The 230,686-nt window shown below is 53.5% G+C and carries 192 protein-coding genes, 2 pseudogenes, 1 riboswitch and 1 other annotated feature (1 of these 196 cut by a window edge); of the genes and pseudogenes, 114 read left to right on the top strand and 80 right to left on the bottom strand.

What is annotated here, in order from left to right:
* From J8X26_RS02240 to deoD, 6 genes are all read left to right on the top strand, one after another.
* Positions 1-134, top strand: partial view of a patatin family protein gene (locus J8X26_RS02240; RefSeq protein WP_235937376.1) — the final stretch only. The gene continues 979 nt to the left of window position 1, outside the view; only the last 134 of its 1,113 coding nucleotides appear in the window; the start codon falls outside the window, past its left edge; it ends in the stop codon at positions 132-134.
* Positions 131-919, top strand: a complete 789-nt coding sequence (locus tag J8X26_RS02235) for a TatD family hydrolase (RefSeq protein WP_208950037.1) — start codon at positions 131-133, stop codon at positions 917-919. The genes J8X26_RS02240 and J8X26_RS02235 overlap by 4 nt, the downstream gene beginning before the upstream one ends.
* Before the next feature lie 538 nt (positions 920-1,457).
* A complete protein-coding gene (gene deoC, locus J8X26_RS02230; RefSeq protein WP_152325206.1) occupies positions 1,458-2,237 on the top strand; it encodes a deoxyribose-phosphate aldolase in 780 nt (259 codons plus the stop codon).
* Positions 2,238-2,327: 90 nt separating this feature from the next.
* Positions 2,328-3,656, top strand: coding sequence for a thymidine phosphorylase (deoA, locus tag J8X26_RS02225; protein WP_152325205.1), 1,329 nt, complete (start codon positions 2,328-2,330; stop codon positions 3,654-3,656).
* A gap of 88 nt (positions 3,657-3,744) precedes the next feature.
* The gene (deoB, locus tag J8X26_RS02220; RefSeq protein ID WP_152325204.1) at positions 3,745-4,968 is read left to right on the top strand and encodes a phosphopentomutase; all 1,224 of its coding nucleotides are present in this window, start codon (positions 3,745-3,747) and stop codon (positions 4,966-4,968) included.
* Between the two features lie 83 nt (positions 4,969-5,051).
* Positions 5,052-5,771 (top strand): purine-nucleoside phosphorylase, encoded by a 720-nt coding sequence (gene deoD, locus J8X26_RS02215; protein WP_101075083.1) that lies wholly within the window; start codon positions 5,052-5,054, stop codon positions 5,769-5,771.
* Between the two features lie 216 nt (positions 5,772-5,987).
* On the opposite strand, the gene J8X26_RS02210 is transcribed toward deoD, so the two are convergent.
* Complete coding sequence (locus J8X26_RS02210) at positions 5,988-6,776, bottom strand: YtjB family periplasmic protein (RefSeq protein ID WP_152325203.1); 789 nt, start codon at positions 6,774-6,776, stop codon at positions 5,988-5,990.
* A gap of 150 nt (positions 6,777-6,926) precedes the next feature.
* On the opposite strand from J8X26_RS02210, the gene serB reads away from it, so the two are divergent.
* The 5 genes and pseudogenes from serB (at position 6,927) to J8X26_RS02185 (ending at position 13,495) form a co-directional block, all read left to right on the top strand.
* Positions 6,927-7,892, top strand: a complete 966-nt coding sequence (serB, locus tag J8X26_RS02205) for a phosphoserine phosphatase (RefSeq protein WP_208950036.1) — start codon at positions 6,927-6,929, stop codon at positions 7,890-7,892.
* A gap of 20 nt (positions 7,893-7,912) precedes the next feature.
* Complete coding sequence (gene radA, locus J8X26_RS02200; RefSeq protein WP_152325201.1) at positions 7,913-9,295, top strand: DNA repair protein RadA; 1,383 nt, start codon at positions 7,913-7,915, stop codon at positions 9,293-9,295.
* A gap of 85 nt (positions 9,296-9,380) precedes the next feature.
* On the top strand, positions 9,381-10,640 hold the full coding sequence (nadR, locus tag J8X26_RS02195; RefSeq protein ID WP_208950035.1) for a multifunctional transcriptional regulator/nicotinamide-nucleotide adenylyltransferase/ribosylnicotinamide kinase NadR: 1,260 nt from the start codon (positions 9,381-9,383) through the stop codon (positions 10,638-10,640).
* Between the two features lie 388 nt (positions 10,641-11,028).
* A pseudogene (locus tag J8X26_RS02190) lies at positions 11,029-12,620 on the top strand (DUF3300 domain-containing protein).
* A 17-nt stretch (positions 12,621-12,637) separates the two neighbouring features.
* Positions 12,638-13,495: a DUF2950 domain-containing protein gene (locus J8X26_RS02185; protein WP_152325198.1), complete on the top strand. Its 858-nt coding sequence runs from the start codon at positions 12,638-12,640 to the stop codon at positions 13,493-13,495.
* A 65-nt stretch (positions 13,496-13,560) separates the two neighbouring features.
* Here the strand turns inward: J8X26_RS02185 and J8X26_RS02180 are convergent, their stop codons facing one another.
* Positions 13,561-14,562 (bottom strand): zinc-binding alcohol dehydrogenase family protein, encoded by a 1,002-nt coding sequence (locus J8X26_RS02180; protein ID WP_208950034.1) that lies wholly within the window; start codon positions 14,560-14,562, stop codon positions 13,561-13,563.
* A 99-nt stretch (positions 14,563-14,661) separates the two neighbouring features.
* On the opposite strand from J8X26_RS02180, the gene J8X26_RS02175 reads away from it, so the two are divergent.
* The gene (locus J8X26_RS02175) at positions 14,662-15,573 is read left to right on the top strand and encodes a LysR family transcriptional regulator (RefSeq protein WP_152325196.1); all 912 of its coding nucleotides are present in this window, start codon (positions 14,662-14,664) and stop codon (positions 15,571-15,573) included.
* A gap of 60 nt (positions 15,574-15,633) precedes the next feature.
* Here J8X26_RS02175 and ettA read toward each other — a convergent pair whose 3' ends face one another.
* The 4 genes from ettA to J8X26_RS02160 all read right to left on the bottom strand — a co-directional run bounded on the left by ettA (position 15,634) and on the right by J8X26_RS02160 (position 21,294).
* The gene (ettA, locus tag J8X26_RS02170; protein ID WP_208950033.1) at positions 15,634-17,301 is read right to left on the bottom strand and encodes an energy-dependent translational throttle protein EttA; all 1,668 of its coding nucleotides are present in this window, start codon (positions 17,299-17,301) and stop codon (positions 15,634-15,636) included.
* A gap of 218 nt (positions 17,302-17,519) precedes the next feature.
* Positions 17,520-17,753 carry a LuxR C-terminal-related transcriptional regulator gene (locus J8X26_RS27590; protein ID WP_280118818.1) on the bottom strand — a complete coding sequence of 78 codons (234 nt, stop codon included), beginning with the start codon at positions 17,751-17,753 and terminating at the stop codon, positions 17,520-17,522.
* 15 nt (positions 17,754-17,768) lie between these two features.
* A complete protein-coding gene (locus J8X26_RS27585) occupies positions 17,769-18,218 on the bottom strand; it encodes a hypothetical protein (protein ID WP_244370260.1) in 450 nt (149 codons plus the stop codon).
* A gap of 340 nt (positions 18,219-18,558) precedes the next feature.
* The gene (locus J8X26_RS02160; RefSeq protein WP_208950032.1) at positions 18,559-21,294 is read right to left on the bottom strand and encodes a cation-transporting P-type ATPase; all 2,736 of its coding nucleotides are present in this window, start codon (positions 21,292-21,294) and stop codon (positions 18,559-18,561) included.
* A 648-nt stretch (positions 21,295-21,942) separates the two neighbouring features.
* Between J8X26_RS02160 and sltY the strand changes: the two genes are divergently transcribed.
* Both sltY and trpR read left to right on the top strand, forming a co-directional pair.
* Positions 21,943-23,862 carry a murein transglycosylase gene (gene sltY / locus J8X26_RS02155; protein ID WP_208950044.1) on the top strand — a complete coding sequence of 640 codons (1,920 nt, stop codon included), beginning with the start codon at positions 21,943-21,945 and terminating at the stop codon, positions 23,860-23,862.
* Positions 23,863-23,918: 56 nt separating this feature from the next.
* The gene (trpR, locus tag J8X26_RS02150) at positions 23,919-24,254 is read left to right on the top strand and encodes a trp operon repressor (protein WP_104923402.1); all 336 of its coding nucleotides are present in this window, start codon (positions 23,919-23,921) and stop codon (positions 24,252-24,254) included.
* A gap of 36 nt (positions 24,255-24,290) precedes the next feature.
* Here the strand turns inward: trpR and yjjX are convergent, their stop codons facing one another.
* Complete coding sequence (gene yjjX / locus J8X26_RS02145) at positions 24,291-24,824, bottom strand: inosine/xanthosine triphosphatase (RefSeq protein ID WP_047609789.1); 534 nt, start codon at positions 24,822-24,824, stop codon at positions 24,291-24,293.
* Between the two features lie 51 nt (positions 24,825-24,875).
* Here yjjX and gpmB point away from each other — a divergent pair, with 51 nt between their 5' ends.
* The gene (gpmB, locus tag J8X26_RS02140) at positions 24,876-25,523 is read left to right on the top strand and encodes a 2,3-diphosphoglycerate-dependent phosphoglycerate mutase GpmB (RefSeq protein ID WP_152325191.1); all 648 of its coding nucleotides are present in this window, start codon (positions 24,876-24,878) and stop codon (positions 25,521-25,523) included.
* A gap of 12 nt (positions 25,524-25,535) precedes the next feature.
* On the opposite strand, the gene robA is transcribed toward gpmB, so the two are convergent.
* Positions 25,536-26,399 carry an MDR efflux pump AcrAB transcriptional activator RobA gene (gene robA / locus J8X26_RS02135; protein ID WP_152325190.1) on the bottom strand — a complete coding sequence of 288 codons (864 nt, stop codon included), beginning with the start codon at positions 26,397-26,399 and terminating at the stop codon, positions 25,536-25,538.
* Between the two features lie 206 nt (positions 26,400-26,605).
* Here robA and creA point away from each other — a divergent pair, with 206 nt between their 5' ends.
* Positions 26,606-27,088, top strand: a complete 483-nt coding sequence (gene creA, locus J8X26_RS02130) for a protein CreA (protein ID WP_152325365.1) — start codon at positions 26,606-26,608, stop codon at positions 27,086-27,088.
* A 102-nt stretch (positions 27,089-27,190) separates the two neighbouring features.
* Here creA and arcA read toward each other — a convergent pair whose 3' ends face one another.
* Positions 27,191-27,907, bottom strand: a complete 717-nt coding sequence (gene arcA / locus J8X26_RS02125) for a two-component system response regulator ArcA (RefSeq protein WP_013577079.1) — start codon at positions 27,905-27,907, stop codon at positions 27,191-27,193.
* Positions 27,908-28,572: 665 nt separating this feature from the next.
* Between arcA and J8X26_RS02120 the strand changes: the two genes are divergently transcribed.
* The 5 genes from J8X26_RS02120 (at position 28,573) to thrC (ending at position 34,338) form a co-directional block, all read left to right on the top strand.
* Positions 28,573-29,259 carry a tRNA/rRNA methyltransferase gene (locus J8X26_RS02120; protein ID WP_208950031.1) on the top strand — a complete coding sequence of 229 codons (687 nt, stop codon included), beginning with the start codon at positions 28,573-28,575 and terminating at the stop codon, positions 29,257-29,259.
* Between the two features lie 216 nt (positions 29,260-29,475).
* Positions 29,476-29,544 (top strand): thr operon leader peptide, encoded by a 69-nt coding sequence (gene thrL / locus J8X26_RS02115; RefSeq protein ID WP_071823645.1) that lies wholly within the window; start codon positions 29,476-29,478, stop codon positions 29,542-29,544.
* Positions 29,483-29,599, top strand: a sequence feature (Thr leader region). (Overlaps the previous gene by 62 nt.)
* A 34-nt stretch (positions 29,600-29,633) precedes the next feature.
* Positions 29,634-32,093, top strand: a complete 2,460-nt coding sequence (gene thrA / locus J8X26_RS02110; RefSeq protein WP_208950030.1) for a bifunctional aspartate kinase/homoserine dehydrogenase I — start codon at positions 29,634-29,636, stop codon at positions 32,091-32,093.
* Position 32,094: 1 nt separating this feature from the next.
* The gene (gene thrB / locus J8X26_RS02105; protein ID WP_152325187.1) at positions 32,095-33,024 is read left to right on the top strand and encodes a homoserine kinase; all 930 of its coding nucleotides are present in this window, start codon (positions 32,095-32,097) and stop codon (positions 33,022-33,024) included.
* A gap of 24 nt (positions 33,025-33,048) precedes the next feature.
* Entirely contained in the window at positions 33,049-34,338 is a 1,290-nt protein-coding gene (thrC, locus tag J8X26_RS02100; RefSeq protein WP_152325186.1) for a threonine synthase, read from the top strand.
* 67 nt (positions 34,339-34,405) lie between these two features.
* On the opposite strand, the gene yaaA is transcribed toward thrC, so the two are convergent.
* Positions 34,406-35,179 (bottom strand): peroxide stress protein YaaA, encoded by a 774-nt coding sequence (yaaA, locus tag J8X26_RS02095; RefSeq protein WP_208950029.1) that lies wholly within the window; start codon positions 35,177-35,179, stop codon positions 34,406-34,408.
* Positions 35,180-35,291: 112 nt separating this feature from the next.
* Positions 35,292-36,719, bottom strand: coding sequence for a sodium:alanine symporter family protein (locus J8X26_RS02090; RefSeq protein ID WP_152325184.1), 1,428 nt, complete (start codon positions 36,717-36,719; stop codon positions 35,292-35,294).
* A 275-nt stretch (positions 36,720-36,994) separates the two neighbouring features.
* Between J8X26_RS02090 and tal the strand changes: the two genes are divergently transcribed.
* The 3 genes from tal (at position 36,995) to J8X26_RS02075 (ending at position 40,111) form a co-directional block, all read left to right on the top strand.
* Positions 36,995-37,948, top strand: a complete 954-nt coding sequence (gene tal, locus J8X26_RS02085; protein ID WP_152325183.1) for a transaldolase — start codon at positions 36,995-36,997, stop codon at positions 37,946-37,948.
* A 123-nt stretch (positions 37,949-38,071) separates the two neighbouring features.
* A complete protein-coding gene (gene mog / locus J8X26_RS02080) occupies positions 38,072-38,659 on the top strand; it encodes a molybdopterin adenylyltransferase (RefSeq protein WP_152325182.1) in 588 nt (195 codons plus the stop codon).
* Positions 38,660-38,788: 129 nt separating this feature from the next.
* Entirely contained in the window at positions 38,789-40,111 is a 1,323-nt protein-coding gene (locus tag J8X26_RS02075) for an MFS transporter (protein ID WP_152325181.1), read from the top strand.
* Positions 40,112-40,183: 72 nt separating this feature from the next.
* Here the strand turns inward: J8X26_RS02075 and satP are convergent, their stop codons facing one another.
* Positions 40,184-40,783 carry an acetate uptake transporter gene (gene satP, locus J8X26_RS02070; RefSeq protein ID WP_104923390.1) on the bottom strand — a complete coding sequence of 200 codons (600 nt, stop codon included), beginning with the start codon at positions 40,781-40,783 and terminating at the stop codon, positions 40,184-40,186.
* A gap of 319 nt (positions 40,784-41,102) precedes the next feature.
* On the opposite strand from satP, the gene dnaK reads away from it, so the two are divergent.
* The 4 genes from dnaK to nhaR all read left to right on the top strand — a co-directional run bounded on the left by dnaK (position 41,103) and on the right by nhaR (position 46,610).
* A complete protein-coding gene (dnaK, locus tag J8X26_RS02065) occupies positions 41,103-43,004 on the top strand; it encodes a molecular chaperone DnaK (protein WP_152325180.1) in 1,902 nt (633 codons plus the stop codon).
* Positions 43,005-43,104: 100 nt separating this feature from the next.
* The gene (dnaJ, locus tag J8X26_RS02060) at positions 43,105-44,238 is read left to right on the top strand and encodes a molecular chaperone DnaJ (RefSeq protein ID WP_165058956.1); all 1,134 of its coding nucleotides are present in this window, start codon (positions 43,105-43,107) and stop codon (positions 44,236-44,238) included.
* Positions 44,239-44,477: 239 nt separating this feature from the next.
* Complete coding sequence (gene nhaA, locus J8X26_RS02055; protein WP_208950028.1) at positions 44,478-45,656, top strand: Na+/H+ antiporter NhaA; 1,179 nt, start codon at positions 44,478-44,480, stop codon at positions 45,654-45,656.
* Between the two features lie 66 nt (positions 45,657-45,722).
* Positions 45,723-46,610, top strand: coding sequence for a transcriptional activator NhaR (nhaR, locus tag J8X26_RS02050; RefSeq protein WP_152325177.1), 888 nt, complete (start codon positions 45,723-45,725; stop codon positions 46,608-46,610).
* A gap of 81 nt (positions 46,611-46,691) precedes the next feature.
* Here nhaR and rpsT read toward each other — a convergent pair whose 3' ends face one another.
* The gene (gene rpsT, locus J8X26_RS02045) at positions 46,692-46,955 is read right to left on the bottom strand and encodes a 30S ribosomal protein S20 (RefSeq protein ID WP_104923385.1); all 264 of its coding nucleotides are present in this window, start codon (positions 46,953-46,955) and stop codon (positions 46,692-46,694) included.
* A gap of 439 nt (positions 46,956-47,394) precedes the next feature.
* Here rpsT and ribF point away from each other — a divergent pair, with 439 nt between their 5' ends.
* The 5 genes from ribF to ispH all read left to right on the top strand — a co-directional run bounded on the left by ribF (position 47,395) and on the right by ispH (position 53,128).
* A complete protein-coding gene (ribF, locus tag J8X26_RS02040; RefSeq protein ID WP_165058962.1) occupies positions 47,395-48,333 on the top strand; it encodes a bifunctional riboflavin kinase/FAD synthetase in 939 nt (312 codons plus the stop codon).
* 62 nt (positions 48,334-48,395) lie between these two features.
* A complete protein-coding gene (gene ileS, locus J8X26_RS02035) occupies positions 48,396-51,212 on the top strand; it encodes an isoleucine--tRNA ligase (RefSeq protein WP_208950027.1) in 2,817 nt (938 codons plus the stop codon).
* Positions 51,212-51,718, top strand: a complete 507-nt coding sequence (gene lspA, locus J8X26_RS02030; RefSeq protein WP_101075118.1) for a signal peptidase II — start codon at positions 51,212-51,214, stop codon at positions 51,716-51,718. Before ileS ends, lspA begins: the two co-directional genes overlap by 1 nt.
* 5 nt (positions 51,719-51,723) lie before the next feature.
* Positions 51,724-52,194 (top strand): FKBP-type peptidyl-prolyl cis-trans isomerase, encoded by a 471-nt coding sequence (gene fkpB / locus J8X26_RS02025; protein ID WP_152325364.1) that lies wholly within the window; start codon positions 51,724-51,726, stop codon positions 52,192-52,194.
* Positions 52,175-53,128 carry a 4-hydroxy-3-methylbut-2-enyl diphosphate reductase gene (gene ispH / locus J8X26_RS02020; RefSeq protein ID WP_152325174.1) on the top strand — a complete coding sequence of 318 codons (954 nt, stop codon included), beginning with the start codon at positions 52,175-52,177 and terminating at the stop codon, positions 53,126-53,128. The genes fkpB and ispH overlap by 20 nt, the downstream gene beginning before the upstream one ends.
* 65 nt (positions 53,129-53,193) lie before the next feature.
* Here ispH and J8X26_RS02015 read toward each other — a convergent pair whose 3' ends face one another.
* Together J8X26_RS02015 and J8X26_RS02010 are read right to left on the bottom strand one after the other, a co-directional pair.
* A complete protein-coding gene (locus J8X26_RS02015; RefSeq protein ID WP_208950026.1) occupies positions 53,194-54,069 on the bottom strand; it encodes an SMP-30/gluconolactonase/LRE family protein in 876 nt (291 codons plus the stop codon).
* 159 nt (positions 54,070-54,228) lie between these two features.
* Positions 54,229-55,374, bottom strand: coding sequence for a porin (locus J8X26_RS02010; RefSeq protein ID WP_152325172.1), 1,146 nt, complete (start codon positions 55,372-55,374; stop codon positions 54,229-54,231).
* Between the two features lie 689 nt (positions 55,375-56,063).
* Here J8X26_RS02010 and dapB point away from each other — a divergent pair.
* The 5 genes from dapB to kefC all read left to right on the top strand — a co-directional run bounded on the left by dapB (position 56,064) and on the right by kefC (position 64,300).
* Complete coding sequence (gene dapB, locus J8X26_RS02005; RefSeq protein WP_208950025.1) at positions 56,064-56,885, top strand: 4-hydroxy-tetrahydrodipicolinate reductase; 822 nt, start codon at positions 56,064-56,066, stop codon at positions 56,883-56,885.
* Between the two features lie 477 nt (positions 56,886-57,362).
* Complete coding sequence (carA, locus tag J8X26_RS02000) at positions 57,363-58,535, top strand: glutamine-hydrolyzing carbamoyl-phosphate synthase small subunit (RefSeq protein WP_208950024.1); 1,173 nt, start codon at positions 57,363-57,365, stop codon at positions 58,533-58,535.
* An 18-nt stretch (positions 58,536-58,553) separates the two neighbouring features.
* Positions 58,554-61,778 carry a carbamoyl-phosphate synthase large subunit gene (carB, locus tag J8X26_RS01995; protein WP_152325169.1) on the top strand — a complete coding sequence of 1,075 codons (3,225 nt, stop codon included), beginning with the start codon at positions 58,554-58,556 and terminating at the stop codon, positions 61,776-61,778.
* Between the two features lie 124 nt (positions 61,779-61,902).
* A complete protein-coding gene (gene kefF, locus J8X26_RS01990) occupies positions 61,903-62,457 on the top strand; it encodes a glutathione-regulated potassium-efflux system oxidoreductase KefF (RefSeq protein WP_152325168.1) in 555 nt (184 codons plus the stop codon).
* Positions 62,450-64,300 carry a glutathione-regulated potassium-efflux system protein KefC gene (kefC, locus tag J8X26_RS01985; protein WP_208950023.1) on the top strand — a complete coding sequence of 617 codons (1,851 nt, stop codon included), beginning with the start codon at positions 62,450-62,452 and terminating at the stop codon, positions 64,298-64,300. Before kefF ends, kefC begins: the two co-directional genes overlap by 8 nt.
* A 62-nt stretch (positions 64,301-64,362) precedes the next feature.
* Here the strand turns inward: kefC and J8X26_RS01980 are convergent, their stop codons facing one another.
* Positions 64,363-64,977: a LysE family translocator gene (locus J8X26_RS01980; RefSeq protein WP_165058972.1), complete on the bottom strand. Its 615-nt coding sequence runs from the start codon at positions 64,975-64,977 to the stop codon at positions 64,363-64,365.
* A 416-nt stretch (positions 64,978-65,393) separates the two neighbouring features.
* On the opposite strand from J8X26_RS01980, the gene folA reads away from it, so the two are divergent.
* Positions 65,394-65,879, top strand: coding sequence for a type 3 dihydrofolate reductase (gene folA, locus J8X26_RS01975; RefSeq protein WP_152325165.1), 486 nt, complete (start codon positions 65,394-65,396; stop codon positions 65,877-65,879).
* Positions 65,880-65,951: 72 nt separating this feature from the next.
* Here the strand turns inward: folA and apaH are convergent, their stop codons facing one another.
* The 6 genes from apaH to lptD all read right to left on the bottom strand — a co-directional run bounded on the left by apaH (position 65,952) and on the right by lptD (position 72,780).
* Positions 65,952-66,806, bottom strand: coding sequence for a bis(5'-nucleosyl)-tetraphosphatase (symmetrical) ApaH (gene apaH, locus J8X26_RS01970; protein ID WP_152325164.1), 855 nt, complete (start codon positions 66,804-66,806; stop codon positions 65,952-65,954).
* 5 nt (positions 66,807-66,811) lie between these two features.
* Complete coding sequence (gene apaG / locus J8X26_RS01965) at positions 66,812-67,189, bottom strand: Co2+/Mg2+ efflux protein ApaG (RefSeq protein WP_152325163.1); 378 nt, start codon at positions 67,187-67,189, stop codon at positions 66,812-66,814.
* Between the two features lie 4 nt (positions 67,190-67,193).
* Positions 67,194-68,021, bottom strand: a complete 828-nt coding sequence (gene rsmA, locus J8X26_RS01960; RefSeq protein ID WP_152325162.1) for a 16S rRNA (adenine(1518)-N(6)/adenine(1519)-N(6))-dimethyltransferase RsmA — start codon at positions 68,019-68,021, stop codon at positions 67,194-67,196.
* Positions 68,022-68,026: 5 nt separating this feature from the next.
* A complete protein-coding gene (gene pdxA, locus J8X26_RS01955) occupies positions 68,027-69,034 on the bottom strand; it encodes a 4-hydroxythreonine-4-phosphate dehydrogenase PdxA (RefSeq protein ID WP_208950022.1) in 1,008 nt (335 codons plus the stop codon).
* On the bottom strand, positions 69,024-70,319 hold the full coding sequence (gene surA, locus J8X26_RS01950) for a peptidylprolyl isomerase SurA (protein WP_208950021.1): 1,296 nt from the start codon (positions 70,317-70,319) through the stop codon (positions 69,024-69,026). Before surA ends, pdxA begins: the two co-directional genes overlap by 11 nt.
* 85 nt (positions 70,320-70,404) lie before the next feature.
* A complete protein-coding gene (gene lptD, locus J8X26_RS01945) occupies positions 70,405-72,780 on the bottom strand; it encodes an LPS assembly protein LptD (RefSeq protein ID WP_208950020.1) in 2,376 nt (791 codons plus the stop codon).
* 181 nt (positions 72,781-72,961) lie between these two features.
* Between lptD and djlA the strand changes: the two genes are divergently transcribed.
* Complete coding sequence (djlA, locus tag J8X26_RS01940) at positions 72,962-73,783, top strand: co-chaperone DjlA (protein WP_152325158.1); 822 nt, start codon at positions 72,962-72,964, stop codon at positions 73,781-73,783.
* Positions 73,784-73,845: 62 nt separating this feature from the next.
* Here djlA and rluA read toward each other — a convergent pair whose 3' ends face one another.
* From rluA to J8X26_RS01925, 3 genes are all read right to left on the bottom strand, one after another.
* Positions 73,846-74,547, bottom strand: coding sequence for a bifunctional tRNA pseudouridine(32) synthase/23S rRNA pseudouridine(746) synthase RluA (rluA, locus tag J8X26_RS01935; RefSeq protein ID WP_152325157.1), 702 nt, complete (start codon positions 74,545-74,547; stop codon positions 73,846-73,848).
* Positions 74,548-74,614: 67 nt separating this feature from the next.
* The gene (gene rapA / locus J8X26_RS01930; protein WP_208950019.1) at positions 74,615-77,512 is read right to left on the bottom strand and encodes an RNA polymerase-associated protein RapA; all 2,898 of its coding nucleotides are present in this window, start codon (positions 77,510-77,512) and stop codon (positions 74,615-74,617) included.
* A gap of 223 nt (positions 77,513-77,735) precedes the next feature.
* A complete protein-coding gene (locus J8X26_RS01925) occupies positions 77,736-80,141 on the bottom strand; it encodes a DNA polymerase II (RefSeq protein ID WP_208950043.1) in 2,406 nt (801 codons plus the stop codon).
* Positions 80,142-80,384: 243 nt separating this feature from the next.
* On the opposite strand from J8X26_RS01925, the gene J8X26_RS01920 reads away from it, so the two are divergent.
* The 3 genes from J8X26_RS01920 to J8X26_RS01910 all read left to right on the top strand — a co-directional run bounded on the left by J8X26_RS01920 (position 80,385) and on the right by J8X26_RS01910 (position 83,632).
* A complete protein-coding gene (locus J8X26_RS01920; protein WP_152325155.1) occupies positions 80,385-81,152 on the top strand; it encodes a DedA family protein in 768 nt (255 codons plus the stop codon).
* Between the two features lie 409 nt (positions 81,153-81,561).
* Positions 81,562-82,326, top strand: a complete 765-nt coding sequence (locus J8X26_RS01915; protein ID WP_208950018.1) for an outer membrane protein OmpK — start codon at positions 81,562-81,564, stop codon at positions 82,324-82,326.
* A 49-nt stretch (positions 82,327-82,375) separates the two neighbouring features.
* Entirely contained in the window at positions 82,376-83,632 is a 1,257-nt protein-coding gene (locus J8X26_RS01910; RefSeq protein ID WP_208950017.1) for a nucleoside permease, read from the top strand.
* On the opposite strand, the gene thiQ is transcribed toward J8X26_RS01910, so the two are convergent.
* The 4 genes from thiQ to sgrR form a co-directional block, all read right to left on the bottom strand.
* Positions 83,622-84,335, bottom strand: a complete 714-nt coding sequence (thiQ, locus tag J8X26_RS01905) for a thiamine ABC transporter ATP-binding protein ThiQ (protein WP_208950016.1) — start codon at positions 84,333-84,335, stop codon at positions 83,622-83,624. The two genes, J8X26_RS01910 and thiQ, sit on opposite strands and share 11 nt — an antisense overlap.
* Positions 84,319-85,929, bottom strand: coding sequence for a thiamine/thiamine pyrophosphate ABC transporter permease ThiP (gene thiP / locus J8X26_RS01900; protein WP_208950015.1), 1,611 nt, complete (start codon positions 85,927-85,929; stop codon positions 84,319-84,321). Before thiP ends, thiQ begins: the two co-directional genes overlap by 17 nt.
* Positions 85,905-86,888, bottom strand: coding sequence for a thiamine ABC transporter substrate binding subunit (gene thiB, locus J8X26_RS01895; protein ID WP_165058986.1), 984 nt, complete (start codon positions 86,886-86,888; stop codon positions 85,905-85,907). The genes thiP and thiB overlap by 25 nt, the downstream gene beginning before the upstream one ends.
* A 43-nt stretch (positions 86,889-86,931) precedes the next feature.
* Positions 86,932-87,186, bottom strand: a riboswitch (TPP riboswitch).
* A 40-nt stretch (positions 87,187-87,226) separates the two neighbouring features.
* Positions 87,227-88,888, bottom strand: a complete 1,662-nt coding sequence (gene sgrR / locus J8X26_RS01890; protein WP_152325149.1) for an HTH-type transcriptional regulator SgrR — start codon at positions 88,886-88,888, stop codon at positions 87,227-87,229.
* 101 nt (positions 88,889-88,989) lie between these two features.
* Here sgrR and sgrT point away from each other — a divergent pair, with 101 nt between their 5' ends.
* Together sgrT and J8X26_RS01880 are read left to right on the top strand one after the other, a co-directional pair.
* Positions 88,990-89,175: a glucose uptake inhibitor SgrT gene (sgrT, locus tag J8X26_RS01885; RefSeq protein WP_152325148.1), complete on the top strand. Its 186-nt coding sequence runs from the start codon at positions 88,990-88,992 to the stop codon at positions 89,173-89,175.
* A 260-nt stretch (positions 89,176-89,435) separates the two neighbouring features.
* Complete coding sequence (locus J8X26_RS01880; protein WP_208950014.1) at positions 89,436-90,599, top strand: MFS transporter; 1,164 nt, start codon at positions 89,436-89,438, stop codon at positions 90,597-90,599.
* A gap of 60 nt (positions 90,600-90,659) precedes the next feature.
* Here the strand turns inward: J8X26_RS01880 and leuD are convergent, their stop codons facing one another.
* The 4 genes from leuD to leuA are packed head-to-tail and all read right to left on the bottom strand — an operon-like array spanning position 90,660 to position 95,358.
* The gene (leuD, locus tag J8X26_RS01875) at positions 90,660-91,262 is read right to left on the bottom strand and encodes a 3-isopropylmalate dehydratase small subunit (protein ID WP_152325146.1); all 603 of its coding nucleotides are present in this window, start codon (positions 91,260-91,262) and stop codon (positions 90,660-90,662) included.
* 10 nt (positions 91,263-91,272) lie between these two features.
* Positions 91,273-92,673: a 3-isopropylmalate dehydratase large subunit gene (leuC, locus tag J8X26_RS01870; RefSeq protein WP_101075152.1), complete on the bottom strand. Its 1,401-nt coding sequence runs from the start codon at positions 92,671-92,673 to the stop codon at positions 91,273-91,275.
* 1 nt (position 92,674) lies between these two features.
* Positions 92,675-93,766, bottom strand: a complete 1,092-nt coding sequence (gene leuB / locus J8X26_RS01865; RefSeq protein WP_152325144.1) for a 3-isopropylmalate dehydrogenase — start codon at positions 93,764-93,766, stop codon at positions 92,675-92,677.
* Positions 93,767-93,768: 2 nt separating this feature from the next.
* Entirely contained in the window at positions 93,769-95,358 is a 1,590-nt protein-coding gene (gene leuA, locus J8X26_RS01860; RefSeq protein ID WP_152325143.1) for a 2-isopropylmalate synthase, read from the bottom strand.
* Positions 95,359-96,106: 748 nt separating this feature from the next.
* Between leuA and leuO the strand changes: the two genes are divergently transcribed.
* From leuO to lpxC, 21 genes are all read left to right on the top strand, one after another.
* Positions 96,107-97,054, top strand: a complete 948-nt coding sequence (gene leuO, locus J8X26_RS01850) for a transcriptional regulator LeuO (RefSeq protein WP_152325142.1) — start codon at positions 96,107-96,109, stop codon at positions 97,052-97,054.
* Positions 97,055-97,344: 290 nt separating this feature from the next.
* Complete coding sequence (locus J8X26_RS01845) at positions 97,345-99,141, top strand: long-chain fatty acid--CoA ligase (RefSeq protein WP_208950013.1); 1,797 nt, start codon at positions 97,345-97,347, stop codon at positions 99,139-99,141.
* A gap of 419 nt (positions 99,142-99,560) precedes the next feature.
* On the top strand, positions 99,561-101,279 hold the full coding sequence (gene ilvI / locus J8X26_RS01840) for an acetolactate synthase 3 large subunit (protein ID WP_165058993.1): 1,719 nt from the start codon (positions 99,561-99,563) through the stop codon (positions 101,277-101,279).
* 2 nt (positions 101,280-101,281) lie between these two features.
* Complete coding sequence (gene ilvN, locus J8X26_RS01835) at positions 101,282-101,773, top strand: acetolactate synthase small subunit (RefSeq protein ID WP_152325139.1); 492 nt, start codon at positions 101,282-101,284, stop codon at positions 101,771-101,773.
* A 167-nt stretch (positions 101,774-101,940) separates the two neighbouring features.
* A complete protein-coding gene (gene cra, locus J8X26_RS01830) occupies positions 101,941-102,945 on the top strand; it encodes a catabolite repressor/activator (RefSeq protein WP_152325138.1) in 1,005 nt (334 codons plus the stop codon).
* A gap of 707 nt (positions 102,946-103,652) precedes the next feature.
* Entirely contained in the window at positions 103,653-104,111 is a 459-nt protein-coding gene (mraZ, locus tag J8X26_RS01825) for a division/cell wall cluster transcriptional repressor MraZ (protein WP_104923345.1), read from the top strand.
* A 2-nt stretch (positions 104,112-104,113) separates the two neighbouring features.
* Positions 104,114-105,055 carry a 16S rRNA (cytosine(1402)-N(4))-methyltransferase RsmH gene (gene rsmH, locus J8X26_RS01820; protein WP_208950012.1) on the top strand — a complete coding sequence of 314 codons (942 nt, stop codon included), beginning with the start codon at positions 104,114-104,116 and terminating at the stop codon, positions 105,053-105,055.
* Positions 105,052-105,372, top strand: a complete 321-nt coding sequence (ftsL, locus tag J8X26_RS01815; protein WP_152325136.1) for a cell division protein FtsL — start codon at positions 105,052-105,054, stop codon at positions 105,370-105,372. The genes rsmH and ftsL overlap by 4 nt, the downstream gene beginning before the upstream one ends.
* A 27-nt stretch (positions 105,373-105,399) precedes the next feature.
* Positions 105,400-107,163, top strand: coding sequence for a peptidoglycan glycosyltransferase FtsI (locus J8X26_RS01810; protein ID WP_152325135.1), 1,764 nt, complete (start codon positions 105,400-105,402; stop codon positions 107,161-107,163).
* Positions 107,150-108,637, top strand: coding sequence for a UDP-N-acetylmuramoyl-L-alanyl-D-glutamate--2,6-diaminopimelate ligase (murE, locus tag J8X26_RS01805; protein ID WP_208950011.1), 1,488 nt, complete (start codon positions 107,150-107,152; stop codon positions 108,635-108,637). Before J8X26_RS01810 ends, murE begins: the two co-directional genes overlap by 14 nt.
* Complete coding sequence (gene murF, locus J8X26_RS01800) at positions 108,634-109,995, top strand: UDP-N-acetylmuramoyl-tripeptide--D-alanyl-D-alanine ligase (protein ID WP_208950010.1); 1,362 nt, start codon at positions 108,634-108,636, stop codon at positions 109,993-109,995. The genes murE and murF overlap by 4 nt, the downstream gene beginning before the upstream one ends.
* Positions 109,989-111,071 carry a phospho-N-acetylmuramoyl-pentapeptide-transferase gene (mraY, locus tag J8X26_RS01795; protein WP_152325132.1) on the top strand — a complete coding sequence of 361 codons (1,083 nt, stop codon included), beginning with the start codon at positions 109,989-109,991 and terminating at the stop codon, positions 111,069-111,071. The genes murF and mraY overlap by 7 nt, the downstream gene beginning before the upstream one ends.
* Positions 111,072-111,073: 2 nt before the next feature.
* A complete protein-coding gene (gene murD / locus J8X26_RS01790) occupies positions 111,074-112,390 on the top strand; it encodes a UDP-N-acetylmuramoyl-L-alanine--D-glutamate ligase (protein WP_208950009.1) in 1,317 nt (438 codons plus the stop codon).
* Between the two features lie 5 nt (positions 112,391-112,395).
* Positions 112,396-113,598, top strand: coding sequence for a cell division protein FtsW (gene ftsW, locus J8X26_RS01785; RefSeq protein ID WP_370530255.1), 1,203 nt, complete (start codon positions 112,396-112,398; stop codon positions 113,596-113,598).
* A complete protein-coding gene (murG, locus tag J8X26_RS01780) occupies positions 113,595-114,662 on the top strand; it encodes an undecaprenyldiphospho-muramoylpentapeptide beta-N-acetylglucosaminyltransferase (protein WP_208950008.1) in 1,068 nt (355 codons plus the stop codon). The genes ftsW and murG overlap by 4 nt, the downstream gene beginning before the upstream one ends.
* Before the next feature lie 78 nt (positions 114,663-114,740).
* A complete protein-coding gene (gene murC, locus J8X26_RS01775) occupies positions 114,741-116,216 on the top strand; it encodes a UDP-N-acetylmuramate--L-alanine ligase (protein ID WP_152325128.1) in 1,476 nt (491 codons plus the stop codon).
* Positions 116,209-117,129 (top strand): D-alanine--D-alanine ligase, encoded by a 921-nt coding sequence (locus tag J8X26_RS01770; protein WP_165059007.1) that lies wholly within the window; start codon positions 116,209-116,211, stop codon positions 117,127-117,129. The genes murC and J8X26_RS01770 overlap by 8 nt, the downstream gene beginning before the upstream one ends.
* Before the next feature lies 1 nt (position 117,130).
* Positions 117,131-117,970, top strand: a complete 840-nt coding sequence (gene ftsQ, locus J8X26_RS01765; RefSeq protein WP_152325126.1) for a cell division protein FtsQ — start codon at positions 117,131-117,133, stop codon at positions 117,968-117,970.
* The gene (gene ftsA / locus J8X26_RS01760; protein WP_009634688.1) at positions 117,967-119,223 is read left to right on the top strand and encodes a cell division protein FtsA; all 1,257 of its coding nucleotides are present in this window, start codon (positions 117,967-117,969) and stop codon (positions 119,221-119,223) included. Before ftsQ ends, ftsA begins: the two co-directional genes overlap by 4 nt.
* Positions 119,224-119,294: 71 nt before the next feature.
* Complete coding sequence (gene ftsZ / locus J8X26_RS01755; protein ID WP_013577005.1) at positions 119,295-120,449, top strand: cell division protein FtsZ; 1,155 nt, start codon at positions 119,295-119,297, stop codon at positions 120,447-120,449.
* Positions 120,450-120,547: 98 nt separating this feature from the next.
* The gene (gene lpxC, locus J8X26_RS01750; RefSeq protein WP_152325125.1) at positions 120,548-121,465 is read left to right on the top strand and encodes a UDP-3-O-acyl-N-acetylglucosamine deacetylase; all 918 of its coding nucleotides are present in this window, start codon (positions 120,548-120,550) and stop codon (positions 121,463-121,465) included.
* Positions 121,466-121,480: 15 nt separating this feature from the next.
* On the opposite strand, the gene J8X26_RS01745 is transcribed toward lpxC, so the two are convergent.
* Positions 121,481-122,005: a DUF721 domain-containing protein gene (locus J8X26_RS01745; RefSeq protein ID WP_152325124.1), complete on the bottom strand. Its 525-nt coding sequence runs from the start codon at positions 122,003-122,005 to the stop codon at positions 121,481-121,483.
* Positions 122,006-122,031: 26 nt separating this feature from the next.
* Between J8X26_RS01745 and secM the strand changes: the two genes are divergently transcribed.
* The 3 genes from secM to mutT all read left to right on the top strand — a co-directional run bounded on the left by secM (position 122,032) and on the right by mutT (position 125,871).
* A complete protein-coding gene (secM, locus tag J8X26_RS01740) occupies positions 122,032-122,559 on the top strand; it encodes a secA translation cis-regulator SecM (protein ID WP_152325123.1) in 528 nt (175 codons plus the stop codon).
* Between the two features lie 80 nt (positions 122,560-122,639).
* Complete coding sequence (gene secA / locus J8X26_RS01735; RefSeq protein ID WP_152325122.1) at positions 122,640-125,357, top strand: preprotein translocase subunit SecA; 2,718 nt, start codon at positions 122,640-122,642, stop codon at positions 125,355-125,357.
* Between the two features lie 112 nt (positions 125,358-125,469).
* The gene (gene mutT, locus J8X26_RS01730; protein ID WP_208950007.1) at positions 125,470-125,871 is read left to right on the top strand and encodes an 8-oxo-dGTP diphosphatase MutT; all 402 of its coding nucleotides are present in this window, start codon (positions 125,470-125,472) and stop codon (positions 125,869-125,871) included.
* Positions 125,872-125,950: 79 nt separating this feature from the next.
* Here the strand turns inward: mutT and yacG are convergent, their stop codons facing one another.
* Genes yacG through coaE form a run of 3 tightly spaced genes read right to left on the bottom strand, consistent with a single transcriptional unit; the run spans position 125,951 to position 127,538 of the window.
* The gene (gene yacG / locus J8X26_RS01725) at positions 125,951-126,154 is read right to left on the bottom strand and encodes a DNA gyrase inhibitor YacG (RefSeq protein WP_152325120.1); all 204 of its coding nucleotides are present in this window, start codon (positions 126,152-126,154) and stop codon (positions 125,951-125,953) included.
* Positions 126,155-126,163: 9 nt separating this feature from the next.
* Positions 126,164-126,916, bottom strand: coding sequence for a cell division protein ZapD (zapD, locus tag J8X26_RS01720; RefSeq protein WP_152325119.1), 753 nt, complete (start codon positions 126,914-126,916; stop codon positions 126,164-126,166).
* Positions 126,909-127,538: a dephospho-CoA kinase gene (gene coaE / locus J8X26_RS01715; protein WP_208950006.1), complete on the bottom strand. Its 630-nt coding sequence runs from the start codon at positions 127,536-127,538 to the stop codon at positions 126,909-126,911. Before coaE ends, zapD begins: the two co-directional genes overlap by 8 nt.
* A gap of 242 nt (positions 127,539-127,780) precedes the next feature.
* Between coaE and J8X26_RS01710 the strand changes: the two genes are divergently transcribed.
* Positions 127,781-128,824, top strand: coding sequence for a GMP reductase (locus J8X26_RS01710; protein WP_152325117.1), 1,044 nt, complete (start codon positions 127,781-127,783; stop codon positions 128,822-128,824).
* A gap of 61 nt (positions 128,825-128,885) precedes the next feature.
* Here the strand turns inward: J8X26_RS01710 and hofC are convergent.
* From hofC to nadC, 4 genes and pseudogenes are all read right to left on the bottom strand, one after another.
* Positions 128,886-130,104 (bottom strand): annotated as a pseudogene (hofC, locus tag J8X26_RS01705) (protein transport protein HofC).
* A complete protein-coding gene (gene gspE, locus J8X26_RS01700) occupies positions 130,101-131,597 on the bottom strand; it encodes a type II secretion system protein GspE (protein ID WP_152325115.1) in 1,497 nt (498 codons plus the stop codon). Before gspE ends, hofC begins: the two are co-directional and overlap by 4 nt.
* Positions 131,594-132,043: a prepilin peptidase-dependent pilin gene (gene ppdD, locus J8X26_RS01695; RefSeq protein WP_208950005.1), complete on the bottom strand. Its 450-nt coding sequence runs from the start codon at positions 132,041-132,043 to the stop codon at positions 131,594-131,596. Before ppdD ends, gspE begins: the two co-directional genes overlap by 4 nt.
* Positions 132,044-132,335: 292 nt before the next feature.
* Positions 132,336-133,229: a carboxylating nicotinate-nucleotide diphosphorylase gene (gene nadC / locus J8X26_RS01690; protein WP_208950004.1), complete on the bottom strand. Its 894-nt coding sequence runs from the start codon at positions 133,227-133,229 to the stop codon at positions 132,336-132,338.
* Positions 133,230-133,323: 94 nt separating this feature from the next.
* Between nadC and ampD the strand changes: the two genes are divergently transcribed.
* Together ampD and ampE are read left to right on the top strand one after the other, a co-directional pair.
* Positions 133,324-133,896 (top strand): 1,6-anhydro-N-acetylmuramyl-L-alanine amidase AmpD, encoded by a 573-nt coding sequence (gene ampD, locus J8X26_RS01685; protein ID WP_152325112.1) that lies wholly within the window; start codon positions 133,324-133,326, stop codon positions 133,894-133,896.
* A 55-nt stretch (positions 133,897-133,951) separates the two neighbouring features.
* Entirely contained in the window at positions 133,952-134,806 is an 855-nt protein-coding gene (gene ampE, locus J8X26_RS01680) for a beta-lactamase regulator AmpE (protein ID WP_208950003.1), read from the top strand.
* A gap of 67 nt (positions 134,807-134,873) precedes the next feature.
* On the opposite strand, the gene J8X26_RS01675 is transcribed toward ampE, so the two are convergent.
* The 3 genes from J8X26_RS01675 to aroP form a co-directional block, all read right to left on the bottom strand.
* Positions 134,874-135,851 carry a family 43 glycosylhydrolase gene (locus J8X26_RS01675; protein ID WP_208950002.1) on the bottom strand — a complete coding sequence of 326 codons (978 nt, stop codon included), beginning with the start codon at positions 135,849-135,851 and terminating at the stop codon, positions 134,874-134,876.
* A complete protein-coding gene (locus J8X26_RS01670) occupies positions 135,844-137,280 on the bottom strand; it encodes an MFS transporter (protein ID WP_152325109.1) in 1,437 nt (478 codons plus the stop codon). Before J8X26_RS01670 ends, J8X26_RS01675 begins: the two co-directional genes overlap by 8 nt.
* Before the next feature lie 212 nt (positions 137,281-137,492).
* Positions 137,493-138,863, bottom strand: a complete 1,371-nt coding sequence (gene aroP / locus J8X26_RS01665; protein WP_208950001.1) for an aromatic amino acid transporter AroP — start codon at positions 138,861-138,863, stop codon at positions 137,493-137,495.
* Between the two features lie 429 nt (positions 138,864-139,292).
* Between aroP and pdhR the strand changes: the two genes are divergently transcribed.
* From pdhR to yacL, 7 genes are all read left to right on the top strand, one after another.
* Entirely contained in the window at positions 139,293-140,063 is a 771-nt protein-coding gene (pdhR, locus tag J8X26_RS01660; protein ID WP_013576986.1) for a pyruvate dehydrogenase complex transcriptional repressor PdhR, read from the top strand.
* A 164-nt stretch (positions 140,064-140,227) separates the two neighbouring features.
* The gene (aceE, locus tag J8X26_RS01655; protein ID WP_152325107.1) at positions 140,228-142,891 is read left to right on the top strand and encodes a pyruvate dehydrogenase (acetyl-transferring), homodimeric type; all 2,664 of its coding nucleotides are present in this window, start codon (positions 140,228-140,230) and stop codon (positions 142,889-142,891) included.
* A 13-nt stretch (positions 142,892-142,904) separates the two neighbouring features.
* Positions 142,905-144,800 (top strand): pyruvate dehydrogenase complex dihydrolipoyllysine-residue acetyltransferase, encoded by a 1,896-nt coding sequence (gene aceF / locus J8X26_RS01650; RefSeq protein WP_208950000.1) that lies wholly within the window; start codon positions 142,905-142,907, stop codon positions 144,798-144,800.
* Positions 144,801-145,012: 212 nt separating this feature from the next.
* Entirely contained in the window at positions 145,013-146,437 is a 1,425-nt protein-coding gene (gene lpdA / locus J8X26_RS01645) for a dihydrolipoyl dehydrogenase (protein WP_165059027.1), read from the top strand.
* A 588-nt stretch (positions 146,438-147,025) separates the two neighbouring features.
* Positions 147,026-149,623, top strand: a complete 2,598-nt coding sequence (gene acnB, locus J8X26_RS01640; protein ID WP_152325104.1) for a bifunctional aconitate hydratase 2/2-methylisocitrate dehydratase — start codon at positions 147,026-147,028, stop codon at positions 149,621-149,623.
* Between the two features lie 381 nt (positions 149,624-150,004).
* On the top strand, positions 150,005-154,126 hold the full coding sequence (locus tag J8X26_RS01635) for an Ig-like domain-containing protein (protein WP_208949999.1): 4,122 nt from the start codon (positions 150,005-150,007) through the stop codon (positions 154,124-154,126).
* Positions 154,127-154,232: 106 nt separating this feature from the next.
* Positions 154,233-154,598, top strand: a complete 366-nt coding sequence (gene yacL / locus J8X26_RS01630) for a protein YacL (protein WP_152325361.1) — start codon at positions 154,233-154,235, stop codon at positions 154,596-154,598.
* A gap of 3 nt (positions 154,599-154,601) precedes the next feature.
* Here yacL and yddG read toward each other — a convergent pair whose 3' ends face one another.
* The 8 genes from yddG to J8X26_RS01590 form a co-directional block, all read right to left on the bottom strand.
* Complete coding sequence (gene yddG / locus J8X26_RS01625; RefSeq protein WP_208949998.1) at positions 154,602-155,480, bottom strand: aromatic amino acid DMT transporter YddG; 879 nt, start codon at positions 155,478-155,480, stop codon at positions 154,602-154,604.
* Between the two features lie 101 nt (positions 155,481-155,581).
* Positions 155,582-156,451: a hypothetical protein gene (locus tag J8X26_RS01620; protein ID WP_244370256.1), complete on the bottom strand. Its 870-nt coding sequence runs from the start codon at positions 156,449-156,451 to the stop codon at positions 155,582-155,584.
* Between the two features lie 340 nt (positions 156,452-156,791).
* Entirely contained in the window at positions 156,792-157,481 is a 690-nt protein-coding gene (locus tag J8X26_RS01615; protein ID WP_208949996.1) for an SDR family NAD(P)-dependent oxidoreductase, read from the bottom strand.
* Between the two features lie 3 nt (positions 157,482-157,484).
* Positions 157,485-157,955, bottom strand: a complete 471-nt coding sequence (locus J8X26_RS01610) for a YhcH/YjgK/YiaL family protein (RefSeq protein ID WP_208949995.1) — start codon at positions 157,953-157,955, stop codon at positions 157,485-157,487.
* Between the two features lie 45 nt (positions 157,956-158,000).
* Entirely contained in the window at positions 158,001-159,179 is a 1,179-nt protein-coding gene (locus J8X26_RS01605; RefSeq protein WP_208949994.1) for an exo-alpha-sialidase, read from the bottom strand.
* A 2-nt stretch (positions 159,180-159,181) separates the two neighbouring features.
* A complete protein-coding gene (locus J8X26_RS01600; protein ID WP_208949993.1) occupies positions 159,182-160,597 on the bottom strand; it encodes a sodium:solute symporter family protein in 1,416 nt (471 codons plus the stop codon).
* An 83-nt stretch (positions 160,598-160,680) separates the two neighbouring features.
* Positions 160,681-161,568 (bottom strand): dihydrodipicolinate synthase family protein, encoded by an 888-nt coding sequence (locus tag J8X26_RS01595; RefSeq protein WP_152325096.1) that lies wholly within the window; start codon positions 161,566-161,568, stop codon positions 160,681-160,683.
* A gap of 43 nt (positions 161,569-161,611) precedes the next feature.
* On the bottom strand, positions 161,612-162,748 hold the full coding sequence (locus tag J8X26_RS01590; RefSeq protein ID WP_208949992.1) for an iron-containing alcohol dehydrogenase: 1,137 nt from the start codon (positions 162,746-162,748) through the stop codon (positions 161,612-161,614).
* 194 nt (positions 162,749-162,942) lie between these two features.
* On the opposite strand from J8X26_RS01590, the gene J8X26_RS01585 reads away from it, so the two are divergent.
* The 3 genes from J8X26_RS01585 to J8X26_RS01575 are packed head-to-tail and all read left to right on the top strand — an operon-like array spanning position 162,943 to position 166,057.
* Complete coding sequence (locus tag J8X26_RS01585) at positions 162,943-164,289, top strand: four-carbon acid sugar kinase family protein (protein WP_208949991.1); 1,347 nt, start codon at positions 162,943-162,945, stop codon at positions 164,287-164,289.
* Positions 164,282-165,262, top strand: a complete 981-nt coding sequence (locus tag J8X26_RS01580) for a D-threonate 4-phosphate dehydrogenase (protein ID WP_152325093.1) — start codon at positions 164,282-164,284, stop codon at positions 165,260-165,262. Before J8X26_RS01585 ends, J8X26_RS01580 begins: the two co-directional genes overlap by 8 nt.
* A gap of 36 nt (positions 165,263-165,298) precedes the next feature.
* Complete coding sequence (locus tag J8X26_RS01575; RefSeq protein WP_208949990.1) at positions 165,299-166,057, top strand: DeoR/GlpR family DNA-binding transcription regulator; 759 nt, start codon at positions 165,299-165,301, stop codon at positions 166,055-166,057.
* A gap of 72 nt (positions 166,058-166,129) precedes the next feature.
* Here J8X26_RS01575 and speD read toward each other — a convergent pair whose 3' ends face one another.
* From speD to J8X26_RS01560, 3 genes are all read right to left on the bottom strand, one after another.
* Positions 166,130-166,924 (bottom strand): adenosylmethionine decarboxylase, encoded by a 795-nt coding sequence (gene speD / locus J8X26_RS01570; protein WP_208949989.1) that lies wholly within the window; start codon positions 166,922-166,924, stop codon positions 166,130-166,132.
* Between the two features lie 28 nt (positions 166,925-166,952).
* Entirely contained in the window at positions 166,953-167,828 is an 876-nt protein-coding gene (speE, locus tag J8X26_RS01565) for a polyamine aminopropyltransferase (RefSeq protein ID WP_152325090.1), read from the bottom strand.
* A 192-nt stretch (positions 167,829-168,020) separates the two neighbouring features.
* Positions 168,021-168,368 (bottom strand): YacC family pilotin-like protein, encoded by a 348-nt coding sequence (locus J8X26_RS01560; RefSeq protein WP_152325089.1) that lies wholly within the window; start codon positions 168,366-168,368, stop codon positions 168,021-168,023.
* 212 nt (positions 168,369-168,580) lie between these two features.
* On the opposite strand from J8X26_RS01560, the gene cueO reads away from it, so the two are divergent.
* The 9 genes from cueO to hpt all read left to right on the top strand — a co-directional run bounded on the left by cueO (position 168,581) and on the right by hpt (position 176,046).
* A complete protein-coding gene (gene cueO, locus J8X26_RS01555; protein ID WP_208949988.1) occupies positions 168,581-170,191 on the top strand; it encodes a multicopper oxidase CueO in 1,611 nt (536 codons plus the stop codon).
* 256 nt (positions 170,192-170,447) lie between these two features.
* A complete protein-coding gene (locus J8X26_RS01550) occupies positions 170,448-170,996 on the top strand; it encodes a PTS glucitol/sorbitol transporter subunit IIC (RefSeq protein ID WP_104923303.1) in 549 nt (182 codons plus the stop codon).
* A 14-nt stretch (positions 170,997-171,010) separates the two neighbouring features.
* Positions 171,011-172,000, top strand: coding sequence for a PTS glucitol/sorbitol transporter subunit IIB (locus J8X26_RS01545; protein WP_165059039.1), 990 nt, complete (start codon positions 171,011-171,013; stop codon positions 171,998-172,000).
* 9 nt (positions 172,001-172,009) lie between these two features.
* Positions 172,010-172,378 carry a PTS glucitol/sorbitol transporter subunit IIA gene (srlB, locus tag J8X26_RS01540; RefSeq protein ID WP_208949987.1) on the top strand — a complete coding sequence of 123 codons (369 nt, stop codon included), beginning with the start codon at positions 172,010-172,012 and terminating at the stop codon, positions 172,376-172,378.
* A gap of 15 nt (positions 172,379-172,393) precedes the next feature.
* Complete coding sequence (gene srlD / locus J8X26_RS01535) at positions 172,394-173,173, top strand: sorbitol-6-phosphate dehydrogenase (RefSeq protein WP_208949986.1); 780 nt, start codon at positions 172,394-172,396, stop codon at positions 173,171-173,173.
* 50 nt (positions 173,174-173,223) lie between these two features.
* Positions 173,224-173,586, top strand: coding sequence for a transcriptional regulator GutM (gutM, locus tag J8X26_RS01530; protein ID WP_208949985.1), 363 nt, complete (start codon positions 173,224-173,226; stop codon positions 173,584-173,586).
* Positions 173,587-173,666: 80 nt separating this feature from the next.
* Positions 173,667-174,440: a DNA-binding transcriptional repressor gene (locus J8X26_RS01525; RefSeq protein WP_152325082.1), complete on the top strand. Its 774-nt coding sequence runs from the start codon at positions 173,667-173,669 to the stop codon at positions 174,438-174,440.
* A complete protein-coding gene (gene gutQ / locus J8X26_RS01520; RefSeq protein WP_152325081.1) occupies positions 174,433-175,398 on the top strand; it encodes an arabinose-5-phosphate isomerase GutQ in 966 nt (321 codons plus the stop codon). Before J8X26_RS01525 ends, gutQ begins: the two co-directional genes overlap by 8 nt.
* A 111-nt stretch (positions 175,399-175,509) precedes the next feature.
* The gene (hpt, locus tag J8X26_RS01515) at positions 175,510-176,046 is read left to right on the top strand and encodes a hypoxanthine phosphoribosyltransferase (RefSeq protein WP_208949984.1); all 537 of its coding nucleotides are present in this window, start codon (positions 175,510-175,512) and stop codon (positions 176,044-176,046) included.
* 208 nt (positions 176,047-176,254) lie between these two features.
* Here the strand turns inward: hpt and can are convergent, their stop codons facing one another.
* Positions 176,255-176,911: a carbonate dehydratase gene (gene can / locus J8X26_RS01510; RefSeq protein WP_152327650.1), complete on the bottom strand. Its 657-nt coding sequence runs from the start codon at positions 176,909-176,911 to the stop codon at positions 176,255-176,257.
* A gap of 133 nt (positions 176,912-177,044) precedes the next feature.
* Here can and J8X26_RS01505 point away from each other — a divergent pair, with 133 nt between their 5' ends.
* Both J8X26_RS01505 and J8X26_RS01500 read left to right on the top strand, forming a co-directional pair.
* Positions 177,045-177,968, top strand: coding sequence for an ABC transporter ATP-binding protein (locus tag J8X26_RS01505; protein ID WP_152327651.1), 924 nt, complete (start codon positions 177,045-177,047; stop codon positions 177,966-177,968).
* Entirely contained in the window at positions 177,968-178,738 is a 771-nt protein-coding gene (locus J8X26_RS01500; protein WP_152327652.1) for an ABC transporter permease, read from the top strand. Before J8X26_RS01505 ends, J8X26_RS01500 begins: the two co-directional genes overlap by 1 nt.
* A 227-nt stretch (positions 178,739-178,965) precedes the next feature.
* Here J8X26_RS01500 and panD read toward each other — a convergent pair whose 3' ends face one another.
* From panD to panB, 3 genes are all read right to left on the bottom strand, one after another.
* Positions 178,966-179,346, bottom strand: a complete 381-nt coding sequence (panD, locus tag J8X26_RS01495) for an aspartate 1-decarboxylase (RefSeq protein WP_101075221.1) — start codon at positions 179,344-179,346, stop codon at positions 178,966-178,968.
* Positions 179,347-179,453: 107 nt separating this feature from the next.
* Entirely contained in the window at positions 179,454-180,308 is an 855-nt protein-coding gene (gene panC, locus J8X26_RS01490) for a pantoate--beta-alanine ligase (protein ID WP_152327653.1), read from the bottom strand.
* 14 nt (positions 180,309-180,322) lie between these two features.
* Entirely contained in the window at positions 180,323-181,117 is a 795-nt protein-coding gene (gene panB / locus J8X26_RS01485) for a 3-methyl-2-oxobutanoate hydroxymethyltransferase (protein ID WP_152327654.1), read from the bottom strand.
* Between the two features lie 158 nt (positions 181,118-181,275).
* Here panB and qseB point away from each other — a divergent pair, with 158 nt between their 5' ends.
* Positions 181,276-181,953, top strand: coding sequence for a quorum sensing response regulator transcription factor QseB (gene qseB / locus J8X26_RS01480; RefSeq protein ID WP_165059045.1), 678 nt, complete (start codon positions 181,276-181,278; stop codon positions 181,951-181,953).
* Between the two features lie 5 nt (positions 181,954-181,958).
* Complete coding sequence (gene qseC, locus J8X26_RS01475) at positions 181,959-183,317, top strand: quorum sensing histidine kinase QseC (protein ID WP_208950042.1); 1,359 nt, start codon at positions 181,959-181,961, stop codon at positions 183,315-183,317.
* Positions 183,318-183,322: 5 nt separating this feature from the next.
* Here the strand turns inward: qseC and folK are convergent, their stop codons facing one another.
* The 6 genes from folK to thpR form a co-directional block, all read right to left on the bottom strand.
* Entirely contained in the window at positions 183,323-183,802 is a 480-nt protein-coding gene (folK, locus tag J8X26_RS01470; protein ID WP_208949983.1) for a 2-amino-4-hydroxy-6-hydroxymethyldihydropteridine diphosphokinase, read from the bottom strand.
* Positions 183,799-185,124, bottom strand: a complete 1,326-nt coding sequence (gene pcnB / locus J8X26_RS01465) for a polynucleotide adenylyltransferase PcnB (protein ID WP_204902605.1) — start codon at positions 185,122-185,124, stop codon at positions 183,799-183,801. The genes folK and pcnB overlap by 4 nt, the downstream gene beginning before the upstream one ends.
* Before the next feature lie 525 nt (positions 185,125-185,649).
* Positions 185,650-186,516, bottom strand: coding sequence for a tRNA glutamyl-Q(34) synthetase GluQRS (gene gluQRS, locus J8X26_RS01460; RefSeq protein WP_208949982.1), 867 nt, complete (start codon positions 186,514-186,516; stop codon positions 185,650-185,652).
* A gap of 62 nt (positions 186,517-186,578) precedes the next feature.
* On the bottom strand, positions 186,579-187,034 hold the full coding sequence (gene dksA / locus J8X26_RS01455; protein WP_095924702.1) for an RNA polymerase-binding protein DksA: 456 nt from the start codon (positions 187,032-187,034) through the stop codon (positions 186,579-186,581).
* A 245-nt stretch (positions 187,035-187,279) separates the two neighbouring features.
* On the bottom strand, positions 187,280-188,041 hold the full coding sequence (gene sfsA / locus J8X26_RS01450; RefSeq protein WP_208949981.1) for a DNA/RNA nuclease SfsA: 762 nt from the start codon (positions 188,039-188,041) through the stop codon (positions 187,280-187,282).
* Between the two features lie 23 nt (positions 188,042-188,064).
* Positions 188,065-188,607, bottom strand: a complete 543-nt coding sequence (gene thpR, locus J8X26_RS01445; RefSeq protein WP_165059053.1) for an RNA 2',3'-cyclic phosphodiesterase — start codon at positions 188,605-188,607, stop codon at positions 188,065-188,067.
* Positions 188,608-188,701: 94 nt separating this feature from the next.
* On the opposite strand from thpR, the gene hrpB reads away from it, so the two are divergent.
* The 6 genes from hrpB (at position 188,702) to fhuB (ending at position 200,265) form a co-directional block, all read left to right on the top strand.
* Positions 188,702-191,146, top strand: coding sequence for an ATP-dependent helicase HrpB (hrpB, locus tag J8X26_RS01440; RefSeq protein ID WP_208950041.1), 2,445 nt, complete (start codon positions 188,702-188,704; stop codon positions 191,144-191,146).
* A 214-nt stretch (positions 191,147-191,360) separates the two neighbouring features.
* A complete protein-coding gene (gene mrcB, locus J8X26_RS01435; protein ID WP_152327661.1) occupies positions 191,361-193,991 on the top strand; it encodes a bifunctional glycosyl transferase/transpeptidase in 2,631 nt (876 codons plus the stop codon).
* 294 nt (positions 193,992-194,285) lie between these two features.
* Positions 194,286-196,484 (top strand): ferrichrome porin FhuA, encoded by a 2,199-nt coding sequence (gene fhuA, locus J8X26_RS01430; protein WP_208949980.1) that lies wholly within the window; start codon positions 194,286-194,288, stop codon positions 196,482-196,484.
* 79 nt (positions 196,485-196,563) lie between these two features.
* The gene (gene fhuC, locus J8X26_RS01425; protein ID WP_152328018.1) at positions 196,564-197,376 is read left to right on the top strand and encodes a Fe3+-hydroxamate ABC transporter ATP-binding protein FhuC; all 813 of its coding nucleotides are present in this window, start codon (positions 196,564-196,566) and stop codon (positions 197,374-197,376) included.
* A gap of 1 nt (position 197,377) precedes the next feature.
* The gene (fhuD, locus tag J8X26_RS01420) at positions 197,378-198,280 is read left to right on the top strand and encodes a Fe(3+)-hydroxamate ABC transporter substrate-binding protein FhuD (protein ID WP_208949979.1); all 903 of its coding nucleotides are present in this window, start codon (positions 197,378-197,380) and stop codon (positions 198,278-198,280) included.
* Positions 198,277-200,265 carry a Fe(3+)-hydroxamate ABC transporter permease FhuB gene (gene fhuB, locus J8X26_RS01415; protein WP_208949978.1) on the top strand — a complete coding sequence of 663 codons (1,989 nt, stop codon included), beginning with the start codon at positions 198,277-198,279 and terminating at the stop codon, positions 200,263-200,265. The genes fhuD and fhuB overlap by 4 nt, the downstream gene beginning before the upstream one ends.
* Positions 200,266-200,327: 62 nt before the next feature.
* Here the strand turns inward: fhuB and hemL are convergent, their stop codons facing one another.
* Positions 200,328-201,608 (bottom strand): glutamate-1-semialdehyde 2,1-aminomutase, encoded by a 1,281-nt coding sequence (gene hemL / locus J8X26_RS01410; protein WP_208949977.1) that lies wholly within the window; start codon positions 201,606-201,608, stop codon positions 200,328-200,330.
* Positions 201,609-201,794: 186 nt separating this feature from the next.
* On the opposite strand from hemL, the gene clcA reads away from it, so the two are divergent.
* Together clcA and erpA are read left to right on the top strand one after the other, a co-directional pair.
* Positions 201,795-203,258 (top strand): H(+)/Cl(-) exchange transporter ClcA, encoded by a 1,464-nt coding sequence (gene clcA / locus J8X26_RS01405; RefSeq protein WP_208949976.1) that lies wholly within the window; start codon positions 201,795-201,797, stop codon positions 203,256-203,258.
* An 88-nt stretch (positions 203,259-203,346) separates the two neighbouring features.
* Positions 203,347-203,706: an iron-sulfur cluster insertion protein ErpA gene (gene erpA / locus J8X26_RS01400; RefSeq protein ID WP_369825840.1), complete on the top strand. Its 360-nt coding sequence runs from the start codon at positions 203,347-203,349 to the stop codon at positions 203,704-203,706.
* A 103-nt stretch (positions 203,707-203,809) separates the two neighbouring features.
* On the opposite strand, the gene J8X26_RS01395 is transcribed toward erpA, so the two are convergent.
* The 3 genes from J8X26_RS01395 to mtnN all read right to left on the bottom strand — a co-directional run bounded on the left by J8X26_RS01395 (position 203,810) and on the right by mtnN (position 205,914).
* Complete coding sequence (locus tag J8X26_RS01395) at positions 203,810-204,055, bottom strand: hypothetical protein (protein ID WP_152327667.1); 246 nt, start codon at positions 204,053-204,055, stop codon at positions 203,810-203,812.
* Between the two features lie 348 nt (positions 204,056-204,403).
* Positions 204,404-205,210, bottom strand: coding sequence for a vitamin B12 ABC transporter substrate-binding protein BtuF (gene btuF / locus J8X26_RS01390; protein WP_208949975.1), 807 nt, complete (start codon positions 205,208-205,210; stop codon positions 204,404-204,406).
* On the bottom strand, positions 205,210-205,914 hold the full coding sequence (gene mtnN, locus J8X26_RS01385) for a 5'-methylthioadenosine/S-adenosylhomocysteine nucleosidase (protein ID WP_208949974.1): 705 nt from the start codon (positions 205,912-205,914) through the stop codon (positions 205,210-205,212). The genes btuF and mtnN overlap by 1 nt, the downstream gene beginning before the upstream one ends.
* 184 nt (positions 205,915-206,098) lie before the next feature.
* On the opposite strand from mtnN, the gene dgt reads away from it, so the two are divergent.
* The 6 genes from dgt (at position 206,099) to gudD (ending at position 215,024) form a co-directional block, all read left to right on the top strand.
* Entirely contained in the window at positions 206,099-207,613 is a 1,515-nt protein-coding gene (dgt, locus tag J8X26_RS01380) for a dGTPase (protein ID WP_165059065.1), read from the top strand.
* Positions 207,614-207,820: 207 nt separating this feature from the next.
* Positions 207,821-209,260: a serine endoprotease DegP gene (degP, locus tag J8X26_RS01375; protein WP_152327671.1), complete on the top strand. Its 1,440-nt coding sequence runs from the start codon at positions 207,821-207,823 to the stop codon at positions 209,258-209,260.
* A gap of 217 nt (positions 209,261-209,477) precedes the next feature.
* Positions 209,478-210,638: a CdaR family transcriptional regulator gene (locus J8X26_RS01370; protein WP_152327672.1), complete on the top strand. Its 1,161-nt coding sequence runs from the start codon at positions 209,478-209,480 to the stop codon at positions 210,636-210,638.
* A 305-nt stretch (positions 210,639-210,943) separates the two neighbouring features.
* Positions 210,944-212,320 carry an MFS transporter gene (locus tag J8X26_RS01365; protein ID WP_152327673.1) on the top strand — a complete coding sequence of 459 codons (1,377 nt, stop codon included), beginning with the start codon at positions 210,944-210,946 and terminating at the stop codon, positions 212,318-212,320.
* Entirely contained in the window at positions 212,317-213,654 is a 1,338-nt protein-coding gene (locus tag J8X26_RS01360; RefSeq protein ID WP_208949973.1) for an enolase C-terminal domain-like protein, read from the top strand. The genes J8X26_RS01365 and J8X26_RS01360 overlap by 4 nt, the downstream gene beginning before the upstream one ends.
* A gap of 32 nt (positions 213,655-213,686) precedes the next feature.
* The gene (gudD, locus tag J8X26_RS01355; RefSeq protein WP_208949972.1) at positions 213,687-215,024 is read left to right on the top strand and encodes a glucarate dehydratase; all 1,338 of its coding nucleotides are present in this window, start codon (positions 213,687-213,689) and stop codon (positions 215,022-215,024) included.
* Positions 215,025-215,115: 91 nt separating this feature from the next.
* Here gudD and J8X26_RS01350 read toward each other — a convergent pair whose 3' ends face one another.
* From J8X26_RS01350 to J8X26_RS01340, 3 genes are all read right to left on the bottom strand, one after another.
* Positions 215,116-215,934 (bottom strand): shikimate 5-dehydrogenase, encoded by an 819-nt coding sequence (locus tag J8X26_RS01350; protein ID WP_208949971.1) that lies wholly within the window; start codon positions 215,932-215,934, stop codon positions 215,116-215,118.
* Between the two features lie 65 nt (positions 215,935-215,999).
* Positions 216,000-216,536, bottom strand: a complete 537-nt coding sequence (locus tag J8X26_RS01345; protein ID WP_208949970.1) for an ATP-binding protein — start codon at positions 216,534-216,536, stop codon at positions 216,000-216,002.
* 49 nt (positions 216,537-216,585) lie between these two features.
* Positions 216,586-217,386, bottom strand: coding sequence for an isocitrate lyase/phosphoenolpyruvate mutase family protein (locus tag J8X26_RS01340; RefSeq protein ID WP_208949969.1), 801 nt, complete (start codon positions 217,384-217,386; stop codon positions 216,586-216,588).
* A gap of 91 nt (positions 217,387-217,477) precedes the next feature.
* Here J8X26_RS01340 and J8X26_RS01335 point away from each other — a divergent pair, with 91 nt between their 5' ends.
* From J8X26_RS01335 to J8X26_RS01325, 3 genes are all read left to right on the top strand, one after another.
* Positions 217,478-218,362: a LysR family transcriptional regulator gene (locus J8X26_RS01335; RefSeq protein WP_208949968.1), complete on the top strand. Its 885-nt coding sequence runs from the start codon at positions 217,478-217,480 to the stop codon at positions 218,360-218,362.
* 69 nt (positions 218,363-218,431) lie between these two features.
* Positions 218,432-219,085 carry a DNA oxidative demethylase AlkB gene (gene alkB, locus J8X26_RS01330; protein ID WP_208949967.1) on the top strand — a complete coding sequence of 218 codons (654 nt, stop codon included), beginning with the start codon at positions 218,432-218,434 and terminating at the stop codon, positions 219,083-219,085.
* Between the two features lie 107 nt (positions 219,086-219,192).
* The gene (locus tag J8X26_RS01325) at positions 219,193-219,672 is read left to right on the top strand and encodes a cold shock domain-containing protein (RefSeq protein WP_152327681.1); all 480 of its coding nucleotides are present in this window, start codon (positions 219,193-219,195) and stop codon (positions 219,670-219,672) included.
* 57 nt (positions 219,673-219,729) lie between these two features.
* On the opposite strand, the gene J8X26_RS01320 is transcribed toward J8X26_RS01325, so the two are convergent.
* From J8X26_RS01320 to J8X26_RS01295, 6 genes are all read right to left on the bottom strand, one after another.
* On the bottom strand, positions 219,730-220,698 hold the full coding sequence (locus J8X26_RS01320) for a spore coat protein U domain-containing protein (protein ID WP_152327682.1): 969 nt from the start codon (positions 220,696-220,698) through the stop codon (positions 219,730-219,732).
* Positions 220,695-223,235 carry a fimbria/pilus outer membrane usher protein gene (locus J8X26_RS01315; RefSeq protein WP_165059083.1) on the bottom strand — a complete coding sequence of 847 codons (2,541 nt, stop codon included), beginning with the start codon at positions 223,233-223,235 and terminating at the stop codon, positions 220,695-220,697. Before J8X26_RS01315 ends, J8X26_RS01320 begins: the two co-directional genes overlap by 4 nt.
* Before the next feature lie 18 nt (positions 223,236-223,253).
* Positions 223,254-224,066, bottom strand: coding sequence for a molecular chaperone (locus tag J8X26_RS01310; RefSeq protein ID WP_208949966.1), 813 nt, complete (start codon positions 224,064-224,066; stop codon positions 223,254-223,256).
* Positions 224,067-224,084: 18 nt separating this feature from the next.
* A complete protein-coding gene (locus J8X26_RS01305) occupies positions 224,085-224,615 on the bottom strand; it encodes a spore coat U domain-containing protein (RefSeq protein ID WP_152327685.1) in 531 nt (176 codons plus the stop codon).
* Positions 224,616-224,623: 8 nt separating this feature from the next.
* Positions 224,624-225,142 (bottom strand): spore coat U domain-containing protein, encoded by a 519-nt coding sequence (locus J8X26_RS01300; RefSeq protein WP_152327686.1) that lies wholly within the window; start codon positions 225,140-225,142, stop codon positions 224,624-224,626.
* A gap of 62 nt (positions 225,143-225,204) precedes the next feature.
* Positions 225,205-225,750: a spore coat protein U domain-containing protein gene (locus J8X26_RS01295; protein WP_152327687.1), complete on the bottom strand. Its 546-nt coding sequence runs from the start codon at positions 225,748-225,750 to the stop codon at positions 225,205-225,207.
* A gap of 424 nt (positions 225,751-226,174) precedes the next feature.
* On the opposite strand from J8X26_RS01295, the gene J8X26_RS01290 reads away from it, so the two are divergent.
* Entirely contained in the window at positions 226,175-226,951 is a 777-nt protein-coding gene (locus tag J8X26_RS01290) for a YdcF family protein (RefSeq protein WP_208949965.1), read from the top strand.
* Here the strand turns inward: J8X26_RS01290 and J8X26_RS01285 are convergent.
* Entirely contained in the window at positions 226,930-228,465 is a 1,536-nt protein-coding gene (locus tag J8X26_RS01285) for an MFS transporter (RefSeq protein WP_208949964.1), read from the bottom strand. The two genes, J8X26_RS01290 and J8X26_RS01285, sit on opposite strands and share 22 nt — an antisense overlap.
* Before the next feature lie 117 nt (positions 228,466-228,582).
* Here J8X26_RS01285 and J8X26_RS01280 point away from each other — a divergent pair, with 117 nt between their 5' ends.
* On the top strand, positions 228,583-229,461 hold the full coding sequence (locus tag J8X26_RS01280; protein WP_208949963.1) for a LysR substrate-binding domain-containing protein: 879 nt from the start codon (positions 228,583-228,585) through the stop codon (positions 229,459-229,461).
* A 16-nt stretch (positions 229,462-229,477) separates the two neighbouring features.
* Here J8X26_RS01280 and J8X26_RS01275 read toward each other — a convergent pair whose 3' ends face one another.
* Positions 229,478-230,608, bottom strand: coding sequence for an aminotransferase class I/II-fold pyridoxal phosphate-dependent enzyme (locus J8X26_RS01275; RefSeq protein WP_165059093.1), 1,131 nt, complete (start codon positions 230,606-230,608; stop codon positions 229,478-229,480).
* Positions 230,609-230,686: the final 78 nt, after the last annotated feature.

The following is a 230,686-nucleotide window of genomic DNA, read 5'->3' as shown; positions in this document are numbered from 1 at the left end:
TCGAGCAGATTATTCTCGATCCCGCCGTGCTGACGGATATGGTCGCCGATGGCGGCGTAGTCCGTCCGGCGGCGATGAGCGACAATGCGCCGGCTGAGAGTCATTTTCCGGCCAGCGAAGGTGATAAGTTGTGAGTTTCACGTTCATCGATACGCATTGCCATTTCGATTTTCCGCCTTTTACCGGCGCAGAAGCGGACAGCCTGCGTCTCGCCGGTGAATCGGGTGTCCGCGAGATTATCGTGCCTGCCGTGACGGCAGATCGCTTTCGCGGCATTCTTGCGCTCGCCAAAAATCACCCGCAGATCCACGCCGCGCTCGGGCTGCATCCTTTATATATCGCGCAGCACAAGGATCAGGATGTCGAATTGCTGGAAGCGTTGCTCAGCCACCGTGATGTGCGGCTGGTCGCAGTAGGCGAAATCGGGCTGGATTTATACATGGAAGACCCGATGTTTGAGCAACAACAGCGGTTGCTTAAAACTCAGTTTTCCCTGGCAAAAAAAGAGAATCTGCCGGTGATTTTGCATTCACGCCGCAGCCACGATCAGCTCGCCGCGATGTTACGGCAGGCGAAACTGCCCGCGACCGGCGTGGTACACGGTTTTGCCGGAAGCCTTTCTCAGGCGCAGGCGTTTATTAAACTCGGTTATGCGATAGGCGTCGGCGGAACGATTAGTTACGAACGTGCGCAGAAAACCCGTCAGGTGATGGCGCAGTTGCCACTCTCTTCTTTACTGCTCGAAACCGATGCGCCGGATATGCCGTTGCAGGGTTTTCAGGGACAACCTAACCGGCCGGAACGCGCCGCTGTGGTGTTTGATGTGTTATGCCAGTTGCGTACAGAATCTGCGCAGGAAATCGCCGATACGTTGCTCGCCAACACCCGCCGGGTCTTTCAGTTATCTGCACGGCAGTAATTCGTTATACTTTTTGTGATTTAAATAACATTTTTATTGCCCGGCATTTCTTGCTGTCTTTGGATTGTTCGCTGTGGTGCGATTTATGTTCTCTTTAAAATGTTATTATTATAACATTCGCCACAAGATCGCCGGTCGGCGTTCTCTGTATATCCGCCTGAACTTCGCTTGTCATGAATCGGGTATACACTCTTATCTGGTTTAGACGCTGAGCATAGCGCCGTTAAAGTGTGACTTGAGTCTCATTTTAATAAGCAACGTTGCAAACGGTTTTCATTTTGTGTGAAATACTGCACACAGGAACCTGATGTGACGTGTTCAAATAGTCACAACGAATTGGCATCAGCCAATCAAAGCGCGGTGAGAAGGATCTCAGTTGCCACGTAAGCCACAGGGTTTACGCACGCTATCTTCATGGAACCAAGTCCGCTCGCCAACGTGCAGAATTCTTTCCCCCGATGTTAACCACCGGAATGAATTCATGACTGTATGCTCAGTTCTGGCCGGTCGCTGGAATTGAAAATTGTTGGAGAGTTATATGACCGATTTAACCGCCGCAGCGCAACGTGCGCTGAACCTGATGGATTTAACCACGCTGAACGAAGACGACACCGATGCAAAAGTGATCGCCCTTTGTCACCAGGCAAAAAGCCCGGCAGGTAACACCGCTGCTGTCTGTATTTATCCTCGTTTTATTCCTGTTGCCCGTAAAACCCTGCGCGAGCAAGGAACGCCGGACATCCGCATTGCGACCGTGACGAACTTCCCACACGGTAATGACGATCTCGACATTGCGCTGGCAGAAACCCGCGCAGCGATTGCTTACGGTGCCGACGAAGTTGACGTGGTATTCCCGTACCGCGCGCTGATCGCCGGTAACGAGCAAATCGGTTTTGAGATGGTTAAACAGTGCAAAGAAGCCTGTGCAGCCGCAAATGTTCTGCTGAAAGTGATCATCGAAACCGGTGAGCTGAAACAGGACGCGCTGATCCGCAAAGCCTCCGAAATTGCTATCAAAGCAGGCGCTGATTTCATCAAAACCTCAACCGGTAAAGTGCCTGAAAACGCAACATTGCACAGCGCTGAACTGATGATGAGCGTGATTGCTGAAATGGGCGTGGGCAAAACCGTCGGTTTCAAACCGGCCGGTGGCGTGAAAACCGCTGAAGATGCTGCGCAATATCTGGCACTGGCTGACCGCCTGCTGGGTCGCGAATGGGCTGATGCACGTCACTTCCGTTTCGGCGCTTCCAGCCTGCTGGCAAGCCTGCTGACCACTCTCGGTCACGCTGGTCAGAAAGCCACCAGCAGCTATTAATCACTGTTGTTATGCCGATGCCGTGGCGCTGTTTTGCAGCGTCCGGTATTGGCGTTCACATTTAGCGTTCAGCTCAGGCAGGGGGATACCTTGTTTCTCGCACAAGAAATTATTCGAAAAAAACGTGACGGCCAGCCTTTAAGCGACGAAGAAATTCGTTTCTTTGTGAACGGCATTCGCGACAGTCAGGTTTCAGAAGGTCAGATTGCCGCACTGGCAATGACCATCTATTTCAATGATATGACCATGAAAGAACGTGTTTCGCTGACCATGGCGATGCGCGATTCCGGCACCGTGCTGGACTGGAAAAGCCTCAACCTGAACGGCCCGGTTGTGGATAAACATTCCACCGGCGGCGTGGGTGACGTGACCTCCCTGATGCTGGGCCCGATGGTGGCAGCCTGTGGCGGTTATGTCCCGATGATTTCAGGCCGTGGCCTCGGTCATACCGGCGGTACGCTCGATAAACTCGAAGCGATCCCGGGCTTTGATATTTTCCCGGATGACAGCCGTTTTCGCAGCATCATCCAGGACGTTGGTGTGGCGATTATCGGCCAGACCAGCTCGCTGGCACCGGCGGACAAACGCTTCTACGCAACGCGTGATATCACCGCGACCGTGGATTCTATCCCGCTGATTACCGCATCGATCCTCGCCAAAAAACTGGCCGAAGGGCTGGACGCGCTGGTCATGGACGTCAAAGTGGGCTCCGGCGCGTTTATGCCGACCTACCAGCTTTCAGAAGATCTGGCACAGGCGATTGTGGATGTGGCAAATGGCGCGGGTTGCAAAACCACGGCGCTGCTGACCGACATGAATCAGGTGCTGGCATCAAGTGCCGGTAATGCGGTGGAAGTGCGCGAAGCCGTGCGCTTCCTGACCGGCGAATACCGCAATCCGCGTCTGCTGGAAGTCACCATGGCGCTGTGCGTTGAAATGCTGCTGTCCGGCGGACTGGCAAAAGATGACGCTGATGCCCGCAGCAAATTGCAGGCGGTGCTGGATAACGGCAAAGCGGCTGAAGTTTTTGGTCGCATGATTGCGGCGCAAAAAGGCCCGACCGATTTCATCGAAAATTACGACAATTATCTGCAACAGGCGACGCTGAGCAAACCGGTTTATGCCGAAACAAACGGCATTGTCAGTGCGATGGATACCCGCGCGCTGGGCATGGCGGTAGTGTCACTGGGTGGTGGTCGTCGTCGTGCCAGCGATGCTATCGATTACAGCGTCGGTCTGACCCACATGGCTCAGCTGGGGCAGCAGGTGGATACCCGTCAGCCACTGGCGATGATCCACGCGAACAGTGAAGCGGCCTGGCAGCAGGCAGCGCAGGAAGTGCGCGCGGCCATTGTCCTGAGTGACAAAGCGCCGGAAAGCACGCCGGTGGTTTATCGCCGGATCAGCGGCAAAGCTTGATTTCAGGCTGAATCGCCCCCATTTAAGAGTGATCAGGTGCGCGGCAGTTCCGCGTGACCCAATGCGTAACCATTCGCAGGAGAGCAAAATGAAACGTACATTTATCATGGTGTTAGACTCATTCGGTATCGGTGCCAGTGAAGATGCCGAGCGCTTTGGCGATGCCGGTTCTGACACATTGGGCCATATCGCGGCTGCCTGCGCGCGTGGCGAAGCCGACAAAGGCCGCAAAGGGCCGCTGAATCTGCCGAACCTGACCCGTCTTGGGCTGGCGAAAGCCGCTGAAGAATCCACCGGAAAAATCCCGGAAGGCATGGACGGTAATTCTGAAATTACCGGCGCTTATGCTTACGCGAGCGAACTTTCCTCCGGTAAAGATACCCCGTCAGGCCACTGGGAAATCGCCGGTGTGCCTGTTCTTTTCGACTGGGGTTATTTCAGCGATACCACCAACAGTTTCCCGCAGGAACTGCTGGATAAGCTGGTGAAACGCGCCAATCTGCCGGGCTACCTCGGCAACTGCCACTCATCCGGCACCGTCGTGCTGGACGATTTAGGCGAAGAACACATGAAAACCGGCAAGCCGATTTTCTACACCTCTGCGGACTCCGTTTTCCAGATTGCCTGCCACGAAGAAACTTTCGGGCTGGATCGCCTGTATGAACTGTGCGAAATCGCCCGTGAAGAACTGACTGAAGGCGGTTACAACATTGGCCGTGTTATCGCGCGTCCGTTTATCGGCGACAAAGCCGGTCATTTCGAGCGTACCGGTAACCGTCATGATTTAGCGGTGGAGCCACCGGCACCGACCATCCTGAAAAAACTGGTTGATGAGAAAAACGGCCACGTAGTTTCCGTTGGTAAAATCGCGGATATCTATGCGCAGGTCGGTATCACCAAAAAAGTGAAAGCCACCGGGCTGGACGCGCTGTTTGACGCGACCATTAAAGAGATGAAAGAAGCGGGTGATAAGACAATCGTCTTCACCAACTTTGTTGATTTCGACTCTTCTTACGGCCACCGTCGTGATGTTCCGGGCTATGCCGCTGCGCTTGAGCTGTTCGACCGCCGTATGCCGGAACTGCTGGAGCTGGTGAAAGAAGATGACATTATTATCTTCACCGCTGACCACGGTTGCGACCCGACCTGGCGCGGCACAGACCATACCCGTGAGCACATTCCGGTGTTAATCTATGGTCCTAAAGTAAAACCGGGCTCGCTGGGCCACCGTGAAACCTTCGCTGACATCGGGCAGACGGTCGCGAAATACTTCGATCTGACGCCGATGGATTACGGTAAATCCATGCTGTAACGATTAGAATGCGCGGCCAGTAAAGCTTACTGGCCGCGTTTTTATTATGAACATGACACCTCGCAGAATTAAGGAATAAGAAGATGGCAACTCCACACATTAATGCTGAAATGGGCGACTTCGCTGACGTAGTGCTGATGCCGGGCGATCCGCTGCGCGCCAAGCACATCGCGGAAACTTTCCTTCAGGACGTTAAGCAGGTGAATGACGTGCGTGGGATGCTGGGCTTCACCGGCACCTACAAAGGCCGCAAAATCTCTGTTATGGGCCACGGCATGGGCATTCCTTCCTGCTCAATTTATGCCAAAGAGCTGATCACCGAATTCGGCGTCAAAAAAATCATCCGTGTGGGTTCCTGCGGCGCGGTACGTGAAGACATCAAACTGCGTGATATCGTGATTGGCATGGGTGCCTGCACCGATTCCAAAGTGAACCGCATGCGTTTTAAAGATCACGATTACGCGGCTATCGCCGATTACGACATGGTGCGTAACGCTGCTGATGCGGCAAAAGCTAAAGGCATTAATGCCCGCGTTGGTAACATCTTCTCCGCTGATCTGTTCTACACGCCAGACCCGCAAATGTTCGACGTGATGGAAAAATACGGCATTCTGGGTGTGGAAATGGAAGCCGCCGGTATCTACGGCGTGGCAGCTGAATTCGGCGCAAAAGCGCTGACCATCTGTACCGTTTCCGACCATATCCGTACGCACGAACAAACCACTGCCGCTGAACGTCAGACGACCTTCAACGACATGATCGAAATCGCGCTGGAATCCGTTCTGCTGGGCGACAAAGAATAAATTCTGCATACATTGCAGAAACTGAAACGGGCGCCGATGGGCGCCCGTTTTGCTATGCAATTTTCTATTCATCACTGAGCTGCTCATGTCTGAACTTGTGGATTTACTGCGTCATGCAGCCTGACGGCAAAAGAGATTACTGAACGCCTGCACATCACCCAGCCCACGCTATCCAGGTGGAAGAATTAAAATTGCCTGTTCAGCGGCTGGTCTGAATCACTTAGGCCGGCTGCGTTTCAGACTGCGGTAAGCGGCCTGAGCCGCTTCTTTAGTTTGTGCTTCGGTTGCGGGTTTTGCCTCGGCAACTTCGGCTTCCGGTTCAGGAATATTCAGCACCGGCGGAGGGCCGAATTCGTCCGTTTCCTCTTCCTGCTCGTCATCTTCTTTCACTGGTTTACTGGCGGTCAGCAGGAATGGTGATTGCTGCCAGCGCGAACGGCGTCCTTGCAACAGTGTCCGAGCCAGAATAATGCCCACACCCAGTGCGGCGAGCATCATCAGACGCAACAGATTGGTGGTGTTATCGACCTGCTTCGATTCCGTTGCCAGAACATGCGTATCGAGCGTGATGCGCAAAAATCCGCTCGGACCATTTTTATCTTCTATCGGCACCACAATCTGATGATTGAAGTAGCTGCCCGCGCGTTTACCGTCCAGCGATAACCGGTCGCGAACCGGCACCTGTTCGCCCGCATGGGCCACCAGGGAGCCGTCGGATTCATAAACGCTGGCATCAAGAATGCGACTGCCATCGGTAAGCTGACTCAAAATAGTGGAAATTTGCGCGATATCAGCGCCATCATTGTCGCTGTCCATCAGTGGCGCGAGTGAAAATGCCACCTGCTTCGCGAGTGTCTGGGCGAGTTGCTCCACCTGAGTGGAACGCGCCAGTTGATGTCCCAGGCTGAAATAGGATGCGCCTTGCATCAGAATGACTAATAACGCCAGGCTTATCAGTACGATAGCAGCGCGGTGCAGGCGAAATTTAAGTTTGGCCTTGGCCATTCTGTTTCCTTGCGATTTTCGATGACTTTAATGTTGCCAGAAGAGGTGACGATAGGGTAGCTTGATGCCTCGTTTTACCCGGCGTTACCTCTGCCTTTTGACTCGTTTTACGAACCGTCGTTTATAACAAAACAATCTACCGGAGCCATCATGCCAAACAGTCTGACCTATTGCGATCTTCCTGCGGAGATCCACCAATGGCCGGGACTTCCCCTTTCACTGAGCGGTGATGAAGTCATGCCACTCGATTACCGGGCGGGACACACCGGATGGCTGCTCTATGGTAGAAAACTGGATAAAACGAGCATTACGCTTTTCCAGCGCCGCTTAGGCCGTGCTCTGGTGATTGTCAGTGCATGGGCAGTGGAAGGTTATCAGGTTGTTCGTCTGGCGGGTTCACTGACCTCCGACGCACAAGTTCTGGCCGAATCTTTTGAATTCGATGTCGCCCAGTTGGGGAAAGTGCCTTACCTGCGAACGCCTGGCCTGCTGGTTATGGACATGGATTCTACCGCGATTGAGATTGAATGCATCGACGAAATTGCCAAACTGGCGGGCGTCGGTGTGCAGGTGGCCGAAGTCACCGAACGTGCGATGCGCGGCGAGCTGGATTTCTCCGCCAGCCTGCGTCAGCGCGTTGCGACGCTCAAAGATGCCGATGCAGGGATCCTTGAGCAGGTGCGTCAGACATTACCGCTGATGCCGGGCCTGACCGTGATGGTTCAGCGCTTGCAGGAAGCGGGCTGGCACGTGGCGATTGCATCCGGGGGGTTCACGTATTACGCCGAATATCTGCGTGATCGGCTGAATCTGGTCGACGTGGCGGCGAATGAGCTGGAAGTCCGCGACGGTAAGCTGACCGGACGCGTGATCGGGCCAATTGTTGATGCCCAATACAAAGCCGATACGCTGCTAAAACTGGCGGAAAAACTGGGCATTTCTCAGGAGCAAACTATCGCAATCGGCGATGGCGCCAACGATCTCAAAATGATGGCCGTTGCGGGGATGGGCATCGCTTATCACGCGAAACCGAAAGTGTATGAACAGGCTGCCGTTTGCATCCGTCATGCCGATTTACTCGGTGTTTTATGCATCCTGAGCGGCAGTCAGTCTTAATAAAAATAAAGAGGTAAGTTGTGGCGAAAGCAGCAAAACGTGCATTTGTGTGTAATGAATGTGGCGCAGATTATCCGCGCTGGCAGGGGCAGTGCAGTGCGTGTCAGGCCTGGAACAGCATTACTGAAATCCGTTTAGCGGCTTCCCCGACTGTGGCGCGTAACGAGCGCCTGACCGGTTACGCGGGTGATGCTGGCGTCAGCCGTGTACAAAAACTCTCTGATATCAGCCTCGATGAACTTCCGCGTTTCAGCACCGGTTTCAAGGAATTTGACCGCGTGCTGGGCGGTGGCGTGGTGCCCGGCAGTGCGATTCTTATCGGCGGTAATCCGGGCGCTGGCAAAAGTACGCTGTTGCTGCAAATTTTGTGTCACCTCAGCGAAAACATGAAAACCCTGTACGTCACCGGCGAAGAATCACTGCAACAGGTGGCGATGCGCGCGCATCGTTTGGGTTTACCGACGTCGAACATGAACATGTTGTCGGAAACCAGCATTGAACAGATCTGTGAAATTGCCGACAAAGAACAGCCGAAACTGATGGTGATCGACTCCATTCAGGTGATGCACATGGCGGACATTCAGTCATCGCCGGGTACGGTCGCACAGGTGCGCGAAACCGCCGCCTATCTCACCCGTTTTGCGAAAACGCGCGGTGTGGCGATTGTGATGGTCGGCCACGTCACCAAAGACGGATCGCTCGCCGGGCCGAAAGTGCTCGAACACTGTATCGACTGTTCCGTTCTGCTCGACGGCGATGCCGACTCCCGTTTCCGTACCTTACGCAGCCATAAAAACCGCTTCGGTGCAGTGAATGAACTGGGCGTATTCGCCATGACCGAGCAGGGGCTGCGCGAAGTCAGTAATCCCTCGGCCATTTTCCTGAGCCGTGGCGATGAAATTACGTCGGGTAGTTCGGTGATGGTGCTGTGGGAAGGGACGCGGCCACTGCTGGTTGAAGTACAGGCGCTGGTTGATCACTCGATGATGGGAAATCCGCGTCGCGTGGCTGTCGGGCTTGAGCAAAACCGGCTGGCGATCCTGCTGGCGGTTCTGCACCGTCATGGCGGTTTGCAGATGGCGGATCAGGACGTGTTCGTTAACGTCGTGGGTGGCGTGAAAGTGACGGAAACCAGTGCGGATCTCGCGCTGCTGCTGTCGCTGGTTTCCAGCCTGCGCGACCGTCCTCTGCCGCAGGATTTGGTGGTGTTTGGTGAAGTGGGGCTGGCGGGGGAAATCCGTCCGGTGCCCAGCGGTCAGGAGCGTATCACCGAAGCGGCGAAGCACGGATTTAAACGCGCCATCGTGCCGCACGCCAATGTGCCGAAAAAAGTCCCTGCCGGAATGCAGGTGTTTGGTGTCAAAAAACTGGCAGATGCGCTGGCGATCCTCGACGATTTGTAACGGTTGTCTGGTGTCAATTAAGCCTGCCTTTATGCTATTTTGGGTTTAGCTATTTTGTTTAGTACAGCAAACCTGGGGACAAGGCATGTCACAGTTCGACTATCTAAAAACCGCGATAAAACAACAGGGACGCACGCTGCAACAGGTGGCCGAGGCCAGCGGGATGACCAAGGGTTATCTCAGCCAGTTGTTGAATGCAAAGATAAAAAGCCCCAGCGCCCAAAAGCTGGAGGCGCTGCATCGCTTCCTTGATCTTGAGTTTCCCCGCCGCGAAAAGAATATCGGCGTGGTGTTTGGTAAGTTTTATCCGCTGCACACCGGTCATATTTATCTGATTCAGCGCGCCTGTAGTCAGGTCGATGAACTCCATATCATCATGGGCTATGACGAGCTCCGTGACCGCGAGTTATTCGAAAACAGCTCGATGTCTCAGCAACCGACGGTCAGCGACCGTCTGCGCTGGTTATTGCAGACGTTCAAATACCAGAAAAACATCCGTATCCATGCCTTCAATGAAGAAGGGATGGAGCCGTATCCGCACGGCTGGGATGTCTGGGGACGCGGCATTAAAGAGTTTATGAGCCAGAAAGGCATTGAGCCGAATACCATTTATTCCAGCGAAGAAGGCGACGCGCCGCAGTACCGCGAACATCTCGGGATTGAAACGGTGCTGATTGACCCGAAACGCTCCTTTATGAATATCAGTGGCCGCCAGATACGTCAGGATCCTTTCCGCTACTGGGATTATATTCCGACGGAAGTGAAGCCGTTCTTCGTGCGCACCGTGGCGATTCTGGGCGGCGAATCCAGCGGGAAATCGACGCTGGTCAATAAATTAGCCAACATTTTCAACACCACCAGCGCCTGGGAATATGGGCGTGATTACGTCTTCTCGCACCTCGGTGGCGATGAAATGGCGCTGCAATATTCCGACTACGATAAAATCGCACTCGGTCAGGCGCAGTACATTGATTTTGCGGTTAAATATGCCAATAAAGTGGCGTTTATTGATACCGATTTTCTGACGACGCAGGCGTTTTGTAAAAAGTACGAAGGCCGAGAGCATCCGTTTGTTCAGGCTCTGATGGACGAATACAAATTCGATCTGGTGATCTTGCTGGAAAATAACACGCCGTGGGTGGCGGATGGCCTGCGCAGTCTGGGAAGTACAACCGACCGCATGTCATTCCAGAATCTGCTTATCGATATGCTGAAACAGAACAATGTGGATTACGTTCACGTTGAATCTTCAGATTACGATCAGCGTTTTCTCGAGTGCGTGGATTTGGTGAAAAACATGCTCGCTGCCGATACCAGCCGGTTGAACGATCCCAACGTGAACTGACCAGTTTTCCCGAAAAACTCAGGCGCCTGTTTTACGCAACAGGCGCTTTTTTATACCTGCTATTTTTACCCTTCAATGACCAGATCCTTATTAAGTATTCGCTGAGTGAATGGTTGTTAGTTTTGTATTCTGTATAATTATTAATGAATTCATCTGATTGCATCAGTTTTGATTTTTAATTAATTCAGCTTGTAACAGCCTGAATTAAAAAGCATCGAGGTATCAATGCGTTGATGCCTTTCGTGTTAGCCGGATTTTTATTGCGCATTTTATGCGTAAATCTCATTTGCGAAATAAAAATAGAGTGGCGTCCGTTGAGTTTTATTTGTCCGATTATACTCATTCATTGTGCCTCTCATTCCGGCTGAGGCTTTTTAAGGTGATCCGAATGAATTTGTCATTCAAGCCCTGGGGTATCGCAGTCGTATGCAGCGCAGGGGCTTTTGCTCTTGCCAGCGTGATGTTCATGCAAGGCTGGTTTCCGGTGCGCAGTCAGGCCGAAACCACCGTTCAGACCGCACCACCCGCGCCCGTTGCGGCACCTGTTGTTGCCGTTCCTCCGCCTGCCACTCCCGTTACACCTCCAGCTTTTACACAAGCTCAGCTTTTACACAAGCTCAGCTTGATCAGTGGGTTGCGCCCGTAGCGCTTTATCCTGACAGCCTGCTTTCTCAGGTTCTGATGGCATCCACGTATCCGACCAACGTCATTCAGGCTGTGCAATGGTCGCGTGACCATCCGCAAAGTCAGGGTGATCCCGCCGTCAAAGCTGTGGCGAATGAACCCTGGGATCCGAGCGTGAAATCTCTGGTAGCGTTTCCGCAATTACTGGCGCTGATGGGCGAAGATCCGGCATGGGTACAAAATCTGGGAGACGCGTTTCTGGCGCAACCCGGTGACGTGATGGACACCGTACAGAAATTCCGTCAGGTCGCGCAAAAGAGCGGAGCCCTGAAAAGTACGCCGCAGCAGAAAGTCACGGTAAAACCGGCGGCGCAAAGCAGCACAACCGTGGTCAATGCTCAGCCCGCGCAGCAGACCATTATTATTGAATCCGCCGATCCGCAGGTGGTTTACGTGCCGAGCTATAACCCGAATGTCGTTTATGGCGCATGGCCGACACCGGCTTACCCGCCGGTTTATCTGCCACCGCCGCCGGGTCAGCAGTTTGTGAACGGCGTGGCGTCAGGCATCGGTTTTGGCGTTGGCGTCGCGGCAACCTACGCGATTTTCGGCAATATCGACTGGGATGATGATCATCATCACGACGATTACGACCACCATGACGATCATCACGATGACGGCCATCACGGCGGTTCGTCCAACAATTACGTCAACGTAAACGTCAATAATTACAACCGCATATCAGGTAATAACAACAACACGGTTAACCATTCAGGTTCAGCAGCGACACAGGGCTGGCAGCATAATCCGGCTTTCAACGCGGGTGTCCCGAATAACCGGGCGAACCTGAACGGAGCGACGCAAAATCAGGCACTGAATAATGTGGCGCAGCGTAATAATTATCGGGGTTTTGACGGCAACCCGGGCGCACAAAATAACCTGAGCGGGCAGACGAGGGAGCAGCGACGTCAGCAGGCCGCTTCGGTGATGAATCGCCATGAGGGCAATTTGTCGGGTGCGACGCATTCCGCGACGGGTGCCGCTTCGGCCAGCCGCGGCGCTGCGAATCTGAATAATCATCAGGCGTCCGGTCATCCGTTACCGCAGCAGCATCAGGCGTTAAACCGTCAGCAAAACGGCAACCAGAACGCCCTGCGAGGCGGAAATCAGCAACAAAGGCAGAACTTCCATCAGGCCAGTAATATGCCGCGCAGCACGGCATTCAGCGGAAATTCGAGCCGCGCGCCGTCATGGCAACAGCAGCAGGCGCGCGGTAATCAGAGCCGCCAGCAGATGCAAAACTTCCAGCACGCACGCCCGGCGAATGCGGAACCGGTTCATATTCACCGCCGCTAGGCTTACGAGGAAAAGTCATGAAGACATTACGTAACATTGTGATTTGCACCAGCCTGTTTGCCCTGCCTCTGACGGGGTTTGCGCAGCAGGCATTTTCCCGCCCGGAACAGGCGGCTCAGGCGCTGGTGAAAGCGACGCAGGCACATGACGATATGGCGCTGGGGAAAATTCTCGGCAGCGACTGGCAGGTTTATCTGCCGAAAAAAGAGGTCGACCCTGATGAAGTGGCGCGCTTTCTGCGTGACTGGAATGTCAGCCACAAAATTGTTGAGCAAGGTGATATTGCGCATCTGAACGTCGGGGAAGAAAACTGGCAACTGCCGATCCCGATGAAACGCACGGCGCAGGGCTGGGAGTTCGATATGGTGGCGGGCGCGGCAGAAATTGAAACCCGCACCATTGGTCGTAACGAGCTGTCGGCCATGCAGGCGGTTTCGGCTTACGCCGACGCACAACATGAATATCAGCTGGGCGCCGGGCAGTTTGCTCAGAAGATTATCAGCACTGACGGGCAGCACGACGGGTTGTACTGGCCGGTCAAAGAAGGCGACGCGCCAAGCCCGCTTGGGCCTGCTTTCGGTCAGGATCAGCCAGGCACCGATTATCACGGCTACTATTACCGCATTCTCACCGCGCAGGGCGGGAACGCCAGCGGCGGGGCACACAGTTACATCGAAAACGGAAAAATGACCCGGGGTTTTGCGCTCATCGCGTGGCCGGTGGTTTACGGCCATACCGGTATCACCAGTTTTATGATTAATCAGCAAGGCGATGTGTATCAGCAGGATTTAGGTGCAAACACTGATGCTGTGGCGCGGGCGTTGACGACGTTTGATCCGGACGCCAGATGGCAGAAGGTTGATGACGGCGAATAGCCGCAATGCAGGATAAAAAAGAACCCCGCCATGAAAATCGCGGGGTTTTGCTTTTGCAGAAAAGGTCAGAAAGCGACGACGACTTTGCCCTGCATATGGCCATCCAGCACTTTCGCGTGAGCTGCTTCGATGCTTTCCACGGTCAGACCGTGCAGGGTTTCGCTCAGCGTGGTGGTGACTTTGCCCTCATCCACCAGCGCGGCGACTTGCTTGAGGATCTCGCCCTGCTGCGCGATATCCGGCGTATTGAACATGCTGCGGGTATACATCAGTTCCCAGTGCAGCGCGGCGCTTTTCAGTTTCAGCTTGTTCATATCCAGTGGATGTTCGTTCTCAACGATCGTACAGATGTGGCACATTGGCGCAATCAGATCGGTAATCGCGTCCCAGTGACCGTCGGTGTCATTCAGGCAAAGAATGAAGTCCACCTGTTTGATATCGTGTTTCGCCAGCTCACCTTTCAGATCTTTGTAGCTCACGGTCAGATCGGCACCGCGATCCAGACACCACTGCGCAGATTCCGGACGCGAAGCGGTCGCAATGACTTTTACTTTGCTTTGCAGCGAAGCAAACGGGATCGCCAGCGAACCGACGCCACCGGCACCGCCGATAATTAACAGCGTTTTGTCGTCCGAAGCCTCCTGAATTTTCAGGTGTTCGAACAGCGCTTCCCAGGCCGTCAGCGTGGTCAGCGGCATTGCGGCGGCCTGCGCCCAGTTCAGGGATTTCGGTTTCACGGAAACGATGCGTGAGTCGATAAGCTGCTCGGAAGCGTTGCTGCCGGAGCGGGTGATGTCACCGGCGTACCAGACTTCGTCGCCTGCTTTGAAGTTTTTCACCGCGCTGCCCACGGCTTTCACAATCCCGCTGGCATCCCAGCCCAAAATTTTAGGCGCATCAAGGCCGCTTTTCTGCACGCCTTTATGCACTTTGGTATCGACCGGGTTAATCGAAACGGCTTTCACTTCCACCAGCAGGTCATTTTCGCCCGGCACAGGTTGTGGCAGTTCGATGGCGATAAAACGGGATGGTTCTTTTGGATTTACGGCAATCGCTTTAACAGACATAAAAATTCCTCCATTGGGTATTCAGACAGTCTAGTCCTCTGGCGGCAGCCTGATAAGATGGACAATAACTAACAAAGTGTTCGGCTGAGGTGAACAATCGTGTTTAAACAATTGCAGGATATGGCGCTGTTTGCTCTGGTCGCGGAATGCGGCAGTTTTACACAGGCGGCCAGCCGTGCCGGTTTGCCGAAATCCAGCGTCAGCCAGCGGATAAGCCAGCTGGAAAAATCCGTTGGCCTGCGGCTACTGAACCGCACCACGCGCCAGCTCAATCTGACGTTTGCCGGTGAACGCTATCTGATCCACTGTCAGGAAATGATGCAGGCCAGCGAGCGGGCGGAACTGGCGATCCGCCGGTTGCGTGATAATCCCAGCGGGCGCTTGCGCATCACCAGCCCGGCGGGGCTGGGTGCCACGCTGCTGGCGCGCATGAACGTCGAATTCCAAAAGCGTTACCCGGATGTTTCGCTGGAAGTGTCGGTGTCTGACGCGCTGGTGGATCTGGTGCAGGAAGGATTTGATATCGCGCTGCGCACCGGCAAGCCGCAGGACTCCTCGCTGATCGGCCGTGAACTGGGCCACAGCCCGCGCTATCTTCTGGCTTCGCCTGATTATCTGGCGCAGCATCCGCTGATTGAATCACCTCAGCAGTTAGCCTCGCATCACTGTATTGCGCACCGTGCATGGTCGGAATGGGTGCTGCATCGCGGCGAAACTTATCATCGCTGGCTGCTGCCTTCGGCGCATACCACTGACAATCTGCTGTATGCGCGGGAATGCGCGCTGGCGGGCGCGGGCATCACGTTGTTACCAGCATTTTTGTGCCATGACGAAGTGGCCGCCGGTACGCTGGTGCGAGTGTTGCCGGAGTGGGAAGCGGAAGGCAACGATCTGTTTCTGGTGTATCCGGGGCGGAAACTGAATTCTCCGGCGCTGGCGTGTTTTATTGATTTTATGCTGGAAGAATACGGCTTTGCGAAGAGTTACAGCGAAGCGCTGGCGGGGGAATAAAGGGTATCCGGCGCATAAAAAAAGGCCCGTCGCCGGGCCTTCGTTCGTTCATAAAGACGATTACTTGATCATCTTTTTGTACTTGATGCGCTTCGGCTCTAACGCTTCCGCACCTAAAGTACGTTTTTTGTATTCTTCGTATTCGGTGAAGTTACCTTCGAAGAATTCGACTTTACCTTCATCCTTATAATCAAGGATGTGGGTCGCGATGCGGTCGAGGAACCAGCGGTCATGGGAAATGACCATGGCGCAGCCCGGGAATTCCAGCAAGGCGTTTTCCAGTGCGCGCAGGGTTTCGATGTCGAGGTCGTTGGTCGGTTCATCGAGCAGCAGCATGTTACCGCCCACCTGCAGCAGTTTTGCCAGATGCAGACGACCGCGCTCACCACCGGACAACTCGCCGACGCGTTTGCCCTGATCAACCCCTTTGAAGTTGAAACGGCCCACGTACGCGCGGCTTGGCATTTCGGTCGTGCCGATACGCATGATGTCCTGACCACCGGACACTTCTTCCCACACGGTTTTGCTGTTATCCATTGAGTCACGGAACTGATCAACGGACGCCAGTTTCACAGTGTCGCCCAGCTCAATCGTGCCGCTGTTTGCTTCTTCCTGACCGGACATCATGCGGAACAGTGTGGATTTACCGGCACCGTTCGGGCCGATAATGCCGACGATAGCGCCTTTCGGTACGGAGAAGGACAGGTCGTCAATCAGAACGCGATCACCATAAGATTTGCTCAGGTTCTTCACTTCAACGACTTTGTCGCCCAGACGTGGACCCGGTGGAATGAACAATTCGTTGGTTTCGTTACGTTTCTGGTATTCGGTGTTGTTCAGTTCTTCGAAGCGAGCCAGACGGGCCTTGCCTTTAGACTGACGGCCTTTCGCGCCCTGACGAACCCATTCCAGCTCTTTCTCAATAGATTTACGACGGGCCGCTTCGGAAGAAGCTTCCTGCGCCAGACGTTCATCTTTTTGTTCCAGCCAGGTGGAATAGTTACCTTCCCACGGAATACCTTCGCCGCGGTCAAGCTCAAGGATCCAACCGGCAACGTTATCGAGGAAGTAACGGTCGTGGGTAATCGCCACAACGGTCCCTTCGAAATCGTGCAGGAAGCGTTCCAGCCATGCTACGGATTCCGCATCCAGGTGGTTGGTCGGTTCGTCGAGCAGCAGCATGTCAGGTTTTTCGAGCAGCAGACGGCATAGCGCCACGCGGCGGCGTTCACCCCCGGACAGGGTCGCGACTTTCGCATCCCAGTCTGGCAGACGCAGCGCATCGGCAGCACGTTCCAGCTGGCTGTTCAGGTTATGGCCGTCGTGTGCCTGAATGATTTCTTCCAGCTTGCCCTGTTCGGCGGCCAGTTTGTCGAAATCGGCTTCCGGCTCAGCGTACAGCGCATAAACTTCATCAAGGCGTTTGAGTGCGCCCACAACTTCAGAAACGGCTTCTTCCACGGACTCACGCACAGTGTGTTCCATGTTCAGTTGCGGTTCCTGCGGCAGATAACCAATTTTCAGATCAGGCTGCGGGCGCGCTTCGCCTTCGATATCGGTATCGATACCGGCCATGATGCGCAGAAGGGTAGATTTACCTGAACCGTTCAGACCCAGAACGCCGATTTTGGCGCCGGGGAAGAAACTCAGGGAGATGTTCTTAAGAATATGACGCTTCGGCGGAACAACTTTGCCGAGGCGGTGCATGGAATATACGTATTGAGCCACGTTGTTTTGAGCCTCTTTCTCTGCGGGCCGCGCGCATGAGCCGAATCATTGAGACTGATCCGGCGGGCGCAGCGGCGAATTAAAGCCAGCCCCGCCTGACTGCGGCATGACTGATAAGGGTTCCGACCGGGAAGTTTAGCGTGTTTCAGTCGTGTTCCCAACCATCAGCTTCACAGTAAGGGAAGAATGTTGCTGGCCGGATGCAGGGGCGTTAACGGTTAGCCGAAAGGAACGCTGAATTCGTCCGGCTCGCCGGTGAGGCGGATAGGCTGGGTTCTGCCGACAAACATTCCTGTGGTCAAAATATATGTGAGCTTAACGACATGATAAATAGCCTGTTTATTTTGGGTTTTGACTTTGCGCTTAATGTTGCCTTTGTGAGACGCCACCGTTTTCTGCTTGATGTTCAGGTGCTGGGAAATATTTTGCGTGTTCAACCCAGACATCCACATTTTCAGAATGCTTGACTAGGTACGGCTCAGGCTGACCGGCGTGAGATCCAGCGGTTGCTCCGTTTCAACTTCAGGCTCTGCTTCTGTGAAGCGTGACAGTTGCAGATTATGCGCGATCAGCTGGTAAATCGTGGTGGTGCGAATCGATTTCGAAATGATGATGATGTTTTTCCGGATCGGTACATAGTTCTGATAATTCAGGTTTTCTTTGGAAATAAAAACAAAGAACAGCGTACCGGGATGCGCGTTGATCACTTCCCTTAACGCGTGACCAGACTGTGCATCGGTGACGAAGCAGTCTTCGTTTACAAAGATGATTTCAGGCCTCAGGGAATTGCATGCGGCTTGCAGTGCGTTGATGTCCTTAAGCGAAAGAATATCTTTCTGGTGTTGTCCGTTAAGTTGCAAGAGTGAATGCAATGCCAGCTGCGTGTAAAAGCACTTATCTACAATGAGCGATGACATCGTAAGTTACCTATTTTTTGGCTCTATGTTTTTCTGCAAGCGCAGAGAGCTCGTTTTTATAAATCGACCGGTTTATTCAACGCAGCCGTACTGCGATGGGGGCGTATCCCTGGAAATTGCCGTTTGGCGGCAAAATATGACTTTGCTGTGTGACGGGAGAACCCTTAGGCAGAGTAATAAAGCGGGGAAGGATTGATGTAAATCAGCAGAACCGGCTTTGGGACGTTTTGTGAGATCTTTGAGACGAAATGAGGGCGATGCGCGTTAAAGTTTTAGAATTGTGAGGTTTTTATTGAAAAAAACCGGGCTACAGAAAGTAGCCCGGTAAGCGGGAAACTCGCTACGCTTTTTTACGAATGAAGCGGTTAACCAGCCATTTCTCGATTTCGACAATCACGAAGATCATCGCACCGACCAGCAGGGTAATGCCCCAGAATTTCAGCGGCAGCGGTACGGTGCCAAACAGTTGGTTCATCACTGGCAGATAAATCAGTGCCAGTTGCAGCACCAGCAGCACGCCGGAGACAATCCACAGACCTTTGTTGACGAACACTTCGCGGCTCAGCGGGAAGCGGTCCATCACGCGGCAGTTAAACATGTAAACCCACTGCGCGGTGACCAGCGTTTGCAGCAAGACAGTACGAATCAAATCGCTGCTGTAGCCGAGCGGTTGCATCCAGGCTTCAAGAATGAAGGCGCTACAGGCAATCAGAATACCGACGAAAGCGATACGCCAGACGGCGTGCAGGTCTAACACGTGCTGACCCGGCTCACGCGGACGGCGGCGCATCATGCCTTTCTCGGCAGGTTCAAAGGCCAGACCGAATGACAGCGTGGTTGACGTTGCCATGTTCATCCACAAGATTTGCACCGGCGTCAGCGGGATCACCGCACCGGCCAGAATCGCCAGGATAATCAGCAGCCCCTGCGCGAGGTTAGTCGGCAGAATAAACAGAATGGTTTTCTTCAGATTGTCGTAAACACGACGGCCTTCTTTCACCGCACTGGCGATGGTCGCGAAGTTGTCATCCGTCAGCACCATATCGGCGGCTTCTTTGGTAACTTCGGTGCCTTTGATGCCCATCGCGATGCCGACATCAGCCTGTTTCAGCGCAGGCGCATCGTTCACGCCGTCGCCGGTCATGCCGACCACTTCACCGTTTTCCTGCAACGCTTTCACCAGACGCAGCTTATTCTCCGGGCTGGTACGGGCGAAAATATCGTACTGGCTGGCAGCGACCGCCAGTTCGGCGTCGTCCATGTGCTCAAGCTCGTTGCCGGTGATGGAATCCCCGCTGTTGCCAATACCTAACATTTTGCCGATGGCCATCGCCGTTTCCTGATGGTCGCCGGTGATCATCTTCACGCGGATCCCGGCCTGCTGACATTGCGCAATCGCATCAATGGCTTCCGGACGTGGCGGATCCATCATTCCGGCGATACCGGCGAAGACCAGGCCTTGCTGCAAATCGTCGTGGCTCAGATCACCGTTGATTTCCGGCTCATCCCTGAACGCGGCGGCAACCATACGCAGGCCCTGACGGGCGTAGCGCGCCATCTCTTCTTCCCAGTATTCGCGGCGGAAAGGCTGTACACCGTTTTCGGTCAGCTCAAATGTCGCCAGCGAGAACAGGACGTCTGGCGCACCGGTCACAAAGAGCTGCGTTTTGCCGTCAATGCGCTGCAACGTCGACATGTATTTGTGTTTGGAATCGAACGGGATTTTATCCAGAGATTCGATTTTACCGGTGTTCAGTGTGCATTTCGCCGCCAGCACTTTCAGCGCGCCGGAGGTCGGCCCGCCGGTAATGCCCCAGTGGCCTTTGTCGTCCTGAATCAGCTGGCTGTCGTTACATAAATCGACCGCCGTGATGAAGGTGTTCAGCACCGGCGTATTGATGACATCAATTTGCTGCTGCGTCGTGGCGTCCACAATCCGGCCTCTCGGCTGGTAGCTTTCACCTTCCACGTTATAAGCGCGGTCTGCCAGAATCACCGCCTTAACGGTCATTTCATTCATGGTCAGCGTGCCGGTTTTATCCGAGCAGATGACGGTCATTGAACCCAGCGTTTCGACGGTCGGCAGCTTACGGATAATCGCGTGATTACGCGCCATCGACTGAACGCCGAGGGACAGAATAATCGAGATGATGGCCGGTAAGCCTTCCGGCACGGAAGCCACGGCGAGGCTTATCAGCGACAGCAACAGTTCGCCGAGCGGCATGTCGCGCAGGATAAAGGCGAAGACAAACAGGAACGCCATCATCAGCAAAATCAGGGCAAAAATGCCTTTACCCAGCTTGTCGATTTGCTGCAACAACGGGGTGCGCTGCGGTTCAATCGACGACATCATCTGGTTGATATGGCCCAGTTCGGTGTCTTTACCGGTGGCATACACCACGCCGGTAGCCGTTCCGCCGCTGATCATCGTGCCCGAGAACAGCAGATTGTGACGGTCGCCAATCATGACTTCATCGTCGATAGTACGGGCTGTTTTGGTGACGACGGTAGATTCGCCGGTCAGGATGGCTTCCTCAACCTGCAGGTTGTGTGCGCTGACGATACGCAGGTCTGCCGGGATTTTATCGCCCGGACGCAGCTGAACGATATCGCCGGGTACCAGTTGATCGGCATTGATGGTCTGAATCTGTCCGTCGCGGATCACAACCGCCTGACTGGACAGCATATTCTGAATGCTTTTCAGCGATTTCTCGGCGCTGTTTTCTTGCAGAAAACCGATCATGGCGTTAATGACAGCAACGCCGAGGATCACCAGCGTGTCCACCCAGTGGCCCATCGCACCGGTTACAACCGCTGCCGCGAGCAGGATGTAAATCAGGACGTCATTAAAATGCGCCAGGAAACGCATCAGGGCGCTTTTGGTTGGTTTTTCCGGTAAGGCATTTGGACCAAATTCTTTCAGGCGCTCAGCGGCAACCTGCGGGTTCAGGCCGGCTTCGCTGGTTTCCAGACGCGACATGGCGTCGTTACTACTAATCTGATACCAGTTTTTGTTTTCTGCCGCCGCTGAAGAAGAAGGGCTGGCATTGGTTTTGACAGATGATGAGTGAGTCATATACTTTTCCATAAGCGATGAATAAGAATGCTTGCACGTGATGAAATTAAGCGTGTAATTACTACGGGTATTCAAATCGGTTTGAGAATATGGCGTGATAATAATTAATTACGCGAAAATAAAATTGATCTGAACCAATAAAGACTTTTATAACGATATCAATAATAAAATTTTCCAATGAAAACATTATTTTAATCGAATTAGGAATATCGGTATTATTTGCTACTCATTTAGGTTTTGTTTAGGGTTTTAATATCACGGTAAATTAGCGTAAATAAAGATAAATTTTGTCAGTGTGTTTGTTCAGATTCTCATTGTAAGGGTACTATCTATTTGGGATCTCTCAAATATCCGACCATTATCGCGGTAATAATATAGCCATTTGCGCTTATTCATCTGCTACGTTGTGTTACGTAAAATAAGCGCGCGGTTCTCTGGTAACGGCTTTGCGCATGCCTCACACTGTGTAAAGTTTGTGATGCGCTTCCCGCATGACTTCAATTTTCAAAATGAATCGATTAGCGTAGTGACTGTCTACAGAACGAAGAACAGTTCTTACATCAAAAACAGCAGGTCTGTAGGGCAATATCTGTGCGGCTGGCACAGAAGGAAAGACAACCCGTGAGGATAAAGGCAAGTATGGTCAAGGTGGACAAATGGCACGCTCTGGCAATGAGCGTATTGCTGGTGACAGCATCGGGCGTGGCGAAAGCGGATTCGCTGGATTCGCAACGTCAGCACTACATGCAGATTAAACAGGCGTGGGATAATAATCAGATGGACGTCGTTGGCCAGCTGATGCCGACGCTCGAAGATTATCCTCTTTATCCTTATCTCGAATACCGCCAGCTGACGCAGGATCTGGGCGAGGCGACACCGGCTCAGGTGAATGCCTTTGTGAAAGCGAACCCGACCTTGCCGCCGGCGCGTTCCCTGCCAGCACGCTTTGTGAATGAACTGGCGCGCCGTCAGGACTGGAACAGTTTGTTGTCTTTCAGCCCGCAGCCGCCGAAGCCGGTCGCCGCCCGCTGTAACTATTACTATGCAAAATGGGCCACCGGCGATCAGAAAACTGCGTTTGATGGCGCGAAAGATATCTGGTTAACCGGCACGTCGCTGCCGAATACCTGCGACAAATTATTCTCAGTCTGGCAGGGCGCAGGCAATCAGACTGCCCTGACGACGCTGCAACGTATTGGTCTGGCGATGAAAGCCGGGAATACCAGTCTGGTGAGTTATCTGGCGAAACAGTTGCCACCGGATTATCAGACGATGCGCGACGCACTGGTCGATCTGCAAAACAACCCGAATACGATTGAAAGCTTTGCGCGTAACGTAGGGCCGACCGATTTCACCCGTAACGCCACCAGCATTACGTTCGCCCGCATTGCCCGCGATGATTCGGAAAACGCGCGTTCGATGATCCCGGTTCTGGCGCGTTTGCAGAAGATGAGTGACAGCGATCGTCTGGAACTGGAAGAAGCCGTTGCCTGGCGTTATATGGGTAGCGATGCCACGCCGGAACAGGCCGCATGGCGCGATAACGTGATTCTGCGCAGCCATTCCACCCCGCTGGTTGAACGTCGCATCCGTATGGCGCTGGCCGCCGGTGACCGTCAGGGGTTGAGTCAGTGGCTGGAGCGTTTGCCTTCGGACGCTTTGCAGCAGGACGAATGGCAATACTGGCGTGCGTCGGTCATGATCGACAAAGGGCAACGCTCGCAGGGTGAAGCCATGCTGCGCACATTAATGCAGGGGCGCGGTTTCTATCCGATGGCGGCGGCGCAAAAGCTGAATGTCGCGTATCCGATGCAGATTTCTGTGGCGACAAAACCGGATGCCAGCATAGCGGCATTGCCGGAAGTGGCCCGTGTACGTGAACTGATGTACTGGCAGATGGACAATCTGGCGCGCACCGAATGGAGCTATCTGGTGAGCAGCCGCAGTACAGTGCAGCAATCCGCGCTGGCGCGTTATGCCTTCGAGCAAAAATGGCCGGACCTGAGCGTACAGGCCACGATAACCGGCAAGCTGTGGGATTATCTCGAAGAACGTTTCCCGCTGGCATGGCCGGATGAATTCCGCCGTGCGACCAATGATAAAGGCATTACCCAAAGTTACGCGATGGCGATTGCCCGTCAGGAAAGTGCATGGAATCCGAAAGCGCGTTCTCCGGTGGGCGCGGCGGGCCTGATGCAGGTTATGCCTGCGACGGCGCAGCATACGGTGGATATGTTCGGTTTGCAGGGTTACAGCAATCCGGCGCAGTTGCTGGATCCGCAGATGAATATCACCATCGGCACCAGCTATCTTGAATACGTCTACCAGATGTTTGGCCGCAACCGTATTTTATCCAGCGCCGCCTATAACGCCGGTCCGTCGCGTGTGAACACCTGGCTGGGAACCAGCGCGGGCAGGGTGGACTCCGTCGCATTTATCGAAAGTATCCCTTTCTCTGAAACGCGCCGATATGTTAAAAATGTGTTGGCATATGATGCGTTTTATCGCTATTTTTTACATCAACCGGCCAAAATTTTGACGGATGCCGAATGGCAGAGGCGTTACTGATTTTCGGGCGTTTATGTTAAGCTGCTGTACTAGTTCAATAGTATGGCAGCCCTCACATGACGCAACGAACACTCACTGACCCTGCTCTTTCCCAACAAGGCAATGAGGACTGGCAGTGCTTTCTGGCACTGCTACAGCAATCTTTTGCTGAAAATCTGCATCAGGATTTGTTGCAACTGCTTCTGACGCCCGACGAACGAGCGGCGCTGGGGACGCGGGTGCGCATTATTCAGGAACTGATGCGGGGAGAAATGAGCCAGCGGGAGTTGAAAAGCCAGCTGGGTGCCGGTATCGCGACGATAACCCGGGGTTCCAACGGCCTGAAAACGGCACCGGCGGAACTGAAGGAATGGTTAGGAGAGCAGTTACTGTCAGAAAAAACGGACGACTGATGCGTCCGTTTTCGTTTTAATTTCAGGTTTCAAAACTCAGTGCGTCTGCGCGCGAGTCTGATACACCGGATTATGGAACGGCGCTAAAGCCAGAACCAGCGCCTGATGATAAACGCTGGTGCGCGTCAGTTTACCCGCCGTAAAAATGCCAATCGCGCCGCCTTTACGTTTAACTTCCGCAATACCGGTCAGCTTCTCCATCTCATCTCCCAATTCGCTGCCCTGATTGATTCCCTGTAAAATAATTTCAGGTAACATCAGGCTCGCAGAACGGGATTCGCCGCGCTGGTGCATATTCTCAATCACCATCCAGGCGAACGTCATATTGTCTTCGATACCGGCTTCCACGCCGACCCAGAAGTCCGCTTCCGGGCGAACCTGACGCGCACCAATGACGCGATGACGCGCACCGGTACGGGTTTCATTACTGCCGATGGGCTGATTTGGAACACCACTATCGACGTCAACGCCTTCAATGCGAAACGCCTCAGCGCCGAAAATGTCTTCAAAAGCCATGGCGATAGCTTTGATCTTTGCCGGGTTAGTGGTTGCAGCGACAACATGGTACATAGAGTTCTGGCATCCTTTAGCAAATTTCACGCAGTATAACGGAAAACACACATGTTACAGGTATATCTCGTCCGTCACGGCGAAACAGAATGGAACGCAGCGCGTCGTATTCAGGGGCAGTCAGACAGCCCTCTGACGGCTAAAGGTCTTTATCAGGCCCGTCAGGTTGCTGAGCGCGTGCGCAACGAAGGGATCACTCACGTTATCACCAGTGATTTAGGGCGTACCCGTCACACCGCGCAGATTATCGCTGATGCTTGCGGCTGTGAAGTGATCAATGAGCCGCGTCTGCGCGAGTTGCATATGGGCGTGCTGGAAGAGCGCGTTCTGGATGGCCTGACCGGGCAGGAAGAAATCTGGCGTAAGCAGATGGTTGATGGCTCACCGCAAGGGCGTATTCCGGAAGGCGAAACCATGACGGAGCTGGCGGCGCGTATGCGTGCTGCGCTCGATAGCTGTCTGCAACTGCCGCCGGGCAGCAAACCTCTGCTGGTCAGCCACGGCATTGCGCTGGGATGTCTGATCAGTACGATTCTGGGATTGCCTGCATATGCGGAACGTCGTCTTCGTCTGCGTAACTGTTCATTGTCGCGCGTGGATCATCAGCAAAGTGCGTGGCTGGCGAATGGCTGGATTGTGGAAACGGCGGGCGATGTATCACATCTGGATCTGCCCGCGTTAGACGAGTTACAACGCTAACGCCTGGAGGCGTTAGCGGCGGATTGGGATCAGGTAATCACACTGTATTTCTAATGGTGCAGTGCCGGGAGCACGGCCATTAGTGTAGAAGCGTTCGATATCCTGTCCCTTTCTGCGGGTCAGTTTCAGCGTTGGCAGGCAGGTGCTGTACAACGTCAGAATAAACTCCTGCAAATGCTCAGGCGTGCCATTGTAGTGGAACATGGCATATTCACCTTCCTGCAACACAATCGGCTGACCTTCAACATTTTCCGGCAGATGCCCAGGCTCAAGCGCGGTCGTGTAAAGGACTTCCTGTTCGTCATCTTTTTCCTGGCTTGGACGCGAATGGTGCAGGCCATAAAGTATCGGTGGCAGCGTTTTCGCTTCACCAATATATTGACGCCAGAAATGGCGGCGCATTTCGTTACGGTACGTGGTGATTTGTTCCAGGGTACAGGCGTAACTTTGCGTCATACCGATCAGATGCTGTTCAGGCAGCGCGATATATTCCGGCTGAGGCAGAATAAACGCACCCAGGCGAATTGGCGGGCAGATCCCGAAAGAATGCCAGTCTTCAGCACGGCGGTACAGCGCCGGAGTTTGAGCAAATTGCTTTTTGAATGCCCGTGTAAACGTTTGTTGAGAGTCAAAACGGTACTGAAGGGCGATATCTAAAATGGGGCGACTGGTGAGGCGTAAAGCGACGGCGGCTTTAGAAAGACGACGCGCGCGAATATAAGCACCGATTGCATTGTTTGTGACATCTTTAAACATCCGCTGCAGGTGCCACTTGGAATAGCCGGCCTTGGCTGCGACATTGTCGAGTGACAAGGGCTGGTCTAAATGGGTTTCTAACCAGCTAAGAAGGTCACGAATGATTCCTGCTTGATCCATAGATCGTCCTCGTTGAGCTAAGATAATTCACAGAATGTTGCGCGCATAATAGCAACTTTTTACTGATAAGACTTCCTAAGAATTTTTTGGCTATCTGTGCTATTTGCAGGTGTTACAGAGTATTTCATTCAGAAACTGTGAATGCACGCTTTCCGAATGGGGTTTCTTTAGAAAACAACGTCATGCTCATGACGTGGAGTAACTTAATGAAAAAGTGTTGGATTTTTGTATTTGGGATGTTTGTTATTTGTTCCGGGGCAGCGCATGCCGAGGAAGTCGGGTCGGTCGATACGGTCTTCAAATTGTTCGGACCGGACCATAAAATCGTCGTCGAGGCCTTTGATGATCCTGATATTAAAAATGTAACGTGTTATATCAGTCGCGCGAAAACCGGCGGGATTAAAGGCGGATTAGGGTTGGCAGAAGACACGTCTGATGCGGCGATTTCCTGCCAGCAGGTCGGCCCCATCGAACTGAGCGATAAGATTAAACAAGGCAAAGACAAGGGAACTGTAGTCTTTCAGAAAAGGACGTCACTGGTGTTTAAAAAGCTTCAGGTTGTTCGCTTTTACGATGAAAAACGTAACGCGCTTATCTATCTGAGTTACTCAGACAAAGTCGTCGATGGCTCACCTAAAAATGCGCTGAGCGCTGTTCCGATCATTCCGTGGGCGCATACGACGCCGTAAGTTTTTGAGGATGTTCAAAGCAGAACTCAAACAAAAGGCCAGCTTTCGCTGGCCTTTAACGTTTTGCTGCATCATCTACAGAGCGGTTGGCAACCTTCTGTATTAGTCTTCCAGATCACCACAAAAACGGTAGCCTTCGCCATGAATGGTCGCGATGATTTCCGGAGTATCTGGCGTCGCTTCGAAATGTTTACGGATGCGGCGAATGGTGACGTCAACAGTACGGTCATGCGGCTTCAGCTCGCGACCGGTCATTTTCTTTAGCAGGTCGCCACGGGTTTGGATTTTGCCCGGGTTTTCGCAGAAGTGCAGCATCGCGCGGAATTCGCTGCGCGGTAACTTGTATTGTTCGCCCTGCGGGCTGATCAGTGAACGGCTGTTGATGTCCAGTTCCCAACCATTGAATTTGTAGCTTTCGACCAGACGACGTTCTTCACCGGTCGTGCCCAGGTTCATCGTACGGGATAACAGATTGCGTGCGCGGATAGTCAGTTCGCGCGGGTTGAATGGCTTAGTGATGTAATCATCAGCGCCGATTTCCAGCCCCAGAATTTTGTCGACTTCGTTGTCGCGGCCCGTCAGGAACATCAGTGCAACGCTGGCTTGTTCGCGTAATTCGCGTGCCAGCAGCAGGCCATTTTTGCCTGGCAGGTTGATATCCATGATAACCAGATTGATGTCATTTTCGGACAGAATGTGGTGCATTTCAGCGCCATCATTGGCTTCATGCACCATGTAGCCTTCTGCTTCAAAAATGCTCTTTAACGTATTACGTGTCACTAACTCGTCTTCGACGATCAGAATGTGAGGGGTCTGCATGATTGCTACCTAAGATTGCCAACAAATAGAAAATAGGAGTACAGAAGTCCTTGTTATCCCGATGAATTTTGATGCCTTATTGGCCATCTCACTCGTTACATGACTAAAGTACGTAAACGCGTTCTCGATGCAATTTCCATCAACGGCAACAACATCGCAAGCTCGGTCAGGGATTCCACTTTCTGCAGTTCCACGGGGTTCTAAAGCGGCGAACATCCTAACCCTATTAACAGCAATATAACAGCGAGTGCCGAAATTACCACCCAACAAAATTACGGTTTGTTGACATATATCAAGTTCAATTGTAGCACGGTAACAGAACAGTGAAAAACACTTACAAGAATGCACGCTTGAGTCACATTTCGGCCTTTATTGTACACGATTCAGCAATTCATCAAGCAACGAAAGATAAATGCAAAATCTGTATGTATTCTTATTATATATCTTTATGAAAAATAATGATAAATTTTTCTTTAAAGTCGGCTTAACCGCACCAGCACCTTTTTTTCGTATCGGGTAAGCTTTTCCGATAAAATAAAAGAATATATTGAGCCGACTGTTAAGTTCTTGTGAAGAATATAAGCGATGAATAGTTTTGGAATCGGATAAAATTTCATCGCTGTAAAACAGGCGGCAATTTCATTCACTCTTTGCAGGGGCGCGACATGCAACTTCATATTATTTTAGTTTCTCCGGCCCGCCCGGAAAATGTCGGTGCGGCTGCCCGGGCAATGAAAACGATGGGCTTCGCGTCATTGCGCATTGTAGACAGCGAGGCGCATCTCAAACCGGAAGCCGGCTGGGTTGCGCACGGTTCGCAGGAAATCCTGCAAAATGCGCTGCATTTCAATACGCTCGCCGAAGCGCTGGCCGACATTGATTTTACCGTTGCCACCACCGCACGCAGCCGCGCGCGTTTTCACTATTACTGCACGCCGCAGGAATTGCAGGTTCAGCTCGAAGAGAAGAGCGACTGGATAAACCACGCGGCGCTGGTGTTCGGGCGCGAAGATTCCGGGCTGACGAATGAAGAGCTGGAACTTGCCGATGTTCTGACCGGTGTCCCGATGGTGGCGGATTACCCGTCGCTGAATCTGGGCCAGGCGGTGATGGTTTTCTGCTATCAGCTGTCAGCGCTGAATCAGGTGACGTCGGCGAAAGCGGAAAATGCGCAGGGAGGACAGTTGTCTGCGCTGCGTGGAAGAGTGGATCGTTTACTGGAAAATGTCGGTGCCGGAGACGACCAGAAACTGTCCGACTGGCTGCATCAGAGGCTCGGTCTTTTGCAGCAGCGCGACGCCGCAATGCTGCACACATTGCTGCATGACATCGAAAAAAAGCTGACCCAATGATCTGACGGGAATACCCGCTTCACTGGTGTGATCTTCGGTGTGAAGGAAACAGACCTGCGGATAACACTGAAAATGTTTTTAATGGCAGCTCATTATCCATTTGATTCTGTCCGTGATTAACCGGGCAAAAACAGAAAAAAATTGACTTATTGCGCCTTATGCTTTAGCTAATAGAGGCAGACAGAGTACAAACCTAAAGACAGACAGCAAAATAAAATGCGAATCATCAGCCTGAACACAACAATTATTACCACCACCGATACCACAGGTAACGGGGCGGGCTGACGCGTACAGGAAAAAGAAAAAAAGCCCGCACCTAAACAGTGCGGGCTTTTTTTTTACATTTAAACGAGAGCTTCAGGAGAGAACCAGAAATGCGAGTGTTGAAATTTGGCGGGACCTCGGTAGCAAACGCAGAACGCTTCTTGCGGGTTGCGGACATTATGGAAAGCAATGCGCGTCAGGGACAGGTCGCGACGGTATTATCCGCGCCTGCCAAAATTACCAACTATCTGGTTGCCATGATTGAACGGACTGTCGCCGGACAAGACATCAAGACCATCTTGAGCGACGCAGAAAACATTTTTGGTCAGTTGATTACCGGTCTGGCAGCACAGCAACCGGGCTTTGATTTGCCGAAAGTGAAAGCGTTTGTTGATCAGGAATTCGCTCAGCTTAAACAGTTACTGCACGGCATCGCGCTGCTGGGGCAATGCCCGGACAGCGTGAACGCCTCAATTATCTGTCGTGGCGAAAAGCTCTCTATCGCCATTATGGAGGCCGTTTTCATCGCGAAAGGGTTTGGCGTCACCGTCATTAATCCTGTCGAAAAGCTGCTGGCTCAGGGCCACTATCTTGAATCCACTGTCGATATCAACGAATCCACCCGCCGTATTGCCGCCAGCGCCATTCCTGCCGATCACATTGTGCTGATGGCCGGTTTCACTGCCGGTAACGAAAAAGGCGAACTGGTGGTGCTGGGCCGCAACGGTTCCGACTATTCAGCCGCCGTACTGGCCGCCTGTTTGCGCGCTGACTGCTGTGAAATCTGGACTGACGTCGACGGCGTTTATACCTGCGACCCGCGCACTGTGCCCGATGCCCGCTTGCTGAAATCGATGTCCTATCAGGAAGCCATGGAGCTTTCGTATTTTGGCGCGAAAGTCCTTCACCCGCGTACCATCCTGCCGATTGCCCAGTTCCAGATCCCTTGCCTGATTAAAAACACCACTAACCCGCAGGCGCCGGGAACCCTGATCGGCAGTGAAAGTCTTGATGACAGCACGCCGGTAAAAGGCATCACCAATCTGAATAACATGGCGATGATCAACGTTTCCGGCCCCGGAATGAAAGGGATGATCGGCATGGCGGCGCGCGTTTTTGCAGTGATGTCGCGCTCCGGGATTTCCGTTGTGCTGATCACCCAGTCTTCGTCTGAATACAGCATCAGCTTCTGCGTGCCGCAAAGTGAGCTGGTTCGCGCACGCAAGGCGCTGGAAGATGAGTTCTATCTTGAGCTGAAAGATGGTCTGCTTGAGCCGCTGGACGTTATGGAAAAACTGGCCGTGATTTCTGTGGTCGGCGACGGCATGCGTACACTGCGCGGAATCTCGGCGAAATTCTTCTCCGCACTGGCGCGCGCCAATATCAATATCGTCGCCATCGCGCAGGGTTCTTCTGAGCGTTCCATTTCCGTTGTAGTGAATAACGAAGATGCCACTACCGGTGTCCGCGTCAGCCACCAGATGTTGTTCAACACCGATCAGGTTATCGAAGTCTTTCTGATTGGTGTCGGCGGTGTGGGCGGGGCGTTGATCGAACAGATCCGCCGTCAGCAGGCCTGGCTGAAAACCAAACATATCGATCTGCGCGTTTGCGGTATTGCCAATTCCCGCGCGTTGCTCACCAACGTTCACGGCATTCCGCTGGATACCTGGCAGGACGAACTGGGCGCGGCGAAAGAGCCTCTGAATCTGGGCCGTCTGATCCGCCTGGTGAAGGAATACCATCTGCTGAACCCGGTGATTGTTGACTGTACTTCCAGCCAGGAAGTGGCGGACCAATATGCCGATTTCCTGGCCGATGGTTTCCACGTCGTCACGCCGAACAAAAAGGCCAATACCTCATCGATGAATTATTACCATCAACTGCGTAAAGCGGCAGATGGTTCGCGTCGCAAATTCCTGTACGACACCAACGTCGGCGCCGGTTTGCCGGTTATCGAGAATCTGCAAAACCTGCTGAATGCGGGCGATGAACTGCTGCGTTTCTCCGGGATCCTCTCCGGATCGCTGTCCTTCATTTTCGGTAAGCTGGACGAAGGCATGTCACTGTCTGCCGCCACCTTGCAGGCGCGCGAGATGGGCTACACCGAGCCGGATCCGCGTGATGATCTGTCGGGTATGGACGTCGCCCGTAAGTTACTTATTCTGGCGCGTGAAGCCGGTTATAAGCTGGAATTATCGGATATCGATGTGGAATCTGTTTTGCCTGCATCGTTTGATTCCTCGGGCAACGTAAATGAATTTGTGGCACGACTGCCGGGACTGGACGCCGAATTTGCTCAGCGCGTTGCGGATGCGACGGCAGCGGGTAAAGTATTGCGCTACGTCGGCGCTATCGAAGAAGGGCGCTGCAAGGTAAAAATTGACGCTGTCGATGGTAATGACCCGCTTTATAAAGTAAAAAATGGTGAGAATGCGCTGGCGTTTTACAGCCGCTATTATCAGCCGTTACCGCTGGTGTTGCGCGGTTATGGTGCCGGTAATGATGTGACGGCGGCGGGTGTGTTTGCCGATCTTTTGAGAACGCTGTCATGGAAGTTAGGAGTTTAATATGGTTAAGGTGTATGCCCCGGCTTCAATTGGGAACGTCAGCGTAGGTTTTGACGTTCTGGGCGCCGCAGTGTCTCCGGTGGATGGCACGCTTCTGGGTGATTGCGTATCGGTAGAAGCCGCCACAAAATTCAGCCTGAAAAACGAAGGCAAGTTTGTTTCCAAACTGCCTGACCGGATGGAAGACAATATCGTTTATCAGTGCTGGCAGCGTTTCTGTCAGGAAATCGGCAAAGATGTGCCGGTGGCTATGACGCTTGAAAAAAATATGCCGATCGGCTCCGGATTAGGTTCCAGTGCCTGTTCGGTGGTTGCCGGTCTGATGGCAATGAACGAATTCTGCGGCAAGCCGCTCAGCGACAACAAAATGCTGGAGCTGATGGGCGAGCTGGAAGGGCGAATTTCTGGCAGTGTGCACTTTGATAACGTCGCACCATGCTATTTGGGTGGCATCCAGCTGATGCTCGAAGAGCTGGATATCATCAGCCAGAACGTGCCAAGTTTTGACGACTGGCTGTGGGTGATGGCGTATCCGGGCATCAAAGTATCGACGGCGGAAGCGCGCGCGATTTTACCGGCGCAGTATCGCCGCCAGGATTGCATCAGCCACGGGCGTTATCTGGCGGGCTTTATTCATGCGTGCCACACACAGCAGCCGGCGCTGGCCGCGAAGCTGATGAAAGATGTGATCGCCGAACCCTACCGCACACGTCTTCTGCCGGGTTTTGCCGAAGCACGCAGCGCGGCCGAAGAAATCGGTGCGCTGGCTTGCGGGATTTCCGGTTCCGGCCCGACGCTGTTTGCCGTCTGCAATGACAGCGCAACGGCGAAACGTATGGCCGACTGGTTGCAGACACACTATCTGCAAAATGACGAAGGCTTTGTTCATATTTGTCGTCTGGATACCGCTGGCGCGCGGGTATTGGGATAACTCGATAATCGACTGGGATAACTAATGAAACTGTACAACCTGAAGGATCACAACGAGCAAGTGAGTTTTGCGCAGGCCGTCAAACAAGGTCTGGGCAAACAACAGGGATTATTCTTCCCGCTCGACCTGCCGGAGTTTGAGCTGACTGAAATTGACCGCCTGCTGGATCTGGATTTCGTCACCCGCAGCACGCGCATTCTTTCTGCTTTCATCGGCGATGAAATTCCTGAAGATGAATTGCATCAGCGCGTGAAAAACGCGTTTGCCTTCCCGGCGCCTGTCGCAAAAGTGGAAGACGATATTGCCTGTCTGGAGCTGTTCCACGGCCCGACCCTGGCATTTAAAGATTTCGGTGGCCGATTCATGGCGCAGATCCTGACGCAGGTTTCTGGCGATCAGCCGGTCACGATCCTGACCGCAACATCCGGTGATACCGGTGCTGCTGTGGCGCACGCTTTCCACGGTCTGAAAAACGTTCGTGTAGTGATCCTCTATCCGCGCGGCAAAATCAGCCCGCTTCAGGAAAAATTGTTCTGTACTCTCGGTGGCAATATTCACACCGTGGCTATCGATGGCGATTTCGATGCCTGTCAGGCGCTGGTCAAGCAGGCATTTGATGATGAAGAACTGAAACATGCCCTGAAGCTCAATTCCGCGAACTCCATCAACATCAGCCGTCTGCTGGCGCAGATTTGCTATTACTTCGAAGCCGTGGCACAACTGCCTCAGGAAGCCCGTAATCAGCTGGTAGTTTCTGTACCAAGCGGTAACTTTGGTGATCTGACTGCCGGTTTGCTGGCGAAATCTCTCGGTCTGCCGGTGAAGCGTTTTATAGCTGCCACCAACGCCAATGACACCGTGCCGCGTTTCCTGAGCAATGGCGAATGGGAACCGAAGAAAACCGTTGCGACATTGTCGAACGCCATGGACGTCAGCCAGCCAAACAACTGGCCGCGCGTGGAAGAACTGTATCGCCGTAAAACCTGGCAGCTGAAAGATCTGGGCTTCGGCGCGGTCAGTGACGACACCACCGAAGACGCGATGCGCGAGCTGGCGAATATCGGATATATCTCTGAACCTCACGCGGCGATTGCTTACCGGGTACTGCGTGACCAGTTGCAACCGGGCGAATTCGGCCTGTTCATCGGCACCGCGCATCCGGCAAAATTCAAAGAGAGCGTGGAAGCGATTTTGGATCAGGACATCGGTTTGCCGAAAGAACTGGCAGATCGTGCAGACCTGCCATTGTTGTCGCACAATCTCCCGGCTGACTTCAGCGAAATGCGTGCATTCCTGATGGCGCTGCCTGAATAAATACGCTGATTCACAAATGCAAAAGCCCTCTTCGTGAGGGCTTTTTTATGCTTACGACTCAGTAAACTCAGCGTTCAGGGCGGGTAAATACCAGTTCATTGCCCTGTGAACGTGATTCATCAAATTCGTAACCTTCCAGATTGAAATCCTGAAGTTGTTTCGGCTTATCCAGACGCTCTTTGATAATGAAGCGGCTCATCAGGCCACGTGCTTTTTTGGCATAGAAGCTGATGACTTTGTATTTGCCGTTTTTCTCATCGAGGAATACCGGCTTTATGATTTCGCCATTCAGCAGTTTAGGTTTTACCGCTTTGAAGTATTCACCGGATGCCAGATTTACCAGCACTTTGCTTTTTTGTTCGCTGAGCAACAGGTTGAGTTTCTCAGTCAGTAAATCGCCCCAAAAAGCATACAGATTCATGCCCTGCGGGTTTTCCAGACGGATACCCATTTCAAGACGATACGGCATCATCAAATCCAGCGGACGCAGCAGGCCGTATAAACCGGACAACATGCGCAGATGTTTTTGGGCAAAATCGAAATCTTTCTCGCTGAAATCTTCCGCCTGCAGGCCGGTATACACGTCACCTTTAAAGGCCAGAAGCGCCTGACGGGCGTTTTTCGGCGTGAAATCCGGCTGCCAGTCATTGAAGCGTTCGGCGTTCAGGTGGGCCAGTTTATCGCTGATCCCCATCAGTGAAGAGATCTGCGCAGGCGACATTTTACGCGCCACGGTGATCAACTGAGCCGATTTATCCAGCAACTCAGGTTGGGTATAGCGCGTTGTCGCAAGCGGGCTTTCGTAATCGAGCGTTTTGGCAGGTGAAATAATGGTCAGCATGGTCTCGTCCGTTGGTCAGTGACGCTTTAAATTTGGGATTTTTTCGTTGCACTACTGTAGCAAAAAAGCCGCCGCGGGGGAGCCATGATATCGATAGGTAAAAGCTTAACTGTCAACGCCGGGACGTTTTTTTATCCCAAATTCCCGGCTCCAGCTGGTCGCGTAATTCCGGGAAATGGTCGGGATTAAACACCGGTATTTTCCCCATACGTTGCTGGCGTTCGTAGTCTTTCACCACTTTGACCGCCACGCCCGAAAGCAGCAGCAGTGCGGTCAGGTTCAGTATTGCCATCAGCGCCATGAAGATATCCGCCAGTTTCCAGACGATATGCAGTTCCATCAGACAGCCGCAGAACACCATCCCGATGACCATCAGGCGGAAAATCAGCAATTTATACGGCGCGGCGCGGTGAACGAAACTCAGATTGTTTTCCGCATACGCGTAGTTGCCTGAGATAGAAGTAAAGGCGAAGGAAAACACCAGCACGGCCAGTGCGATGTGGCTCCACCCGCCCGTTGCGGGCGTGATGGCCTGCTGTAATAAGCGGATACCAAAAGGCGCGTCCGGATGATCAAGCACGCCTGACGTCAGCACAATCAGCGCCGTGGCGGTGCAAATCACCACGGTATCGATAAAGACGGCAAACATCTGGTTGAAGCCCATGGTGGCGGGGTGGGTGACCGACGCCATCGCCGCCGCGTTTGGTGACGAACCGACGCCCGCTTCGCTCGCAAAAACGCCGCGCTGCATTCCCTGAGTGATGGCCTGCGTGACGCCATAAGCCAGAGCGCCGGAGGCCGCTTCCTGTAAGCCGAAAGCGCTTTTGAAGACCAGCGCAATCACCTGCGGCAATTTTTCGATGTTATGACCGATGACCCAGATCGCCAGCAGCAGGTACGCAATGGCCGTCAGCGGAACCATCCATTTGGACAGCCAGATAACAGAACGTATACCGCCAAAAATCAGCAGAGCGGTCATCGTAGCCAGAATAGCGGCGGTGGTCAGATGGGGAACATGTAGCAAATGAAAGGAGGCCTGAGCAATGGAATTAGCCTGTAACGCACTGAAAACAAAGCCGCAGGAGACAACCATCAGGAAGGAAAACAGAATGCCCATCCAGCGCATGCCCAGCCCTTTCTCCATGTAATCTGCCGGTCCGCCGCGAAATTTACCGCGTTCGCCCGCGCCTTTGTATATCTGTGCCAGCGTGTTTTCAATCAGGGCCGTTGCCATGCTGAAAACGGCGATGACCCACATCCAGAAAATCGCGCCGGGTCCTCCGAGGGTAATGGCTATCGCCACGCCGGTCAGGTTACCGGTACCAATACGTGAGGATAAACTCAGGCACAGCGAGCCCCAGGGTGACATTCCTCGTGGATCGCGGCCAGTCGTAAAAAGGGCAGGGGAAAACAGATGTCTGAAACGACGGAACTGGATGAAACTCAGGCGCATGGTGAGGTAAATGCCGGTGCCAAACAGCAGGTAAATCAGGATGGAACTCCAGAGAATGGTGTCAAAAAAATCCAGCAGATCATTCATGAATTATCCTTGGTTGATAAACCCTTCATTTTTTTAGTTGTTCGCTCTGAGGGCTATGACCACTTTGGTTGGCTAACATACCTTTTTTATTGAAACGGGGACATATGCAAATTGGCTGATTTTGTGTGTTTTGGAAGGTGAGAAATCCATAGATGTTCGTAGCCGAGCATGCCGTGATAAGCGCCTTGCGCGTGGCTTTTTGCATGTTATCATCAGCCAAAGGCAAGGCATGAAAATGCCTATACGAAAACGTCCAAACGATGAGATATGCCAAAATGACCGATAAACTGACTTCCCTACGCCAAATGACTCAGGTTGTTGCTGACACCGGAGATATCGCGGCAATGAAGTTGTACCAGCCGCAGGATGCGACCACTAACCCGTCACTGATCCTCAGCGCTGCGCAAATTCCTGAATACCGTAAACTGATCGACGAAGCAATCGCCTGGGCACGTGACCAGAGCAGCGATCACGATCAGCAGATTACTGATGCAGCTGACAAACTGGCAGTGAACATCGGTCTGGAAATCCTGAAACTTGTCCCGGGCCGTATTTCAACTGAAGTTGACGCACGTCTGTCTTACGACACAGACGCGAGCGTGGCAAAAGCGAAACGCCTGATCAAACTGTACAACGATGCGGGCATCAGTAATGACCGTATCCTGATCAAATTGGCTTCTACCTGGCAGGGTATCCGCGCAGCGGAAAAACTGGAAAAAGAAGGCATCAACTGTAACCTGACGCTGCTGTTCTCCTTCGCTCAGGCACGTGCATGTGCAGAAGCCGGTGTGTTCCTGATTTCTCCATTCGTTGGCCGTATCCTCGACTGGTACAAAGCCAACGGCGACAAAAAAGAGTTCGCGCCGAATGAAGATCCGGGCGTTGTGTCTGTGACCGAAATCTACGAATACTACAAACAACACGGCTACGAAACTGTCGTGATGGGCGCAAGCTTCCGTAACATCGGCGAAATCATCGAACTGGCTGGCTGTGACCGTCTGACTATCGCCCCTGCGCTGCTGAAAGAGCTGGCTGAAAGCGAAGGTCCGCTGGAACGCAAACTGTCCTTCTCCGGCGAAACCAAGCCACGCCCTGCGCCACTGACTGAAGCTCAGTTCTACTGGGACCACAACCAGGATCCAATGGCGATCGACAAACTGGCAGATGGCATCCGTAAGTTTGCAATCGATCAGGGCAAACTGGAAAAAATGATTTCTGACCTGCTGTAATTAGCACTCAGTTTCGACAAAAAGCGGCTAATCAGCCGCTTTTTTTGTGTCTGCGATAAAACCCCGTGCCGTTATCGATATAATGAGGCTTATTGAAAGCAGATTTTGTCACGGAGAAATGGCATGGATAAATTGCGAATTGGTCTGGTATCGGTGTCAGACCGTGCGTCGGGTGGGGTGTATCAGGACAAAGGTATTCCGGCGCTGGAAGAATGGCTGGAGAAAGCGCTCATCACGCCCTTTAAGCTCGAAACCCGGCTTATTCCGGATGAACAACCTCTGATTGAACAGGCGATCAGCGAGCTGGTCGATGAAAGCGGCTGTCATCTGGTGCTGACTACCGGCGGAACCGGCCCGGCGCGCCGTGATGTGACACCGGACGCCACGCTGGCCATCGCCGATCGTGAGATGCCGGGCTTTGGTGAACAGATGCGTCAGATCAGCCTGCACTTTGTCCCGACGGCAATTTTATCGCGTCAGGTCGGCGTGATCCGCAAACAGGCGCTGATCCTCAACTTACCGGGACAACCCAAATCTATTCAGGAAACGCTGGAAGGGCTGAAAGACGCGGAAGGCAAAGTGATCGTTTCCGGTATTTTCGCCAGCGTGCCTTACTGCATCCAGTTGCTCGACGGGCCGTATATTGAAACGCACGACCATGTGGTAGCAGCATTTCGTCCAAAAAGTGCCCGTCGCGACACAAAAAACTGAATACGCTTTGTTTTTGAAATAAGATTCAGGCGCTCTGGTGTGAAAAATATTTGCCGCTATAGTAATAATTACTTTACAAAAAGCGGCAAAAACCGTTTCCATTTTCACTCTGGCGTCACACGGACTCTTATGCAACACGCACAATCGCGCCGGCTGGACCGGCAGGACTTCAAAACGCTTTCCCTGGCTGCGCTGGGCGGCGCCCTCGAATTCTACGATTTCATCATTTTCGTCTTCTTCGCTGCGGTTATTGGCGACCTTTTCTTCCCGGCTGATATGCCCGACTGGCTGCGTCAGGTTCAGACGTTTGGCATTTTTGCCGCCGGTTATCTGGCGCGGCCGCTGGGCGGCATTATCATGGCGCACTTTGGGGATCTGGTTGGCCGCAAACGGATGTTCAGCCTGAGTATTCTGCTGATGGCGTTACCGACGCTGGCGATGGGGCTCCTGCCGACGTACGCTTCGATCGGCATTGCCGCACCGTTATTGCTGTTACTGATGCGTATTTTGCAGGGCGCAGCGATCGGCGGCGAAGTGCCGGGAGCCTGGGTTTTTGTGGCGGAACACGTCCCGCGTAACCGTATTGGTTTTGCCTGCGGAACGCTGACAGCTGGCCTGACAATGGGTATCCTGCTGGGTTCTCTTGTGGCAACTTTACTGAACACCAGTATGGCGCCTGCCGCGATCAGCCAGTATGGCTGGCGCATTCCCTTCTTTATCGGTGGGATCTTCGGGTTAATCGCCCTGTATCTGCGCCGCTGGTTGCAGGAAACGCCGGTCTTTATCGAGATGAAAGCCCACAAAGCGCTGGCCGAAGAATTGCCGCTGAAGGCCGTTGTCGCGAATCATAAAAAAGAAATCGTGGTGTCGATGCTTATGACATGGCTGCTGTCCGCGGGGATCGTAGTCGTTATTCTGATGACGCCAACGTGGCTGCAAAAACAGTTTGGTATTCCGGCGGCAGCGGCGTTGCAGGCAAACTGCCTCGCCACTGTTGCGCTGATGTTCGGCTGCATTATTTCGGGCAGTGTTGTGGATCGTCTGGGCGCCAGTAAGACGTTTATTATCGGCAGCCTCTTCCTCGGTATTTGCAGTTGGTCTTTTTATCATATGGTTGCGGCTGACCCGTCTGTGCTGATGGGAATGTACGCGCTGGCCGGTTTAAGCGTGGGCGTGGTTGGCGCGGTGCCGTATGTGATGGTGCGGGCTTTCCCGGCGGAAGTGCGGTTTACCGGGATTTCTTTCTCTTACAATGTGGCTTATGCCATTTTTGGTGGCCTGACGCCGGTGTTCGTGACGCTTATCATGCGTCTGACACCTATGGCACCGGCTTATTACGTGCTGGCATTGTCCGTGATTGGTTTACTGACCGGCATTTATCTCAGCCGTGATCTGAACAGTGAAACCGCCCGCGAAGCTAAATTTGCAGAGCGCGCCGCTTCCGGCCAGTAAGTTTCTTAAACTCATTTTTGGCGCAAAAAAAAGCCCCGTTCATCGGGGCTTTTTCATCTGATACGTCGTGCGTTATGCCGTAACCGCATTCACATCGCGAGCGTGGCTTTTCGGTTCGCCAATCGGCAAAACGGTGCGGCCATACTGCTCGTTGAGCACTTCGGCCATCGCCAGATAAATCGCGCTGGCGCCACAGAAGATACCTTCAAAACCTGCAAAATGCAGAACTGCTGTATTGCCGGTCATGTTGCCGAAACACAGCAGGGCAAACAAAATAGTCAGGCTGCCGAAAACGACCTGTAAACCACGGTTTGCTTTCAACGTGCCAAAAAACATAAAGAGAGTGAAAACGCCCCAGATGCCCAGATAAGCGCCCAGGAAACTTTCGCTGCTGGCATCGGCCATGCCCATGCGTGGCAGCATCAGAATACCGACCAGGCTCAGCCAGAACGCACCGTAGGAGGTAAACGCCGTGGTGCCGAAGGTATTCCCTTTTTTAAATTCCATCATCCCTGCAAGAATTTGAATCAAACCACCATAAAAAATGCCCATGCTGACAATAACAGCGGTCAGCGGGAAAAATCCTGCGTTGTGTAAATTCAACAAGATAGTAGTCATACCAAATCCCATTAACCCGAGCGGGCCTGGATTTGCCAACGTTTTGGTCTGCATAGATCCTCTGTATCAGAATTATTATTAATTGATAATCGGGGGAAGAAACGCTTGGGAAATGGGTAAAAAAGCCGCATATCTTTAGAAGCGCGCGGCATCATAAGGAGGGTTGCGTCAGTAAACATTGATCTGGCGTAACAGCAATTGAAGATTTTTTTTCACTTTGCCCCTTGATGCTGAGCGTCATGGCCCCATCTTATCCTCAACCGCAGTTGTTACCGTCGGTAAAACCGTAATATGGGGCTGTTGAAATCGAAAAGATCGTCCTCATATACAGTAGCAACCTGAACGAATATGAATTTAAGTGGAGACGTTTTAGATGGGTAAAATTATTGGGATCGACCTGGGCACCACCAACTCTTGTGTAGCTATCATGGATGGCACGACTGCTCGTGTACTGGAGAATGCTGAAGGCGACCGCACCACTCCTTCCATCATCGCTTATGCGGCAGATGGCGAGACTCTGGTAGGTTCTCCGGCTAAACGTCAGGCAGTGACCAACCCGCAGAACACCTTGTTTGCGATCAAACGCCTGATTGGCCGTCGCTTCCAGGATGAAGAAGTACAACGCGATAAAGGCATCATGCCTTACCAGATCGTAGGCTCCGACAACGGCGACGCCTGGATCGACATTAAAGGTCAGAAAATTGCACCTCCGCAGATCTCTGCTGAAGTGTTGAAGAAAATGAAGAAAACTGCTGAAGATTATCTGGGCGAACCAGTAACTGAAGCTGTTATCACCGTACCTGCATACTTCAACGATGCACAGCGTCAGGCAACGAAAGACGCCGGCCGTATCGCAGGTCTGGAAGTCAAACGTATCATCAACGAACCGACCGCAGCGGCACTGGCTTACGGCCTGGATCGTGAAGTCGGTAACCGCACTATCGCGGTATACGACCTCGGTGGTGGTACTTTCGATATCTCAATTATCGAAATCGACGAAGTTGACGGTGAAAAAACCTTCGAAGTTCTGGCAACCAACGGTGATACTCACCTCGGTGGTGAAGACTTCGACAGCCGTCTGATCAACTATCTGGTTGAAGAGTTCAAGAAAGAACAAGGTATGGATCTGCGTAATGATCCGCTGGCAATGCAACGTCTGAAAGAAGCGGCTGAAAAAGCGAAGATTGAACTGTCTTCTGCTCAGCAGACCGACGTTAACCTGCCGTATATCACTGCGGATGCAACCGGTCCAAAACACATGAACATCAAAGTGACCCGTGCAAAACTGGAATCTTTGGTGGAAGACCTGGTTAACCGTTGTATTGAACCACTGAAAGTGGCTCTGAAAGACGCAGGTCTGTCTGTATCTGACGTTCAGGACGTGATCCTGGTCGGTGGTCAGACGCGTATGCCAATGGTTCAGAAGAAAGTTGCTGAATTCTTTGGTAAAGAACCACGTAAAGACGTGAACCCGGACGAAGCTGTGGCAATCGGTGCAGCAGTTCAGGGTGGTGTGCTGGCAGGTGATGTTAAAGACGTTCTGTTACTGGACGTGACTCCGTTGTCTCTGGGTATCGAAACCATGGGCAGCGTGATGACTCCGCTCATCACCAAAAACACCACTATCCCGACGAAACACAGCCAAGTGTTCTCTACTGCGGAAGACAACCAGTCTGCAGTAACCATCCATGTGTTGCAGGGTGAGCGTAAACGTTCAAGTGATAACAAATCTCTGGGTCAGTTCAACCTGGACGGTATTCAGGCAGCGCCACGCGGTCAGGCACAGATCGAAGTGACCTTCGACCTTGACGCCGACGGTATCCTGCATGTGTCTGCGAAAGACAAAAATACCGGCCGTGAGCAGAAGATCACCATCAAGGCATCTTCTGGTCTGACGGAAGAAGAGATCCAGCAAATGGTCAACGATGCTGAAGCGAATGCTGAAGCCGACCGTAAGTTTGAAGAACTGGTTCAGACCCGCAACCAGGCGGACCATCTGATCCACGGAACCCGTAAGCAACTGGAAGAAGCCGGCGACAAACTGCCAGCTGAAGACAAAACTGCGGTTGAAGAAGCCCTGAAAGCACTGGAAGTTTCTGCTAAAGGTGAAGACAAGGCTGATATCGAAGCGAAAATCCAGGCGCTGGTTCAGGTTTCCGGCAAATTGATGGAAATGGCTCAGCAGCAAGGCCAGACCGAAGGCAGCGATGACAGCGCGAAGAAAGATGACGACGTTGTTGATGCTGAATTCGAAGAAGTTAAAGACAAGAAATAATCGCCCTTTAGCGGGCACAGTAAGAGTTCATTACTGAAAACCAGCACGGGCGTCGAGGAAACTCTACGCCCGTGCACGCATGTTGAGGGCAGGAAAAAGCATGGCGAAGCAAGATTATTACGAGCTGTTGGGCGTTTCTAAAACGGCCGATGAGCGCGAAATCAAAAAGGCCTACAAGCGCCTGGCAATGAAGCATCACCCTGACCGTAATCAGGGCGATAAAGAGTCTGAAAGCAAATTTAAAGAAATTAAAGAAGCTTACGAAATTCTGACCGATGCGCAAAAGCGTGCGGCCTATGACCAGTATGGTCATGCAGCCTTTGAACAGGGCGGCATGGGCGGTGGCGGTGGTTACGGCGGCGGCGGTGCAGATTTCAGCGACATCTTTGGTGACGTCTTTGGCGACATCTTTGGCGGCGGTCGCCGTCAGCGTGCCAGCCGGGGTTCAGATCTGCGTTACAACATGGATCTGACTCTGGAAGAGGCCGTTCGTGGTGTCACCAAAGAAATCCGCATCCCGACATTGGATGAATGTGACGTTTGCCACGGCAGCGGCGCGAAAGCGGGTAGCTCACCAACGACCTGTCCAACCTGTCACGGTGCGGGCCAGGTGCAGATGCGTCAGGGCTTCTTTACTGTGCAACAGGCGTGTCCGACCTGTCAGGGGCGCGGTAAAGTTATCAAAGATCCGTGCAACAAATGTCACGGTCATGGCCGCGTAGAACGTTCGAAAACGCTGTCCGTGAAAATTCCTGCAGGTGTAGACACCGGTGACCGTATTCGTCTGGAAGGTGAGGGCGAAGCGGGTGAGCATGGCGCACCGTCAGGCGATCTGTACGTTCAGGTTCAGGTCAAAGCGCACAAAATTTTTGAGCGCGAAGGCAACAACCTGTACTGCGAAGTGCCAATCAACTTTGCGATGGCTGCACTGGGTGGCGAAATTGAGGTTCCTACGCTTGATGGTCGCGTGAGCCTGAAGATCCCAGCCGAAACGCAAACCGGCAAGATGTTCCGTATGCGCGGACGCGGTGTGAAATCCGTACGTGGCGGCGCGCAGGGCGACTTAATGTGCCGTGTTGTAGTCGAAACCCCGGTCAGCCTGAGCGAAAAGCAAAAACAATTGCTGCGTGATCTGGAAGAAAGCTTTGGTGGCGTATCGGGCGAAAAAAATAGCCCGCGCTCTAAAAGCTTTCTGGACGGCGTGAAAAAGTTTTTCGATGATCTGACACGTTAACCGGTTCCTGCAAACAGGAACGGTATAGTCCAGACAAATCCCCGGCAGCAATTCGCGCCGGGGATTTTTTTATGGGATTTTTTTAAAAAAACGGTGAAAGCGGCCAATAAATAATTCGTAAAAACCGAGGTATACTCCAGAAATAAACGAGTTTTTACGAAGTGAATCACTGCGTACAATTCGCGCATCCCATTGTGGCGTCCCGTTTTTAGCCACGCTTAATTAACAGGAGAGTCAGAATGTCGAATTTGATTCGTCGTTTTTTGCGTATGGAAGCTGCGGGCGGAATTGTGCTCATCATTGCCGCCGTTGTGGCACTGGTTATGGCAAACAGCCCGTTGCAGGGCGCTTATCAGGCGTTTTTAGATATTCCGGTCACGCTGCGCTTCTCTGAATTGCTGATCGACAAACCGCTTTTGCTGTGGATTAACGACGGCCTGATGGCGGTGTTTTTCCTGATGATTGGTCTGGAAGTTAAGCGGGAGATGTGTGAAGGCGCACTGGCCAATCGCGAGCAGGCGCTGTTCCCGGCTATCGCCGCGCTGGGCGGTATGATCGTTCCGGCGCTGATTTATCTGCTGTTCAACGGCAATGACGAAATTGCACTTCAGGGCTGGGCAATCCCGGCTGCAACGGATATCGCTTTTGCGCTGGGGGTTATGGCGCTGTTGGGATCACGTGTACCGACCGGGCTGAAAGTTTTCCTGCTGGCACTGGCCATCATTGATGATCTGGGTGCCATCGTGATTATCGCGCTGTTCTACAGCCACGATATTTCGATGATGGCGCTGGGATTGTCGGCAGTCTGCATCGCCGCGCTGGCCTGCCTTAACTGGCGCGGGGTCACTAAACTGACGCCTTACCTGCTGATTGGTGCAATTTTCTGGGTATGCGTTCTGAAATCAGGTATCCATGCGACATTGGCGGGCGTGGTTCTCGGGTTTCTGATCCCGCTGAATACTAAAAAAAATAAGGCTTCACCGGCACGCCGCCTGGAGCACGGAATTCATCCGTACGTTGCCTGGTTTATTTTGCCCATTTTTGCTTTTGCGAATGCGGGGATTTCTTTGCAGGGCGTGACGGCTTCCGGCGCATTTTCCCTGCTGCCAATGGGGATTGCGGCCGGCTTATTGCTGGGTAAACCGCTGGGCATCATGTTGTTCAGCAGCGTGGCGCTTAAATTGGGCATCACCCGTTTACCGTCAGGGATTTCATTCGGCCAGATTTCAGCCGTTTCCGTGCTGTGCGGCATTGGTTTCACCATGTCGATTTTCATTGGTTCACTGGCTTTCGCCCTGCGGGATCCGGCACTGCTGACTTACGCGAAAATGGGCATACTGATGGGATCAGTGGCTTCGGCACTGCTTGGATATGTGCTGTTGAGCCGTGCTTTGCCAAAGAAAGTTGTTAAACATTGACCGACAGGTTGCGCGCTGAGTCGCGCAACCTGATAGCAATCTCGTGCTTCAGAAAAGGATGAAACCATGCCTCATATTAACTACAACCATTTGTATTATTTTTGGCACGTGTGTAAATCAGGTTCTGTTGTGGGAGCCGCCGAGGCGTTGTATCTCACCCCGCAAACAATCACCGGCCAGATCAAATCACTGGAAGAAAGGCTCGGCGGTAAACTTTTTAAGCGGCAAGGGCGCGGGCTGATACCTTCCGAGCTGGGTCAGCTGGTCTATCGCTATGCGGACAAAATGTTCACCCTGAGTCAGGAAATGCTGGATATCGTGAATTACCGCAAAGAGTCGAGCCTGCTGTTTGATGTAGGCGTTGCGGATGCGTTGTCTAAACGTCTGGTCAGCCGTGTGCTGGAAGCCGCCGTACCAGAAAATGCGCAAATTCATTTACGCTGTTTTGAATCGACACACGAAATGCTGCTCGAACAGCTAAGTTTGCATAAGCTGGATATGATTTTGTCCGATTGTCCGGTGGATTCTACCCAGCAGGAAGGGCTATTTTCAGTCAAACTGGGCGAAAGCCCGATCAGCTTCTTTTGTTGCAAGCCGCTGGATGGCGTAGATTTTCCGGCCTGCCTTGAGCAACGCCCACTGCTTATTCCCGGCCGCCGTTCGATGTTAGGGCGTAAATTGCTGAACTGGTTTACGACACAGGGGCTGAACGTCAATATCCTCGGGGAATTCGATGACGCGGCGCTGATGAAAGCATTCGGAATGAACAACGATGCCATTTTTGTCGCACCGGCTATCTACTCCTCGACGGAGTTTCAGGATGAGAAAATTGAAGAGGTCGGGCGTGTAGAAGGGATCATGGAAGAGTATTACGTGATTTTTGCGGAAAGGATGATCCAGCATCCTTCGGTACAGCGGATTTGTCACACTGACTTTTCGGCGCTATTTACCTGAAAACGGAAACGACTCAAATTTCAGATATAAAAAAACCGGCCTGGGCCGGTTTTTTTATCAAAGCATTTCAGCGTAATGCGATTATTGCATTGCGTTGATTTGCGCAGTCAGGTTTGACTTATGACGCGCTGCTTTGTTTTTGTGGATCAGGCCTTTGCAAGACTGACGGTCCACAATTGGTTGCATTTCGTTAAATGCATTTTGTGCAGCAGTTTTGTCGCCTGCTGCGATAGCCGCGTGTACCTTTTTGATAAAGGTACGCATCATTGAACGACGGCTCGCGTTGTGCTTACGGCGTTTTTCTGACTGTACGGCGCGTTTCTTAGCTGATTTGATATTAGCCAAGGCCAACTCCCAAATATTTTTCTATTGATGAACAATTCAAAGGCCGAGGAATATGCCTTTTCGGTCTTCTTTTGTCAACGGATTTGTGCAAATAAGCGGCGCTTTTAAGCGTAAACTTTAATCGTCGCTTGTTACGTTGTGATGGCGCAGGATTTTAACAGCTTCCGGCATCGGAATACAGTCTTTCGCGAGAAAAATCGACAGGAGAGTGTACAAACTGCCCACTGCGGCCATTAACGCCTTGTTTATGCGAAAAGTCACGCATTCCCTGTATGCAACGAAAGATTTTCATCGCCACTCGTCCATTTGAACCGCAATATCTGCCGTATGCAAGGGAGAATGGTGTGATCCTGTGAATCGCTGGTTAACCTTGGAGGCTGTACAAGGTATAATCCGCCGATTTCCATCTTTATGAGTCAGCATTGGATTTGAGCCAGCTATGGAGCTAATTCGCGGAATACACAATATTCGAGCACGTCATCATGGATGTGTGCTGACTATTGGCAATTTTGATGGTGTACACCGTGGTCATCAGGCCCTGATCAAACAGCTAAAGCTGGAAGGTCAACGTCTGGGGCTGCCGGTGATGGTAATGATTTTTGAGCCACAGCCGCTGGAACTGTTCGCCGGTGATAAAGCACCTGCGCGCCTGACCAGTTTGCGTGACAAAGCCAAGTATCTGGCCGAGTGCGGAGTAGATTATCTGTTATGCGTACGCTTCGAACCCCGGTTCGCAGCGCATATTGCTCAGGAATTTATCTCTAAATTGCTGGTGGAGAAACTGGGCGTCAGATTCCTGACTGTCGGGGATGATTTCCGCTTTGGCGCGCGCCGTCTGGGAGATTTTGAGCTGTTACAGAAAGCCGGTGAAGAATATGGCTTTGAAGTGATCAGCACACAAACCTTCCGCGAAGGCGGCAATCGTATCAGCAGCACTGCAATTCGCGATGCGCTGCGCGATGACGATCTGGCGCTGGCCGAAAATTTACTGGGCCATCCGTTCAGTATCTCCGGCCGCGTTGTTCACGGCGACAAACTGGGGCGTACCATCGGCTTCCCAACGGCCAACGTGCCGCTCAAACGCGTGGTTTCACCCGTGCGCGGTGTTTATGCTGTGGACGTATTAGGCCTCGGGCCTGAGCCTTTGCCGGGCGTAGCCAATATTGGTATACGCCCGACGGTCGGCGGTGTGCGCAAGCAGTTGGAAGTGCACCTTCTCGACACCACATTAGATCTATACGGGCGCCACATTGACGTGGTGCTTCGCGCGAAATTGCGCAACGAACAGCGTTTTTCCTCGCTTGATGCTTTGAAGCAACAAATTGCGAACGATGAGGTGACGGCCCGGGAATTCTTTGGGTTAAAGACACCACGCTAAACATGTACTGACAGGCGTGTAACAAAGCCTGGAATCCAGCCGAAAAACGGAACCGAGAATCTATGAGTGACTACAAGAACACCCTGAATTTGCCGGAAACAGGGTTCCCGATGCGTGGCGATCTGGCCAAGCGTGAACCTGACATGCTGAAAAATTGGTATGACCAGGATCTGTACGGGATTATTCGTGCTGCCAAGAAAGGCAAAAAAACCTTTATTTTGCATGACGGCCCTCCGTATGCGAACGGCAGCATTCATATTGGTCACTCAGTAAACAAAATTCTTAAAGACATGATTATCAAGTCCAAAGGGCTTGCGGGCTTCGATGCGCCGTATGTTCCGGGCTGGGATTGTCATGGTCTGCCGATTGAGCTGAAAGTTGAGCAACTGATCGGCAAGCCGGGTGAGAAAGTGACGGCGGCTGAGTTCCGCGAAGCGTGCCGTAAATATGCCGCAGAACAGGTTGAAGGCCAGAAGAAAGACTTCATCCGTCTGGGCGTGTTGGGCGACTGGGATCACCCATACTTGACCATGGACTTCAAAACTGAAGCCAACATCATCCGTGCACTGGGCAAAATCATCGGTAACGGTCACCTGCATAAAGGTGCGAAACCTGTTCACTGGTGTACCGATTGCGGCTCTTCACTGGCTGAAGCGGAAGTTGAGTATTACGACAAAACGTCCCCGTCTATCGATGTGATGTTTAACGCCACTGACGCAGCGGCTGTGGCAGCGAAATTCGGTGCGGCTTCCTTTAATGGCCCGATCTCTCTGGTTATCTGGACCACCACGCCGTGGACCATGCCTGCAAACCGCGCAATTTCCCTGAATCCTGAATTCTCTTATCAGCTGGTTCAGGTGGAAGGCCAGTGTCTGATTCTGGCAACCGATCTGGTTGAAAGCGTGATGAAACGCGCCGGTATCGCAGAATGGTCTGTGCTGGGCGAATGCAAAGGTGCAGATCTTGAATTGCTGCGCTTCAAACACCCGTTCCTGGGCTTCGATGTTCCGGCTATTTTGGGCGATCACGTTACGCTCGACGCAGGTACGGGTGCTGTTCATACCGCACCGGGCCACGGTCCTGATGACTTTGTTATCGGCCAGAAATACGGTCTGGAAGTGGCTAACCCGGTTGGCCCGAATGGTTGTTACCTGCCGGGAACTTACCCGACGCTGGACGGCAAGTTTGTCTTTAAAGCCAATGATTTGATCGTCGAACTGCTGCGTGAAAAAGGCGCATTGCTGCACGTTGAGAAAATCACGCACAGCTACCCATGCTGCTGGCGTCACAAAACGCCAATCATCTTCCGCGCCACGCCGCAATGGTTCATCAGCATGGATCAGAAAGGCCTGCGTCAGCAGTCACTGGAAGAGATCAAAGGCGTTCAGTGGATCCCGGACTGGGGTCAGGCGCGTATCGAAAACATGGTCGCTAACCGTCCTGACTGGTGTATCTCCCGTCAGCGTACCTGGGGCGTACCAATGTCTCTGTTTGTTCACAAAGACACTGAGCAACTGCATCCGCGCAGCCTTGAGCTGATGGAAGAAGTCGCAAAACGCGTTGAAGTTGACGGCATTCAGGCGTGGTGGGATCTGAACCCTGAAGATATTTTGGGTGCAGACGCCGCCGATTACGTCAAAGTGCCGGATACGCTGGACGTGTGGTTCGACTCCGGTTCTACGCATTCTTCTGTTGTGGATGTGCGTCCTGAGTTCAACGGCCATTCCCCGGATCTTTATCTGGAAGGCTCCGACCAGCATCGCGGCTGGTTCATGTCTTCACTGATGATTTCGACAGCCATGAAAGGCAAAGCGCCTTACAAACAAGTTCTGACGCACGGTTTCACCGTGGATGGTCAGGGTCGCAAAATGTCCAAATCCATCGGTAACACCATCGCGCCTCAGGACGTGATGAACAAACTGGGTGGCGACATCCTGCGTCTGTGGGTCGCGTCAACGGATTACACCGGTGAAATCGCCGTGTCCGACGAAATCCTCAAACGTGCCGCGGATTCTTACCGCCGTATCCGTAACACCGCGCGCTTCCTGCTGGCGAACCTTAACGGTTTCGATCCGGCGCTGCACAGCGTAGCTCCGGAAGACATGGTCGTTCTGGATCGCTGGGCCGTTGGCCGCGCAAAAGCTGCACAAGAAGAGATCATTGCCGCATATGAAGCCTATGATTTCCACGGTGTGGTTCAGCGTCTGATGCAGTTCTGTTCCATCGAGATGGGTTCTTTCTATCTGGATATCATCAAAGATCGCCAGTACACCGCCAAAAGCGACAGCGTTGCACGTCGCAGCTGCCAGACCGCGCTGTATTACATCAGCGAAGCACTGGTTCGCTGGATGGCGCCGATCATGTCCTTCACAGCGGATGAAATCTGGGCTGAATTGCCGGGCCAGCGTGAGAAATTTGTCTTTACCGAAGAATGGTTTGACGGTCTGTTTGGCCTGACCGGTAACGAATCCATGAACGATGCGTTCTGGGATGAGCTGCTGAAAGTTCGTGGCGAAGTGAACAAAGTGATTGAACAGGCGCGTGCCGATAAACGTCTGGGCGGTTCTCTGGAAGCGGCGGTCACGCTGTATGCCGATGACGCTCTGGCGGCCGATCTGCGCTCACTGGGCAATGAACTGCGCTTCGTGCTGCTGACCTCCGGCGCTAAAGTGGCTGCGCTGTCAGAAGCTGACGAATCCGCTCAGCCAAGTGAATTGCTCAAAGGCCTGAAAATTGGTCTGGCAAAAGCAGAAGGCGACAAGTGCCCGCGCTGCTGGCATTACACCACTGACGTCGGCCAGAACGCGGAACACAGCGAACTCTGTGGCCGCTGTGTGACCAACATTGCCGGCGACGGCGAAGAGCGTAAGTTTGCATAATGAGTAAATCGATCTGTTCCACCGGACTCCGCTGGCTCTGGCTGGCGGTCGTGGTCATCATCGTGGATCTGGGCAGTAAGTTCCTCATCATGGGGAACTTCCAGCTTGGCGAATCCATGCCGCTGATCCCGTATTTAAACCTGTTCTATGCGCAAAACCACGGGGCAGCGTTTAGCTTCCTGGCAGATAAAGGCGGCTGGCAGCGCTGGTTCTTTGCTGTGATTGCACTGGCAATCGTCGTGGCGCTGGTGGTACTGATGTACCGCGGTACCGCGAAGCAAAAACTCAATAACATCGCGTTTGCGATGATTATCGGCGGGGCGTTAGGTAATTTGTTCGACCGCCTGTATCACGGCTTCGTGGTCGACTTTATCGACTTCTATGTCGGCAACTGGCATTTCGCGACGTTCAATCTGGCTGACAGCTTTATTTGCGTCGGTGCAGCGCTGGTCGTGCTGGAAGGTTTTCTGGCAAAACCTAAAGAAGCGGAAAAGAGCAAAGGATAAGTATGATGTCTCAACAGGTGAAACATGACAGCGCCGTGCTGGTGCATTTTACGTTGAAACTGGAAGACGGTTCGACGGCAGAATCAACCCGCGCTAATGGGAAACCCGCGCTGTTTCGCCTTGGCGATGGCAGCTTGTCTGACGCGCTGGAGAATCAGCTGTTAGGCCTGACGGTGGGCGATAAACGCGCCTTTACCCTTGCACCTGAATCGGCGTTTGGCGGCAAAAGCCCCGACCTGGTTCAGTTCTTTTCGCGCCGTGATTTCCAGGAAACAGGCGTGCCGGATGTCGGCACGATTATGCTGTTTTCCGGGCGTGACGGCAGCGAAATGCCGGGCGTGGTTCGTGAGGTGACGGAAGATTCTATCACTGTAGATTTCAACCATCCGCTGGCGGGCCAGCATATCGATTTCGATATTGAAGTGCTGGAAGTCGATCCGCAACTGGAGGAGAAGCATGCAGATATTGCTGGCTAATCCGCGAGGATTTTGTGCGGGCGTTGACCGTGCAATCAGCATCGTAGAACGCGCGCTGGAAATTTACGGCGCGCCGATTTACGTTCGTCATGAAGTCGTACACAACCGCTATGTGGTTGACAGTCTGCGTCAGCGCGGTGCGATTTTTATCGAGCAAATCAGCGAAGTGCCCGATGGCTCGATTCTGATTTTCTCCGCGCACGGTGTGTCTCAGGCCGTCCGTGCTGAAGCGAAAGCGCGTGATCTGACCATGCTGTTTGACGCCACTTGTCCCCTCGTGACTAAAGTCCATATGGAAGTCGCGCGTGCCAGCCGTAAGGGTACGGAAGCGATTCTGATTGGTCATGCCGGTCACCCGGAAGTGGAAGGCACAATGGGCCAGTACAGCAACCCGAACGGGGGAATGTATCTGGTCGAGGCGCCGGAAGATGTCTATAAATTGCAGGTGAAAGACGAAAATAACCTGTGTTTTATGACACAAACTACGCTTTCTGTTGATGATACGTCTGCGGTGATTGATGCGCTGCGCGAGCGTTTCCCAAAGATTATCGGGCCGCGTAAAGACGATATTTGCTATGCGACAACTAACCGTCAGGAAGCCGTGCGTACGCTGGCTGATGGCGCGGATGTCGTGCTGGTGGTCGGGTCGAAGAACTCTTCCAACTCCAACCGTCTGGCGGAACTGGCACAGCGCGTCGGTGTGCCTTCCTATCTGATCGACTCTGCGGCAGATATTCAGGAAAGCTGGCTCAAAAATGCGAAAAGCATTGGCGTGACAGCTGGCGCTTCGGCACCGGATATTTTGGTACAGGACGTGATCAGCAAGCTGAAAGCATTTGGTGGCCTCGATGTGATTAATATCGAAGGGCGTGAAGAAAATATTGTCTTCGAAGTGCCGAAAGAGTTGCGTGTTGATGTGCGTCAGATCGACTGATGAAACGCATAAAATTAAAAAACCGGCTCACGTGGCCGGTTTTTTTACGTCTTTTTTGACACCCGTTACGGGTTTTCGAGTCTGAAAAGGTTCTGCGGCGCGCCAACGGTCGCTGTTTTAGCGTGCAGCAGCGCTCCTTCCAGCGCGTGCGGGGCATTAAGGTTTTTACGCGCCGACGTGATAAATATCTCGGTCATATCCGGGCCACCAAAAGTGCAGCAACTAGGCTGCGTGACGGGCACGGGCAGGGTGTCCAGCGTCAGCAGTTCGCCCTGATTGATCTGCTGGCGCAGCAGGCATTTTGAGCCCCAGCAGGCAGTGATGAGCCAACCGTTTTGCGTCAGCGCCGAGCCGTCGGGGATTTTATCGCCGGAGGAGAAACAGGAAATTTTCAGAGGATTGATGCGGCGGGCGTTAGCGGAATAAAAGCGGTTTTTCCGGCTGTCTGCAAACCAGACTTTGCCTTCATACCAGACCAGCGTATTGGTCGTCCCCACGTTATCGAGCATGGTTTCAGGCTTTTCATCCCCGGCCTCAAAGCGGTACCACGCGCCGGTCATCTTTTCTTCTTCAATATCCATCGTGCCAAACCAAAGTGAGCCATCAGGTGCGACAGCGGCTTCGTTGGGGCGCGTTCCTTCCGCGCCGGGATAATCGCAGAGTTTCTGCCGGGTTTGAGATTCGTAATCGTAGAGGTGAACGCCGTCCTGAGAAATCAGCAAAAAGACGTTACGCTTTTGCGTTAACAATACGCCGCTGGTCAGGGAGGGGAGTTCGTGAATTTCAGTCTGGCCGGAAGCTGGCCAGTAACGTAATACGCGCTGAGCCAGGATATCGACCCACAATAATGACTGGGTGCGCTGGCACCAGACGGGAGTTTCACCCAATTCGGCTCGATAGTCGCCTACGGCAGTTATGTCGGACCGGAAAAATGCTGACATCGCAAAGCTCTCCTGCTGGCTGCAAAGTGGATATAGCGAAAAACTGTCTGTATTCAGTCTAGTCTGGCTTTGCCCGCAGGGATTAAGAATGGTGTAAAAAGAAAGGGCCAGCCCGTCAATAAGACGTAAAGCTGGCCCCTGAAGTTCAATCGTTAAGGCTTAGAAGTCGTATCTCAGACGGATCAGGTTCATGTCGCCGAGGTTATCGGTAGAAGACGTGAACACATGTTCGTAATCAACACGGAAGCCGTAATCGAGCTGGAAGGACACACCCAGACCGTTATCGATACGCTGATAATTGCGGCCAGTCACATAGGTCAGACGGTCACCCATGAAGTATGGCTGAATGGTTTTCACAGCGAACTGGTTGATTGGGAAAGCGTAACCCAGGAAGTATTCCAGACCGTATGCATCGCCTGCGAAGAAGTGATCTTCGGTTTTCAGGCCGGTGGTCAGGAAGTCATGGTAATAACCGCCACCGAAGGACGCTGTCCAGTTGCCTGGTTTCCAGCTCAGAGCGGTACCAACGATGCTCTGATTGTAGTCTTTGGAGGTGTTGTTATTTGGATTTTTCATTTCTGCGTCGGTGTAGTTGTACGCAGTACCCCATGTCAGTTCTTTGGTGATGTGGTAATCCACACCCACAGAACCGCCGCCATTACGTTTATAACGCAGGCTGTTTTTACCGGTCAGCAGATCGTTATCTGAGAACAGGTAAGAGGCATACACATCAGCATCGCCGAAGGTATTTTTGTATTTAAGCATCTTACGTGAACGGTAAGAACCGTCGTAGTCGCCGTTAACACCGTTGCCTGGTGCCTGAGCGAGCATGTCGTAGTCCCAGATATCGGTTTTCGCACCAACAACATCATAATAAACGCTGTTTTGCTGGCCGAAAGTCAGCTGACCGTAGGTTTTGCTTTTCAGACCGGTGTACAGCATACGACGGGTGGTGTTATGCGCGCCGGCAGCGTAGTGATTATCCCAGCCAGTCAGCGCAGGAATATTCACACCCAGCTCGTAATAGTTAATCCAGCTGATGTCATCAAACAGATAGTAGTCAGTGGAGAAACGGAAACGAGTACCGCCGTCAAAACCGTTGGTTTTATAGTTTTTGACGCCGTTCTGGAACTGGAACTGTGGACGAATACTGCCGCCAACCTGGAATTGCAGACGGCTCAGCGGATCGTTAGGCTGTGGGTCTTGTTTAATCAGGGTGATTTCTGCGTGTGAAGCAAAGGAAGCCAGACCGAACAACAGGCCAGCGGTCGCCACTTGCGTGACTTTGTTTAGTTTGAATTTCATGTTAAGTCCCTGCGCCAATATACTTACCCGGAAGAACCGGTATGTGAACTGGCGATGTATTTTTATTATTTCCCCTTACCGGTAACTGTCTGGTCAGGGTGAAGACGCGCCTCATGGATCCAGGCTACTTATTTTAGCGATCCTAAAATCAAATTTAGGAGGTTAAAATTAGGTGGCTATTTATTATCACAATCATTGATTTTATCAATATTATTTCACCACATATAATAAAAATTTAATGTTTCAGATCTAAGAAATAGCGTGTTTGTTCTTTTATTTGTCTTACGTGGTGGGGAGATACAGTGGTGATTATTGCTAACGTGGACTATTCCTGCGGCGCAAGAATGCTGTAATAAAGAGGGAAGTTCATTGAGTTCTCATGAAAGCCGGATAAGGTGCGACATTAGGTGCAGAACTGATGTCAGACGTTTATGCACTAAAGTGAATGATTATGCGAAGTACCCGGATGAAGAATTTTAAGGCGCATTTCTCAATCAGTTCCGCTTTTACGAACCGTTTAACACAAAATCTTAGATTGCGTAACCTGAAAACAGATGGCTTTTACTGATGTTAACGGACCTATATCATAATTTTCTAATTATGAGGCAATTTCTCTGGCTCCTGGATCGCAGGGTCGATAACCTGATTCTGTTTCACGGCAGAACGACTATAAGAAGAGAGTAGTAATTATGAGTAACGCTGATATTCGCATGGCTATCGTTGGCGCAGGCGGTCGTATGGGCCGGCAACTGATTCAGGCCGTCACTGATACTGACGGCGTGGTATTGGGCGCGGCGCTGGAACGTCCGGGTTCTTCCCTGGTCGGAGCCGATGCGGGCGAACTGGCGGGAACCGGTACATCCGGTATCCGGGTGAATGATGACCTCGATGCGGTGGCGAATGACTTCGATATTCTGATCGACTTCACCCGCCCGGAAGGCACGCTGGCGCACCTGGCTTTTTGCCAGAAACACCATAAAGGTATGATTATTGGCACTACGGGCTTCGATGACGCCGGTAAGGCCGCAATTAAACAGGCTTCAGAGAGCATTCCTGTGGTTTTTGCCGCTAACTTTAGCGTGGGCGTCAACGTCGTGCTCAAGTTACTGGAAAAAGCCGCAAAGGTAATGGGCGATTATACGGATATCGAAATTGTGGAAGCGCATCACCGCCACAAAGTGGATGCGCCTTCCGGCACCGCGCTGGCGATGGGCGAGGCGATTGCTGATGCGCTGGGCCGTGATCTGAAAGACTGCGCAGTGTATGCCCGCGAAGGACATACCGGCGAACGTGATCCGAAAAGCATTGGTTTTGCGACCATCCGCGCCGGGGATATTGTCGGTGAACACACCGCGATGTTTGCAGATATCGGTGAGCGCGTAGAGATTACGCACAAGGCTTCCAGCCGCATGACATTCGCAAATGGCGCAGTTCGTGCAGGAAAGTGGCTTTCCTCGCATAAAAATGGCATTTACGACATGCGGGATGTGCTTGGGTTAGATGATTTATAGAATTTGATTTAGATGTGATGTGGTTGTTTTGGTCATAATGTTTTGATAAAAGGGCAGTTCCTTGATTGCCCTTCTCTTTTTTATTCTAAAATATCGATTTTGACTGTGATTTCCTTCCTGATTGCCATTTCTATAAATATTCATGCTTAATGCCCCTCCTGGTGTATGCTTTTTAAACAATGCAACTCCTCCGGTTTGTAATAATCTCGTTTACATCACCCTTTTCCAGACATCCCCTTCCGCAAACGGTTACTATACTGACTTGAGCTATGTTTTTATGGCAGTGACAGAGGCTTTTCGCTGAGTTGTGCAAAAAACAAAGAAATATTGGTGCTTTTAGTAGACAAACCCCATCGCCCTCTCTAAAATGCCGCCGTTTGCCAAAAATTGGCTTTGGGAGCGATTTTTGCATTGATTTAGATCTCGTTATCTGAATTAATATGCAAATATTGTGATTTATTATTCTTGGAGGATGCTTTGATAAAGTCAGCGCTATTGGTTCTGGAAGACGGAACCCAATTCCACGGTCGGGCCATCGGGGCAGAAGGGTCGGCAGTGGGGGAAGTGGTCTTCAATACGTCGATGACCGGTTATCAAGAAATCCTCACTGATCCTTCCTATTCCCGCCAAATTGTCACTCTCACTTATCCCCATATCGGTAATGTCGGCACCAATGCCTCTGATGAAGAATCCTCCGCAGTACACGCTCAAGGTCTGGTCATTCGCGATTTACCTCTGATTGCCAGCAACTACCGCAGTGAAGAAAACCTCTCTGATTACCTTAAGCGCCATAACATCGTGGCCATCGCCGATATTGATACCCGTAAACTGACCCGCCTGCTTCGTGAAAAAGGTGCGCAAAATGGCTGCATCATCGCGGGCGATTCACCGGATGCTCAGCTGGCGCTGCAAAAAGCCAAAGCATTCCCGGGGCTGAAAGGCATGGATCTGGCAAAAGAAGTCACCACCGCGGAATCCTACAGCTGGCAGCAAGGCAGCTGGACGCTCGAAGGTGAGTTGCCTGAAGCCAGGAAAAATGAAGAATTACCGTTCCACGTTGTGGCCTATGACTACGGCGCGAAACGCAATATCCTGCGTATGCTGGTAGATCGCGGTTGCCGCCTGACGGTGGTTCCGGCGCAAACTCCGGCGGCCGACGTGCTGAAACTCAATCCGGACGGCATCTTCCTGTCCAACGGCCCGGGTGACCCGGAGCCTTGCGATTACGCCATCGCCGCGATTAAAGCTTTCCTCGAAACCGACATTCCGGTGTTCGGCATCTGCCTCGGTCATCAGTTACTGGCGCTGGCCAGCGGCGCGAAAACGCTGAAGATGAAACTCGGCCACCACGGCGGTAACCACCCGGTTAAAGATATCGATAACAACGTAGTGATGATTACGGCGCAGAACCACGGCTTTGCGGTAGATGAAAATAATCTGCCTGCGAACCTGCGCGTGACGCACAAATCGCTGTTTGACCACACCGTTCAGGGCATTCACCGCACCGATAAAGCGGCGTTCAGTTTCCAGGGACACCCGGAAGCCAGCCCGGGCCCGCACGATGCAGCGCCATTGTTCGATCATTTCATCGAACTGATTAACGCTTACCGTGCTTCTCATAACAACAACGCCACTCTTATAAGCAAATAAATCAGGAGCGAATAAAAAATGCCAAAACGTACAGACATAAAAAGCATCCTGATTCTGGGCGCAGGCCCGATTGTTATCGGCCAGGCGTGTGAGTTTGACTATTCCGGCGCACAGGCGTGTAAAGCGCTGCGTGAAGAGGGTTACCGCGTCATTCTGGTGAACTCCAACCCGGCAACGATTATGACTGACCCGGAAATGGCTGATGCGACGTACATCGAGCCGATTCACTGGGAAGTTGTGCGCAAGATTATTGAGAAAGAACGTCCGGACGCCGTGCTGCCAACCATGGGCGGCCAGACTGCACTGAACTGTGCACTGGAACTGGAACGTCAGGGCGTGCTGGCAGAATTCGGCGTGACCATGATTGGCGCGACCGCAGACGCCATTGATAAAGCCGAAGACCGTCGCCGTTTCGATATTGCGATGAAGAAAATCGGCCTTGATACCGCTCGTTCAGGCATTGCGCATACCATGGAAGAAGCGCTGGTGATCGCGGCTGACGTCGGTTTCCCGTGCATCATTCGTCCTTCATTCACCATGGGCGGCACCGGTGGCGGTATCGCTTACAACCGTGAAGAATTTGAAGAGATTTGCGAACGCGGTCTGGATCTTTCCCCAACCAAAGAGCTGCTGATTGATGAGTCGCTGATTGGCTGGAAAGAGTACGAGATGGAAGTGGTGCGTGATAAAAACGACAACTGCATCATCGTTTGCTCAATCGAAAACTTCGATGCGATGGGCATCCACACCGGTGACTCCATCACCGTGGCACCCGCGCAGACCCTGACCGACAAAGAATACCAAATCATGCGTAACGCCTCGATGGCGGTACTGCGTGAAATCGGCGTAGAAACCGGCGGTTCCAACGTCCAGTTCTCGGTGAACCCGAAAAATGGCCGTCTGATTGTTATCGAGATGAACCCGCGCGTATCCCGTTCTTCCGCGCTGGCCTCTAAAGCGACCGGTTTCCCGATCGCCAAAGTGGCGGCGAAACTGGCGGTGGGTTACACCCTCGATGAACTGATGAACGACATCACCGGCGGCAAAACGCCTGCGTCGTTTGAACCGTCCATTGACTATGTTGTGACGAAAATCCCACGCTTCAACTTTGAGAAATTTGCCGGTGCAAACGACCGTCTGACCACGCAGATGAAATCCGTTGGCGAAGTGATGGCGATTGGCCGCACCCAGCAGGAATCGCTGCAAAAAGCCCTTCGCGGTCTGGAAGTGGGCGCAAGCGGCTTCGACCCGAAAGTGAGCCTGGACGACCCGGAAGCGCTGACGAAAATCCGTCGCGAGCTGAAAGAAGCGGGCGCGGAGCGTATCTGGTACATCGCTGACGCCTTCCGCGCCGGGATGTCCGTTGATGGTATCTTCAACCTGACCAACGTCGACCGCTGGTTCCTGGTGCAAATTGAAGAGCTGGTGAAACTGGAAAATGAAGTCGCCGAAGGCGGTTTCAACATACTGACGCCGGAATACCTGCGCATGCTTAAACGCAAAGGCTTTGCTGACCTGCGCCTGGCTAAACTGGTGGGTGTATCCGAAAGCGAAGTGCGCAAACTGCGCCACAAATACAATCTGCACCCCGTTTACAAACGTGTGGATACCTGTGCGGCTGAATTCTCAACTGACACGGCGTACATGTACTCCACGTACGAAGAAGAGTGCGAATCCAACCCGACTAACGACAAACCAAAAATCATGGTGCTGGGCGGCGGTCCGAACCGTATCGGTCAGGGCATTGAGTTCGACTACTGCTGCGTACACGCCTCACTGGCGCTGCGTGAAGACGGTTACGAAACCATCATGGTCAACTGTAACCCTGAAACAGTTTCTACCGACTACGACACTTCTGACCGTCTGTACTTCGAATCTGTCACGCTGGAAGACGTGCTGGAAATCGTGCGCATCGAGCAGCCGAAAGGTGTCATCGTGCAGTACGGTGGACAGACTCCGCTGAAACTGGCGCGGGAACTTGAAGCCGCTGGCGTACCGATTATCGGCACCAGCCCGGACGCCATTGACCGCGCCGAAGACCGCGAACGTTTCCAGCAGGCGGTTAACCGTCTGGGCCTGAAACAACCGGCTAACGCCACGGTAGCGACCATCGAACAGGCTGTCGAAAAAGCAGCAGGCATCGGTTATCCGCTGGTGGTTCGTCCTTCGTATGTTCTGGGCGGCCGCGCAATGGAAATCGTGTACGACGAAATCGACCTGCGCCGTTACTTCCAGAATGCGGTCAGCGTGTCCAACGATGCGCCGGTATTGCTCGACCGCTTCCTGGATGATGCTGTTGAAGTGGACGTCGATGCAATCTGCGACGGCGAGCGCGTGCTGATTGGCGGCATCATGGAGCACATTGAGCAGGCTGGCGTTCACTCCGGTGACTCCGCATGTTCTCTGCCTTGTTACACGCTGAGCCAGGAAATTCAGGACGTGATGCGTCAGCAGGTTGAGAAACTGGCCTTCGAGCTGAGCGTTCGCGGCCTGATGAACGTCCAGTTCGCGGTGAAAAACAACGAAGTCTACCTGATTGAAGTTAACCCGCGCGCCGCACGTACCGTCCCGTTCGTGTCTAAAGCGACCGGTGTGGCGCTGGCGAAAGTGGCCGCCCGCGTCATGGCAGGCCAGACGCTGGCGCAGCAAGGCGTGACCGAAGAAGTCATCCCGCCTTACTACTCCGTCAAGGAAGTGGTGTTGCCGTTCAACAAATTCCCTGGCGTTGACCCGATTCTCGGGCCGGAAATGCGTTCTACCGGTGAAGTCATGGGCGTTGGCCGCACCTTCGCAGAAGCGTTCGCGAAAGCGCAGCTGGGCAGCAACTCCGGCATGAAGAAAGCCGGTCGCGCATTGCTGTCTGTGCGTGAAGGCGACAAAGGCCGCGTGGTGGATTTGGCCGCGAAACTGCTTAAACGCGGTTTCGAGCTGGATGCGACACACGGTACGGCGGTGGTGTTGGGTGAAGCCGGGATTAACCCGCGCCTGGTCAACAAGGTGCATGAAGGCCGTCCGCATATTCAGGACCGTATCAAGAACGGTGAATATGTGTACATCGTCAACACCACGGCGGGCCGTCAGGCGATTGAAGACTCCAAGCTTATCCGCCGCAGTGCACTGCAATACAAAGTGCATTACGACACCACGCTGAACGGCGGTTTCGCCACGGCGATGGCGCTGTCTTCTGACCCGACTGAGCAGGTGATTTCAGTGCAGGAAATGCACGCGAAAATCAAAGGCTGATGGCATAATTGCCAGATGAAAGGCGCGGCGAAAGCTGCGCCTTTTTCATTTTATGCATCCGGTTTTCCCCCGAATGCCGAAAGTTGCGTATGCTGAAGTAAATAAAATAAGACAAGAGACCTGCATGATTCTAATAATTTACGCCCACCCTTATCCGCGCCATTCGCGGGCCAACCAGGGACTGCTCTCGGCGGTCAGTGATTTACCCAACGTTGAAGTGCGTTCGCTGTATGATCTATACCCCGATTTTAATATCGATATCGCCGCAGAACAGCAAGCCGTTGAACGCGCTGATCTGGTGGTATTCCAGCATCCGATCCAGTGGTACAGCCTGCCGCCGCTGATGAAATTGTGGATCGACAAAGTGCTTGAGCACGGCTGGGCATACGGTCACGAAGGCAATGCGCTGAACGGCAAACATTGTCTGTGGGCAGTGACGACCGGCGGTAACGAACATCATTTTGAACTGGGTGATCATCCTGATTTCGATGTGCTGGCCCAGCCTTTACAGGCGACGGCCATTTATTGCGGTATGCACTGGCTGCCGTATTTTGCGGTCCATAACACCTTCATTTGCGACGAAGTGGCGCTGAAAGCGGCGGGCGAAGAATATCGTCGTCGCCTGACGGCCTGCCTGAGCCTGAAAGAAGGCTGCCCGCCGGAGGTGAATCATGGATAATCATAACCTGATGATTGAGGGGCTGATTTATCTTGGCTCCGCGGCACTGTTTGTACCTATTGCTGTCCGCCTCGGGCTCGGCTCTGTGCTCGGCTATCTGATCGCAGGCTGTATTATCGGGCCGTGGGGATTGAAACTGGTTTCTGATGCCGAGTCGATTCTGACCTTTGCGGAAATCGGCGTGGTGCTGATGCTGTTTGTCATCGGGCTGGAACTGGATCCTAAACGGTTGTGGACCATGCGCGCCTCAGTTTTTGGCGGCGGCAGTATTCAGATGGTCGGCTGTGGCGTGGTACTCAGCGCGTTCTGTTATTTCCTCGGCCTTGACTGGAAAATTGCCTTGTTAATTGGCATGACGCTGGCGCTGTCTTCCACCGCGATTGCCATGCAGGCGATGAGCGAACGCAGTCTGACGCCGTCACCGCTAGGCCGCAGTGCGTTTGCTGTGCTGTTATTCCAGGATATTGCGGCAATCCCGCTGGTGGCGATGATCCCGCTTCTTGCCAGCACCGGCGAAGCCACAACGCTTCTGAGCTTTGGTCTGTCGGCGGCAAAAGTGGCCGGTGCGCTGGTGTTGGTGGTGCTGCTTGGGCGTTACGTTACGCGGCCTTTGCTGCATTTTGTTGCCCGTTCCGGCATGCGCGAAGTGTTCAGCGCCGTGGCACTTTTCCTGGTGTTCGGTTTCGGCATTCTGCTGGAGATGGCTGGCATGTCGATGGCGATGGGCGCGTTTCTGGCGGGCGTTTTGCTGGCGAGTTCGGAATACCGTCATGCGCTGGAAAGCGATATCCAGCCGTTCAAAGGTTTGCTCCTCGGCCTGTTCTTTATCGGCGTCGGAATGTCTATCGACTTCGGCACGCTGGTGCATCAGCCATTGCTGATCGCCACCTTGCTGGCAGGCTTTATGGCGCTCAAGGCGGCGCTGTTGTGGCTGATTGCGCCGTGGCTGAGTGTACCGAAAAAACAACGTGGCCTTTTTGCGATCTTAATCGGGCAGGGTAGTGAATTCGCTTTCGTGATTTTCAGTGCTGCAAAAATGGCCGGCGTGATGCCTGACGAATGGTCGAAAGCGCTGACGCTCGCCGTTGCGCTTTCAATGGCCGTAACGCCGCTGCTGCTGGTAATTGCGAACCGCATGGAGCGCAATGCGCCGAAAGATGACCGTCCGCAGGACACCATTGATGACGAAAATGCGCAGGTCATTATCGCCGGATTCGGTCGTTTTGGTCAGATTGCCGGTCGTTTGCTGCTGGCCAACAATGTTCATACAGTCGTTCTGGACCACGATCCGGATCATATCGAAACGTTGCGGAAATTCGGCACCAAAGTGTTTTACGGTGATGCGACCCGCGTGGATTTACTCGAATCCGCAGGCGCGGCGCAGGCTAAGGTGCTGATTAATGCCATCGATGACGTTGAAGCCAACCTGCAACTGACGGCGCTGGCGAAAGAGCATTTCCCGAACCTGAAGGTGATTGCGCGTGCCCGCGATGTTGACCATTGGTATCAGCTGCGTCAGTTGGGCGTGGAAGCACCGGAGCGTGAATTGTTCGAAGGCTCACTGCGCGTAGGGCGTGATGTGCTGGAAGAACTCGGTCTGGATGCGTATGAAGCGCGGGAAAAGGCTGATTTGTTCCGTCGCTATAACCTGAAAATGCTCGAAGCCACTATCGAGAATTACGAAGATACTGAATTCCGTATCGCCAGTATGCAACGTGCAAAGGACATGCTGACCGCGGCTATCGAGCAGGATCAGGAGCGTTTGTCATCGGTTCAGTCTGGCTGGCGCGGGAGTATTGATGGAAAAGCGCCGGAAAAGGATGTGATTGAAGCGAAAGGATAAACTCTGAGGATTCAGAGGGAGAACAGAAAGCCGGCACAGAATTGAAATGCCGGCTTTTTTGATCAGCTCAACGCCACTTTAATGCCCAAACCAATCAGCACGCCACCCAGCAGCTTATCGATAATTTTCTGCGCTTTTGCCAGACCGCGGCGAACCGGTGCGCTCTGGATTAACAGTGCCAGCGAAGGCCACCAGACCACAGATAAGCTGACAATAATCGACGCGTACCACAACTTTTCGCCCAGGGTGGAGTTGATCTGCAAGACCTGCGTAAACATCGCCAGGAAGAACAGCGTGGCTTTCGGGTTCAGCAGATTACACAAGTAACCCTGCACAAACGCGGTACGCAATTTGACCTGCTGCGGTTCCAGCCCGTCGAGATTCATCTTACTGTTGCTGCGCGAGAACAGCGCCTGAATACCCACCCAGATCAGATAAGCAGCACCGACGTATTTTAATAAATCAAACAGCCACGGCGTGGTAGTAATAACGACAGCCAGACCCGCGACGCAGTAAGACATATGCGTGATCACGCCACAAATCACCCCAAACGATGTCATCAGTGCCGCAACGCGAGGATAACGGGCCGCATTTTTGATGACCAGAAAGAAATCAGGGCCGGGAGAAAGCATGCCGAGGAACGCAATACTGGCAACAAAAAGGGTGGTTTCAAGCATGGAAATAACCGTCGTTAATGTTCAGAACAAAATGAAGGCCGCATGATACGCCAATCCTTAGCAAGATAAATCACTCTTATGGCTTTTTTTGCCCGACTGACATTTCGGTTAAGGGTGGAAAGGACGATGACTGTACCGTAATCGCCCCGGTGTGTAAGCTCAGTTGTACAAGCGTGATCGGAGGGGCAAACTACAGATCGCGTTTCCAGCATTTTCGGCTGGGTAAATGAAAATTCTTCCGGTTTTTAACCCCCTTTCAGACCCGAAACTGGCACATCAGGCGGGTAAAATCCCGTCAGGGTAAGAGCGCTCTTATATCTTTGTAAAGCGTGAGTCTCCCTATCGACGGTTGATTGGGCTTTCCGTATAGTGTGGGCTCTTTTTTTGAGTCTCTTTAATCAACACAGGGCTTCTTAATGATTATCAGCCTGATCGCCGCACTGGCGACCGATCGCGTTATTGGCATGGAAAACGCAATGCCTTGGCATTTACCCGGTGATCTGGCCTGGTTTAAGCGTAATACGCTCAACAAACCTGTCATCATGGGGCGCAAGACGTTCGAGTCGATTGGGCGACCGTTACCTGGCCGGCTGAATATCGTCATCAGCTCAAAGCCTGGTGCGCACGATGGCGTGACCTGGGTGACGTCTGTGGAGGCCGCACTGACTGCTGCCGGTGATGTGGAAGAAGTGATGGTGATGGGCGGTGGCCGCGTATACGAGCAATTATTGCCGAAGGCGAACCGTTTATACCTGACCCACATTGATGCGGAAGTGGAAGGGGATACGCATTTCCCTGACTACGAGCCGGATGACTGGGAAAGCACTTTCAGCGAATTCCATGACGCTGATGAGCAAAACTCTCATGGCTACTGCTTCGAAATCCTTGACCGTCGCGCCTGATTTTTCAGGCTGACGCGCAAAGCAAAAAGGCACCTTTCAGGGGTGCCTTTTGACTTTTATCCCGCCCAAAAACTACAGTGCTTTCGGGAGTTCTGATTGCTCTTTTTCTTTATGACGGTTCGACGGCTGGGTGAAATAGGTTTTATCTTCCCAGCGCAGCATCGTTAAATCCCCGCCCCAGCAACAACCGGTGTCCAGCGCGTAAATGCCTTCCGGTGCGCCTTTTCCTTCCAGCGATGCCCAGTGACCAAACGCAATGCTGTAACCCGCTTCCTGCACCGGACCCGGAATATCAAACCAGGGTTTGAGGGGTTTTGGCGCGTTCTCGGGTACATCTTTGCAAATCATATCCAGCTGCCCGTTCGGGAAACAGTAGCGCATGCGGGTGAACGCATTGGTACTGAAACGTAAACGAGCCAGACCGCTCAGCTCCGGATGCCAGTTGTTCGGCATATCGCCATACATGGCATCGAGAAACAGCGGGTAAGTGTCGCTGCTCAGCACGGCTTCAACTTCGCGGGCGCACATTTTTGCGGTGTCGAGATCCCACTGCGGCGTGATCCCGGCGTGAGCCATCACCAGTTTCAGATCTTCATCTACCTGCAACACCGGCTGACGGCGCAGCCAGTTGATCAGCTCATCGGCATCTTCTGCTTCGAGTAACGGCGTAATACGATCTTTCGGCTTGTTAAAGCTGATGCCTGCGTAAACCGCCAGCAGATGTAAATCGTGATTACCGAGCACCATCCGTACGCAGTCGCCCAAACCACTGACAAAACGCAGGACTTCAACAGAAGACGGCCCGCGCGCGACGAGATCGCCCGTCAGCCAGAGAGCATCATTTTGCGGATCAAAATCCACCTGCGCCAATAGCGCCTTGAGTTCATCGATGCAGCCGTGAACATCACCAATAAGATATGTCGACATGTGGATTAATTTATCAGCGTAGGGATGGCGAGGCGGAAGACCGGGATCGGCACGCGGAAGCTTTCACCGTCGTGCGCGACCATTTCGTAATGGCCTTCCATCGTGCCCAGTGGCGTTTCTAAAACAGCGCCGCTGGTGTAGTGGAATTCGTTGCCAGGCAGGATCAGCGGTTGTTCACCGATAACCCCTTCGCCCTGAACTTCGGTCTGGCGGCCGTTACTGTTGGTGATCAGCCAGTAACGGCGAAGCAGTTGCACATTAAAACGCCCCAGATTGCGGATCGTGATGGTGTAGGCGAAAACAAAACGTTCTTCTTCCGGTATCGACTGTGACTCTACGTAGATACTTTGCACCTGAACACAAACACGGGGCGAATTAAGCATAACGCTACTCCTGAGGTTCCGGGGTTTTAGGCCGCGTGGACAACCAGTTAGCCAGTTTACAGTATTGCTCAACCGAAATATTTTCAGCACGCATGCTGAGATCTAAGCCCAGCTCCGTCATTTGCTCAGGAGTGAACAGATGGCCGAGGCTGTTACGCACAGTCTTACGACGCTGATTAAACGCGTCGGTGGTCAGGCGGCTCAGAATGCGGATATCAGAAACCGGATAAGGGATCACGTCATGCGGTACTAAACGCACCACGGCGGATTCCACTTTTGGCGCCGGTGTAAAGGATTCAGGCGGTACTTCCAGCACCGGGATAACGTTGCAGTAATACTGCGCCATCACCGTTAAACGACCATACGCTTTGCTGTTCGGGCCTGCAACCAGGCGGTTTACCACTTCCTTCTGCAACATGAAATGCATGTCTTTGATGGCGTTGGTGTAGGTGAACAGGTGGAACATCAGCGGCGTGGAAATGTTATACGGCAGGTTGCCGAATACGCGCAGCGGCTGACCAAGCTCTTCGGAGAGCTCGCCAAAATTGATTTTCATTGCATCAGACTGAATGACGCGCAGCTTGCCCTGAAACTTCGGATTGTTTTCCAGACGTGTAGCCAGATCGCGGTCGAGTTCGATGACCGTCATGCTATCCAGACGTGAAGCGACGGGCTCAGTTAATGCAGCCAGGCCAGGACCGATTTCGACGACAGATTCGCCCGGCATAGGATGAATGGCCGACACGATGCTATCGATAACAAACTGATCGGTTAAGAAGTTTTGCCCAAAACGTTTACGGGCAAAGTGACCTTGGTGGACTCTACTATTCATTGTTGTTATTTATCGTTGCTGTTATTTGCCATACGAATGGCGAGATTTATTGCTGTCTTGAAACTGCCTGCATCGGCTGTGCCGGTTGCAGCGAGTTCAAGGGCGGTGCCGTGATCAACGGAAGTCCGGATAAAGGGAAGGCCCAGCGTGATATTCACGGCGCGACCGAATCCCTGATATTTTAGCACCGGAAGGCCCTGATCGTGATACATCGATAAAACAGCATCGGCGTGTTGCAGATATTTAGGCTGGAATAACGTATCAGCGGGCAGCGGACCGATAAGATGCATTCCCTGCTGGCGCAGTTCTTCCAGCGCAGGGATGATGATGTCTATTTCCTCATGACCCATATGACCGCCTTCTCCGGCGTGCGGGTTCAGACCACACACGTAGATTTGCGGCTCGGCGATGCCAAATTTGGTTCTCAGATCATGATTCAAAATGGTGATAACTTCGTGGAGACATTCGCGCGTGATCGCACCCGGTACGGCTAACAGCGGTAAATGCGTGGTCGCCAGCGCGACGCGCAGTTCTTCCGTTGCCAGCATCATCACTACGCGGTTGCAATGGCTGCGGTCAGCAAAGAATTCGGTATGACCGATAAACGGGATACCGGCATCGTTAATGATGCTCTTTTGCACCGGGCCGGTAATCAGCGCGGCAAACTCACCGCTGATTGCGCCATCGCAGGCGCGGGCCAGCGTTTCTACCACGTATTGGCTGTTGGCGACATCCAGTTTACCGGGCGTGACAGGCACAGCCGTGCTGACCGGTAAAACCGTTAATGTCCCCGCGGCCTGAGGTTCTGCCGGGCTGTCTTTCAGGTATTCGCGCAACTGGATCTTCAGACCCAGTTTTTCAGCGCGCTCAAGCAGCAGGGCCGGATCGGCACACACCACCAGCTCAACAGGCCATGCCTGCTGAGCCAGCGCCAGTACCAGATCCGGCCCAACCCCGGCAGGTTCGCCGGGGGTGATGACGACAGATTTCGTTGTCAGTGTTTTATTGTCCATTACCGTCCATAATTTTCACGTACGCTTCAGCACGTTGTTCCTGCATCCAGGTCTGGGCTTCTTCCGCAAATTTACGGTTGAACAGCATGCGGTAAGCACGTTCTTTCTGTGCCGCATCTGTTTTATCAACCTGGCGGGTATCCAGTAACTGGATCAGGTGCCAGCCGAAGGAAGAATGAACTGGCGCACTGATTTCACCTTTTTTCAGGTTCATCAGCGCATCGCGGAACGCAGGATCGTACATATCCGGAGACGCCCAACCTAAATCGCCGCCCTGATTTGCAGAACCCGGATCCTGAGAAAGCTGTTTCGCTTCATCAGCAAACGTTGCTTTACCGCTCTTGATATCCGCCGCAGCCTGTTCCAGTTTCGCGCGCGCCTGAGCATCGGTCATCACAACGGATGGCTTGATCAGGATATGGCGTGCATGGACTTCAGTGACGGAAACGCTTTTGTTATCACCACGGATATCGTTCACTTTCAGGATGTGGAAGCCCACGCCTGAACGGATCGGACCGATAACCTGGCCTTTCTGCGCAGTGCTCAGCGCCTGAGCGAACAGGGAAGGTAATTCCTGCAATTTGCCCCAACCCATGTTGCCGCCTTTCAGCGCCTGGGAATCAGCAGAGTAGGTGATAGCCAGTTTGCCGAAGTCCGCGCCGTTGTTCAGATCGGCAACGATTTTCTTCGCCAGCTGTTCAGCCGTATCAACCTGATCCTGCGTTGGGTTTTCCGGCAATGGCAACAGGATATGGCTGAGGTTAAATTCAGCGCTGCTGCCGTTCTGAGCCGCAACCTGTTTGGACAGCTGATCCACTTCCTGAGGCAGGATCGTCACGCGACGGCGAACTTCGCTGTTACGGACTTCGCTGATCAGCATTTCTTTACGGATCTGGGCGCGATAAGTGCTGTAGTTCAGACCGTCATAAGCCAGACGGCTACGCAGCTGGTCAACGGAAATATTGTTCTGCTGTGCAATACCGGCAATCGCTTTATCCACATCCTGATCCGTCAGCGTGATACCCATGCGGGTCGCCATCTGCAACTGGATCTGAACCATGATCAGACGATCAAGGATCTGGTGGCGCAACGTCGCTTCATCGGGCAGCTGTTGGTTTGCTTGCTTGGCCTGCTGCGTTACTGACTGATACAGGCTGTCTACGTCACTTTGCAATACGACGCCGTTGTTGACGACGGCGGCAACTTTATCAACTTCCTGAGGGGCTGCAAACGCAGTGCTGGCACAAAGCGTCACGCCGAGGAGAAGTGTTCTCCAGTTCTTCATACTTTTTCCATTTGTCTAATCCGCAAGCGCGGGTTTCAAGTTCACTGAGTTCGTAGAGTCTTAACTCATCAATCGTGGTATCGGCTTAGAAAGCGCGTTGATAAGGCAGTATGCCGCTGGCCAACATTTCTTTCGTTCCGAGGGTTTGATTGTTCCCCAGGCCTCTAAGTTCAATGTTGAATCCAATCTTATTGTCATACTTGCTTTCGGACTTAACAGTATCGTAGTTGGTGATCTTACGTTCGTAGCCCACGTTGATGGCCCAGCAGCAAGTGTTGTACTGCAAACCAATCAGCTGATCGGCAGATTGCTGTGCTTTGGTGTCGTAATAATAGGCCGCAACAACCGCCCAGCGGTCAGCAATCGGCCAGCTGGCGATCCCGCCCACCTGAGAAATACCATCCTGATATCCCGGGTTGGTCACGCTTGGCAGTGTCGCCTGAATATATTCCGGGCTGGCATAACGGTAGCTCAACTGAACCATTCTTTCTGAGTCAGCGCGGTATTCCAGAACGGCATCGCCCAACGCCAGTGCATCTAAACGGGTGTCGTACTGCACGCCACCACGAACGCCCCAGAAGTCATTGATTTTGTAATAGCTGTCACCAGCCCAAACCAGGCTGCCTCTGTCATCACTTTTATCCAGAGCACTGTTCACGTCGCCTGTGCGCGGTGGCTGGAAGTAGTAAATCTGACCGGCAGACGCATTGAAGCGCTCTTCCAGATTTTCGTCGTAAATACGGGTTGTTAAACCAGTTGCCACCTGGTTTGCCGAAGCAATACGGTCCAGGCCGCTGTAGCTCTTATCGCGGAACAGGCCGGTATAGTCGGACTGTAACAGCGTCGAGTCATAGGTATTAATCCCGCTCTGGTTACGATACGGAATGTACAAATACTGTGCGCGCGGTTCAAGAGTCTGGGTGTAATCACTGTCCCAGTCCATCGTCCGGTCGAAGACCATTTTGCCGTCGGTTTTGAACTCAGGCATAACGCGGTTTACTGAAGAACGAAGTTTGGTGTCCGGGTTCGCATCGTAATACGCATCCGGAATATCCTGCTGATAGTGGGTCGCCATCAGCTTAACTTCGTTATCCAGACTTCCCCAGGCGTTACTCAGCGGCAGGCTCAGGGTCGGTTCGAAGTGAGTACGCACCGCTTCCGGGTTGTCAGGGTTAACGCTGGTGAATTTCGCCGCCTGACCATAAAGATGCAGGTCGAAAGGGCCCACATCGTTTTTGTAATAGTTGATGTCCAGCTGTGGCTGGGCGCGGTAAGCATTGCTGTTACCGTAATCCGAAAACACTTGGAACTGCTTGCTGGCCAGCGTCACATCCCAGTTTTGGTTGGCATAACCTACGCTGAATTTTTGCGTGGAATAGCCGTCAGTGCTTGAACCGTATTTCGAATCGAAATCGGTGAAGTAGTACGGGTCACTGACCTTGGTGTAGTCGACATTGAAGCGCCAAACCTGATCGTATACGCCGGCATGACGCCAGTAGTACATCCAGCGCTTAGTCTTATCGCTGGTCCGGTTCTCATCATCCACGTACTGCTGATCGATTTTCTTATCGTCGCCCAGATAATCGAACTCCATCAGACCTGCACCGGCCACGGTCAGATAGCGGAATTCGTTCTGCAATTGCAGACCACGGTTGCTCATGTAGTTCGGCGTGATCGTGGCATCGTAATTTGGCGCGATGTTCCAGTACCAGGGAACCGTCAGGCCAAAGCCGTTACTGCTGCTGTATTTGGCGTTCGGAATAAGGAAGCCCGAACGGCGTTTGTCACCGATCGGCAACTGCATGTACGGGCTGTAGAACACCGGAACCGGGCCGATATGGAAACGGGCATTCCAGATTTCAGCCACTTCTTCCTGGCGGTCCTGAATCACTTCTGAACCCACCACGCTCCAGCTGTTATCGCCAGGCAGACAGGTCGTGAATGTGCCGTTATCCATGATGGTGTAGCGGTTGTTGTCACGCTGCTTCATCTTGTCAGCATTACCGCGGCCCTGACGGCCTACCATCTGGTAATCGCCATTCTGGACATCGGTATCTTTGGTGGTCAGGTTTGCAAAGCCTTTCGGCCCGTTCAGCTTGATCTGGTTATCGTTATAACGCACGTTCCCGGTCGCCGTGGCGGTACGGGTCGGAGTGGGCTGATTGGGATTGGCAATTTGGTTGAGCTGAACATGATCGGCATCGAGCGTACTGTTACCCTGAACGATATTAACGTTGCCGCTGAAAAGCGCGCTGTCAGGATAATTTCCGGTGGCCTTGTCGGCATTGATGGTCACAGGCAGTGAATTAGGATCACCCTGCACCAAAGGTTTGTCATAGGTCGGAACGCCGAGCATACATTGTTGCGCGAGGTCGGCCATTGCGCCGTGACTGTACAATACTGACCAGATTGTGGCAGCCAGCACTGTGGGTAAGCGTGTTTTCAGACGTCTGTTTTTCATACGTAAAATGGTGTTCCGTCATCAGAGGCATCATGCCGGCAAACGGTCAGAGACTATCTCACTCATCATGGTTGCGCTAGTGTTAAATCCAACCTGTTACGTTGCCGCCGTTAGGCACAACGATAAATGCCGGTTATGATAAAGCAATTTTTAAGCGACGGCATGGCGAATTGAGGAGTATATGCAGTATTGGGGAAAACTGCTCGGACTTATCCTGGGCTTATGGTCCGGTTTAGGCTTCTGGGGAATTGTTTCAGGGGTGTTGATAGGGCATATGTTTGATACTGCGCGTTCTGCGAAACGCCGGGGATATTTCGCCGATCAACAGACACGTCAAACTCTCTTTTTCCGCACCACATTTGAAGTGATGGGGAATCTGACTAAATCAAAAGGCAGAGTGACCGAGGCGGATATACAAATTGCCAGTCTTTACATGGAACGTATGCAGTTGCACGGTGAGCAGCGTGAAGCCGCCCAGCGTGCCTTCCGCGACGGGAAAGATGCAAATTACCCGTTGCGGGAAAAAATGCGGGCATTGCGCACTGCATGTTTCGGCCGCTTTGATCTGATCCGGACTTTTCTGGAAATCCAGATCCAGGCGGCGTATGCCGACGGTTCTTTGCATCCGAACGAGCGCGAAGTGCTGTATGTGATTGCTGAAGAGCTCGGGATCTCCCGCATGCAGTTCGATCAGTTCCTGCGCATGATGGAAGGTGGGCAACAGTTCGGCGCAAATCAGCAGGGCGGTCACTCTTATCGCGGCGGTTATCACCAGACACAGCAAGGCCCGACGCTGGCCGATGCCTGTAAAGTGCTGGGCGTGAATGCCACGGACGATGCAACCACAATCAAACGTGCGTACCGCAAGCTGATGGGCGAACATCATCCGGACAAGCTGGTCGCAAAAGGTTTGCCGCCGGAAATGATGGAAATGGCGAAAGAGAAAGCGCAGTCGATTCAGGCCGCGTATGACCTGATCAAAAGAGAGAAAGGTTTTAAGTAATCTTCTCCGACGCAAAAGTAAAAGGCGCTGAATTCAGCGCCTTTTTTGTGTCCTCCGGAAACTTAAAAATCCGGCTCGCAGTTGAATACCAGCGGCGCGTCAGTGATCGGATGGTAAAACGACAGCTCCTGCGCATGCAGTTGCAGGCGGTCAGCGGCGGCCAGCGCCTGCGGATGTGCGTAAAACTTATCGCCCAGAATCGGATGCCCGAGCGCCAGTAAATGCACGCGCAGCTGATGTGAACGTCCGGTAATCGGCCGGAGTTTGACGCGCGTCGTGCCGTCTTCATCCCAGGACATCACTTCGTATTGCGTCAGCGCTTTCTTCCCGGTCTCATGGCAAACTTTCTGTTTTGGCCGGTTGGGATAATCGCAAATCAGCGGTAAATCAATAATGCCGTAATCTTCTTCGACCCGTCCCCAGACCCGCGCGATATACACTTTCTTGGTTTCACGCTCGCGGAACTGACGTTTCAGCTCGCGTTCGGCTTCTTTGGTCAGCGCCACCACAATCACGCCGCTGGTCGACATATCCAGACGATGCACCGATTCCGCTTGGGTATATTGCTGCTGAATGCGCGTCATCAGGCTGTCCTGATGCTCGGCTAATTTCCCCGGCACCGAAAGCAACCCGCTTGGCTTATTCACCACCATGATGTGTTCATCCTGAAAAATCACCCGTAACCAGGGATCGGTCGGCGGATTGTAATTCTCCAGCGGCCGGGTTTTGGAAGGCTCAGGGATTGTCGGTTGATGTTCGCTCATAGCGGTTTCAGTCTGCATTCAGGGTGAAATAAAAGAAGGGATGCAGACCGGCTGCATCCCGTCAGGCTTACTGGTGGCTGACGACCACCAGACGGATCGCATCCAGACGCCAGCTGGCATCGTTCAGATTGGCCAGTACCTGCTTGCGGTTTGAGTCTACCGATTCCAGTTCGTCATCGCGAATGTTCGGGTTCACTTCTTTCAGCGCTTTCAGACGATCCAGTTCTTTCGTCAGTTGCTCGTCCGCTTCAACTTTCGCCACTTCAATGAGCGCACGCGCCTGCTCAGCAATTTCCGCTTCAGCCTGTTGCAGCATGGCGTGAACGTCCTGCTGCACCGCATTCACCAGCTTGCTGGAGTTGTGACGGTTAATCGCGTTCAGCTGACGGTTAAAGCTTTCGAATTCCACCTGAGCCGCCAGATTGGTGCCTTTTCTGTCCATCAGCATACGTACCGGCGTCGGTGGCAGGAAGCGGGTCAGTTGCAGATGTTTCGGCGCCTGACATTCCACCACGTAAACCAGTTCAGCCAGCAGTGTCCCGACCGGCAGCGCTTTGTTTTTCAGAATCGACACCGCACAGCTGCCGGTATCGCCGGACAGGATCAGATCCAGACCGTTGCGCACGATCGGATGTTCCCAGCTGATAAACTGGGCATCTTCACGCGACAGCGCCTGTTCACGGTCAAACGTTACCGTACAACCGTCTTCCGGCAGGCCGGGGAAATCCGGCACCAGCATGTGATCGGAAGGTGTCAGCACGATCAAATTGTCGCTGCGATCTTCCTGATTAATACCAACGATATCGAACAGATTCAGTGCGAAATTCACCAGATTGACGTCGTTATCCTGCTCGCCAATTTCTTTCGCCAGTTGCTGCGCACGTTCGCCGCCGTTGGAATGCATCTCCAGCAGACGGTCGCGGCCATTTTCCAGCTTCTCTTTCAGCGCGTCATGTTCCGCGCGGCATTTGAGAATAAAATCGTCCAGACCTTCCTGCTCAGCCGGTGTGGCGAGGAACGTAATCAGCTGATCGTAAGCGCTGTCATAAATCGTCCGGCCGGTCGGGCAGGTATGTTCGAACGCATCCAGACCTTCATGGAACCAGCGAACCAGCACCGACTGCGCGGTTTGCTCAAGGTAAGGCACCATGATATCGATATTGTTTTGCTGGCCGATACGGTCCAGACGGCCAATACGCTGCTCCAGCAGATCCGGGTTGAACGGCAGATCGAACATCACCATTTTGCTGGCGAACTGGAAGTTACGGCCTTCGGAGCCGATTTCTGAACACAGCAGAACCTGGGCGCCTTCTTCCTGCGAAGCGAAGTACGCGGCGGCGCGGTCACGTTCGATGATCGACAAACCTTCGTGGAATACGGCGGCGCGGATCGCTTCGCGTTCACGCAGAACCTGTTCCAGTTGCAGCGCGGTGGCGGCTTTGGCGCAAATCACCAGCACTTTTTCGTCACGGTTGGCGGTCAGATAACCGAGCAGCCATTCCACCCGCGGATCGAAGTTCCACCAGGTGGCGTTTTCGCCTTCGAACTCCTGATAAATCTGCTCCGGATACAGCATATCGTGCGCACGGGCTTCGGCGGTTTTCTTCGCGCCCATAATGCCCGAGACTTTTATCGCGGTCTGATACTGCGTCGGCAGCGGCAGTTTCACCGAATGCAGATGGCGCTCCGGGAAACCTTTTACGCCGTTACGGGTGTTACGGAACAGCACGCGGCTGGTACCGTGGCGATCCATCAGCATGGAAACCAGCTGTTTAGCGGCAGCTTCGTCACCTTTATTGGCGGCGGTCAGCAGCGCGTCGGTGTCAGTATTGCCAACGCTTTCGCCCAGCAAGGCCAGCGCTTCCGGCGTCAGCGGCTCTTTATTGAGCAGCAGCGTCACGGCATCCGCGACCGGCTGATATTGCTGCTGTTCTTCAATGAATTCTTCGTAATCGTGGAAACGATCCGGATCCAGCAGGCGCAGACGCGCAAAGTGGCTTTCCTGACCCAGCTGTTCCGGCGTGGCGGTCAGCAGCAGGACGCTCGGGATTTGCTGAGAAAGCTGCTCGATTACCTGATATTCGCGGCTTGGCGCGTCTTCGCTCCACACCAGATGGTGCGCTTCGTCGACCACCAGCATGTCCCAGGCCGCATCTGAAAGTTGCTCAAGACGTGATTTATTGCGGCGCACGAAATCAAGAGAACAGATAACCAGCTGCTCGGTTTCAAACGGGTTCGTTGCTTCATGCACGGATTCGGCATAACGGTCATCATCAAACAGAGAGAAACGCAGGTTAAAGCGGCGCAGCATCTCAACCAGCCACTGATGTTGCAGGGTTTCAGGCACCACGATCAGCACGCGTTCGGCACGGCCGGACAGCAGTTGCTGATGAATAATCATGCCGGCTTCGATGGTTTTACCCAGACCGACTTCATCGGCCAGTAAAACGCGCGGCGCATGACGCTGGCCGACTTCGTAAGCGATGTGCAGCTGGTGCGGGATCAGACTAGCGCGCATACCGCGCAGGCCGCCGAACTCCAGACGGAACTGCTCGCGCTGATATTTACGTGCGCGGAAACGCAGGGCAAAACGATCCATACGGTCAATCTGACCGGCGAACAGGCGATCCTGAGGTTTGCTGAATGTCAGTTTGCTGTCGAGCAGCACTTCACGCATGGCAACGCCGGTTTCTTCCGTATCCAGACGGGTACCGATATAGGTCAGCAGGCCTTTGTCTTCAATGACTTCTTCGACTTGCAGCTGCCAGCCTTCGTGGCAACTGATGGTATCACCGGGATTAAACATCACGCGGGTGATCGGGGAATCATTTCGGGCATACAAACGGTTTTCACCGGTGGCGGGGAAAAGCAGGGTAACCATGCGCACATCCAGCGCGACCACGGTTCCTAATCCTAATTCGCTTTCCGTATCGCTTATCCAGCGTTGACCCAATGTAAACGGCATAATCTCTCTCTGTGTTATTTGCTCTGTGTACGACAACTGCGGCAGCGACTGCGCATTGCTCGCCATGCCTCTGATAATGCTTGGGCAATAGTTTTCTTTTCCCGTCAGCAGGCGGGAAGTGATTCACTGTGTGAGGATGATTCAGAAATGGGAAAGGGCGCTATGGTAATGGAAGGTAAGCGATTCGTCACCTTAGAATCACATCCGCAGCGCCTTCTTTTGCTTAAAATAACCCCATCTGACCTGTAATGAGTGTAGCAAAATCGTCATGAAGGAAAGGCAAAATGCCATCGGCCACCGGTTCCAGCTGGCGTTCGATGTAGTGGTCGTAATCGACCGGTGACTGGCGGTTCTCCAACGGCTCCGGCCCGGAGGTGGTCATCACGTAGCTTATCCACCCGCCGTTCTGGTACTGTTTTGCGCGACCATGCTGCACATTATACTCATCCGCCAGCCGGGCGGCGCGCACATGCGGCGGCACATTTTTCTCATAATCACTGAGCTTCCGGCGCAGGCGTTTACGGTACACCAGCTTGTCGTCCAGCTCGCCGTTGAGCGTGCATGCCACATAATCGCGGACATAATCCTGATAGGGTTGCTGATGGAAAATCCGCTGATACAGCTCTTGCTGAAACTCCTGCGCCAGCGGCGTCCAGTCGGTACGCACCGTTTCCAGCCCCTTATAAACGATATGTTCGCCGTCGGCGTCTTTCACCAGCCCGGCATAACGCTTTTTACTGCCGGTTTCAGAACCGCGGATCGTCGGCATCAGAAAGCGTTGATAATGCGTTTCGAATTCCAGCTCCAGCGCGCTTTCCAGCCCGTATTCCTGCTGCAAATGCTTTTTCCACCAGGTGTTCACCTGCTCCACCAAACGGCGGCCAATCACATTGGCGTCTTCCTGTGAATGCGCCTGATTGAGCCAGACAAAGGTAGAATCCGTATCGCCATAAATCACCTGATAGCCTTCTGCCTCAATCAGCTCGCGGGTCTGGCGCATGATATCGTGCCCGCGCAGCGTAATAGAAGAAGCCAGACGCGGATCGAAGAACCGGCAGCCGCTCGAGCCGAGCACGCCATAAAAGGCGTTCATGATGATTTTCAGCGCCTGCGACAGGGGTTTGTTATTGTGTTTTTTCGCGGCTTCGCGCCCCTGCCAGATCTGGCTGACGATTTCCGGCAGGCAATGTTTTTCCCGTGAAAAACGGGCGTTGCGGTAGCCGGGAACAGAATGTTCATCGTCCGGCTGTTGCAGACCTGCCACCAGCCCGACCGGGTCGATCAGGAATGTACGGATAATCGACGGGTACAGACTTTTATAATCGAGTACCAGCACAGAATCGTATAAGCCGGGGCGGGAATCCATCACGAATCCGCCTGGGCTCATTTCACCTTCCAGCTCGCCCAGATTTGGCGCGACGTATCCTGCGCGGTGCATGCGCGGTAAATAGAGGTGGGTAAAGGCGGCGACTGAACCGCCGCTGCGGTCGGCGGCCAGCCCGGTTACAGACGCGCGTTCAAGAAGAAACGGCATCAGCTCGGTTTTGGCAAAAATGCGCGTGACCAGCTCGCAGTCTTTCAGGTTGTAACGTGCCAGCGCGGGTTTGTTTTCACGAAAACGTTGTTCGATTTCGGCCAGACGCTGATACGGGTTATCGCTGGATTTCCCTTCGCCTAATAAACTTTGCGAGACGAATTCAAGACTGAAGGAATTGAAGTTCCAGAAGGCGGATTTCAGGGCTTCAATACCGTCGATAATCAGGCGGCCTGCGGCGGCGGCAAAAAAATGCCCCTGTTTGAAGCCGTGCTCGCGCCATTCCAGCTCACCGCCGCCGCGCCCGAATTTGAGCGGGATTTTGTAGCGGTCGGCATGCTTTTGTAAAACGCGCAGATCGAACTGTATGACACTCCAGCCGATAATCGCATCCGGATCGTAAGTTTCCAGCCACTCGTTGAGCTTTTGCAGCAGTTGCGGACGGCTGTCGACGTATTCGAGATTGAAATCGAACTGACTGTCCGGGTCACCGTTCGGCGGCCCGAGCATATAAACGTGGCGCTGCCCGCAGCCTTCCAGCCCGATGCAATACAACTCGCCGTTACCGCTGGTTTCGATATCCAGAGAACAGAGTTTCAGCGGCGGGCGGTATTCCTGCGCCGGTTTCATCTTCGTGTCGACCAGCAGATTGCCCGCCCCCGGTTTGCCGCTGAACCACACCGGCGCGGTGATATAACGCTCCATCAGAAAACGTTCCGGCGGGCGGATATCCGCTTCATAGACCCTGACGCCGTTCTCCTTTAACAGCTTTTCAATGCGCATTAACTGCCGGTGTTGCGGGCAATACAGGCCGAGAACCGGTCGGGAATGGAAATCCTGCAACGGTAATTCACGCAAACTGACATTTTTTTCTTCGGCCAGCAGACGTTCAGCCTGCGCGCGCTGTTCCGCCGGAATAAAGGCCACCGACTCCTGCAACGGCAGACGAACTTTCTGCGGTCCGCTGTCAGTCGCCAGCCACAGTTCCACTTCCGTGCCACGCGGCGTGTCGCGCCAGTGGCGGGTCAGCACGAATCCCTGACGCGGTGACGTGTCAGTGGTAGGTGTGGCGGAAGGAGTGGATTGTGCGTTAATAAGCGCCTCGGAAGCGGAATGAAAAATCAATGACAGAGTATGGTTATTTATACAGTCTTTGTCCACGACTCTGGATTCTGCCAAATACGCATACAATTACTGGGTTGACGGCAATACTTCAGGCGCTGACAATTCAGCCGCTTGATGTATTTACTACAATCAAAGTTCAGAAAACTGACACTAGTCTCATTATTTATCCGTACTGATGCTCTATGCCTTTTGCGTCACAATTACTGGGAATATATGGAAGCCTATTTACAACATCTGGTCGCTCAGTCGGTGGGCTTTGCTTTAATTATTGTCGCCGTGGTGGCTTTTTTCGAATCGCTGGCGCTGGTCGGGCTGATTCTGCCCGGCACGGTGATGATGGCGACACTCGGGACGCTGATCGGCAGCGGTCAGGTCGGCTTGTACGAAGCGTGGCTGGCCGCCGGGCTTGGTTGCTTTTTTGGCGACTGGGCGTCTTACTTCATCGGGCGGCGTTTTAAAGAACCGCTGCATCAGTGGAAATTCCTGCAACGCTATCAGTCATTGCTTGATAAAACCGGGCACGCGCTTGATCGCCACAGCTTTGCGACGGTGATTATTGGCCGCTTCATTGGGCCGACGCGTCCGCTGGTGCCGCTGGCTGCCGGTATGCTGAACCTGCCGCCGTATAAATTTGCGCCGCCGAATATCATCGGCTGCATCACCTGGCCGCCAGTCTATTTTTTGCCGGGAATTCTGGCCGGCGTCGCGATCGACATTCCGACCGGCCATAACAGCGCGGTCTTTAAATGGATGCTGTTTGCGGCCTTCGTGCTTCTCTGGCTGAGCGCCTGGCTTCTCTGGCGCTGGTTCCGTGCTGGAAAAGCCGCGCCGGACGCGATGACAAAATGGTTACCGCTGCCGCGCCTGCGCGTAGTTTGTGTGCTGAGTCTGGTCGCGACGGCGGTGAGCATCGTGATGCTCAGTAAACAGCCGATGATGCCGGTTTATGGTCATTTATTGTGGAAAGTGATTACCCGCTGACAGGAGCGGCAATATCTTGCAAAAAGCCTTGTGCAGGATATTGCCGCATTATTTCGGTTTGCGTGAAAATAATATCGTCTGCTAATTGTTCGTGATAACGTGTCCCCGTAAACGCCTCGCCTTACTGTTTAATATTGACTTTATTTCCTGAATTTGAACTCACTCTCATATCTGACCGATAGTTTATTTCCCCTTTCGGTTTTGCTGCTTTGCGATATTTTATAATTATTTGTTTTGTATAGATAAAAATCCTCTTTTGGCTATTTATAGGTAAAAGCTATAAATGCCCCGCCAAATCAATATTGGTTTAGCCCTTTACTCATCGTGAATACTCCCAGCGCTCTGACATTTGAATCTTATATGCACATCTTTCTGGAATGTGCATTTCTGGCTAAGGGAATTAAGCGCGATGAAGAAATTAATTAAATATACATTACCTCTGGCATTAACATTTTTAGCGCCTGCCGCTCAGGCTGAATATTTATGGGGCTTCTTCGATACCGGTTTGCATTATCTGGACTGGACACAAAACACCACGCACCGGACCGGAATGAAATCGCATAAAGATGACTTTTTCTATCTTGAACTGGAAGGCGGTGCGGGATTTACCTGGGGCGAAACTTACGGCTTCTTCGATCTGGAAAATCCGCTGAATAAAGAGCATGACCAGCCGGGAGATGAACAGCGTTATACCTTCAAAAGCACCAACCGGTTCTATCTGGGTCATTCAGGTTTTAATCTTTACGGCCATTTATATGGCACCTACAGCGCGCCGCTCGGCGTGCATTTCCATGATGTCATGGCGTTATACGGAATAGGTTACAACATTAAAGCGGGTAACTTCTGGTATAAGCCTTTTATCGCCAAACGTTATACCGATCAGACGTATTACACCGGCGATAATGGCTATGTATTTGGCTGGGCCGCCGGATATGACTTTACCGCGTGGGGCGAGAATTTCAGCCTGACCAACTGGACGGAATATGAGTTTGACCGCGCCGACCAATATGCTGCCGGTAACGGCGGAAAAGAAGGCGTCAACGGCGGCGCGGGTTTCTGGTGGAAGCCCAATCCCAGCCTTACGGTCGGATTACAGTATCGCTATGCGGATAATAAATTGGGTGAAAGTTTCCTCCAGGACGGAATTATCTACTCCATAAAATATAACTTCTGATCTGCTCGCATCGCATCGCATTGTTCATGCTCTCCTGAAAGGAAATAAAATGACAATACAAATCCGGTTGAAAATTATGTTCTTTCTTCAATTCTTTATCTGGGGTTCCTGGCTGGTCACGCTGGGTTCTTATATGATCAACACATTGCATTTTACCGGGGCTCAGGTTGGATTAGTTTATGGCGCAAAAGGTATTGCCTGTATTATTATGCCCGGCATCGTCGGTATTATTGCGGACCGCTGGGTAAAGGCCAATAAACTGTATGCGCTATGTCATTTCTTCGGTGCGGTTGCCTTATTTACCGCGGCCGGTATTGCAGATCCTCATCTGATGTTCTTTGCGATGTTATTTAATGCCATGGTGTATATGCCGACCATCGCGTTATCCAATACCATTTCCTATATTTGCCTTGAGAAAGCCGGGCTGGATACGGTGAAAAATTTCCCTCTGGTCCGGGTGTTTGGCACGGCCGGGTTTATTTTTGCAATGTGGGTTATCAGCCTTTCCGGTTTTGAGCTCAGCAATATTCAGCTGTATATCGCATCGGGTATCTCGGTGGCGCTGGCTCTGTACGCCTTAACGCTGCCGTCTTGCCCGACGTCCTGCGTGAAAAAAGGCAGCTCGTGGGTGACCTTGCTGGGGCTTGATGCGTTTGTGTTGTTCCGCCAGAAGAAGATGGCCATTTTCTTCCTGTTCGCCATGCTGCTCGGCGTTTCCCTGCAAATCAGCAACACGTTTGCCAGCCCGTTTATGCATGATTTCTACCGCAATCCGCTCTTCCACGACAGCCTGGTGGTGAAGTATCCGTCCATTCTGTTGTCGATGTCCCAGATTGCTGAAGTCTTCTTTATTCTGACCATCCCGTTCTTCCTGTCCCGGTTTGGGATCAAGCGGGTCATGATGATCAGCATGGCGGCCTGGACGCTGCGCTTCGCACTGTTCGCTTTCGGCGATCCGTCGTTTGGTGGGATGATTTTCCTGTTGTTGTCGATGCTGGTGTACGGCTGCGCGTTCGACTTTTTCAACATTTCAGGGGCGATTTTCGTTGAAAAAGAAGTGGCGCATAATATCCGCGCCAGTGCTCAGGGCTTATTTATGACGATGGTGAACGGCGTCGGGGCGTATGTCGGTGCCATAGCCAGCGGGCATGTAGTCGATCACTTTACGGTAGATGGCGTGAAAGACTGGCAAAGTATCTGGCTTTCCTTTGCCGCTTATACCGTGGTTCTGGTGATCGTTTTTGCCTTCACGTTTAAGTACAAACATAACCCGAGAGCATTCACCAAACCGGTTCTCAGCCACTAATATCCGGCCGCCGGATGCCCAGCACTTTAGCTTCCGGCGCGGTACCGTCAGCCAGCGCCTGCGTCGGGCCATCGTAGAAAATCCTGCCATCCACAATCAGCAAGGTGCGCGGCGCAATACGCGCCGCATCGTCCAGATTGTGCGACACCATCAGCAGCGTGAGATTACGCTGCTCACACACTTTATCCAGCAAACTCAGCATTTCGCTGCGCAGCGCAGGGTCGAGTGCGGAAAACGGCTCGTCGAGCAGCAAAACCGGCTGACTGCGTAACAGGCAACGCGCCAGGGCCACGCGCTGACGCTGCCCGCCGGAAAGCTGCGACGGCAGGCGTTCCAGACAATCTTCCAGCCCGACCTGCCGGGCGATTTCCTCTAATGCCTGCTTTTGCTGCGCGCTGAGTTTCAGCCCCGGGTGCAGCCCCAGTCCCATGTTCTGGCGTACGGTCAGATGCGAGAACAGATTGTTTTCCTGAAACAGCATTGAAACCGGACGTTTGGCCGGGGGCGTCGCGCTGTGATCGGCACCGTTCAGCAAAATCTGTCCGCTGACCGGCGTCAGAAAACCCGCCACCAGGCTGAGCAGGGTACTTTTCCCCGCACCGCTCGGGCCAAGGATCGCCACACGTTCACCCGCCGCGATGTGCAGATCAAAGCGCATCGGTAAATGTTCGTACAGGTAGGTCAGTTTATTCAGCGTCAGCATGGCGGCCCGGCAATTTCTCAATCAGGGTAAATAACAGGAAGCATAGCAGCAGGAGTAAAAGCGCCGTGACCGCACCGTCCTGGCTGCGATAGGAACCCATCTGCTGATACAGATAAAACGGCAGGGTGCGGAAATTCTCGTTGCCGAATAAGGCAATCACGCCGAAATCCCCCAGCGACAGCACACAGGCAAATGCCAGTGCCTGTGCGATCGGGCGTTTCAGCGCGCTCATTTCCACCCAACGCAGACGCTGCCAGCCGCGCATATCGAGCGAAATACACAGCGGGTTATAGCGCTCCGCCACATCACGCATCGGGTTATCCAGCACTTTTAATGCGTAAGGTACCGCCATCAGCGCATTGGTCATGATAACCAAAGGCCACGGGGATTGCGGCAATCCGGTGGTATCACCGAGCAGCAGGAAAAAACCGGTCGCCAGCACGATGCCCGGCATCGCGAGGATCAGCATTCCGCTGAGATCCATCGCCTGCGCCCAGCCATTTTTCTGGCGTAAACGCAGCTCGCGGCTGCTCCACAGCAACATCATCGTCAGCAACATACACAATAATCCGCTGCCCAGCGCGATACGGACTGACGTCCATAAAGCCTGCCACAGCGCGGGTTGTTGCAGCACGCTGACGGCGGCGCGATTTATACCATCTAAAACCACAGCCAGCAGCGGCGGCAGGATCAGCAGTAAAGCCAGACCAATCAGCAGGCCGTCGGTAATGCGGCGCAGCGGGGAATCATCCGGATTGCGCCAGCGCTGAGCATGGGTCTGACCGACCGGCAGCGCCTGGCTGAGTTTCTGGCTGAGCAGAACCAGCGTCAGACAACAAAACAGCTGGATGAGCGCCAGCGTGGCCGCGCGACTTAAATCGTAGTCGTAACTCAGTGCCTGATAAATGGCGAGTTCAATGGTGGTCGCCTGCGGACCGCCGCCCAGTGAAAGCACGGTGGCGAAACTCGCGAAACACAGCATGAATATCAGGGCAGCGGCGGGGAAAATCTGACGTCGGATCGCAGGCCATTCCACAAAGCGGAATTGCTGCCAGGCATTCATCCCGAGCTGCGCAGCCAGCTGCCGCTGTTCGATGGCGATATTTTCCAGCGCCTGTAATAAAAGACGGGTTGCCAGCGGCAGATTAAAAAATACGTGCGCCAGCAAAATGCCCTGTAAACCGTACGGCGAAAAACGGTAATCCACGCCCAGCCAGTTGCAAATCTGCGCCAGCCAGCCCTGTCTTCCGTATACGCTGAGAATGCCGAACACCGCGACTAAAACCGGCAATACCAGCGTCATCGCGCACAATCGTAATAACAGCTGACGACCTGGGAAACGGCGGCGGAAGAGGGTGCGCGCCAGCAAAATAGCGGGCAGCACCGAGCAGAGCGCCGAAAGCAGCGCCTGCCAGAAGGTGAAACGGATGACGTGCCAGAGATACTGATCCTGCCACGCAGACACGCCGCTTATTTGTGGCGCATGACGCCACAACGAGCCTAATGCCAGCGCGGCGACCAGCAGCATCGCCAGTGACGCCACCGCGCCCGGCCACAGCCAGCGGGGGATCAACGGCTGACGGCGTTCTGCCATGCCTGAATCCATTCGCCGCGGTGAGAAGCTACATCCTGTGCGCTGTATTGCAGGGATTTTGCCGGTACGGTCAGCTGTTTGAAGGCATCAGGCAGTGGCGTGCTGATCACCGGATACATCCAGTTGCCGGTCGGAATGACTTTCTGGAAATCTTCAGTAGTGACGAATTTCATGAACTGTTCAGCCAGTTTCGGCTGTTTGCTGCTGGCCAGCTGACCCGCGACTTCCACCTGCATGTAATGACCTTCAGCGAAGTCAGCGGCGGCATAATTATCTTTCTTCTCTTCAACAATATGATAGGCCGGAGAAGTGGTGTAGCTCAGCACCAGATCGCTTTCGCCTTTGAGGAACAGGCCGTAAGCCTCGCTCCAGCCTTTGGTGACGGTCACGGTTTTCGCCGCCAGTTTTTGCCACGCTTCAGGCGCTTTGTCGCCATAGACTTTTTGCATCCACAGCATCAGGCCAAGACCCGGCGTGCTGGTGCGCGGATCTTCGTAAATCACTTTCCATTTCTGGTCGCTGTTGATCAGCTCATCGAGGCTTTTTGGCGGGTTTTTCAGTTTGTTTTTGTCATACACGAACGCGAAATAGCCGTAGTCGTAAGGCACAAACGTCGTGTTATTCCAGCCACCCGGCACCGTCAGTTGAGCATCAGTTTTCGGTGCTTTGGCAAACAGGCCGGTTTGCTCAGCGGCCTGCAACAGGTTGTTATCCAGACCGAGCACTACGTCCGCTTTAGTGTTTTTGCCTTCCATCCGCAGACGGTTCAGCAGAGATACGCCATCTTCCAGCGCGACATATTTCAGTTCGCAGCCGCACTGTGCCTCAAAGGCTTTTTTGATCGCCGGGCCGGGGCCCCAGTCGGCAGAGAAGGAATCGTAGGTATATACCGTCAGAACGGGTTTTGCAGCAAAGGCAGGTGCAGAAAGTAACAGCAGACAGGACAATATTTTTTTCAACTTTGCGCTCCAAAAAAGAAAAGGGGCAAAGGATTTTGAGTGAGCTTCGCACAGTCTCAAATCCCTCCGCCGGGGTTAACCGGATCAGGTTCGACGGGTATCAGGTCTCAGCCATATTTAAACGTGCTGCGCGTGTGTTGATCGGGCGTCGTGCAGTGCTCGAAATGCTCACGTACTTTGTGTACGCTCCGCTTTCTGTGCGCTGTACTTCACCCGCTGAACACGCGCTCGCGGCGTTTAAAAATAGAGGTCATTCTTCAATACAAAAGAAGTCGCTCGGGCACCCCGTTGAGAACGGATGTCATTCTAGAGATTAACGGCGCAATGCGATAGTCCGATTAGCTGTCGGGTGGCGCGAACCAGGCAGATTTGAAGTCGAACCAGCCGAGGGTGTTCATCCGCACGCCGCGCATACTGCGCTGGCCTTGTAAAACCAGCCAGTGATGAAACAGCGGATGAATGTGATGGCTGGCGATCTGCTTCTGGCTCCAGTCGGCAATTGAAAGCTTTCCGGCGTGCCATAACGCGGCGTCTTCATTCATCGTTTGCGGGAAACAATACGCCAGCAGCGGCAGTTCGTAGAATGAGGCAAACAGCGAAAACTCCAGCGGCAACGTGAAGTTGGCGCTACCCAGCCATAGATCGGTTTTCACGCCGCCGCGGTACCACACCGCATAATCGACAATCTGGATCACCAGCTCAATGCCTTCTGCCGCCAGCAGCGGACGCAGTGCGTTGCAGATAGCGTGATGTTCTGAGTGCTCGTTATAAAACGTCAGCGTGACCTGCGTCAGACCGTCAGGTTTGGGCGGGCGGGGAAGCAGCGCTTTATGATGCCAGCGCGGCAACAGGCCGTACGCCGGCGACCAGTAACGCTGATAAACCGGTTCAGCAGCGTTGAGCAGCGCAATCGGATTGAACAAATCGCACAGCCACTGGCGCGTTTGTGCGTTTTGGCCGACCGGCGAACGCTGGTCGAAAAGCAGGAAATAACAACCTTCCTCAAGGCGGCTTTCAAGCTCGCTTTTGCCGGATTCATCGGCCTGAAGCTGGACGCCGGAATGCACCAGTTCCTCACTGAGTTCAGGTAGAACCCAGATATTGACCTCATCGATCAGCGCCCGGAATCCAAAATATTCGTCAAACGCGCGGATCCGCAGCTGCGTTTTCTGATTTCGTACCACGGCATACGGGCCGGTTCCCACCGGATGGCGGGCAAAATCGGGCAACGACTCCCACTCCTGTGGCAGGATTGTCGCGTGGATATTCCCGAACAGCCACGGCAGCCAGTGGTCGGGCGCGTTCAGATGAATGTCGATGACGTTTGGCGTTAATGAGATCACCGAGACGATATTGCCGAATAAGCGGTGTGATTTGAGACGAGCGAAGGTGGTAATAATATCGGCCATTTCCAGCTCACGACCATGATGAAAATGAATAGCCGGACGCAGATAGAACCGCCAGTGCAGCGCAGAGATTTCCTGCCAGTGATGGGCCAGATCGCCTTCTACTTCCCCGTTTTCCTCATTTATGCGCGTCAGCCCGCTGAAAATCTGTCGCGCGATGTGTGTTTCTGAGCGGCGCAACATGGTGCCGGGCAGCAGATTAAACAGCGGGCGATAGTACAGTACGCGAAGAATATGTTTGCCCTGACGGAAGCTGCGTCCCAGCTGGGATAACAGCATCTGGCGCACCATGTTTTTATCGCCAACCAGTTGTACCAGCTGATCAATCCGATCCTGTTCAAGCAGTTCTTCGGCGCGTTGCTGCTGAAGCGCCAGACCGGTGTACAAAAAGGTCAGCTTTGACCGCTTACCGCGCCCGGCCTCTGCATCCCAGTTGAGCCAGCCCTGTTCCTGCATGGTGCTGAGCAGGGACCGCATATGTCGCCGCGAGCAGTTCAGGATTTCCGATAACGCCAGCAAAGTGGTTTCGGTTTCTTCGCCGTGGCAGCTTTGCCACAATCTGATGAACTGCTGTTGCAAACGGGACGAGGTCATAAAAGAGGAACTCCGGAGGAAATCTCATCAATTTATCTTTCCTCATATTACCCCGATACTGATCTCCAACGAAAGCCAGTCATCAAGGTCAGGAGGTCATCATGAAAAACACGCTAACCGCCCGTTTCTATCAGCGTTACTTCGCTGCCGTCAGCAGAAATGCGGGCAGAAATCATGCTGACTGGCTGTCATGGGTTCCGGTGGAATACCGTTTAGACATTCTCTCCCGCCTGACGCAGTGGGACATCGCCTCGCAGGACGATGAGCAATACCGCCGTCATTTATAACTCGCAGGCGCGGCCGGATTCGATTTTCTGAGTAATGGTGTAATGTCACCAGCCAGTGGGGTAACTCACTGGTTTTTTTCTATTGATTATCCCCTTCACCCTTCGAGTTGCATATGCGTTGGCCGCTCTTGCTCACCCGAATCACTGACTCATGTCAGCTCATCGGGATTCGCGAGATTGCCGCCTTCCTGCAACTCGAATTGTTTTGGGTATACACTGTATGTTTCGTTGTAAGACTTTCATTTCTCAGGGATGGCGTTATGTCTAAACCTCGTATTAATGCAATTTATGTCACCTTTCTGGTGGTGTCCTTGCTGTGTGGTGTCGCGGGCGCGTTGCAGGCGCCGACGCTTAGCCTGTTTCTGACCAATGAAGTGAAAGTCCGGCCAATGTGGGTCGGTTTCTTTTATACCGTCAACGCGATTGCCGGGATTGCGATCAGCTTTCTGCTGGCTAACCGCTCGGATAACAAAGGCGACCGCCGCAAATTGCTGATGTTTTGCTGCCTGATGGCCATCGGCAACAGCCTGGTATTTGCTTTCAGCCGTGATTATCTGGTGCTGATCACCGTTGGTGTTTTGCTGGCGGCCATCGGGAATGCGGCGATGCCGCAGCTGTTTGCGCTGGCGCGTGAACACGCCGACCGTTCATCCAGCGAAGTCGTCATGTTCAGCTCTATGATGCGTGCGATGCTCTCACTGGCGTGGGTACTGGGCCCGCCGTTGTCGTTCATGCTGGCGCTGAATTACGGTTTCACGCCGATGTATCTGAGTGCGGCCACGGTGTTTGTCGGCAGCATACTGATGATTGCGTTTTTCCTGCCGTCCGTGCCACGCCTCGAACAACCGGTGGATGAAAAAGTCGTGCCGGTCAGCGCGTGGCGGAACAAAGATGTACGTCTGCTGTTTTTCGCGTCATTGTTGATGTGGACGTGCAATATCATGTACATCATTGATATGCCGCTGTATATCACCAGTGAGTTAGGTTTGCCGGAAGGGCTGGCGGGCTTATTGATGGGAACGGCGGCAGGGCTGGAAATTCCGGCTATGCTGGTAGCAGGCTATCTGGTTAAGCATTTTGGTAAGCGAAAACTGATGTTGTACGCGGTGGCAAGCGGGGTTATTTTCTATGCCGGTCTGGTGGCATTCCCGTTCAAAGCCGCACTGATGATCCTGCAACTGTTTAACGCGATTTTCATTGGCATCGTGGCCGGTATTGGCATGCTGTATTTTCAGGATCTGATGCCGGGACGCGCCGGTTCGGCGACCACGTTATTCACCAATAGCATCTCGACCGGCGTGATTTGCGCAGGTTTGCTGCAGGGCGTGATCGTGGAGAACTTTGGCCATTATCCGGTGTATTGGGCTGCGACAGTTCTGGCGGTTCTGGCGCTTGGCCTGATGTTTAAAGTCAAAGACGTCTGACCGCACTAAAAGAAGAAACCCGCGAAGTTCGCGGGTTTTTTTATGTCTGACGTACGGTAATCAGTGCATAAATGCAGGCTGATTTTTCTCGTAGCCGGAGATGTTCTCTTCGTGCTGCAAGGTCAGGCCGATGCTGTCCAGACCGTTAATCATGCAGTGACGGCGGAAGCTGTCGATGACAAACGGATAGCTTTTGTTACCGGCTTTCACGGTTTGCGCTTCCAGATCCACTTCGAACTGAATGCCTTCGTTGTCTTTCACCAGTTGGAAAAGCTCGTCGACTTCCGTTTCGCTCAGCGTGATGGGCAGCAACTGGTTGTTGAACGAGTTGCCGTAGAAGATATCAGCAAAACTCGGGGCGATCACCGCATGGAAACCGTAATCAGTCAGTGCCCATGGCGCATGCTCACGGGATGAGCCGCAACCAAAGTTTTCGCGCGCCAGCAAAATGCTCGCGCCTTTGTAGCGCGGTTTGTTCAACACGAAATCCGGGTTAGGCACCTGACCGGCGTCATCCAGAAAACGCCAGTCATTGAACAGATGCTGGCCGAAACCGGTGCGGGTCACTTTCTGCAAAAACTGTTTCGGGATAATCGCATCAGTATCGACGTTAGCTGCATCCAGCGGAACCACCAGACCGATGTGTTGGGTAAATTTAGCCATGGTGTTTTCCTCAGTTCAGTTCACGGATATCAGCGAAGTGGCCGGTGACCGCTGCTGCGGCAGCCATTGCCGGGCTGACCAGATGCGTGCGTCCGCCACGGCCCTGACGGCCTTCGAAGTTACGGTTGCTGGTAGACGCGCAACGTTCGCCCGGTTCCAGGCGGTCGTTGTTCATCGCCAGACACATGGAGCATCCCGGCAGACGCCATTCAAAACCGGCTTCGATGAAGATCTTATCCAGACCTTCTTCTTCCGCCTGCGCTTTTACCGGACCGGAACCCGGAACCACAATCGCCTGCACACCCGTCGCGACTTTACGGCCTTTGGCAATCGCTGCCGCAGCACGTAAATCTTCGATACGGGAGTTGGTGCAGGAACCGATGAAGACTTTGTCGATTGCGACGTCGGTCAGTTTAATACCCGGCTGCAAATCCATGTACGCCAGCGCTTTCTCAGCGGAAGCGCGTTCTACCGGATCGGCAAAGGAAGCAGGATTTGGGATCACCTGATTAACGGCCATCACCTGACCCGGGTTGGTGCCCCAGGTAACCTGTGGCGCGATTTCAGAGGCGTCCAGCGTCACGATGGTGTCAAACTTCGCGCCGTCTTCGGTTTTCAGGGTTTTCCAGTATTCTACAGCGGCGTCCCAGTTCTGCTCTTTCGGCGCAAACTGGCGGCCTTTCAGATAAGCAAACGTGGTTTCATCCGGCGCAACCAGACCGGCTTTCGCACCCATTTCAATCGCCATATTGCACAGGGTCATACGACCTTCCATGCTCAGCGCTTCAATGGCTTTACCGCAGAATTCCACCACGTGGCCGGTACCACCCGCACTGCCGGTTTTACCGATAATTGCCAGTACGATGTCTTTCGCCGTGATGCCCGCAGGCGCTTCGCCGGTGACTTCAATCTTCATGGTTTTCGCGCGACCTTGTTTCAGGGTTTGCGTCGCCAGAACGTGTTCAACTTCAGACGTCCCGATACCGAAGGCCAGTGAACCAAATGCACCGTGCGTAGCGGTATGGGAGTCGCCGCACACGATGGTCATGCCCGGCAACGTCATACCCTGCTCAGGGCCGATGACGTGAACGATGCCCTGGAACGGGTGATTCAGGTCATACAACTGCACGCCAAATTCCGCACAGTTTTTGATTAATTCCTGCATCTGAATGCGCGCCATTTCGCCACTCGCATTGATGTCTTTGGTTTGGGTGGATACGTTGTGATCCATCGTCGCAAAGGTTTTGCCCGGCTGACGCACAGGACGCCCCATCGCGCGCAAGCCGTCGAATGCCTGCGGAGAGGTCACTTCGTGAACCAGATGGCGGTCGATGTATAACAATGGCGTTTCGTTTTGCGCTTCGTAAACGACGTGAGCATCAAACAATTTTTGGTACAAAGTCTTGGCCATGTTACGCCCCTTCTTTCACAAAGCGGGCAATAATGTCGCCCATTTCACTGGTGCCCAACGCCTGCTGGCCGTTCGCCAGATCACCGGTACGGTGGCCTGCTTCCAGTGCTTTATTGACGGCCTGTTCGACTGCATTTGCCGCGTCATCCGCGCCCAGGCTGTAACGCAGTAACAGCGCTGCGGACAGGATTTGTGCAATCGGGTTAGCGATGTTTTTACCGGCGATATCCGGTGCAGAACCGCCTGCCGGTTCAAACAGACCAAACGCCTGCTCGTTCATGCTGGCAGAAGGCAACATACCCATAGAACCGGTGATCATCGCGCATTCGTCGGACAGGATGTCGCCGAACAGGTTGGAACACAGCAGCACGTCAAACTGGGACGGATCTTTAATCAGCTGCATGGTCGCGTTGTCGATATACATGTGGCTCAGGCTGACGTCCGGATAATCCTTCGCGATTTCGTTGACCACTTCGCGCCACATAATAGAGGTCTGCAACACGTTGGCTTTATCAATGGAGGTCACTTTGCTGCGGCGTTTGCGCGCAGATTCAAACGCGATACGTGCAATACGTTCAATTTCGAAGCGGTAATAGACTTCGGTATCAAACGCTTTTTCGTGCTGACCCTGACCTTCGCGGCCTTTCGGCTGTCCGAAGTAAATACCGCCGGTCAGTTCGCGGACACACAGAATGTCGAAGCCTTTTGCGGCAATGTCGGCACGCAGCGGGCAAAACTCTTCCAGTCCCTGATACAGACGGGCAGGGCGCAGGTTGCTGAACAATTTGAAGTGCTTACGCAGTGGCAATAATGCGCCACGCTCAGGCTGATCGTTTGGTGGCAAATGTTCCCATTTCGGGCCGCCGACGGAGCCAAACAGAATGGCATCAGCTTGTTCGCAACCCGCAACGGTGGCTTCCGGCAACGGGCTGCCGTGTTTATCGATGGCTGCGCCACCGACGTCATATTCGCTGGTGGTAATTTTCAGGCCAAAGCGCTGACGCACTGCGTCCAGAACTTTATAGGCCTGGGCCATAACTTCCGGGCCAATTCCGTCTCCGGGTAAGACGGCAATATGATGGGTCTTGCTCATGTTCACACCGTTTCCTGATTATTTTGAATGTTGTTGTGTTGCTGACTTTGCTGCTGCAAACGTTGTTTTTCGATCTCAACTTGTTTGCTGCGCCAGATGTTGTTCAGTACGTGCACCATCGCTTGTGCGGAGGATTCGACGATGTCTGTCGCCAGACCCACGCCGTGGAAGCGGCGGCCATTAAACGAAACGACAACGTCGACCTGGCCCAGTGCGTCGCGACCCTGACCTTTTGCACTCAGCTGGTATTTGACCAGCTCAATCTGATAGCCGGTGATGCGGTTGATGGCCTGATAGACAGCATCGACCGGGCCGTTGCCGGTGGCGGCTTCGGTCATGATTTCTTCGCCACAGGCCAGATTCACAGAAGCCGTTGCGGTAATTTTGGAACCTGACTGCACGCTGAAGTTATCCAGACGATAGAATTCCGGCTCTTCCTGCTGCTTATTAATGAAGACCAGTGCTTCTAAATCGTAGTCGAAAACCTGACCTTTTTTGTCGGCCAGCTTCAGGAATGCGGTATACAGATGATCCATGTTGTAATCGGATTCTTTATAGCCCATTTCTTCCATACGATGCTTCACGGCCGCGCGGCCGGAGCGGGAAGTCAGGTTCAGCTGAATCTGGTTCAGACCGATAGATTCCGGCGTCATGATTTCGTAGTTTTCGCGGTTTTTCAGCACACCGTCCTGATGAATACCGGAGGAATGTGCGAACGCATTAGACCCGACAATCGCTTTGTTGCCAGGGATAGGCATATTGGTAATCTGGCTGACAATCTGGCTGGTGCGGTAGATTTCTTTGTGATTGATGTTGGTATGAACGTTCATGTAGTCGCTGCGTGTGCGGATTGCCATGATCACTTCTTCCAGCGCGGTATTCCCGGCGCGTTCGCCGATACCGTTCAGCGTACCTTCAACCTGACGCGCACCGGCCTGAATGGCGGCGATGGAGTTACCGACCGCCATGCCCAGATCATCATGGCAGTGAACGGAGATAATCGCTTTATCGATGTTAGGCACGCGTTCGTACAGGTTAGTAATGATGCCGCCGAACTGAACCGGCGTGGTGTAACCGACCGTATCAGGAATGTTAATGGTGGTCGCACCGGCTTTAATCGCAGCTTCTACGACGCGGCACAGATTGTCCAGCGGCGTACGGCCTGCATCTTCGCATGAGAATTCAACGTCATCGGTGTAGTTACGGGCGCGTTTCACGGAGTGAATCGCCATATCCAATACCTGATCAAATGAACGCTTCAGTTTGGATTCAATATGCAGGGTAGAGGTTGCCAAAAAGACGTGGATACGGAACGCTTCGGCCACACGCAACGCTTCGGCTGCGGCATCAATGTCACCGTCTACGCAACGGGCCAGACCGCAAACACGGCTGTTTTTAATCTGGCGCGCGATGGTTTGTACAGACTCGAAATCGCCAGGAGAAGAGACCGGGAAGCCGACTTCCATGACATCCACGCCCATTCTTTCCAGCGCCATTGCAATTTGAATCTTCTCTTTCACACTCAGGCTGGCCTGTAACGCCTGTTCACCATCACGCAGTGTGGTATCGAAAATAATGACTTGCTCGCTCATGGGTTATTCCTTGTCTGTTTTATTTTCGCGCCCTGCGGGGAGATAAAAAAAAACCCGCGCATCGGCGCGGGTTTATTGTCTGTGGAAGTTAAAATCAGTTGTGATTTTCGCCCACTGGCTTACCGCGCAAATTTTCTGCGTTGAGTAGTAGGCCTAGGAGACGGGTAATCATGAACATGTTTTCAGCTTCTCATAATCGGGTGGTAAGAACGGATATCGTCCAAACAGTGCCTAAAGTGATACGGGAATGTCCTTTGTATGTCAACCTTCACTGTGTGGAAATCGCGAAAAACCTTGCAAATGATATTTTGTCTCATTTAGCATAAAAAACTGGTTGCCGGAGCCTGTCCGGCGCAAAGCTTTTTGCGGTTTTTTCCCTCGCTCTGCGTATATAAAAAGGCCAAAAAGAGACACCAGTTTTAAACAGCGAGGTAAATTACCTTTCTAATACAGGAGATTAGGAATGATGTAGTTTTGCTTAACTTATTATTCATTTTTCGCATGTTGTTTACCCAACTATTTTATTGTCTTATATCATCAGTTTTTAAGGGGGAAGTGAGATTCATATTTCCCTTTATGATTATTAGGAAAGACGTTTCTATATCTTTTCCTAATTAACATGATGAAATTTCACGGATTTACCGGTCATTGTTTCTGCAGGTCTGATATTCCTCCAAGTCCTGTTTTTATAAAGCAAGTTATTAACGTCATGACTCCTTTTATTGGAGTCATTTTGATGGAGAACTTCATGTCAGATATCACTACAGAAATTAAAACTAAGCAGCCGGAAGCCGAAACACATCTTCGTAATGTGGATTTGAATTTACTCACGGTATTCGATGCTGTAATGCAATTACAGAATATTACCCGTGCTGCCAATATGCTGGGAATGTCCCAGCCCGCAGTCAGTAATGCAGTAGCCCGGCTGAAAGTGATGTTCAATGATGATTTATTTGTGCGTTATGGCCGTGGCATTCAGCCCACCATGCGCGCCCGCCAACTTTTCGGACCTGTCCGCCAGGCTTTGCAACTGGTCATGAATGAGTTGCCCGGTGCCGGTTTTGACCCCAATATCAGTATGCGCCAGTTTAATGTGGCGATTTGCAGCCCGCTGGATAAACGCCTGACGTCTCAGGTTTTAAATGCCATTGATACATTATCAACCGGCGTCAGCATCAAATTGCAGACCATCGTCAATGATAATATCGAGCATCAGCTGCGTTACCAGAATATTGAGTTTATGATCAGTTATCGTAAATTTGAGCGTGCCGATTTTTGTAATCAGGCATTATTTAATGACGAACTCGTTCTGGTCGCCGCGAAAAATCATCCGCGTATTAGCCCGCATATGTCAGATGAAAAATATCTGAAAGAAAAACACGCCGTGATGGTTCTGGATCGTTTCTATTCCTTCAGTTCGGCTTATTACGACGATCCTGAGTTGCAATCTCTAATTACTTATCAGGGAACCGATCTTTTCAGCGTAATGGAAATTGTGTCTAAGACTGATATGGTCGCCCTGGTTCCGCGCTGGCTGGCACAATCAAATGCCGGAATGCTCAATTTATCCGTGATCCCTCTGCCGTGGATGAAGAATCATCTGACCTGCTACCTTTCCTGGCATGAATCTTCCAGCAAAGATAAAGGGAATATGTGGATGAAATCTTTATTAAGCCAATGCGTTTTGTCCTTGTAGTAAGCCAACGAATCACACTTTTACTGAGGCTTAGGCTGAAGTAAAAGTGGCTGGTTATGAAGTTCTTTGGAGTTTTTTATCCTGCCTGTTTTTTTAACCTCGTTAAAAACAGGCAGGTTTTTTTTGCAATAAAAAACATCCGTTTCCCTTTCCAAAAGCGCGTTGCGCACCCACAATTTAATTTCATCGTGCACGGTTTGCCGGTAGACTGCGTTAAATTTTTGTAATGACGTTATGCAGTCAGATCCTCCTCCTTTCCTGATTACGCTGGATGCCGGTACAAACACTCAATGAATCCAACCTTAAATAACTATCATCTGATTACCCGTTTTCGCCAGCAAATCAGTGCCCGTGCTGAGCAGATTGCTTTCCGTGAATGGACCTCTGCGGCAGAAACCTCCCTGACCTGGCGCGAGCTTGGCGAAAAAGTGGATGCCCTGTCCGACGTGTTATTGCAGGAACAGGTGAGTGTTCAGGAACGCATCGCGATTTGCGGAAATAACTCCATGGCGTGGGCCATCGCCGATCTGGCGATCCTCCAGTTACGTGCCGTAACCGTGCCCATTTATGCAACGAATACGCCTTCCCAGTCGGCTTATGTGCTCAATGATGCCGATATCCGCATTCTGTTTGTTGTGGGCCAGAAACAGTATGACGCGGCGGTTGCCTTGCGCGATTTGTGTCCACAGCTGAAACATATTTTTGTGCTGGACAGCAGCGTTGACCTGCGCGGTATCGCGATGGCCCGTCACGTTTCCCAGCTTGTTCCGCAAGACCGGCTGATTTCTGCCGAACGTGAAGTCCGCGTGAATGCCAGCAATCTGGATGATTTATTCACGCTGATTTACACCTCGGGCACTACCGGCGAGGCGAAAGGCGTCATGCTCGATTACACCAGCATGGCGACGCAACTCCGGCAACATGAAGAACGCCTGAGCATTTCGGACAGCGATGTTTCGCTGTGTTTTCTGCCGCTGGCGCACGTCTTTGAACGGGCCTGGAGTTTTTTTGTGCTCCACTCCGGCGCGCAGAATGTTTTCCTGCGGGAAACCGATCTGGTTCGCGATGCGTTGCAGGCAGTTAAACCAACGGTCATGTGCGCCGTTCCGCGCTTCTATGAAAAAGTCTTCAGCGCGATCCACGATAAAGTTGCGCGTTCGGGCTCGCTGAAAAAACGACTTTTCCACTGGGCGGTGGCGCAGGGCAAAGAAAAGTATCTGACGGAACGTCGCGGCGAACGTTATTCGTTCTGGCTTTCTCCGGCTCATTTTCTGGCGGACAAGCTGGTGCTGAAAAAGCTGCGTGGATTACTCGGCGGGAATTTGCGTTTTCTGCCTGCTGCCGGTGCGAGCCTTGATGACAATGTCATTATGTTTTTCGAATCTCTCGGGCTGCACATTAAATACGGTTATGGCCTGACGGAAACCTGCGCCACGGTGACCTGCTGGGAAGAAAAAGATTTTCGTTTTGGATCTGTAGGAACGGCGTTGCCTGAGATCGAAGTGCGCATTGGGGATGAAAATGAAATCCAGGTGCGCGGCCCGATGTTGCTGCGGGGTTATTTTAATAAGCCAGCTGAAACTGCCGCCAGTTTTACCGCTGATGGCTGGTTCAAAACCGGCGATGCGGGGAAAATGGACGAGCAGGGCAACGTATTCATTACTGAACGTCTCAAAGATCTGATGAAAACGTCGGGCGGAAAATACATCGCGCCGCAACGGATCGAAGGCACGCTGGTGCAGGATCGTTACATTGAACAGGCGGCGGTAATTGCCGATGAACGGCATTTTGTTTCCGCGCTGATCGTGCCGGATTTTGATGTGCTGAACATGTATGCACAGGCGCATCACATTGATTATTTCAACCGCGACGGGCTGGTGAAAAACGAACAGATCCTGTCGCTCTTTGCGCATCAGTTGCGTGAAATCCAGCACGATCTGGCCGGTTTTGAGCAGGTGAAAAAGTTTGTGCTACTGACCAAACCTTTCACGATGGAAGCCGGTGAGCTGACGCCGACGCTCAAACTGCGACGGAAGATCATTTTCAGCCGCTATCAGCAGGAAATTGATCAGCTTTATCGCGAGTAACTGCGAACCTGCCGTTTACCGCTTTTCTGCTAAAAAGACCGGCCGACGCCCGTTTGCCGGTTTCCTCCTGATTTCTATGTCAGCCCCGGACATAATTTAATACTGTAATTTTTCCGACCTTCCTGATATTTCTGACTGGTTCCCGCACGCAGGCAGTGTTTTGTCCCGAACGGGCGAGTGAAGTCAGCGTGAGGCAAAAAAACAACAGTTCCGGACAATTTTTGGCGTTTGCCTGACTCAGGTTCTGACGCTAAGGTACTGAGTTAGATTCGTGAACGCCAATAAGAACAGCAGGGTTTTTTAAGCCCGAAAGAAAGTCCTAAAATTCAGCGAATTATCATTAAATCGTTGCCTGATAGAACAGCTAGCTGAAAGAAAAGTCATCCTATAAAAGAAGCAAAAAGCCTGGAGGCAAAACCATGGAGATGTTGTCAGGAGCCGAGATGGTCGTCCGGTCGTTAATCGACCAGGGCGTTAAGCACGTATTCGGTTATCCCGGCGGAGCGGTGTTGGATATCTATGATGCCCTGCATACGGTCGGTGGGATTGATCATGTGCTGGTGAGACATGAACAGGGTGCTGTTCATATGGCAGACGGTTATGCGCGCGCCACGGGCGATGTGGGCGTGGTGCTGGTGACTTCCGGTCCTGGCGCAACCAATGCTATCACCGGTATTGCCACGGCTTATATGGATTCCATTCCACTTGTGGTGCTATCCGGCCAGGTACACAGTTCACTCATTGGGTATGACGCGTTCCAGGAATGCGACATGGTGGGGATTTCCCGTCCGGTGGTGAAACACAGTTTTCTGGTAAAACGCGCGGAAGATATTCCGACTGTATTGAAAAAAGCGTTTTATCTGGCATCAACCGGCCGCCCTGGTCCGGTGGTGGTCGATTTACCGAAAGACGTGGTGAACCCGCAAATCAAGCTGCCTTACGCCTATCCTGAGCAGGTCACGATGCGTTCCTATAACCCGACCGTGCAGGGCCATCGCGGTCAAATCAAACGTGCGGTTCAGACTCTGCTGAACGCGAAAAAACCGGTGTTGTATGTCGGCGGCGGCGCGATCAACTCTGAATGTGATGCTGAATTACTGCAACTGGCTGAGAAACTGAATCTGCCGGTGACCAGTTCCCTGATGGGGCTGGGGGCGTTCCCGGGCACGCATCGTCAGAGCCTCGGCATGCTGGGTATGCATGGTACGTACGAAGCTAATATGGCGATGCACAATGCGGATTTGATCTTCGGTGTGGGCGTGCGTTTCGATGACCGGACCACCAACAATCTTGCGAAGTACTGCCCGAATGCGACGGTCATGCACATTGATATCGACCCGACCTCTATCTCCAAAACAGTTAATGCGGACATCCCGATTGTCGGCGATGCGAAGCAGACGCTGATTCAGATGCTGGAACTGCTGGCGCTAAGCGATGAGAAGCAGGAGTTCGATGCGCTGCGTGACTGGTGGCAGAATATTGAGAACTGGCGCGGGCGCGAATGTCTGAGCTATGACAAAAATACCGGCACCATCAAACCGCAGGCGGTTATCGAAACGCTGCATCGTCTGACCAAAGGCGAGGCGTATGTGACGTCTGACGTCGGCCAGCACCAGATGTTTGCTGCGCTGTATTACAAGTTCGACAAACCGCGCCATTGGATCAACTCCGGTGGCCTTGGCACGATGGGCTTTGGCCTGCCCGCTGCGCTGGGTGTCAAACTTGGACTGCCGGATGAAACCGTGATTTGTGTGACTGGTGACGGCAGTATCCAGATGAATATCCAGGAGCTTTCTACCGCACTGCAATACGATTTGCCGGTGATTGTCGTCAACCTGAACAACGGTTATCTCGGCATGGTGAAACAGTGGCAGGACATGATTTATTCCGGCCGCCATTCCCAGTCTTACATGCAGTCACTGCCTGATTTCGTCAAACTGGCGGAAGCTTACGGACATGTGGGTATTGCTATCCGTAAGCCTGAAGAGCTGGAAAGCAAACTGGCGCTGGCACTCGAACAGAAAAATCGTCTGGTATTTGTCGATATCAGCATTGATGAAACAGAACACGTTTACCCGATGCACATCCGTGGCGGTGCGATGGACGAAATGTGGTTAAGCAAAACGGAGAGGACCTGATCATGCGCCGGATTTTATCAGTATTACTGGAAAACGAATCGGGCGCGTTGTCCCGCGTAGTCGGCCTGTTCTCTCAGCGTGGGTATAACATTGAAAGCCTGACCGTGGCCCCGACCGATGATCCGACGTTGTCCCGCATGACGATTCAGACCGTCGGTGATGCCAAGGTGCTGGAGCAAATCGAAAAGCAATTGCATAAGCTGGTCGACGTACTGCGTGTAACTGAACTGATCCAGGGCGCGCACGTTGAACGTGAAATCATGCTGGTGAAGGTACAGGCTTCCGGTTATGGCCGCGAAGAAGTGAAGCGTTCTACCGAGATTTTCCGCGGCCAGATCGTCGATGTCACGGCCACGCTTTACACCGTTCAGCTTGCAGGAACCAGTGACAAACTTGATGCGTTTTTAGCCAGCATCCGTGATGTGGCAGAAATTGTGGAAGTGGCGCGCTCCGGTGTGGTCGGTGTTTCACGCGGCGACAAGATCATGCGTTAAAGTGTAAATAATCAGCAAGATGTAACATTTGTCTGCTCACTGAAAGCCCAACCCTTACGTTGGGCTTTCTTTTTTGCGAGTCAGGTGAAGCGATTCGGTAAAACACCTTGCCCGGCAGGGGCTTCTGCGGTTAGATAAAGCATTATCTTTATTAAGGGGTTTTCTCAGTGAAGCTGGATGAGATCGCGAGGTTAGCGGGCGTTTCGCGTACGACGGCCAGTTATGTCATTAACGGCAAGGCGAAACAGTATCGTGTCAGCGATAAGACAGTCGAAAAAGTCATGGCTGTCGTGAAGGAACATAACTATCACCCGAATGCGGTGGCAGCAGGTTTGCGTGCCGGCCGTACACGTTCAATTGGTCTGGTGATCCCCGATCTGGAAAACACCAGCTACACCAAAATCGCCAATTTCCTCGAGCGTCAGGCCCGTCAGCGCGGCTATCAGCTGCTGATCGCCTGTTCTGAAGATCAGCCGGATAACGAGATGCGGTGCATCGAACATCTGCTTCAGCGGCAGGTTGATGCGATAATTATCTCCACGTCATTACCACCGGAGCATCCTTTCTATCAACGCTGGGCCAACGATGATTTCCCGATCATTGCGCTCGACCGTGCGCTGGATCCTGAGCATTTCATCAGCGTCGTGGGCGCTGATCAAGACGACGCCCTGATGCTGGCGCAGGAACTGCGCACATTCCCGGCTGAGTCAGTACTCTATCTCGGCGCACTGCCGGAGCTTTCCGTGAGTTTCCTGCGCGAGCAGGGCTTTCGCCAGGCGTGGGCAGAAGATTCACGCCAGCCAAAATATCTGTACGCCAATGCGTACGATCGCGAATCAGCGGCGGTTGTTTTCGCCGACTGGCTGAAAACCAACCCGATGCCGCAGGCGTTATTTACCACCTCATTCCAGCTGTTGCAGGGCGTGATGGACGTGACGCTGAAAACCGAAGGGCGTCTGCCGGTGGATCTGGCGATTGCGACTTTCGGCGATAACGAGCTGCTAGATTTCCTCGAATGTCCTGTTCTGGCGGTCGCTCAGCGTCATCGTGACGTGGCTGAACGCGTGCTGGAGCTGGTGCTGGCTTGTCTTGATGAGCCGAAGAAACCGAAAGCCGGACTGACGCGAATCCGCCGTAATCTGTTCCGCCGTGGCCGTCTGAGTCGCAAGTAAACACCGCAACGGGCATTCTTCCTGAGTGCCCGTCACTATCCTCCCCGCACGCTCCAATCTCTTTTTCAGTAATTCGGCTTATTCTGTGGATAATACAATTATGAAAATTCCCATAGGAGATGAATGGGTAATTTAGGAGCATTCCCAGACAACTGAATTATTAAGAAATGTTTTCGCGCTTCCGTTGCCGATATAAACCTCCTAATCAATTTCTAAAATACGTTAATGCTGCCAGCAAAAGTCCTGTAGAATTCCCCGCTTAATTTCCCTCAGCATGGGTTTTGAAGAACGCTGATGGTTTTTAAAACGCCTCAAAGGCTTATGCCATGCGGGCTGGCAGACAAAATGATGATGATTTAGCAGTGATAGCCAAAAAAAAATTGAGAATGATTTTTTTTATGGCAAACCGGTCAAGAAATGAGAGTTAGATAGCAGAAGAATATAAATAGTTAAATAATGTTCAGTTTGGTTTTTTTTTAAACGAAATTATTAACCCTGCGAAATTTCTTCAACTAATCATGACGTTATTTTCTATCCCTCCTCTAAAACACCTCACGACACTGCGCAGTGCTTTCGTTTAGCTGCGTAAATATTGCCAAACCGCCTCTGCTCTGGCTTGACAAGGTTTTAAAACCATCCGTAAACTCTTTTCTGTGGGAATTTGTGGGGGAAAGTGGTGAAAAGGGTCACAGAGGGGTAGATCGGTCATGTTTCGTGGCGCGACGATGGTTAACCTCGACAGCAAAGGGCGACTTGCCGTACCCACCCGTTATCGGGATTTGCTGAGCGAAGAATCGCAAGGTCAAATGGTGTGCACCATAGACCTCCATCACCCATGTCTCCTCCTTTACACCCTCCCTGAATGGGAAGTAATCGAACAAAAATTGTCCCGTCTGTCGAGCATGAACCCCGTCGAGCGCCGTATTCAGCGCCTTTTACTCGGGCATGCCAGTGAATGTCAGATGGATAATGCCGGGCGTTTACTGATTGCAACCACACTGCGTCAGCACGCCGGGCTCGCAAAAGAAGTGATGCTGGTTGGACAGTTCAACAAGTTTGAGCTGTGGGATGAACAGACCTGGTATCAACAAGTTAAGGAAGACATCGACACTGAACAATCGTCTCAGGAACCGCTTTCTGAGAGATTACAGGACTTGTCATTATAAGCATGGTTGAAAACTACAAACACACTTCCGTTTTGCTGGATGAAGCCGTCAACGGCCTCAACATTCGACAGGACGGCATTTACATAGACGGAACTTTTGGCCGTGGTGGCCATTCACGTTTGATTCTGTCCCAGCTTGGGCCGGACGGACGCTTGCTGGCGATTGACCGCGATCCACAGGCGATCAAAGCCGCAGAAGCTATTGAAGACTCACGGTTCTCGATTGTTCACGGACCGTTTTCCGATCTTGCAGAGTATGTACGGGATCGTGGCCTTGAAGGCAAAATTGATGGCGTGCTGCTGGATCTGGGTGTTTCTTCACCGCAACTGGACGATGCCGAACGCGGCTTCTCTTTCATGCGCGACGGACCTCTGGATATGCGTATGGATCCAACCCGGGGTTATTCAGCCTCAGAATGGCTGATGAAAGCGGAAGAAGAGGACATCACCTGGGTATTGAAAACGTTTGGCGAAGAGCGTTTCGCGAAGCGTATCGCGCGCGCAATTGTTGAGCGTAACCGTGAATTGCCAATGACCCGTACCAAAGAACTGGCTGATTTGATTGCGAATGCCTCACCGTTTCGTGAAAAGCATAAGCATCCGGCTACGCGCAGTTTCCAGGCGATCCGTATCTACATCAACAGCGAGCTGGAAGAAATTGAACGTGCGCTGGACGGCGCGCTGGAAATTCTGGCACCAAAAGGGCGTTTGTCCGTGATCAGCTTCCACTCGCTGGAAGACCGTATCGTGAAGCGCTTTATCCGCCAGCACAGCCGTGGCGCTCAGGTTCCGGCGGGTATCCCGATGACCGAAGCGCAGATCGCTGAACTCGGTGGGCGTTCGCTGAAATCTGTTGGAAAAATGATGCCGTCCGAAGCGGAAGTTTCGGAGAACCCGCGGGCCCGCAGTTCTGTTCTGCGTTTTGCTGAGAGAACGAGCGCGTGATTGGCAACGAACGCCACGGACTGGTGGGAGTCATTGCCAGCGATATTCTTCGCAACGGCAAGATCCCAATGATTCTGCTGATCGCCGTTCTGGTCAGCGCAATATTCGTTGTGACCACGGCGCACCGTACGCGTTTACTGACGGCGCAGCGTGAACAACTGGTACTGGAAAGGGATGCGCTGGACATTGAATGGCGCAACCTGATCCTCGAAGAGAACGCTCTCGGCGATCACAGCCGGGTAGAACGCATCGCAACGGAGAAATTGCAGATGCAGCACGTTGATCCATCTCAAGAAATTATTGTGGTTCAGCCTTAAAATGCGCACGGAGAATACAGGCAGCTAATGAAAGCAACACGCACCGCGAAGTTAAAGCGTCCCGAAGATCAAGCCAGCTTTATCAGCTGGCGTTTTGCGTTGTTGTGCGCCTGTATCCTTCTGGCTCTGGTTGGCCTGATGTTGCGTGTGGCTTATCTGCAAGTCATTAACCCTGACAGGCTGGTCAAAGAAGGGGATTTGCGTTCCCTGCGCGTCCAGACCATCCCAACATCTCGCGGCATGATCACCGACCGTTCAGGCCGTCCCCTGGCAGTGAGCGTTCCGGTCAATGCGATCTGGGCCGACCCGAAAGAAATTAACGATCGCGGTGGTATCACGGTTGATACGAAATGGAAAGCACTGGCCGACGCGCTGAACATGCCGCTCGATCAGCTTTCAGCACGTATCAATGCGAATCCGAAAGGCCGCTTTGTGTATCTGGCGCGTCAGGTTAATCCGGCCGTTGGCGAATATGTCCATAAACTCAAGCTGCCGGGTATTTCCCTGCGTCAGGAATCCCGTCGCTATTATCCGGCCGGGCAGGTTACGTCGCACGTTATTGGCGTCACCAACATTGACGGCGAAGGCATTGAAGGCGTTGAGAAGAGTTTTGACCGCTGGCTGACGGGTAAACCAGGTGAACGTACCATCCGTAAAGACCGTTTTGGCCGCGTTATTGAAGACATCTCCACCGTCGACAGCCAGGCTGCACATAATCTGGCGCTGAGCATTGATGAACGTCTGCAAGCGCTGGTGTATCGCGAGCTGAATAACGCCGTGGCTTTCAACAAAGCGGAATCCGGCACTGCAGTATTGGTCGATGTGCAAACGGGTGAAGTGCTGGCGATGGCTAATAGTCCGTCCTATAACCCGAACAACATGCCGGATACGCCGAAAGACGTGATGCGTAACCGCGCGATTACTGACATTTTCGAACCGGGTTCTACCGTTAAACCGATGGTCGTCATGACCGCGTTGAAAAATGGCGTGGTTCGTGAGAACAGCGTGCTCAATACGCTGCCGTACCGGATCAACGGTCATGAGATTAAAGATGTGGCCCGTTACGCGGAGCTTTCCGTGACGGGTATCTTGCAGAAGTCGAGTAACGTCGGTGTTTCACGACTGGCGTTATCGATGCCGTCCGCAGAGCTGGTAGACACTTACTCGCGATTCGGATTGGGAAAACCAACCAATTTGGGGCTGGTTGGAGAAAGCAGTGGCTTATACCCTAAAAAACAACGGTGGTCTGACATAGAGAGGGCCACCTTCTCTTTCGGCTACGGGCTAATGGTGACACCTCTCCAGCTAGCGCGAGTCTATGCCACGATCGGCAGTATGGGCATTTATCGTCCGTTGTCGATCACACGTGTTGATCCGCCGGTTTCCGGCGAACGCGTGTTCCCTGAACCTCTGGTGCGCACCGTCGTTCATATGATGGAAAGCGTTGCGTTGCCAGGCGGCGGCGGCGTGAAAGCCGCTATCAAGGGTTACCGTATTGCGATTAAAACCGGTACTGCGAAGAAAGTCGGTCCGGATGGCAAATACGTCAATAAATACATTGCCTACACCGCAGGCGTTGCGCCGGCCAGCAATCCAAAATTTGCTCTGGTGGTCGTCATTAACGATCCGCAGGCAGGGAAGTATTACGGTGGGGCCGTTTCCGCACCGGTGTTTGGCGCCATCATGGGCGGAGTATTACGCACCATGAACGTTGAACCTGACGCGCTGACTGCCGATGAAAATGCAGACATAGTAAATAATCAAAAAGAGGCAACAGGTGGCAGATCGTAATTTGCGCGACATCTTAGCGCCCTGGGTGAGTGAAGCCCCGGCAGTAGCGCTAAAAGACATGATCTTAGACAGCCGCATTGCGGCTGCTGGCGATCTGTTTGTCGCGGTCTCAGGCCATACCAGTGATGGGCGTCGTTTTATTCCCCAGGCAATTGCTCAGGGCGTCGCTGCCGTCGTGGCCGAAGCAAAAGATGAACAAGAGCACGGAACGGTCTGCCAGATGCATGGTGTACCGGTGATATATCTTGAGGATCTCAACGTCCTGCTTTCCGAACTGGCAGGACGTTTTTATCAGCAGCCAGGCAAATCATTGCGTCTGGTTGGCGTGACAGGCACCAACGGTAAAACCACCACCACACAACTGCTGGCGCAGTGGAGCCAGCTGCTGGGCGAAACCAGTGCGGTGATGGGTACCGTGGGGAATGGCCTGCTCGATAATGTGGTTCCGGCGGAAAACACCACCGGTTCTGCCGTTCAGGTCCAGCATATTCTGGCTGATTTAGTGAAACAGGGTGCCACCTTCGCCGCGATGGAAGTCTCTTCCCACGGGCTGGTGCAGCATCGTGTAGCCGCGCTGCCGTTTGCTGCCGCTGCGTTTACCAACCTGAGCCGCGATCATCTGGATTACCACGGTGACATGCAGAGCTACGAAGAAGCCAAATGGCTGCTCTTCTCCTCGCATCCGGTCGGTCAGAAAATTATCAATGCTGACGATGAAGTCGGGGCGCGCTGGCTGGCGAAAACCCCGGATTCCGTTGCGGTCAGCATGGAAGACAAAATCCCGGCGGGCTGGAAAGGCCGCTGGCTGGTTGCCCGTAGCGTGAACTATCACGACAACGGCGCGACGGTAAATATCGATTCAAGCTGGGGCGAAGGCAAGCTGGAGAGCCGCCTGATGGGCGCGTTCAATGTCAGCAATCTGCTGGTTGCACTGGCGACTCTGCTTTCCCTTGATTATCCGCTGGCACAATTGCTGGCGACGGGTTCCCAGTTACAACCTGTTTGCGGGCGTATGGAAGTCTTCAACGCGCCGGGTAAACCGACCGCCGTTGTCGATTACGCACATACGCCGGATGCGCTGGAAAAAGCGCTGGCGGCTGCCCGTCTGCACTGCAAAGGGCAACTGTGGTGCGTGTTCGGTTGCGGTGGCGATCGCGATAAAGGCAAACGTCCTCTGATGGGTGGGATTGCCGAACAATTCGCCGATCGCGTTATTGTGACCGATGACAACCCGCGCAGCGAAGAACCTCGCGCCATCGTGGCGGATATTCTTGCCGGATTGCTTGATGCTGGCCGTGTGCAGGAAATCCATGGTCGTGCGGAAGCGGTGACCAGCGCCATCATGCAGGCGCAGGAAGACGACGTCGTTCTGATTGCCGGCAAAGGCCATGAAGATTATCAGCTGGTGGGAAATCAGCGTCTTGATTACTCCGACCGGGTGACTGTCGCACGTTTGCTGGGGGTGATCGCATGATCCGCGTTTCTCTGCAAACTCTGGCCGACGCGCTCAACGCTGAACTTGTCGGCGCGGATACACAAATTGACAGCGTGACGACGGATACCCGTCAGATCACCGAAGGCTGTTTATTTGTCGCGCTGAAAGGCGAAAAATTCGATGCCCACGATTTTGCGGCTGATGCCGTAAAAGCCGGAGCAGGTGCTTTGCTGGTAAGTAAGCGCTTACCGGTGGAAGTCCCTCAGTTAGTTGTCGCTGACACCCGCATTGCGCTGGGTCAACTCGGCGGCTGGGTTCGCCAGCAGGTTCCTGCCCGCGTGGTCGGCCTGACCGGCTCCTCCGGCAAGACTTCTGTGAAAGAAATGACCGCGGCGATTTTGCGTGAGTGCGGTAACGTCCTGTACACCGCAGGCAATTTCAATAACGACATCGGCGTACCGCTGACGTTACTGCGCCTGACCGCAGAGCATGATTTTGCCGTTATTGAGATGGGCGCAAACCATCCGGGCGAAATCGCCTATACCACCGCGCTGGCACGTCCTGAGACTACGCTGATCAACAATCTCTCTGCGGCTCATCTTGAAGGTTTTGGTTCGCTGGCCGGCGTTGCCCGCGCAAAAGGCGAGATTTTTGAAGGTTTGCCGGAAAACGGTATCGCGGTGATCAACGCTGAGAGTAATGACTGGGCAAACTGGCAGCACAAACTAACCGGTAAAACCGTCTGGCAGTTCTCTTCTGCAAAAAATGAGGGCATCGATTTCAACGCGACCGACGTCAGACTCAGCCCGCTGAACACCGCTTTCACTCTGCATTCACCAAAAGGCAGCATTGATGTTTCGTTGCCGGTGCCGGGACGCCACAACATTGCCAACGCTTTGGCTGCGGCTGCGCTGGCGCTGTCTGTCGGCGCTTCGCTTGAAAACGTGCGTGCTGGCCTGAAAACCCTGCAATCCGTCAAAGGACGTTTGTTCCCGATTGCGCTTAGCGAAGGCAAAACCGTGCTCGACGACAGCTATAACGCGAACGTCGGTTCAATGACGGCAGCGGCACAAGTGTTGTCAGAAATGCCGGGCTACCGCGTGATGGCCGTCGGCGACATGGCTGAACTGGGCGCTGAAAGCGAAAGCTGTCACCGTCAGGTCGGCGAAGCGATCCGTGCAGCAGGTATCGATAAAGTATTCAGTATTGGTCACGACAGCCGCATCATCAGTGATGCCAGCGGATGTGGTGAGCATTTAGAGGATAAGGCAGCCCTGACGGCCCGTTTAACGAGCTTACTGTCTGAACACGCGGTAATTACCGTTTTGATTAAAGGTTCACGTAGTGCCGCAATGGAGCAGGTAGTACGCGCGTTACAGGAGAATGCAACATGCTAGTTTGGCTGGCCGAACACTTGGTCAAATATTATTCCGGCTTCAACGTCTTTTCCTACCTGACGTTTCGCGCCATTGTCAGCCTGCTGACTGCTTTGTTCCTGTCTTTGTGGATCGGACCACGGATGATTGCCCGTCTGCAAAAAATGTCTTTTGGTCAGGTTGTCCGTAACGACGGCCCGGAATCGCATTTCAGTAAACGCGGGACGCCAACGATGGGCGGCCTGATGATCCTGGCATCCATCACAATTTCCGTTCTGATGTGGGCTTACCCGTCTAACCCGTATGTCTGGTGCGTGCTGTTTGTTCTGCTGGGCTACGGTGTTGTCGGTTTTATCGATGACTACCGCAAAGTCGTCCGTAAAGACACCAAGGGTCTGATTGCCCGCTGGAAATACTTCTGGCAGTCAGTTATCGCACTTGCCGCCGCCTTCACGATGTATGCCATCGGGAAAGACACGCCAGCCACTGAGCTGGTAGTGCCGTTCTTTAAAGACGTCATGCCGCAGCTGGGGCTGCTGTATATCTTGCTGAGCTACTTCGTGATTGTCGGAACCAGTAACGCCGTTAACCTGACCGATGGTTTAGACGGCCTGGCGATTATGCCAACCGTGTTCGTCGCAGCTGGCTTTGCGCTGGTGGCCTGGGCGACCGGTAACATGAATTTTGCCAGCTACCTGCACATTCCTTACCTTCGCCACGCGGGTGAACTGGTGATCGTGTGTACCGCCATTGTCGGCGCCGGTCTTGGCTTCCTGTGGTTCAACACCTATCCGGCTCAAGTTTTCATGGGTGATGTCGGTTCACTGGCTCTGGGCGGTGCGCTGGGGACTATCGCCGTGTTGCTGCGTCAGGAATTCTTACTGGTGATTATGGGCGGTGTGTTCGTGGTTGAAACACTGTCGGTCATCTTGCAAGTCGGGTCCTTTAAGTTACGTGGTCAGCGCATTTTCCGTATGGCGCCCATCCATCATCACTACGAACTTAAAGGCTGGCCGGAACCGCGCGTCATCGTGCGCTTCTGGATTATTTCGCTGATGCTGGTCCTGATTGGCCTGGCGACGCTGAAGGTGCGGTAATTATGGCTGACTATCAGGGTAAAAAAGTGGTCATCACCGGGCTGGGTCTTACCGGCCTGTCCTGTGTTGATTTCTTTGTGGCACGGGGCGTGACGCCGCGTGTTATTGATACCCGCGTCAGCCCGCCCGGACTGGATAAACTCGCGGATAACATTGAACGTCATCTGGGTTCGCTCAATGAAGACTGGCTGCTCGATGCGGACCTGATTATCGCCAGCCCCGGTATGGCGCTGGCGACTCCTGCACTGAGCGCTGCCGCCGATGCGGGCGTGGAAATAATCGGTGATATCGAGCTGTTCTGCCGCGAAACGCAAACGCCGATTGTGGCGATCACTGGTTCTAATGGTAAAAGCACTGTAACAACGCTGGTTGGCGAAATGGCGAAAGCTGCCGGATGGCGCGTCGGCGTGGGCGGTAACATTGGTCTGCCAGTACTGACCATGCTTGATCATGAATACGATTTGTTTGTGCTCGAACTGTCCAGTTTCCAGCTTGAAACTACGCACAGTCTGCACGCGGCGGCCGCGACGATCCTCAACGTGACCGAAGATCATATGGATCGCTATCCGTTTGGTTTGCAGCAGTATCGCGCGGCAAAACTGAAAGTTTATGAAAACGCTGCGCTGTGCGTCGTCAATGCTGATGATGCGCTGACAATGCCGGTGCGTGGCGCTGATAAACGTTGCGTGAGTTTTGGTGTGGATGTCGGTGATTACCATCTGACACGCCAGCAGGATGATATCTGGCTGCGTGTGCGTGGCGAGAAAGTACTGAATACCAAAGAAATGCCGCTGACAGGCCGCCACAATTATACCAACGCGCTGGCTGCACTGGCACTCGCGGATGCCGTGGGCATTCCTCATGCTTCAGGCCTGAAAGCCCTGACGACCTTTACCGGACTGGCGCACCGTTTTCAGGTAGCGTGGCAACACAATGGCGTCCGTTGGATCAACGATTCCAAAGCGACCAACGTCGGTAGCACCGAAGCAGCCCTCAACGGCCTGCACGTTGAGGGTACATTGCACCTACTGCTGGGCGGTGACGGGAAATCTGCGGATTTCTCGCCTCTGACGAAATATTTGCAGGGCGATAATCTGCGCATCTACTGCTTTGGCCGTGACGGCGCGGAGCTGGCAGATTTACGTCCTGAAGTTTCTTCTCTGTTTGAAACGATGGAACAGGCGATGCGTGATATCAGCACGCATGTGGCGTCAGGCGATATGGTTTTACTGTCTCCGGCCTGCGCAAGTCTTGATCAGTTCCGCAGTTTTGAACAACGCGGTGATGTTTTCACTGCGCTGGCGAAGGAGCTGGGTTAATGCGGATCCGTATCCCGGGGCTGAGCCTCGTCGGAAAATTTAACGACTGGGTGATGGGGTCGAAAGAAAACGACTCGCTGACGCTGGTGCTGTATGACCGGACGCTGCTGTGGCTGACATTTGGTCTGGCAATTATCGGCTTCGTGATGGTGACATCGGCTTCGATGCCGATCGGCCAGCGTCTGGCTGATGACCCGTTTTTGTTTGCCAAACGTGATGCGATTTACCTTGCCCTGGCCTTCGGGCTTTCGCTGGTCACGCTGCGTGTACCGATGGCGATCTGGCAGAAATACAGTAACGTTCTGCTGCTGCTTTCCGTGGTGATGTTGCTGGTTGTGCTGGTGGTGGGAAGCTCGGTTAACGGGGCATCACGCTGGATTTCACTGGGGCCATTGCGTATTCAGCCCGCAGAGTTTTCCAAGCTGTCACTGTTTTGCTATCTCGCCAGCTATCTGGTGCGAAAGGTTGATGAAGTCCGGAGCAACTTCTGGGGTTTTTGTAAACCGATGGGTGTAATGGTGGTTCTGGCGGTTCTCCTGCTGGCCCAGCCTGACCTCGGTACCGTCGTAGTACTGTTTATTACCACGCTGGCGATGTTGTTCCTGGCGGGGGCAAAAATGTGGCAGTTCCTGGCCATCATCGGGTCCGGTGCTTTCGCCGTTGTGTTGCTGGTTCTGGCCGAACCGTACCGTATGCGCCGCGTAACGTCGTTCTGGAATCCGTGGGCCGATCCGTTTGGCAGTGGCTACCAGTTAACCCAGTCACTGATGGCGTTTGGTCGCGGTGAATTCTGGGGCCAGGGGCTCGGGAATTCGGTGCAGAAACTGGAGTATTTACCGGAAGCGCATACCGACTTTATCTTCTCCATTTTGGGTGAAGAATTGGGGTATTTCGGTGTGGTTTTGGCTTTGTTGATGGTATTCTTCGTCGCTTTTCGCGCCATGTCCATCGGGCGTCGCGCACTGGAGATTGACCAGCGTTTTTCCGGATTTTTGGCCTGCTCAATTGGCGTGTGGTTCAGCTTCCAGGCGCTGGTTAACGTCGGGGCCGCTGCGGGGATGCTACCAACGAAAGGTCTGACCTTACCGCTCATCAGTTACGGTGGTTCGAGTCTGTTAATTATGTCGACGGCAATCGTGTTATTGCTGCGAGTGGATTTTGAAACGCGTCTGGCAAAAGCCCAGGCGTTTGTAAGGAGCGCCCGATGAGTGGCAATACCCGGCGTTTGATGGTGATGGCAGGCGGTACCGGCGGGCACGTTTTCCCCGGTCTGGCCGTCGCACATCATCTTATGGCGCAAGGCTGGGAAGTTCGCTGGCTGGGCACCGCAGACCGAATGGAAGCGGATTTGGTGCCAAAGAATGGCATCGAGATTGATTTCATTAAAATCTCAGGATTACGTGGGAAAGGTCTGAAAGCGCAACTCACTGCCCCTGTTCGCATATATCATGCCTGGCGCCAGGCGAAAGCCATCATGAAGCGCTTCCAGCCTGATGTGGTTTTAGGTATGGGCGGTTACGTTTCCGGCCCCGGCGGTCTGGCGGCATGGTCACTGGGTATTCCGGTGGTGCTGCATGAACAAAATGGTATTGCGGGCATGACCAATCGCGGTTTGTCGCACATTGCCAAAAAAGTATTACAGGCGTTTCCCGGCGCATTCCCGAATGCGGCCGTGGTCGGTAATCCGGTGCGGACCGATGTGCTGGCGCTGGAATTACCGCAAACCCGTCTGGCCGGGCGCGAAGGACCAATCCGTGTGCTGGTCATTGGCGGAAGTCAGGGCGCGCGGGTCCTGAATCAGACCATGCCGGAAGTGGCAGCGCTGATGGGCGAAAAAATTACGTTGTGGCATCAGGTCGGTAAAGGCGCGCTGGAGTCCGTGAATCAGGCTTACGAAAAAGCCGGTCAGACTCAGCATAAAGTGACCGAATTCATTGATGACATGGCAGCGGCTTATGCCTGGGCGGATGTGGTGGTATGCCGCTCCGGCGCGTTAACGGTCAGTGAAATTGCTGCCGCAGGTTTGCCAGCCATTTTTGTGCCATTCCAGCATAAAGACCGCCAGCAGTACTGGAACGCATTGCCGCTTGAAAAAGCCGGTGCTGCAAAGATTATTGAGCAGAAAGATTTTAGTGCCGCCGCCGTCGCTGACCTGATGGCCGGATGGGACAGAACCCATCTGATAGAAATGGCAAGAGCTGCGCGTGCCGCCGCCATTCCTGATGCGACAGAACGTGTAGCCGCAGAAGTGGTTGCCGCCAGTAAAAAATGAAATTGAACGGGCCATGCGCAGCGTGGTCCCAGCCGTAAGAAACGGATTAATCAGTAACCTGAAATAGTGAATAAAAACGTGAATACACAACAATTGGCGAAACTGCGTACCTTCGTGCCCGAGATGCATCGTGTCCGGCACATTCACTTTGTTGGCATCGGTGGTGCCGGCATGGGTGGTATCGCCGAAGTGTTGGCCAATGAAGGCTATCAGATTAGCGGTTCTGACTTAGCGCCGAACGCGGTCACTCAGCAACTGACTGCACTGGGCGCGACAATTTATTTCAATCACCGCCCGGAGAATGTGCTGGATGCCAGCGTGGTGGTGGTTTCGACGGCTATCTCTTCCGATAATCCGGAAATTGTTGCCGCCCGTGAAGCGCGCATCCCGGTTATCCGTCGCGCGGAAATGCTTGCCGAGCTGATGCGTTTTCGTCACGGCATCGCCGTGGCAGGGACACACGGTAAAACCACGACCACGGCGATGGTCACCAGCATTTACGCAGAAGCCGGGCTGGACCCGACTTTCGTAAACGGCGGACTGGTTAAAGCAGCCGGAACGCATGCGCGTCTGGGTTCCAGCCGTTTTCTGATTGCAGAAGCGGATGAAAGCGATGCGTCGTTCTTGCATCTGCAACCGATGGTGGCGATTGTGACCAACATCGAAGCGGATCACATGGATACGTATCAGGGCGATTTTGAAAACCTGAAACAGACGTTTGTAAATTTCCTGCACAATCTGCCGTTCTACGGACGTGCGGTGATGTGTATTGATGATCCGGTGATCCGTGAGCTGATCCCGCGTGTAGGCCGCCATATGACGACCTACGGTTTCAGCGAAGATGCGGATGTCATTATCGAAAATTACCGTCAGGTTGGCGCGCAGGGGCACTTTACGATACGTCGTCAGGATCTGCCGCTGATCAGCGTAACCCTGAACGCACCGGGCCGACATAACGCCCTGAATGCCGCTGCGGCCGTTGCTGTTGCGACAGATGAAGGTATCAGCGATGACGCAATTTTGCGTGCGCTGGAAGGCTTCCAGGGAACGGGTCGTCGTTTTGATTTCCTGGGCGATTACGCGCTGGAAAATGTAAACGGAAAAACCGGAAGCGCAATGCTGGTTGATGACTACGGTCACCATCCGACAGAAGTGGATGCGACAATCAAAGCAGCGCGCGCGGGCTGGGCGAACAAGCGTCTGGTGATGATTTTCCAGCCTCACCGTTACACGCGTACCCGCGATTTGTACGACGACTTCGCGAATGTGCTGTCTCAGGTCGATGTGCTGATCATGCTTGACGTTTACCCGGCAGGTGAAGCGCCAATTCCGGGTGCCGACAGCCGCTCGTTATGCCGCACCATTCGTGCGCGAGGCAAGCTGGATCCTATTCTGGTTTCTGATATTGACGCAGTACCTGAAAGTCTGGCGCAGATCCTCGAAGGTGACGATTTAGTGCTGGTGCAGGGTGCCGGTAACGTTGGCAAAGTGGCCCGAAAATTGGCTGATCAAAAGTTGCAGCCAGTGAAAAAAGGTGAAGAACATCATGTCTGAGAAAGTAGCGGTATTGTTGGGTGGTACTTCCGCAGAACGCGATGTGTCATTGCAGTCCGGCGCTGCCGTGCTGGCAGGTTTACGCGAATCAGGTGTGGATGCGCATGGCATCGATACCAAAACATTCAACGTGGCGCTTCTTAAAGAAGAAGGGTTCAGCAAAGTCTTTATCGCGCTGCATGGCCGCGGCGGTGAAGACGGTACGTTGCAAGGATTGCTCGAGCAAATCGGCCTGCCATATACCGGCAGTGGCGTGATGGCTTCCGCACTGACCATGGATAAATTCCGCACCAAACTGGTGTGGCAGGCGCTGGGTTTGCCGGTTGCCCCGTTTGTGACGTTGCATCGTTCACAAATTGAAGAAGCAGGGCAGGGCGCTCTGGCGGCAAGAATCGCCGAATTAGGCCTGCCGGTTATCGTCAAACCGAGCCGCGAAGGTTCGAGCGTCGGCATGAGCAAAGTGACAACGGAAAAAGAGTTGTTGCCAGCCCTGCAGGAAGGCTTCCGTCATGACGATAACGTACTGATTGAAAAATGGTTAAGTGGCCCGGAATACACGGTAGCTATCGTGGGCGATCAGGTTATGCCATCAATCCGCATCCAGCCAGCCGGAACGTTTTATGACTATCAGGCGAAGTATCTTTCTGACGAAACACAGTATTTTTGCCCGAGCGGTTTAAGCGAGGAGCAGGAAAAACAGTTATCTGCGCTGGCCTTGCAGGCTTATCAGGCACTCGATTGCAGTGGCTGGGGGCGTGTTGACGTGATGCAGGATGGTGACGGCAGCTTTAATTTGCTGGAAGTGAATACTTCGCCAGGAATGACCAGCCACAGCTTAGTGCCGATGGCGGCTAAACATTCCGGGCTGAGCTTCCCGCAACTCGTTTTCCGTATTCTGGCTTTGGCTGACTGATATGTCTCAAGCCGCCCTGAATACCCGAGAGCGTGAGACGGCCGAGAGCAACAGCGGCCGTCGCAGTAACGGTGGCCAGCTGGCAGGGATTGTGTTCTTGCTGTTGGTGGTAGGAACTATTTTATGGAGTGCGTGGGCCGTTATTGGCTGGATGCAGGATGCGAACCGGTTGCCGTTGTCTCAGCTTGTGGTTACGGGAGAACGTCATTACACGACCAACGATGATATTCGTCAGGCGATTCTGTCCTTAGGGGCACCGGGAACGTTCATGACGCAGGATGTAAACGTCATTCAGCAGCAGATTGAACGTTTACCCTGGATAAAACAGGTCAGCGTCCGCAAGCAATGGCCGAATGAATTGAAGATTCACCTGGTGGAGTATGTGCCGGTCGCACACTGGAATGATCTGCATATGGTTGATGCCGATGGCAAATCATTCAGCATACCCGCTGAACGTGTGGTCAAACAGAAAATGCCGTTGCTTTACGGTCCGGAAGGCAGCGAACAGGATGTTTTGCAGGGCTTTCAAACGATGAGCCAGGCGCTGGCCGCCGGGAAATTCACGCTGAAGGCAGTAGCAATGAGTGCGCGTCACTCGTGGCAGTTAACTCTGGATAGCGACGTCCGGCTGGAATTGGGGAGAGATGACCGGATGGGGCGTTTACAACGTTTTATCGAGCTTTACCCGCGATTCCAGCAACAGGCTGAAGCCGATAAAAAACGCATTACATATGTCGATTTACGTTATGACAGCGGTGCGTCGGTAGGTTGGGCTCCGGAGTTTATTGACCAGCAAAACAGTAATCAGCAACAGAATCAGGCACAGGCTAAACAACAATGATCAAGTCGACGGACAGAAAACTGGTAGTTGGGCTGGAAATCGGTACGGCAAAAGTCGCCGCATTGGTGGGGGAAGTTCTGCCCGATGGCATGGTCAATATTATCGGTGTGGGCAGTTGCCCGTCCCGGGGCATGGACAAGGGTGGCGTGAATGATCTGGAATCGGTGGTGAAGTGCGTACAGCGCGCCATCGATCAGGCTGAACTGATGGCGGATTGCCAGATTTCCTCTGTTTACCTTGCTTTGTCTGGTAAACATATCAGTTGCCAGAATGAAATAGGGATGGTTCCTATTTCAGAAGAGGAAGTCACGCAGGAAGATGTAGAGAACGTTGTGCATACCGCGAAGTCGGTACGCGTACGTGACGAACATCGTGTTCTGCATGTGATCCCTCAGGAATACGCCATTGATTATCAGGAAGGGATCAAAAACCCTGTCGGACTTTCCGGCGTGCGTATGCAGGCAAAAGTTCACCTGATTACCTGCCATAACGATATGGCGAAGAACATTGTGAAAGCGGTTGAACGCTGTGGCTTGAAAGTTGACCAGCTGATTTTTGCCGGTCTGGCTGCCAGTTATGCGGTTCTGACCGAAGATGAGCGCGAATTAGGAGTCTGTGTCGTCGATATTGGTGGTGGAACCATGGATATCGCGGTTTATACCGGCGGCGCACTACGTCATACTAAGGTTATCCCTTATGCAGGGAACGTGGTCACCAGCGACATCGCTTATGCGTTTGGAACGCCACCGACCGATGCCGAAGCTATCAAGGTTCGCCACGGTTGTGCATTAGGTTCGATTGTCGGCAAAGACGAAAACGTCGAAGTGCCGAGCGTAGGCGGACGCCCTCCGCGCAGTCTGCAACGTCAGACATTGGCTGAAGTCATCGAGCCTCGTTATACAGAATTGCTGAATCTAGTGAACGACGAAATTTTGCAATTGCAGGAGCAGTTACGTCAGCAAGGCGTAAAACATCATCTGGCCGCCGGTATTGTTTTGACAGGCGGCGCAGCACAAATTGATGGTCTGGCAGCTTGTGCGCAGCGGGTATTCCATACCCAGGTGCGTATCGGGCAACCTCTGAACATCACAGGGCTGACAGATTATGCGCAGGAACCTTACTACTCAACGGCTGTAGGGCTGCTGCACTATGGAAAAGAGTCTCACCTGAGCGGTGAGGCCGAAGTGGAAAAACGCGCCTCAGTGGGCAATTGGTTCAAAAGAATCAACAGCTGGCTGAGAAAAGAGTTTTAATGTTTTAACAACGGGATCATGCTGTTATGGTTTTTGATCCCGACGCGACAGGCACAAAACGGAGAGAAACTATGTTTGAACCTATGGAACTGACCAACGACGCGGTGATTAAAGTCATCGGCGTCGGCGGTGGCGGCGGTAACGCTGTCGAACACATGGTGCGTGAGCGCATCGAAGGTGTTGAATTCTTTGCCGTTAACACAGACGCCCAGGCGTTGCGTAAAACGGCTGTAGGCCAGACAATTCAGATCGGTAGCGGTATTACCAAAGGTCTGGGTGCTGGCGCGAACCCTGAAGTGGGTCGCAATTCTGCAGAAGAAGACCGTGAAGCCCTGCGCGCTGCGCTTGAAGGTGCTGACATGGTCTTTATCGCAGCGGGCATGGGCGGCGGTACCGGTACCGGTGCTGCGCCAGTGGTAGCTGAAGTTGCAAAAGATTTGGGTATTCTGACCGTTGCTGTCGTGACTAAGCCTTTCAACTTTGAAGGCAAGAAGCGTATGGCATTCGCGGAGCAGGGTATCGCTGAGCTGTCCAAGCATGTGGACTCTCTGATCACTATCCCGAACGACAAACTGTTGAAAGTTCTGGGTCGCGGTATCTCTCTGCTGGACGCTTTCGGTGCGGCCAATGACGTGCTGAAAGGTGCGGTACAGGGTATCGCAGAGCTGATCACCCGTCCGGGTCTGATGAACGTCGACTTTGCTGATGTGCGCACCGTAATGTCCGAAATGGGTTATGCCATGATGGGTTCCGGCGTGGCATGTGGTGAAGACCGTGCTGAAGAAGCGGCTGAAATGGCGATCTCCAGCCCGTTGCTGGAAGACATCGACTTGTCCGGCGCGCGCGGCGTACTGGTCAACATTACTGCGGGCTTCGACCTGCGTCTGGATGAATTCGAAACTGTGGGTAACACTATCCGTGCTTTCGCTTCTGACAACGCCACCGTAGTTATCGGTACTTCCCTTGACCCGGAAATGAATGACGAACTGCGTGTTACCGTGGTTGCGACCGGCATCGGCATGGACAAACGTCCAGAGATCACTTTGGTGACCAACAAGCCAGCCAGCCAGCCAGTGATGGATCACCGTTACCAGCAGCACGGGATGTCTCCGTTGCCGCAGGAAACCAAGCCAGCGGCTAAAGTGGTGAATGATCAAAGCGCGCAATCTAATAAAGAGCCCGACTATTTGGACATCCCGGCCTTCCTGCGTAAGCAGGCAGACTAGTCCGAATTGTAGGATCTCCGCTCTTTGTGCTAAACTGTCCCACCGATCTTAAGGTAAGCTTAGGTCGGTTGGATGGATAACATTGCGAGATAAATACGATGATCAAACAACGTACATTAAAACGTATCGTTCAGGCGACGGGCGTCGGTTTGCATACCGGCAAGAAAGTCACCCTGACTCTGCGTCCTGCACCGGCAAATACCGGGGTCATCTATCGTCGCACTGACTTGAATCCACCGGTTGATTTCCCGGCAGATGCAAAATCCGTGCGTGATACCATGCTCTGTACTTGCCTGGTTAATGAGCATGACGTACGCATTTCTACGGTTGAACACCTTAATGCGGCATTAGCGGGCCTGGGCATTGATAACATTGTTATCGAAGTCGATGCGCCTGAAGTGCCGATTATGGACGGTAGCGCCGCGCCTTTCGTCTATCTGTTGATGGACGCTGGGATCGAAGAACTGAACAGCGCGAAGAAATTTCTGCGCATCAAAGAAACTGTGCGTGTTGAAGACGGTGATAAGTGGGCGGAGTTCAAACCATTCAATGGTTTCTCTCTGGACTTCACTATCGACTTTAATCACCCGGCGATTGATTCCAGTTCACAGCGTTACAAAATGAACTTCTCCGCAGAAGCATTTGTTCGCCAAATCAGCCGCGCACGTACTTTTGGTTTTATGCGTGATATCGAGTACCTGCAGTCACGTGGTTTGTGCCTGGGTGGCAGCTTTGATTGCGCGATTGTTGTGGATGATTACCGTGTGCTTAACGAAGATGGCCTGCGTTTTGAAGATGAATTCGTTCGTCACAAAATGCTTGATGCTATCGGTGACCTGTTCATGTGTGGGCATAACATCATTGGTGCGTTTACCGCATTCAAGTCTGGCCATGCGTTGAACAACAAGTTATTGCAAGCGGTATTGGCTAAGCAGGAAGCCTGGGAATTAGTAACCTTCCAGGATGAAGCTGAAATGCCTCTGGCTTTTAAAGCACCTTCCACAGTATTGGCGTAATCGGTACTGATATCATTACTTATTACGACTGGTTGTTTTGGCACCCTCTCCGGCCAATTCAGCCAGTCGTTCTAATGCCTTTCTGAGTTTTTCCGGGCTACGGCTCGCCAGTCCCCGTAATTCTTCCGCACTCTGCGCACTCAAATGTCTGACCGGCATCGATTCAGATGCGATCGCTTTATTTTTAACCGCAATCTGCGACGCATTTTCCATTTTCGCCATGAGCGAAGGATTAATCCTGATGTCGATTGACGACAATGATGGTAGAATTTGCGCTCGAAGTGCAGAGAGTAATGCGGGTTGTTCATAGCGTAAGCGCATCATCCAGCTGGCATTAGCTATCTCAAGTACTAAAACTCCCTGTCGATAATTACCGACACGACACCATGGTTGCATGGGCGCCGGTAACAGACCTTTCACTGCGCGGTTAAGTTTTAATAACGCCGCAGCACGCTGTTGAACAATACGCAGCGGGCTTTGCTCTGTGGAAGAGGCATCATCGAACAGGATATCTAATAATTGTGGGCGGCTATCGCGCATGATGGGCTCCGGCGGATTGTAAACTTGTGATTGGTATTCTAAATCGTTGGCGACAATTTGGCAGAAGGTATTTTTGGCCGCATCTCCTGTTGGGGATGGTAGCGGCGAGCCTTGGCGTGTCAACGAACCTCTCGCAAACGGAACTGCCTGCGGTTCCCAATACGTCCTCAAGTCTAAACCGACTTAACATCGGCAGTACAGGGCTGAGTAACCTCGCGTTGCTCCAGGCAAATCGCCGCCCGTCTTTCGGTGTGGATTACTGGCAGCAGCATGCACTGCGCACGGTCATCCGTCATCTTTCTTTTGCGCTGGCACCGCAGGTGGTTTACACCGCGGCTCAACCTGAAATTGTCGCACAGCAAGCAGAACCTCTTCACGTACAGCAACTTGCGCTGCTGGTGACCCTGAATGCATTACTGACGCATGAGTCCAAACCGCCTGTTATCATCCGTCACACGCAACAACCTTTCCTGAATTTCTCTTCATCGCATCAAACCGGACTGTGGTTAGCACAGGTGCAAGGCATTCGTGCCGGCCCGGCCTTCCTGATTTAACAGACTGTAAGTTTAAACTCTATCTATAAATCAATAAATTAGTGGCTGCATTTAATGGCCTCCAAGAGATATTAAGCATCATGTTAATCAAATTATTGACCAAAGTTTTTGGTAGCCGTAACGATCGTACACTGCGCCGTATGCGTAAAGTTGTGGACCTTATCGGCCGCATGGAACCTGAAATTCAAAAGCTGACCGACGAACAACTGCGAGCTAAAACCGATGAGTTCCGTGAGCGTCTGGCGAAAGGCGAAGTCCTGGAGACTCTGATCCCGGAAGCCTTTGCGGTGGTTCGCGAATCCAGTAAGCGTGTCTTCGGTATGCGTCATTTTGACGTCCAGTTACTCGGCGGTATGGTGCTGAATGAGCGCTGCATCGCGGAAATGCGTACCGGTGAAGGTAAAACGCTGACCGCAACGCTGCCGGCTTACCTGAACGCACTGAGCGGTAAAGGCGTTCACGTTGTGACCGTCAACGACTACTTAGCCCAGCGTGACGCCGAAAATAACCGTCCATTGTTTGAGTTCCTCGGTCTGAGCATCGGTATTAACCTGCCAGGCATGCCTTCTCCGGCTAAACGCGCTGCTTACGCTGCCGACATCACTTACGGTACAAATAACGAATACGGCTTTGACTACCTGCGCGACAACATGGCTTTCAGCCCTGAAGAACGCGTTCAGCGCAAACTGCACTACGCGCTGGTGGATGAGGTTGACTCGATCCTGATCGATGAAGCACGTACTCCGCTGATCATTTCCGGTCCGGCAGAAGACAGCTCAGAGATGTACACCCGCGTGGACAAACTGATCCCTAAACTGATCCGTCAGGAAAAAGAAGATTCCGACACCTTCCAGGGTGAAGGCCACTTCTCCGTGGATGAGAAAGCACGTCAGGTTCATCTGACCGAACGCGGTCTGGTTCTGATCGAAGAGATGCTGGTTGAGGCAGGCATTATGGAAGAGGGGGAATCTCTGTATTCCCCGACCAACATTATGCTGATGCACCACGTCACCGCTGCACTGCGCGCGCACGTGCTGTTCACCCGAGATGTCGATTACATCGTGAAAGACGGTGAAGTTATCATCGTTGACGAACACACAGGTCGTACCATGCAGGGTCGTCGCTGGTCTGATGGTTTGCACCAGGCAGTGGAAGCGAAAGAAGGCGTTGATATTCAAAACGAAAACCAGACGCTGGCTTCTATCACTTTCCAGAACTACTTCCGTCTGTATGAAAAACTGGCCGGTATGACCGGTACTGCGGATACTGAAGCGTTCGAATTCAGCTCCATTTACAAACTGGATACCATCGTTGTGCCAACGAACCGCCCTATGGTGCGTAAAGACATGGCCGACCTGGTGTACATGACCGAAATGGAAAAAATTGGCGCGATTATCGAAGATATCCGTCAGTGTACTGCCAAAGGCCAGCCGGTTCTGGTGGGTACCATTTCGATTGAGAAATCCGAAGTCGTTTCTAATGAACTGACTAAAGCGGGTATTGCGCACAGCGTACTGAACGCCAAGTTCCACGCTAAAGAAGCAGATATCGTCGCCCAGGCTGGTCAGCCAGGCGCAGTAACCATCGCAACCAACATGGCCGGTCGTGGTACCGATATCGTGCTGGGCGGCAGCTGGCAGGTTGAAGTTGAAAACCTCGGTGAAGAAGCAACCGACGAGAAAATCGCAGAAATCAAAGCAGCCTGGCAGATTCGCCACGATGCGGTTCTGGCTTCCGGCGGTTTGCACATTATCGGTACTGAGCGTCATGAATCACGCCGTATTGATAACCAGCTTCGCGGCCGTGCAGGCCGTCAGGGTGACGCCGGTTCATCACGCTTCTATCTGTCTATGGAAGATGCCCTGATGCGTATCTTTGCGTCTGATCGTGTGTCGAGCATGATGCGTAAATTGGGTATGAAACCGGGCGAAGCGATTGAGCACCCTTGGGTGACCAAAGCGATTGCCAATGCTCAGCGTAAAGTTGAAAGCCGTAACTTTGATATTCGTAAGCAATTGCTGGAATACGATGATGTCGCCAGCGATCAGCGTCGTGCGATCTACAGCCAGCGTAACGAATTACTGGACGTGTCTGATGTCAGTGAAACCATCGCCAGCATCCGTGAGGACGTGTTCAAAGCAACTATCGACAGCTACATTCCGCCGCAGTCTCTGGAAGAAATGTGGGATGTTCAGGGTCTTCAGGATCGCCTGAAACAAGATTTCGAGCTGGAAATGCCGATTGCAGAATGGCTGGATAAAGAGCCTGAATTGCATGAAGAAACCCTGCGCGAACGTATTATGGAAATCGCGAAAGAATCTTACGCCCGTAAAGAAGAAGTGGTTGGCGCAGAAATGATGCGTAACTTCGAGAAAGGCGTGATGCTACAAACGCTTGATTCCCTATGGAAAGAGCATCTGGCCGCGATGGACTACTTGCGTCAGGGCATCCATTTACGGGGTTATGCGCAGAAAGATCCTAAGCAGGAATACAAACGCGAATCCTTTGCTATGTTTGCCGCCATGCTGGAATCACTGAAATACGAAGTGGTCAGCGTGCTGAGCAAAGTTCAGGTTCGTATGCCTGAAGAAATCGAAGCAATGGAAATTCAGCGCCGCGAAGAAGCCGAACATCTGGCCCGTCAGCAGCAGCTGAGCCATCAGGATCAGCAAGAAATTGAAGTGGCTGAAGCTGCACGTCTTGCCGCATCTGGCGAGCGTAAAGTCGGCCGTAACGATCTCTGCCCATGTGGTTCCGGTAAGAAATACAAACAATGCCATGGCCGCCTGCAAAAGTAAGATCTCAGGCTAAGTCATCGTGTTAATCTTAAAGGCGGCTAATCACCGCCTTTATTTTTGTGTAAAAATCCTTATATAAGACAGTCATTATAGTCAGTCAATAGGTGGAAAAGTGACGCTTAAACAGCTGAATATCGCAGCCGGTATTATCCGGAATTCTGGTAAAGAAATCTTTATTACTCAACGTGATGCGTCTTCACACATGGCGGGGTTCTGGGAATTTCCGGGCGGTAAAATAGAAGCGGGTGAAACGCCTGAGCAGGCTGTCATTCGTGAGTTGCAGGAAGAAGTGGGCATTGAAGCGAAAGCACCTGTTTTGCTGAAAACGCTTGAACACAGATTTCCGGATCGCATTATCATGCTTTACTTCTTTCTGGTTGAAGAGTGGCAGGGCGAGCCATATGGAAAAGAAGGGCAACCAAAGCGCTGGGTTAAGCAGTCAGATCTGAAAGCGGAAGAATTTCCTCCCGCCAACGAAGCTGTCGTAAGCGCCTTAAAAAACAACGAATTCTGATTTTCTGAGCATCAGGGCGCCCACAAAAAAGGGGCCACGCCCCTTTTTAACATTTGCTAAATGCGACATCTTACAGATGTCAGTGTGAAATCTCTTCTTCGCTCCAGTCATCCAGATCATTCACATCCCCTTTGCTCGGAATGCGTTTCTCTTCGTCAGCCCACTCACCGAGATCGATAAGCTGGCAGCGCTTGGAACAAAAAGGACGGTAAGGGCTTTCTTCGCCCCAGACCACCGTCTTGTTACACGTCGGGCAATTTACTTCAATAATTTCAGGATCCATTTGCAACTCCTAGCAGCAGGCAAGTTCAAAATTCAGTCGTGCCGGAACCACGCCATGCTCGCTGTCTAACGGTAAGAAGCGGATGGCATAACGGGTTTTGTGCCCGGAAACTTGCGGATAAAGCAGGTTTTCCAACGAGAGGCGCAAGCGTAACAGATCTGCACCTTCTGCGTTATCTTGGAAAAAACCATTCAGGCTGATTTGATTACGAAAAGCGCCGGACTGGCGAATTAAACCCAGCACCATCGTGAGTGAGTTGTTGAGTGGCGCCAGTGTTTCAAGCCAGTTCTGGACTTCGCTGTCGCGCTGAGATTGAGCCAGATGAAGCCAGATATGCAGCGTCGGCAAATCAAAACTACAGCAACCACCGGGAATACTCTGACGCTGACGAACCAAAGCAATCAGACGATCTTCTTTCAGCGCCTGACCGATTCGCGGTGCTTTCATCAATACGGAAGCGCACTGTTTCAGTTCGGCACGCAATCCGTCAATTCGCGACGCATCTACCCCAGGAACATCCTGCCATTGGGATAATTTCTGTTGCTGGCGTTCCAGTTCTTTCAGCAAATCGGTGCGGACTTCTCCGCGCTCCAGCACGTCCAGTAAATCAGACGCGGTGCGGAAGAACAGAAGGGCTGAAGCCGCAGCAGTAATTTGTGCATTCGCGTGCATCTGCTGTAGCAGGAATTCGATACGCAACCAAGTACGCATTTTTTCATTCAGAGGATGTTCAAAAAGAACGGTTGCAGCTACATCAGTCATGCTTGGCAATATCCTGTCTGTTTTCGCCCGCTGCCAGTTTCAGATAGCAGCGATGTAATTGGGCAACACGCGGTTCGATCGTTTGAGGATCTCCGCTGTTATCAATAATGTCATCCGCGCAGGCCAGGCGTTTTTCACGGCTCACCTGCGCGGCAATAATACTTTCAGCCTGATGGCGGTCAATGCCGTCGCGCAACATGGTGCGGGAAAGCTGAATTTGTGGCTCGACGTCCACCACCAGAACGCGATCAGCCTGCGTTTGCAATCCGTTTTCAATCAGTAACGGCACTACCCAAAGCACGTAAGGCGTATCGGCTTGCGCAATAAGGTGCTGTGTCCGGGCGTGAATAATAGGGTGTAATAATTTATTAACCCATTCTTTTTCAAGCGGATTACTAAAAATACGTTCCCGTAACGCCGGGCGATTCAGTGAGCCATCGTCAAGAATGATACTTTTGCCAAATCGTTTGCCCAGCTCTTCCAGAGCCTGTTCACCCGGAACTACAACCTGACGGGCAATAATATCTGCATCGACAATGCTTACGCCATGACGGCTGAAGCTTTCGGCAACGGTACTTTTGCCGCTTCCGATACCTCCGGTCAATGCAACGATATAGCTCATACTGGCGCTCTGATAAAATTAGTTAGGTAAATGATAAAGAGATTATGAGTAAGTGCAAGCCAAGGTCGTCTTGGTTTTTGATGCGAAAAATTATTCGCCAACGCAATCAAAAGTCTGTGATGTCTGTTGTAAAAGCATCCTTGCCGTTGTCATTTTCCTGTGTATGATAAAACCACTGGAAAGGGTGTCTAAAATTTGTTGTACGCCCTAGCGATCCGTCGCCAAACCAGGACAAAGCCGTCATGCGTATTGAAGAAGATTTGAAGTTAGGTTTTAAAGACGTACTCATCCGCCCTAAACGTTCTACCCTCAAAAGCCGCTCCGAAGTTGAACTTGAGCGCACGTTCACATTCAAACACTCCGGTATCAGTTGGTCAGGCACGCCGATTATTGCTGCCAATATGGACACTGTGGGTACTTTCCGCATGGCGACGGTACTGGCGTCTTTTGGTTTGCTGACGGCGGTGCATAAGCATTACAGCGTTGAGCAATGGCAGGCTTTCATCACCTCCGCTGAAGAGTCAGTTTTAAGAAATGTGATGGTGTCGACTGGCACGTCGGAAGCTGATTTTGTTAAAACACTGCAAATCCTCGCGCTTTCTCCGCTGCTGAAATTTGTCTGCCTTGACGTGGCTAACGGCTATTCCGAACACTTCGTCGGTTTTCTGCAACGCGTTCGTCAGGCCTGCCCGGACAAAGTCATTTGCGCCGGTAATGTGGTCACAGGCGAAATGGTTGAAGAGTTAATTCTTTCTGGCGCAGATATCGTTAAAGTCGGTATCGGCCCGGGTTCTGTGTGTACCACGCGTGTGAAAACCGGTGTTGGCTATCCGCAACTTTCTGCCGTTATCGAATGTGCGGATGCTGCTCACGGGCTGGGCGGACAAATCGTCAGTGATGGCGGTTGTGCCGTTCCCGGGGATGTGGCGAAAGCTTTCGGCGGCGGCGCAGACTTCGTGATGCTTGGCGGTATGCTGGCAGCACACGAAGAATGTGAAGGTACTGTCGTTGAAGAAAATGGTGAAAAATTCATGCTCTTCTACGGTATGAGTTCAGAATCGGCAATGAAACGCCACGTTGGCGGTGTCGCCGAATATCGCGCTGCGGAAGGCAAAACTGTAAAACTGCCTTTGCGCGGACCGGTCGAAAATACCGTTCGTGACGTTCTTGGCGGCCTGCGTTCTGCCTGTACCTATGTCGGCGCTGAACGTCTCAAAGAACTTACCAAACGTACTACCTTTATTCGTGTCGCAGAGCAGGAAAACCGCCTGTTCGGCAGCAAATAAATCGGTAAAATTATCCGCGGCGAAATACGCTTTCGCCGCAATTATTTTCCCCGTGCCATCGTCATCCCATCACCGAACCCAGCTGAAAAATGGGCAAGTACATCGCAATCACTAATCCTCCAACAATCACGCCCATCACTGCCATCAGTACTGGCTCAATCGTTTGAGATAACGTATCCGCCAGCGAATTTGCCTTGTTGTTATGCAACTGCGCCAGCTTAAGTAACAGCTCATCGAGCGTTCCTGATTCCTCACCGATTTTTATCAACTGCTGACATAACGCAGGAAACAGCGGTGACCCCTGAAACGCTTTATGTAATGGCGTCCTGCATAATTTTTTCGCGAATCACGTCGAGAGCTGTCTGGAAATGTAAGTTTGACACAGATGCCGACGCGGCAGTCAGCCCGGAAATCAGTGTCATTCCGGCGCGTTGTGTCATCGCCAGCGTTTGAAAAACCTGACTGAGGCAACTATCAGTGACCAGCCGTGAAGTCAGTGGCAATCGCAAAAGCAGCTTTTGTTCGCGCAACTTCCAGCGAATGTGCGGATGCAACTTTTGCTGATAGCCAAAACAACAACACGAGACAATACCGGTCAGCCATGGCCCTGAGCTGACCAGCACGTCGGAAACACCGATCAGCATACGGGTAAACCAGGGTAACTGCGCATCAAAGGTGGCATAGATTTTCGCAAACTCCGGCAGAACCAGCGTCAGCATTAACAGTGTGACGAAGGTAGCGATGACGCTGACAATCAGCGGATAGCGCAGCGCCTTTTTCACTTTCGCTTTCAGTTCCGCCTGTTGTTCCTGTTGCGCCGCCAGTTGCAAACAGCATTGGTCTAACTGACCGGTCAGCTCGCCGATAGAAACGAGTTGCCGGTAAATCGGCGGGAAAACGTCAGGGTAAGCACTCAGCATAGCCGATAACGGTTTGCCTTCCCTGACGCCTTTCGCCACGTTATGCAAAACACAGTGCCAGGCGGGTTTCGGATGTTCGTTTGCCAGCAGCGTCAGGCTGCTGACCAGCGGCAATCCGGCCTGTAGCAGTGTAGCGAGTTGCCTGACAACGGAAATACGCTCCTGATTTTTCCAATAACCGGATGTCAGGCGCCGGATCATTGTGATCTTCAGTGGTTGTAAACCCGCAACAAAAAGTTGCTGATAAATGCTGTCTTTGGTTATCTCAATGGCATCGCCTTGCTGGATGTTTCCCTGAGTATCAATAGCCTGCCAGTGAAAAAGCCGCCATTTTGGAGCGATCACTGGCGTTTCACTCATGCGCAATGACCTTCTCCGGTCACCCGATAAAGCTCTTCAAGTGAGGTGATACCTTGTTCAACCAGCAACATTCCCGCTTCCTGTAATGTCTTTTGCCCCTGTTCACGGGCGATTTTACTCAGCTCGCTGACACTGGCATCGGCCACCAGTGCCTGCTGGAGCCGGGGAGTGATGTTCAGTATTTCGTAAATCCCCATCCTGCCGTAATAGCCGGAAAAGCATTGATTGCAGCCCGCTGCCCGCCACATTGGCGCGGGCCCGCTGTTGCCGTCCGGCCCGTTTACGACCAGGGACAGATGTGGCTTCCGGCAGTGCGGGCACAGTTTTCGCACCAACCTTTGGGCAATGACCAGACGCAAACTGGCTGCGATATGGAAACCTTCAATGCCCATCTGCCGCAGACGGGTCAGTGTTTCACACGTTGAGTTGGTATGCAGCGTGGAAAGCACCAGATGGCCAGTCTGTGCGGCTTTAACGGCGATCTCAGCCGTTTCTCTATCACGAATTTCGCCGACCATGATCACATCCGGATCCTGTCGCAACAATGCACGCAGAACGCTGGCAAAACTCAGATCCGTCTTGCTGTTGATCTGCGTTTGATTGATGCCACTGACCGGGATTTCAACCGGATCTTCAACGCTGCTGATATTGCGTGAGATGGCGTTGAGATGGCGCAATCCGCTGTAAAGTGTCACCGTTTTGCCGCTGCCTGTCGGCCCTGTCACGAGGATCAGCCCCTGCGGATGCTTGAGCGCGGCTTTAAAGTATTCCAAATCGCGCAGCGTGAAGCCTAACTGAGACATCGCCAGATCCTGCTGGGTCATGTGCAGGATCCTCAGAACGATTTTTTCACCATGCAGGGTAGGCAGGGAAGAGACGCGCATGGAATAACGCTGATTTTGCAGCATGACGGAAAGCTGGCCGTCCTGCGGCAAGCGACGCTCGGCGACGTTAAGTTGCCCCATGATTTTCAGCCGCGCGCAAACACCCGCTGCCATCGAAAATTCAGGACCGGGGATTTCCTGCAACACGCCGTCAATTCTCACCCGTACGCGGAAACTGTTTTCGTAGGGTTCAAAATGGATATCCGACGCCCTGCGGCTGATTGCCTGCCGCAGAATCTGGTTGAGGACGTTCACCACCGGTGCATCGCTTTGGTCATTCAGCGCATTATCTTCAGGGGTTCCTGATGACGGGGATTGCTCCCCGGTGGCGGATTCCTGCTTCACATTCGCCGGGCTCTTTTCCTTGTGTTGTTCCATTCTGGCCTGCGGCCAGCGTTCCACCTGAACTTTCAATCCGCTGGCAAAGCGCAGCACGTTACTCAGCGTTTCTGTCTCAGCTTCCGCTTCATGACAGGCAACGCGGATCGTCTGTTTATCGCGATGCACAATGATGGCTTTGTAACGCTGACAAAGGGCGTCCAGCGAGGCATCGCTGTGCTGCCTTTGGCTATCTGTTGGTGAAACAGGATTGAGCGGGATATCGGTCATTTTACGGCTCCCGTGGTATCAAAACGGAAAACGCTTTCGCAGGCTTCTACCATTGCGGCATTGCCGGTGCTGGTGCAGGTGCGGTTCCAGATAATGCCGCCGGTCTGAGCATCTACAGAGGGGGTCATGACGACGCTTAGCCCGTTGAGTGCCTGCTGGCCGGTCAGTGAAATCACGCCTGCAGTGACCTGCGTTTTACTGACATAACGGCTGGTGGCGACTGCCGGAATACCTTCGTTGCCTGCATTGCAGCTGCTTAATGAGCCGGTATCAATGACGCACAGCTCGACACCGGTTTTATACGGCACCATGGTTTGCAGCATGTCGGTCATTGCGGCTTTCTGGATGTAACTTTGGTAAGCGGGAATACCAATGGCGCTCAGAATCGCAATTATTGCGATCACGACCATCAGTTCAATGAGGGTAAATCCTTGTTGCCGTTGCATGGCGTTCTCCATTTGTGAGGCTGCTGGGTTGTTGCTCGGCAGCAAACTAAATGGGGGAGAAAATTTCTGCCAGTGCCTTTGGTGAGTTTTCCAGGATGCCTTCCACGGTCTTTACCGGAGACGACAAACGCGTCAAAACTTTTGCGGCACGTCTCGCAGCAATGAAAGACAAATGAAAAAGAGGCTGGCGGTCAGAAGTGTTGAGTGGGAGGGTAGTGCGGCAAGATGAAATAGACCGAAGGGAAGTCGTGTTGCCCCTGAAATGGAATTCAGGGGCAACAGCGCAGAATGCTCAGCTAAAACGCATTGAGAGATCCATTGCGCGGACATGCTTGGTCAGGGCACCCACGGAGATGTAATCCACACCCGTTTCGGCAAATTCACGCAGCGTTTTCTCTGTGACGTTGCCGGAGACTTCTAGCAGCGCACGGCCAGCGGTCAGGGCAACACCTTCACGCATCATCGGAACGGTGAAGTTATCGAGCATGATAATGTCAGCGCCGGCATCAAGCGCCTGCTGAAGTTCGTCGAGTGATTCCACTTCCACTTCGACAGGAACATCCGCGTGGATCCACAATGCGCGTTCAACGGCAGCTTTAATCGAGCCACAGGCAATAATGTGGTTTTCTTTAATAAGAAATGCATCGGCCAGGCCGAGACGATGGTTGCTTCCGCCACCGCACAGGACGGCATATTTCAGCGCTGTACGCAGCCCCGGCAAGGTTTTGCGCGTGTCCAGCAACCGGGTTTTGGTGCCTTCGAGGATTTTCACGTAGTGATTTACTTCGGTAGCCACGCCCGAGAGTGTCTGGACGAAATTCAGTGCGGTGCGTTCGCCGGTTAGCAGCATACGCGCAGAGCCGGTCAGCTCACATAATCTCTGATTTTCAGAAACAACATCGCCGTCTTTGACGTGCCATTTTACAGAAACTTTATCACCGGCCAGTTGGTGGAAGACTTCATCCAGCCAGCGTTGTCCGCAAAAAATACCGGCTTCGCGGGTGATGATCGTCGCGCTCGCATCTTTATCCTGCGGCAGAAGCTGTGCGGTTAAGTCGTTGTTAGCGTTGGCCTCGCCCCCGAGGTCTTCGCCAAGCGCCTGAGTCACAATGGCGGGAATATCATGCTGAATACGTTCGAGTAACTGTGCGCGGCGACTTTCAGGGCTGTAGCTGCGTGTAGACATACAAATACTCCGAAATGGCGGATAAGAAGGACAAAAAAACATGCTACCCTGTTGCTGTGATAAGTACCACACAAGCACATCATTGAGGCCTTTGATGCACTTAGAACATGGCTGGATTGCCGGAGCCCGGCAGGTCGTTTCCCCTCATTTTGATCTCCGTCCTGACGACGAGATCCCTTCTTTGCTGGTCGTCCATAACATCAGCCTGCCACCCGGAAAGTTTGGTGGCCCTTACATTGATCAATTATTTACCGGTACGCTGGATCCGCAGGATGATCCTTACTTTGAAGGGATCCACCAGCTGCGCGTAGCGGCACATTGTCTGATCCGACGAAATGGCGAGATTGTTCAATATGTTCCGTTTGATAAACGCGCGTGGCATGCCGGTGTTTCCAGCTGGCGCGGGCGTGAGCGCTGCAATGATTTTTCGATTGGTATTGAGCTGGAAGGCACCGATTTTGTGCCCTTTACGCAGGCGCAGTATCGCAGCCTTGCTGACGTTACCGGCTTGTTAATTAAGCACTATCCGATTAGTCTGGACGCCATTACCGGGCACAGCGATATTGCGCCGGGGCGTAAAACAGATCCCGGCCCTGAGTTCGACTGGGCATTATATCGCAAGCTGTTGGCATCGCCGGTAGGGCAAAATGAGTCTTCTGACCAGTGAGTGAAAAGGCCGCCGGTTTTTTTGTTTTAAGAATATGTAGAGAGAGTGATAGTCGATGACGTTATTTACTTTGCTGCTGGTGCTGGCTTGGGAGCGGTTGTTCAAACTGGGTGAACACTGGCAGCTGGATCATCGGTTTGAGTTTATTTTCCGTCGCGGGCGGCAGACTTCCTTAGTCAAAACGCTGGCGATTACGATTGTCTGGATGGCGATTATCTGGGCCATTTTGCGTGCCCTGCACGGGTTATTCTTTGGCGTGCCTTCCCTCGTTATCTGGGTGATTTTATGTCTGCTGTGTATCGGCGCAGGCATCAAACGCAAACATTACCGCGCCTATTTGAAATCTGCCCGTCAGGGAGATGCGGACGCCTGTAAAGAGATGGCGGAGGAGCTGGCGCTGATCCACGGTTTGCCGAGTGATTGCACGGAAGAAGCCCGTTTGCGAGAACTGCAAAACGCACTCTTGTGGATAAACTACCGTTATTATCTCGGACCGTTGTTCTGGTTTGTGGTCTGCGGGCCTTTTGGGCCTGTTGCATTAGGCGGATATGCCGTTCTCCGGGGTTATCAGACATGGCTGGCGCGGCACATGACGCCGCTTAAACGTTCGCAGTCCGGCGTCGACAGCCTGTTGCATGTTCTTGACTGGATCCCTGTTCGTCTGGCCGGTGTGGCTTATGCCCTGCTCGGGCATGGTGAGAAAGCGTTACCGGCATGGTTTGCCTCGCTCGGCGATATTCATTCCTCGCAGTATCAGGTGCTGACACGGCTGGCGCAGTTCTCACTGGCGCGTGATCCGCATACCGATCCTGTACAAACTCCCCGTGCTGCGGTAAGTCTGGCACGTAAAGTGACGATGATTATTCTGGTGGTCGTTGCACTGCTGACGATTTACGGCACGCTGATTTAACGAAAATTCTATTCTCCAGGTCGAATTAAAAAGCCCGGTACATTTTCATGTCCGGGCTTTTGGCTTTTTATCCGCGCTGCTTTTGTAAGGTCAGCGGGCGGTTATCGGCGGCGGGTTCGCCGAAATCTGGCATCCCGTTTTCATCCCAGCGGAAGGTTTTGATACGCGTATGCCGGTTCGGGTCGTACAGCGGATCGCCTTCAATTTCCGTGTAGTTTCGTGCGTGATACACCAGCACATCTTCGCCCTGTTCGTTGCGGGTAAAGCTGTTGTGGCCGGGACCGAACTGTTTGTTCTGCGCCTGAGTGCTGAATACCGGATGCTGAGATTTATGCCAGTTAGCCGTGTCCATCAGATTGCTGTTGAGATCTGCCCAAAGCAGGCCAATGCAGTAATTTTCATCTGTGGCGCTGGCGGAATAAGTAATGAAAATTTTATCGCCATGTGTAATCACGGCGGGACCTTCGTTGACCCAGAAACCGATAATTTCCCAGCCCAGCTCCGGTTTGCTGAGCATGACGGGAGGTGATTTCAGTGTCCACGGATTTTCCATTTCAGCCAGATATAAGTTGGAATTTCCGCGAATTTCCGGGTCTTTCTGTGCCCACAGATAATAGCTTTTTCCCAGATGCTCAAAGTGCGTGGCATCAAGTGAGAAGCTGTCGATCGGGGTCTGAATGCGGCCTTTCTCCTGCCATTTGCCTGTGAGAGGATCTGCCTCTTCACACACCAGCGCATACATCCTGTGCTGGAACAATCCGTCCACAATCTCCTGTGATGGCGCAGCGGCGAAATAAATAACCCATTTACCGTCGATGAAATGCAGTTCCGGCGCCCATATAAGCGCGCTCATCGGGCCGGTTTCAGGCTTATGCCAGACAACCGTGGCTGGCGCATCGGCAAGTCCGGTCAGTGTTGACGAGCGGCGGATCTCCAGTCGGTCATATTCCGGAACCGAGGCAATAAAGTAATACTGGCCATCGCGGTGCTGCCAGATATGAGGATCCGCGCGTTGTTCAATCAGCGGATTCGGGTAATTACTCATGTTTCAGCTCCTTGCTGTGAAGGGGGACAGAGGCAAGTTCTTGCGCCTGCTTTTCATCATGATATTCATTGAGTTCGCGATAGTTGCGACGGCGAATTTCCAGGTCAGCCTGAATTGTCCGCATGGTTTCGCGATCCACTTTCAGCAGGCGTACAACCCCTGCCGTAATGAGATAACCGACGCCGGGAATGACGGTAAACAGCAGAACAATCCCGTTGATTGCGTGATCACTTTGCTGCGTGGCTCCGGCATTGTAGCCATAAGCAGAGAGGAGGAAGCCGACCATCGCACCGGCGACTGCCAGTCCGCATTTGAGGAAGAACAGATTACCGGAGAAGCTTATGCCGGTGACGCGTTTACCGGTTTTCCATTCGCCGTAATCATCCACATCGGCCATCAGTGACCAGTGCAGCGGGGAAGGGAGCTGATGCATGATGTTCAGGATGAAGTACGCCACCAGAATCAGTGTTGTTGCATGCGGATCAAGGAAATAGAAGCCGCAGGAGAAAATGGTCAGGATGATGTTGGCCCAGAAGAAGACTTTCAGTTTGCAGTATTTGTCCGTCAGCGGTTTCGCCAGCGCGCTGCCAATCATCATGCCGACTACGCCGAGACTGATAAACATACTGGCGAATGACGTCGATTTCTCCATCACCCAGGTGACGTAATACATGGTGGCCGCCATGCGGATAAAGCCCGGACACACGTTACAGAAAGTCAGCAGCAGAATGCGAACCCACTGGTCATTTTTCCACACGTCTTTCAGGTCAGATTTTAAGGCGTGTTTGGACGGTACGGCAGGCTGGATGCGTTCTTTCACAGAACTGAAGCAGAACAGGAACATAAATAGCGCGATGATCGCCATCACGCCCATCGACATCTGGTAGCCCTTAGCTTTGTCCGCGCCCCCGAAGAAATCGGCCATGGGCAAAAGGGTTGAAGACAAAATTAGCGTCGCGATACCGACCATAAAGAAGCGGTAAGACTGGCAGGCGACGCGTTCGTGCGGGTCGGCGGTAATCACGCCGCCCAATGAACAGTACGGAATATTGATGGCGGTATAAGTCAGCGACATCAGGAAATAGGTGATGAAAGCATAGATAACTTTGCTGTTGTAGCTCCATTCCGGTGTGGTAAACATCAGCACACTGAACAGAACGTAGGGCACCGATATCCATAATAAATACGGACGGAACCGGCCCCAGCGGGTGGTGGTGCGGTCAGCAATCGCTCCCATTATCGGGTCAGTGACGGCGTCGATAATACGCACCGACAACAGCAATACGCCGACCAGCGCCGGGGCAAGGCCGAAAACATCGGTATAAAAATAATTGAGAAACAGCATGATGGCGCCGCCAATCATATTGCAGCCCGCATCTCCCATTCCGTACGCTACTTTTTCTTTGAACGACAGCGCGCCTTCCTTCATGGATGTTCTCCGGCTATTGGTTAAAAAGGTCAGTTGTTAAAAAACTGTTTGATAGCGTTGAGTATTGGCTGGAGAAGCGAAGAGGAGTCAGGAGGTAAGAGTCGTGAAGATGGACGATTTGGTCATCTGGGAAAAAGTGTGACCTGTATAACAAGACGCCCCGGTAAGTGACTTAGCCGGGGCGTCTGAGGATTTTAAATTATTACGATTGCTTAAGCGTTTACGGATTTCCCGCTTTGCTGATTCTTGATCCAGTAACCCACGGCCAGAACCACCAGCCAGACAGGGATCAGCCATACGGAGATAGCCATGCCAGGGGTGATCGCCATAATGACCAGAATCGCGGCCATAAACAGCAGACAGATGTAGTTACCGGCCGGGTACAGCAGCGCTTTGAACTTAGGTTCCACGCCTTCACGACGCTTCGCCTGACGGAATTTGATGTGCGCCAGGCTGATCATCGCCCAGTTGATGACGAGTGCAGAAACCACCAGCGCCATCAGCAAACCAAAGGCTTCGGCTGGCATCAGATAGTTGATCAGAACGCACAGTGCCGTAGTGACCGCAGAAACGAGGATGGAAGCCACAGGCACACCACGTTTGTCGACTTTCATCAGGGCTTTAGGGGCATTGCCTTGCTGTGCCAGACCAAACAACATGCGGCTGTTACAGTAAACGCAGCTGTTGTAGACCGAAAGTGCGGCTGTCAGGATCACCACGTTCAGGGCATTCGCAACCAGCGCATCACCCAGTTCATGGAAAATAAGGACAAACGGGCTGGTGTCCGGCCCGACGCGGGTCCACGGCATCAGGGAAAGCAGTACTGCCAGTGAGCCCACATAGAAAATCAGGATGCGGTAGATAACCTGATTGGTCGCTTTAGGAATGCTGACTTCAGGATTATCGGCTTCTGCTGCAGTAATCCCCACCAGCTCAAGGCCGCCGAAGGAGAACATGATGATCGCCATCATCATTACCAGCCCGGTCATACCATGCGGCAGGAATCCGCCTTGTTCCCACAGGTTACGTACGGTCGCCTGCGGACCGGCAGTGTCGCTGAACAGCAACCAGCCGCCGAACAGGATCATCGCCACAACCGCAACCACCTTGATGATTGCAAACCAGAATTCCATCTCACCGAAGACTTTAACATTGGTGAGGTTGATGGCGTTGATCAGTACGAAGAAGGCCGCAGCAGAAACCCAGGTAGGGATTTCCGGCCACCAGAATTGGATGTATTTACCGACCGCTGTCAGTTCTGCCATCGCCACCAGCACGTACAGCACCCAGTAGTTCCAGCCGGATGCAAACCCGGCAAATCCGCCCCAGTATTTATAGGCAAAATGGCTGAATGACCCGGCAACCGGCTCTTCAACGACCATCTCGCCTAACTGGCGCATAATTAAAAACGCAATAAAACCAGCGATTGCGTAGCCGAGAATAATCCCAGGGCCCGCAGACTGGATGACGGAGGCGCTGCCCAGAAACAGACCTGTCCCGACAGCCCCACCCAGCGCGATCAACTGAATATGCCGGTTTTTCAGGCCGCGCTTCAGCTCATCGCCTTGTTGTTGATCAACCATTTACCTGTCCTCTGTCATTGGGGCAAAACCCATAACATTCTGCGTGTTAGAAAGAATGTAAGGCGATAATTACACTTTTTGTATTTAATTATTTACGGCTGGATTGTGCCTAAAAAGCAGCATCATCTACCGTTCGGGCAAGAATAGTGGTATGCGCAAAAGTTTGCACGGGGTTTATGCTCCGTCTGCATAACAAATAGCCAAATTGACTGGAAATTTGTTCAGGATCTAAAAAATGTGATCTGACGCAGAGAAAAATCGAGAAATGATAAGAATTTGTTAAATTGTGCGAGGGCGACGCATTTACTGGGTCACCATATGGACACAAGGTGAATACTTTGTTACTTTACGGCCACGTTTTTTAAATTGGTATTACCAATTGACTCCGGCAACTTACAGAGTCGCTACTCGCAGAGAACAACACATATTATGGCTTACAGCAAAATCAGACAGCCTAAGTTATCCGATGTGATCGAGCAGCAACTTGAGTTCCTGATCCTCGAAGGCACCTTGAGACCCGGGGAAAAGCTTCCGCCAGAGCGCGAACTGGCCAAACAGTTTGATGTTTCGCGACCTTCTCTGCGAGAGGCTATCCAAAGCCTGGAAGGGAAGGGACTGCTCCTGCGCCGCCAGGGTGGTGGTACTTTCGTCCAAAGTAATCTGTGGCAAAGCGTGAGTGACCCGCTGGCTGAGTTACTGGCCGACCATCCTGAATCACAATTCGATCTCCTTGAAACACGCCATGCCCTTGAAGGGATTGCTGCGTATTACGCAGCGCTTCGTGGCACAGAAGAAGATTTGCAGCGCATTCGCGATTGTCATGTGGTCATTCAGACCGCACAAGACAGCGGAGACCTGGACGCAGAAGCCGACGCGGTGATGCAGTATCAGGTTGCTGTAACAGAAGCAGCGCATAATGTTGTGCTGTTGCATCTGGTTCGTTGTATGGGGCCGATGCTTGAGAAGAACGTTCGACAGAACTTTGAATTGCTTTACTCACGCCGGGAAATGCTGGCGACGGTAAGCAACCACCGCGCCAGTATTTTCGAGGCGATTGTTGCACGGGAACCAGAAATAGCACGTGCCGCATCTCACCGTCACCTGGCGTTCATTGAAGAAGTTTTGCTGGATCTCAGCAGGGAACACACCCGGCGGGATCGGTCTTTACGACGGCTCCAGCAACGAAAAGATGAAAGTTAACCTTCGGGGTTAATTTTGAGAGCCTTCATTTGAGGGCTCACGGCAACTACATGACGGGCCTGTCTTCGTGCGTTTTGTTCCGTATGAAGAGCTTTTTAAGCAAGAGCGCAGGAAGACAGGCTCCAGATAAACCAACGTATAAGATACAGATAAGGAAAAGCACCATGTCAGAACGTGTAAATAATGACGTGGATCCGATCGAAACTCGCGACTGGCTACAAGCGATCGAATCGGTCATCCGTGAAGAAGGTGTTGAACGTGCGCAGTTCCTGATCGATCAGGTTCTGAGTGAAGCGCGCAAGGGCGGCGTTAGCGTCGCTGCTGGTGCAGCCAGCCGTAACTACGTCAATACCATCGCTGTTGAAGACGAACCGCAATACCCGGGTAACCTGGAGCTGGAACGTAATATTCGTACCGCAATCCGCTGGAACGCCATCATGACCGTTCTGCGCGCTTCCAAGAAAGACCTGGAACTGGGCGGCCACATGGCTTCCTTCCAGTCTTCTGCGACCGTGTACGAAGTGTGTTTCAACCACTTCTTCCGCGCACGCAACGAGAACGACGGCGGCGATCTGGTGTACTTCCAGGGCCACATCTCTCCTGGTGTGTACGCGCGTGCTTTCCTTGAAGGCCGCCTGACCGAAGACCAGATGAATAATTTCCGTCAGGAAGTTCACGGAAAAGGTCTGTCTTCTTATCCGCACCCTAAACTGATGCCTGAATTCTGGCAGTTCCCGACCGTATCCATGGGTCTGGGTCCGATCGGTGCAATCTATCAGGCTAAATTCCTGAAGTACCTGGAACACCGCGGTCTGAAAGACACCTCCGCACAGCGCGTTTACGCGTTCCTGGGCGACGGTGAAATGGACGAGCCAGAATCCAAAGGTGCGATCACCATCGCGACCCGTGAGAAACTGGACAATCTGTGCTTCATCATCAACTGTAACCTGCAGCGCCTTGACGGCCCTGTCACCGGTAACGGCAAAATCATCAACGAACTGGACGGCATCTTTACAGGCGCTGGCTGGAACGTGATCAAAGTCATCTGGGGCAACCGCTGGGATGAACTGCTGCGTAAAGACACCAGCGGCAAACTGATCCAGCTGATGAACGAAACCGTGGATGGCGACTACCAGACCTTCAAGTCCCGTGACGGCAAATACGTTCGTGAGCACTTCTTCGGCAAATACCCTGAAACCGCTGCGCTGGTCAAAGACATGACCGACGACGAAATCTGGGCGCTGAACCGTGGTGGTCATGATCCGAAGAAAGTCTTCGCTGCACTGAATAAAGCACAGAACACCAAAGGCCAGCCTACCGTAATCCTTGCGCATACCATTAAAGGTTATGGCATGGGTGATGCGGCCGAAGGTAAAAACATTGCTCACCAGGTGAAGAAAATGAACATGGATGGCGTTCGCTATATCCGTGATCGTTTCAGCGTGCCGGTAACAGATGAAAATCTGGAAAAACTGCCGTACATCACTCTGGAAAAAGACTCTGCAGAATACAAATATCTGCATGAGCGTCGTGCTGCGCTGAAAGGCTACCTGCCGACTCGTCTGCCAAAATTCACTCAGAAGCTGGAAATGCCGAAACTGGAAGACTTCTCACAGCTGCTCGAAGAGCAGAAGAAAGAAATCTCTACCACTATCGCTTTCGTCCGTGCCCTGAACGTGATGCTGAAAAACGACTCCATTAAAGACCGTCTGGTTCCGATCATCGCCGACGAAGCGCGTACATTCGGTATGGAAGGTCTGTTCCGTCAGATTGGTATTTACAGCCCGAACGGCCAGCAATACACCCCGCAGGACCGTGAGCAGGTTGCATACTATAAAGAAGACGAGAAAGGTCAGATCCTGCAGGAAGGTATCAACGAACTGGGCGCCGCTTCTTCATGGCTTGCCGCAGCGACTTCTTACAGCACCAACGATCTGCCAATGATCCCGTTCTACATCTACTACTCCATGTTCGGTTTCCAGCGTATCGGCGACCTGTGCTGGGCAGCGGGTGACCAGCAGGCGCGTGGCTTCCTGATCGGCGGTACTTCAGGTCGTACTACCCTGAACGGCGAAGGTCTGCAGCACGAAGATGGCCACAGCCACATTCAGTCTCTGACTATCCCTAACTGCATTTCTTACGACCCGTCTTACGCTTACGAAGTCGCTGTCATCATGCATGACGGTCTGGTTCGTATGTACGGCGACGCGCAGGAAAACGTCTACTACTACATCACCACGCTGAACGAAAACTACCACATGCCAGCTATGCCGGAAGGCGCGGAAGAAGGCATCCGTAAGGGTATCTACAAGTTAGACACTCTGGAAGGCAGCAAAGGTAAAGTACAGCTTCTGGGCTCCGGTTCTATCCTGCGTCACGTTCGTGAAGCGGCTGAAATCCTGTCCAAAGACTACGGCGTAGGCTCTGACGTTTACAGCGTAACTTCCTTCACCGAACTGGCCCGTGACGGTCAGGACTGTGAGCGCTGGAACATGCTGCACCCGACCGAAACGCCACGCGTTCCGTACATCGCTCAGGTGATGACCGACGCGCCAGCGGTTGCGTCTACCGACTACATGAAACTGTTTGCTGAACAGGTTCGTACTTACGTTCCGGCCAGCGATTATCGCGTTCTGGGTACGGATGGCTTCGGTCGTTCAGACAGCCGCGAAAACCTGCGTCACCACTTCGAAGTGGATGCTTCCTACGTTGTGGTTGCTGCGCTGGGTGAATTGGCTAAACGCGGCGAAATCGAAACTTCTGTAGTGGCTGAAGCCATTAAGAAATTCGATATCAATCCAGAAAAAGTTAACCCGCGTCTGGCATAAGAGGTAAAGACAGATGGCTATTGAAATTAACGTACCGGACATCGGTGCAGATGCAGTGGAAGTCACCGAAATCATGGTGAAGGTGGGCGATAAAGTCGAAGTTGAACAATCGCTGATCACCGTTGAAGGCGATAAAGCTTCTATGGAAGTGCCTTCTCCACAAGCAGGCGTGGTCAAAGAAATTAAAGTTGCGGTCGGCGATACCGTCGAAACCGGCAAACTGATCATGATCTTCGAAGCCGCTGACGGTGCTGCTGATGCAGCACCTGCGAAACAGGAAGCGAAAGCAGAAGACAAACCTGCTGCCGCCGCACCTGCTTCCAGCGAAAGCAAAGAAGTGAACGTGCCAGATATCGGTGGCGACGAAGTAGAAGTCACCGAGATCATGGTCAAAGTGGGCGACACCGTGTCAGCTGAACAATCGCTGATCACCGTAGAAGGCGACAAAGCTTCTATGGAAGTCCCTGCTCCGTTCGCGGGCAAAGTCAAAGAAATCAAAATCGCTGCGGGCGACAAAGTCAGCACCGGTTCTCTGATCATGGTCTTCGAAGTTGCAGGCTCCGGTGCATCAGCACCGGCAGCGGCAGAAGCCAAATCAGACGCGGCTCCGGCTGCTGCTGCACAAACCGGCAGTAAAGAAGTGAACGTGCCTGATATCGGCGGAGACGAAGTTGAAGTCACTGAAATCATGGTAAAAGTCGGCGACAAAATCAGTGCGGAACAGTCACTGATCACCGTTGAAGGCGACAAAGCTTCAATGGAAGTCCCGGCTCCGTTCGCGGGTACCGTGAAAGAAATCAAAATCGCTGCGGGCGACAAAGTCAGCACCGGCTCTCTGATCATGGTCTTCGAAGTTGAAGGCGCTGCGCCTGCTGCTCCGGCGGCTAAGAAAGAAGAAGCGGCTGCTCCTGCAAAACAGGAACAGAAAGCGGCGGCTCCGGCAGCAGCTAAAGCTGAAAGCAAAGGCGAATTTGCTGAGAACGACGCTTACGTTCACGCCACGCCGGTTATCCGCCGCCTGGCCCGTGAATTCGGCGTTAATCTGGCGAAAGTGAAAGGGACAGGCCGTAAAGGTCGCATCCTGCGCGAAGACGTTCAGACTTACGTGAAAGACGCGGTCAAACGCGCTGAAGCCGCTCCGGCTGCTGCCACTGGCGGCGGTATTCCGGGCATGCTGCCTTGGCCGAAAGTGGACTTCAGCAAGTTCGGCGAAATCGAAGAAGTGGAACTGGGCCGTATCCAGAAAATCTCCGGTGCAAACCTGAGCCGTAACTGGGTGATGATCCCGCACGTTACGCACTTCGACAAAACCGATATCACTGAGCTGGAAGCGTTCCGTAAACAGCAAAATGACGAAGCCGCGAAACGCAAACTGGACGTGAAATTCACGCCAGTGGTCTTCATCATGAAAGCCGTTGCCGCAGCACTTGAGCAGATGCCACGTTTCAACAGTTCACTGTCTGAAGATGGTCAGAAACTGACGCTGAAAAAATACATCAACATCGGTGTGGCGGTAGATACGCCTAACGGCCTGGTTGTTCCGGTCTTCAAAGACGTGAACAAGAAAGGCATCGCCGAGCTGTCCCGTGAACTGATGGCTATCTCCAAGAAAGCCCGTGACGGTAAGCTGACTGCTGGCGAAATGCAGGGCGGTTGCTTCACTATCTCCAGCCTCGGTGGTATCGGGACGACCCACTTCGCGCCAATCGTCAACGCGCCTGAAGTGGCCATCCTCGGTGTCTCCAAGTCTGCGATGGAACCGGTCTGGAACGGTAAAGAGTTCGTACCGCGTCTGATGATGCCAATGTCGCTCTCCTTCGACCACCGTGTGATTGACGGTGCCGATGGTGCGCGTTTCATCACCATCATTAATAACGTGTTGTCTGACATTCGCCGCCTGGTGATGTAAGCGAAAAGCCGGCCAAACGGCCGGCTTTTTTCTGATAATCTCGTCATGCTGTTTGAGATTTTCCGGGGCTAAGCACAAATCGTATGCCGTTTGTTGTTTCAAATTTGTTAACAATTTTGTAAACTGCGGGCGGATAGAACGACCCGGTGGATGATGGGCGTTGCAGCATAAAAATGACGTCTGACCCGCCGGAAATAAATTAAGAGGTCATGATGAGTACTGAAATTAAAACTCAGGTCGTGGTACTTGGGGCGGGCCCTGCAGGCTATTCTGCTGCTTTCCGTTGCGCTGATTTAGGTCTTGAGACCGTTCTGGTTGAACGTTATTCCACCCTGGGTGGCGTGTGCCTGAACGTTGGCTGTATCCCTTCTAAAGCTCTGCTGCACGTTGCTAAAGTTATTTCTGAAGCAAAAGCTCTGGCAGAACACGGTATTGTTTTCGGTGAGCCGAAAACCGATATCGATAAAGTGCGTCTCTGGAAAGAGAAAGTCATCAACCAGCTGACCGGTGGTCTGGCAGGTATGGCGAAAGGCCGTAAAGTCAAAGTCGTTAACGGCTTGGGCAAATTTACCGGTGCAAATACTCTGGTTGTTGAAGGCGAAAATGGTCCAACGACTATCACTTTCGACAATGCCATCATTGCGGCGGGTTCCCGTCCAATCAAACTGCCATTCATTCCTCATGATGACCCGCGCGTATGGGATTCCACCGACGCACTGGAACTGAAAACCGTCCCTGAGCGTCTGCTCGTTATGGGTGGCGGCATCATCGGTCTGGAAATGGGCACCGTTTACCACGCGCTGGGTTCTCAGATTGACGTGGTAGAAATGTTCGATCAGGTTATCCCTGCGGCTGATAAAGATGTGGTGAAAGTCTTCACCAAGAAAATCAGCAAGCAATTCAATCTGATGCTGGAAACCAAAGTGACTGCCGTAGAAGCCAAAGAAGATGGCATTTACGTCACCATGGAAGGCAAAAAAGCGCCAGCCGAACCACAGCGTTATGACGCTGTGCTGGTGGCAATCGGTCGCGTACCTAACGGTAAGCTGCTGGAAGCCGGCGCTGCGGGTATCGAAGTTGACGACCGTGGCTTCATCCACGTCGACAAACAAATGCGTACCAACGTGCCACACATCTTTGCTATCGGCGACATCGTCGGTCAGCCAATGCTGGCGCACAAAGGTGTTCACGAAGGTCACGTGGCAGCCGAAGTTATCTCCGGTAAAAAACACTACTTCGATCCGAAAGTCATTCCGTCAATTGCCTACACTGAGCCAGAAGTTGCCTGGGTTGGCCTGACTGAGAAAGAAGCGAAAGAAAAAGGCATCAGCTACGAAACCGCCACCTTCCCGTGGGCAGCTTCAGGCCGTGCTATCGCTTCCGATTGTGCAGACGGTATGACCAAACTGATCTTCGACAAAGAATCTCACCGTGTTATCGGTGGTGCGATTGTCGGGACTAACGGCGGCGAGTTGCTGGGCGAAATTGGTCTGGCAATCGAAATGGGTTGTGATGCAGAAGATATCGCGCTGACCATCCATGCTCACCCGACTCTGCATGAGTCCGTGGGTCTGGCAGCAGAAATCTACGAAGGCAGCATTACCGACCTGCCAAACCCTAAAGCGAAAAAGAAATAATTCAGCTCTAACGGTTTGAGAACGGCACCGAAAGGTGCCGTTTTTTTATGTCTGAAAAACGGCGCCCGATATTTTGGAAAGCATCTCGCAAAGACTATTTCCGGGGGTGTTTTTTGCGCGTTTTTTGGGTCACTATGCAATCGCTCTGTAGCGCTTAATTGTCCCGATTCCCCCGGTGCCTGCTAACACTTTGGGAATACAAATCGACCGTTTTTTGAGACGGTTTTTTTGTGCCTTTTTTCTCCCTTTTCGACCATTTATTCCCTTGTGCCAATAAGGTTGTTGTGATGATCTAGAAGGCGAATTGGGATGAACAGCCGATCCGTCTGTGCTCAACGATTCAGCAAAGATTTAATGTTGCTTTTATGTGAACGAATTAACAAGCGGGCAAAATCCTGCTATGCTGCTTCGGCGCTAAAGGGCACTGTGCTCAGGTTCAGGACGTAAAGTTTCCGATCAAGAAACCCTCTTACCCGCAGTGTCCCCGATTCATCAGACAGCTTTAATCTCCCTGTCCCTACAGGCATGACGTGATGCTGATGATGGAAGCCAGGCATAATAAATGACAATGAGAGCGAGGAGAAAGTCGTGCTAGAAGAATACCGTAAGCACGTAGCCGAGCGTGCTGCAGAGGGCATCGTCCCTAAGCCACTTGATGCTTCACAGATGGCAGCGTTGGTTGAGTCCCTGAAAAATCCGCCAAAAGGCGAAGAAGAAACTCTGTTAGACCTGCTGATTAATCGTGTTCCGCCGGGCGTTGACGAAGCCGCCTATGTAAAAGCCGGATTCCTGGCTGCCGTCGCCAAAGGCGAAACTACCTCCCCGTTGGTCACTCCTGAAAAAGCCATTGAACTGTTAGGCACCATGCAAGGTGGCTACAACATTCATCCGCTGATCGACGCACTTGAAAACGAAACGCTGGCGCCAATTGCCGCCAAAGCGTTGTCCCATACGCTGCTGATGTTCGATAACTTCTACGATGTGGAAGAAAAAGCGCATGCAGGCAACGAACACGCTAAGAAGATTTTGCAGTCATGGGCTGATGCCGAATGGTATCTTTCACGCCCGCAGCTGGCTGAAAAAATCACCGTCACCGTCTTCAAGGTGACCGGCGAAACCAACACCGATGATTTGTCACCGGCTCCGGATGCCTGGTCCCGTCCAGATATTCCATTGCACGCGCTGGCAATGCTGAAAAACGAACGCGAAGGTATTCACCCGGATCAACCTGGCAGCGTCGGCCCGATCAAACAGATCGAAGAACTGAACAAAAAAGGCTTCCCGCTGGCCTATGTCGGTGACGTGGTCGGTACCGGTTCTTCCCGTAAATCTGCGACAAACTCTGTGCTGTGGTTCATGGGCGACGATATCCCTCATGTGCCGAACAAACGCGGCGGCGGCGTAGTGCTGGGCGGCAAAATTGCGCCAATCTTCTTTAACACCATGGAAGATGCCGGTGCGTTGCCGATTGAAGTGGACGTTTCTAACCTCAATATGGGCGATGTGATCGACATCTATCCGTACAAAGGTGAAGTCCGTAACCACGAAACCGGTCAGGTGATTGCCACTTTCGAACTGAAAACTGACGTTCTGCTGGACGAAGTTCGCGCCGGGGGCCGTATTCCGCTGATCATCGGACGTGGTTTAACCACCAAAGCCCGTGAATCGCTGAAACTGCCTCAGAGCGAAGTATTCCGCATCGCGAAGCCGGTTGCTAAGAGCAACAGAGGCTTCTCGCTGGCGCAGAAAATGGTGGGGCGCGCCTGTGGCGTTGCCGGTATTCGTCCAAACGAATATTGCGAACCAAAAATGACGTCTGTGGGTTCTCAGGACACCACCGGCCCGATGACCCGTGACGAGCTGAAAGACCTGGCGTGCCTGGGTTTCTCGGCTGATTTAGTGATGCAGTCATTCTGTCATACCGCCGCGTATCCTAAGCCGGTTGACGTGACCACGCACCACACGCTGCCGGACTTCATTATGAACCGCGGCGGTGTTTCCCTGCGTCCAGGTGACGGTATCATCCACTCATGGCTGAACCGAATGCTGCTGCCGGACACTGTCGGTACCGGCGGTGACTCCCATACCCGCTTCCCAATCGGGATTTCGTTCCCTGCGGGCTCCGGTCTGGTGGCGTTTGCCGCAGCGACCGGCGTAATGCCGCTGGATATGCCAGAATCCGTTCTGGTGCGTTTCAAAGGTGAAATGCAGCCGGGTATCACCCTGCGTGATCTGGTCCATGCCATCCCTTATTACGCCATCAAAGAAGGTCATCTGACCGTTGAGAAGAAGGGTAAGAAAAACCTCTTCTCTGGCCGTATTCTGGAAATCGAAGGCTTGCCGGAACTGAAAGTTGAACAGGCATTTGAACTGGCGGATGCGTCCGCAGAACGTTCAGCGGCCGGTTGTACGATCAAACTGGATCAGGCGCCAATCAAAGAATACCTGAGCTCTAACATCGTGCTGCTGAAGTGGATGATCTCTGAAGGTTACGGCGATCGTCGTACCATCGAGCGCCGGATTAAAGGCATGGAAGAGTGGCTGGCGAATCCAAGCCTGCTCGAAGCCGATGCGGATGCGGAATACGCAGCGATCATCGAAATCGATCTGGCGGATATCAAAGAGCCAATTCTTTGTGCGCCGAACGATCCGGATGACGCGCGTCTGCTGTCTTCCGTACAGAACAGCAAAATCGACGAAGTCTTTATCGGTTCCTGCATGACCAACATCGGTCACTTCCGCGCCGCCGGTAAACTGCTCGACAGCCATAAAGGCGCGTTGCCAACCCGTCTGTGGGTTGCGCCTCCGACCAAGATGGACGCCGCGCAGCTGACAGAAGAAGGCTATTACAGCGTCTTTGGTAAGAGCGGTGCGCGTGTTGAAATCCCGGGCTGTTCACTGTGTATGGGTAACCAGGCGCGAGTAGCCGACGGTTCGACCGTGGTTTCCACTTCAACGCGTAACTTCCCGAACCGTCTGGGCAACGGCGCCAATGTTTATCTCGCCTCCGCTGAACTGGCGGCTATCGCGTCTTTGCTGGGGCGCCTGCCAACGCCGGAAGAATATCTCGGCTATATGGCTGAAGTCGATAAGACAGCGGTGGATACTTACCGTTATCTGAACTTCGACAAACTGAGTGAATATACCGATAAAGCTGACGGTGTGATTTTCCAGACCGCAGTCTGACTAGTAAACATTCACTGCGCTAATTTAAGGGAGGCTTAGGTCTCCCTTTTTTTATGAATCCATTTTGTTATATTAAATGGGGTATTATATTAATAATTTCAATTGCACATTGATTTTAATAATGTTTTTGTTTTACTAAAGTATTCATTAAGTAGTGACAAAATATTTTATCATTTAAATTTAGTTCCCCGCGAACTATAGCTGCAGTCTGCAATTTATTTCGCTTTCATCGAAAACTATAAAGTGAAATAAACAATGCGCGCCTCAAAAATAATTTGCTTTTTACAAATTGGTGTTCAGTTTTTTTATTCTTCTCTATGCGTGTATGCCTTTTCTTTTGAAGCCGTTGCTGAAACCAATCCCTCTGTAGTCGCCGGGCAAATGCCGGGTGAAAAATTACCTTCTGGCAATAATACCGGCACGCCTTCTGCCTCCGGTGTGACTCCCGACAGCGAACAGGATGCCTCGCTGGCAGGGCTTGCCGCTCAGTCTGGTGCGTTGCTTTCCGGTGAGTCGTCAGGCGATGCCTTGAAAGGTATGGTGGCTTCGGGGGCTGCTGGCAAGGCGGCGCAAAGCGTTGAGTCCTGGCTGAATCAATTTGGCACAGCACGGGTAAAAGTTTCAGCAGATAATAATTTCTCTCTGGAAGAGGTGGAATTAGACATTCTGTTACCGATATACGACGACAAAACTAACCTGTTATTTACTCAGCTGGGTGGCCGCCGCGCGGACGATCGAGATATTATCAATGCGGGTGTGGGGTATCGTCATTTCAATGAGCGCTGGATGTGGGGCGCAAATACATTCTATGACCGTCAGTTATCGCAAAATCATCATCAGCGTATGGGCGTTGGCGGCGAATTAGGTTGGGATTATTTAAAAATATCCGCCAATGGTTACCTGCGTCTCACTGAATGGATGGCATCAGAGCGCTTTCAGGATTATGACGAGCGCGCGGCCAATGGATTTGATATCCGCACTGAAGGTTATTTACCTGCGTGGCCACAGCTTGGCGCAAGCGTGATATTTGAGAAGTACTACGGCGATAACGTTGATCTGTTTAACGATGAAGATAACCGTCAGAAAGACCCTTATGCGGTCACTGTCGGTCTGAACTACACGCCGTTTACGCTCATGACGGCAGGCGTTAGTCAGAAAATGGGCAAAGGCGATACGCGGGATACTCAGTTTAACCTGAGTTTCAGTTATGCACCGGGCGTCAGCCTCGACAAGCAGCTGGATGCGTCACAGGTGGCGGTGAAGCGCTCGCTGCTCGGTAGTCGTATGGATCTGGTCAACCGTAACAACACGATTGTGCTGGATTATCGCAAACAGGATCTGATTTCGCTGGGTTTACCCGCCAGAATCGAAGGCGCAGAAAGCGCCAGCTTCCCGATTTCTGTTGTGGTTAACAGCAAGTACGGACTGGATCGTATTGACTGGCAGGCGGATGAACTCCTGCAACACGGCGGTAAAATTACCGAAGATAAACACTCTGGCCAGTACAGCATCACGTTGCCAAATTATCAGTACGGCGGGGTGAACAATCATTACATCGTCAGAGGTAAAGCCTTTGACGCCAAAGGCAACGGCTCGAACAATAGCGAAATGGAAGTCTACGTGACAGGCTATGACGCGGCGACATGGCTGTCTTCCACCACGGTCAGTCCCGATACATTACTGGCCGATGGCATCAGCACATCCACCGTGACACTGCGTATTACCGGCGCCGATCAGTTACCGGTGACCGCTATTGCCCCGCAACTGGCGGCTACTGTGAAGTTAACACCGGCCTCCAGTGCCAGCACAGCGTCCCAAACTGCAGTGAAAAATCCCCTTATTTCTAACTTCAGCGAATCAGCGCCTGGCGTTTATCTCGCGACCTTTACCAGCGGCAATGTCGCGGGGACTGCTGATATAACCCCGATGGTCAGCGGTAAAAATGCCCTGCAAACCGCGCAAATTGTGCTGCAAAATGCGCAGGTCTGGCCTTCGTTAAGTTCGCTGAACGCATCGAAAACCCTGGCGCTGGCAAATGGCACCGATACGGTCACCCTGACGGCTGAAGTGCTGACGGCAGAAGGCTTGCCAGATCAGGACGTCACTGTCTCCTGGAAAGCGGATAATGCCGCCATCGGGCTGTCAGCGCCACAAAGTACGACCGATGAAAAGGGTATAGCCACAGTGACGGTCAGCAGTCTGAACGTTGTGGATACACGGGGCAGCGCGACGATCGAGGGAGGGAGTGTACTGCAAAGTGAACCGCTCAGCTTTGGCGCCGATGCTTCCACTGCGCAGGTGATGAGCCTGAACGCGGACAAAATGCAGGCAACGGCAAATAATGCCGATAAAGTCACGCTGATCGCGAGTGTGGTGAATGCCCAAAATCAGCCGCTGCAAGGCGCAACCGTTGACTGGAAAGTGGAGCAGGGGAGTGCAACGCTGAGCGCGCTGCAAGGTTCGACGGACGAACTGGGGAACGCGCAAATCACGCTGGCTTCACAGGTGGCGGGTGACGTGAAAGTCTCTGCCCGCGCCGGAACAACAGAAGCCAAAATGACCGACCTCATCTCATTTACTGCCGACAGTGCCAGCATGAATATTACCGGGCTTGAGCAGGACAAAACGCAGGCGCTGGCTAACGGCACCGACGCCGTCACCTACACCCTGACGGTGACTGATGCTAACGGCAACAAAGTACAGAATGCACCGGTCAGCTGGAGCAGCGATCAGCCCACTGCGCAGCTTTCCGCCAGCACCGTCAACACCGATGCACAGGGGCAGGCGCAGGTGAGTGTCTCGACTGTTCATGCCGGCGACGTGGTTATTTCGGCGCAACTGCCGGGCGGCACCGCCAGCATCGCGCCCGCAGCGTCATTTAATGCGGATGTGAGTACGGCGCAGTTTAGCGCGATGTCTGCTGATAAAACTCAGGCAGTGGCAAATGGCACCGATGTTATCACCCTGAGTTTAACGTTAACGGACGCTAACGGTAATCCGCTGGCGGATGCTGATATTGACTGGCTGGCGAGCCCGACCGGCGGTACGACGTCAGCCAGCAGTACTAAAACCAATGCGCAAGGTGTAAGCACTATCCGGTTAACCTCTTCAGAGGTCACGGATTACACCGTGAAAGCGTCGTTTAACGCCGCCAGTATAACGTCCTCAACCTTGTCATTTACGGCAGACGTAGCCAGCGCGACGATAAATTCGCTGGTCGCGGACAAAACTGCGTCCGTAGTGGCGGGTAAAGACACGGTCGGCCTGACCGCAACGGTGCTGGATGCTAATAATCATCCGGTTCAGGGGGCTGCGGTCACCTGGAGCAGTGACAATGCGGCAGGTGTTTTAACGCCGGTATCCGGAGTGACGGATGTCAACGGCGTAGCGACGGCTACGCTGATCTCAACACTGGCGCAAAATACCGTTGTGACCGCCAGCACCGGCAGCAGTCAGAAAACATTGCCGGTAGATATAGTGGCTGATGCCAATACCGCGCAGCTGACCCTTGCCTCTGATAAAACTCAGGCGCTGGCAAATGGCACGGATGTTATCTCCTGGACGGCGACGGTTAAAGATGCCAACAACAACCCGGTGAATGCGGTCAGCGTAGACTGGAGTGGCAATAATCCGAACGTGATTCTGGCGGGCAGTAATACGCAAACTACGCAGGCGGGCACGACAACAGTGACAGGCACTTCGCTCAAAGCCGGTACGGCGATTGTGACAGCAACGCTCAGCCAGCAGCAGCAAACCGCAAGTGCAGGTGAGGTGAGCTATATTGCCGACCTCAGCACGGCGGAAATTGCCACACTGACGCTGGACCGGCCGGTTGTTTCCAATAACGGCAACGACGTGACGACATTTACTGCCACGGTGAAGGATGCAACGGGTAATCCGATCCCCAATGTGACAGTTAACTGGGCAACTACGCGCAATACACTGGGACAAAGCACCAGCGTGGCCAACGCGTCCGGCGTAGCCACTATGACGATTTCGGGTACCGAAGAAGGGGATGCGACGGTAACAGCCACTTACGGCACAAGTTCTAAATCGGCCATGACGACATTCATCGGTTCATTTAATGTGGACTGGGCAGTCAGCGGTGCCTCCGCTAAATATACGACCCCGTTATTTACGGCTTACAATGAGTTAGGTTTTATCGCGGTGTCGCCGACTACCGGCCCATCGTCTCTGGTGTGGTCTGGCGCGGCAAATACAAATTCGCCGCTGACAACGCCGCTGACTGACCAACACGGAAACGAGGTGGTCGTCACCTTTGGTGGCATGCGGCAGTCTTATTGTACGACTCGTACGTTCAACTCAGCTGTCTCTTGTGACGCTGGGCCGGGTACTCACGCTATATTGAACTATTCATCAGCGGACAATCCGGGCCTGCCTGCCGGTGTTTATCGGGGTGTCATCCGCTTTGCGGGGGTAAACTGGTTAAGCACGAAGCCATCCTTCTCCTATGAAGTCAGCGTCAGCCTGACCGTGGATTAATCTTCTCCGGGGTTCAGAAACTGGAAAGGCGGAAGAAATTCCGCCTTTTTTATTGGTATCATGCAGCAGGTATGAGTGGCTTTTGATGATATTTAAGGACGGCATGATGGATTACGATTTTCTGCGCGATATTACCGGTGAGGTCAAAGTGCGCTTTTCTATGGGCCACGAAGTGCTTGGTCACTGGCTGAATGAAGAAGTGAAGGGCGATCTGACGGTGCTGGATGCTGTCGAAGCTGAGCTGGCCGCGCTCAAAGGCAGCGAACGGCAGACCCAGCGCGTCGGCCATGAATATACGTTGCTGCTGGCCGATGACGAAGTGATGATCCGCGCCAACCAGCTGGATTTCGACGGCGATGAGATTGAAGAGGGCATGAGCTACTACGACGAAGAGAGTCTGGCGTTTTGCGGCGTCGAGGACTTTCTGCAAGTCCTCGCCAAATACCGTGCTTTCGTCACGACTTATCGGTAAAACTTACTTTCCCCGTGAGGCGGTCCAGCAAAGCAGCGAACCTCCGACCACCATCAGCACGCCCGGCCAGAAACTCGCGCCCGGCAACGTGTGCAGCCACAATCCGGCAATCAGAATCGAAGAGAGCGGTGTGAAGTACGACAGCGCCGCGACCAGTGTCGCATTGCCTTTTTTCATCGCCAGATCCCAGCACTGATAAGATATTGCCGTCACCGCGCCCATCGCCAGCAACTCCAGAATGGCCGGTAGCGTCAGGCTGATGCGATTCGAAGAATACGTGAAGTACAGCGCCCACAGCACCGCACCGGTCGCCAGCAGAAACAGCGGTAGCACGCCTTTGCCCTTGCATAAAACGCGGACCAGATTGGAATACAGCGCCCAGGAAACGGCGGCACCCAGCGCCAGACTGTAGGCCACCGGATTACCGCGCACGTTACGCATCAGCTGATGAATATCCAGCCCGTGGCCGCCGCTGATCGCCCACAGCACGCCGGTAAAAGCCAGTACGACACCCGGCCAGATCCACCAGCGTACCCGCAGTTTTAATAACGGAACGGCAAAAAGCAGCGTCAGGCTCGGCCAGAGATAATTAATCAGCCCGAGTTCCAGCATCTGCTGGCGGGTATGCGCCAGACCAATCGCCAGTGAAAACGCCACCATATAAAATATAAACAGCAGGCCGCAGACAATCAGATATGACGCAGATTCTCCGCGCAGCGACGGTCTTCCGCCCGCCATCCAGACCATAATCCCGCTGACGGTATAAATTGATGCGGCGGCGCCAAAAGGCCCCAGCGATTCAGACAGACTGCGGGTGAGCGCCACGCTCATGCTCCACAGCAAAATGGCAAGAACGCCAAACAGCGTGGCGAAACGATCCATCGGAAAGGTAAGCCTCAGAAGAAGAAGGCTTTAAAGATAAGCGATTGTTGCGTTGGTGGAAACCGCAACAATCGACTTAACTGGCTCTTTAGGAGAATGCATTAAAAGTAGAAACCGACTTCGAGGCCGAGTGTGGACGTGGTGGTCGCAGGCTGGTAATAGCCGACGGTGTTTCCGTTCAGGTCACCCTGTTTTTCATCCGATTTACCGTATTTCTGATGCACGTAGCTGGCTTTCACAAAGACGTCGTCGTTGATATTCCAGGTCAGGCTGGTGAATGGCGAGAGCTTAGATTTCGGCTCCAGCCAGACTGAACCCTGATTACTGTGCGTCCAGGTTTTAATCGGATACAACGCCCCGCCTTCCAGACTCAGACGGGAATCGGCGGTCATCTGCCAGTTCGCGCCCAGTGATGCTTTGGCATAAGGCTGCAAAGACACTTCAACCGCGGTATAGCGTCGCGTTCGATCTTCGCTGGCGATATAGACATTGTCAGAGCGAATGTTGCGCAACCATACCTGGCCGCCGAGTGCACCTTTCATATCGAAAGACACACTCTCTGATGCCCGGTAACGATAACCGCGCGTCAGATCCGCACTGTAGCCCGTGTAATAGGTTTTCCCCTTAAGCGATCCGTTCGGCACATTGGCCTGATCGTCCAGCGTGCTGCCTTTATAGCGGACGATCCCGAACATCACGCTCATGTCCCAGGCTTTTAATAAACCTTCTCTGGCATCGAGATAATTATTGGATCCGAAATTAACACGCAGGCGCGGGCCATGTTCAGCAACATATTTACCGTCCATATTATCGACGGATTCGTCCCACTTATAATATTCAGCACCATAACTGACGTAGTGCCGCATCCCTTCAGTATTATTGCTTAACAAACTTTCCCCGGCCCGGGAAACCCCGGAAACCAATAAAGAACTCGTGACCAGCAGGCTGGATACGGTCTTTAATTTACTCATTGTCATTTTTTATTTCTGCTTTCTGGTGGATGGAGCTGGTTGCTTAGTAAGCAATAGGGGGATGCTAATAAACGGAGGGATATAGATAAAGGAATTTATCGAATTTTAAGAAAATAGTGATATTTTGATCTGCGGTAAGTTAAATTAATGGTGATATATAAGTTTGATTTGATTTATAGTCTGTATATTAGTTTTATAATTTAGCTTAATTCGCAGATCGTTGATCGAATAATTTGGTTTAAGTAAGGATTTTATTGGGTTTTAAATATTAATTTGTCTTAAGAAGTGTAGCCGGTTTTTAAGACGGCTACATTATTTTACTTAAGTAATGCTTATTGAGTTACAGCGATGCGCCGCCACAAATAATTAATTGCTGGCCGGTGATTGCCGATGCTGAAGGGGAGAGTAAATAGCAAACCAGGTCGGCGACTTCTTGCGGCTGGATAAAACGTCCAATTGGCGGCAGCTTCGGCGGTGAACTTTGGCGTTGCGGATTTTCCAGCATAGGCGTCTGCGTCGCGCCGGGCGCAACAATATTGACGGTAATCCCGCGCGGTGCCAGCTCCGCCGCCCAGCTTCTCACCATTCCGAACATGGCCGATTTAGTCGCGACATACTGACTGCGACCGGCAACGCCGGAAGAAGTGCGGCTGCCCAGCAATACGATGCGGCCACCGTCCGGCATTTTGTCCACCAGCCGGTTGGCCAGAACTTCTGCAACGCCAACATGCAGCTGCCACAGTGCTGCGCTGGCCTGCGTATCCAGTTGCCCCAGCGGCGCCGCTTTCATCATGCCCGCCGCGTGGATCAGCGCGTCAACGCCGGAAAGCGTTTCCAGCAGGGCGGTCAGTTTTGCCGTATCGGTGATATCGAGTGCAATTCCGGTGAAATTAGCGTGCGGGAAACTCACCTCGCGGCGCGCCAGCCCGGTCACCTTCCAGCCCTGTGCCAGCAGTGTCTGGCACACCGTTTCGCCAATGCCTGAACTGCAACCGGTCACCAGTGCATGTCTGACAGGAACAGAGGTCATGACTTATCTCCTGAATGCCGAAGCCGGAACTTTGAAAACGGCTTTGCGCACAACGGCCGGGCGGTCTGTACAACACAATGCGCGATGCGGTTCGCCCGGGGCGAACGTCACAAAATCCCCGCTGCGCAGTAAAATCTCTTTCGGCAATTGAGGGTCTTCAAGAATAAACAGATCGGGTTTCCGTTCGGTGGCGGGCTGCCCGGTGACGTTTCGCGTATCAAAACCAATGATTTCCTCGCCTTCCAGCACGACCTGAATATCCAGCCAGTCGCGATGAAATTCCGTATGCCGTTCCGCCGCCGGTGACGTATTCGCGTTGCCAATCGTGCAAAACCACTCAGCGCCTTCCGGCTGAAAACGCCCGTCTTCCCGCGCGCGCAGTGCGTCCAGTGAACACGCCGGTAGTGTCAGGATCTGGCGAAGTGCATCGGGTAATGTGGCCAGTTCCAGCGCCTGTAAATGACCTGTAATCATGTTTAGCTCCTGATAAAGAAAGCCCGCGACAGCGGGCCTGAGGGATCAGCCTTTTACCCAGGATTCATCGACGCAGACGTATTTGATCGCCTGACGGTAGCAGGTAAACGCGATGTGAAGTTCACCGTTCAGCCCCTGTTTAATGCTCGGATATGAGAACTCACGGTTCAGTTTTTGCTGCGAATTGTTGGTCATGCAGTAGCCGTCACCGGTTTCCAGATTGCGCTGGTAAGGCCATGTGCGGCCGTCGTCTTCAGAAATCGCCAGCGTCATCGGCGCACGCGGCGCGCCCCAGAACGCGCTGCGACCGCCGGTTTCCACCGGCGCTTCAGAGCGGGCATCGTCTTCTTCATCTTCAATTTCATCATACAAAGACGCGCGACGTTCACTGGCATCTGCCGCACTCATCTTGTTAAACACCAGTGCCAGATGGCCGTTGGTGAGCGTGGTGACCTGAATGGACGAATTATTGTTAGGCAGCCCCGTCGGCTGCGGCGCAGTCCACGTATTGCCGCCATCGACAGACCGGCTCTGATAGATGAAGTCTGCCCAGCGGCTGCGGTACAACGCCAGCAGGCTGCCGTCGTGCAGCGGCGTAATATTCATGTGTACGCAGCCGGTGCTTTCCGGCACAGCGACATCGCGCCAGGTTTTGCCTTTATCGCTGGAAATTTTGACCGCGCTGTCATCATTGTTGCCGACCCATTTTTCACCGGGTTGCGTCCGGCAATAAAACACCGGCAGCAGCCAGTCGCCGTTCGCGAGTACCGTTACCGGCTGGCGAATAAACGTGCCGGGCTGACCGAGCAGCGTGCCAATTTCGCCCCAGCTTTTGCCCAGATCCTGCGACTGACGGAAACGCACAATGGCGGTGTCCTGATTCCCCGATTTCTGCGCGGTGTACATCAGCCAAAGCACATTATCAGGAGCGAGAAACAGCACCGGATTCTGTTCGGAACGGCTGGCATCTTCAGAGAGTTTTACTGGCTGGCTCCAGACTTGCGCACCTTTTTCCAGGCGTGAAAGATAAATCGAGATGTCCGCGATCCCTTCCTGAGTTCCGGCAAACCACGTACACAGCAGGCTGCCGTCGGGCAAAGGCAGCAGATTGGCGGCATGATTTTGCGGGCAATCAGACGGCAACATGGCGTCCCGACGTGCGGCGTCGTTTGCCGGGATGTGGATTTTTCCGCTGCGTTCGACGGTTAACGTTTCAGTGGTCATCTTTAAGCTCCAGACTTTTGAATAATTTGTGCATTTTTACTTTTAACGGCTCGCTGCGGGATCAAACGGTCAATCACCATAATGATGGCCGGCGTGATCAGCGCAATGTACATATTGTTGATACCAAATGGATCGCCGAGTACATACCATACGGACGTCACGACGCAGGCACCGATCAGGCCGGCATTCGCACCGCGCGCGCTTTTGAAGAACGGCAGGTAGAAAGCCATGACCGCAACCACGGAAATCGAGAGGCGGATTGCGCGGGTGAAGAAGGAAAGTTTCAGCACTTCCGGTACCAGCAGTACGAAAATCAGTGGCAGGAAACCAATCAGCAGCGACAACCAGCGCGTCATTTTGAATTCACGCTCAGGCGTTGGATTGCGGTAAGGCACGTAGAAATCTTTCACAATCAGCGAGGCGATGGCCAGCGCAACGGTACTGACGCTGACGAATATCGAAGCCACCAGCGACGTGGTCACCAGACCTGCCAGCCACGGATTCATGTCCTGAATAAAGACAGGCAGCGCATACAGGCTGTTCATGTCGGGGTGCAGGAATTTAGCCGCCACGCCGATCATGCCAATCGCCAGCGCAATCGGTACGCAGAAGAAGAACGCGACCCAGGTAGCACGCTTGGCTGACTCCGCGCTTTTGGTGGAAGAGATGGCCTGAATGACGAACTGTGTACAGAAAATAGAACCGATGGTGCCAATCAGCCAGGCGAAGATGGTGCTGGCGCCAATGCTGCCGTCCCACGTCCAGTAGAAATCTGGCATCTCTTTGACCATCGGCATCACGCCACCGGTCATGTGCAAGGCGATGCCTAAAATCACCAGCACGCCGATGTACTTGATAGCGCTGTGCAGCATCGTCACCCACGCCATACCTTTCATGCCGCCGAACGCAAAGTAGAACGTACTTACGACGGCGGTGATAAAGGCTGCCACCGGCAGATTCACTTTCAGTACGGTAGAAATGGCCGCTGCACCGCTCACGTAGTTCCCGACGTTAACCAGCAGCAGGGCGTAAATCATGATGATTGAAATGATGTTCTTGGTCGTGTTGCCGTACTTCTCAGCAATTGCGCCCGAAATCGTGATTTTTCCGGTGTTATAAATACGTTTGACCAGCAGCAGACCAAAAATCGGGAAGCCGATGGCGGCACCCAAAATCGACCAGGACGCTGCAAAACCGCCTTCGAAAGCCGCCTGCGCCGTTCCGATGGTGGATTTGGCACCGATGTATTCCGACATCAGCAGCACGCCGACAATAAACGCAGGCATTGCGCGCGAACCTTCCATGAAATCGCCGCTGGTTTTACTGCGCAACCGGTAGGTCAGCCAGGTGGTGAACAGGATGTAGGCGAGCACAATGCCAATAATAATTAACGTATCTGATGAGCTAAATTCTTTCATTTTTTCCTCACACAGCGCGTAGGGGACCCTGCCTGCGCACTTTCATGCGCAGGAGATCGGTAGATTCGTCAGGTAAGGCGCGTTTAGCCGCGCAAATTAAATTCTTTTATGACGGTCAGGATCTTCTGTGTATCGTCCTGCGTGAATTCCACCGGATACCGGCTTTCACCCACGTTAAACCCGAGCATATTCACGGCTTTTTTAACCACGGCCGGTGAAAACGCAATGCTGTATAAATCGGTGCGGATCTTATTGATGTCTGCCTGAACCGCTTCGGCGGCGGCAGGCTGGTTTTCCTGCAGGTGGTGGTAAACAGCGTTTACCTGTGCGGGGATGATATTGGCGATACCGGAAATGCAGCCGGCGCTGCCTTCGGTGAAACCGCGATAAATCAGTGAATCCGGCCCGGTCAGCACGTCAAAATCAGCAAACTGCTGGCTGACTTCGTGGAAACCGTGCAGGCTCTCGTACGAACCAGCACTGTCTTTAATCCCTTTGATATTAGGATGATCGGCTAGTACGCGGACTACGTCTGGCGTCAGCGTATTACCGGTTCTTGCCGGAATGTTGTAGAGATACACCGGCACCGTCAGCGCATCGGCGACGGCGCGGAAATGCGCAATCAACTCCTGTGGGCGTAACGCCGCAAACCACGGCGTAATCACCGACACGGCACGCACGCCGAGTTTCTCAATCTGTTTTCCCAGACGAATGGTGTCGCGGGTAGAAATCTCGCCGACATGCGACATCACGCCCGTGTCATCGCCCGCGGCTTCGAGACAAATCTCTGTGACTTGAATTTTTTCCTGCTCGCTGAGCATAAAGAATTCGCCGTTAGTGCCGTTACAGAAAATATTATTTCCTGCCTGTTTTTGGCGTTTTACCTGCTGGCGCAATGCGTCACCGTCGAGTTCTCCCCTGGCGGAGAACGGCGTCACAATGGCGGTATAGACTCCGGTAATATTATTCATTTTATTCTCTTTACGTCGTTGTAATCGGATATGAAATAAGGGGTTAACGAATGCTGCGGTAAATTTCCGCTATTTGATTTTTGCTGACCGGCATCGGTACATTTTTAATTAAACGTTGTACCTCTATTGCCCCCTGCGACAAATAAGGAATGTCGTCAGGTGTGATATTCAGCTGGCTTAATTTGACCGGCAAATCCAGGCGATGGACCAGCGCGTCAAAATATTCCACCAGCGCATGGGATTTTTCTTCTTCACGTAATGTCCGGTCGGCATCTGGAATTAAGTCATAGGCCTGCGCAAATTTATTCACGGCTGAAGGCCTGACAAAAGCCATACAAGGCGCGAGCAGAATGGCATTCGCTACCCCGTGAGGAATGTGATATTTGCCGCCGAGCGGATAGGACATAGCGTGAACCAGGTGGGTGCCCGCATGGGCAATCGATGCGCCGCCGTAATATGACGCCCACAGCATATTCAGCCGCGCCTGCAGATTTTCCGGTTCGGCAACGGCCGTTTCGAGGCTGGCAAACAGCTTCTTCATGCCGACCAGCGCGAAGTTATCACTGACCGGGTTAGCCATGACCGACGTGAAGCATTCGAACAGATGGCACAGCGCATCGATGCCGGTAGACGCCGCGATGCGCGCGGGCATGCTGGTGGCCAGTTCAGGCACCAGCGCAACATAATCGGGCAGCATGACCGGCGTGATAATGCCTATTTTGGTTTCCTTTTCGGGGATCGCCAGAATCGCGTTTGGTGTGGATTCTGAGCCGGTGCCTGCAGTGGTTGGGATCAGTAACGACGTCGTACGGTGTTGCGGTTTTTCGCCCGCCAGCAGACTGTCGAGCGTGACGGTTTCATCTCCGGCGCACAGAATCGAAAGCAGCTTTGCGACGTCCAGCACGCTTCCGCCGCCGACGCCAATCACCAGATCGACCTGCGGCTGATGCAGTGTTTTCAGGATAGCGGCGACGTCATGCTGGTTCGGTTCCGGCGGCACACTATCAATAATGCTCACCTCGCAGCCTGCGTTATCCAGCTGGCCTATCAGCGATTGCACCGGCGGCAGGCCAATAATGTTTTTGTCGCTGACCAGTAAAACCTGACGTTTTCCGGCCAGCAAGTAGCCGATGTCCTGTAATGACTGATAACCGCTGATGATCGTGCTGTCTATATTCATGCCTTTTTCCTGCCGTCTGAGTCTTTAGTAAGAGTGAGTTCAATCATCAAAGGTCGATACTCCTCACATCGTCAGGGCAATTTATAGGCGAAATTGAAGTTGAATAATTTGAACTTGCTCACATATAATCAATCATGATTGAATATAATCATAACCAGCAAGATTAACCCAACCTCATTCATCACGGAGCCACGATGGCCAAAACCGTAACTCATACAGCACTTCAGAAATCCGCCGGGCTGCTGGTGATTGCCGACGACTTTACCGGCGCGAATGATACTGGCGTGGCGCTGGTGGCGCAGGGAATGTCGGTATGTGTGCAGTTTGATGTCACTGGCAGCGTGGTAAAAGTGGGCACCGGTCATGCACTGATTTACAGCACCGACAGCCGGGCTATGAGTGCAGAGGATGCCGCGGAAAAAGTCACGCAGGCTGTGCTGGCCGGGTCACCGCTTTCCACTGAGAAAGGATGGGTCTTCAAGAAAATCGACTCTACGCTGCGCGGGAATCTGGGGGCAGAAACCGAAGCTGTGCTGATGGCACTCGATTGCCCGCTGGCGATTATCGCGCCCGCCGTACCCGAACTCGGGCGAGTGATAAAAGACGGGCTTTGCTACGTGAATGGCCGCTTACTGACGGAAACTGAATTCGCCACAGACCCGAAAACGCCGGTCAGCACGGCCAGCGTCGGCGCACGTCTGGCTGAACAGACGTCGATGCGCCAGCATCACATCAGCCTTGAGGTGCTGCGTTCGGGGGATTTTCAGGCACAGCTTTTCGCGCTGACGGCCTCGGGTGTTCGCATTGTCGTGGCCGACAGTCAGTCCGCAGAAGATCTGAAACTGATTATTCATGCCGCAGAAAGTTTGCCATTCAGACCGCTGCTGGTCGGTGCTTCCGGCCTGAGCCATGCGCTGGCGCAACATTGCCTGACGCCGCAAACCTCGCCTGAGAATATCACTGAACGCACAGCCGCACCGCTGCTGGCGGTTGTCGGCTCAATGAGTGAAATCGCGGCGCAGCAGATTACTTTTGTACAACAACACCGCCCCGTTTCACTGATTGATATTGATGTTCTCCGGCTCTTCTCTGCGGATTCAGACCGGCTGCTGACGACGCTTTCTGCTGAAATTCGCCACGCCATCGCAGAGGGCAAACATTGTTTTATCCGTACCCGCCAGAGTGAAGAGCAGCGGCATTCCGTTGCCCAGTTTTGCCAGCAAAATCACATCAGCCGCCCGCAAATGGGCGGGCTCATTGCCGTCTTTCTCGGGCAACTGATTCAGAACGTTTTACAGCAACCGGAGACGAAACCGGGCGGACTATATCTGTCCGGCGGAGATATTGCGCTGGCCGTTGCCCGGGCGCTGGGTGCGAAAGGATTTGAAATCAAAGGACAGATTGCAGGCTGTGTTCCGTGGGGATTTTTACTCGACAGCCCGCTAAACCGTTTGCCGGTTATGACCAAAGCGGGTGGGTTCGGCACTGAAAATACGCTATTTGAAGTTTTACGCTTTATTGAGGAGAAATTGAGTGACTAAAATTATTGCAGTAACCATGGGTGATCCTGCCGGTATTGGCCCTGAAATTATCATTAAAGCGTTAGCTGAAGGTGAGTTGTCCGGTACGCCTGCGGTAGTTGTCGGATGCGCGGCGACTTTCCGCCGGATCCTCGCTCTCGGGATCACGCCAGCCGCTGAATTACGCATTATCGATGACGTTTCGCAGGCACATTTCGCGCCGGGCGTCATCAACGTGATTGACGAACCACTGGCGGATCCGCAGACGCTGGTACCGGGAAAAGTGCAGAAAGAAGCGGGTGATCTGGCCTATCGCTGTGTGAAACGCGCCACCGAACTGGCGATGGCCGGACACGTTCAGGCCATCGCTACCGCTCCTCTTAATAAAGAAGCGATGCATTCTGCCGGGCATATTTATCCGGGTCATACGGAATTGCTGGCGAAACTAACGGGCAGCCGCGATTACGCGATGGTGCTTTACACCGACAAGCTGAAAGTCATTCATGTCACCACGCACATTGCCCTGCGCAAGTTCCTCGATACGCTTAACGCCGGGCGCGTGGAAACTGTTATTCAGATGGCAGATACCTTCCTGCGTCGCGTCGGTTACGAAAACCCGCGTATCGCGGTGGCGGGTGTGAATCCGCATGCCGGTGAGAACGGATTGTTCGGCGATGAAGAAATCAGGATTGTCGGGCCGTCTGTGGAAAAAATGAAAGCTAAAGGCATTAATGTTGCCGGGCCTTGTCCGCCGGATACCGTGTTCCTGCAAACCTACGAAGGGATGTATGACATGGTGGTGGCGATGTATCACGATCAGGGACATATTCCGCTGAAACTGATGGGATTCTATGACGGCGTGAACATTACGGCGGGCCTGCCTTTCATTCGTACGTCGGCAGACCACGGCACCGCATTTGATATTGCGTGGACAGGAAAAGCCAAGTCTGAGAGCATGGCGATCTCCATTCAGTTAGCCGTACAACTGGCGTAATTCTGCGCCAGCGGCGCAGGGAAAAAAGGAATCACGTTGACCGGACAAAGCCGCCTCGATCAGATTATGGATTATCTGAAAAGCCATAATCTGGTCACCGTTGAACAACTGGTTGCCGCTATTGCGGCCTCCCCGGCGACCATTCGCCGGGATCTGATCAAACTGGACGAGCAGGGTGTCATCAGCCGCAGCCACGGCGGTGTGACGCTCAACCGCTTCATTCCCAGCCAGCCGACGACCAATGAAAAGCTTCAACGCAGCCTGCAGGAAAAACAGGCCATCGCCGAAGTCGCTGCTGCTATGGTAAAACCGGGCGATGCCGTCGTTCTCGATGCAGGCACCACGATGCTTGAACTGGCGCGCAATCTGACCCATTTGCCTCTGCGGGTCATTACAGCCGATTTGCGTATCGCGCTGTTTTTATCGGAATTTAAACAAATCGAAGTGACCATTATTGGCGGACGTATCGACGACAGCAGTCAGTCATGCGTCGGCGAGCATGGCCGCCGGTTGCTGCGCAGCGTCTATCCGGATATCGCGTTTATCAGTTGTAACTCGTGGAGTTTGGATAAAGGCATCACCACGCCGACAGAAGAAAAAGCCGGGCTCAAGCAGGATCTTGCCATTAATGCGCGCCGCAGGGTGTTGCTGGCTGACAGCAGTAAATATGGTGCGTACTCGCTTTTTTGTGTCACGCCGCTGGCCGGGATGACTGACATTATCACCGATAAAGGTCTGAACTCAGAAATCAGACAATTGCTGGTAGAACAGCCATTTACGCTGACTCTGGCCTGAAACCAGCTGAGAATTCACGATAAAAAAAGGCCGGACATCCCGCGATGCCCGGCCTTTTCTTTTATGTGCCGATCAGACGGCAGGGAGATTCCGGCCGTAGTAGATTTCCTGCATTTCTTTGTACAGCAAATCGGTGATTTCCTTGCGTTCCTGCCCAGTCAGTTCTTCCGGATTTGCATTAAACAGATAATGCTTGAGATCGAATTCTTTCAGTAACATCTTGGTATGGAAGATATTTTCCTGATACACGTTGACGTCCATCATCTTGTACAACCCTTTCATGTCCTGCGACATAAAGTTCTGAATCGAATTGATGGAATGGTCGATGTAGTGCTTCACGCCGTTCACGTCACGGGTAAAACCGCGGACGCGGTAATCGATGGTGACGATGTCAGATTCCAGCTGGTGGATTAAATAGTTCAGCGCTTTCAGCGGTGAAATCACGCCACAGGTGGACACTTCTATGTCGGCGCGGAACGTACACAGTCCGCCTTCAGGATGGCTTTCCGGATAGGTATGCACACAGATGTGGCTTTTATCGAGATGCGCAACCACGGAATTCGGCAGCGGGCCAGGATGTTCGGTGGTATCGACATCACAGGGGTCAATCGGCTCTTCGCTCACCAGAATCGTGACGCTGGCGCCCTGTGGTTCGTAATCCTGCCGCGCAACGTTAAGAATGTTAGCACCGATAATCGAACAGGTTTCGGTGAGGATCTCGGTTAAGCGGTTGGCGTTATATTCTTTGTCAATGTAGGCAATATAGCCGTCACGATCGGCTGCGCTTTTGGCGTAGCAGATATCGTAGATACAAAAACTCAGGCTTTTGGTCAGGTTATTGAAGCCATGCAGTTTTAGTTTTTGCAATTTAGTTCACCCCCTTACGGATGCGGTATCAGCGCGCAGCTGACAGGGCATTCAGTAAATACTGCGGCAACGCAAAGCTGCCGTGATGAATCGCCGGATTGTAATAGCGACAGGTAATGCCTGCGGCGTCGAAGCGCGCCTGCAATGTCTGGCTGTCGATCTGGCGGTAAGCCGGGTTATTGGTCGCCCAGGCGAAGGTCATGATGCCGCCGTAATAGGTCGGGATCGCGGCCTGATAGAAACTGACATCACTGAAATAGTGGCTCAGTTTGGTGTGGCTGTTGACCGCTTCATCCTGCTGAAGGAAGCAGACACCGTTTTGCGCCACGAAAATGCCGCCCGGTTTCAGGCAACGCGCGCAACCTTCGTAGAAGGCCGAGGTGAACAGGCTTTCTCCCGGACCGATCGGATCGGTGCAGTCGGAGATAATCACATCAAACGTTTCAGCGGTCTGATTCACGAAATTCACGCCATCTTCAATCACCAGATTGAAACGGGCATCATCGTAAGCACCGGCATTATGATTGGGCAGATACTGGCGGCAAAACTCCACCACGCCGGCATCAATTTCCACCATCGTGACCGATTCCACGCCTTTATGACGGCAGACTTCACGCAGCATTCCGCCGTCGCCACCGCCGATGATCAGCACTTTTTTGGCATCGCCGTGCGCCAGTAACGGAACGTGTGTCAGCATCTCGTGATAGATAAATTCATCACGTTCGGTGGTTTGCACCACGCCGTCGAGCGCCATCACGCGGCCCAGCGCCGCATTCTCAAAAATCACCAGATCCTGGTGTTCAGTTTTCTCACGGTACAACTCTTTTTCGACGCTGAAGTACTGGCCAAAATGGGCGTGCAGCGTCTCATACCATATTTCTTTGGGTGACGAGTTCCGGGACATGTCTTTGTTTCTCCTGAGCATTCGCAGCCATAAAAATGGGCGCACATGATAGCTAACTCTGCCTGCGCATGCACGGTTGAATTTCAAACAGATAAATTTAGCTTAATTGTAGCTGAGTGAGGTGTGACGCGGATCCGGAGAGGGGAAATGAAACGCTCCGGCATCAGACTGACGGAGCACTGCGGGGGAAATTTAGTTGGTATAAGCCAGCAGACTCAGTGAATCGCGCGCCAGAGATTTGCATTTGGCCGGTTTCGGAACTGCGATGCCGCTCAGGTCGCGATAGCTGTCTTCACCCATTGCCTGCATATTGAAGCTGTTGTAGTTGCTCAGATCCCAGCGATTCTGCTGTGCGAAAAAGACGATCGCCCGTTTGATTTGGGTATTAGGCAACTGTTCGTAGCCGCAGTTATTTTTCAAATAAACGAAGACTGCGGTCAGATCCGCCAGATCTTCTGCTTCTGACTCACTCAACGCCTGACTGGCGGAGGAGAAGCCGAGCAGCGACAGTAACAGCAAACACAATGTTGTTCTTTTCATGGAAGTGTTCTTGTTCTTTTAGATTGAAAGATTAGAAAAACCTGGCTCAAAGCGAATCGAAATGACGTTACCATATTTGCGATGAGTGGCACCAAATTTCTTTTCTGCGTGCCCGCCACTTGACCTTCCCCTTAGTGGAGGGTTTAGGCTGTCGTACTATTATGGCAGTTTTATGCCGTTCGTCTGGCAATTTTCCATCATAAGGACTGAACATGAACCGTCGCGATTTCGTGAAGTGGACAACGCTCCTGGGCGCCGCCAGTACGTTACCCGGCTGGAGCCGGTTTGCGCTGGCCGCTGACCGCCCGGCGTTGCCCATTCCCACACTGCTTGAACCGGATGCCCGCAGCGCGATTTCGCTTTCCCTGCAACGTGGTCAGAGCCAGTTTCTGCCCGGGGTGAATACACAAACCTGGGGCGTGAACGGCAATCTGCTGGGGCCTGCGCTGCGCGTGCGGCGGGGCAAACCGCTCAATGTCACGGTCAAAAACAATCTGGACGTCGCGAGCACCGTTCACTGGCACGGGCTGGAAATTCCTGGTGACATTGACGGCGATCCTCAGGGGCTGATCGCGCCGGGCCAGAGCCGCAGCGTGAGTTTGCAGCTCGAACAACCCGCCGCGACCTGCTGGTTTCACCCGCATCCGCATCAGACCAGCGGCTATCAGGTGGCAATGGGGCTGGCCGGATTAGTCCTGATTGAAGATGAAGGCAGCGACGCATTACAGATCCCGAAACGCTGGGGCGTGGATGATATCCCGGTCATTTTGCAGGACAAACGCCTCAGTGACGCCGGACAGATTGATTACCAGATGGACGTGATGACTGCCGCCATCGGCTGGTTCGGCGAGCACATGCTGACTAACGGCGCGATTTATCCGCAGCACGGCATTTCGCGCGGCTGGGTGCGCTTTCGTCTGCTTAACGGCTGCAATGCGCGCTCGCTGCACATCGCCACCAGCGACCAGCGGCCGATGTACGTGATCGCCAGCGACGGCGGTTTTCTTTCCGAGCCGGTAAAAGTCAGTGATTTGCCGTTGCTGATGGGGGAACGTTTTGAAGTGCTGATTGATTGCAGCGACGGTAAAGCGTTTGATCTGGTCACATTGCCGGTGAAACAAATGGGTATGACGCTGGCACCGTTCGACAAGCCGTTGCCGGTACTACGCATTCAGCCGACATTGACCCAAAGCGGCGGTTCACTGCCGGACACGCTGGTGCCGGTTCCGGCGCTGGTTTCTACTGATAATCTGCCGACCCGCTGGTTGCAACTGATGATGGATCCGCAGCTGGATCAACAGGGAATGGCGGCGCTGATGAAACGTTACGGTCACAGCGCGATGGCCGGCATGAGCATGGATCACGGCGGCGGTGATATGGATATGGCGGCAATGCCGGGGATGTCCGGTTCAGGCCATGACAGCCACGGCGGTATGGCCGGAATGGGCATGGGCAAAGCGGCCGGAAGTTACGATTTCATGCAGGGCAATAAAATCAACGGCAAAGCCTACGACATGAACGTGCCTGCGTTCGATGTGAAACAAGGGCAATACGAGAAATGGACGATTTCCGGCGAAGGCGACATGATGCTGCATCCGTTCCATATCCACGGCACACAATTCCGTATTCTTTCTGAAAACGGCCAGCCGGTCGCGCCGCACCGTCAGGGCTGGAAAGATATCGTCCGCGTCGAAGGCGCCCGCAGCGAAGTGCTGGTGCGCTTCAGTCACCTGGCGGATAAACAGCATGCCTATATGGCGCATTGCCATCTGCTGGAACACGAAGATACCGGCATGATGCTCGGGTTTACGGTGTCGGCATAAGCTTCTTTCTAATTTCCTTTCTGTAATTCCCTGAAAAAATGGCCCGAGACTATTCTCCGGGCCATTTTTTTTACCTGCCATTCCCGCCCGTTTTAATTCTCTGCCAGTACTTGATTATAAAAATTTCATTTCGAAAGATAAATCTTTCGAAATGTGATCAATATGGAATTATTATGAGTTCAATATGATTATATTTTCAGCGTGGAGTGACAAAACATGAAAGCTTAAAGCTCACGTATCCCTACAGGAGAACAAGATGATTGAAGTGATTACACACGGTGCCGAATGGTTTATCGGCCTGTTTCAAAAAGGGGGAGAGGTTTTTGTCGGTATGGTAACCGGCATTTTACCGCTCTTAATCAGTTTGCTGGTGGTCATGAATGCGCTGATCGTTTTTGTGGGTCAGCGCAGGATCGAACGTCTGGCGCAGCGCTGTGCCGGAAATCCGGTTTCACGTTATCTGTTGTTGCCGGTCATCGGCACATTTGTTTTTTGTAACCCGATGACGCTGAGTCTCGGGCGCTTCATGCCTGAGATTTACAAGCCGAGTTACTATGCGGCGGGTTCCTACAGCTGCCATTCCATGAACGGATTATTCCCGCACATTAATCCTGGCGAACTGTTCGTTTATCTCGGCGTGGCCAGCGGGCTGACCACGTTGGGATTACCGCTCGGGCCACTGGCGGTCAGCTATTTCCTCGTCGGCATGGTGACCAACTTCTTCCGGGGTTGGGTGACCGATCTCACGACGCGCATCTTCGAAAGGAAGATGGGCATTCAGCTTGATCGTCAGGTTCAACTTTAAACGCGGAGCAGAAAATGAGCGTTACCATTCGAATTAACCGGGGTGAAGGTGGCTGGGGCGGTCCGTTACTGATTGAGGCCGTACCAGGCAAAAAAATTGTGTATATCACGGCGGGCACGCGTCCGGCGATCGTCGACAAACTGGCGGAACTGACGGGTTGGGAAACCGTTGATGGTTTTAAAGAAGGTGAGCCCCCGGCAGAAGAAATCGGAGTGGCGGTGATCGACTGCGGCGGAACGCTGCGCTGCGGTATTTATCCAAAACGTCGGATCCCGACCGTGAACATCCATTCGACCGGCAAATCCGGCCCGCTGGCACAGTTTATTACTGAAGACATTTATGTCTCCGGTGTGCGTGAACACGACATCGTTTTCGATACCAGTGAACGCGAAAAACCGGCACCGGTGGACAGTAAACCCGCACCTACAGCGGCTGTAAGAGACTACGACACCACCAAAAAAATCACCGAGCAAAGTGACGGACTGCTGGCAAAAGTCGGAATGGGCATGGGATCGGGCGTCGCGGTGCTGTTCCAGGCGGGGCGCGATACCATTGATACGGTGCTCAAAACTATCCTGCCGTTTATGGCGTTTGTGGCGGCACTGATTGGCATCATTATGGCGTCTGGTCTTGGCGACCTGGTGGCGCACGGCCTGACGCCTCTGGCCAAAAGTCCTGTCGGACTGGTGTTGCTGGCGCTGATTTGCTCCTTCCCGCTGCTGTCTCCTTTCCTCGGCCCCGGTGCGGTGATCGCGCAGGTCATCGGCGTGCTGGTCGGCGTTCAGATCGGGCTGGGCAATATTCCGCCGCATCTGGCTTTACCGGCTCTCTTTGCGATTAACGCGCAGGCGGCTTGCGACTTCATTCCGGTCGGGCTTTCACTGGCAGAAGCCAAGCAGGACACCGTTCGCGTCGGTGTGCCGTCCGTGCTGGTCAGCCGTTTCCTCACCGGTGCCCCGACGGTGCTTATCGCCTGGGCCGCGTCCGCCTTCATCTATCAGTAAGGAGTCACCATGCAAACTATTTATCAAACCAGGATTACGCATATCGGAGACTTTGCCCGCGAGGCGTTATCCGATCAGATGCTGATTACATTCCGCGAAGGCGCACCGGCTGATATTCAGGATTATTGTTTTATTCATCAGCACGGCCAGACCGAAGGCGAACTGCATCGCGGAGCCTGCATGGAACTGGCTGATGTGCTTTATCCGGTGACCGCCGTGGGCGAGGTGGCGATGCAAAACCTGCGCGAACTCGGACATATCACGCTGCGTTTTGACGGCAGCGCGGAGGCGGAATATCCCGGCTGCGTACATGTAAAAGGCGTAACGCCTGAAGACATTCCGCTGGGCAGCATATTGAAATTTATCGATCAACACTAAAGTCAGGAGTCAGTTATGGAACAGGTTGCAGTCGTGATCGGCGGTGGGCAGACGCTGGGCGCATTTCTCTGTCAGGGGCTGGCTGAATCCGGATATCGGGTTGCGGTGGCAGATCTGAATGAAAAGAATGCCACAGAAGTTGCGGCACAGATTAATCAGCAGTTTGGAGACGAAAGGGCATTTGGATTTGTTGTCGATGCCACGAATGAAAGTAGCGTTGAAAAGCTGGCGAAGGCGGTGGATCAGACCTTTGGCGGCGTCAGTTTGCTGGTCTACAGCGCGGGAATGGCGAAGGCCTCGCCGATTACCGACTTTGCTCTCAATGATTTTGATCTCTCACTTCAGGTGAATCTGGTCGGGTATTTCCTTTGCGCCCGGGAGTTTTCCCGTCTGATGATCCGCGACCGAATTCCGGGTCGCATCATCCAGATCAACTCCAAATCCGGCAAAGTGGGCAGCAAACACAACGCGGGTTACAGTGCGGCGAAATTCGGCGGCGTGGGGCTGACGCAATCTCTGGCGCTGGATCTGGCGGAATACGGTATTACTGTCCATTCGCTGATGTTAGGGAACCTGCTGAAATCGCCGATGTTCCAGTCATTATTACCGCAATACGCTAAGAAACTCGGCATTCAGGCCGACGAAGTAGAACAGTATTACATTGATAAAGTGCCGCTCAAACGCGGTTGTGACTATCAGGATGTGCTGGATATGTTGTTGTTTTACGCCAGTGATAAAGCGTCTTACTGTACCGGCCAGTCAATCAATATTACCGGCGGCCAGGTCATGTTCTGATGCCATCCGCCCTTGTCTGAGACCGGGGCGGGTTTTTTAAGGAGAAAACGATGACCTCGACTTCAGCACTGATTGTGTGCGCGATGCTGGCATGGGTAGCGCAGATTGTGTTGGGCTGGTGGCAGTTGCAGCGTTTCAATCACGCGTTTGACCAGCTGTGTTTATGCGGTTCAGTGGGCGTCGGGCGTTCGGGCGGTCGCTTCAAACCGCGCGTTGTGCTGGCGCTGGCTTTCGATAAAGAAGAAAAGGTCTGCGCGGGTTTTCTGCTGCGCGGACTGACCATCTTTGCCCGTCCTCAGCCCTTTACTGCTCTTAATGGAATGAAACGCGAACAATTAATGACAGGTGTGATCTTCCCGAAAGATCCGAATATTCAAACCGCACTATCATTAGCGATTGAATCGAAATCATGATATTTTCACTTTAAAAGCTATTATCTTTCAAAAAGAATGATGGCGAGTGAATTTATCTGAAAATTTGAGCGGAAATCGTGATGAAACCTAAGCAACGGCAGGCGGCGATACTGGAGCATTTGCAGCAATTTGGTAAGACGGCGGTGGAAGATCTGGCAGCGCATTTCGCCACTACAGGCACCACCATCCGGAAAGATCTCACTCTGCTGGAAGAAGAAGGTGCTGTGATTCGTACCTATGGCGGCGTGGTTCTGAGCCGCGAAGAAGGCGACCAGCCCATCGACCGTAAAACACACATTAATACCGGTAAAAAGCTGCGCATTGCCCGCGCCGCGATTAGCGAAATTCAGGACGGCGATTCCCTCATTTTCGACGCAGGCAGTACGGTCATGCAGATGGTGCCTTTCCTTAGTCAGTTCAATAACATCACTGTTATGACCAACAGCCTGCATATCGTCAATGCACTGGTCGAGCTGGATAATGATCAAACCATTCTGATGCCGGGCGGCACCTACCGTAAAAAATCCTCTTCTTTCCATGGCAGCCTGGCGGAAAGCGCTTTTGATCAATTCAACTTCGACAAACTGTTTATCGGTGCCGATGGTGTTGATCTGAACGGGGGGGTCACCACGTTTAACGAAGTTCACGGCGTCAGCCAGGCGATGTGCAATGCCGCCGAACGTATTTTCCTGCTGGTAGATTCCTCAAAATTCGGGCGCAAAAGCCCGAACGTGGTCTGTAATTTGGGCAAAGTCGATACGTTGATCACTGACAGCGGGTTAACTGCTCCTTATCGTGAGGCCATCGAAAAACTGGGGATCCGCATTATTTTAGTCGGGGAAGACGATGAATGATTCATTACTGAACTACGCACGCGAAACGCTGGAAATTGAGATTGAAGAAGCGAAACGTTTACTGACGCGGCTTGATGATAATTTCCTTTGTGCGTGCAGCTTATTACTAAATTGCACCGGTAAAGCAGTGGTTTCCGGTATGGGGAAATCCGGCCATATCGGCAAGAAAATCGCGGCATCGCTGGCCAGCACCGGGACGCCTGCGTTCTTTGTTCATCCCGCCGAAGCCCTGCACGGCGATCTGGGGATGATTGGCAGCAATGACGTGCTGATTTTCATTTCTTATTCCGGCCGAGCAAAAGAGCTGGATACGATTTTGCCATTGCTGAAAGAAAACCAGACGCGCCTGATCGCCATCACCGGCGGCAAAAATTCCTCGCTGGCGCAGGCGGCCGATTGCGTGCTCGACATCAGTGTTGAGCGCGAGGCCTGCCCGATGGGGCTCGCGCCGACGTCCAGCGCAGTAAATACGTTGATGATGGGCGACGCGCTGGCGATGGCACTGATGCGCCACCGTGGTTTCGGCGCCGAGGATTTCGCGCGGTCACATCCGGGGGGGAGTCTGGGCGCCAGATTGCTCAACCGCGTCCATCATCTGATGCGCACCGGCGATCGTTTGCCTGTTGTCGACAGCCAGAAAAATGTCATGGATGCCATGCTGGAACTGAGTCGCACCGGCCTGGGGCTGGTTGCGGTGTGTGACGCCAGCCTGCATGTCGTGGGCGTTTTTACCGACGGCGATTTGCGCCGCTGGCTGGTGAAAGGACATAGCCTGGATGATCCGCTGGTGAGCGCGATGAGCCGTCCGGGATATCAGCTTCCTGCCCAATGGCGGGCGGGTGAAGCGTTGGAAGCCTTGCACGAACAGCACATCAGTGCCGCACCGGTGGTCGACAGCGAGGGTATTTTGGTGGGAGCCATCAACCTGCATGACCTGCACCAGGCCGGTATTGGCTGACACCGGCGTTACTCATCGGCGGGTTCTTTGATATAATCCCATCCACTATATGGTCGCCGTTTCTTCCAAAAACGGCGATAAATATTCTTAAATCAGGTGGTTAGTCTTTATATGAAACATCGCGTTGATGTCATGATTTCCGAACAGGAAATCAAAACCCGAATTGAAGAGCTGGGCCGTAAAATTACCGACAACTATCGTGACAGCGGCAGCGAAATGGTACTGGTCGGGCTGCTGCGCGGTTCCTTTATGTTCATGGCCGATTTGTGCCGCGCCATTGATGTGCCGCATGAAGTCGATTTCATGACCGCATCAAGCTACGGCAACGGCATGTCTACGACTCGCGATGTCAAAATCCTGAAAGATCTCGACGAAGACATTCGGGGCAAAGACGTGCTGATCGTCGAAGACATCATTGACTCCGGCAACACGCTGAGCAAAGTGCGCGAAATCCTGCAACTGCGCGGCCCGAAATCACTGGCAATTTGTACCCTGCTCGACAAACCAGAACGCCGTGAAGTTGAAGTCAAAGTGGAATACGTCGGTTTTGCGATCCCGGACGAATTCGTCGTTGGTTTCGGCATCGACTACGCCCAGCGCTATCGCCATCTGCCGTATGTCGGCAAAGTGGTTATGCTGGACGAATAGTGCCTGGCTACCCGGTTTAGCCATTTCCGGCGCGGGAAGTGCTCGCATTCCTCATGGACTTTATGTCCATTGCAGTTGCCCCGCGCTTCCCCGGTCAGAACTGACGTCATCGGCTACGCCCTTGACAGTCTTTCCCGAAAAATCTCACTAAAAAAGGCACATTTTTGTGCCTTTTGTTTTTTAATTTTCTGTAGAGTGGGGCGGCTTGTTATTGCGGGTTGCCGTTCAGTAAGGCGGAGACGCCCTGACGGTAGCGCTGTTCCAGCGTTTCGCGGCTGGTGGCGTCGACTTCGAGATTGCGCAGTCGTCCGTCCTGAATGCCGTAAACCCAGCCGTGCAGGGTGACTTTCTGGCCGCGTTTCCAGGCTGATTGCATTACGGTGGAGTGGCCGAGGTTGTAAACCTGTTCCACGACGTTCAGCTCACACAATTTATCGAGACGCTGATTTGGTGACAGTTCGCCCAACAGGGAGCTGTGTTTGTACCAGATGTCCCGGATATGCAATAACCAGTTATTAATCAAACCCAGTTCAGGGTTTTCAACCGCTGCCTGTACGCCACCGCAACCGTAGTGACCGCAAATGATGACGTGTTCCACTTCCAGTACGTCGATAGCATATTGCACAACGGACAGGCAGTTGAGATCAGTATGGATAACCAGATTGGCGACGTTACGGTGAACAAACAGTTCGCCCGGTTCAAGCCCGGTCAATTGCTCAGCGGGAACACGACTGTCGGAGCAACCGATCCACAGAAAACGGGGTTTTTGAGATTGGGAAAGTCGTTCAAAGAAGCCAGGATCTTCGTCGATCATGGTCTTGGACCAGTTGGCATTATTACTGATGAGCTTTTCTATATCATTCATTGAGGTTAATAGCCTGTAACGAGCCAACAGCGATGGAGTAATATAGGGCAATGCTCCGTCTTTTAAAACCGATTCAACATCTCCTTTTACGCATTCCTACAACAGGGTTTTCACAACAAGGTACGCTTCCTTTATGAATTATGCATTGGAACTGGAAAAGTTAACCAAAACTTACGCCGGTGGTGTACAGGCTTTGCGCGGTATCGATCTGCGCGTCGAAGCCGGCGATTTTTACGCCCTGCTGGGGCCGAACGGTGCGGGTAAATCGACGACCATCGGCATCATCAGCTCACTGGTGAACAAAACTGCCGGTAAAGTTCAGGTGTTCGGTTACGACATCGACAAAGATATCGTCAACGCCAAGCGTCAGCTCGGGCTGGTGCCGCAGGAATTCAACTTCAATCCGTTTGAAACCGTGATGCAGGTTGTCGTCAACCAGGCCGGTTACTATGGCGTGCCGCGTCCGCTGGCGCTTCAACGTGCCGAAAAATATCTGACCCAACTGGATCTTTGGGGCAAGCGTAATGAGCGTTCCCGCATGCTTTCAGGTGGCATGAAGCGTCGTCTGATGATTGCCCGCGCGCTGATGCATGAACCGAAACTGCTGATCCTCGACGAACCGACCGCCGGGGTAGATATCGAACTGCGCCGCTCGATGTGGGGTTTCCTGAAAGAGCTGAATGCACAGGGCACGACCATTATTCTGACCACGCATTATCTGGAAGAAGCCGAAATGCTGTGCCGCAATATCGGCATCATTCAGGGCGGTGAACTGGTGGAAAACACCAGCATGAAAGCGCTGTTGTCCAAGCTCAAATCCGAAACCTTCATTCTGGATTTAGGGGCGAAAAGCCCGCTGCCAGTGCTGGAAGGCTACCGCAGCCAACTGACAGATACGTCGACGCTGGAAGTTGAAGTCATGCGTGAACAAGGCCTGAATTCCCTGTTCAGCCAGCTGAGCAAGCAGGGCGTACAGGTATTAAGTATGCGTAACAAAGCTAACCGTCTGGAAGAGCTGTTTGTGACGCTGGTGAACGGCAGCGGGGAAAAGAAATAATGTCGCAACTGTATTGGGTAGCACTCAAAAGTATCTGGATGAAAGAGATCAACCGGTTTGGCCGGATCTGGATCCAAACGCTGGTTCCACCGGTGATCACCATGACACTTTATTTCATCATTTTCGGCAATCTGATCGGTTCGCAAATCGGCAGCATGCATGGTTTTACTTACATGCAGTTTATCGTGCCGGGCCTGATCATGATGGCGGTAATCACTAACTCTTACGCTAACGTGGCTTCGTCTTTCTTCAGCGCGAAATTCCAGCGCAATATTGAAGAGCTGCTGGTTGCACCGGTGCCAACGCACGTGGTGATCGCCGGTTATGTCGGCGGTGGCGTGGCGCGTGGGATTTGCGTGGGGATTCTGGTCACGGCGATTTCGTTGTTCTTCGTGCCGCTGGTGATCCATTCCTGGTGGGTGATTGCGCTGACGCTGCTGCTGACCGCGATCCTGTTCTCGCTGGGCGGTTTGCTGAATGCGGTGTTTGCCACCACGTTTGATGATATCAGCCTGATCCCGACGTTCGTGCTGACTCCGCTGACGTATCTGGGCGGCGTGTTTTACTCGCTGTCGCTGCTGCCACCAATCTGGCAGGCGATTTCCAAGCTGAACCCGATCGTCTACATGATCAGCGGTTTCCGCTACGGATTCCTTGGCGTCAGTGACGTTCCGCTGATCTTCACGATGAGCGTGCTGGTGGCGTTTATCGCGGTATTTTATCTGCTGGCGTGGTATCTGATTGAACGCGGACGCGGTCTGAGAAGTTAATCCCCTTCATCCTTCGGGCCGCCTCTGCGTTGGCTGCCCTCGTGAACCCCGGTCACATACTTGTGTATGCTCCCGGGGATTCACTCAATTGCCGCGTTACTCGGCAGAGCCTCGCCCCATAGGGGCCAGCGCAAGCGCTGTTCAAAAGGCTAAAGCCTTTTGTGATGCAACTCGAATGATTGGGGGGATTCAGATTTTTTATAATTCTTTATGTGTTGTTCAGAGAATCAAGCCACCTGAACCGGCACGGCTTTCGCGGTGCGTTTTAGCTGGTTCTCACCTTCAAAATAAGCCACTTTCGGTTTGTGCTGGCGGGCATCAGCGTCAGACATCTGCACGTAAGAGCAGATGATCAGCAGATCGCCGACACAGGCGCAGCGCGCCGCAGCGCCGTTAACCGAAATAATACGCGAACCGCGTTCTGCCGCGATGGCGTAAGTTGAGAAACGCTGACCGTTATCAACGTTATAAATATCAATCGCTTCGTATTCTAAAATGCCTGAAGCATCGAGAAAGTCCTGGTCGATGGCGCAGGAACCTTCGTAGTGCAAATCTGCCTGAGTCACGTGAACCCGGTGCAGTTTGCCTTGCAGCATAGTGCGGATCATCACATATACCTTACTTGCGTAAAAAAATCAGGGAACCCACCGGGCGGAGATAATAAAATTCCGATATTTCCGGCGGCCAACATAGTTGCCGATTTGAGCTGTGCTGTCTACTGCGTCAGATCAACCTCTTGATTATCAATCAGCCGGGCTTTCCCTAACCATGCCGCCATCAGGATCACCGCAGAGGTGCTGTCGACGGACAATTCCTGCAAGGTTTTGGCATCACGAATAAACAACTCATCAGGCGTAAATCCGGCTTCACGCAGCTGTTGCGCGGTTTCCTGCAACATCTCTTCAACGTGACGCTCGCCCTGGCTTAGACGCTCCGCCAGCGCGGTCATGATCTTGTTCAGCTGTGGCGCTATTTTACGCTCTTCCGGGGTCAGATAACCATTGCGCGAACTCAGTGCCAGACCGTCTTTGGCGCGGACAATCGGTACGCCAATAATTTCAATGTCGTAGCCCATGTCTTCAACCATCGTGCGCAGCAGCGCCAGTTGCTGGAAGTCTTTCTGGCCGAAACAGGCTACCTGCGGCTGCACCAGATTGAACAATTTGCTGACAATCGTCGATACACCACGGAAATGCCCCGGCCGACTCGCGCCTTCCAGAATGGTGGAAATCACCGGTACATCGACCTGCGTCTGCGTTGTCAGGCCTTTCGGATAAACCTCCGCCGGAGACGGAGCAAATACCAGATCCACGCCGCGCTTGTTCAGCTTTTCGCAGTCTTCCTGCAACGTGCGCGGATAACGTTCAAGATCATCCGCTCGCTCAAACTGCATCGGGTTGACGAAAATACTCACCACCACCACGTCGCCACGCGCTTTGGCTTCTTCCACCAGCGTCATATGGCCTTCGTGCAGGTTGCCCATTGTCGGCACCAGCGCGATGCGTTTGTTATTTTTACGAAAATCACGGATCTCGCGACGCAGCAGCGCCACGCTGTCAATTATCAGCACACTTCTTCTCCCGATTATTTAAAGGAATGCTCTTCGCCCGGATACACGCCCTGCGCGACCTGATCGACATACAAACGCACCGCGCTGCGGATATCGCCCGCTTCTGTGAGGAAGTCTTTGGCAAATTTTGGCGTATGGCCGCCGGTAATGCCGAACGCGTCATGCATCACCAGAATCTGTCCGTCGGTCACGTTACCGGCACCAATGCCGATCACCGGGATGCTCAGTTCTTCGGTCACGCGGCGAGCCAGTTCAACGGGTACACATTCCAGCACCAGCAGCTGCGCCCCGGCTTCTTCGAGCATCATCGCATCTTTGATGAGCTGGTTTGCGGCCACTTCGTCGCGCCCCTGCACTTTGTAACCACCAAAAATGTTCACGGATTGCGGCGTCAGCCCGAGATGGCCGCACACCGGCACGGCGCGCTCGGTCAGCATTTTAACTGTATCGCACAGCCAGCTGCCGCCTTCGAGTTTCACCATATTGCCGCCGGCACGCATCAGGATTGCCGCGCTTTCAAACGCCTGTTCCGGTGTGGCGTAACTCATGAACGGCAGGTCTGCCAGCAATAAAGCCTGAGGCGCGCCACGGCGCACGCAGCGCGTGTGGTAAGCAATTTCCTCAACCGTCACCGGCAGGGTGGAATCCTGCCCCTGAACGACCATGCCCAGTGAGTCACCGATCAGCATCACGCTGATACCCTGTTCGGCAAACAATTGCGCGAAACTGGCGTCATACGCGGTAATGGTCGCAAATTTGTGTTTTTCCTGCTTCCATTGGCGAAGCTGGCTCAGCGTTGTTGGTTTCATGAACACTTTCCTTTGAATAATTCATCGGATGAATATGATGCCAGTATTCTACTGTATGAGCCGAAATGCAGACAGCAAGATCAGCAACGGACTCTATGATTCAGGTCTTAAGAAGTGATTAAGAAGCTTCGCCTATAATGAAAAAAACGGAGGGAACCATGCGAATTCTATTGGTTGAAGACGACAAAATGATTGGCGACGGTATCAAAGCCGGGCTGACAAAACTGGGGTTTACGCTCGACTGGTTTACCGACGGGCTGACCGGTAAGGCCGCGCTCGACAGCGCGCCGTACGATGCGGTGATCCTCGATTTAAGCCTGCCAGGAATGGACGGCATGGAGCTGCTGCGTGAATGGCGCAAGGCCGGTCTCGACACGCCGGTACTCATCCTCACGGCGCGCGATGCGCTTGAACAGCGCGTCGGCGGATTGCAGGCCGGTGCGGATGATTATCTGTGTAAGCCGTTTGCGCTGGTGGAAGTGGCCGCGCGTTTACAGGCGCTGATCCGCCGCCGTCATGGCGTGGTTACGCCGAAAGTGACGCACGGCGCAGTGGAATTCGATCCGGCCGCCCGAAGTGTAACGCTCAACGGCGAAACCGTCACGCTCACGCCGCGTGAAGTCGCGGTGCTGGAACTGTTCCTCAATAACAAAGGCCGCGTACTGGCGCGCACCCTGATTCAGGAAAAACTGTATAACTGGGACGACGAGGTCAGCAGCAACGCGGTTGAAGTGCATATCCACCATCTTCGCAGCAAACTCGGCAAAAGCTTCATCCGCACCGTTCACGGCGTGGGATATACGCTGGGCGATGTTTCATCCGGGGAGAACGCGTGAAGGAGCTGAAAAACCTGAGTTTGCGCCTCCGGCTGATCCTGCTGTTTACCGTGCTGGCACTACTGACGTGGCTGATTGCCAGCGGCGTGGCGTGGCACCAGACCCGCAAACACATCAACGAAGTGTTTGATACCCAACAGATGTTGTTTGCCAAACGTCTGGCCGCCACCGGACTGGGCGACCGGTTGAATATGCAAAAAGACGCCGAGCTGCCGGACACCAAAAAGATGGTACGAAAAGGCTCGCGCGGCCACACCGATGACGATGCGCTGACGTTTGCGATTTTCAATCAGCAGGGCGACATGCTGCTCAACGACGGCGAAAACGGCAAACGCATCCGCTTCGACGGCTACACGCAGGGCTTTAAAGATGACGAGATTAAAGGCGACCACGACGACTGGCGTATGGTCTGGCTGACGTCGCCGGACGGGCAATATCGCGTGGCCGTCGGGCAGGAATACGACTACCGCAATGATATGGCCTGGAGTTTAGTCAGCGGGCAACTGACGCCGTGGCTGGCTTCATTGCCGGTATTGCTGCTGGCGCTGATTGTGATGGTGACGCTGGAACTCCGCCCGCTACGCCGGGTTGCAGAGGGGCTGCGTCAGCGATCGCCGGAAGATGCCACGCCGATTGTCACAGACCGTCTGCCCGGTGAAGTCCTTCCGCTGGCAAACGCGCTGAATTCTCTGTTCGACCGTACCAGTGAAATGCTGGTCCGCGAACGCCGGTTTACTTCCGATGCTGCGCATGAATTACGCAGCCCGCTGGCGGCATTGCGCGTGCAAACCGAAGTGGTGCAGCTGTCCGGTGACGACACTGAAATGCGTGAACATGCGCTGGAAAACCTGACCACCAGTATCGATCGCGCCACGCGGCTGGTGGATCAGCTGCTGACGCTTTCGCGGCTGGAAAGTTTTTCAGAACCTGAAGAACTGGAGATCATCGACTGGCCTTCGCTGCTGGCACAAAATCTGGCTGAGCAGGATTATCGCGCGCACAGCAAAGGCATCGAATTACGTTTTGAAGAGCAGGGAACGCCGCCGCAAATGCGCGGGCAATCTCTTCTCCTTTCGCTGATGGTGCGTAATCTGCTGGATAACGCGATTCGTTATTCTCCGGCGGGAACCACTGTGTCGGTCACGCTGAATGCGCAGGGATTAACGGTAGAAGATCAGGGGCCGGGGATCTCGGAAGAACATCTGGCGCGGCTGGGCGAACGCTTTTACCGGCCACCGGGTCAGGAGCAAACCGGCAGCGGTCTGGGTATTTCGATCGTACAGAGGATCGCACAGTTACATCACTTGCGGGTGGAGTACCAGAACAAAGCAGAAGGGGGATTACAGGTGCGGGTAAGTCGCTGAGCGGCTTACCATTTTTTCAGGCCATTCAGCGGAACGCGATCCAATACGCTTTGCAACGTTTCGCCATCCGGGAACACCAGATCCGGTGCCAGATCCGCCAGCGGGTAAAGCATAAACTCGCGGTTTTTCATATGGTAATGCGGCACAGTCAGACGTTCAGTGTCGATCACCCGATCGCCATAACACAGCATATCCAGATCTAATGTCCGCGGACCCCAGCGTTCGGCTTTGCGGACACGTCCCTGATTTTGCTCGATGGCTTGCGTGCAATCGAGCAGCTCTTCCGGTGGTAACAACGTATCGAGCGACACCACGGCGTTCAGATAATCAGGCTGATCCTGCGGCCCCAGCGGTTTGCTGCGGTAAAACGGAGAGACAGCGACAAAACGGGTGCGCGGCAAATGTGCCAGCGCCTCCAGCGCGCAATTTACCTGGTCGAGAGGTCGTGAGAGATTGCTTCCCAGAGCCAGGTAAACGCGGATCATTGACCGCCGTCCTTGCGGGGAGCGCGTTTACGCGGACGACGTGTCCGTGCGCGGCGCGCAGGCGTTGCGTCGTCACCGAGCGTACCGAGCATGGCTTTCTGCGAGGCCGGTGTGGCTTCCTGGAATTCACCCCACCACTGCGCCAGACTTTGCAGTTCGCGATGCTGTTCAACTTCAGCGCGCAGAACCAGTAAATCGTAAGCGGCGCGGAACTTAGGATGTTCCATCAGCTTGTGCGCACGTTTGCCCTGACGGCGGGACAGACGCAGCTGCAATGCCCAGATGTCACGCACCAGCGTGGTAATACGTTTTGGAATTGCCAGCGTGCGACATTGTTCGTCGAGCACGTCGTTCATGGCCAGCGCGAAGGCGTCGTAATACGTCAGACCGCCTTCCTGCGCCAGTTTCTGTGCATGTTCAATCACCGGATACCACAACATTGCCGCAAACAGGAACGCCGGATTGACGCGCTGATCGTTTTGCAAACGGTAGTCGGTATTTTTCAGAACCTGCAACAGAATATGTTCCATCGGGCTGTCGCCATGCTCAGTAAACTGGCGGGCAATCAGCGGGAACAGTGGCTGGAACAGCTGGTATTCACACAGTTTTTTGTACGTGGCATAACCGTAGCCGGCTTGCAGCAACTTCAGCGATTCTTCAAACAGACGCGCAGGCGGAATTTCCTGTAACAGCGTCGCCAGACGTGGGATCGGCTCAGCGGTTTCCGGGCTGATCTTCATGTCGAGTTTTGCAGCGAAACGCACCGCACGCAGCATACGCACCGGGTCTTCGCGGTAGCGGGTTTCCGGATCACCAATCAGGCGGATGATGCCGTTTTCCAGATCACGCAGGCCGCCGGTGTAATCGCGGACGGTGAAATCAGCCACGCCGTAATACAGGCTGTTGATGGTGAAGTCGCGGCGCTGAGCATCGTCTTCAATCGTGCCGAAGATGTTATCGCGCAGCAGCATGCCGTTCTGGGCCTGCTGGGAAACGTTTTTATCGTCGGTTTCTTCGTACTGTTCGTGGTGACCACGGAACGTGGCGACCTCGATGATTTCCGGGCCGAACATCACATGGGCCAGACGGAAACGGCGGCCAACCAGACGGCAGTTACGGAAAAGTTTGCGCACCTGGTCAGGCGTTGCATTGGTCGTGATATCGAAATCTTTTGGCTTTTTATCCAGCAGCAAATCGCGCACGCCACCGCCCACCAGGAAGGCTTCATAGCCAGACTTGTTCAGTCGGTACAGAACTTTCAGGGCGTTTTCGCTGATGTCACGGCGGGAAATATTATGCTCATCACGGGGAATGATGGTCATCGCACGGGTTTCGCCCGCGTAATCAAATGACGGGCGCGGTTTCTGGACGTGCTCGGTACGCGGAGCACGCTGTTCGCTGCGTTCGCCACGGTTGTCGGTACGTTCACCGCGATTGTCGTTACGTTCGCCACGCGGCTGATAAGGCGCTGAGCGACGGTTGTTGTTATTACGACGGTCGCCCCGGTTTGCGTTGTCATCCCGACGGCCACGGTTTTCGCGGCGTTGCTCGTTGTCACGACGTTCAGGATGGTTTGCCTTCACAGTGTTTTCAGCCACAGGAGACGGATCGCGACGGGAATTGTCCTCACGATTAACTTCTCCATGAAGTGCGGCTTCGTCATGAACAGCCTTTTCTTCACGAACGACTTTATCTTCACGGACCAGCACCTTACGGCAAAAATTGGCTACTCGGGTAAAAATGGTACACCTCGATAGTGACTGAAAAAATTGGCGTGACGCAAAAACAGCGGCTAATCATAGCTCACGATAGCCTCTTTGAGAATGCCGATGTCAGTTCAGCGGTGATTAAGCGCCCTGACGCGGTATCTCAGAGGGCGTCCAGTGCGTTGTCGCCCAGCGTAATAATAAAGGCAAAGTGTAATCCTGCCAGTTTTCCGGCAGCGTTTGGCCTAAAAATTTCAGTGCGTTAATGATTGCCGGCCGCGGATCGCCTTCAGGCAGCGCCGGTGCATGATTTTGTTTGGAAAGCTTGTCGCCATTTTCATTCAGTGCCAGCGGCAAATGCAGATATCCCGGTTGCGGATAGCCCAGATGCCGGTAAAGCGAAATCTGGCGCACGGTCGGCTCGATGAGATCGGCTCCGCGCACAATATGATTCACGCCCTGAAAATGGTCATCAACGACCACCGCCAGATTGTAGGCAAACAGCCCGTCGCGGCGGCGGATAATAAAATCTTCTTCGGCCAGCTGGCTTTCGGCCTGTAAATGCCCCTGAAAATCATCATCAAAACCATAAACCGGTAAGGTCTGATGCAGGCGAATTGCCGCGTTTTCTGCACCTAGATTCAGGCCTCGGCAGTGACCGTCGTAAAAGCCGCCGCTTTGCGTAATGCGCTGGCGGGTACAGGTGCAGTAATAGCTTTTTTGTTGCTGATACAGCCAGTCCAGCACTTCGCGGTAGGCGTCATGACGTTTGGATTGCCAGACGACGTCACCGTCCCATTCCAGACCATAGCGTTCAAGCGTGGCCAGAATGCGGTCAGCAGAACCAGGAATTTCACGCGGCGGATCGATATCGTCAATGCGAACCAGCCACTGGCCGTTTTGGGCGCGGGCATGCAGATAACTGCCGAGTGCGGCAATCAGCGAACCGAAATGGAGGTCACCGGAAGGTGAAGGCGCGAAACGGCCCGTATATTGATTTTGTGGCATAAGAATGGGGTCGTGCTTTTAAAGGGAACGCGGTGCATGACGCACCGCGTGGAACCCGGGACTTAGCCAGCCATCTGCTTTTCGCGGATTTCTGCCAGAGTCTTACAGTCGATACACAAGTCAGCGGTCGGACGTGCTTCAAGACGGCGGATGCCAATCTCAACGCCACAGGAATCGCAATAACCGAAATCCTCGTCTTCCACTTTTTTCAGTGTTTTTTCAATCTTTTTGATCAGCTTACGTTCACGGTCACGGTTACGCAGTTCGAGGCTGAATTCTTCTTCCTGAGCGGCACGGTCGACCGGATCAGGGAAGTTTGCAGCTTCATCCTGCATGTGTGTAACGGTACGATCTACTTCATCCCTGAGCTGATTGCGCCATGCTTCAAGAATCTTTTTGAAGTGAGCCAGCTGAGCGTCGTTCATGTACTCTTCGCCCGGCTTCTCTTGATACGGCTGCACCCCAGCGATAGCGAGAATGCTCAAGGACGACGTCTTACGGGTTTGGCCTTCTTGCATGATGCTTCTCCTACATAACACGCACTATGTTCATCCACCTTAACGTTTACAGATTGTCTGCAAATGAGAGGCTTCGAACATTTCGATCCCCAACGGGGGAAAAAATCAGGCCGCTATAAATAACAGAAGGCAACGAGGTTGGCAATTATTCCTGACAGGTGCTTGACAAGCCTGTGAGGAAAAGCGTATTCGCGACCTGTTTTTTATGCCGCCGACGGCTAATAACAGGGTTATCCGAACTGGGTTTATCCGTTTAGCGATTTCGTGACCAGCGGTAAACGTTCTGTGAGGCGGATACCCTCAGCAGAAAGTGCGGCACCGTAGCACATCACTTCTACACCATTTTTCTGAACCTGCGTCAGCAATTCTGTGTAACGGGGATCAATATGGTGTGCAGCAGACACGCTTTCAATGCCTGAATGTAAAACAGCGAAGAAAAGTACTGCTCGCTGCCCCTGTTCTGCCATCGACTGTAACTCGCGCAAATGCTTCTGGCCGCGCAGCGTGACTGCATCCGGGAAGAATCCCTGACCTTCGTGCAGCAGCGTGACTGCATCCGGGAAGAATCCCTGACCTTCGTGCAGCAGCGTGACAGATTTCACTTCAATATAGCAGTCAGGTTGATTTTCTGCCTGTAACATCAAGTCTATACGGCTATTTTCGGTGCCGTATTTTACTTCCGCCGATAAATTACTGTAACCGGATAATTCCGGTATGCGACCGGCTTCTATTGCCTCGCGCACCAGCTGATTTGCCCGCAGCGTATTCACGCAAATCCAGTGATGTCGCTGCGTTTCGGTCAGCTCCCAGCTGTGGGCATATTTACGTTTGGCGTTATCAGAGGTGGAATACCAGACGGTATCGCCCGGCGTAGCGCAACCGGTCATTGCGCCGGTGTTGGCGCAGTGCAGCGTAAGTTCACGGCCATCGGGGGTGATGACGTCAGCGAGAAAACGTTTGTAACGTTTGATCAGGGTAGCGGGTTGAAGCGCTGGCTCGAAATGCATGAGAGTTTCCGTATGAAAGAGGTTCAGATGGCCGGAATGTCAGCCAGAGGCCAGCTTTGCAGGCAGCGGTAACGGGTACGCCCGCGTTCGTAAGTCGATTCGTAAAGACTGAATCCTTCGGCGTCCAGTTGCCAGTTGGGGGTGGCGGGTGGGATCGCCACCGGCCGCGTGGCGCTGCGGTACAACGACACGTGCGGATGAAACGGCAGCGTACTCTGATGGCAGCCGTTACGCGCGGCGTGAGAGCGCAGCACCGAAGCCAGTTGCAGCAGCGCATTGGGCGCGCGCTTCGTGCCTATCCAGACCACGCCGGAACCCGGCCAGTGGCCGATATCGTCCAGACACAGGCTGAATTTATGCGCCTGAATGCGCCCGGCGATGCGGGTCAGCGCATCCGCTTTGAGTTCACTGATTTCGCCCAGAAACGCCAGCGTAATGTGCAGGTTCGCCGCCGCGACGGGGCGGCCGGTGTCCTGCGGAAAGTTATCGGCACGCCATTTGATGACCTGCTTTTGTAACTTTGCAGGTAACGCTAAGGCGAAAAACAAGCGGCGCTCGGCAGACATATTCATTCCTGGTTTAAAAAAATCACGACATACCGGATCTGGCGCTAAATGCTACAATGCCCGCCGTTTAAAGTTAACTCTCATGGAGAATTCATTGTCTTCTTTGCCGGTCAGCGCCGTACTTGAACCGCTTTTAATCGCCCTTAAGCAGGCACCACAAGTGTTACTGCTCGCGCCGACCGGTGCCGGTAAATCGACCTGGCTGCCGTTGCAATTGCTCAAACAGGGCAATCTGCCGGGGAAAATCCTGTTGCTGGAGCCGCGTCGTCTGGCGGCGAAAAATGTCGCTTTCCGTCTGGCGCAGCAGTTGGGCGAAACGCCGGGGCAGACTGTCGGTTACCGTATGCGCGCCGAAAGCAAAACCAGCGCGGCGACGCGGCTTGAAGTCGTGACCGAAGGCATTCTCACCCGCATGGTGCAGGCAGATCCTGAACTGACCGGTGTTTCGCTGGTGATCCTCGATGAATTCCATGAGCGCAGTTTGCAGGCCGATCTGGCGCTGGCGCTGCTGCTCGACGTGCAAAATGCGCTGCGCGATGATCTGAAACTGCTGATCATGTCCGCGACGCTCGACAATCTGCGTTTATCACCGCTGCTGCCTGATGCGCCGGTGATCGTCTCCGAAGGCCGCAGTTTTCCGGTTGACCGTCAGTATCTTTCCCTCGCCACTCACGAAAGGCTGGACGAAGGCGTTTCCCGCGTGGTCAGCCGCCTGATGAGTGAAAATCACGGCTCGATGCTGCTGTTTTTGCCCGGCGTTTCCGAAATTACCCGCGTGCAAAATCTGCTTTCGGGCAAGGTGGCAGACGATGTCGATCTCTGCCCGTTGTACGGCGCGCTCTCTTTAGAACAGCAGCAAAAAGCCATTCAGCCTTCACCCGCCGGACGTCGCAAAATCGTGCTGGCGACCAATATTGCGGAAACCAGCCTGACCATTGAAGGTATCCGGCTGGTGGTCGACAGCGGTCTGGAGCGCAGCGCGCAGTTTGACCCGCGCAGCGGCCTGACGCGTCTCGTTACGCAGCGTATCAGTCAGGCGTCGATGACCCAGCGCGCAGGCCGCGCAGGGCGTCTGGAGCCGGGATTGTGCTGGCATCTGTTCAGCAAAGAGCAGGCGGAACGTTCCAGTGCGCAGGCCGAAGCGGAAATCCTGCAAAGCGATCTGAGCAGTTTCTGGCTGGAGCTGTTGCAGTGGGGTTGTCAGGATCCGGCCCAGCTTCAGTGGCTCGATGCACCGCCCGCGGCGGCGTTGTCGGCGGCAAAACACCTTTTACATCAGCTTGGCGCGACCGACGCGCAGGGCAAACTTACCGCTGCCGGACAGCGCATGGCGCAACTCGGCTGCGAGCCACGGCTGGCAGCGATGTTGATTTCTTCGGCGCAGCAAAGCCCGGACGCGCTGGCGACGGCGGCGCTGCTGGCGGCCATGCTCGAAGAACCACCACGCGGCGGATTGCCGGATATTGATTACTGGTTCAGCCGTCCGCAGGGCAACTGGCAGCGGCGGGCAAAACAGCTGGTGCAGCGTACCGGTGCGAAAAGCGGTGACGCGGATGCCTCGCTCGCGCCGTGGCTGCTGGCGCGGGCCTTCAGCGACCGTATCGCCCAGCGGCGCGGCGAAGATGGCCGTTATCTGCTGGCGAACGGGCTGGGCGCGTCTTTGCCACAGGACGACGGATTAACCCGCGCGCCGTGGCTGGTTGCGCCGCAATTATTACAGGGCAACAACAGCCCGGACGCCCGAATTTTGCTGGCGATTTCGCTCGATATCACACAACTGCCTGCGCGGTTGCCGGACGTCGTGAAAGAGCAGACGGCGGTCGAATGGGATGAAGAAAAAGGTACGCTGCGCGCGTGGCGGCGCTGGCAAATCGGGCGTCTGGTGCTGAAAGCGAATCCGCTGGCGAAGCCGGAAGATGGCGAGCTGCAACAGGCGCTGATCGACTGGATCCGCACGCAGGGTTTGCAGGCGCTGACCTGGTCGGTGGCCGCCGAACAATTGCGCCTGCGCCTGACCTGTGCGGCCAAATGGTTGCCGGAAGATGACTGGCCAGCGATGGACGACGAGGCCCTGCTCGGCGGGCTGGAAAGCTGGTTACAGCCTTCTTTACAGGGCGTGCGTTCGTTAAAATCGCTGCAACAGGTTGATTTGTATGATGCCTTATTAAGGCTTTGTGACTGGAAACAGCGTCTGCGTCTTGACGCCGCTTTACCGACGCATTACACCGTCCCGACTGGCAGTCGCCTGCCGATCCGCTATCATGCAGACCAGCCACCGGCGCTTTCGGTGCGGATGCAGGAAATGTTTGGCGAAGAACGCAGCCCTGAACTTGCCGAAGGGCGCGTGACCGTGGTGCTGGAATTGCTGTCTCCGGCGCAGCGGCCTTTGCAAATTACCGCCGATCTCGCGGCGTTCTGGCAGGGCTCGTACCGCGAAGTGCAGAAAGAAATGAAAGGGCGCTACCCGAAACATCCGTGGCCTGACAACCCGGCTGAAGCAGCGCCGACGCGGCGAACGAAGAAGTATTCCGCGCAATAAGCGTGGCGACGAAATTGTTCAGGAAAGGTCGCTTTTTTTCAGACCTTTCTTCTGGAAGTTAACCAAAGCCGGGCACAGAGTAAGCGCCTTGCTGCCCGCGTTGCGGGATAAAAAAGTATCCGTTTGAATCGAATATGAAAATGACTCAGCTAAACAGAATCATTATGCAGAATAACTTTATGACGAACACAGCAGTACGTGGGGAGAATGACTGATGTCTGGCGATGATCGCGAGCCAATTGGCCGTAAAGGTAAACCCGCCGGGCGCAAGCCTGCGCGGACTCGTCCGGTTCGCCGCAGCCGTCGGGATGACGACTACGACGAATACGAAGAAGAGGAACTCGATGACGAGTATGAGGATGAAGATGATTACGAAGAAGAACGGGGATCTCGCATGAGCCGCAAAGCACCGCCGCGTAAAGCGAAAAAAGGCGGCAAGAAGAGCCTGAAACGCCGTATTTTCTGGCTGCTGGTCAAGCTGTTCATCGTCTTTGCCATTCTGCTGGGCATTTACGCGGTCTATCTGAACCGTGAAATCCACAGCCGCATCGACGGCGGTAAAGTCTGGCAATTACCGGCGGCCGTTTATGGTCGTCAGGTGAACCTTGAGCCGGATATGTCCATCAGCAAAGCTGAAATGGTCGGGCTGCTGGAAGGCACGCAATATCGCGAAGTGACGCGCATCACCCGTCCGGGCGAATTTACCGTTCACGCAAATTATATTGATTTACTGCGCCGTCCGTTTGATTTCCCGGAAGGCAAAGAAGGGCAGGTTAACGCGCGTCTGATGTTTGACGGCAACAGCCTGTCAGAAATTAAAAACCTGGATAATCAGCGTGATTTCGGGCTGTTTCGCCTGGATCCGCGTTTGATCACCATGTTGCAGGCGTCCAATGCTAACGGCGAACAACGCCTGTTCGTGCCGCGTTCCGGTTTCCCGGACTTGCTGGTTGATACCTTGCTGGCAACGGAAGACCGCCATTTCTACGAGCACGACGGGATTAACTTCTATTCCATCGGCCGTGCGGTGGTGGCGAACCTGACAGCCGGTCATGCGGTGCAGGGCGGTTCTACGCTGACCCAGCAGTTGGTCAAAAACCTGTTCCTGACCAACGAACGCTCGCTGAGCCGTAAGGCGCGTGAAGCGGTGATGGCGGTCTTGCTCGACGCCGATTACAGCAAAGATCGCATCCTTGAGCTGTATCTGAACGAGGTATATCTCGGCCAGAGCGGTTCGGATCAGATCCGCGGTTTCCCGCTGGCGAGCCTGTACTACTTTGGCCGTCCGGTGAACGAACTGAGCCTCGATCAGCAGGCATTGCTGGTCGGTATGGTGAAAGGCGCATCGCTGTATAACCCGTGGCGTAACCCGGCGATGGCGTTGCAACGTCGTAATCTGGTGCTGCGTTTGCTGGTCGATCAGAAAGTTATCGATCAGGAATTGTATGACATGCTGAGCGCGCGTCCGCTGGGCGTACAGCCCAAAGGCGGGGTGATTTCACCGCAGCCTGCGTTCATGCAGATGGTGCGTCAGGAATTGCAGGCCAAACTGGGCGATAAAGTTCAGGACATGTCCGGGGTGAAAATTTTCACCACGCTGGATCCGATTTCTCAGGATGCGGCGGAAAAAGCAGTTGAGGAAGGCATTCCGTTACTTCGCAAGAAAAGCGGCCTGAACGACATCGAAACCGCGATGGTGATTGTTGACCGTTATACCGGCGAAGTGCGTGCGATGGTCGGCGGGGCGGAAACGCAGTTTGCCGGTTTCAACCGCGCCATGCAGGCGCGCCGTCAGGTCGGTTCTCTGGCTAAACCGGCGACCTATCTGACTGCGCTGTCGCAGCCGGATAAATACCGTCTGAATACCATTCTTGCTGACCAGCCGCTGAACCTGAAACTGGCGAACGGTCAGATCTGGTCGCCGAAAAACGATGATCATCAGTTCCGCGGTCAGGTTCTGCTGGTCGATGCGCTGGCGCGTTCCATGAACGTCCCGACGGTTAATCTCGGTATGGCGGTGGGTCTCGACAACATCACAAAGACGCTGATTGATTTGGGGATCCCGAAAGAATCCCTGAACCAGACGCCGTCGATGTTGCTCGGTGCAATCGCGCTGACGCCGATGGAAGTGGCGCAGGAATACCAGACCATTGCCAGCGGCGGTAACAAAGCGCCACTGTCGGCGGTGCGTTCGGTGATTGCGGAAGACGGCACGGTCTTGTACCAGAGCTTCCCGCAGGCAGTACGTGTGATCCCTGCTCAGGCCGCTTATCTGACATTGTACGCAATGCAGCAGGTGGTTCAGGAAGGGACATCGCGCGCGCTGGCGAACAAATTCCCGAAACTGCATCTGGCCGCGAAAACCGGGACATCGAACGAACTGCGTGACAGCTGGTTTGCCGGTATCGACGGAAATCAGGTCGCAATCACCTGGGTTGGCCGCGATAACAACGGCCCGTCTAAGCTGTGGGGTTCGACCGGTGCACTGGTGCTGTATGGCCGCTATCTGGAAAACGGCACGCCTCAGCCGCTGGATCTGCAAATGCCGGAAGGTATCAGCCCGATGAATATCGACGGCGCGGGTAACTTTGTGTGTGGTGGCGGCGGTATGTTGGGCGGTGGCACCGTGCGTTCCATTCCGGTGTGGACGGATTCACCGGATGCTATGTGCCAGGCTTCTGTTTCTGCCGTTCAGCAGCAACAGCAGCAACAACAGCAGCAGATTCAGCAGCAACAGCAGCAGCAACAACAGCCTCAGGGCCAGCAACCTCAGGCGCAGGACGAGAAGAAAGACAGCAACGGTGTTGCCGGTTGGATCAAGGACATGTTCGGTTCCGGCCAGTAACAAATTGTTGATTTCAGGTACATTAAAGGGCGCGATGAAAATCGCGCCCTTTTTAATTGTTATTCTTAACTCAAATTTCCCCGTCGTCTTTTACATTTCCGGCAAGCGTTTCACATCTATTTCCGTTTAATTCATAGGCGTTTTTACCCATGTTTAACATGGGGATACTTTTTATTCATTCAGCAAAGCTATGAGTCAAATAGGCTTGCAGACGCGCGCGCAATGCGCATATTATGCGACGGTCATAATAATAATTATCGTTTACATTCCCATTACTACTCCAGAGATAATGCAATGGCTTCTCAATGCTCGCTTTCAAACTCAGTCCAAAAAGGCGCATTTAAGCGTCGGACGCTCGCGTTAACCATTACCGCCGTTCTGGGCTCCACCGCGTTTTACGCAGGTGCAGCAACTACAGCAACCGCGAAAGAAGACACGATTAACGTCACCGGCGCGACTCAGGCATCCACTGAATCTGCGTGGGGCCCGGCTCCGACGATCGCTGCAAAACGCAGCGCGACGGCGACCAAAACCGATACACCTATCGAAAAAGTTCCCCAGTCTGTTTCTGTGGTCACCCGCGAAGAAATGGATACTCACCAGCCACAGTCCGTCAAGGAAGCGCTGGGTTACACGCCGGGTATCACCGTTTCAACCCGTGGATCTTCAAATACCTATGATGCGGTGAAAATCCGTGGCTTCGGCTCAGTTAACCAGAATAACTATTTGGATGGTCTGAAGCTGCAAGGTGATTTCTACAACGAAGTCCTTATCGACCCTTACATGCTTGAACGCGTTGAACTGATGCGCGGCCCGACTTCCGTTCTGTACGGAAAAAGCAGCCCAGGCGGTATCATTTCTATGGTCAGTAAGCGTCCGACCACTGAACCGCTGAAAGAAGTGCAGTTCAAAATGGGGACAGATAATCTCTGGCAGACCGGTTTTGATTTCAGTGATGCCATCGACGATGCTGGCGTGTACTCTTACCGTCTGACCGGTGTGGCGCGCTCCAACGACCTTCAGCAGGATATGTCGAAAGAAAAACGTTACGCTATTGCGCCGTCTTTCTCATGGCGTCCTGACGATAAAACCAATTTCACCTTCTTAGCTAACCTGCAAGATACGCCTGAAACGGGTTACTACGGCTGGTTACCGAAAGAGGGTACCGTTCAGCCACTGCCAAACGGCTCTCATCTGGGAAGCGGCTTCAACGAAGGTGCGCCAAATAACACTTATTCGCTGTCTCACAAAATGGTTGGCTACACCTTCGACCATGAGTTCAACGATACTTTCACCGTGCGTCAGAACCTGCGTTATGTTGAATCGAAAACGTCGCAGAAAAGTGTTTATGGTGTTGGACTGGATACCAGTCCGACAGCAATCAACAATCATATGTTGAACCGCAGCACCGTGGTGGATAACGAGAAGCTGAACAACTTCGCGGTTGATACCCAATTACAAAGCAAATTTGCGACCGGTGCCGTGGATCATACCCTGCTGACCGGTGTCGATTTCCAGCAGATGCGCAACGACGTGAACGCCACGTTTGGTACTGCGACGCAGCTGGATCTGTACAACCCGGTTTACGAAGATTTCGATTTCGGTGGTGCCGCGCCTTACCAGCAGAACAAGCAGAAACAAACGGGTCTCTATGCTCAGGATCAGGCCGAGTGGAACAAGTTTGTTCTGACTGTTGGCGGTCGTTATGACTGGCTTACGCAGTCTACCCGCGCTTATCAGGCTAATAACTACACTGAGCGTAATGACAGCCAGTTCACCGGGCGTGCCGGTCTGAACTACCTGTTTGATAACGGGGTTACGCCGTACCTCAGCTACAGCGAATCCTTTGAGCCAAACTCCGGTGCAGATTTCTCGGGCAATACGTTCACACCTTCCAAAGGCCGTCAGTACGAAGCCGGTGTGAAATATGTGCCGAAAGATATGCCTGTTGTGGTTACCGGTTCCGTTTATCAGCTGACGAAAACCAATAACCTGATGTCCGATCCTGCTCACGTATTCTCCTCTATCCAGGGCGGTGAAATTCGTTCCCGCGGTGTAGAACTGGAAGCGAAAGCGGCAGTGAACGCCAACATCAACATGACGGCGTCTTACACCTACACCCAGGCGGAATACACGAAAGACACCACGCTGAAGGGCAATACCCCGGAGCAGGTGCCGAAACACATGGCTTCACTTTGGGGCGATTACACCTTCTACGACGGTATCCTCAGTGGCCTGACCGTAGGCACTGGTGGACGTTTCCTCGGTTCCAGCTATGGTGATCCGGCGAACACCTTCAAAGTGGGTAGCGCAACTGTGATGGATGCGGTTGTGAAATACGATCTGGGTCGTTTCGGTCTTAACGGTTCCAGCGTGGCAGTGAACGTCAACAACCTGCTGGATCGTGAATACGTCGCAAGCTGCTTCGCGACGTACGGTTGCTTCTATGGCGCAGAGCGTCAGGTTGTCGCAACAGCCACCTTCCGTTTCTAAAAGCTTTAATAAGTTAATTCCGGGCACGCTGGTCGTGCCCGTTTCCTGTTTTCAACCAGATGTCGACGTAGAAAATCTTATGCCTGATAACAACGTACATCCCACATCCCCGTTGCCGGACAGCGTATTCCGCCTGCAAGACGTCAGTTTTACCGTGCCGGGGCGAACGCTGCTGGCGCCACTGTCGCTGACTTTCCCGCAGGGAAAAGTGTGCGGGCTGATTGGTCACAATGGCTCGGGGAAGTCGACGTTGTTAAAAATGCTGGGACGACATCAACCGGCGACATCCGGAACGATTTACCTCAATGAAACGCCGCTGGCCCAGTGGGACAGCAAAGCGTTTGCGCGTCAGGTGGCGTATCTGCCGCAGCAACTTCCGGCCGCAGAAGGCATGACGGTGCAGGAACTGGTGGCGATTGGCCGCTATCCGTGGCACGGCGCGCTGGGGCGTTTTAAACATCAGGACAAAGAAAAAGTCGAAGAAGCCATTGCGCTGGTGGGCCTGAAACCGTTCGCCCAGCGCCTGGTCGATAGCCTCTCCGGCGGCGAGCGTCAGCGTGCGTGGCTGGCAATGATGGTCGCACAGGACAGCCGTTGCCTGTTGCTCGACGAACCGACTTCCGCGCTGGATATCGCGCATCAGAAAGATGTGCTGGCGTTGATCCAGCGCCTGAGCCGTGAGAAAGGCTTAACCGTGATCGCGGTATTGCATGATCTGAATATGGCGGCGCGTTATTGCGATGAACTGATGGCATTGCGCGGCGGTGAGATGATCGCGCAGGGCGCGCCGGAAGACATGATGCGCGGTGACGTTCTCGAACAAATTTATGGTATTCCGATGGGCATTCTTCCGCATCCTGCGGGCGGTGCGCCGGTAAGCTTCGTTTACTGATATGTCTGATATTCAACGTTATTCAGGGCTGACGCGCCGTCGTCTTTTACAGATGATGGCGCTGTCCCCGTTACTGACTTCCCTGCCGGCGCTGTCTGCCTCGCGCCCTGATCTGAGCCGCATTGTTACCCTCGAATGGTTACCTACTGAGCTGCTGATTGCGCTTGGCGTGATGCCGCTGGCGATTGCTGATATTCCCAATTACAACCTGTGGGTGGCAGAACCGCCGCTGGCGCCCGGCGTTATCGATGTCGGCCAGCGCACCGAACCCAACATGGAACTTATCCAGCAACTGAAACCTTCTTTGTTGCTGATAACGCAAGGTTATGGTCCGGATACCCAGCAGCTGGAAACCATCGCGCCGGTGCTGGGTGTGAAAGCCAATGACGGCAGCGCGAAGCCGATGCAACTGGCGATCAAATCGCTGCATAAACTGGCGGATACGCTCGGTTTGCAGGAGCGCGCCGAAGAACATTTGCGGGTGTATAACGACGCCATTGTGAAAACGCGTGAGCTGATGAAACCGGTCGCGCAGCAACCGGTTCTGCTGATGACCTTTATTGATCCGCGCCACGTTCTGGTGTTTGGTCAGGGCAGCATGTTCCATGAAATCATGGGCGATGTCGGGCTGACCAACGCGTGGAGCGGAGAAGGCAGCTTCTGGGGCAGTGTGTCAGTGGGCGTTGAGCGCCTGACCCGCATTAAAAATGCCCGCGTGCTGTGTTTTGATCACGGCAGCGCTGACATCATGGACGCGGTTGCCAAAACGCCGCTGTGGAAATCAATGCCATTCGTGCGTGCTAATCAGTTCAGCGTTGTCCCCGCCGTCTGGTTCTACGGCGCGACGTTCAGCGCCATGCATTTTTGTAAAATCCTGAACAGCACACTGGGGAAACCGGTATGAACCGCCGTTCACTCAGCGTTTCGCTGATCCTACTTTTGGTTCTGGCGCTGGCGGCCGGTGCGCTCAGCATCTACAACCTGCACCAGCAATTGCCTTATCACTTATGGCGCGGCGCGCTCTGGCAGCCGGACATCGATGATGTTCAGCAGATGCTTTTCCATTACAGCTCACTGCCGCGCATCGCCGTCGCGCTGCTCGCCGGTGCCGGTCTGGGGCTGGTCGGTTTACTGTTCCAGCAGGTATTACGTAATCCGCTGGCCGAACCCGCGACGCTGGGCGTTTCAGCGGGCGCGCAGCTCGGCCTGACGATCGCCACTCTCTGGGCGTTGCCGGGCGGCATGCTCACGCAGCAGTTTGCCGCGATGACTGGTGCGGTGGTGATCGGCGGACTGGTGTTCGGGATCGCCTGGGGCAAACGCATGTCGCCGGTGACGCTGATCCTCGCGGGGCTGGTGCTCGGTTTGTATTGCGGGGCGGTGAATGGCCTGCTCGGGATCTTCAACTATCAGAGCCTGCAAAGCCTGTATATGTGGAGCAGCGGTTCGCTGACGCAGCAGGACTGGGATGTCGCGACGTTTTTACTGCCGCGCGTGATTATCGTCTGGCTGCTGGCGTTCCTGTTGCAGCGCCCGATGACGCTGCTCGGGCTGGATGACGGCGTCGCGAAAAACCTGGGTTTAGGCTTGTCGGCGGCGCGTCTGGCAGTGCTGGCGCTGGCGATCCTGATGAGTGCGCAGCTGGTCAACGCCGTCGGGATAATCGGTTTTATCGGCCTCTTTGCGCCGCTTCTGGCAAAAATGCTCGGCGCACGTCGCCTGACTGCGCGTCTGGTGATGGCTCCGCTGATTGGCGCATTGCTGCTGTGGTTCACCGATCAGGTGATGCAGTACGTGACGCAAATCTGGATGGAAATCCCGACCGGTGCCGCGACCGCGTTAGTCGGTGCGCCGTTGCTGCTGTGGCTGCTGCCGCGTCTGCGAAACAGCATGACGCCGCCGCCGATGAATCAGGGCGACAATGTGCCCAATGAACGTCACCATCTGGTGCGTTGGGTTGCGCTGGCTTTACTGGTGCTTCTCGCCGGGCTGGTGATAGCGCTTATGGTCGGGCGTAATGCGACAGGCTGGAGCTGGGCGACGGGCGCAGATTTGCAGGCGTTGCTGCCGTGGCGTTTACCGCGCGTACTGGCGGCGCTGGCGGCAGGGATTATGCTGGCATCTTCCGGCGTGCTGATTCAGAAACTGACCGGTAACGCGATGGCGAGCCCGGAAGTGCTGGGGATCAGCTCCGGTGCGGCGACCGGCGTCGTGGTAATGATGTTTATCGTTCCCGGCGATGCGTTTGTGTGGCTGCTGCCTGCGGGCAGTGCCGGTGCGGCGTTAACGTTGCTGGTGATTATGGTCGCCTCCGGCCTGCGCAGTTTCTCGGCGGAACGGATGTTGCTGACCGGCATTGCGTTGAGTACCGCTTTCACCACGCTGATGACACTGCTGCTGGCCAGCGGCGATCCGCGTATGGGCGGTTTGCTGACCTGGCTTTCAGGTTCGACCTATTCAGTGACTGCGCCGATGGCGTGGCGAACGCTGGCGCTGGCCGCCGTGCTGATGGCCATCGTGCCGTTCTGCCGCCGCTGGATAAACATCTTGCCGCTCGGCAGCGTGACCGCGAAATCCGTCGGGCTGGCGCTGACGCCAACGCGTGTGGCGATCCTGCTGCTGGCCGCCGTGATGACGGCGGCCGCAACGCTGACCGTCGGGCCGCTGAGTTTTGTCGGGCTGATGGCACCGCATATGGCGCGCATGATGGGATTCCGCCGCGCCGTTCCGCAGTGGATGGTGGCGAGTATTCTCGGCGGTTTGCTGATGGTCTTCGCGGACTGGTGTGGCCGTATGGTGATCTTCCCAAACCAGATCCCCGCCGGTTTGCTCGCGACCTTCATCGGCGCGCCGTACTTTATCTATCTGCTGAGAAAGCAGGCGAGTTAACGTGTTTGCCAATAGAAAAGGGGCCAGATGGCCCCTTTTTGCTTTCTGCCGGATAGAGCGGCTTAGAGCTTAGCGAAACAGCGGTGCGCGGCGTCGATGGTGCGCTGAATGTCTTCCTGCGTGTGGGCCAGAGACATGAAGCCCGCTTCGAACGCGGAAGGTGCCAGATAAATGCCTTCTTCCAGCATCATGTGGAAGAATTTCTTGAAACGCTCAACGTTGCATTTCATCACGTCCTGATAGCTGGTGACGGTTTTGGCATCGGTAAAGAACAGGCCAAACATGCCGCCGACGTGGTTCACCACGAACGGAATGTTCTCTTCTGCTGCGGCTTCACGTAAACCTTCAGCCAGCTGCGTGGTGCGTTCGGTCAGGGTCTGATGCACGCCCGGTTGTGCCACTTGTGTCAGACAGGCGATACCGGCTGCCATCGCAATCGGGTTGCCGGAAAGCGTACCCGCCTGGTACACCGGCCCGGTCGGTGCCAGCGCTTCCATCACATCGCGGCGTCCGCCAAATGCGCCCACCGGCATACCGCCGCCGATGATTTTGCCCAGACAGGTCAGGTCAGGCGTTACGTCGTAATAATCCTGAGCACCGCCCAGCGCGACGCGGAAACCCGTCATCACTTCGTCGATAATCAGCAGTGCGCCGAACTCATCACAAATTGCACGCAGGCCCGGAAGGAATTCCGGCAGTGGCGGCACGCAGTTCATGTTGCCCGCGACCGGCTCAACGATGATACAGGCGATGTCGTCAGGATATTGTTCGAACGCGGCGCGCACTGAATCCAGATCGTTATACGTACAGGTCAGCGTGTGTTTGGCGAAATCAGCCGGAACACCCGGAGAGTTTGGCTGGCCGAGAGTCAGCGCGCCGGAACCGGCTTTCACCAGCAGGCAGTCGGCGTGGCCGTGATAGCAGCCTTCGAATTTGACGATTTTATCGCGATGCGTGAAGCCGCGCGCCAGACGGATGGCGCTCATGGTCGCTTCCGTTCCGGAGTTCACCATGCGAACCATGTCCATGCTTGGCACCAGTCCGGTGACCAGCTCGGCCATTTTGACTTCCATTTCGGTCGGTGCGCCAAAACTCAGGCCGCGTTGCGCTGCTTCAATAACCGCGTTGCGGATTTCCGCGTTGTTGTGGCCGAGCACCATCGGGCCCCACGAGCCGACATAGTCGATATAGGCTTTGCCATCGGCATCAAACAGGAACGCGCCGTCTGCGCGCGCAATGAATAAGGGGACGCCGCCGACGCCGGAGAAGGCACGTACCGGCGAGTTAACACCGCCCGGGATTAGCGCTTGCGCCTGCGTGAACAGACTTTCTGACTTACTCATTATTCGGCTCCTGAATTGCTGGGTTCTGTATGTAATAAGAATGTTGATGCGCCCATTCTAGTGAAGTGAGCGGCGTTATCAAACCGTAAACCGTGCGGCATATTGTTGCAGATCCTGTCAGGCCGGCATTTTGTATGATTAAATCCATCAATCTTTCCCAACTCTTTCCAAATAACCTTTCACCAAATGAATGAATCAGGCTCTGAACATTTAGATAATCCGCGCCTGCGCGGTCCGCGTAAGCGCAGTGAAGTGCTGCGCCTTTTTCTGCGCCGCGATAAAACGCCGGTCACGATTTTGATAGTCGCCGCGGTGGCCGGTACCGTCGCCGGGTTGCTCGGCGTGGCGTTCGAAAAAGCGGTTAACTGGGTGATGCACCTGCGCCTCACCGGCTTGGGATTTTTCAGCGATTACTGGATCCTGCTGTGGCCGCTGACCTTTGTGGTTTCCGCCGTGCTGGCGATGTTTGGTTATTACCTGGTGCGCAAATTCGCGCCTGAAGCGGGCGGTTCCGGCATTCCTGAAATTGAAGGTGCGCTGGAAGAATTACGGCCGGTTCGCTGGTGGCGCGTTATCCCGGTGAAGTTTTTTGGCGGGATGGGCACACTCGGCGCAGGCATGGTATTGGGCAGGGAAGGGCCGACCGTGCAGATGGGCGCAAACGTCGGGAAAATGATGGTGGATATTTTCCGGCTGCGCAGCGCTGAAGCGCGTCATTCTTTGCTGGCAACCGGCGCGGCGGCCGGGCTTTCGGCCGCTTTTAACGCACCGCTGGCGGGGATCCTGTTCATTCTCGAAGAGATGCGTCTGCAATTCCGGTACAGCCTGATTTCCATCAAAGCGGTGTTTATCGGCGTGATTATGTCGAGCATCGTCTTTCGTGTTTTCAACGGCGACGGCGCGGTAATTGAAGTCGGGAAACTGGCGAACGCACCGCTCAACACGCTGTGGCTGTATCTGGTGTTAGGCATGGTTTTTGGCGTGGTGGGCGTCAGCTTTAACGCGCTGATTTTCCGTACACAGGATATGTTTGCGCGCATTCACGGCGGCAATCTGAAGAAAATCCTGATTATCGGCGGTATTCTGGGCGGCTTTTGCGGGTTGCTCGGGCTGGTTCAGCCGGAAGCGGCAGGCGGCGGCTTTGCGCTGATCCCGCTGGCGGCGGCCGGCAAATACAGCCTGCTGATGCTTCTGTTTATCTTTGTTGTCCGCGTTGCGACCACGTTACTGTGCTTCGCCTCCGGTGCGCCGGGCGGGATTTTCGCGCCGATGTTAGCGCTCGGCACTTTGCTGGGCACCGCATTCGGCACCGCGGCGATGTACTTTTTCCCGCAATACGGCATTGAGCCCGCGACCTTTGCAATTGCCGGAATGGGCGCGTTATTTGCAGGCAGTGTACGTGCTCCGCTCACCGGAATTGTGCTGGTGCTGGAAATGACCGATAACTATCAGCTCATTTTGCCGATGATTATTACCTGTCTCGGCGCAACGCTGCTGGCACAGTTTTTGGGGGGTAAACCCTTGTATTCGGCCATTCTGACCCGCACCTTGCAACGGCAGGAAAGTGAAAATGCCGAAAAAGCGGAAGCAGAATCTGAGACTAAAGGCACCATTAGTCAGGACAGCGCGACCAAAACACCCCATACTTGAAGCATTAACTCAGGTATAAGATAATGAGTACATTATTCAGACAGTCAATCCGGCGGCCTGAACAAATGCGGATTGGGAGCGAGAGATTATGAGCGAAGCATTGTTGAATGAAACTGCTGCGTTGCCGTTACAGTTTACTGAAAACGCAGCGAAGAAGGTGAAGAACCTGATTTCTGATGAAGAAAACCCGAACCTGAAACTGCGTGTTTATATCACCGGTGGTGGTTGCAGCGGTTTCCAGTACGGTTTTACCTTTGATGACAAAATCAACGACGGCGACATGACCATTGAGAAATCAGGCGTAGCGCTGGTGGTCGATCCGATGAGCCTGCAATATCTGGTGGGTGGCTCCGTGGATTATACCGAAGGTCTGGAAGGCTCACGTTTCGTGGTGACGAACCCGAACGCGAAGACAACATGTGGTTGCGGTTCCTCCTTCAGCATCTGATATTCCCCTTCGTCCTTAAAAGAAAAAGCCCGTTTGCTGATGCAGACGGGCTTTTTTAATGGCTGATGGCGGACGCTGAGGTAAGTAAGCATTCACATGCCACTTACCATTCCACCGTGACCAGTTTGGAATCTGTGCTGATGCCCGGAACGGAAGCGAGCATCATTTCACTGATGTGAGGCTGCATCATCGTGCGGCTGGCGCAGGTAACTGACGTGCCGGAGTGCGCCACATCCACTTTGCAGGTCGGTAAAATGGTCAGGCTGATGTGGATCTCGCCACTTGTCATGCCCGCGACCGCGACCAGCGGGCTCAAAGCCAGCAGCACGCTGAGTAGGAGTACTTTCATTAATATTTTTTCCTGCTGGTGTAATCACAATAAAAATCAGCCGGGGCTGAGAAGGTTATCGGTAATGTTTTCGTGGCCTTTAATCCAAAATTCTTATGATTTGGATGCCAGTCATGCCTTTTAGTGACGTTATTTTTAACGTTCTGGCGTGACTTTTATTATTTCGTTTGTACAACAAAGAGATAATGTTCAAGCGGGGAAAGTGCACGAACCGGATAATTCTACGACAGGCATGTTACCAGATGACAGGGCTGTATTCTTGATTTTGGTTAATAAAAGAACAATTCGGAAAAGTGCGACAACGCACAGATTTTGGCAGAAAGACGTTTTGTTAGTAAGTATTCACCTTTAAGGCAAGGCAGCAAGCTGAGGGCAGAGCTGTTGAGCGGCCAGCAAAATACGTGGCCCCGCGCGGCTGAACCAGTCCGGTTCGAGTGCGATAACCTGCGCATTGAGCAGGGAATGCCAGTAACCTTCAATGATCGCTTTTTGCGATTTTCCTCCCGATATAACAATAACCTGCGGCTGACGGCTTAAAACCTGCTCCCGGCTGACCTGAGGCCACGGAACACGGCTGTCGGCGAAAACGTTTTTTGCGCCACACACTTCCAGCACTTCACTTTGCATTGTTGCGGATGAGGCGGTAAACAGCGGCTGAGTGCCGAACTGGATAAATGCCGGCACCGGCTTTTCGCGGTGATATTTTTGCTTCAGCGCCTGCCATTGCTGACGAAAATCACGGGCTGCCTGCTGAGCTTTTACAGGCTCCGGGCTGTAGGCTGCCAGTTGTTCCAGCGCCTTTGCCACATCTTGCGCATTATGCGGATCGAGATAAATGACCCTGATGCCCAGAGACGTGAGCTGATCAAGCGGACGCTGCGGATTACCGCCGCGCCAGGCGAGCACCAGATCCGGTTTTAGCGTCACAATGCGCTCGACATTGATTCCCTGCCAGTTCGCAACCTGCTCAAGCTTGCTGGCCTGCGGCGGGAAGTCGGAGTAAGCACTAACTCCGACCAGCTGATTGCCCATGCCCGCAGCAAACGCCAGTTCTGTCAGATTAGGCGCGAGGCTGATCACCCGCTGCGCCGGTGCCGCTGTCGCCATCAGGGGCAGCGACAGGCAAATCAGCAAAAGACAGAACCGGCGCATCATCACTCTTCGGAAGCAGCCAGTGCTTTCAGCATGGCATCAACCATCAGCGTGGATTGCTGTGCAGCAACCACCAGGAACTCTTCAAAGCTCAGGTGAGATTCGGTGTCTGCGACGTCAGAAATGGCACGCACAACCACGAAAGGCGTGTCGAAAAGATGGCAAACATGGCCAACTGCGGCAGCTTCCATTTCCACGGCAGCAACGTTCGGGAAGGTGGAACGAATGCGGGCCAGAGGCGCGGCACCGTTGATGAATGCATCACCGCTGCACACCAGACCGCGCACGGCGTTCAGGTCCAGTTCGCGGATACAGGTTTCAGCCAGTTCGATCAGGAAAGGTGCTGCCACGAAAGCTGCCGGGCAACCCGCCATCTGACCCGGCTCATAACCAAATGCGGTCACATCCGCGTCGTGGTAGCGAACTTCATCGGAAACCACGATATCGCCGACTTTCAGCGTTTTCGCCAGACCACCGGCAGAACCGGTATTGATCACCACATCCGGGCGGCAATGTTCCAGCAGCAGCGTCGTACCCATCGCCGCAGACACTTTACCGATGCCTGATTTCAGCAGCGCGACGTCCACACCGTTCAGCTGACCGGTATAGATTTCGCAGCCAGCACGCTCGATAGTCTGACGGTTGATGATTTTGTCGCGCAGCAGGGTCACTTCCTGCTCCATTGCGCCAATAATGCCTACTTTCATATAAATACTCGCAGATTGGGGTGAAATGAACCGCAACAGGTGCGGAATTGACGGTTTAATAACGAAAACAATGTGCGATAGTCTATCATGGCTAAAGGGAAGAGATAATGCGTTTGGGCCGTGGGTTTTGTTACGCAAAACGCGGGCTGGCCGGGCGCGTGAGTGGCTGAAAAGGTGGGAAATCATGTCCGGGATCGATTTTAAAGCGAAATTCAATTTTCAGCGCCCGTTTAGCGCCCCGATTGAGGCGCGGGATGCATATGATGTCGTCCGGCAGTTTGAGAGCGACCGGGGACGTATTATCAATTCTGCCGCCATCCGCCGTCTGCAACAAAAAACACAAGTCTTCCCGCTGGAGAAAAATGCCGCCGTCCGCAGCCGCCTGACGCATTCCCTCGAAGTTCAGCAGGTGGGCCGCCACATTGCGAAAGAAATCCTGCACCGCCTGCGCCGTCAGGGCAAGCTCGAGGTTTACGGGCTGGACGACGTGACCGATCCGTTCGAAAGCGTAGTTGAAATGGCCTGCCTGATGCACGACATCGGCAATCCGCCTTTCGGGCATTTCGGCGAGTCGGCAATTAATAACTGGTTCAAAAAGCGCATGGATATCGAAAGCTGTGGCGAAACGCCGCCGGAAACCGATTCCTGTCTGGTGGCCTGTTTGCGGCTGACGCCGGACGAGGCGGAGCTGAATCAGTTGCGCAGTAAAATTCGTTATGACCTCAGTAATTTTGAAGGCAACGCGCAGGCCATTCGCCTGGTATTTACGTTGCTCAAACTCAATCTGACCTACAGCCAGACCGCCTGCATCCTGAAATATACCCGTCCGGCGTACTCAATGAACCGCCTGCCTTCGCACGATTATCTGATGAAAAAGCCTGGTTTTTATCTGGCCGAAGAAACGTTCATCAAAGAGCTGCGTAGCGAGCTTGGATTGGGGGAGTTCAACCGTTTCCCGCTGACCTACATTATGGAAGCGGCGGACGATATTTCTTACTGCATCGCCGATCTGGAAGATGCGGTTGAGAAAAATATTTTCAGCGTCGAAGAACTCTATAAATATCTGATGCGTGAATGGGGCGACATTGAGAAGAATGACATCTTTGATAAAGTGGTTCGCACCGCGTATGAAAAAATGGATAAAGCGAAAACATTCCGTAATCCGGTGGATTATTTCTTTATGGAACTTCGCGTTCAGACGGTTAAACAGCTGGTGCCTCATGCAGCGCGCAGATTCATTGATAATATAGAAGATGTTTATCAGGGAACCTTTAATCACGCGCTGCTCGAAGACGACAGCCAGGCGAACCGTTTGTTAGAAATTTATAAATCCGTCGCATTCAAACAGGTATTCAACCATCCTGAAGTCGAGGAGCTGGAATTACAAGGCTATCGGGTGATCAGCGGATTACTGGATATTTACAGCCCGTTGCTGGATATGCCATTGTCTGATTTTAGCCAGCTGGTTGAGGAGGATACGCACAGGAAATATCCTATAGAAACCCGTCTGTTGCATAAGATTTCTGCCAAACACCGTCTGGCGTATAACAATGCCGTCGTGGCGCTCGAAGGCGCAGGCGTTTCGGAATTTTCCGCGCAGGAGTTCTATTACCGGGCGAGAATGATTCAGGATTATATCAGCGGCATGACAGACCTTTATGCGTACGACGAATATCGACGTCTGATGGCGGCGGAGTAATTTGTTTTAAAAAGACAGATTTTAACGTCTTTTATTTTCTTTACGAAACTGTCCGAAAAAGCGCCATTTGTAAATAATGACAATACTTTTTTACCATTGTCAGTATGACCCTGATGAACTTCACGCTATTAATACCATCTCAGTATCACGACTACCAAGCAACGCGACTATTTTGGTTGCCACAATAATTTTAAGAGATCCTGAAAAATGAAAAAATCGACTTTATTCCTCAGCGCTTTAGCGTTAAGTGTTGGTATGGCAATGGCCCCGGTTTCGTCTGCTCTGGCTGCCGAAACCGCATCTTCGAGCACCACACAGCTGCCAAGCCTGGCACCGATGCTTGAAAAAGTCATGCCGTCCGTAGTGAGTGTGAACGTTGAAGGCAGCGCGCCGGTGAAAACACCACGCATGGGCCAGCAGTTCCAGCAATTCTTTGGTCAGAACTCTCCGCTGTGCCAGGACGGTTCGCCGTTCCAGGGCTCCCCGGTTTGCCAGGGCGGCGGTCAGGACGGACAACCCGCTCCTGAACAGAAAGAAGATTTCCGTGCGCTGGGTTCCGGTGTGATTATTGATGCGGATAAAGGTTATGTTGTGACCAACAACCACGTTGTTGATAACGCGACAAAAATCAGCGTACAGCTGAACGATGGCCGTAAGTTCGATGCGAAAGTGATCGGTAAAGATCCACGTTCTGACATCGCGGTTATTCAGCTGCAAAACGCCAAAAACCTGACCGCGATTAAAATCGCCGATTCCGAGCAGCTGCGCGTGGGTGACTACACCGTGGCGATCGGTAACCCGTATGGTCTGGGCGAAACCGTGACATCCGGTATCGTGTCTGCGCTCGGACGTTCTGGCCTGAACATCGAAAACTATGAAAACTTCATCCAGACGGATGCGGCGATCAACCGCGGTAACTCCGGCGGCGCGCTGGTGAACCTGAACGGTGAACTGATTGGTCTGAACACGGCGATCCTGGCACCGGACGGCGGCAATATCGGTATCGGTTTTGCGATCCCAAGTAACATGGTGAAAAACCTGTCCAAACAGATGATCGAATTCGGCCAGGTGAAACGTGGTGAACTGGGCATCATGGGCACCGAGCTGAACTCCGAGCTGGCGAAAGCGATGAAAGTGGACGCACAGCGTGGCGCGTTCATCAGTCAGGTCATGCCGAAATCTGCCGCAGAAAAAGCGGGCATCAAAGCGGGCGACGTTATCCTGAGCATGAACGGCAAGCCAATCAGCAGCTTCGCGTCGTTCCGTGCGGATATCGGCACCATGCCAATCGGCACCAAAGTGACGCTGGGTCTGCTGCGCGAAGGGAAACCGATGAATGTTGACGTAACGATTGAGCAAAGTACGCAAACGCCTAAAGTTGAATCCGGCAACATTTTCACCGGCATTGAAGGTGCTGAGCTGAGCAATGGCACCGCGGGCGACCAGAAAGGCGTGAAAGTTGACGAAGTGAAACCGGGTTCAAAAGCCGCGAACATTGGCCTGAAAAAAGGCGACGTGATCCTGGGCGTGAACCAGCAGAAAGTCGCTAACTTAGGCGAGCTGCGTAAAATTCTGGATACCAAGCCGTCTGTACTGGCGCTGGATATTCAGCGTGGTGACTCTTCAATCTACCTGCTGGCGCAATAATCCGCAGGCAGACCTCACAAGGCACGCTACGGCGTGCCTTTTTTTATGCATTTTTCTCCCGATCCGCGCCTGAATTTTCTTGGGCATTTGCTTAAAAATGTGACCTTACCCGCAACTTCAATAGGTGCTTTCGCTCTTTGGGCATTTGCATAATGTGTCGGAGTAAGCCGCTGGGTATGCTGGTCTGACAACGATAAAACAGGCAAGGCAGGGGATCATGTCAGCGTATCATCTCGATGCAAAGCTGGCGCAACAGATTGTTGCCCGAACAATGCAAATCATTGATAGTAATGTGAATGTCATGGATGGACGGGGAAGAATAATCGGTAGCGGCGACGATCAGCGTCTTGGCGAATTGCACGAAGGTGCGCTGTTGTCCATTTCGCAGGAGCGTATTGTCGATATCGATGAAGGTGTTGCACGGCATTTGCACGGAGTGCGTCCGGGTATCAATCTGCCGCTGCGCATAGATGGCCAGATTGTCGGCGTGATTGGACTGACCGGCAATCCGTCACAGCTGCGTCAGTACGGCGAGCTGGTTTGTATGACCGCCGAAATGATGCTTGAGCAGGCGCGTTTGTTACATATGCTCGCACAGGACAGCCGTTTGCGCGAAGAACTGGTGCTGAACCTGATCCGCGTGGATGAACTTTCTCCGGCATTAATGGAATGGGCGCAGCGTCTGGGCATTGACCTGAACCGCCCGCGCGTGGCGGCGGTGGTTGAAGTCGACAGCGGTCAGCTCGGCGTGGATTCCGCGATGGCGGAGCTGCAACAGCTGCAAACCTTACTGACCACGCCGGAGCGCGATAACCTGATCGCGATTGTTTCGCTCACCGAAATGGTGGTGCTGAAACCAGCGCTGAACAGCTACGATCGCTGGGATCCGGACGGTCACCGGCAGCGAATCGATCATCTGTTGTCGCGCATGACCGAAACAGGTCGTCTGCGCGTCCGTATTTCCCTCGGCAACTTCTTCAGCGGTCCCGGCAGTATTGCCCGATCGTATCGCACCGCGCGAACCACCATGACCGTCGGCAAACAGCGTATGCCCGAACAGCGTTGCTACTTTTATCAGGATCTGATTTTGCCGGTGCTGCTCGACAGCCTACGCGGCGGCTGGCAGGCCGATGAACTGGTGCGGCCGCTGGCGCGTCTGAAGGCCACCGACGGCAACGGATTACTGCGCCGTACACTGGCGTCGTGGTTCCATAATAATGTGCAACCAACGGCAACGTCTAAGGCACTTTATATTCACCGTAATACGCTGGAATATCGATTAAACCGTATTTCGGAATTAACCGGTTTGGATCTGGGGAATTTTGACGATCGTCTGTTGTTGTATGTGGCACTTCAATTAGATAACGATCAGGTTTAATTAATCTGTACGTCCTGAAAGTATTTCTTTATCGGATATTTTCAGGACGAAATTGCCGTATTTAATTAAACGTGACGTCAATCACAAGCCATTCTCTTTTCGTGAACTGACTCGCATGGTACTGGGCATTCGCCTCAAGATAAATGCAAAGCGCTTTCCATGCTTGTCACTTTGCCTAATGAGTTGGTTTCCGGTTGTTCTTATACTGGCATTCTTCCTTCCTCTCTGAACCCTACAGTTCTGTGGCTGGCTGGAATGACTTATACCTTGGGGTATTTGCATCACTCTCAATTCCGGAGAACATCATGGAAACAATCGTTTCATCAGCCAGTGCCGTGAAAAAAAGAACTAATGCGCGCTACTGGATCGTGGTGATGTTATTTATCGTCACATCATTTAATTACGGCGACCGCGCAACGTTATCTATTGCCGGGTCGGCAATGGCGAAAGATATCGGTCTCGATTCTGTCGGGATGGGTTATATATTTTCGGCATTTTCCTGGGCCTATGTTATCGGACAAATACCCGGTGGCTGGTTACTGGATAAATTCGGCTCCAAAAAAGTTTACTTCTACAGTATTTTCATCTGGTCATTATTCACGTTGCTGCAAGGGTTTGTAGATATATTCAGCGGCTTCGGCATCGTAGTTTCCCTCTTCGTATTACGTTTCCTGGTCGGGCTGGCTGAAGCGCCTTCTTTCCCGGGCAACAGCCGGATTGTTGCGGCATGGTTCCCGGCGCAGGAACGTGGAACAGCGGTTTCGATTTTTAACTCCGCACAGTATTTCGCTACCGTGATTTTTGCCCCGATTATGGGCTGGCTGACACAGGCCGTAGGCTGGTCACATGTTTTCTTCTTCATGGGCGGGCTGGGGATCATCCTGAGCTTCATCTGGCTGAAAGTGATCCACGATCCGAAAGATCATCCGGGCGTCAATCAGGCCGAACTCGACTACATGGAAGCCGGTGGTGCGCTGATCAATATGGATCAGAAAGTCACTAAAAAGGCGAAAGTCAAAGGCGAGAAAGCCTCACAGCTCAAACAGTTAATGAAATCGCGCATGATGATCGGCATCTATATCGGCCAGTATTGCATCAATGCGCTGACCTACTTCTTCATCACCTGGTTCCCTGTTTATCTGGTTCAGGCACGCGGAATGTCCATTCTTAAAGCGGGCATGGTGGCGTCGGTTCCGGCCATTTGCGGCTTCCTCGGCGGCGTGTTGGGCGGGATTATATCCGACTGGCTGATGCGCAGAACCAACAACCTGACGCTTTCACGTAAAGCGCCGATCGTCATCGGCATGCTGCTGTCGATGTCGATGATTGTCTGTAACTATGTTGACACCGAATGGATGGTTGTCGGGATTATGGCGTTCGCCTTCTTCGGCAAAGGGCTGGGCGCGCTGGGCTGGGCGGTAATGGCCGATACCGCACCGAAAGAAATCAGCGGGCTGAGCGGCGGGCTGTTCAACATGTTCGGTAACGTTTCCGGCATCATCACCCCGATTGCGGTCGGCTACATTATCGGTACCACCGGTTCGTTTAACGGCGCACTGATTTTCGTCGGGATCCACGCACTGCTCGCCGTCATCAGCTATGTCTTTATTGTCGGCAAAATTGAACGTATCCAGCTGAAACCTCTCGTCTCTGCCAGCGTAAAAAAAGGAGCATCACGATGAGTACGCAATCTTCTCCGGTCATTACTGATATGCAGGTTATTCCTGTGGCCGGGCATGACAGCATGCTGATGAACATCGGCGGCGCACATGGCGCTTACTTCACCCGTAACATCGTGATTCTGACGGACAGCGCCGGGAACACCGGCGTGGGCGAAGCGCCGGGCGGCGAAGTGATTTACAACACGCTGGTGGAAGCCATCGCGCAGGTCAAAGGCCAGGAAGTAGCGCGGATGAACCGGCTGGTGCATCAGATTCACGTGGGTAATCAGTCGTCGGATTTCGATTCGTTTGGTAAAGGCGCGTGGACGTTTGAACTGCGCGTGAACGCGGTTGCGGCGCTTGAAGCCGCGCTGCTGGATCTGATGGGCAAATTCCTCGGCGTGCCGGTGTGCGAGCTGCTCGGGCCGGGCAAACAGCGCGACGAAGTGACGGTGCTCGGTTATCTCTTCTATATCGGCGACCGTCAGAAAACAGATTTGCCGTATCAGGAAGGGGCGCGTGGTGTTCACGACTGGTATCACCTGCGTCACCAGAAAGCGATGAACAGCGACGCCGTGGTGCAGCTGGCGGAAGCCGCGCAGGATCGCTACGGCTTTAAAGATTTCAAACTCAAAGGCGGCGTGTTGCCGGGTGAGCAGGAAATCGACGCGGTAAAAGCGCTGGCAAAACGTTTCCCGGATGCGCGGATTACCGTCGATCCGAACGGCGCGTGGCTGCTCGATGAAGCGATTGAATTATGTAAAAACCTGCACGGGATCCTCAGCTATGCGGAAGATCCGTGCGGCGCGGAGCAGGGTTTTTCAGGCCGCGAAGTGATGGCCGAGTTCCGCCGCGCCACCGGTTTGCCGGTCGCCACCAATATGATTGCCACCAACTGGCGCGAGATGCAGCACGCCGTGATGTTGCAGTCCGTCGATATTCCGCTGGCGGATCCGCATTTCTGGACCATGCACGGCGCGGTACGCGTGGCGCAGCTGTGCGATGAGTGGGGGCTGACCTGGGGCTGCCATTCTAACAACCATTTTGATATTTCTCTGGCGATGTTTACCCACGTTGGCGCGGCTGTGCCGGGTAAACCGACGGCGATCGATACGCACTGGATCTGGCAGGAAGGCAATCAGCGCCTGACCAAAGAGCCGCTGCAAATCGTCAACGGAAAAATCAAAGTGCCTGAGAAACCGGGGTTAGGGATTGAGATCGACATGGATCAGATCTACCGCGCTCACGAACTGCACAGAAAACTGCCGACCGGCGCCCGCAACGATGCCGTTGCAATGCAGTATCTGATCCCCGGCTGGAAATTCGATCGCAAGCGCCCGGCGATGGGGCGCTGATTACGGAATCCGAATTCACTAAGGAGTTAGCTATGACCTCTTCTTCAACACCTAAAATTGTTTCCATGCAGGTGATCCCGGTAGCCGGGCACGACAGCATGTTGCTTAACCTCAGCGGGGCGCACGCGCCTTTTTTCACCCGTAACATCCTGATCCTCAAAGACAGCAGCGGGAATACCGGCGTGGGCGAAGTCCCGGGCGGCGAGAAAATCCGCCAGACGCTGGATGATTCCGCGTTGCTGGTGATCGGCAAAACGCTGGGCGAATACAAAAACGTCATGACCGCCGTGCGCGAAAAATTTGCTGACCGTGATGCTTCCGGCCGCGGGCTGCAAACTTTCGATTTGCGCACCACAATCCACGTTGTGACCGCGATTGAAGCGGCGATGCTGGATCTGCTCGGCAAACATCTGGGCGTCACCGTCGCATCTCTGCTCGGCGACGGTCAGCAGCGCGACGAAGTCGAAATGCTCGGTTATCTGTTCTACGTCGGCGACCGCAACAAAACGTCGCTCGGCTACCAGAGCCAGCCCGGCGACAGCTGCGACTGGTATCGTCTGCGCCACGAAGAAGCCCTGACGCCTGCCGCCGTGGTTCGTCTGGCCGAAGCCGCGTATGAAAAATACGGCTTCAATGATTTCAAACTGAAAGGCGGCGTGCTGGCCGGCAGTGAAGAAGCCGAAGCCGCGACCGCATTGGCGCAACGCTTCCCGCAGGCGCGCATCACGCTGGATCCGAACGGCGCGTGGTCGCTGAATGAAGCCATCGCGCTCGGCAAACAACTGCGTGGCGTGCTGGCCTATGCGGAAGATCCGTGCGGCGCGGAGCAGGGTTTCTCGGGGCGCGAAATCATGGCGGAATTCCGTCAGGCCACCGGCTTACCGACTGCGACCAATATGATCGCCACCGACTGGCGTCAGATGGGCCATACCATCCAGCTGAAATCTGTGGATATTCCGCTGGCGGATCCGCATTTCTGGACCATGCAGGGCTCGGTGCGCGTGGCGCAGATGTGCCATGAATGGGGCCTGACGTGGGGTTCTCACTCCAATAACCACTTTGATATCTCGCTGGCGATGTTTACGCAGGTTGCCGCCGCCGCGCCGGGCAAAATCACCGCCATCGATACGCACTGGATCTGGCAGGAAGGCAATCAGCGTCTGACTAAAGAACCGCTACAGATCAAAGGCGGTAAAGTGCGCGTGCCGGAACAACCGGGGCTGGGCGTTGAGCTGGATATGGATCAGGTGATGAAAGCTCACGAACTCTACAAGGGGATGGGGCTGGGCGCGCGCGATGATGCGCAGGGCATGCAGTTCCTGGTGCCGGACTGGACGTTTGATCCGAAGAAACCCTGTCTGGTTCGGTAGCCGTTTGATTCAAAAAATTGGTGCAGTCATGACCACCGCCCTGACGTTGCCGTCAGGGCTTTTTTGTTTTTACGTCAGGTGATTACAACCCTTAGCTTCGCGCGTGCGTTGCCGCGGCTTCGATCAGTTCGTCGGACGGGCGTTTGCCGGTATACAGCACGAACTGTTCGACGGCCTGAAGTGCGGCGACTTCTGCGCCGGTGATGACTTTTTTGCCGTGCTCACGGCCGTAGCGGATAAGCGGCGTTTCGACCGGCAGGGCGACGACGTCGAAAACGATGCTCGCGCGGTCAATGACGTCGGGCGCAAAGGCCAGTGAATCGGCTTCCGGGCCACCGGCCATACCGATTGGTGTGACGTTAACGACCATATCGACGGCTAAATCACCGACGTCGGCTTTCCATTCGTAACCGTATTCTTCTGCCAGCGCGCGGCCATTGGCTTCGTTGCGGGCAATGATATAACCGGTTTTGAAACCGGCATCACGGATGGCGGCGACCACAGCTTTGCCCATTCCGCCGCTGCCGCGCAGCGCGAAGACCGCATCGCGCGGGACTTTATGGCTGTCGAGCAGTTTGGCGACGGCAATGTAGTCGGTGTTATAGGCACGCAGGAAACCGTCGTCATTGACGATGGTATTCACGGACTGAATGGCGGTTGCGGAAGGATCCAGTTCATCGAGGAACGGAATGCAGGCTTCCTTGAACGGCATGGAAACCGCGCAGCCGCGGATACCGAGTGCGCGGACGCCTTTGACAGCCGCCTCGATATCCTGAGTGGTGAACGCCTTGTAGACGAAGTTCAGGTTTAACGCCTGATAAAGGTAGTTATGAAAACGGGTACCGAAATTTCCCGGACGACCGGAAAGAGACATGCACAGCTGCGTGTCTTTGTTGATTTCCCGACTCATGATGCTCTCCTGATAGGGTAGGTTTGGCTTAGGTAAACCTTAGCTGAAACGATACAACCCTACAATCAGCGTGTTCCTTCATGGGCGGTTCCCGTTTCCGCTGAGTTTCCGTTATCGTATTGAATAATGGTGAAACCTTCTTCCGCCTGAGGTTCAGCAAAATGTCGGGAGATAAGCTCAAACTGCTCATCGGTCACCACAAAATCATGCGTGCCGGACTGATTCCGGACGTGCAAACGGGATTTACAGACGTCGGCGGAGACATTCAGAAAATGCAGGCGATGATCCGTGCCCGATTCGTGAATGATGCTCATCATCCACTGGCGGTTCGCGACGGTATTGGCCGGAAAATCCAGCACCACGGAAACTCCGGCGCTGAGCAGCGAAACCACGTGCGGGGCGATGGCGCTGCGCAGTTTTGCCGAGCAGCGGACGTAATCCTCGATCGTGCGCATTTCCTCTTTAAACAGCGCGGATAACCACCGGTCTTCGCTGACGACAACCGTGAACGGCTGCGTTGCCAGTTCGCGCGCCAGGGTCGATTTCCCGGAGGCAATTTTTCCGCACAAGATATGCAGCATTGCCTGATTTTCGGTGTTCATTGTCTGCCCCTCCGGTTTGATGTCTTTGTTTTTCAGCCCGTTCAGCTGGTTAAAATAACACGTTGATTTCAGAATAAGATGCCGCATTTTCCATCATCGGCGTCATCGCATCCTCCTGTAAAAAACCGCTGACCAGCCTTGCGTTCTGTGCCCACAAGGTTTGCGGCAGCCAGGAACCGGCGCTGAGACGGCGCACGCCCGCTTGCGCCAGTTCTTCCACCGGCGCAAGTCCCGGCCAGACCGCAACATTGAGCAGCAGCGGGGTGCTTGCGGCGATGTCGCGCATCTCGTTCAGGTCGGTTAATCCGAGCACAAAAAGCCCGTCAGCGCCTGCGCGATGGCAGGCTTGTGCCCGCACCATGACTTCGGCGGCGCGGTGTTCAGCGGACACCAGATTGCGGGCGTAAACGTCGGTACGCACATTAATGTACAGCTCCACGCCGCGCCGGATACACGCGTTGCGGATGGCCTCGACTTTGGCGTAAAGGAGATCGGGATTGCCCGCGCCGTCCTCAATATTAATGCCGGTGACGCCGACGTCGGTAAGCCGCGAAACATGAATGGCAACCTGCGCCGGGGAGTCGCTGTAACCGCCTTCGACATCCGCAGACAGCGGAACTGAAATTACCCGGGCGATAGACGCCGCGCGCGCCACATACTCATCCACTGGCAGCGCATTGCCGTCGCGATACCCCAAAGACCAGGCGACGCCCGCACTGGTGGTGGCAATGGCCGCCGCGCCAAGAAACTCTGTCTGGCGTGCGCTACCTGCGTCCCAGACGTTGGGTAATTTCAGCGGTTTATCCTGCAAATGCAGGGCGTGAAAGGCGGAAAGAGAAGGCGTTTTCATAGAATGTTCCTCGAAAAAGAAACATTCTAATCATGCTTAATTTTCTTGATAATAGCCGGAAATAACATTCATTGATTCCCTGAGAGCAATAATGAACGCGCCGTCGCTGCACTTAGTGCAAACCTTTGTTGCTGTGGTTGAACACAATAGCTTTGCCCGCGCCGCTGATGCGCTGGGGATCACGCCGTCGTCCGTCAGCCGCTTTATCAAAGCGCTGGAACAGCAGCTGGGCACCCAGCTGCTGAACCGGACCACGCGGGCGATGTCGCTGACTGAATCCGGGAAACGCTATTTTTCCGAGAGTCATCAGGCGCTGCTGCTGCTGCGGAACGCCGCCGAAACCGTGCGCGATGAACAGAAGCTGCCGTATGGCGAACTGGTGGTCAGCGCGCCGGTGGCATTTGGTCACACGCATATCGTGCCGTATCTGAGTGCGTTTCTGGCGGCGTACCCGCGCGTGCAGCTGGATTTGCGTCTGACCGATGACTACGCTGATCTGGTTGCCGACGGCATCATGCTGGCGTTTCGTATTGGTCGTATGAAGGATTCCTCGCTGATTGCTCACAAGATGCTGGAGAACCGGCGGATCCTGGTAGCCGCACCGGCTTATCTGGAAAAACGCGGGGTGCCGCAGGCGTTGGAAGATCTCAATCAGCATGAATGTATTGTTTCTTCGGCCAGTCAGGACGGCCTGCTGTGGCGGCTGTTTTCGGGTGCAGAAGAACGCACGCTGGCACCGAAAGGATCGGTGAAAGTGGATAACGCGGATGCGGCGCGGCGGCTTTGTACCGACGCGCATGGCATCGCTTTTCATTCGGCAGTCACGATGGCGGCGGCGATTGCCGCAGGAAGTCTGGTGCAGGTTTTGCCGCAATGGACAGGGCGGGAAACCGGCGTCTATTGCGTGCGGCCTAACCGGCGTATCGGCCAGGCGGCCACGGTATTTCTTGAGTTTTTGTCTTCACGGTGGCGTTGAAAATGATGGTCTGATGCTCAAAAGGCGAGATCCGTTATACTTAATGCATACGCAAACGCGGAGGCTGACATGAATTTGGATCTTTTTGATCATCCCGATTTCCACCCGCACTGGCGCGAAGATCTTTTCCCCGGCGCGGTGGTGCTGCGTGGCGCAGCGCGGGAAAACGATACAGCGTTGCTGGCGGAGATCGACCGGATCGCCGGACTGGTGCCTTTTCAGTATCGCGCGACGCCGGGCGGTTATGCGATGTCTGTGGCGATGACCAACTGCGGTGATGTCGGCTGGGTAACCGATAAAGCCGGTTACCGGTATCAGAGCACATCGCCGGAAAGCCATCAGCAATGGCCCGCGATGCCTGAACTGTTTCGCGATATCGCGGTGAAAGCCGCAGAGCAGGCCGGTTTTCCCGGTTTTAATCCGGATGCCTGCCTGATTAACCGGTATCAGCCGGGCGCCAAAATGAGCCTGCATCAGGATAAAGACGAGCATGACTTCGGGCAGCCGATTGTCTCGATTTCTCTCGGATTACCGGCGGTGTTTCAGTTTGGCGGGCTGGATCGCAGCGACAAAACGCAGCGCATTACGCTGACGCACGGCGATATCGTGGTGTGGGGCGGCCCGTCGCGGCTGCGTTATCACGGCGTTTTGCCGCTGAAAGCCGGTGAACATCCGCTCACAGGTGCGTACCGGTTTAACCTGACTTTCCGTAAAGCGGTATAACACGGCAGGCCGGGCTGTAAAGCACAGGACTTTATCCTCATTCTGCTTTACACTGCCGCCCTGCAAAATCTGACATATTGAACGAATAATTACTTAGGCGGTAAGCGATGAACGGCGTAATCACAACCTGGTTTGAAGATAAAGGTTTCGGTTTTATCAAAGATGAAAACGGCGATAACCGTTATTTCCACGTGATTAAAGTCGCAAACCCTGAGCTGATTAAAAAAGATGCGGTGGTCACTTTTGAGCCGACGACCAATAACAAAGGTCTTTCCGCCTTTGCGGTCAAAGTGGAACCGGAAAGCAAATACATCTTTATTGCCGGTGAGCGCATCAAAATCACCAGTATCAAATCCTTCCTGGCCTTCAATGAAGAAGTCCCGGCAGAAACCAAAGTCGACAAAGAGAATGCCGTGCTTTCTGTCGGCCTGCTGATGAACCGTATCCGCCCGCAGGAAGAAGAGAAAAAAGCCGCGACGCGTACCATGAAAAAGCTGCTGATCACCACCTTCCAGAACAGCACGTACGTGTTTACGGAAGATGAAATTGACGTGGATGCCACCATCAAAACGCTGAAAGCGCTGTAAGTTTTTATCGTTTCCAAACCGGTGCGCATTCGCTGCACCGGTTCTGTTTTATCCCTTCTAGTACGTCACTGTTACCGTCACGGTATCGCTGTAAGAACCTGCGGGCTGGTTGGCTTGCGTCAAATTCACGGACGCTGTATACGGGAATGACTGCGAAGTACCGGTTCCGGTCGCGCTGCTGTTGGTTGCGGCGGTCCAGACCGTGCTGTCACCTTTGAAAATCTGGTATTGCAGATAGCTGGTAACTGAATTGGCGGTAGATGACATCTGCCGGTATGCGCCGGTGCCGGCCACGCTGCTGGTCAGGTTCACGGAATAGGCGGCGTTCAGGGTGCAGCGCACGCTGATGGTGTTCGCCACGACCGTCGTCAGGCCGGAAGGCAGGGCGGCGCTGCCGAAACCGACGTTGGGAGCACTGTCGATATAGCAAAAACTGGTGACATTCAGGGTCAGATTCACATTGCCAGAAACACTCCCTGTATCCGCGAGACACAGCAATGTACCCACGGCGATGGAACACATATTCCAGGTCCAGTTAATCGGAACCGTATCGATATAGGTTCCGGCTGCCAGATTGGAAATGGCAACCGGGCGGACGTAGAGCGGCAATGTACTGTTGGGGCCGGAAAATAATCCCAACAGGCCGAGCGCGGTGCTGCTGCTCCAGGTGATAGTATCGCCCTGATTATAAACGGCACTGCAGCTGGCATCTTTACACAAACTGTACGGCAGATACTGGCCGGTGGCTGCGCTGTAAAGGCGTGGCTGTGTTCCGGCCGGATGTGTCGTTGTGCCTATCAGCGCCGTGATGGTATTGGTGCCGCCCACGTTGAGCAGGCCGCCGGTACAGCTTAATCCGCTGCCGCCAGAGGTGATCAGCGGAGTGGAACTGACGGCAAAAGAATTTTGTGTTCCCAATGTAATGGTGGACGCTGCTGTGGTACAACCGGCCCGGGCCACCGACGATGCCGCAAGCAGCATCACCAGCAACACGCCGTGGCGTATCTGCCGCCAAAAAATTCTCATGATTTATCTCCTGCGCCTGTACCCGCTGTCGTGTCCGGACATGCCAGCGGGCCAATCTGCTCAATGCTCTGATGTTTAGGATCCAGATCGAAACTGATCCGGCATACCGAATGATCTTCCTGCTGAATATTCAGCACGTTGTGTTCCTGCAAATGGGAGAAGTACACCAGCCCGTCATAGCCGGTTACGGTGGTTTGCTGAGAGTTTTGTTCCGTTACCAGCGTCCCGAGTTTCAGCGGTTGCCCGGCTTTGTCGTGGAGGGTGATATTGGCGGAAAGGACTTTTTCCACGCTAAATTTCACTATTACGCCACTGCCTTGCTTCACGGCAATCCGGTCATTGACGTTATTGGCGACCACGTCTGCCGGGAGCGGAAGCGTATCGATTTCCACTTTGGCGGGATAATACGAGCTGACGGTTGGGATCAGGAGATGTCCGTTGCTGTCTGTTTTGCCCATTTTCTGGTTCTCGAACAACACCGGCACGTCGGCGTAATGGCCGGTATCCACCACGATAAAGGCGTCATTAATTTTGTCTGACAGGAACCAGTCGTTAGCCATAAACACCACGGAACCACTCAGATCCGCCCAGTTGGTGTAATCGCCCTGATTGCCGTAAAAGCCGCCCTGAACCGTGGCGTAATGGGATTTCCAGGTGGCATCGGCCTGCTGATAGGGGTTATTGCCGCCACTGTAAGCCAGATTCCAGCCCAGACCCCCGTCGGTCGGTGTCGCTTTGCTGGCGCCAATTTGCTCCTGATAATTTCCTGAACTGTCACGCTGCACGCCTGCATTCATATTGATATTGGTGCCGATCGGGATAATGAACTGAAGTTGTGCGCTGTAGCCGTTATCGCCCAGCGTTTTGTTGAGCGATAAAAACATGCTGCTCTGGCCCCACAGCGAGCGGCTGTAAGAGAAGTTCACCAGCCGGGTATGGGAATTGTCATAGGCTTCGACGTCGTAATATCCGATGCCCATGGTGCCGTTTGACGAGCCAAAGGGCGAGGTGCTGAACGTCACCTGATCCGCCTGACGGCTTAACCTCGTGTTGCTGGTGTAAGACGTAATATCCTGATAACCCACCGTGCGTTTTGAGCGCAGGGCGGACAGACTGAAAATATTGGAATAGTACGAATAGCCGAGGGTGTACTGGCTGCCGTCTTTTTTGTCGGTCGCGCTCACGCCCAGCGGATTGCTGATTTCTCCGCTGGCATTGGGAATACCCGGGTTCGCGCCGTTCGGGTAAGTACTTTGGTTATCGGGAATATTACTACCATCGACCGGCGGCCGGTCGGCTTTACTCATGCTGCCTGAGACACTCAGCGTTCCCCAGGTGCCGACCGCGATATCCCCCCCTAAACCACCGAGCGTTAATCCCTGCGCGATTTCGGTATGGCCCGAAAGCGTCAGGTAATTGCTCAGGCCGTAACGGTAGATACCGCTGAAGGCCGCATCGGAATAATCACCGTTGGACAGGCCATAATTCTGACGAACCGCGCCGAGCGAGAAATCAAAGTCGCTGAGGTTTTTGCGCAGCAAGGTGTTGGAAACATAAAACGGTACGCTGGTCGAAACCTGTCGCCCGACAGCATCCGTCGTCACGATCGTGGCTTCACCGGCGCCGTTGATATACGGCACGTTGGTCAGGGTAAACGGCCCGGAGTTCAGGTTATTACTGCTGGCTTTGAAGCCATTGAGGAACAAATCCACGGTGGTCGGTACGGCGGCTGTTCCGCTGTATTGCAGCAGCGGATACGTCACCAGATCCGGACGAACCGCGAAATTACGGCTGATGCGGATACCGCCCATGCGCGCCGAATTACTCCATGTCAGGGAGTCGCTGACGAAATCCCCGACCTGATAGCTGATCAGATTTTTTTCGTCGGTAAAACGCCAGAAAGTATCGTAACGCAGATAGCCATCCTGCGAGGTCTGGCCGCCGTTGGGGGACACGCTGTCAATGTTGTAGCGGTAAGTTCCGGTGTTGGTGACAATCCCCAGACTGCTGAAAAAACGCTGTTCCATCCAGGTGGCGACTGACCGTGCGCCGCCGGGCGGATCGGTGTAATACGCATCGTAGTTAAACAGCAGGCCGTTGCTGCTTTCCGATGGTGTGTAGTTCATCAGCGGATCGCCGCTGACGTTCTGATTTGGCAGCCACGCATCCGGCACCTGTAAAATCAGCTGCTGTGTTCCCGAGTCATAACGGGCTTTCACGTCCGGCAACTCGCCGACGTTAATCAGCCCCGTCTGACCGTTAATGTGAACGTGATTTTTCGCCAGCACTCCGGCTTCGACAAAGTACGCATTATTGCGATAGGTAACAGGCACCACCTGATTATCCGTCTGGCCGTTCACCACGACAGACAGATAAAACATCGCATCCGTCACCACCGGTGCAGCACGCGGGGCGTCCGGCAGCGATGAATATTCCTGCGCCTGCACGGCAAATGTGGTCAGGCATAACAGGCACAGGCTTCCCCGGAAATACAGCTTAGGCTGATAACCCGAACGGGGAAGAGGTCTGATTGGCATCCGTTGCGGCTCCTGCTGTTACTGGCCGCGGGAAATGACAATCGGTTTGGTATTATCGGCAATCTGCGCATTAAGCTGCTCGCCGGCCGTGACGCCCGCAGGCAACGGCCAGCGCATCTGTTGCCCCGGTAACACGTAGCCCATAAAGCCGCCGACCATGGTTTTTACACCCTGCTTCTGATTGCCGTTCGCTGACCAGAATACGTTGCTCAGACGCGCATGGACGATGCCGGTATTGCGCACCTGCAAATAGGTTTTACCGCCGTCAGAAACCGTGCGCCACGACAGTACCGGGCGCGACGCCGTGGACGGATCGCGTTTCATATCCGGGCGATCGTTAGTCCACAGACTGCCGCCATCCATAAACAGCGGAAGCAGATAACGCATCTGCAATTGCAGCCCGACCACCGCCTTATCTTTCCCCTGGCCGGCGTTATTCAACGGGGACGGGATCTCATCAATAATGATGCGGTAGGCCTGTTCAGTATTCGCCGGCACCGGCGTGTTGCGGATCAGTCTGATCAGCTGGCGCTGACCCGGAGGCACCGTCGCAAAAGGCGGGCTGGCGACCACGTTGGTTTGATCCGCGTATCGCTCGTTAAAATTCTCCTGCTTCCAGGCCAGCACGCGCACCTGTAAAGACACCGGTTCAGCGCCACGGTTCTCCAGCCACAGGGCCGATCCGTTCTGATCGGCTTCAATAATCTGGTAGACCGGCCAGACAAGCACGGAACTGGCAGCCTGCGCGGCGGGCGGTAACAGCAGGGCGCAGGCCAGCGCAGTGGTTGAAATAATGCGGGAAAAACACGTGCGTAAAAACAGTGTATTCATATTCCATATCCTGATGATTCAATAAGTTAACGTTACGGTGACGGTATCGGTATAAGTCCCGGCAGAAGGCAGGGTGGTCACAGCGTATAAACGTGCATAAACCGGGTAGGTTTGTGTGGTCGCAGGAAAACTGGCCACGGATTTAACCAGTGCGCCGTTGCCCCAGACCTGACTGCGGGCGGCATCCTGAAAAAGCTGATAGCCCAGTTGCTCTGTGCTGGTGGTGTTTTGCAGAAAGCGGCGCGTCGCGCTGCCGCCGTGAGTGCCGTAATCCATGGCGATACTGACGGAGGTTCCCGGCGTACAGGTCACCACCACGGATCCGGCACCGGCAACGCTGGTGGTGTCGACGTTGGCGGGGATGGAGGACATGGATCCGAAGTTGATGGTGCCGAGGTTGGTGGTCGGGCTGGAAAACGAGCTGCCAAAAGCGCAGCCATTGGTGAGGGTGGCGGTGACGGTAAATGCTGCCGTGGCGGTTGCGGCCCGCGCTGCGCTGCAAAACATCAGCGGCAGCAGAATCAGCGGAGCAAGCAGACGGCCAGGCATAACAGCCTCTACCAGGACACGGTGACGTTCACCGTGTCCTGATAAACACCGGCGGCCGGTGTGCTTTGAGCCGGAACGCGGCCATAGACCGTCGCCCACTGATCGGCACCGTTGCCGGTATTGCTCACGCCGGTGGTGTTATCCCAGACTGTCGTGCGCGCCGCTGTGGTATAGAGATTATATTGCAGGGATACCGCGCTGTTGGTGGTGTTGACCATTCTGCGGGCTGTCACCACGCCGCTGCTGCCGCCATCCATAACAATTTTGTAGGCCAGTCCGTTCACGCATTTCACGCGAATCGAGCCCGCCAGCTGAGCGCTGGTGGCATTAATCGCGCTGGTCAGCGAAGCATAATTGCCAAAATTCAGCGTACCAAAACTGGTACTTCCGGACGTCGTGGTTCCCGCCTCGCAGGCGGGCAACAACGTGGCGCTGACGCCGATTGTTGCCGCCTGACTTAAGGGAATGCTGAACGGCATCGACACCAGCAGGATAGCTGGCAAGAGCAGCAGTACCTTGATGTCCATGGTTTTCCTTCCTTGAATCAAAAATCCTTCAGAGGCTAAACCGGCCCTGAGGGAATAAAGCTTTACCAGGAAAGAGTGGCAACAACGGTATCGTTATAAGTTCCTGCGGCTGGCGTGGTGCTGGTCTGGTCAGCAGGCAGCACGCGGCCATAAATCGGGATATTTTGCGCCGTCGTCCCGGTGGTCAGGGTGATTGGCGTATTGATCGCGATTTCAGTGGTACGTGCGGTATCGGAATAGAGACGGTAAGGAATGCTGGTTCCGCTGGAGGTCATCGTGCGCAACCCGCCGGTCGCCGCAAGGCCGCCATTGAGTGACAGCGTAGGTGTCAGGCCGGTGCTACAGGTGATGGTGACCGCGCCGGTGCCATTGGCACCAAACACGGTGCCGTTGATCACGCTGGTCAGATCGGCATAGTTACCAAAGTTTAAGGTACCCCACTGGTTGGTCCCACCCGTTGACGTGCCGTTACCCACGGTACACCCGGTGCTGATGGTCAGTGAAACGCCCACTTGCCCTGTTAAGGTTCCGGCTGCCTGCGCGCCTGCGGCTAACGTCAGTGTTGCCGCGGCCAGAATAGCCAGTAATAAAGAATTTTTTTCGCCCATGATGACTCCCAATAACTGCTTACACTGGTGTGTATTCATGCAACGGTGTTGCATGTGGAAATCCTCTGGTGGTCAGTAATTTAACGCTAAAGACTGCAAGAAAACCGGACAAGAAACGACGCGCAGACCGGGATTTGTATTTTTCAGTCACTGCTGAAAGAGTCCCTGACCTTAACCTCATGATGAAAAACGCCGTTATGGTTAAATATAAGTTAATAAATTTACCTTAAGGGGATATTTTCGGCATTTTTGATAATAAGGATAAAAATTCTATAAATGTGAAATTGATAGTTTTTTATCCCAATATTATGTTTTTTACAGGTCTGTATGATGCGGAGCGGCAGTGAAAAGATGAAGTTTATTAACCATTCTTTGTGTGTTGTTAACGGGTTATGATGCTGTATCCCCCCGAATGGAGACTGTGATGTTTTCTGATCCCGTTATTGCTGATATGAACCGTCTGGCGCATTTTTTATCTTTTGACCAAACCGCCGGAAAGGGGCCGTCAGGTACTTCGCCGCTGCTCATCCTCCTGGGCAACGCGATTTTACCGACCGCAGAAGCGGCGTTTCAGGCGCTGGCGCAGGGCGCGGTGTCACGCCTGCTGATTGCCGGTGGCATCGGGCATTCGACCCGTTTGCTGTATGACGCGGTGCAGCAACATCCGGTTTACCGGAACATCGCCACCGAAGGCCGCAGTGAGGCCGAAGTGTTGTACGACATCGGTTTACAGCATTTCGGGCTTTCCCCGGAAAATATCCTGCTGGAAACGGCGTCGGCCAACTGCGGCGATAACGCCTTACAGGCGCGGCGCGTGCTCGACGGATCTGGTGACCAGAATACGAACATTATTCTGACACAGGATCCGCTGATGCAGTTGCGCACCGACGCCAGTTTCCGCCACGTCTGGCGCGATCGTCCGGATGTCCGCTTCACCAGCTGGCCGGTGGTGGTGCCGCAGCTGCTGCGCGAAGGCGAAAGCGTGAGATTTGCCGGAACCGCACAGGCCGGTTTGTGGACATTGCCGCGCTTTATCTCCCTGCTGCTGGGCGAAATCCCGCGTCTGCGTAATGCGCCGGGGGGCTACGGCCCGCGCGGTGCGGGCTTTATTGCCGAAGTGGATATTCCGGCAGACATTGAAGAAGTTTATGCGCGGCTGCGCCCGGTTCTTGAAGCCGGTTACGGCGACAGATCCTTCTGACAGACGGCTGCGTTTTCTGCCGTTTCCTGATGATTTCCGCGCAGTGCCAGTAAAACCACCAGCGCGGAAAACAGCGTAATACCCGTCAGGCACAACAACAGCGGATGCAGCGAGGCGGCATAAAGCGCCTGAAGCTGCGCCGTGCTGGCCTGCGGAATGAGCTGCTGAGTGACCGCCAGATTGCCGGTCGCCAGCCGCTGCGCCGCCTGACTGATTTCTCCGCCGGTAAATTGTGCCGCCAGTGCGTTATGAGTGAGCGCGGCGAGAATGGCACCGACAATCGCCAGTGAAATCCCTTCACCGGCCACGCGCGTGGTGCTGAAAATCCCGGTCGCCATGCCTGCCCGTTCTTTTGGTACAACGCTGACCGAAAGCCCGTCCATCAAACCCCAGGGTAAACCCGTACCCACGCCAATTATCAGCATCGGCGCGATCATGCCGGACAGATCCTGCGCCAGCACCGCGCGGCTCAGCCAGCCCAGACCGGCAGCAGCAATCACCAGCCCGGCGGTACACAACACGCCCGCCGGTATCCAGCGCGTCAGCCACGCCGCCAGCAGCGGTACAACCAGCATCGGCACCGACAGCGCCATCATCATCAGCCCGGCGTGCTCTTCGCTCAGCCCGGTAACGCCGATAAACAGCATCGGCAGCACCACCAGCAGCACCACAAAACAGAAACCGGTCGCCAGCGGCAGTGCCTGCACGCCGATAAAACGCACGTAGCGGAACAGCGATAAATCCAGCATCGGATTTTTCACGCGCAGCTCAACCACCACGAAAATACCCAGTAACACCGCCGCACCCGCCAGCATCGCCAGCACCTGCGGGCTGTTCAGGCCGGACTGCGGAATTTCCATCAGCGCCCAGGTCAGCAAAGCCAGCATGGCGGTAAACGACACTGTGCCCGGCCAGTCGATACCGGCAGCCTGCGGATTTCGCGTTTCGTGCATTTTCGACGTGCCGCTCAGCAGGGAAATCAGCGCGATGGCAGCGGCGGAGAAAAAGACCGAACGCCAGCCGAAATGCGCGATAAGCAATCCGGCCAGAAACGGACCGAACGCCAGCCCGACGCCAAAACTGCTGCCCATCAGACTGAACGCGCGGGTTCGCGCTGCGCCGTCGAATTCCTGCGCCAGAGCCGCCGCACCGCCCGCCAGCGCACCGGCGGCGGCAATCCCCTGCGCGCCGCGCAGCAAATCAGTCCACAGCAAACTGCTGCTGAAGGCCTGTAACAACGAAAGCAGGGCGAACAGCGAAACGCCGCTGATAAACACTTTTTTGCGGCCGATTTCATCCGCCAGCGCACCCGCGGCCATCAGAAAACAGCCAAACGTCAGCATGAAAGAATTGGTTATCCAGCTGAGCGCCTGCGCGCTGCCGCCGAGTTCACGGGCGATGGCGGGCGTGGCGACCGCGCCGCTGACGAAATTGAGCGGCAGGATCACCGCTGCCAGACAAACGGTGAACAGAACCCGCAGGCTGCCGGTGTTGTGCGTGGAAGAGGTATTCATTGGTTTCCCCAACGGAAAGAGTCGTGACATGGATGATAAAATGTCAGTAATCTTGCGGAAACAGGCTGTGAGTCCGATGATTAAGGACTAAAACGCTCGAATGGCGGGAAGGGTAAAGTGGAAAATCTGAATGGTTTGCTGGCGTTTGTCCGCGCGGCGCAAAGCCAGAGTTTTGCGGCGGCGGCAGAACGCATGGGTATTTCGGCGTCAGCGGTGGGGAAAAGCGTGGCACGCCTTGAGGAAAAGCTCAACGTGCGGCTGTTTAACCGCAGCACGCGACGCATCAGCCTGACCGATGAAGGGCAGCTTTTTTTCGAACGCTGCCAGAATATCGTCACGCAATTGGAAGAAGCCGAGCAGGAGCTGGTGCGGATTTCCGCCGTACCACGCGGCAAATTGCGCATCACCGCGCCGGCCATCGGTTACCGCATGCTGTTGCCACATTTGCCGGAATTTCGCGCACGTTATCCTGACGTCGAGCTGGATCTGGATTTCAGCGACCGCATGGTGGACGTTATCGATGAAGGGTTTGATATCGCTATCCGCAGCGGCGAGCTGAACAGTTCGCAGATGATGTCGCGCCGTCTCGGGCCGTTCCGCTTTGCCATCGTCGGCAGCCCCGGTTATTTCGCGCAACACCCGGCTCCGCTGACGCCGGGTGATTTGCGTCATCACGCCTGCCTGCGTTACCGGTTTCCGGGTAACGGACAATGGCAGGAGTGGGAACTGAGCGAAACGCCGGTGGATCTGCCGCTGGCGCTGAGCAGCAATAATCTCGAATCGATACTTCAGGCGGCGGTACAGGGGCTGGGAATGGCGTATGTGCCGGAGTTTATCGTGCGCAATTATCTGGCCTCCGGCGAGCTGATTTCGGTGCTGGACAGCTTTCAGAAAGAGGGCGGCAAGTTCTCGGTAGTCTGGCCGAGCAGCCGCCATATGTTGCCCAAGGTGCGGGTGTTCATTGATTTTCTGACCGAAAAACAGGTACTGGGATAAGCATTTTTTCAGCGGTTTACCGCTTGTCCAGCCATTTGCCCATTTCCGCCAGCGCCTGTTCCAGATTTTCGCGGCCAAAGCCAATACGCAGAAAATCTTCCGAAACCGGCGTCAGTTCAGAGGCATAAGTCACCGACGGAATGACCATCACCCCGGTTTCTTCCACCAGTGTGGTGGCGAATGCTTCTGCGCCTTCTGTCCCCAGATAACGCGGAAACGCCAGCACACCGGCCTTCGGCATGGAAAGCCGGAACAGATGCGGATAGCGCGCCAGGAACTCTGCCAGCGCGGCGAGCTGGGTGCGCGAACGCGCCATGACACGCTCAAGGATCGGCGCGCGGGCGTTGAGCGCAATCGTCGTCAGAAACTCGCCGGGCATGGAATTGCAGATCGACAGATACTGCTTCATGCGTTCGAGTTTCAGCATCCACGCGTCATCCTGACACGCCACCCAGCCGATACGCAGGCCGGGCAATCCGTAGGCTTTTGACGTCACATTCAGCGAGATCCCACGTTCGTAAATATCGGCCAGCTGCGGCAGACGATCCGCCGGATCAAACTCCGTCAGGCGGTACACTTCATCGGAGAAAATCCAGATCCCGCGTGCGCGGCACATTTCCACCAGATCCGTGAGTTGCTGACGCGAAATCAGCGCACCGGTCGGGTTATGCGGGAAGTTTATCGCCAGCACTTTGGTGTTTTCACGCAGCGCAGCCCGCACTTTTTCCACGTCCAGCGCCCAGTCGTTGTTTTCATCGAGCGCCACGCCGGTGACGGAACAGCGCGACAACGGCACGCTTTCCAGCGACTGATAATTGGGCGTGATCACGACCGCGTGATCGCCTGGTTCGAGCAGCATCTGAAAACTGGCATAAATGGCTTCGTCGGCACCGGCAAAACTGATGACCTGCTGCGGCGTAATGTGCCGGTATGTGGACGCGATGGCTTCAAGAAGTTCAGGCGTTCCGCGCAGCGGCGGGTAATCCAGCACGGTTTGCATAAAGGGCGCGCGGTGCTCTTTTCCCGCCAGTTCAAACAGCGTATCGATGCTCATCGATTCCGGATAAGACGACGACAGCGGAAAACGGACGGCGTGTTCCAGCCGCGAGAGGTAGCTGATTAAACGAAAATCTTCTGGAAAGGACATGGCGTACTGTATGAACGCATCCCAGTTTGCAAGGCTTTCGTTGTTCTAACTTCGACGAGTAGTTGCAGCTCTGTATCC

Source organism: Rahnella sp. ChDrAdgB13, assembly GCF_017655185.1.
Classification (GTDB): domain Bacteria; phylum Pseudomonadota; class Gammaproteobacteria; order Enterobacterales; family Enterobacteriaceae; genus Rahnella; species Rahnella contaminans.
The sequence above is the reverse complement of the archived record's forward strand: the minus strand, read 5'-3'. Positions and strand labels throughout refer to the sequence as shown.

Excerpts from the sequence above, each read along its gene's own strand:
- mraZ (WP_104923345.1), top strand. The coding sequence starts at position 103,653 with ATGTTTCGTGGCGCGACGATGGTTAACCTCGACAGCAAAGGGCGACTT.
- J8X26_RS01675 (WP_208950002.1), bottom strand. The coding sequence starts at position 135,851 with ATGAGTAATTACCCGAATCCGCTGATTGAACAACGCGCGGATCCTCAT.
- J8X26_RS01745 (WP_152325124.1), bottom strand. The coding sequence starts at position 122,005 with ATGCGCGATAGCCGCCCACAATTATTAGATATCCTGTTCGATGATGCC.
- fhuB (WP_208949978.1), top strand. The coding sequence starts at position 198,277 with ATGAACCGCCGTTCACTCAGCGTTTCGCTGATCCTACTTTTGGTTCTG.
- ampD (WP_152325112.1), top strand. The coding sequence starts at position 133,324 with ATGCACTTAGAACATGGCTGGATTGCCGGAGCCCGGCAGGTCGTTTCC.
- J8X26_RS01505 (WP_152327651.1), top strand. The coding sequence starts at position 177,045 with ATGAATTATGCATTGGAACTGGAAAAGTTAACCAAAACTTACGCCGGT.
- aroP (WP_208950001.1), bottom strand. The coding sequence starts at position 138,863 with ATGGTTGATCAACAACAAGGCGATGAGCTGAAGCGCGGCCTGAAAAAC.
- J8X26_RS01910 (WP_208950017.1), top strand. The coding sequence starts at position 82,376 with ATGACAATACAAATCCGGTTGAAAATTATGTTCTTTCTTCAATTCTTT.
- J8X26_RS01560 (WP_152325089.1), bottom strand. The coding sequence starts at position 168,368 with ATGAAAAGAACAACATTGTGTTTGCTGTTACTGTCGCTGCTCGGCTTC.
- murG (WP_208950008.1), top strand. The coding sequence starts at position 113,595 with ATGAGTGGCAATACCCGGCGTTTGATGGTGATGGCAGGCGGTACCGGC.
- ileS (WP_208950027.1), top strand. The coding sequence starts at position 48,396 with ATGAGTGACTACAAGAACACCCTGAATTTGCCGGAAACAGGGTTCCCG.
- gspE (WP_152325115.1), bottom strand. The coding sequence starts at position 131,597 with ATGACCGATATCCCGCTCAATCCTGTTTCACCAACAGATAGCCAAAGG.
- J8X26_RS01350 (WP_208949971.1), bottom strand. The coding sequence starts at position 215,934 with ATGAGTCGGGAAATCAACAAAGACACGCAGCTGTGCATGTCTCTTTCC.
- leuB (WP_152325144.1), bottom strand. The coding sequence starts at position 93,766 with ATGAGCAAGACCCATCATATTGCCGTCTTACCCGGAGACGGAATTGGC.
- J8X26_RS01615 (WP_208949996.1), bottom strand. The coding sequence starts at position 157,481 with ATGACCTCTGTTCCTGTCAGACATGCACTGGTGACCGGTTGCAGTTCA.
- satP (WP_104923390.1), bottom strand. The coding sequence starts at position 40,783 with ATGCAGACCAAAACGTTGGCAAATCCAGGCCCGCTCGGGTTAATGGGA.
- J8X26_RS01980 (WP_165058972.1), bottom strand. The coding sequence starts at position 64,977 with ATGCTTGAAACCACCCTTTTTGTTGCCAGTATTGCGTTCCTCGGCATG.
- J8X26_RS01710 (WP_152325117.1), top strand. The coding sequence starts at position 127,781 with ATGCGTATTGAAGAAGATTTGAAGTTAGGTTTTAAAGACGTACTCATC.
- arcA (WP_013577079.1), bottom strand. The coding sequence starts at position 27,907 with ATGCAGACCCCTCACATTCTGATCGTCGAAGACGAGTTAGTGACACGT.
- ppdD (WP_208950005.1), bottom strand. The coding sequence starts at position 132,043 with ATGCAACGGCAACAAGGATTTACCCTCATTGAACTGATGGTCGTGATC.
- zapD (WP_152325119.1), bottom strand. The coding sequence starts at position 126,916 with ATGACTGATGTAGCTGCAACCGTTCTTTTTGAACATCCTCTGAATGAA.
- mog (WP_152325182.1), top strand. The coding sequence starts at position 38,072 with ATGGATAAATTGCGAATTGGTCTGGTATCGGTGTCAGACCGTGCGTCG.
- djlA (WP_152325158.1), top strand. The coding sequence starts at position 72,962 with ATGCAGTATTGGGGAAAACTGCTCGGACTTATCCTGGGCTTATGGTCC.
- mraY (WP_152325132.1), top strand. The coding sequence starts at position 109,989 with ATGCTAGTTTGGCTGGCCGAACACTTGGTCAAATATTATTCCGGCTTC.
- J8X26_RS01590 (WP_208949992.1), bottom strand. The coding sequence starts at position 162,748 with ATGAATATAGACAGCACGATCATCAGCGGTTATCAGTCATTACAGGAC.
- nadC (WP_208950004.1), bottom strand. The coding sequence starts at position 133,229 with ATGTCTACACGCAGCTACAGCCCTGAAAGTCGCCGCGCACAGTTACTC.
- J8X26_RS01585 (WP_208949991.1), top strand. The coding sequence starts at position 162,943 with ATGGCCAAAACCGTAACTCATACAGCACTTCAGAAATCCGCCGGGCTG.
- ispH (WP_152325174.1), top strand. The coding sequence starts at position 52,175 with ATGCAGATATTGCTGGCTAATCCGCGAGGATTTTGTGCGGGCGTTGAC.
- J8X26_RS02160 (WP_208950032.1), bottom strand. The coding sequence starts at position 21,294 with ATGACTCACTCATCATCTGTCAAAACCAATGCCAGCCCTTCTTCTTCA.
- gudD (WP_208949972.1), top strand. The coding sequence starts at position 213,687 with ATGACCTCTTCTTCAACACCTAAAATTGTTTCCATGCAGGTGATCCCG.
- ilvN (WP_152325139.1), top strand. The coding sequence starts at position 101,282 with ATGCGCCGGATTTTATCAGTATTACTGGAAAACGAATCGGGCGCGTTG.
- srlB (WP_208949987.1), top strand. The coding sequence starts at position 172,010 with ATGCAAACTATTTATCAAACCAGGATTACGCATATCGGAGACTTTGCC.
- srlD (WP_208949986.1), top strand. The coding sequence starts at position 172,394 with ATGGAACAGGTTGCAGTCGTGATCGGCGGTGGGCAGACGCTGGGCGCA.
- pdxA (WP_208950022.1), bottom strand. The coding sequence starts at position 69,034 with ATGGACAATAAAACACTGACAACGAAATCTGTCGTCATCACCCCCGGC.
- J8X26_RS01305 (WP_152327685.1), bottom strand. The coding sequence starts at position 224,615 with ATGCCTGGCCGTCTGCTTGCTCCGCTGATTCTGCTGCCGCTGATGTTT.
- J8X26_RS01320 (WP_152327682.1), bottom strand. The coding sequence starts at position 220,698 with ATGAGAATTTTTTGGCGGCAGATACGCCACGGCGTGTTGCTGGTGATG.
- J8X26_RS02120 (WP_208950031.1), top strand. The coding sequence starts at position 28,573 with ATGCAACTTCATATTATTTTAGTTTCTCCGGCCCGCCCGGAAAATGTC.
- J8X26_RS01310 (WP_208949966.1), bottom strand. The coding sequence starts at position 224,066 with ATGAATACACTGTTTTTACGCACGTGTTTTTCCCGCATTATTTCAACC.
- J8X26_RS01610 (WP_208949995.1), bottom strand. The coding sequence starts at position 157,955 with ATGATTACAGGTCATTTACAGGCGCTGGAACTGGCCACATTACCCGAT.
- gluQRS (WP_208949982.1), bottom strand. The coding sequence starts at position 186,516 with ATGCCACAAAATCAATATACGGGCCGTTTCGCGCCTTCACCTTCCGGT.
- hemL (WP_208949977.1), bottom strand. The coding sequence starts at position 201,608 with ATGAGTAAGTCAGAAAGTCTGTTCACGCAGGCGCAAGCGCTAATCCCG.
- leuO (WP_152325142.1), top strand. The coding sequence starts at position 96,107 with ATGTCAGATATCACTACAGAAATTAAAACTAAGCAGCCGGAAGCCGAA.
- secA (WP_152325122.1), top strand. The coding sequence starts at position 122,640 with ATGTTAATCAAATTATTGACCAAAGTTTTTGGTAGCCGTAACGATCGT.
- gpmB (WP_152325191.1), top strand. The coding sequence starts at position 24,876 with ATGTTACAGGTATATCTCGTCCGTCACGGCGAAACAGAATGGAACGCA.
- mrcB (WP_152327661.1), top strand. The coding sequence starts at position 191,361 with ATGTCTGGCGATGATCGCGAGCCAATTGGCCGTAAAGGTAAACCCGCC.
- apaG (WP_152325163.1), bottom strand. The coding sequence starts at position 67,189 with ATGCTTAATTCGCCCCGTGTTTGTGTTCAGGTGCAAAGTATCTACGTA.
- J8X26_RS01395 (WP_152327667.1), bottom strand. The coding sequence starts at position 204,055 with ATGAAAGTACTCCTACTCAGCGTGCTGCTGGCTTTGAGCCCGCTGGTC.
- murF (WP_208950010.1), top strand. The coding sequence starts at position 108,634 with ATGATCCGCGTTTCTCTGCAAACTCTGGCCGACGCGCTCAACGCTGAA.
- J8X26_RS27590 (WP_280118818.1), bottom strand. The coding sequence starts at position 17,753 with ATGTGGATGTCTGGGTTGAACACGCAAAATATTTCCCAGCACCTGAAC.
- trpR (WP_104923402.1), top strand. The coding sequence starts at position 23,919 with ATGACGCAACGAACACTCACTGACCCTGCTCTTTCCCAACAAGGCAAT.
- thrA (WP_208950030.1), top strand. The coding sequence starts at position 29,634 with ATGCGAGTGTTGAAATTTGGCGGGACCTCGGTAGCAAACGCAGAACGC.
- btuF (WP_208949975.1), bottom strand. The coding sequence starts at position 205,210 with ATGATGCGCCGGTTCTGTCTTTTGCTGATTTGCCTGTCGCTGCCCCTG.
- mtnN (WP_208949974.1), bottom strand. The coding sequence starts at position 205,914 with ATGAAAGTAGGCATTATTGGCGCAATGGAGCAGGAAGTGACCCTGCTG.
- deoC (WP_152325206.1), top strand. The coding sequence starts at position 1,458 with ATGACCGATTTAACCGCCGCAGCGCAACGTGCGCTGAACCTGATGGAT.
- pcnB (WP_204902605.1), bottom strand. The coding sequence starts at position 185,124 with ATGACCATCATTCCCCGTGATGAGCATAATATTTCCCGCCGTGACATC.
- J8X26_RS01300 (WP_152327686.1), bottom strand. The coding sequence starts at position 225,142 with ATGGACATCAAGGTACTGCTGCTCTTGCCAGCTATCCTGCTGGTGTCG.
- J8X26_RS01635 (WP_208949999.1), top strand. The coding sequence starts at position 150,005 with ATGCCGGGTGAAAAATTACCTTCTGGCAATAATACCGGCACGCCTTCT.
- qseB (WP_165059045.1), top strand. The coding sequence starts at position 181,276 with ATGCGAATTCTATTGGTTGAAGACGACAAAATGATTGGCGACGGTATC.
- hpt (WP_208949984.1), top strand. The coding sequence starts at position 175,510 with ATGAAACATCGCGTTGATGTCATGATTTCCGAACAGGAAATCAAAACC.
- folA (WP_152325165.1), top strand. The coding sequence starts at position 65,394 with ATGATTATCAGCCTGATCGCCGCACTGGCGACCGATCGCGTTATTGGC.
- fhuD (WP_208949979.1), top strand. The coding sequence starts at position 197,378 with ATGTCTGATATTCAACGTTATTCAGGGCTGACGCGCCGTCGTCTTTTA.
- J8X26_RS01545 (WP_165059039.1), top strand. The coding sequence starts at position 171,011 with ATGAGCGTTACCATTCGAATTAACCGGGGTGAAGGTGGCTGGGGCGGT.
- J8X26_RS01605 (WP_208949994.1), bottom strand. The coding sequence starts at position 159,179 with ATGACCACTGAAACGTTAACCGTCGAACGCAGCGGAAAAATCCACATC.
- ribF (WP_165058962.1), top strand. The coding sequence starts at position 47,395 with ATGGAGCTAATTCGCGGAATACACAATATTCGAGCACGTCATCATGGA.
- rluA (WP_152325157.1), bottom strand. The coding sequence starts at position 74,547 with ATGAGCGAACATCAACCGACAATCCCTGAGCCTTCCAAAACCCGGCCG.
- J8X26_RS01845 (WP_208950013.1), top strand. The coding sequence starts at position 97,345 with ATGAATCCAACCTTAAATAACTATCATCTGATTACCCGTTTTCGCCAG.
- fkpB (WP_152325364.1), top strand. The coding sequence starts at position 51,724 with ATGTCTCAACAGGTGAAACATGACAGCGCCGTGCTGGTGCATTTTACG.
- J8X26_RS01600 (WP_208949993.1), bottom strand. The coding sequence starts at position 160,597 with ATGAAAGAATTTAGCTCATCAGATACGTTAATTATTATTGGCATTGTG.
- thrB (WP_152325187.1), top strand. The coding sequence starts at position 32,095 with ATGGTTAAGGTGTATGCCCCGGCTTCAATTGGGAACGTCAGCGTAGGT.
- thiQ (WP_208950016.1), bottom strand. The coding sequence starts at position 84,335 with ATGCTGACGCTGAATAAACTGACCTACCTGTACGAACATTTACCGATG.
- apaH (WP_152325164.1), bottom strand. The coding sequence starts at position 66,806 with ATGTCGACATATCTTATTGGTGATGTTCACGGCTGCATCGATGAACTC.
- dksA (WP_095924702.1), bottom strand. The coding sequence starts at position 187,034 with ATGCAAGAAGGCCAAACCCGTAAGACGTCGTCCTTGAGCATTCTCGCT.
- sgrR (WP_152325149.1), bottom strand. The coding sequence starts at position 88,888 with ATGACCTCGTCCCGTTTGCAACAGCAGTTCATCAGATTGTGGCAAAGC.
- J8X26_RS01370 (WP_152327672.1), top strand. The coding sequence starts at position 209,478 with ATGTCAGCGTATCATCTCGATGCAAAGCTGGCGCAACAGATTGTTGCC.
- J8X26_RS27585 (WP_244370260.1), bottom strand. The coding sequence starts at position 18,218 with ATGTCATCGCTCATTGTAGATAAGTGCTTTTACACGCAGCTGGCATTG.
- pdhR (WP_013576986.1), top strand. The coding sequence starts at position 139,293 with ATGGCTTACAGCAAAATCAGACAGCCTAAGTTATCCGATGTGATCGAG.
- sgrT (WP_152325148.1), top strand. The coding sequence starts at position 88,990 with ATGAAAAACACGCTAACCGCCCGTTTCTATCAGCGTTACTTCGCTGCC.
- J8X26_RS02075 (WP_152325181.1), top strand. The coding sequence starts at position 38,789 with ATGCAACACGCACAATCGCGCCGGCTGGACCGGCAGGACTTCAAAACG.
- leuA (WP_152325143.1), bottom strand. The coding sequence starts at position 95,358 with ATGAGCGAGCAAGTCATTATTTTCGATACCACACTGCGTGATGGTGAA.
- cueO (WP_208949988.1), top strand. The coding sequence starts at position 168,581 with ATGAACCGTCGCGATTTCGTGAAGTGGACAACGCTCCTGGGCGCCGCC.
- ftsZ (WP_013577005.1), top strand. The coding sequence starts at position 119,295 with ATGTTTGAACCTATGGAACTGACCAACGACGCGGTGATTAAAGTCATC.
- gutQ (WP_152325081.1), top strand. The coding sequence starts at position 174,433 with ATGAATGATTCATTACTGAACTACGCACGCGAAACGCTGGAAATTGAG.
- dnaJ (WP_165058956.1), top strand. The coding sequence starts at position 43,105 with ATGGCGAAGCAAGATTATTACGAGCTGTTGGGCGTTTCTAAAACGGCC.
- nadR (WP_208950035.1), top strand. The coding sequence starts at position 9,381 with ATGTCACAGTTCGACTATCTAAAAACCGCGATAAAACAACAGGGACGC.
- nhaR (WP_152325177.1), top strand. The coding sequence starts at position 45,723 with ATGCCTCATATTAACTACAACCATTTGTATTATTTTTGGCACGTGTGT.
- fhuC (WP_152328018.1), top strand. The coding sequence starts at position 196,564 with ATGCCTGATAACAACGTACATCCCACATCCCCGTTGCCGGACAGCGTA.
- yaaA (WP_208950029.1), bottom strand. The coding sequence starts at position 35,179 with ATGCTGACCATTATTTCACCTGCCAAAACGCTCGATTACGAAAGCCCG.
- murD (WP_208950009.1), top strand. The coding sequence starts at position 111,074 with ATGGCTGACTATCAGGGTAAAAAAGTGGTCATCACCGGGCTGGGTCTT.
- leuC (WP_101075152.1), bottom strand. The coding sequence starts at position 92,673 with ATGGCCAAGACTTTGTACCAAAAATTGTTTGATGCTCACGTCGTTTAC.
- dnaK (WP_152325180.1), top strand. The coding sequence starts at position 41,103 with ATGGGTAAAATTATTGGGATCGACCTGGGCACCACCAACTCTTGTGTA.
- J8X26_RS01595 (WP_152325096.1), bottom strand. The coding sequence starts at position 161,568 with ATGAATAATATTACCGGAGTCTATACCGCCATTGTGACGCCGTTCTCC.
- lpxC (WP_152325125.1), top strand. The coding sequence starts at position 120,548 with ATGATCAAACAACGTACATTAAAACGTATCGTTCAGGCGACGGGCGTC.
- J8X26_RS01360 (WP_208949973.1), top strand. The coding sequence starts at position 212,317 with ATGAGTACGCAATCTTCTCCGGTCATTACTGATATGCAGGTTATTCCT.
- thrC (WP_152325186.1), top strand. The coding sequence starts at position 33,049 with ATGAAACTGTACAACCTGAAGGATCACAACGAGCAAGTGAGTTTTGCG.
- J8X26_RS01315 (WP_165059083.1), bottom strand. The coding sequence starts at position 223,235 with ATGCCAATCAGACCTCTTCCCCGTTCGGGTTATCAGCCTAAGCTGTAT.
- J8X26_RS01285 (WP_208949964.1), bottom strand. The coding sequence starts at position 228,465 with ATGAATACCTCTTCCACGCACAACACCGGCAGCCTGCGGGTTCTGTTC.
- dgt (WP_165059065.1), top strand. The coding sequence starts at position 206,099 with ATGTCCGGGATCGATTTTAAAGCGAAATTCAATTTTCAGCGCCCGTTT.
- dapB (WP_208950025.1), top strand. The coding sequence starts at position 56,064 with ATGAGTAACGCTGATATTCGCATGGCTATCGTTGGCGCAGGCGGTCGT.
- leuD (WP_152325146.1), bottom strand. The coding sequence starts at position 91,262 with ATGGCTAAATTTACCCAACACATCGGTCTGGTGGTTCCGCTGGATGCA.
- ftsQ (WP_152325126.1), top strand. The coding sequence starts at position 117,131 with ATGTCTCAAGCCGCCCTGAATACCCGAGAGCGTGAGACGGCCGAGAGC.
- ampE (WP_208950003.1), top strand. The coding sequence starts at position 133,952 with ATGACGTTATTTACTTTGCTGCTGGTGCTGGCTTGGGAGCGGTTGTTC.
- J8X26_RS01550 (WP_104923303.1), top strand. The coding sequence starts at position 170,448 with ATGATTGAAGTGATTACACACGGTGCCGAATGGTTTATCGGCCTGTTT.
- J8X26_RS01365 (WP_152327673.1), top strand. The coding sequence starts at position 210,944 with ATGGAAACAATCGTTTCATCAGCCAGTGCCGTGAAAAAAAGAACTAAT.
- J8X26_RS01620 (WP_244370256.1), bottom strand. The coding sequence starts at position 156,451 with ATGAGTAAATTAAAGACCGTATCCAGCCTGCTGGTCACGAGTTCTTTA.
- J8X26_RS01880 (WP_208950014.1), top strand. The coding sequence starts at position 89,436 with ATGTCTAAACCTCGTATTAATGCAATTTATGTCACCTTTCTGGTGGTG.
- J8X26_RS01810 (WP_152325135.1), top strand. The coding sequence starts at position 105,400 with ATGAAAGCAACACGCACCGCGAAGTTAAAGCGTCCCGAAGATCAAGCC.
- J8X26_RS01770 (WP_165059007.1), top strand. The coding sequence starts at position 116,209 with ATGTCTGAGAAAGTAGCGGTATTGTTGGGTGGTACTTCCGCAGAACGC.
- J8X26_RS01290 (WP_208949965.1), top strand. The coding sequence starts at position 226,175 with ATGTTTTCTGATCCCGTTATTGCTGATATGAACCGTCTGGCGCATTTT.
- J8X26_RS01295 (WP_152327687.1), bottom strand. The coding sequence starts at position 225,750 with ATGGGCGAAAAAAATTCTTTATTACTGGCTATTCTGGCCGCGGCAACA.
- rsmA (WP_152325162.1), bottom strand. The coding sequence starts at position 68,021 with ATGAATAGTAGAGTCCACCAAGGTCACTTTGCCCGTAAACGTTTTGGG.
- J8X26_RS02015 (WP_208950026.1), bottom strand. The coding sequence starts at position 54,069 with ATGTCAGCATTTTTCCGGTCCGACATAACTGCCGTAGGCGACTATCGA.
- clcA (WP_208949976.1), top strand. The coding sequence starts at position 201,795 with ATGAATGAATCAGGCTCTGAACATTTAGATAATCCGCGCCTGCGCGGT.
- yjjX (WP_047609789.1), bottom strand. The coding sequence starts at position 24,824 with ATGTACCATGTTGTCGCTGCAACCACTAACCCGGCAAAGATCAAAGCT.
- J8X26_RS02090 (WP_152325184.1), bottom strand. The coding sequence starts at position 36,719 with ATGAATGATCTGCTGGATTTTTTTGACACCATTCTCTGGAGTTCCATC.
- yddG (WP_208949998.1), bottom strand. The coding sequence starts at position 155,480 with ATGGATCGTTTCGCCACGCTGTTTGGCGTTCTTGCCATTTTGCTGTGG.
- surA (WP_208950021.1), bottom strand. The coding sequence starts at position 70,319 with ATGAAGAACTGGAGAACACTTCTCCTCGGCGTGACGCTTTGTGCCAGC.
- speE (WP_152325090.1), bottom strand. The coding sequence starts at position 167,828 with ATGTCCCGGAACTCGTCACCCAAAGAAATATGGTATGAGACGCTGCAC.
- folK (WP_208949983.1), bottom strand. The coding sequence starts at position 183,802 with ATGATCCGCGTTTACCTGGCTCTGGGAAGCAATCTCTCACGACCTCTC.
- carB (WP_152325169.1), top strand. The coding sequence starts at position 58,554 with ATGCCAAAACGTACAGACATAAAAAGCATCCTGATTCTGGGCGCAGGC.
- J8X26_RS01345 (WP_208949970.1), bottom strand. The coding sequence starts at position 216,536 with ATGAACACCGAAAATCAGGCAATGCTGCATATCTTGTGCGGAAAAATT.
- J8X26_RS01525 (WP_152325082.1), top strand. The coding sequence starts at position 173,667 with ATGAAACCTAAGCAACGGCAGGCGGCGATACTGGAGCATTTGCAGCAA.
- lpdA (WP_165059027.1), top strand. The coding sequence starts at position 145,013 with ATGAGTACTGAAATTAAAACTCAGGTCGTGGTACTTGGGGCGGGCCCT.
- J8X26_RS02180 (WP_208950034.1), bottom strand. The coding sequence starts at position 14,562 with ATGTCTGTTAAAGCGATTGCCGTAAATCCAAAAGAACCATCCCGTTTT.
- J8X26_RS01500 (WP_152327652.1), top strand. The coding sequence starts at position 177,968 with ATGTCGCAACTGTATTGGGTAGCACTCAAAAGTATCTGGATGAAAGAG.
- sfsA (WP_208949981.1), bottom strand. The coding sequence starts at position 188,041 with ATGCATTTCGAGCCAGCGCTTCAACCCGCTACCCTGATCAAACGTTAC.
- J8X26_RS01670 (WP_152325109.1), bottom strand. The coding sequence starts at position 137,280 with ATGAAGGAAGGCGCGCTGTCGTTCAAAGAAAAAGTAGCGTACGGAATG.
- tal (WP_152325183.1), top strand. The coding sequence starts at position 36,995 with ATGACCGATAAACTGACTTCCCTACGCCAAATGACTCAGGTTGTTGCT.
- J8X26_RS02210 (WP_152325203.1), bottom strand. The coding sequence starts at position 6,776 with ATGGCCAAGGCCAAACTTAAATTTCGCCTGCACCGCGCTGCTATCGTA.
- serB (WP_208950036.1), top strand. The coding sequence starts at position 6,927 with ATGCCAAACAGTCTGACCTATTGCGATCTTCCTGCGGAGATCCACCAA.
- J8X26_RS02010 (WP_152325172.1), bottom strand. The coding sequence starts at position 55,374 with ATGAAATTCAAACTAAACAAAGTCACGCAAGTGGCGACCGCTGGCCTG.
- alkB (WP_208949967.1), top strand. The coding sequence starts at position 218,432 with ATGAATTTGGATCTTTTTGATCATCCCGATTTCCACCCGCACTGGCGC.
- kefF (WP_152325168.1), top strand. The coding sequence starts at position 61,903 with ATGATTCTAATAATTTACGCCCACCCTTATCCGCGCCATTCGCGGGCC.
- degP (WP_152327671.1), top strand. The coding sequence starts at position 207,821 with ATGAAAAAATCGACTTTATTCCTCAGCGCTTTAGCGTTAAGTGTTGGT.
- nhaA (WP_208950028.1), top strand. The coding sequence starts at position 44,478 with ATGTCGAATTTGATTCGTCGTTTTTTGCGTATGGAAGCTGCGGGCGGA.
- robA (WP_152325190.1), bottom strand. The coding sequence starts at position 26,399 with ATGGATCAAGCAGGAATCATTCGTGACCTTCTTAGCTGGTTAGAAACC.
- ilvI (WP_165058993.1), top strand. The coding sequence starts at position 99,561 with ATGGAGATGTTGTCAGGAGCCGAGATGGTCGTCCGGTCGTTAATCGAC.
- thiP (WP_208950015.1), bottom strand. The coding sequence starts at position 85,929 with ATGGCAGAACGCCGTCAGCCGTTGATCCCCCGCTGGCTGTGGCCGGGC.
- J8X26_RS01920 (WP_152325155.1), top strand. The coding sequence starts at position 80,385 with ATGGAAGCCTATTTACAACATCTGGTCGCTCAGTCGGTGGGCTTTGCT.
- deoD (WP_101075083.1), top strand. The coding sequence starts at position 5,052 with ATGGCAACTCCACACATTAATGCTGAAATGGGCGACTTCGCTGACGTA.
- fhuA (WP_208949980.1), top strand. The coding sequence starts at position 194,286 with ATGGCTTCTCAATGCTCGCTTTCAAACTCAGTCCAAAAAGGCGCATTT.
- aceF (WP_208950000.1), top strand. The coding sequence starts at position 142,905 with ATGGCTATTGAAATTAACGTACCGGACATCGGTGCAGATGCAGTGGAA.
- thpR (WP_165059053.1), bottom strand. The coding sequence starts at position 188,607 with ATGTCTGCCGAGCGCCGCTTGTTTTTCGCCTTAGCGTTACCTGCAAAG.
- lptD (WP_208950020.1), bottom strand. The coding sequence starts at position 72,780 with ATGAAAAACAGACGTCTGAAAACACGCTTACCCACAGTGCTGGCTGCC.
- deoB (WP_152325204.1), top strand. The coding sequence starts at position 3,745 with ATGAAACGTACATTTATCATGGTGTTAGACTCATTCGGTATCGGTGCC.
- J8X26_RS01915 (WP_208950018.1), top strand. The coding sequence starts at position 81,562 with ATGAAGAAATTAATTAAATATACATTACCTCTGGCATTAACATTTTTA.
- erpA (WP_369825840.1), top strand. The coding sequence starts at position 203,347 with ATGAGCGAAGCATTGTTGAATGAAACTGCTGCGTTGCCGTTACAGTTT.
- J8X26_RS01335 (WP_208949968.1), top strand. The coding sequence starts at position 217,478 with ATGAACGCGCCGTCGCTGCACTTAGTGCAAACCTTTGTTGCTGTGGTT.
- J8X26_RS02185 (WP_152325198.1), top strand. The coding sequence starts at position 12,638 with ATGAAGACATTACGTAACATTGTGATTTGCACCAGCCTGTTTGCCCTG.
- gutM (WP_208949985.1), top strand. The coding sequence starts at position 173,224 with ATGACCTCGACTTCAGCACTGATTGTGTGCGCGATGCTGGCATGGGTA.
- lspA (WP_101075118.1), top strand. The coding sequence starts at position 51,212 with ATGAGTAAATCGATCTGTTCCACCGGACTCCGCTGGCTCTGGCTGGCG.
- can (WP_152327650.1), bottom strand. The coding sequence starts at position 176,911 with ATGAATGATATAGAAAAGCTCATCAGTAATAATGCCAACTGGTCCAAG.
- rapA (WP_208950019.1), bottom strand. The coding sequence starts at position 77,512 with ATGCCGTTTACATTGGGTCAACGCTGGATAAGCGATACGGAAAGCGAA.
- panD (WP_101075221.1), bottom strand. The coding sequence starts at position 179,346 with ATGATCCGCACTATGCTGCAAGGCAAACTGCACCGGGTTCACGTGACT.
- aceE (WP_152325107.1), top strand. The coding sequence starts at position 140,228 with ATGTCAGAACGTGTAAATAATGACGTGGATCCGATCGAAACTCGCGAC.
- kefC (WP_208950023.1), top strand. The coding sequence starts at position 62,450 with ATGGATAATCATAACCTGATGATTGAGGGGCTGATTTATCTTGGCTCC.
- yacG (WP_152325120.1), bottom strand. The coding sequence starts at position 126,154 with ATGGATCCTGAAATTATTGAAGTAAATTGCCCGACGTGTAACAAGACG.
- panB (WP_152327654.1), bottom strand. The coding sequence starts at position 181,117 with ATGAAACCAACAACGCTGAGCCAGCTTCGCCAATGGAAGCAGGAAAAA.
- J8X26_RS01325 (WP_152327681.1), top strand. The coding sequence starts at position 219,193 with ATGAACGGCGTAATCACAACCTGGTTTGAAGATAAAGGTTTCGGTTTT.
- creA (WP_152325365.1), top strand. The coding sequence starts at position 26,606 with ATGAAAAAGTGTTGGATTTTTGTATTTGGGATGTTTGTTATTTGTTCC.
- ftsA (WP_009634688.1), top strand. The coding sequence starts at position 117,967 with ATGATCAAGTCGACGGACAGAAAACTGGTAGTTGGGCTGGAAATCGGT.
- J8X26_RS01275 (WP_165059093.1), bottom strand. The coding sequence starts at position 230,608 with ATGTCCTTTCCAGAAGATTTTCGTTTAATCAGCTACCTCTCGCGGCTG.
- J8X26_RS01340 (WP_208949969.1), bottom strand. The coding sequence starts at position 217,386 with ATGAAAACGCCTTCTCTTTCCGCCTTTCACGCCCTGCATTTGCAGGAT.
- rsmH (WP_208950012.1), top strand. The coding sequence starts at position 104,114 with ATGGTTGAAAACTACAAACACACTTCCGTTTTGCTGGATGAAGCCGTC.
- coaE (WP_208950006.1), bottom strand. The coding sequence starts at position 127,538 with ATGAGCTATATCGTTGCATTGACCGGAGGTATCGGAAGCGGCAAAAGT.
- yacL (WP_152325361.1), top strand. The coding sequence starts at position 154,233 with ATGGATTACGATTTTCTGCGCGATATTACCGGTGAGGTCAAAGTGCGC.